The 224,337-nt window shown below is 52.8% G+C and carries 241 protein-coding genes, 3 tRNA genes, 1 other RNA gene, 5 pseudogenes and 1 riboswitch (1 of these 251 cut by a window edge); of the genes and pseudogenes, 159 read left to right on the forward strand and 91 right to left on the reverse strand.

Annotation, left to right across the window (positions count from 1 at the left end; genetic code table 11):
• Positions 1-171 precede the first annotated feature (171 nt).
• The 9 genes from HU143_RS02465 (at position 172) to nanQ (ending at position 7,937) form a co-directional block, all read left to right on the forward strand.
• The gene (locus tag HU143_RS02465; RefSeq protein ID WP_000950539.1) at positions 172-924 is read left to right on the forward strand and encodes a DUF695 domain-containing protein; all 753 of its coding nucleotides are present in this window, start codon (positions 172-174) and stop codon (positions 922-924) included.
• 262 nt (positions 925-1,186) lie between these two features.
• A complete protein-coding gene (sspA, locus tag HU143_RS02470) occupies positions 1,187-1,825 on the forward strand; it encodes a stringent starvation protein SspA (RefSeq protein WP_000257298.1) in 639 nt (212 codons plus the stop codon).
• Between the two features lie 5 nt (positions 1,826-1,830).
• Positions 1,831-2,331 (forward strand): ClpXP protease specificity-enhancing factor, encoded by a 501-nt coding sequence (gene sspB, locus HU143_RS02475; RefSeq protein WP_000366112.1) that lies wholly within the window; start codon positions 1,831-1,833, stop codon positions 2,329-2,331.
• A 108-nt stretch (positions 2,332-2,439) separates the two neighbouring features.
• Complete coding sequence (gene nanR, locus HU143_RS02480; RefSeq protein WP_000382926.1) at positions 2,440-3,231, forward strand: transcriptional regulator NanR; 792 nt, start codon at positions 2,440-2,442, stop codon at positions 3,229-3,231.
• 134 nt (positions 3,232-3,365) lie between these two features.
• Positions 3,366-4,259 (forward strand): N-acetylneuraminate lyase, encoded by an 894-nt coding sequence (gene nanA / locus HU143_RS02485; protein ID WP_001029667.1) that lies wholly within the window; start codon positions 3,366-3,368, stop codon positions 4,257-4,259.
• 115 nt (positions 4,260-4,374) lie between these two features.
• Positions 4,375-5,865: a sialic acid transporter NanT gene (gene nanT / locus HU143_RS02490; RefSeq protein ID WP_000108071.1), complete on the forward strand. Its 1,491-nt coding sequence runs from the start codon at positions 4,375-4,377 to the stop codon at positions 5,863-5,865.
• A 46-nt stretch (positions 5,866-5,911) separates the two neighbouring features.
• Positions 5,912-6,601, forward strand: a complete 690-nt coding sequence (locus HU143_RS02495; RefSeq protein WP_000054439.1) for an N-acetylmannosamine-6-phosphate 2-epimerase — start codon at positions 5,912-5,914, stop codon at positions 6,599-6,601.
• Positions 6,598-7,473, forward strand: coding sequence for an N-acetylmannosamine kinase (gene nanK, locus HU143_RS02500; protein ID WP_023226594.1), 876 nt, complete (start codon positions 6,598-6,600; stop codon positions 7,471-7,473). Before HU143_RS02495 ends, nanK begins: the two co-directional genes overlap by 4 nt.
• Positions 7,470-7,937, forward strand: a complete 468-nt coding sequence (gene nanQ / locus HU143_RS02505) for an N-acetylneuraminate anomerase (RefSeq protein WP_000979907.1) — start codon at positions 7,470-7,472, stop codon at positions 7,935-7,937. Before nanK ends, nanQ begins: the two co-directional genes overlap by 4 nt.
• A gap of 81 nt (positions 7,938-8,018) precedes the next feature.
• Here the strand turns inward: nanQ and HU143_RS02510 are convergent, their stop codons facing one another.
• From HU143_RS02510 to gltB, 5 genes are all read right to left on the reverse strand, one after another.
• Positions 8,019-9,299, reverse strand: a complete 1,281-nt coding sequence (locus HU143_RS02510) for a cytosine deaminase (RefSeq protein WP_001180685.1) — start codon at positions 9,297-9,299, stop codon at positions 8,019-8,021.
• Complete coding sequence (gene codB, locus HU143_RS02515; RefSeq protein ID WP_001542969.1) at positions 9,286-10,539, reverse strand: cytosine permease; 1,254 nt, start codon at positions 10,537-10,539, stop codon at positions 9,286-9,288. Before codB ends, HU143_RS02510 begins: the two co-directional genes overlap by 14 nt.
• 116 nt (positions 10,540-10,655) lie before the next feature.
• On the reverse strand, positions 10,656-11,759 hold the full coding sequence (locus HU143_RS02520) for a PDDEXK nuclease domain-containing protein (RefSeq protein WP_023226593.1): 1,104 nt from the start codon (positions 11,757-11,759) through the stop codon (positions 10,656-10,658).
• 207 nt (positions 11,760-11,966) lie between these two features.
• Positions 11,967-13,385, reverse strand: a complete 1,419-nt coding sequence (gene gltD, locus HU143_RS02525) for a glutamate synthase subunit GltD (protein WP_000081638.1) — start codon at positions 13,383-13,385, stop codon at positions 11,967-11,969.
• A 9-nt stretch (positions 13,386-13,394) separates the two neighbouring features.
• A complete protein-coding gene (gene gltB / locus HU143_RS02530; RefSeq protein ID WP_023226592.1) occupies positions 13,395-17,855 on the reverse strand; it encodes a glutamate synthase large subunit in 4,461 nt (1,486 codons plus the stop codon).
• Positions 17,856-18,526: 671 nt separating this feature from the next.
• Between gltB and HU143_RS02535 the strand changes: the two genes are divergently transcribed.
• From HU143_RS02535 to mtgA, 4 genes are all read left to right on the forward strand, one after another.
• Positions 18,527-19,456 carry a TIGR01212 family radical SAM protein gene (locus HU143_RS02535; protein ID WP_001176887.1) on the forward strand — a complete coding sequence of 310 codons (930 nt, stop codon included), beginning with the start codon at positions 18,527-18,529 and terminating at the stop codon, positions 19,454-19,456.
• A gap of 93 nt (positions 19,457-19,549) precedes the next feature.
• On the forward strand, positions 19,550-21,886 hold the full coding sequence (gene arcB / locus HU143_RS02540) for an aerobic respiration two-component sensor histidine kinase ArcB (RefSeq protein ID WP_000809819.1): 2,337 nt from the start codon (positions 19,550-19,552) through the stop codon (positions 21,884-21,886).
• Positions 21,887-22,112: 226 nt separating this feature from the next.
• On the forward strand, positions 22,113-22,766 hold the full coding sequence (gene elbB, locus HU143_RS02545) for an isoprenoid biosynthesis glyoxalase ElbB (RefSeq protein ID WP_000719822.1): 654 nt from the start codon (positions 22,113-22,115) through the stop codon (positions 22,764-22,766).
• Entirely contained in the window at positions 22,763-23,491 is a 729-nt protein-coding gene (gene mtgA / locus HU143_RS02550; protein WP_023226591.1) for a monofunctional biosynthetic peptidoglycan transglycosylase, read from the forward strand. The genes elbB and mtgA overlap by 4 nt, the downstream gene beginning before the upstream one ends.
• A 74-nt stretch (positions 23,492-23,565) precedes the next feature.
• Here mtgA and yrbL read toward each other — a convergent pair whose 3' ends face one another.
• From yrbL to HU143_RS02610, 12 genes are all read right to left on the reverse strand, one after another.
• Positions 23,566-24,198 carry a PhoP regulatory network protein YrbL gene (gene yrbL / locus HU143_RS02555; protein ID WP_000602192.1) on the reverse strand — a complete coding sequence of 211 codons (633 nt, stop codon included), beginning with the start codon at positions 24,196-24,198 and terminating at the stop codon, positions 23,566-23,568.
• A 249-nt stretch (positions 24,199-24,447) separates the two neighbouring features.
• Positions 24,448-24,720, reverse strand: a complete 273-nt coding sequence (gene npr / locus HU143_RS02560; RefSeq protein ID WP_000216797.1) for a PTS phosphocarrier protein NPr — start codon at positions 24,718-24,720, stop codon at positions 24,448-24,450.
• Positions 24,717-25,571: an RNase adapter RapZ gene (rapZ, locus tag HU143_RS02565; protein WP_000243749.1), complete on the reverse strand. Its 855-nt coding sequence runs from the start codon at positions 25,569-25,571 to the stop codon at positions 24,717-24,719. Before rapZ ends, npr begins: the two co-directional genes overlap by 4 nt.
• Before the next feature lie 45 nt (positions 25,572-25,616).
• Positions 25,617-26,108 carry a PTS IIA-like nitrogen regulatory protein PtsN gene (gene ptsN, locus HU143_RS02570; protein ID WP_000609332.1) on the reverse strand — a complete coding sequence of 164 codons (492 nt, stop codon included), beginning with the start codon at positions 26,106-26,108 and terminating at the stop codon, positions 25,617-25,619.
• A 117-nt stretch (positions 26,109-26,225) separates the two neighbouring features.
• A complete protein-coding gene (gene hpf / locus HU143_RS02575; RefSeq protein WP_001176589.1) occupies positions 26,226-26,513 on the reverse strand; it encodes a ribosome hibernation promoting factor in 288 nt (95 codons plus the stop codon).
• A 22-nt stretch (positions 26,514-26,535) separates the two neighbouring features.
• Positions 26,536-27,969 carry an RNA polymerase factor sigma-54 gene (rpoN, locus tag HU143_RS02580; protein ID WP_000809020.1) on the reverse strand — a complete coding sequence of 478 codons (1,434 nt, stop codon included), beginning with the start codon at positions 27,967-27,969 and terminating at the stop codon, positions 26,536-26,538.
• A gap of 47 nt (positions 27,970-28,016) precedes the next feature.
• Positions 28,017-28,742: an LPS export ABC transporter ATP-binding protein gene (gene lptB / locus HU143_RS02585; protein WP_000224104.1), complete on the reverse strand. Its 726-nt coding sequence runs from the start codon at positions 28,740-28,742 to the stop codon at positions 28,017-28,019.
• A 6-nt stretch (positions 28,743-28,748) separates the two neighbouring features.
• The gene (gene lptA / locus HU143_RS02590; RefSeq protein ID WP_000669770.1) at positions 28,749-29,303 is read right to left on the reverse strand and encodes a lipopolysaccharide ABC transporter substrate-binding protein LptA; all 555 of its coding nucleotides are present in this window, start codon (positions 29,301-29,303) and stop codon (positions 28,749-28,751) included.
• Complete coding sequence (gene lptC / locus HU143_RS02595) at positions 29,272-29,847, reverse strand: LPS export ABC transporter periplasmic protein LptC (protein ID WP_000047845.1); 576 nt, start codon at positions 29,845-29,847, stop codon at positions 29,272-29,274. Before lptC ends, lptA begins: the two co-directional genes overlap by 32 nt.
• Positions 29,844-30,410, reverse strand: a complete 567-nt coding sequence (gene kdsC / locus HU143_RS02600) for a 3-deoxy-manno-octulosonate-8-phosphatase KdsC (RefSeq protein WP_000030029.1) — start codon at positions 30,408-30,410, stop codon at positions 29,844-29,846. The genes lptC and kdsC overlap by 4 nt, the downstream gene beginning before the upstream one ends.
• A 20-nt stretch (positions 30,411-30,430) precedes the next feature.
• A complete protein-coding gene (gene kdsD / locus HU143_RS02605; protein WP_000018617.1) occupies positions 30,431-31,417 on the reverse strand; it encodes an arabinose-5-phosphate isomerase KdsD in 987 nt (328 codons plus the stop codon).
• A gap of 13 nt (positions 31,418-31,430) precedes the next feature.
• Complete coding sequence (locus HU143_RS02610) at positions 31,431-32,408, reverse strand: calcium/sodium antiporter (RefSeq protein WP_000922736.1); 978 nt, start codon at positions 32,406-32,408, stop codon at positions 31,431-31,433.
• Positions 32,409-32,620: 212 nt separating this feature from the next.
• Between HU143_RS02610 and mlaF the strand changes: the two genes are divergently transcribed.
• The 7 genes from mlaF (at position 32,621) to murA (ending at position 37,484) form a co-directional block, all read left to right on the forward strand.
• Positions 32,621-33,433: a phospholipid ABC transporter ATP-binding protein MlaF gene (gene mlaF / locus HU143_RS02615; RefSeq protein ID WP_000531566.1), complete on the forward strand. Its 813-nt coding sequence runs from the start codon at positions 32,621-32,623 to the stop codon at positions 33,431-33,433.
• 7 nt (positions 33,434-33,440) lie between these two features.
• Positions 33,441-34,223 (forward strand): lipid asymmetry maintenance ABC transporter permease subunit MlaE, encoded by a 783-nt coding sequence (gene mlaE / locus HU143_RS02620; RefSeq protein ID WP_000925786.1) that lies wholly within the window; start codon positions 33,441-33,443, stop codon positions 34,221-34,223.
• Between the two features lie 4 nt (positions 34,224-34,227).
• Complete coding sequence (mlaD, locus tag HU143_RS02625; RefSeq protein ID WP_002954571.1) at positions 34,228-34,779, forward strand: outer membrane lipid asymmetry maintenance protein MlaD; 552 nt, start codon at positions 34,228-34,230, stop codon at positions 34,777-34,779.
• A gap of 18 nt (positions 34,780-34,797) precedes the next feature.
• Positions 34,798-35,433 (forward strand): phospholipid-binding protein MlaC, encoded by a 636-nt coding sequence (mlaC, locus tag HU143_RS02630; RefSeq protein WP_000476467.1) that lies wholly within the window; start codon positions 34,798-34,800, stop codon positions 35,431-35,433.
• Positions 35,433-35,729, forward strand: coding sequence for a lipid asymmetry maintenance protein MlaB (mlaB, locus tag HU143_RS02635; RefSeq protein WP_000188843.1), 297 nt, complete (start codon positions 35,433-35,435; stop codon positions 35,727-35,729). Before mlaC ends, mlaB begins: the two co-directional genes overlap by 1 nt.
• A gap of 187 nt (positions 35,730-35,916) precedes the next feature.
• A complete protein-coding gene (gene ibaG / locus HU143_RS02640; RefSeq protein ID WP_001518349.1) occupies positions 35,917-36,171 on the forward strand; it encodes a BolA family iron metabolism protein IbaG in 255 nt (84 codons plus the stop codon).
• A 53-nt stretch (positions 36,172-36,224) separates the two neighbouring features.
• Entirely contained in the window at positions 36,225-37,484 is a 1,260-nt protein-coding gene (gene murA / locus HU143_RS02645) for a UDP-N-acetylglucosamine 1-carboxyvinyltransferase (RefSeq protein ID WP_000357288.1), read from the forward strand.
• A gap of 58 nt (positions 37,485-37,542) precedes the next feature.
• On the opposite strand, the gene sfsB is transcribed toward murA, so the two are convergent.
• Positions 37,543-37,830 (reverse strand): DNA-binding transcriptional regulator SfsB, encoded by a 288-nt coding sequence (gene sfsB / locus HU143_RS02650; protein WP_000444168.1) that lies wholly within the window; start codon positions 37,828-37,830, stop codon positions 37,543-37,545.
• A gap of 231 nt (positions 37,831-38,061) precedes the next feature.
• Entirely contained in the window at positions 38,062-39,033 is a 972-nt protein-coding gene (ispB, locus tag HU143_RS02655; protein ID WP_001047354.1) for an octaprenyl diphosphate synthase, read from the reverse strand.
• A gap of 257 nt (positions 39,034-39,290) precedes the next feature.
• Here ispB and rplU point away from each other — a divergent pair, with 257 nt between their 5' ends.
• The 4 genes from rplU to cgtA all read left to right on the forward strand — a co-directional run bounded on the left by rplU (position 39,291) and on the right by cgtA (position 42,162).
• The gene (gene rplU / locus HU143_RS02660; protein ID WP_000271396.1) at positions 39,291-39,602 is read left to right on the forward strand and encodes a 50S ribosomal protein L21; all 312 of its coding nucleotides are present in this window, start codon (positions 39,291-39,293) and stop codon (positions 39,600-39,602) included.
• Between the two features lie 19 nt (positions 39,603-39,621).
• Positions 39,622-39,879: a 50S ribosomal protein L27 gene (gene rpmA, locus HU143_RS02665; RefSeq protein ID WP_000940593.1), complete on the forward strand. Its 258-nt coding sequence runs from the start codon at positions 39,622-39,624 to the stop codon at positions 39,877-39,879.
• A gap of 129 nt (positions 39,880-40,008) precedes the next feature.
• On the forward strand, positions 40,009-40,974 hold the full coding sequence (locus HU143_RS02670) for a DMT family transporter (protein ID WP_000813052.1): 966 nt from the start codon (positions 40,009-40,011) through the stop codon (positions 40,972-40,974).
• Positions 40,975-40,989: 15 nt separating this feature from the next.
• On the forward strand, positions 40,990-42,162 hold the full coding sequence (gene cgtA, locus HU143_RS02675; protein WP_000673556.1) for an Obg family GTPase CgtA: 1,173 nt from the start codon (positions 40,990-40,992) through the stop codon (positions 42,160-42,162).
• Positions 42,163-42,292: 130 nt separating this feature from the next.
• Here the strand turns inward: cgtA and dacB are convergent, their stop codons facing one another.
• Positions 42,293-43,726: a serine-type D-Ala-D-Ala carboxypeptidase gene (gene dacB / locus HU143_RS02680; RefSeq protein WP_023226590.1), complete on the reverse strand. Its 1,434-nt coding sequence runs from the start codon at positions 43,724-43,726 to the stop codon at positions 42,293-42,295.
• A gap of 247 nt (positions 43,727-43,973) precedes the next feature.
• On the opposite strand from dacB, the gene greA reads away from it, so the two are divergent.
• Positions 43,974-44,450: a transcription elongation factor GreA gene (gene greA, locus HU143_RS02685; RefSeq protein WP_001148008.1), complete on the forward strand. Its 477-nt coding sequence runs from the start codon at positions 43,974-43,976 to the stop codon at positions 44,448-44,450.
• Positions 44,451-44,605: 155 nt separating this feature from the next.
• Here greA and yhbY read toward each other — a convergent pair whose 3' ends face one another.
• Positions 44,606-44,899, reverse strand: a complete 294-nt coding sequence (gene yhbY, locus HU143_RS02690) for a ribosome assembly RNA-binding protein YhbY (protein ID WP_001592995.1) — start codon at positions 44,897-44,899, stop codon at positions 44,606-44,608.
• 126 nt (positions 44,900-45,025) lie between these two features.
• Between yhbY and rlmE the strand changes: the two genes are divergently transcribed.
• From rlmE to HU143_RS02725, 7 genes are all read left to right on the forward strand, one after another.
• Positions 45,026-45,652 carry a 23S rRNA (uridine(2552)-2'-O)-methyltransferase RlmE gene (gene rlmE / locus HU143_RS02695; protein WP_000145974.1) on the forward strand — a complete coding sequence of 209 codons (627 nt, stop codon included), beginning with the start codon at positions 45,026-45,028 and terminating at the stop codon, positions 45,650-45,652.
• Between the two features lie 103 nt (positions 45,653-45,755).
• Positions 45,756-47,690, forward strand: coding sequence for an ATP-dependent zinc metalloprotease FtsH (gene ftsH, locus HU143_RS02700; RefSeq protein WP_001107481.1), 1,935 nt, complete (start codon positions 45,756-45,758; stop codon positions 47,688-47,690).
• Positions 47,691-47,794: 104 nt separating this feature from the next.
• The gene (gene folP / locus HU143_RS02705) at positions 47,795-48,643 is read left to right on the forward strand and encodes a dihydropteroate synthase (protein WP_000764711.1); all 849 of its coding nucleotides are present in this window, start codon (positions 47,795-47,797) and stop codon (positions 48,641-48,643) included.
• A complete protein-coding gene (gene glmM, locus HU143_RS02710) occupies positions 48,636-49,973 on the forward strand; it encodes a phosphoglucosamine mutase (protein WP_000071169.1) in 1,338 nt (445 codons plus the stop codon). Before folP ends, glmM begins: the two co-directional genes overlap by 8 nt.
• Before the next feature lie 222 nt (positions 49,974-50,195).
• Complete coding sequence (gene secG, locus HU143_RS02715; protein ID WP_000272680.1) at positions 50,196-50,528, forward strand: preprotein translocase subunit SecG; 333 nt, start codon at positions 50,196-50,198, stop codon at positions 50,526-50,528.
• 13 nt (positions 50,529-50,541) lie between these two features.
• A tRNA-Leu gene (locus tag HU143_RS02720) sits at positions 50,542-50,628 on the forward strand.
• Between the two features lie 335 nt (positions 50,629-50,963).
• A complete protein-coding gene (locus HU143_RS02725; protein WP_023226589.1) occupies positions 50,964-52,028 on the forward strand; it encodes a YwqG family protein in 1,065 nt (354 codons plus the stop codon).
• 85 nt (positions 52,029-52,113) lie between these two features.
• Here the strand turns inward: HU143_RS02725 and argG are convergent, their stop codons facing one another.
• Entirely contained in the window at positions 52,114-53,457 is a 1,344-nt protein-coding gene (gene argG, locus HU143_RS02730; RefSeq protein WP_000207657.1) for an argininosuccinate synthase, read from the reverse strand.
• A 343-nt stretch (positions 53,458-53,800) separates the two neighbouring features.
• Between argG and HU143_RS02735 the strand changes: the two genes are divergently transcribed.
• From HU143_RS02735 to mtr, 12 genes are all read left to right on the forward strand, one after another.
• Positions 53,801-53,877: transfer RNA gene (locus HU143_RS02735), tRNA-Met, on the forward strand.
• A gap of 207 nt (positions 53,878-54,084) precedes the next feature.
• Positions 54,085-54,537 (forward strand): ribosome maturation factor RimP, encoded by a 453-nt coding sequence (gene rimP, locus HU143_RS02740; protein ID WP_000105461.1) that lies wholly within the window; start codon positions 54,085-54,087, stop codon positions 54,535-54,537.
• A 27-nt stretch (positions 54,538-54,564) separates the two neighbouring features.
• A complete protein-coding gene (nusA, locus tag HU143_RS02745) occupies positions 54,565-56,067 on the forward strand; it encodes a transcription termination factor NusA (protein WP_001031038.1) in 1,503 nt (500 codons plus the stop codon).
• A gap of 24 nt (positions 56,068-56,091) precedes the next feature.
• The gene (gene infB / locus HU143_RS02750; protein WP_000133064.1) at positions 56,092-58,770 is read left to right on the forward strand and encodes a translation initiation factor IF-2; all 2,679 of its coding nucleotides are present in this window, start codon (positions 56,092-56,094) and stop codon (positions 58,768-58,770) included.
• 221 nt (positions 58,771-58,991) lie between these two features.
• Entirely contained in the window at positions 58,992-59,393 is a 402-nt protein-coding gene (gene rbfA / locus HU143_RS02755) for a 30S ribosome-binding factor RbfA (protein ID WP_001040200.1), read from the forward strand.
• Positions 59,393-60,337, forward strand: coding sequence for a tRNA pseudouridine(55) synthase TruB (gene truB, locus HU143_RS02760; RefSeq protein WP_001727032.1), 945 nt, complete (start codon positions 59,393-59,395; stop codon positions 60,335-60,337). Before rbfA ends, truB begins: the two co-directional genes overlap by 1 nt.
• Positions 60,338-60,487: 150 nt before the next feature.
• Complete coding sequence (rpsO, locus tag HU143_RS02765; RefSeq protein WP_000059465.1) at positions 60,488-60,757, forward strand: 30S ribosomal protein S15; 270 nt, start codon at positions 60,488-60,490, stop codon at positions 60,755-60,757.
• Between the two features lie 241 nt (positions 60,758-60,998).
• Complete coding sequence (gene pnp / locus HU143_RS02770) at positions 60,999-63,134, forward strand: polyribonucleotide nucleotidyltransferase (RefSeq protein WP_001670767.1); 2,136 nt, start codon at positions 60,999-61,001, stop codon at positions 63,132-63,134.
• A gap of 109 nt (positions 63,135-63,243) precedes the next feature.
• Positions 63,244-64,128 carry a lipoprotein NlpI gene (nlpI, locus tag HU143_RS02775; RefSeq protein WP_000802069.1) on the forward strand — a complete coding sequence of 295 codons (885 nt, stop codon included), beginning with the start codon at positions 63,244-63,246 and terminating at the stop codon, positions 64,126-64,128.
• Positions 64,129-64,233: 105 nt separating this feature from the next.
• Positions 64,234-64,314 carry a protein YrbN gene (gene yrbN / locus HU143_RS02780; RefSeq protein ID WP_010723222.1) on the forward strand — a complete coding sequence of 27 codons (81 nt, stop codon included), beginning with the start codon at positions 64,234-64,236 and terminating at the stop codon, positions 64,312-64,314.
• On the forward strand, positions 64,307-66,196 hold the full coding sequence (deaD, locus tag HU143_RS02785) for an ATP-dependent RNA helicase DeaD (protein ID WP_000807248.1): 1,890 nt from the start codon (positions 64,307-64,309) through the stop codon (positions 66,194-66,196). Before yrbN ends, deaD begins: the two co-directional genes overlap by 8 nt.
• Positions 66,197-66,349: 153 nt before the next feature.
• Positions 66,350-67,594, forward strand: a complete 1,245-nt coding sequence (mtr, locus tag HU143_RS02790; protein WP_023226588.1) for a tryptophan permease — start codon at positions 66,350-66,352, stop codon at positions 67,592-67,594.
• 60 nt (positions 67,595-67,654) lie between these two features.
• On the opposite strand, the gene HU143_RS02795 is transcribed toward mtr, so the two are convergent.
• Positions 67,655-68,185 (reverse strand): hypothetical protein, encoded by a 531-nt coding sequence (locus HU143_RS02795; protein ID WP_001294027.1) that lies wholly within the window; start codon positions 68,183-68,185, stop codon positions 67,655-67,657.
• A 158-nt stretch (positions 68,186-68,343) separates the two neighbouring features.
• On the opposite strand from HU143_RS02795, the gene HU143_RS02800 reads away from it, so the two are divergent.
• A complete protein-coding gene (locus HU143_RS02800) occupies positions 68,344-69,063 on the forward strand; it encodes a L,D-transpeptidase family protein (protein ID WP_023226587.1) in 720 nt (239 codons plus the stop codon).
• Here the strand turns inward: HU143_RS02800 and HU143_RS02805 are convergent.
• The 3 genes from HU143_RS02805 to ubiU all read right to left on the reverse strand — a co-directional run bounded on the left by HU143_RS02805 (position 69,041) and on the right by ubiU (position 72,108).
• On the reverse strand, positions 69,041-70,048 hold the full coding sequence (locus tag HU143_RS02805; protein WP_023226586.1) for a luciferase-like monooxygenase: 1,008 nt from the start codon (positions 70,046-70,048) through the stop codon (positions 69,041-69,043). The two genes, HU143_RS02800 and HU143_RS02805, sit on opposite strands and share 23 nt — an antisense overlap.
• 177 nt (positions 70,049-70,225) lie before the next feature.
• Positions 70,226-71,104 (reverse strand): U32 family peptidase, encoded by an 879-nt coding sequence (locus tag HU143_RS02810; RefSeq protein WP_000877715.1) that lies wholly within the window; start codon positions 71,102-71,104, stop codon positions 70,226-70,228.
• An 8-nt stretch (positions 71,105-71,112) separates the two neighbouring features.
• Positions 71,113-72,108, reverse strand: a complete 996-nt coding sequence (ubiU, locus tag HU143_RS02815) for a ubiquinone anaerobic biosynthesis protein UbiU (protein ID WP_000421309.1) — start codon at positions 72,106-72,108, stop codon at positions 71,113-71,115.
• A gap of 216 nt (positions 72,109-72,324) precedes the next feature.
• Between ubiU and ubiT the strand changes: the two genes are divergently transcribed.
• A complete protein-coding gene (gene ubiT / locus HU143_RS02820; protein ID WP_000884721.1) occupies positions 72,325-72,849 on the forward strand; it encodes a ubiquinone anaerobic biosynthesis accessory factor UbiT in 525 nt (174 codons plus the stop codon).
• On the forward strand, positions 72,843-73,346 hold the full coding sequence (locus HU143_RS02825) for a GNAT family N-acetyltransferase (RefSeq protein ID WP_000908562.1): 504 nt from the start codon (positions 72,843-72,845) through the stop codon (positions 73,344-73,346). The genes ubiT and HU143_RS02825 overlap by 7 nt, the downstream gene beginning before the upstream one ends.
• Here the strand turns inward: HU143_RS02825 and HU143_RS02830 are convergent.
• The gene (locus HU143_RS02830) at positions 73,333-73,650 is read right to left on the reverse strand and encodes a GIY-YIG nuclease family protein (protein WP_000928379.1); all 318 of its coding nucleotides are present in this window, start codon (positions 73,648-73,650) and stop codon (positions 73,333-73,335) included. The genes HU143_RS02825 and HU143_RS02830 overlap by 14 nt on opposite strands.
• Before the next feature lie 37 nt (positions 73,651-73,687).
• On the opposite strand from HU143_RS02830, the gene HU143_RS02835 reads away from it, so the two are divergent.
• Complete coding sequence (locus HU143_RS02835) at positions 73,688-74,131, forward strand: YhbP family protein (RefSeq protein ID WP_000380404.1); 444 nt, start codon at positions 73,688-73,690, stop codon at positions 74,129-74,131.
• Here HU143_RS02835 and yhbO read toward each other — a convergent pair.
• The gene (gene yhbO / locus HU143_RS02840) at positions 74,111-74,629 is read right to left on the reverse strand and encodes a protein/nucleic acid deglycase (RefSeq protein WP_000037599.1); all 519 of its coding nucleotides are present in this window, start codon (positions 74,627-74,629) and stop codon (positions 74,111-74,113) included. The two genes, HU143_RS02835 and yhbO, sit on opposite strands and share 21 nt — an antisense overlap.
• A 130-nt stretch (positions 74,630-74,759) precedes the next feature.
• Between yhbO and HU143_RS02845 the strand changes: the two genes are divergently transcribed.
• Positions 74,760-75,395, forward strand: coding sequence for an NAD(P)H-binding protein (locus tag HU143_RS02845; protein WP_001517952.1), 636 nt, complete (start codon positions 74,760-74,762; stop codon positions 75,393-75,395).
• 66 nt (positions 75,396-75,461) lie between these two features.
• On the opposite strand, the gene dolP is transcribed toward HU143_RS02845, so the two are convergent.
• The 4 genes from dolP to HU143_RS02865 are packed head-to-tail and all read right to left on the reverse strand — an operon-like array spanning position 75,462 to position 79,054.
• Entirely contained in the window at positions 75,462-76,037 is a 576-nt protein-coding gene (gene dolP / locus HU143_RS02850) for a division/outer membrane stress-associated lipid-binding lipoprotein (RefSeq protein ID WP_000643280.1), read from the reverse strand.
• 9 nt (positions 76,038-76,046) lie between these two features.
• Positions 76,047-76,637: a DnaA initiator-associating protein DiaA gene (gene diaA, locus HU143_RS02855; RefSeq protein ID WP_000893481.1), complete on the reverse strand. Its 591-nt coding sequence runs from the start codon at positions 76,635-76,637 to the stop codon at positions 76,047-76,049.
• Between the two features lie 21 nt (positions 76,638-76,658).
• Positions 76,659-77,054 (reverse strand): YraN family protein, encoded by a 396-nt coding sequence (locus tag HU143_RS02860; RefSeq protein ID WP_000057285.1) that lies wholly within the window; start codon positions 77,052-77,054, stop codon positions 76,659-76,661.
• Entirely contained in the window at positions 77,012-79,054 is a 2,043-nt protein-coding gene (locus HU143_RS02865) for a penicillin-binding protein activator (RefSeq protein WP_023226585.1), read from the reverse strand. The genes HU143_RS02860 and HU143_RS02865 overlap by 43 nt, the downstream gene beginning before the upstream one ends.
• 63 nt (positions 79,055-79,117) lie before the next feature.
• On the opposite strand from HU143_RS02865, the gene rsmI reads away from it, so the two are divergent.
• Positions 79,118-79,981, forward strand: coding sequence for a 16S rRNA (cytidine(1402)-2'-O)-methyltransferase (gene rsmI, locus HU143_RS02870; protein WP_023226584.1), 864 nt, complete (start codon positions 79,118-79,120; stop codon positions 79,979-79,981).
• A gap of 157 nt (positions 79,982-80,138) precedes the next feature.
• Here rsmI and HU143_RS02875 read toward each other — a convergent pair whose 3' ends face one another.
• From HU143_RS02875 to garD, 8 genes are all read right to left on the reverse strand, one after another.
• On the reverse strand, positions 80,139-80,912 hold the full coding sequence (locus HU143_RS02875; RefSeq protein WP_001083899.1) for a DeoR/GlpR family DNA-binding transcription regulator: 774 nt from the start codon (positions 80,910-80,912) through the stop codon (positions 80,139-80,141).
• Positions 80,913-81,022: 110 nt separating this feature from the next.
• Complete coding sequence (gene gatD, locus HU143_RS02880) at positions 81,023-82,066, reverse strand: galactitol-1-phosphate 5-dehydrogenase (RefSeq protein ID WP_195184459.1); 1,044 nt, start codon at positions 82,064-82,066, stop codon at positions 81,023-81,025.
• 43 nt (positions 82,067-82,109) lie between these two features.
• Complete coding sequence (locus tag HU143_RS02885) at positions 82,110-83,483, reverse strand: galactitol-specific PTS transporter subunit IIC (protein WP_023226583.1); 1,374 nt, start codon at positions 83,481-83,483, stop codon at positions 82,110-82,112.
• Between the two features lie 3 nt (positions 83,484-83,486).
• Positions 83,487-83,771 (reverse strand): PTS galactitol transporter subunit IIB, encoded by a 285-nt coding sequence (gene gatB / locus HU143_RS02890; RefSeq protein WP_000824293.1) that lies wholly within the window; start codon positions 83,769-83,771, stop codon positions 83,487-83,489.
• 30 nt (positions 83,772-83,801) lie between these two features.
• Positions 83,802-84,266 carry a PTS galactitol transporter subunit IIA gene (gene gatA / locus HU143_RS02895; protein WP_000080444.1) on the reverse strand — a complete coding sequence of 155 codons (465 nt, stop codon included), beginning with the start codon at positions 84,264-84,266 and terminating at the stop codon, positions 83,802-83,804.
• A gap of 14 nt (positions 84,267-84,280) precedes the next feature.
• Positions 84,281-85,552, reverse strand: coding sequence for a tagatose-bisphosphate aldolase subunit GatZ (gatZ, locus tag HU143_RS02900; protein ID WP_023226582.1), 1,272 nt, complete (start codon positions 85,550-85,552; stop codon positions 84,281-84,283).
• A gap of 119 nt (positions 85,553-85,671) precedes the next feature.
• Positions 85,672-86,526: a tagatose bisphosphate family class II aldolase gene (locus tag HU143_RS02905; protein WP_000469979.1), complete on the reverse strand. Its 855-nt coding sequence runs from the start codon at positions 86,524-86,526 to the stop codon at positions 85,672-85,674.
• 257 nt (positions 86,527-86,783) lie between these two features.
• The gene (garD, locus tag HU143_RS02910; protein WP_001273723.1) at positions 86,784-88,355 is read right to left on the reverse strand and encodes a galactarate dehydratase; all 1,572 of its coding nucleotides are present in this window, start codon (positions 88,353-88,355) and stop codon (positions 86,784-86,786) included.
• Positions 88,356-88,884: 529 nt separating this feature from the next.
• Between garD and garL the strand changes: the two genes are divergently transcribed.
• The 13 genes from garL to HU143_RS02975 all read left to right on the forward strand — a co-directional run bounded on the left by garL (position 88,885) and on the right by HU143_RS02975 (position 105,331).
• Complete coding sequence (gene garL / locus HU143_RS02915) at positions 88,885-89,655, forward strand: 2-dehydro-3-deoxyglucarate aldolase (protein ID WP_001057715.1); 771 nt, start codon at positions 88,885-88,887, stop codon at positions 89,653-89,655.
• Between the two features lie 25 nt (positions 89,656-89,680).
• Positions 89,681-90,571, forward strand: a complete 891-nt coding sequence (garR, locus tag HU143_RS02920; protein ID WP_000178106.1) for a 2-hydroxy-3-oxopropionate reductase — start codon at positions 89,681-89,683, stop codon at positions 90,569-90,571.
• Between the two features lie 97 nt (positions 90,572-90,668).
• Positions 90,669-91,814 (forward strand): glycerate 2-kinase, encoded by a 1,146-nt coding sequence (gene garK / locus HU143_RS02925; protein ID WP_023226581.1) that lies wholly within the window; start codon positions 90,669-90,671, stop codon positions 91,812-91,814.
• A gap of 32 nt (positions 91,815-91,846) precedes the next feature.
• Positions 91,847-92,221: RNase P RNA component class A (rnpB, locus tag HU143_RS02930), an RNA gene on the forward strand.
• Positions 92,222-93,156: 935 nt separating this feature from the next.
• The gene (tdcA, locus tag HU143_RS02935) at positions 93,157-94,095 is read left to right on the forward strand and encodes a transcriptional regulator TdcA (RefSeq protein ID WP_023226580.1); all 939 of its coding nucleotides are present in this window, start codon (positions 93,157-93,159) and stop codon (positions 94,093-94,095) included.
• A gap of 97 nt (positions 94,096-94,192) precedes the next feature.
• A complete protein-coding gene (tdcB, locus tag HU143_RS02940) occupies positions 94,193-95,182 on the forward strand; it encodes a bifunctional threonine ammonia-lyase/L-serine ammonia-lyase TdcB (RefSeq protein ID WP_000548368.1) in 990 nt (329 codons plus the stop codon).
• Positions 95,183-95,202: 20 nt separating this feature from the next.
• The gene (gene tdcC, locus HU143_RS02945) at positions 95,203-96,534 is read left to right on the forward strand and encodes a threonine/serine transporter TdcC (protein ID WP_000108129.1); all 1,332 of its coding nucleotides are present in this window, start codon (positions 95,203-95,205) and stop codon (positions 96,532-96,534) included.
• Between the two features lie 66 nt (positions 96,535-96,600).
• Entirely contained in the window at positions 96,601-97,806 is a 1,206-nt protein-coding gene (gene tdcD, locus HU143_RS02950; protein ID WP_195184460.1) for a propionate kinase, read from the forward strand.
• Positions 97,807-97,834: 28 nt separating this feature from the next.
• A protein-coding gene (locus HU143_RS02955) for an IS1-like element IS1B family transposase (protein ID WP_095033700.1) occupies positions 97,835-98,532 on the forward strand; the annotation gives its coding sequence in 2 pieces (ribosomal slippage) (positions 97,835-98,084 and positions 98,084-98,532; 699 coding nt in all).
• An 87-nt stretch (positions 98,533-98,619) separates the two neighbouring features.
• Positions 98,620-100,914, forward strand: coding sequence for a formate C-acetyltransferase (gene pflB / locus HU143_RS02960; RefSeq protein ID WP_000867323.1), 2,295 nt, complete (start codon positions 98,620-98,622; stop codon positions 100,912-100,914).
• Between the two features lie 69 nt (positions 100,915-100,983).
• Positions 100,984-102,348, forward strand: a complete 1,365-nt coding sequence (gene tdcG / locus HU143_RS02965; RefSeq protein WP_000622079.1) for an L-serine ammonia-lyase — start codon at positions 100,984-100,986, stop codon at positions 102,346-102,348.
• Between the two features lie 315 nt (positions 102,349-102,663).
• A complete protein-coding gene (locus HU143_RS02970; RefSeq protein WP_000443189.1) occupies positions 102,664-103,995 on the forward strand; it encodes an amino acid permease in 1,332 nt (443 codons plus the stop codon).
• Positions 103,996-104,020: 25 nt separating this feature from the next.
• Positions 104,021-105,331 carry a serine dehydratase subunit alpha family protein gene (locus HU143_RS02975; protein ID WP_000463070.1) on the forward strand — a complete coding sequence of 437 codons (1,311 nt, stop codon included), beginning with the start codon at positions 104,021-104,023 and terminating at the stop codon, positions 105,329-105,331.
• 112 nt (positions 105,332-105,443) lie between these two features.
• Here the strand turns inward: HU143_RS02975 and HU143_RS02980 are convergent, their stop codons facing one another.
• Both HU143_RS02980 and HU143_RS02985 read right to left on the reverse strand, forming a co-directional pair.
• Positions 105,444-105,608, reverse strand: a complete 165-nt coding sequence (locus tag HU143_RS02980; protein ID WP_000039326.1) for a hypothetical protein — start codon at positions 105,606-105,608, stop codon at positions 105,444-105,446.
• A gap of 23 nt (positions 105,609-105,631) precedes the next feature.
• On the reverse strand, positions 105,632-106,333 hold the full coding sequence (locus HU143_RS02985; protein WP_023202747.1) for a pirin family protein: 702 nt from the start codon (positions 106,331-106,333) through the stop codon (positions 105,632-105,634).
• Between the two features lie 104 nt (positions 106,334-106,437).
• Between HU143_RS02985 and yhaJ the strand changes: the two genes are divergently transcribed.
• A complete protein-coding gene (gene yhaJ, locus HU143_RS02990) occupies positions 106,438-107,334 on the forward strand; it encodes a DNA-binding transcriptional regulator YhaJ (RefSeq protein WP_023226579.1) in 897 nt (298 codons plus the stop codon).
• Positions 107,335-107,372: 38 nt separating this feature from the next.
• On the opposite strand, the gene HU143_RS02995 is transcribed toward yhaJ, so the two are convergent.
• From HU143_RS02995 to HU143_RS03060, 14 genes are all read right to left on the reverse strand, one after another.
• Positions 107,373-107,738, reverse strand: a complete 366-nt coding sequence (locus HU143_RS02995) for a DUF805 domain-containing protein (RefSeq protein WP_000384139.1) — start codon at positions 107,736-107,738, stop codon at positions 107,373-107,375.
• 123 nt (positions 107,739-107,861) lie between these two features.
• Entirely contained in the window at positions 107,862-108,848 is a 987-nt protein-coding gene (locus tag HU143_RS03000) for a glutathione S-transferase family protein (protein WP_000531159.1), read from the reverse strand.
• Positions 108,849-108,915: 67 nt separating this feature from the next.
• On the reverse strand, positions 108,916-109,308 hold the full coding sequence (locus HU143_RS03005) for a DoxX family protein (RefSeq protein ID WP_001592732.1): 393 nt from the start codon (positions 109,306-109,308) through the stop codon (positions 108,916-108,918).
• Between the two features lie 237 nt (positions 109,309-109,545).
• Entirely contained in the window at positions 109,546-109,845 is a 300-nt protein-coding gene (locus tag HU143_RS03010; RefSeq protein WP_000095496.1) for a YqjK-like family protein, read from the reverse strand.
• Positions 109,842-110,240, reverse strand: coding sequence for a phage holin family protein (locus HU143_RS03015; RefSeq protein ID WP_023226578.1), 399 nt, complete (start codon positions 110,238-110,240; stop codon positions 109,842-109,844). The genes HU143_RS03010 and HU143_RS03015 overlap by 4 nt, the downstream gene beginning before the upstream one ends.
• 2 nt (positions 110,241-110,242) lie before the next feature.
• Positions 110,243-110,548: a DUF883 family protein gene (locus HU143_RS03020; protein WP_000031219.1), complete on the reverse strand. Its 306-nt coding sequence runs from the start codon at positions 110,546-110,548 to the stop codon at positions 110,243-110,245.
• A gap of 41 nt (positions 110,549-110,589) precedes the next feature.
• Positions 110,590-110,958, reverse strand: coding sequence for a DUF1090 domain-containing protein (locus tag HU143_RS03025; RefSeq protein WP_000877297.1), 369 nt, complete (start codon positions 110,956-110,958; stop codon positions 110,590-110,592).
• A gap of 144 nt (positions 110,959-111,102) precedes the next feature.
• Complete coding sequence (gene mzrA, locus HU143_RS03030) at positions 111,103-111,486, reverse strand: EnvZ/OmpR regulon moderator MzrA (RefSeq protein WP_000917512.1); 384 nt, start codon at positions 111,484-111,486, stop codon at positions 111,103-111,105.
• Positions 111,487-111,489: 3 nt separating this feature from the next.
• Positions 111,490-112,152: a DedA family general envelope maintenance protein YqjA gene (yqjA, locus tag HU143_RS03035; protein ID WP_000422141.1), complete on the reverse strand. Its 663-nt coding sequence runs from the start codon at positions 112,150-112,152 to the stop codon at positions 111,490-111,492.
• A gap of 449 nt (positions 112,153-112,601) precedes the next feature.
• Positions 112,602-113,846 (reverse strand): serine/threonine transporter SstT, encoded by a 1,245-nt coding sequence (gene sstT, locus HU143_RS03040; protein ID WP_000235363.1) that lies wholly within the window; start codon positions 113,844-113,846, stop codon positions 112,602-112,604.
• Between the two features lie 254 nt (positions 113,847-114,100).
• Positions 114,101-115,069 (reverse strand): TerC family protein, encoded by a 969-nt coding sequence (locus HU143_RS03045; RefSeq protein WP_001098833.1) that lies wholly within the window; start codon positions 115,067-115,069, stop codon positions 114,101-114,103.
• Between the two features lie 269 nt (positions 115,070-115,338).
• A complete protein-coding gene (locus tag HU143_RS03050) occupies positions 115,339-116,337 on the reverse strand; it encodes a Gfo/Idh/MocA family protein (RefSeq protein ID WP_023226577.1) in 999 nt (332 codons plus the stop codon).
• Positions 116,338-116,424: 87 nt separating this feature from the next.
• On the reverse strand, positions 116,425-117,117 hold the full coding sequence (locus tag HU143_RS03055; RefSeq protein WP_000951045.1) for a SanA/YdcF family protein: 693 nt from the start codon (positions 117,115-117,117) through the stop codon (positions 116,425-116,427).
• Positions 117,118-117,268: 151 nt separating this feature from the next.
• Complete coding sequence (locus HU143_RS03060) at positions 117,269-117,766, reverse strand: M48 family metallopeptidase (protein WP_000202966.1); 498 nt, start codon at positions 117,764-117,766, stop codon at positions 117,269-117,271.
• An 85-nt stretch (positions 117,767-117,851) separates the two neighbouring features.
• Between HU143_RS03060 and rlmG the strand changes: the two genes are divergently transcribed.
• Entirely contained in the window at positions 117,852-118,988 is a 1,137-nt protein-coding gene (gene rlmG, locus HU143_RS03065) for a 23S rRNA (guanine(1835)-N(2))-methyltransferase RlmG (RefSeq protein ID WP_023226576.1), read from the forward strand.
• An 80-nt stretch (positions 118,989-119,068) separates the two neighbouring features.
• Here rlmG and HU143_RS03070 read toward each other — a convergent pair whose 3' ends face one another.
• Both HU143_RS03070 and ygjG read right to left on the reverse strand, forming a co-directional pair.
• A complete protein-coding gene (locus tag HU143_RS03070) occupies positions 119,069-121,087 on the reverse strand; it encodes an NADPH-dependent 2,4-dienoyl-CoA reductase (protein WP_023226575.1) in 2,019 nt (672 codons plus the stop codon).
• A 170-nt stretch (positions 121,088-121,257) separates the two neighbouring features.
• Positions 121,258-122,637: a putrescine aminotransferase gene (ygjG, locus tag HU143_RS03075; RefSeq protein ID WP_001520281.1), complete on the reverse strand. Its 1,380-nt coding sequence runs from the start codon at positions 122,635-122,637 to the stop codon at positions 121,258-121,260.
• A gap of 429 nt (positions 122,638-123,066) precedes the next feature.
• Between ygjG and HU143_RS03080 the strand changes: the two genes are divergently transcribed.
• Complete coding sequence (locus HU143_RS03080) at positions 123,067-124,587, forward strand: PAS domain-containing methyl-accepting chemotaxis protein (protein WP_064441647.1); 1,521 nt, start codon at positions 123,067-123,069, stop codon at positions 124,585-124,587.
• A 303-nt stretch (positions 124,588-124,890) separates the two neighbouring features.
• On the opposite strand, the gene HU143_RS03085 is transcribed toward HU143_RS03080, so the two are convergent.
• Positions 124,891-125,588 (reverse strand): IS1-like element IS1B family transposase gene (locus HU143_RS03085; RefSeq protein ID WP_095033700.1). Its coding sequence is split into 2 segments (ribosomal slippage): positions 124,891-125,339 and positions 125,339-125,588, totalling 699 coding nucleotides; the frame shifts between segments, so codons are not numbered across the junction.
• A 163-nt stretch (positions 125,589-125,751) separates the two neighbouring features.
• On the opposite strand from HU143_RS03085, the gene HU143_RS03090 reads away from it, so the two are divergent.
• The gene (locus HU143_RS03090) at positions 125,752-127,320 is read left to right on the forward strand and encodes a methyl-accepting chemotaxis protein (protein ID WP_000478462.1); all 1,569 of its coding nucleotides are present in this window, start codon (positions 125,752-125,754) and stop codon (positions 127,318-127,320) included.
• On the opposite strand, the gene HU143_RS03095 is transcribed toward HU143_RS03090, so the two are convergent.
• Complete coding sequence (locus HU143_RS03095; protein WP_089541743.1) at positions 127,317-127,964, reverse strand: PadR family transcriptional regulator; 648 nt, start codon at positions 127,962-127,964, stop codon at positions 127,317-127,319. The two genes, HU143_RS03090 and HU143_RS03095, sit on opposite strands and share 4 nt — an antisense overlap.
• A gap of 231 nt (positions 127,965-128,195) precedes the next feature.
• On the opposite strand from HU143_RS03095, the gene HU143_RS03100 reads away from it, so the two are divergent.
• Positions 128,196-128,963 (forward strand): siderophore-interacting protein, encoded by a 768-nt coding sequence (locus HU143_RS03100; protein WP_023226573.1) that lies wholly within the window; start codon positions 128,196-128,198, stop codon positions 128,961-128,963.
• 210 nt (positions 128,964-129,173) lie between these two features.
• On the opposite strand, the gene HU143_RS03105 is transcribed toward HU143_RS03100, so the two are convergent.
• The 3 genes from HU143_RS03105 to HU143_RS03115 are packed head-to-tail and all read right to left on the reverse strand — an operon-like array spanning position 129,174 to position 131,698.
• Positions 129,174-130,211 carry a tyrosine-type recombinase/integrase gene (locus HU143_RS03105; RefSeq protein ID WP_001748617.1) on the reverse strand — a complete coding sequence of 346 codons (1,038 nt, stop codon included), beginning with the start codon at positions 130,209-130,211 and terminating at the stop codon, positions 129,174-129,176.
• Positions 130,198-131,091 (reverse strand): WYL domain-containing protein, encoded by an 894-nt coding sequence (locus tag HU143_RS03110; protein WP_001748619.1) that lies wholly within the window; start codon positions 131,089-131,091, stop codon positions 130,198-130,200. Before HU143_RS03110 ends, HU143_RS03105 begins: the two co-directional genes overlap by 14 nt.
• 28 nt (positions 131,092-131,119) lie before the next feature.
• Entirely contained in the window at positions 131,120-131,698 is a 579-nt protein-coding gene (locus HU143_RS03115; RefSeq protein ID WP_001748620.1) for a phage repressor protein CI, read from the reverse strand.
• Between the two features lie 119 nt (positions 131,699-131,817).
• On the opposite strand from HU143_RS03115, the gene HU143_RS03120 reads away from it, so the two are divergent.
• From HU143_RS03120 to HU143_RS03170, 11 genes are all read left to right on the forward strand, one after another.
• Positions 131,818-132,039, forward strand: coding sequence for a hypothetical protein (locus HU143_RS03120; protein ID WP_001247709.1), 222 nt, complete (start codon positions 131,818-131,820; stop codon positions 132,037-132,039).
• Between the two features lie 30 nt (positions 132,040-132,069).
• A complete protein-coding gene (locus HU143_RS03125; RefSeq protein ID WP_000460877.1) occupies positions 132,070-132,573 on the forward strand; it encodes a phage regulatory CII family protein in 504 nt (167 codons plus the stop codon).
• A gap of 9 nt (positions 132,574-132,582) precedes the next feature.
• Positions 132,583-132,810 (forward strand): phage filamentation protein Fil family protein, encoded by a 228-nt coding sequence (locus HU143_RS03130; protein ID WP_000643375.1) that lies wholly within the window; start codon positions 132,583-132,585, stop codon positions 132,808-132,810.
• On the forward strand, positions 132,800-133,225 hold the full coding sequence (locus tag HU143_RS03135) for a hypothetical protein (RefSeq protein WP_024139063.1): 426 nt from the start codon (positions 132,800-132,802) through the stop codon (positions 133,223-133,225). Before HU143_RS03130 ends, HU143_RS03135 begins: the two co-directional genes overlap by 11 nt.
• Entirely contained in the window at positions 133,225-133,626 is a 402-nt protein-coding gene (locus HU143_RS03140) for a hypothetical protein (RefSeq protein ID WP_001748623.1), read from the forward strand. Before HU143_RS03135 ends, HU143_RS03140 begins: the two co-directional genes overlap by 1 nt.
• Before the next feature lie 146 nt (positions 133,627-133,772).
• Complete coding sequence (locus HU143_RS03145; protein ID WP_071592686.1) at positions 133,773-133,949, forward strand: DUF2732 family protein; 177 nt, start codon at positions 133,773-133,775, stop codon at positions 133,947-133,949.
• Entirely contained in the window at positions 133,940-134,536 is a 597-nt protein-coding gene (locus tag HU143_RS03150; protein ID WP_000422609.1) for a 3'-5' exonuclease, read from the forward strand. Before HU143_RS03145 ends, HU143_RS03150 begins: the two co-directional genes overlap by 10 nt.
• Positions 134,533-134,862 carry a DUF3850 domain-containing protein gene (locus HU143_RS03155; protein ID WP_000153512.1) on the forward strand — a complete coding sequence of 110 codons (330 nt, stop codon included), beginning with the start codon at positions 134,533-134,535 and terminating at the stop codon, positions 134,860-134,862. The genes HU143_RS03150 and HU143_RS03155 overlap by 4 nt, the downstream gene beginning before the upstream one ends.
• Positions 134,852-135,712 carry a DNA adenine methylase gene (locus HU143_RS03160; protein WP_001748626.1) on the forward strand — a complete coding sequence of 287 codons (861 nt, stop codon included), beginning with the start codon at positions 134,852-134,854 and terminating at the stop codon, positions 135,710-135,712. Before HU143_RS03155 ends, HU143_RS03160 begins: the two co-directional genes overlap by 11 nt.
• Positions 135,709-137,730, forward strand: coding sequence for a replication endonuclease (locus HU143_RS03165; RefSeq protein WP_064441649.1), 2,022 nt, complete (start codon positions 135,709-135,711; stop codon positions 137,728-137,730). The genes HU143_RS03160 and HU143_RS03165 overlap by 4 nt, the downstream gene beginning before the upstream one ends.
• A 119-nt stretch (positions 137,731-137,849) precedes the next feature.
• Positions 137,850-138,056: a hypothetical protein gene (locus tag HU143_RS03170; RefSeq protein WP_001748628.1), complete on the forward strand. Its 207-nt coding sequence runs from the start codon at positions 137,850-137,852 to the stop codon at positions 138,054-138,056.
• Here HU143_RS03170 and HU143_RS03175 read toward each other — a convergent pair.
• From HU143_RS03175 to HU143_RS03185, 3 genes are read right to left on the reverse strand one after another with little or no spacing between them, the layout of a single operon-like run.
• The gene (locus tag HU143_RS03175) at positions 138,030-138,353 is read right to left on the reverse strand and encodes an ogr/Delta-like zinc finger family protein (protein WP_001552031.1); all 324 of its coding nucleotides are present in this window, start codon (positions 138,351-138,353) and stop codon (positions 138,030-138,032) included. The two genes, HU143_RS03170 and HU143_RS03175, sit on opposite strands and share 27 nt — an antisense overlap.
• Positions 138,350-139,411: a phage portal protein gene (locus HU143_RS03180; RefSeq protein ID WP_001650413.1), complete on the reverse strand. Its 1,062-nt coding sequence runs from the start codon at positions 139,409-139,411 to the stop codon at positions 138,350-138,352. Before HU143_RS03180 ends, HU143_RS03175 begins: the two co-directional genes overlap by 4 nt.
• Entirely contained in the window at positions 139,408-141,183 is a 1,776-nt protein-coding gene (locus tag HU143_RS03185) for a terminase large subunit domain-containing protein (protein ID WP_051129117.1), read from the reverse strand. The genes HU143_RS03180 and HU143_RS03185 overlap by 4 nt, the downstream gene beginning before the upstream one ends.
• Positions 141,184-141,343: 160 nt before the next feature.
• Between HU143_RS03185 and HU143_RS03190 the strand changes: the two genes are divergently transcribed.
• The 25 genes and pseudogenes from HU143_RS03190 (at position 141,344) to HU143_RS03295 (ending at position 158,578) form a co-directional block, all read left to right on the forward strand.
• Positions 141,344-142,144 carry a GPO family capsid scaffolding protein gene (locus tag HU143_RS03190; protein WP_000018798.1) on the forward strand — a complete coding sequence of 267 codons (801 nt, stop codon included), beginning with the start codon at positions 141,344-141,346 and terminating at the stop codon, positions 142,142-142,144.
• Positions 142,145-142,205: 61 nt separating this feature from the next.
• Positions 142,206-143,228 (forward strand): phage major capsid protein, P2 family, encoded by a 1,023-nt coding sequence (locus HU143_RS03195; RefSeq protein ID WP_000550496.1) that lies wholly within the window; start codon positions 142,206-142,208, stop codon positions 143,226-143,228.
• 3 nt (positions 143,229-143,231) lie between these two features.
• Complete coding sequence (gpM, locus tag HU143_RS03200; protein ID WP_001218534.1) at positions 143,232-143,936, forward strand: phage terminase small subunit; 705 nt, start codon at positions 143,232-143,234, stop codon at positions 143,934-143,936.
• 3 nt (positions 143,937-143,939) lie between these two features.
• Entirely contained in the window at positions 143,940-144,134 is a 195-nt protein-coding gene (locus HU143_RS03205) for a hypothetical protein (protein ID WP_000398492.1), read from the forward strand.
• Between the two features lie 96 nt (positions 144,135-144,230).
• Positions 144,231-144,683, forward strand: a complete 453-nt coding sequence (locus HU143_RS03210) for a head completion/stabilization protein (protein ID WP_023181179.1) — start codon at positions 144,231-144,233, stop codon at positions 144,681-144,683.
• Positions 144,680-145,186: a phage tail protein gene (locus tag HU143_RS03215; RefSeq protein ID WP_000084220.1), complete on the forward strand. Its 507-nt coding sequence runs from the start codon at positions 144,680-144,682 to the stop codon at positions 145,184-145,186. The genes HU143_RS03210 and HU143_RS03215 overlap by 4 nt, the downstream gene beginning before the upstream one ends.
• Positions 145,183-145,890 (forward strand): hypothetical protein, encoded by a 708-nt coding sequence (locus HU143_RS03220; protein WP_000560081.1) that lies wholly within the window; start codon positions 145,183-145,185, stop codon positions 145,888-145,890. Before HU143_RS03215 ends, HU143_RS03220 begins: the two co-directional genes overlap by 4 nt.
• Entirely contained in the window at positions 145,887-147,014 is a 1,128-nt protein-coding gene (locus HU143_RS03225; protein WP_000220205.1) for a DUF2586 domain-containing protein, read from the forward strand. Before HU143_RS03220 ends, HU143_RS03225 begins: the two co-directional genes overlap by 4 nt.
• A complete protein-coding gene (locus HU143_RS03230) occupies positions 147,011-147,466 on the forward strand; it encodes a phage protein (RefSeq protein ID WP_000166743.1) in 456 nt (151 codons plus the stop codon). Before HU143_RS03225 ends, HU143_RS03230 begins: the two co-directional genes overlap by 4 nt.
• A gap of 9 nt (positions 147,467-147,475) precedes the next feature.
• Positions 147,476-147,769 carry a phage holin family protein gene (locus HU143_RS03235; protein WP_001154425.1) on the forward strand — a complete coding sequence of 98 codons (294 nt, stop codon included), beginning with the start codon at positions 147,476-147,478 and terminating at the stop codon, positions 147,767-147,769.
• Positions 147,766-148,107: a M15 family metallopeptidase gene (locus HU143_RS03240; RefSeq protein ID WP_000175560.1), complete on the forward strand. Its 342-nt coding sequence runs from the start codon at positions 147,766-147,768 to the stop codon at positions 148,105-148,107. Before HU143_RS03235 ends, HU143_RS03240 begins: the two co-directional genes overlap by 4 nt.
• Entirely contained in the window at positions 148,107-148,439 is a 333-nt protein-coding gene (locus HU143_RS03245; RefSeq protein ID WP_000376374.1) for a hypothetical protein, read from the forward strand. The genes HU143_RS03240 and HU143_RS03245 overlap by 1 nt, the downstream gene beginning before the upstream one ends.
• Complete coding sequence (locus HU143_RS24375; protein WP_001270304.1) at positions 148,411-148,599, forward strand: hypothetical protein; 189 nt, start codon at positions 148,411-148,413, stop codon at positions 148,597-148,599. The genes HU143_RS03245 and HU143_RS24375 overlap by 29 nt, the downstream gene beginning before the upstream one ends.
• Positions 148,586-148,843, forward strand: coding sequence for a putative phage tail assembly chaperone (locus HU143_RS03250; RefSeq protein WP_000411340.1), 258 nt, complete (start codon positions 148,586-148,588; stop codon positions 148,841-148,843). Before HU143_RS24375 ends, HU143_RS03250 begins: the two co-directional genes overlap by 14 nt.
• A 107-nt stretch (positions 148,844-148,950) precedes the next feature.
• Positions 148,951-149,034, forward strand: coding sequence for a DUF6890 family protein (locus tag HU143_RS24780; protein ID WP_371357790.1), 84 nt, complete (start codon positions 148,951-148,953; stop codon positions 149,032-149,034).
• Positions 149,031-151,001: a phage tail tape measure protein gene (locus tag HU143_RS03255; protein WP_051129153.1), complete on the forward strand. Its 1,971-nt coding sequence runs from the start codon at positions 149,031-149,033 to the stop codon at positions 150,999-151,001. Before HU143_RS24780 ends, HU143_RS03255 begins: the two co-directional genes overlap by 4 nt.
• Positions 150,998-151,327 carry a DUF2590 family protein gene (locus HU143_RS03260; RefSeq protein WP_001002797.1) on the forward strand — a complete coding sequence of 110 codons (330 nt, stop codon included), beginning with the start codon at positions 150,998-151,000 and terminating at the stop codon, positions 151,325-151,327. The genes HU143_RS03255 and HU143_RS03260 overlap by 4 nt, the downstream gene beginning before the upstream one ends.
• The gene (locus HU143_RS03265) at positions 151,324-152,508 is read left to right on the forward strand and encodes a baseplate J/gp47 family protein (RefSeq protein ID WP_000136922.1); all 1,185 of its coding nucleotides are present in this window, start codon (positions 151,324-151,326) and stop codon (positions 152,506-152,508) included. The genes HU143_RS03260 and HU143_RS03265 overlap by 4 nt, the downstream gene beginning before the upstream one ends.
• The gene (locus HU143_RS03270) at positions 152,501-153,088 is read left to right on the forward strand and encodes a phage tail protein (RefSeq protein ID WP_001001827.1); all 588 of its coding nucleotides are present in this window, start codon (positions 152,501-152,503) and stop codon (positions 153,086-153,088) included. Before HU143_RS03265 ends, HU143_RS03270 begins: the two co-directional genes overlap by 8 nt.
• A gap of 9 nt (positions 153,089-153,097) precedes the next feature.
• Positions 153,098-154,063 (forward strand): annotated as a pseudogene (locus HU143_RS24380) (phage tail protein); the annotation flags it as partial.
• Between the two features lie 45 nt (positions 154,064-154,108).
• Positions 154,109-155,110, forward strand: a pseudogene (locus HU143_RS24385) (phage tail protein); the annotation flags it as partial.
• 2 nt (positions 155,111-155,112) lie between these two features.
• Positions 155,113-155,643 carry a tail fiber assembly protein gene (locus HU143_RS03280; protein WP_051129144.1) on the forward strand — a complete coding sequence of 177 codons (531 nt, stop codon included), beginning with the start codon at positions 155,113-155,115 and terminating at the stop codon, positions 155,641-155,643.
• Positions 155,633-156,358: a hypothetical protein gene (locus HU143_RS03285; RefSeq protein ID WP_000267954.1), complete on the forward strand. Its 726-nt coding sequence runs from the start codon at positions 155,633-155,635 to the stop codon at positions 156,356-156,358. Before HU143_RS03280 ends, HU143_RS03285 begins: the two co-directional genes overlap by 11 nt.
• A complete protein-coding gene (locus HU143_RS03290; RefSeq protein ID WP_000200791.1) occupies positions 156,330-156,875 on the forward strand; it encodes a hypothetical protein in 546 nt (181 codons plus the stop codon). Before HU143_RS03285 ends, HU143_RS03290 begins: the two co-directional genes overlap by 29 nt.
• The gene (locus HU143_RS03295) at positions 156,875-158,578 is read left to right on the forward strand and encodes a hypothetical protein (RefSeq protein WP_000977529.1); all 1,704 of its coding nucleotides are present in this window, start codon (positions 156,875-156,877) and stop codon (positions 158,576-158,578) included. The genes HU143_RS03290 and HU143_RS03295 overlap by 1 nt, the downstream gene beginning before the upstream one ends.
• 587 nt (positions 158,579-159,165) lie before the next feature.
• Here HU143_RS03295 and HU143_RS03300 read toward each other — a convergent pair.
• From HU143_RS03300 to HU143_RS03310, 3 genes are all read right to left on the reverse strand, one after another.
• Positions 159,166-159,327, reverse strand: a complete 162-nt coding sequence (locus tag HU143_RS03300; protein ID WP_001128281.1) for a hypothetical protein — start codon at positions 159,325-159,327, stop codon at positions 159,166-159,168.
• A 380-nt stretch (positions 159,328-159,707) separates the two neighbouring features.
• The gene (locus HU143_RS03305) at positions 159,708-160,721 is read right to left on the reverse strand and encodes a tyrosine-type recombinase/integrase (RefSeq protein WP_015386347.1); all 1,014 of its coding nucleotides are present in this window, start codon (positions 160,719-160,721) and stop codon (positions 159,708-159,710) included.
• 226 nt (positions 160,722-160,947) lie between these two features.
• Positions 160,948-161,562, reverse strand: a complete 615-nt coding sequence (locus HU143_RS03310; RefSeq protein ID WP_015386349.1) for a phage repressor protein CI — start codon at positions 161,560-161,562, stop codon at positions 160,948-160,950.
• Positions 161,563-161,663: 101 nt separating this feature from the next.
• Between HU143_RS03310 and HU143_RS03315 the strand changes: the two genes are divergently transcribed.
• The 12 genes from HU143_RS03315 (at position 161,664) to HU143_RS03370 (ending at position 168,696) form a co-directional block, all read left to right on the forward strand.
• Complete coding sequence (locus HU143_RS03315) at positions 161,664-161,900, forward strand: hypothetical protein (RefSeq protein ID WP_015386350.1); 237 nt, start codon at positions 161,664-161,666, stop codon at positions 161,898-161,900.
• A 34-nt stretch (positions 161,901-161,934) separates the two neighbouring features.
• Complete coding sequence (locus HU143_RS03320; RefSeq protein ID WP_015386351.1) at positions 161,935-162,444, forward strand: phage regulatory CII family protein; 510 nt, start codon at positions 161,935-161,937, stop codon at positions 162,442-162,444.
• Between the two features lie 7 nt (positions 162,445-162,451).
• Positions 162,452-162,652 carry a phage filamentation protein Fil family protein gene (locus HU143_RS03325; RefSeq protein WP_015386352.1) on the forward strand — a complete coding sequence of 67 codons (201 nt, stop codon included), beginning with the start codon at positions 162,452-162,454 and terminating at the stop codon, positions 162,650-162,652.
• Positions 162,616-162,957 (forward strand): DUF5347 domain-containing protein, encoded by a 342-nt coding sequence (locus HU143_RS03330; protein ID WP_000963477.1) that lies wholly within the window; start codon positions 162,616-162,618, stop codon positions 162,955-162,957. The genes HU143_RS03325 and HU143_RS03330 overlap by 37 nt, the downstream gene beginning before the upstream one ends.
• 67 nt (positions 162,958-163,024) lie before the next feature.
• Positions 163,025-163,258 carry a DUF2732 family protein gene (locus HU143_RS03335; RefSeq protein ID WP_001744223.1) on the forward strand — a complete coding sequence of 78 codons (234 nt, stop codon included), beginning with the start codon at positions 163,025-163,027 and terminating at the stop codon, positions 163,256-163,258.
• Positions 163,258-163,485, forward strand: coding sequence for a TraR/DksA family transcriptional regulator (locus HU143_RS03340; RefSeq protein ID WP_039505139.1), 228 nt, complete (start codon positions 163,258-163,260; stop codon positions 163,483-163,485). Before HU143_RS03335 ends, HU143_RS03340 begins: the two co-directional genes overlap by 1 nt.
• Complete coding sequence (locus HU143_RS03345) at positions 163,482-164,333, forward strand: DNA adenine methylase (protein ID WP_079792110.1); 852 nt, start codon at positions 163,482-163,484, stop codon at positions 164,331-164,333. Before HU143_RS03340 ends, HU143_RS03345 begins: the two co-directional genes overlap by 4 nt.
• A complete protein-coding gene (locus HU143_RS03350; protein WP_039505137.1) occupies positions 164,330-166,723 on the forward strand; it encodes a replication endonuclease in 2,394 nt (797 codons plus the stop codon). Before HU143_RS03345 ends, HU143_RS03350 begins: the two co-directional genes overlap by 4 nt.
• Positions 166,724-166,884: 161 nt before the next feature.
• Positions 166,885-167,073: a hypothetical protein gene (locus tag HU143_RS03355; RefSeq protein WP_001154443.1), complete on the forward strand. Its 189-nt coding sequence runs from the start codon at positions 166,885-166,887 to the stop codon at positions 167,071-167,073.
• Positions 167,074-167,084: 11 nt separating this feature from the next.
• On the forward strand, positions 167,085-167,318 hold the full coding sequence (locus HU143_RS03360; RefSeq protein ID WP_001217561.1) for a DinI family protein: 234 nt from the start codon (positions 167,085-167,087) through the stop codon (positions 167,316-167,318).
• A 624-nt stretch (positions 167,319-167,942) separates the two neighbouring features.
• Positions 167,943-168,437, forward strand: a complete 495-nt coding sequence (locus HU143_RS24390; RefSeq protein ID WP_053216779.1) for a hypothetical protein — start codon at positions 167,943-167,945, stop codon at positions 168,435-168,437.
• 85 nt (positions 168,438-168,522) lie between these two features.
• Complete coding sequence (locus HU143_RS03370) at positions 168,523-168,696, forward strand: hypothetical protein (protein ID WP_223195148.1); 174 nt, start codon at positions 168,523-168,525, stop codon at positions 168,694-168,696.
• Positions 168,697-168,749: 53 nt separating this feature from the next.
• On the opposite strand, the gene HU143_RS03375 is transcribed toward HU143_RS03370, so the two are convergent.
• Both HU143_RS03375 and HU143_RS03380 read right to left on the reverse strand, forming a co-directional pair.
• Complete coding sequence (locus HU143_RS03375) at positions 168,750-169,799, reverse strand: phage portal protein (protein WP_053216774.1); 1,050 nt, start codon at positions 169,797-169,799, stop codon at positions 168,750-168,752.
• Positions 169,799-171,562: a terminase ATPase subunit family protein gene (locus HU143_RS03380; protein WP_017382378.1), complete on the reverse strand. Its 1,764-nt coding sequence runs from the start codon at positions 171,560-171,562 to the stop codon at positions 169,799-169,801. The genes HU143_RS03375 and HU143_RS03380 overlap by 1 nt, the downstream gene beginning before the upstream one ends.
• A gap of 149 nt (positions 171,563-171,711) precedes the next feature.
• Here HU143_RS03380 and HU143_RS03385 point away from each other — a divergent pair, with 149 nt between their 5' ends.
• The 27 genes and pseudogenes from HU143_RS03385 (at position 171,712) to HU143_RS03505 (ending at position 189,332) form a co-directional block, all read left to right on the forward strand.
• Positions 171,712-172,539 carry a GPO family capsid scaffolding protein gene (locus HU143_RS03385; protein WP_053216773.1) on the forward strand — a complete coding sequence of 276 codons (828 nt, stop codon included), beginning with the start codon at positions 171,712-171,714 and terminating at the stop codon, positions 172,537-172,539.
• 15 nt (positions 172,540-172,554) lie between these two features.
• Positions 172,555-173,703: a phage major capsid protein, P2 family gene (locus tag HU143_RS03390; RefSeq protein WP_053216772.1), complete on the forward strand. Its 1,149-nt coding sequence runs from the start codon at positions 172,555-172,557 to the stop codon at positions 173,701-173,703.
• Positions 173,704-173,706: 3 nt separating this feature from the next.
• Positions 173,707-174,360: a phage terminase small subunit gene (gene gpM / locus HU143_RS03395; protein ID WP_006777754.1), complete on the forward strand. Its 654-nt coding sequence runs from the start codon at positions 173,707-173,709 to the stop codon at positions 174,358-174,360.
• A gap of 98 nt (positions 174,361-174,458) precedes the next feature.
• Entirely contained in the window at positions 174,459-174,926 is a 468-nt protein-coding gene (locus tag HU143_RS03400) for a head completion/stabilization protein (RefSeq protein ID WP_047746799.1), read from the forward strand.
• Positions 174,926-175,129: a tail protein X gene (locus HU143_RS03405; RefSeq protein WP_000868184.1), complete on the forward strand. Its 204-nt coding sequence runs from the start codon at positions 174,926-174,928 to the stop codon at positions 175,127-175,129. The genes HU143_RS03400 and HU143_RS03405 overlap by 1 nt, the downstream gene beginning before the upstream one ends.
• A gap of 3 nt (positions 175,130-175,132) precedes the next feature.
• A complete protein-coding gene (locus HU143_RS03410; protein ID WP_000171565.1) occupies positions 175,133-175,348 on the forward strand; it encodes an HP1 family phage holin in 216 nt (71 codons plus the stop codon).
• Complete coding sequence (locus HU143_RS03415; protein ID WP_032266129.1) at positions 175,329-175,838, forward strand: lysozyme; 510 nt, start codon at positions 175,329-175,331, stop codon at positions 175,836-175,838. The genes HU143_RS03410 and HU143_RS03415 overlap by 20 nt, the downstream gene beginning before the upstream one ends.
• A 4-nt stretch (positions 175,839-175,842) precedes the next feature.
• Positions 175,843-176,220, forward strand: a complete 378-nt coding sequence (locus tag HU143_RS03420; protein ID WP_032266128.1) for a DNZ54_00345 family protein — start codon at positions 175,843-175,845, stop codon at positions 176,218-176,220.
• Positions 176,217-176,645, forward strand: a complete 429-nt coding sequence (gene lysB / locus HU143_RS03425; protein ID WP_164848160.1) for an Rz-like lysis system protein LysB — start codon at positions 176,217-176,219, stop codon at positions 176,643-176,645. Before HU143_RS03420 ends, lysB begins: the two co-directional genes overlap by 4 nt.
• Positions 176,530-176,778 carry an Rz1-like lysis system protein LysC gene (lysC, locus tag HU143_RS24395; RefSeq protein ID WP_223195149.1) on the forward strand — a complete coding sequence of 83 codons (249 nt, stop codon included), beginning with the start codon at positions 176,530-176,532 and terminating at the stop codon, positions 176,776-176,778. The genes lysB and lysC overlap by 116 nt, the downstream gene beginning before the upstream one ends.
• A complete protein-coding gene (locus HU143_RS03430) occupies positions 176,741-177,172 on the forward strand; it encodes a phage tail protein (protein WP_001039961.1) in 432 nt (143 codons plus the stop codon). Before lysC ends, HU143_RS03430 begins: the two co-directional genes overlap by 38 nt.
• Positions 177,165-177,611, forward strand: a complete 447-nt coding sequence (locus HU143_RS03435) for a phage virion morphogenesis protein (protein WP_039505111.1) — start codon at positions 177,165-177,167, stop codon at positions 177,609-177,611. The genes HU143_RS03430 and HU143_RS03435 overlap by 8 nt, the downstream gene beginning before the upstream one ends.
• Before the next feature lie 68 nt (positions 177,612-177,679).
• Positions 177,680-178,258: a phage baseplate assembly protein V gene (locus HU143_RS03440; protein ID WP_023223445.1), complete on the forward strand. Its 579-nt coding sequence runs from the start codon at positions 177,680-177,682 to the stop codon at positions 178,256-178,258.
• Positions 178,255-178,614, forward strand: a complete 360-nt coding sequence (locus tag HU143_RS03445) for a GPW/gp25 family protein (protein ID WP_023223444.1) — start codon at positions 178,255-178,257, stop codon at positions 178,612-178,614. The genes HU143_RS03440 and HU143_RS03445 overlap by 4 nt, the downstream gene beginning before the upstream one ends.
• On the forward strand, positions 178,601-179,509 hold the full coding sequence (locus HU143_RS03450) for a baseplate assembly protein (RefSeq protein WP_023223443.1): 909 nt from the start codon (positions 178,601-178,603) through the stop codon (positions 179,507-179,509). The genes HU143_RS03445 and HU143_RS03450 overlap by 14 nt, the downstream gene beginning before the upstream one ends.
• The gene (locus HU143_RS03455) at positions 179,502-180,029 is read left to right on the forward strand and encodes a phage tail protein I (protein ID WP_039505106.1); all 528 of its coding nucleotides are present in this window, start codon (positions 179,502-179,504) and stop codon (positions 180,027-180,029) included. The genes HU143_RS03450 and HU143_RS03455 overlap by 8 nt, the downstream gene beginning before the upstream one ends.
• 7 nt (positions 180,030-180,036) lie before the next feature.
• Positions 180,037-181,665 (forward strand): annotated as a pseudogene (locus tag HU143_RS24785) (phage tail protein); the annotation flags it as partial.
• Between the two features lie 111 nt (positions 181,666-181,776).
• Positions 181,777-181,938, forward strand: a pseudogene (locus HU143_RS24790) (hypothetical protein); the annotation flags it as partial.
• 1 nt (position 181,939) lies between these two features.
• A complete protein-coding gene (locus tag HU143_RS03465; protein WP_024147848.1) occupies positions 181,940-182,374 on the forward strand; it encodes a tail fiber assembly protein in 435 nt (144 codons plus the stop codon).
• Positions 182,375-182,507: 133 nt separating this feature from the next.
• The gene (locus tag HU143_RS03470; RefSeq protein ID WP_039505102.1) at positions 182,508-183,680 is read left to right on the forward strand and encodes a phage tail sheath protein; all 1,173 of its coding nucleotides are present in this window, start codon (positions 182,508-182,510) and stop codon (positions 183,678-183,680) included.
• Positions 183,681-183,689: 9 nt separating this feature from the next.
• Positions 183,690-184,205 (forward strand): phage major tail tube protein, encoded by a 516-nt coding sequence (locus HU143_RS03475; protein WP_039505100.1) that lies wholly within the window; start codon positions 183,690-183,692, stop codon positions 184,203-184,205.
• A 54-nt stretch (positions 184,206-184,259) separates the two neighbouring features.
• Positions 184,260-184,562, forward strand: coding sequence for a phage tail assembly protein (locus tag HU143_RS03480; RefSeq protein WP_032233623.1), 303 nt, complete (start codon positions 184,260-184,262; stop codon positions 184,560-184,562).
• A 14-nt stretch (positions 184,563-184,576) separates the two neighbouring features.
• Entirely contained in the window at positions 184,577-184,696 is a 120-nt protein-coding gene (locus tag HU143_RS03485) for a GpE family phage tail protein (RefSeq protein ID WP_000763315.1), read from the forward strand.
• Positions 184,689-187,466, forward strand: coding sequence for a phage tail tape measure protein (locus HU143_RS03490; RefSeq protein ID WP_058800070.1), 2,778 nt, complete (start codon positions 184,689-184,691; stop codon positions 187,464-187,466). Before HU143_RS03485 ends, HU143_RS03490 begins: the two co-directional genes overlap by 8 nt.
• On the forward strand, positions 187,463-187,948 hold the full coding sequence (locus HU143_RS03495) for a phage tail protein (protein WP_058800071.1): 486 nt from the start codon (positions 187,463-187,465) through the stop codon (positions 187,946-187,948). The genes HU143_RS03490 and HU143_RS03495 overlap by 4 nt, the downstream gene beginning before the upstream one ends.
• Positions 187,945-189,045 (forward strand): phage late control D family protein, encoded by a 1,101-nt coding sequence (locus HU143_RS03500; protein WP_058800072.1) that lies wholly within the window; start codon positions 187,945-187,947, stop codon positions 189,043-189,045. Before HU143_RS03495 ends, HU143_RS03500 begins: the two co-directional genes overlap by 4 nt.
• A 68-nt stretch (positions 189,046-189,113) precedes the next feature.
• The gene (locus HU143_RS03505) at positions 189,114-189,332 is read left to right on the forward strand and encodes an ogr/Delta-like zinc finger family protein (protein WP_039505088.1); all 219 of its coding nucleotides are present in this window, start codon (positions 189,114-189,116) and stop codon (positions 189,330-189,332) included.
• 15 nt (positions 189,333-189,347) lie between these two features.
• Here HU143_RS03505 and HU143_RS03510 read toward each other — a convergent pair whose 3' ends face one another.
• Entirely contained in the window at positions 189,348-189,722 is a 375-nt protein-coding gene (locus tag HU143_RS03510; protein ID WP_039505087.1) for a hypothetical protein, read from the reverse strand.
• A 127-nt stretch (positions 189,723-189,849) separates the two neighbouring features.
• Positions 189,850-189,925: transfer RNA gene (locus HU143_RS03515), tRNA-Ile, on the reverse strand.
• A 125-nt stretch (positions 189,926-190,050) separates the two neighbouring features.
• On the opposite strand from HU143_RS03515, the gene mug reads away from it, so the two are divergent.
• Positions 190,051-190,557, forward strand: a complete 507-nt coding sequence (gene mug / locus HU143_RS03520) for a G/U mismatch-specific DNA glycosylase (protein ID WP_000237776.1) — start codon at positions 190,051-190,053, stop codon at positions 190,555-190,557.
• 123 nt (positions 190,558-190,680) lie between these two features.
• Here the strand turns inward: mug and rpoD are convergent, their stop codons facing one another.
• From rpoD to rpsU, 3 genes are all read right to left on the reverse strand, one after another.
• Entirely contained in the window at positions 190,681-192,528 is a 1,848-nt protein-coding gene (gene rpoD, locus HU143_RS03525) for an RNA polymerase sigma factor RpoD (RefSeq protein ID WP_001519776.1), read from the reverse strand.
• A 149-nt stretch (positions 192,529-192,677) separates the two neighbouring features.
• On the reverse strand, positions 192,678-194,423 hold the full coding sequence (dnaG, locus tag HU143_RS03530; protein WP_000918865.1) for a DNA primase: 1,746 nt from the start codon (positions 194,421-194,423) through the stop codon (positions 192,678-192,680).
• Between the two features lie 235 nt (positions 194,424-194,658).
• Positions 194,659-194,874 carry a 30S ribosomal protein S21 gene (gene rpsU, locus HU143_RS03535; RefSeq protein ID WP_001144069.1) on the reverse strand — a complete coding sequence of 72 codons (216 nt, stop codon included), beginning with the start codon at positions 194,872-194,874 and terminating at the stop codon, positions 194,659-194,661.
• A gap of 227 nt (positions 194,875-195,101) precedes the next feature.
• Here rpsU and tsaD point away from each other — a divergent pair, with 227 nt between their 5' ends.
• The gene (gene tsaD / locus HU143_RS03540; RefSeq protein ID WP_023200351.1) at positions 195,102-196,115 is read left to right on the forward strand and encodes a tRNA (adenosine(37)-N6)-threonylcarbamoyltransferase complex transferase subunit TsaD; all 1,014 of its coding nucleotides are present in this window, start codon (positions 195,102-195,104) and stop codon (positions 196,113-196,115) included.
• A gap of 122 nt (positions 196,116-196,237) precedes the next feature.
• Here the strand turns inward: tsaD and HU143_RS03550 are convergent.
• Together HU143_RS03550 and plsY are read right to left on the reverse strand one after the other, a co-directional pair.
• Positions 196,238-196,381, reverse strand: a pseudogene (locus HU143_RS03550) (fumarate hydratase); the annotation flags it as partial.
• On the reverse strand, positions 196,365-196,976 hold the full coding sequence (gene plsY, locus HU143_RS03555) for a glycerol-3-phosphate 1-O-acyltransferase PlsY (protein ID WP_001272784.1): 612 nt from the start codon (positions 196,974-196,976) through the stop codon (positions 196,365-196,367). The gene plsY and the pseudogene HU143_RS03550, both read right to left, overlap by 17 nt.
• A 106-nt stretch (positions 196,977-197,082) precedes the next feature.
• Here plsY and folB point away from each other — a divergent pair, with 106 nt between their 5' ends.
• Both folB and bacA read left to right on the forward strand, forming a co-directional pair.
• On the forward strand, positions 197,083-197,442 hold the full coding sequence (folB, locus tag HU143_RS03560; protein ID WP_000355776.1) for a bifunctional dihydroneopterin aldolase/7,8-dihydroneopterin epimerase: 360 nt from the start codon (positions 197,083-197,085) through the stop codon (positions 197,440-197,442).
• Between the two features lie 97 nt (positions 197,443-197,539).
• Positions 197,540-198,361, forward strand: coding sequence for an undecaprenyl-diphosphate phosphatase (gene bacA / locus HU143_RS03565; protein ID WP_001281933.1), 822 nt, complete (start codon positions 197,540-197,542; stop codon positions 198,359-198,361).
• A 104-nt stretch (positions 198,362-198,465) separates the two neighbouring features.
• Here the strand turns inward: bacA and HU143_RS03570 are convergent, their stop codons facing one another.
• Positions 198,466-199,707, reverse strand: a complete 1,242-nt coding sequence (locus tag HU143_RS03570) for a multifunctional CCA addition/repair protein (RefSeq protein WP_023226571.1) — start codon at positions 199,705-199,707, stop codon at positions 198,466-198,468.
• A 62-nt stretch (positions 199,708-199,769) separates the two neighbouring features.
• On the reverse strand, positions 199,770-200,384 hold the full coding sequence (locus HU143_RS03575) for a TIGR04211 family SH3 domain-containing protein (RefSeq protein WP_001125344.1): 615 nt from the start codon (positions 200,382-200,384) through the stop codon (positions 199,770-199,772).
• Positions 200,385-200,625: 241 nt separating this feature from the next.
• Between HU143_RS03575 and HU143_RS03580 the strand changes: the two genes are divergently transcribed.
• The 3 genes from HU143_RS03580 to hldE all read left to right on the forward strand — a co-directional run bounded on the left by HU143_RS03580 (position 200,626) and on the right by hldE (position 206,369).
• Positions 200,626-201,927, forward strand: coding sequence for an inorganic triphosphatase (locus tag HU143_RS03580; protein WP_000046224.1), 1,302 nt, complete (start codon positions 200,626-200,628; stop codon positions 201,925-201,927).
• 117 nt (positions 201,928-202,044) lie between these two features.
• On the forward strand, positions 202,045-204,888 hold the full coding sequence (gene glnE / locus HU143_RS03585) for a bifunctional [glutamate--ammonia ligase]-adenylyl-L-tyrosine phosphorylase/[glutamate--ammonia-ligase] adenylyltransferase (protein ID WP_023226570.1): 2,844 nt from the start codon (positions 202,045-202,047) through the stop codon (positions 204,886-204,888).
• Positions 204,889-204,935: 47 nt separating this feature from the next.
• Positions 204,936-206,369: a bifunctional D-glycero-beta-D-manno-heptose-7-phosphate kinase/D-glycero-beta-D-manno-heptose 1-phosphate adenylyltransferase HldE gene (hldE, locus tag HU143_RS03590; RefSeq protein WP_195184461.1), complete on the forward strand. Its 1,434-nt coding sequence runs from the start codon at positions 204,936-204,938 to the stop codon at positions 206,367-206,369.
• Positions 206,370-206,528: 159 nt separating this feature from the next.
• Here hldE and HU143_RS03595 read toward each other — a convergent pair whose 3' ends face one another.
• The 3 genes from HU143_RS03595 to HU143_RS03605 all read right to left on the reverse strand — a co-directional run bounded on the left by HU143_RS03595 (position 206,529) and on the right by HU143_RS03605 (position 209,145).
• A complete protein-coding gene (locus HU143_RS03595; protein WP_001804776.1) occupies positions 206,529-206,588 on the reverse strand; it encodes a type I toxin-antitoxin system Ibs family toxin in 60 nt (19 codons plus the stop codon).
• Positions 206,589-206,826: 238 nt separating this feature from the next.
• Positions 206,827-208,506 (reverse strand): flotillin family protein, encoded by a 1,680-nt coding sequence (locus tag HU143_RS03600; protein ID WP_000342879.1) that lies wholly within the window; start codon positions 208,504-208,506, stop codon positions 206,827-206,829.
• Positions 208,507-208,524: 18 nt separating this feature from the next.
• Positions 208,525-209,145, reverse strand: a complete 621-nt coding sequence (locus HU143_RS03605) for an OB-fold-containig protein (protein WP_000171739.1) — start codon at positions 209,143-209,145, stop codon at positions 208,525-208,527.
• Between the two features lie 257 nt (positions 209,146-209,402).
• Here HU143_RS03605 and glgS point away from each other — a divergent pair, with 257 nt between their 5' ends.
• Positions 209,403-209,612 (forward strand): cell surface composition regulator GlgS, encoded by a 210-nt coding sequence (glgS, locus tag HU143_RS03610; protein ID WP_000928927.1) that lies wholly within the window; start codon positions 209,403-209,405, stop codon positions 209,610-209,612.
• A 73-nt stretch (positions 209,613-209,685) separates the two neighbouring features.
• On the opposite strand, the gene ubiK is transcribed toward glgS, so the two are convergent.
• Positions 209,686-209,982 (reverse strand): ubiquinone biosynthesis accessory factor UbiK, encoded by a 297-nt coding sequence (gene ubiK / locus HU143_RS03615; protein ID WP_000566824.1) that lies wholly within the window; start codon positions 209,980-209,982, stop codon positions 209,686-209,688.
• Between the two features lie 132 nt (positions 209,983-210,114).
• Positions 210,115-210,313: riboswitch (FMN riboswitch) on the forward strand.
• A 105-nt stretch (positions 210,314-210,418) separates the two neighbouring features.
• On the opposite strand from ubiK, the gene ribB reads away from it, so the two are divergent.
• Entirely contained in the window at positions 210,419-211,072 is a 654-nt protein-coding gene (gene ribB / locus HU143_RS03620) for a 3,4-dihydroxy-2-butanone-4-phosphate synthase (protein WP_001076978.1), read from the forward strand.
• 170 nt (positions 211,073-211,242) lie between these two features.
• Here ribB and dsbI read toward each other — a convergent pair whose 3' ends face one another.
• Genes dsbI through HU143_RS03635 form a run of 3 tightly spaced genes read right to left on the reverse strand, consistent with a single transcriptional unit; the run spans position 211,243 to position 214,422 of the window.
• The gene (dsbI, locus tag HU143_RS03625) at positions 211,243-211,920 is read right to left on the reverse strand and encodes a protein-disulfide oxidoreductase DsbI (protein WP_000345576.1); all 678 of its coding nucleotides are present in this window, start codon (positions 211,918-211,920) and stop codon (positions 211,243-211,245) included.
• 14 nt (positions 211,921-211,934) lie between these two features.
• Positions 211,935-212,606, reverse strand: coding sequence for a thiol:disulfide interchange protein DsbA/DsbL (locus tag HU143_RS03630; protein WP_000096232.1), 672 nt, complete (start codon positions 212,604-212,606; stop codon positions 211,935-211,937).
• A 19-nt stretch (positions 212,607-212,625) separates the two neighbouring features.
• On the reverse strand, positions 212,626-214,422 hold the full coding sequence (locus HU143_RS03635; protein ID WP_000460259.1) for an aryl-sulfate sulfotransferase: 1,797 nt from the start codon (positions 214,420-214,422) through the stop codon (positions 212,626-212,628).
• 399 nt (positions 214,423-214,821) lie between these two features.
• On the opposite strand from HU143_RS03635, the gene HU143_RS24740 reads away from it, so the two are divergent.
• On the forward strand, positions 214,822-214,998 hold the full coding sequence (locus tag HU143_RS24740; RefSeq protein ID WP_000469259.1) for a hypothetical protein: 177 nt from the start codon (positions 214,822-214,824) through the stop codon (positions 214,996-214,998).
• A 66-nt stretch (positions 214,999-215,064) separates the two neighbouring features.
• Here HU143_RS24740 and zupT read toward each other — a convergent pair whose 3' ends face one another.
• Positions 215,065-215,838: a zinc transporter ZupT gene (gene zupT / locus HU143_RS03640; RefSeq protein WP_000115874.1), complete on the reverse strand. Its 774-nt coding sequence runs from the start codon at positions 215,836-215,838 to the stop codon at positions 215,065-215,067.
• 140 nt (positions 215,839-215,978) lie between these two features.
• Here zupT and ygiD point away from each other — a divergent pair, with 140 nt between their 5' ends.
• Positions 215,979-216,767, forward strand: a complete 789-nt coding sequence (gene ygiD / locus HU143_RS03645) for a 4,5-DOPA dioxygenase extradiol (protein ID WP_000059619.1) — start codon at positions 215,979-215,981, stop codon at positions 216,765-216,767.
• A 61-nt stretch (positions 216,768-216,828) separates the two neighbouring features.
• Here the strand turns inward: ygiD and HU143_RS03650 are convergent, their stop codons facing one another.
• The 3 genes from HU143_RS03650 to tolC form a co-directional block, all read right to left on the reverse strand.
• Positions 216,829-217,992, reverse strand: coding sequence for a glutathionylspermidine synthase family protein (locus tag HU143_RS03650; protein WP_000442833.1), 1,164 nt, complete (start codon positions 217,990-217,992; stop codon positions 216,829-216,831).
• 5 nt (positions 217,993-217,997) lie between these two features.
• Positions 217,998-218,669 (reverse strand): DUF1190 family protein, encoded by a 672-nt coding sequence (locus HU143_RS03655; RefSeq protein ID WP_000831528.1) that lies wholly within the window; start codon positions 218,667-218,669, stop codon positions 217,998-218,000.
• 212 nt (positions 218,670-218,881) lie between these two features.
• The gene (gene tolC, locus HU143_RS03660; protein WP_072162109.1) at positions 218,882-220,357 is read right to left on the reverse strand and encodes an outer membrane channel protein TolC; all 1,476 of its coding nucleotides are present in this window, start codon (positions 220,355-220,357) and stop codon (positions 218,882-218,884) included.
• A 200-nt stretch (positions 220,358-220,557) separates the two neighbouring features.
• Between tolC and nudF the strand changes: the two genes are divergently transcribed.
• The 5 genes in view from nudF to parE are tightly spaced (at most 27 nt apart) and all read left to right on the forward strand, a layout consistent with a single transcriptional unit that may run on beyond the window.
• Positions 220,558-221,190 carry an ADP-ribose diphosphatase gene (gene nudF / locus HU143_RS03665; protein ID WP_001231952.1) on the forward strand — a complete coding sequence of 211 codons (633 nt, stop codon included), beginning with the start codon at positions 220,558-220,560 and terminating at the stop codon, positions 221,188-221,190.
• Positions 221,187-221,609 carry a DUF1249 family protein gene (locus tag HU143_RS03670; protein WP_000833404.1) on the forward strand — a complete coding sequence of 141 codons (423 nt, stop codon included), beginning with the start codon at positions 221,187-221,189 and terminating at the stop codon, positions 221,607-221,609. The genes nudF and HU143_RS03670 overlap by 4 nt, the downstream gene beginning before the upstream one ends.
• A gap of 24 nt (positions 221,610-221,633) precedes the next feature.
• Positions 221,634-222,461: a 3',5'-cyclic-AMP phosphodiesterase gene (gene cpdA / locus HU143_RS03675; protein ID WP_000444734.1), complete on the forward strand. Its 828-nt coding sequence runs from the start codon at positions 221,634-221,636 to the stop codon at positions 222,459-222,461.
• Positions 222,461-223,042 (forward strand): esterase YqiA, encoded by a 582-nt coding sequence (yqiA, locus tag HU143_RS03680; protein WP_000105725.1) that lies wholly within the window; start codon positions 222,461-222,463, stop codon positions 223,040-223,042. The genes cpdA and yqiA overlap by 1 nt, the downstream gene beginning before the upstream one ends.
• A 27-nt stretch (positions 223,043-223,069) precedes the next feature.
• Positions 223,070-224,337: the 5' portion of a DNA topoisomerase IV subunit B gene (gene parE, locus HU143_RS03685; RefSeq protein WP_000195318.1), read on the forward strand. Its footprint extends 625 nt past the window's final position; the window shows 1,268 of its 1,893 coding nt (coding positions 1-1,268); it begins with the start codon at positions 223,070-223,072; its stop codon lies beyond the right edge, outside the window.

The following is a 224,337-nucleotide window of genomic DNA, read 5'->3' on the forward strand; positions in this document are numbered from 1 at the left end:
AGCGAAAAAACCCGCTTCGGCGGGTTTTTTTATGGCTAAAGTCCGAATCCAGTCTCTTTTCCTCCCTATCTTTAGCATTATTCTCATCTTATTCATTTTTCATGCACGCTCAGAGAAAAGGAAGTCACAGTGGGATTTTTTAACGCATTGTTTACTAAGAAAGAGTCGTTAATGCTGTCGAATAAATGGGAATTCTTTATAACAACGGTGGATGACCATGTTACGGGGATACGTGTGGATATCGGCGCCATCCAGGATGAAAAATTTGATCGCCTTATCCATACCGGGTTCTTACGTGTTCATTACACCAACTGTTATGAAAATGGTTTGCCGCAGCCCGATGAAACACAGCGTTTAAATCGTATAGAGGACTGGCTTGATGAAAAGGGGAAGACGTTTCCGATCTGGCTGGTGGGTGTGGTTACCCAACAAGGCTGGCGCGATTTTGTGTTCATGTCGGAAGAGGATCTTAACTGGGAAAAGACGCTGGATAAATTGCTCGCTGGTGGCCCGGAAATCTCTTTTAGTTATAGAGAGAGTCACAATGATAAAGGAAACTTTTACCGCCAGTTCTTGTATCCAACCCGATACGACTGGAACTGGATACACGATTCCCGCGTGTGCCGAGGATTACAGGAACAAGGTGATGATCTGACGCTTCCGCGCGCTATTGATTATTATGCGACATTGCCTACAGAAGTCGCCGCGCGCGACCTGGCGCAAGATATTGCTGCATTACCGTATGGCATAACGCTGGTCAGTATTCGAATGAATGACCCGCAACAGGGGTTTATGGCGTCTTTTATCAGCACCGATGCTCCGCAACAATGGCATATGACAGAAATCACTTGCCAGCTTACCGATCTGGCTGAAAAACATGGCGGCAGTTTTGATGGCTGGGGCGCACCGGTAGTACAGGCATAACAGGCGAAAGACAATATCTCAGGTGGGGCGAGCATTTCAGACCAGGAATATCTCTTTTTCCTCATTTCCAGAATCGACTCACCACAAAGGTCACAAAATCTGGTAAACTATCATCCAATTTTCTGCCCAAATAGCGGGGAATGTTCATTTTTTGTCTCGTTTCTGAGCAATGATGGCTTTTTTCGCCCTGGGTGACATAACATCTGGCTGGTCACATTGTGGCTGGTAGCAGTAAAAATTCTGAATATACCTGGAGGTTTTCATGGCTGTCGCTGCCAACAAACGTTCGGTAATGACGCTGTTTTCTGGTCCTACTGACATCTATAGCCATCAGGTCCGCATTGTGTTGGCTGAAAAGGGTGTTAGTTTTGAGATCGAACATGTGGAAAAGGACAATCCACCTCAGGATCTGATTGACCTCAACCCGAATCAAAGCGTTCCGACACTGGTGGATCGTGAGCTGACCCTGTGGGAATCTCGCATCATTATGGAATATCTGGATGAGCGTTTCCCTCATCCGCCGCTGATGCCGGTTTATCCGGTCGCGCGCGGTGAAAGCCGTCTGTACATGCACCGTATTGAAAAAGACTGGTATACGCTGATGAACGTCATCGTAAACGGGTCTGCTTCCGAGGCCGACTCTGCACGTAAACAACTGCGTGAAGAGCTGCTGGCGATTGCGCCAGTATTTGGTCAGAAACCGTATTTCCTGAGCGACGAATTCAGCCTGGTTGATTGCTACCTGGCGCCTCTCCTGTGGCGTTTACCGCAGTTGGGTATTGAATTCAGCGGCGCAGGGGCGAAAGAGCTGAAAGGCTATATGACCCGCGTCTTTGAACGTGATTCTTTCCTGGCTTCTTTAACCGAAGCTGAACGTGAAATGCGCCTCGGTCGGGGTTAACCTGTATGGATTTGTCACAGTTGACGCCGCGTCGTCCTTATCTGTTGCGTGCTTTCTACGAGTGGTTGCTGGATAACCAGTTGACCCCGCATCTGGTGGTGGATGTGATGCTGCCTGGCGTGCATGTCCCTATGGAATATGCGCGCGATGGGCAAATCGTCCTCAATATTGCGCCGCGAGCGGTAGGTAATCTGGAGCTGTCTAATGATGAAGTGCGTTTTAATGCGCGCTTCGGCGGCGTTCCCCGTCAGGTTTCTGTGCCTTTGGCTGCGGTGCTGGCGATTTACGCCCGTGAAAATGGCGCAGGCACCATGTTTGAGCCTGAAGCCGCCTATGATGAAGACGTTGTCAGCTTAAATGATGATGACAATACCGCAGGCGCGGAAAGCGAGACCGTGATGTCCGTCATTGATGGTGATAAGCCCGACCACGATGACGACAGTAGTCCTGATGACGAGCCGCCTCCGCCGCGTGGCGGACGTCCGGCGCTGCGTGTAGTAAAATAATCAACAGGCCCTGAAGGGCCTGTTTTGTTTGGTCTCCTCTCGGGTTCACCCTGCTTTTAAAGCTGTGTTACGATAAGCTTGCTATTATTTGCCACCGACCACTCATGAATGGACGTTATGAACGCATTTGATTCGCAAGCAGAAGATTCTCCGACATCCCTCGGGCGTAGTTTGCGCCGCCGCCCGCTGGCGCGTAAAAAACTGTCTGAAATGGTTGAGGAAGAGCTGGAGCAGATGATCCGCCGTCATGAGTTTGGCGAGGGAGAACAGCTACCGTCTGAACGTGAATTAATGGCCTTCTTCAATGTGGGACGTCCCTCCGTGCGTGAAGCGTTAGCTGCGCTGAAGCGTAAAGGTCTGGTGCAAATCAATAACGGCGAACGCGCCCGCGTCTCGCGCCCCTCCGCTGATACCATCATCAGCGAACTGTCGGGTATGGCGAAAGATTTTCTTACTCATCCTGGCGGCATCGCTCACTTTGAACAGCTACGGCTTTTCTTTGAATCCAGCCTGGTACGCTATGCGGCGGAACATGCTACCGACGAGCAGATCGCGTTGTTAACGAAAGCGCTGGAAATTAATAGCCAGTCGCTGGATGACAACGCGCTGTTTATTCGTTCGGATGTCGAGTTTCACCGGGTGTTGGCTGAAATTCCCGGCAATCCGATCTTTATGGCTATTCATGTTGCTCTGCTGGACTGGCTAATCGCCGCTCGCCCAAGCGTTCCCGATCGTGAGCTGCATGAACATAATAACGTGAGTTATCAACAGCATATTGTGATTGTTGATGCCATTCGCCAGCGAGATCCCGATAAAGCGGATCGCGCTCTGCAAACCCACCTCAATAGCGTTTCCGCTACCTGGCACGCGCTCGGTAAAAAAAGTCAAAAAATGCGGTAGCGATCGCGCCTCCGATCCCAGTTTAGTGAAGCAGATCGCACTATAAGCGTTCTGTATTATTTGCTGCTTATTTGATCTGGTATAACAGGTATAAAGGTAGGTAGTTAATATATTCATCATCCGTAGAGGTAGGTATGGCAAAAGCATTGCAAGGCGTAATGGCGGCGTTGTTGACCCCATTTGATCATCAGCAGCAACTGGATAGCGAAAGCCTGCGCCGTCTGGTGCGTTTTAACATCGGGCAGGGTATCGACGGGCTGTACGTTGGCGGTTCCACCGGGGAAGCATTCGTACAGAGCCTTGCTGAAAGAGAGCAGGTACTGGAGATTGTCGCCGAAGAGGCGAAGGGAAAAATCACGTTGATCGCCCATGTCGGGACAGTAAGCACCGCAGAAAGCCAGCAGCTTGCCAGCGCCGCAAAGCGTTACGGTTTTGATGCGGTCTCTGCGGTGACGCCTTTTTATTACCCTTTCAGTTTTGAAGAGCACTGTGACCATTATCGGGCAATCATTGATTCCGCAGATGGATTGCCGATGGTGGTATACAACATTCCGGCGTTAAGCGGCGTAAAACTTACCCTCGATCAGATCAATACGCTGGTGACATTACCGGGCGTGAGCGCGCTGAAGCAAACCTCCGGCGATCTCTTCCAGATGGAGCAGATCCGCCGCGCGCATCCGGATCTGGTGCTGTACAATGGTTATGACGAAATCTTCGCTTCCGGTCTGCTGGCGGGCGCGGACGGCGGTATCGGCAGCACATACAACATTATGGGCTGGCGTTATCAGGGGATTGTTCAGGCATTACGTGAGGGCGATGTGGCGAAAGCGCAGCGTCTGCAAACCGAGTGCAATAAGGTTATTGATTTACTGATTAAAACCGGCGTATTCCGCGGCCTGAAAACGGTCCTGCATTATATGGACGTGGTATCGGTGCCGCTGTGTCGTAAACCGTTCGCGCCTGTTGATGAAAAATACCTGCCGGCGCTCAAGGCGCTGGCGCAACAACTGATGGAAGAAAAGGCGTAACAGCATAATGCCGGGGGCGCTACGCTTGCCCGGCCTACAACAGTGCGAACAGTAGGCCGGATAAGGCGGAGCCGCCATTCGGCATAACGACAACAAAAATCGTCGGGAGAGTAAAATGAGTACTTCTACCCAGAACATCCCGTGGTATCGCCATCTCAACCGGGCGCAATGGCGGGCATTTTCCGCTGCCTGGCTGGGATATCTGCTTGATGGTTTTGATTTTGTGTTGATTGCTCTTGTACTGACTGAGGTACAAAGCGAATTTGGGCTGACGACGGTACAGGCGGCAAGCCTGATTTCTGCGGCTTTTATCTCTCGCTGGTTCGGCGGGTTATTACTGGGCGCGATGGGCGATCGCTATGGGCGTCGTCTGGCGATGGTCAGCAGCATCATCCTGTTTTCGGTGGGAACCCTGGCCTGCGGGTTTGCGCCCGGTTACACCACCATGTTCATCGCCCGACTGGTGATTGGTATGGGCATGGCGGGCGAATATGGTTCCAGCGCGACCTATGTGATTGAAAGCTGGCCAAAACATTTACGCAATAAAGCCAGCGGTTTTCTGATTTCCGGCTTCTCCGTCGGCGCGGTCGTTGCCGCGCAGGTGTACAGCCTGGTGGTGCCTGTCTGGGGCTGGCGCGCGCTGTTTTTCATTGGCATTTTGCCAATTATCTTCGCTCTCTGGCTGCGGAAAAACATTCCGGAAGCGGAAGACTGGAAAGAGAAACACGCGGGTAAAGCGCCGGTACGTACGATGGTCGACATTCTTTATCGGGGCGAACATCGCATCATCAACATTTTAATGACTTTCGCCGCCGCCGCTGCGCTGTGGTTCTGTTTTGCCGGTAACCTACAAAATGCTGCGATTGTGGCGGGGCTGGGACTACTGTGCGCGGTTATCTTTATCAGCTTTATGGTGCAGAGCAGCGGTAAACGCTGGCCCACTGGCGTCATGCTGATGCTGGTGGTACTGTTTGCTTTCCTCTATTCCTGGCCGATTCAGGCGCTATTACCCACTTATCTGAAAACCGAGCTGGCCTACGATCCGCATACGGTGGCGAATGTCCTGTTCTTTAGCGGATTTGGCGCGGCGGTTGGTTGCTGCGTAGGCGGTTTTCTTGGCGACTGGCTGGGAACGCGTAAAGCATATGTCTGTAGCCTGCTGGCCTCGCAAATCCTCATTATTCCGGTCTTTGCGATTGGCGGCACAAACGTCTGGGTTCTGGGTCTGCTACTGTTTTTCCAACAGATGTTGGGGCAGGGGATTGCCGGGATTCTGCCGAAACTGATCGGCGGTTACTTCGATACCGATCAGCGCGCGGCGGGGCTGGGCTTTACTTATAACGTCGGCGCGCTCGGCGGCGCGCTGGCACCGATCCTGGGAGCGCTGATCGCTCAACGTCTGGATCTGGGCACTGCGCTGGCATCGCTCTCTTTCAGCCTGACATTTGTCGTGATCCTGCTTATTGGGCTTGATATGCCGTCTCGCGTACAGCGTTGGCTACGTCCGGAAGCGTTACGTACCCACGATGCTATCGACGACAAACCGTTCAGCGGAGCCGTACCGCTTGGCAGTGGTAAAGGTGCCTTTGTAAAAACGAAAAGTTAATCCGCTTGCCCGGTTTTCAACCGGGCAATATCTGTAAGGGAGTAGTATGTCGTTACTTGAACAACTGGATAAAAATATTGCCGCTTCTGGCGGCCTGATTGTCTCCTGCCAGCCCGTTCCGGGCAGTCCGCTGGATAAGCCGGAGATTGTAGCGGCAATGGCGTTGGCAGCGGAACAGGCGGGCGCGGTTGCGGTGCGTATTGAAGGCATAGACAACCTGCGTATGACCCGCTCGCTCGTTTCGGTACCCATTATCGGCATTATCAAACGCGATCTGGACGACTCTCCAGTGCGCATTACCCCTTTTCTCGACGATGTAGATGCGCTGGCACAGGCCGGAGCAGCTATTATCGCCGTTGATGGAACCGCTCGGCAACGGCCGGTAGCCGTTGAGGCGTTGTTGGCGCGCATTCATCACCACCATCTACTGGCGATGGCCGACTGCTCATCCGTGGACGATGGTCTCGCCTGTCAACGGTTGGGCGCGGACATTATCGGCACGACAATGTCCGGCTACACCACCCCCGATACGCCGGAGGAACCCGATCTGCCCTTAGTCAAAGCGTTGCATGACGCCGGATGCCGGGTAATAGCCGAAGGGCGCTATAACTCGCCAGCACTGGCAGCGGAGGCGATCCGCTATGGCGCATGGGCGGTGACGGTGGGGTCCGCCATTACCCGTCTGGAACATATCTGTGGATGGTATAACGACGCATTAAAAAAGGCGGCGTCATGACTACGTTAGCAATTGATATTGGCGGGACTAAACTTGCCGCCGCGCTCATCGACAAAAACTTGCGCATTAGCCAGCGTCGCGAGCTACCGACCCCCGCGAGCAAAACGCCGGATGCGTTACGTGAAGCATTAAAGGCGCTGGTTGAACCACTACGGGCAGAGGCGCGTCAGGTAGCGATAGCTTCTACCGGGATCATTCAGGAAGGGATGCTGCTGGCGCTAAACCCCCATAATCTGGGCGGCTTGCTACACTTTCCTTTAGTACAAACACTGGAAACGATCGCAGGCCTGCCGACGCTGGCGGTGAACGACGCGCAGGCGGCGGCCTGGGCGGAGTATCACGCGCTCCCTGATGATATCCGCGATATGGTATTTATCACCGTTTCAACCGGCGTTGGTGGCGGCGTTGTCTGCGACGGCAAACTCCTTACCGGAAAAGGAGGTCTGGCCGGGCATCTGGGACACACCCTGGCGGACCCACACGGGCCCGTATGCGGCTGTGGACGCGTTGGCTGCGTAGAGGCTATCGCCTCCGGACGAGGGATGGCCGCGGCGGCGCGGGACGATCTGGCGGGATGCGACGCCAAAACCCTATTTATTCGCGCTGGCGAAGGTTATCAGCAGGCGCGACATCTGGTAAGCCAATCCGCGCAGGTAATAGCGCGAATGATCGCCGATGTGAAAGCGATTACCGACTGCCAGTGTGTGGTCATTGGCGGCAGCGTAGGGTTAGCTGAGGGATACCTGGAGCAGGTTCGCGCGTTTTTGATGCAAGAGCCTGCGCCTTATCACGTGGCGCTGAGCGCCGCTCGCTATCGGCATGACGCAGGATTATTAGGCGCTGCTTTGTTAGCTCAAGGAGACACATTATGATGATGGGGGAAGTACAGTCGTTGCCTTCTTGCGGGTTGCATCCGCGACTGCTGGATGCCTTGACTCTCGCGCTGGCGGCAAGGCCGCAGGAGAAAGCGCCGGGGCGCTATGAATTGCAGGGCGACAATGTCTTTATGAATGTAATGCAGTTAACGACGCAAATGCCGGCCGAGAAGAAAGCGGAATTGCATGAACAATACATTGATATTCAGCTACTACTAACCGGCGTCGAGCGTATTGCGTTTGGGATGTCCGGTGCCGCTCGCCAGTGCGAGGGGATGCACGTTGAAGAGGATTACCAGCTTTGTAGTCAAATTGCCGACGAGCAGACTATTACGCTGCAAGCGGGGATGTTTGCTGTGTTTATGCCAGGAGAACCGCATAAACCGGGATGTGCAGTGGGTGAGCCGGATGACATCAAGAAAGTGGTAGTGAAAGTACGCGCCAGTCTGCTGGCGGCCTGAATCTCTTGCCGGAGCAGTCTTCCGAACGCAGCCCCTTACGGGCTGCGTGGTGAATGTGCCGGAGAGCGCGGGTATGACGGGTTAACGCTTAAACGTCACGGCTTCCGGCTGGGTCAGGTGCAGCGTCGTCTGGCTCGGCACCGTCTCGGCAATCACTCGCCCGTGGCGAATCGAGTAACGCGCAGGCGTCTGGCGACGTACCGCATCGAATCCATTCTCAGCGGGTAAGATAACCAGATTCGCGGCATTGCCGACGCTCAGACCGTAGTCCTGCAGGTGCAAAGTTTTTGCGCTGTGGATAGTGATCAGATTTAACCCGTCGTTGATTTGCCCATACCCCATCAACTGGCAAACGTGTAACCCCATATGCAGCACCTGCAGCATATTGGCGGTGCCTAATGGATACCACGGGTCGAAGACGTCATCATGGCCAAAGCAGACGTTGATCCCCGCTTCCAGCATCTCTTTCACCCGCGTGACGCCACGACGTTTCGGGTAAGTGTCAAACCGTCCTTGCAGATGAATATTCACCAGCGGGTTGGCGACGAAGTTAATCCCCGACATTTTCAACAGGCGGAACAAGCGTGACGCATACGCGCCGTTGTACGAGTGCATAGCCGTGGTATGGCTGGCGGTCACGCGCGCCCCCATGCCATCACGATGCGCCAGCGCCGCGACCGTTTCGACAAAGCGAGACTGCTCGTCATCAATTTCGTCGCAGTGCACATCGATCAAGCGATCGTATTTCTGCGCCAGGGCGAAGGTTTTGTGCAGCGATTCAACGCCATATTCCCGCGTGAACTCAAAGTGCGGAATGGCGCCAATAACGTCAGCGCCCAAACGCACGGCTTCCTCTAACAGCGCTTCACCGTTAGGATAAGACAGAATACCTTCTTGCGGAAAGGCGACGATTTGTAGGTCTACCCACGGCGCAACCTCTTGCTTCACTTCCAGCATGGCTTTCAGCGCGGTGAGCGTAGGATCTGAAACGTCAACGTGAGTACGAACGTACTGGATGCCGTTAGCCATCTGCCATTTCAGGGTCTGCATCGCGCGCGCTTTCACATCTTCATGCGTGAGCATTGCTTTACGTTCTGCCCAGCGCTCAATCCCTTCAAACAGTGTGCCGGACTGGTTCCAGCTCGGTTCACCCGCCGTTTGCGTGGTATCCAGGTGGATATGTGGCTCAACAAACGGTGGAATAGCCAGACCGCCTTCGGCATCAAGCACTTCGCCCTGCGGTAACGATGCGGCTTCCTGAGGCTCAATCCGGCTAAAGCGCCCGTTTTCAATCGTAATCTGCCATAATCCTTCGTGTCCCTGCAGACGCGTCTGACGAATAGTGATGTTATTGTTCTGCATGGCTGACCTCTGGTGATTTAGCAAGGCTGCGGTTGAAAAGTGGATTCAGCAGGATATAGCTGAAGACGCCGCCGAGTACGGCGTTGACGGGCACAATACCAGGAACATAATGTCCGGCGGCGATGCCCAGCGCGACGGAAAGAATAGCAATCCAGTTAACGGGAATAAAGCGCACGGTGTTGAAGTCGGCATAGCGGCGGCGGTTCAACAGATAGTCGGCAATAATCACTCCGCCAATCGGTGGGATGGCCGATGACAGGAACGTCAGCCAGCCGACAAAATTATTGTAAAGCCACAGCGCGCACACGGTACCGATAATCCCGTTCACCACCGACAGCGTGCGGCTGGAAAGACCGGTAATATTGGCGAAGCCCAGACCCGATGCGTACAGCGCGTTATCGTTGGTGGTCCAGATATTCAGGCCAAGCACCACAATCGCGGGCAGCAGCAGCCCCTGCGCTATCATCACGTCAGAGATATCCGCCTGACCGACGGCGGCAGCGCCTGCCGCGCCAAAGATAAACATCAGCGAGTTGCCGAGGAAAAAAGCGACCATCGCAATCAGTACGGCGCTTTTGGCATGACGTCCGAAGCGGACGAAGTCGGCGGTCAATGTACCGGCGCTGACAAACGAGCCCACCACCAGCGCCAGCGCGCTGGAAAAATCCAGCGGCGTCTGCGGCACTATCGTTTTTAAATGCTCCAGCCCACCCACGCCGCTGACCGCCAGCCAGACGGAGTAGCTGCCCAGAATCACGATCGCGGGTACGGCAATGATAGACAAAATGGTCAACGCCGAGATGCCGAAAAAAATGGTCAGGGTCATCAGTAGACCCGAAACGGCAATCAGAATATTGGCATCAATGCCCGTCGCTTTACTGACCGGAATAGCGAACATCGCTACGCCAACGCCAAACCAGCCCACTTGAGTACCGCCTAACAGCAAGGAGGGAAGCCATGAGCCTTTAACGCCAAAGGAGTAACGTGCAAGGAGGTGGGTGGAGAGTCCGGTTTTTGCGCCGATGTAACCAAGAAATGCAGTGTAGATACCGAGGAGGAGATTACCGAAGAGAACTGCGAGGAAGAAATCGTGATAGGTAAGACCGGTGCCGAGTGTCCCTCCGGTCCACATACTGGCGGAAAAAAACGTTAAACCCAACATGACAAACGTCAGTGGAATCACGCCCTTCCGCGCCGCCAGAGGGACGGGGCCCTGGCTATAATTGTTGTCCTGCGACACAACGCCTCCATGAATTTTGCCCAAAAAATCCGCCGCATAATATACAGTTCTCAGAATAAAGCAAACGTTTTCGTGTGATATTTTTTTTGATAATCATTCATGGCATTAATGGTTCGTTAGTTTTTCTCCGTTGTCAGTGAACCACCGCGTGTGAGTTGAGTTTCCAGCATGGTTTGCGAACGAATAAGTTCGTCTGTGAGTAATTTTTCGTCGGGCAACTGCACTTTGTACTCGCTCGCCATGATGGTGTTTGGCAGGCCAGTCAGCGCGTAATGCGCTTCCCCCGCGCCTTTCCCTGCGCACAAAACCAGGCCGACTGGCGGGTTTTCTCCGGGCATTGTCCAGTGCTCTTTGGCATAGTTCAGGTACATATTCATCTGCCCGGCATCCGCATAACCGAATTTGCCTACCTTCAGGTCAACGAGCAACAGGCAGCGCAAGCGACGATGGAAGAACAGCAGATCGACGCGGAACCAGCTATCGTCTATGCGTAGTCGGCGTTGGCGGCCAACAAAAGCAAAATCGTCACCAAGCTCCAGCATAAAGTCCATCAGGTGGCTGAGCAGCGCGTCTTCGAGATCTGATTCGGAATACTCGTCCTTCAGGTTAAGAAATTCCAGAATGAACGGGTCGCGTATGGCTTGCTCCGGCAAAACGTTTGGCTCGGCGGGTGCAGGCTGCTGCAACATGGCGGATTTGTCGTGGGACAGTAGCGTTCGTTCGTAAAATTGAGTGGCGATTTGCCGATCGAGTTGCCGTACGGACCAGTCGTTACGTAGCGTCTCTTTCTCGTAAAAAGTGCGGGCATCGGGATTTTTTACCGACAAGAGGCGGACATACGCCGACCAGGGGAGTGGGAATGTTTTGGCGAGCGGTATGAGATTTGAAGATTCCGCAGACAGTGTCTGCGGAATTTCAATATGTTGAAAACAAAGATAAAATGTACGAATTTGCCATAGGTTTCTGGTGGAAAAACCGCGCTTATAGCGCTGACTTAAATCTACCGATAATCGTTCGATAAGCTGGGTGCCATAGGCCGCTCGCGCTTCTCCTCCCTGTTCAAATTCGACAATGCGTCGGCCAATTTCCCAGTAGGTGGCAGTCATAATGGCATTGATGCTGCGCACGGTCTCGGTACGTGCCGTATCGACCAGACGAATAATACCGTCATGAATTTGCTGATATTCATCAGACTGTGGCGCTAAAGTTGGATTCGTCATGTCATCCCTTACGTGATAGTTTCATTGTGAAATTAGAACGCTATCAATACGCTTCAGGCGTAAACGAATCAATCCATGAACGGATTTTACATGGCATTACATCTCGATTTACGAGCGGGTTTCCAGAATCGGCAGGAGAGATATTGAGGAGAGGAATATCGGCTCCCCAGCCATCAGCACAAGGCATCAACCGGGGAGCCGGAAGGGTTATACTTCGAGGTAGTTCATAATCCCGTCAGCCGCCTTACGGCCTTCGGCAATCGCCGTCACCACCAGATCGGAACCGCGCACGATGTCGCCACCGGCGAAGATTTTCGGGTTGCTGGTCTGGAAAGCATTATCGCTGCGTTCCGGCGCGATAATTCGTCCCTGCGAGTCCAGTTCCACGCTGTGTTTCGCCAGCCATTCCATGCTGTGTGGACGAAAACCAAACGCCATCACCACCGCATCAGCCGGAACCACATGCTCGGAACCGGCGACGATCTCCGCCCGCCGACGGCCTTTGGCATCCGGTTCGCCCATTTCAGTGCGCACCATTTTTACGCCGCTCACTTTGCCGTTGGCATTGACTTCAATGCCCAGCGGTTGGACGTTAAACTGAAATTCAACACCTTCCTCGCGCGCGTTTTTCACTTCACGTCTGGAGCCCGGCATGTTCTCTTCATCACGACGATAAGCACAGGTTACGTGCGTTGCGCCCTGGCGTATGGAAGTGCGTACGCAGTCCATTGCGGTATCGCCGCCGCCCAGCACCACCACGCGTTTGCCTTCCATGCTGACATATGGTTCGTCGCTGGTTTCGCCAAACCCCATGATCTGCTTCGTATTGGCGATAAGGAACGGTAGAGCGTCGAATACACCGTCCGCATTTTCATTTTCCAGCCCGCCGCGCATCGACTGATAGGTGCCGACGCCAAGGAATACCGCATCGTAATCTTTCAGCAGATCTTCAAGCTGTACATCACGACCCACTTCGGTATTAAGTTTGAACTCAATACCCATACCAGTGAAGATCTCGCGACGACGGGTCATCACCTCTTTTTCCAGTTTGAAAGCTGGAATACCGAAGGTCAGCAGGCCGCCGATTTCCGGATGGCGATCAAAGACCACCGCCTTCACGCCGTTGCGGGTCAGCACGTCGGCGCACGCCAGCCCTGCCGGACCTGCGCCGATTATCGCTACCCGTTTGTCCGTCTGGCGTACGCCAGTCATATCCGGGCGCCAGCCCATCTCAAACGCTTTATCGTTGATATAGCGCTCAATGTTACCGATGGTCACTGCGCCGAACTCATCGTGCAGCGTACAGGAGCCTTCGCACAGGCGGTCCTGCGGGCAGACGCGGCCACACACTTCCGGCAGGGTGTTGGTCTGGTGCGATAGCTCAGCCGCCTCAAAAATACGCCCTTCGTTAGCCAGTTTCAGCCAGTTCGGGATGTAGTTATGTACCGGACATTTCCACTCGCAGTAGGGGTTACCGCAGGACAAACAGCGATCCGCCTGGGCTTTCGCCTGACCTTCAGAAAACGGTTCGTAGATTTCAACAAACTCGATCTTACGGATCTTCAGCGGTTTCTTCGGCGGATCAACGCGCTGCAGGTCGATAAATTGATAAACATTCTGGCTCATTTCAATTCCTTACTGCGCCTGCACGCGCAATTCTGCCGCACTACGACTACGGTGGCCCAACAGGGCTTTGACATCGCTGGACTTGGGCTTAACTAACGCGAATTGGGTTGAGAAGCCTGACCACCTGGACAGGATCTCTTCGCCGCGTTGCGAACCAGTATGTTGCACATGTTCGGTGATCAGGCCGCGCAGATGCTCTTCGTGGATAGCCAGCGAATCAACGTCCAGTACTTCTACCAGTTCCGGGTTCACGCGTTTACGGAATTCGCCATCTTCGTCCAGCACATAGGCGAAGCCGCCGGTCATCCCCGCGCCGAAGTTAACGCCGGTTTTACCCAGCACGCAGACGATGCCGCCGGTCATGTATTCACAGCCGTTGTCGCCGATGCCCTCTACTACGGTAATCGCCCCGGAGTTACGCACGCCGAAACGTTCGCCCGCGCGGCCCGCCGCGTACAGACGGCCACCGGTCGCTCCATACAGGCAGGTGTTGCCGATGATGCTGGCTTTATGGCTGAGGAAGGCGGAACCTACCGGTGGTCTGATGGCGATCAAACCGCCTGCCATACCTTTACCGACATAGTCGTTGGCATCGCCAGTCAGATATAACTCTACGCCGCCCGCGTTCCACACGCCAAAGCTCTGGCCTGCGGTACCGCTGAAGTGTGCTTTAATCGGATCGGAAGCCAGCCCCTGATCGCCGTGGGTCTGTGCGATGTAGCCGGAAAGCGACGCGCCGACGGAACGATCGGTGTTGCGGATGTCGAACCAGAAGGTTTTGCTCTGGCGCGCATCGACAAACGGTTTCGCCTGCTGCAACAGTTGCGCATTCAGCACGCCGTTATCAAACGGCGGGTTATTCTCGGTGCAGTACAGCGCTTTACCCGGATGAGGTTCAGCGGTTTCCAGTAGACGAGACAGCGCCAGCTTCTGCTGTTTCGCCGTAAAGCCATCCAGCTCTTTCAGCAGGTCGGTGCGGCCAATCAAATCCACCAGGCGGGTCACGCCAAGCGAAGCCATCAGCTCGCGCACTTCGCGGGCGATAAATTCAAAGTAGTTGGTTACTTTGAACGGCAGGCCGTGATAGTGGTTCTTACGCAGTTTTTCATCCTGCGTCGCCACGCCGGTTGCGCAGTTGTTCAGATGGCAAATGCGCAGGTATTTACAGCCCAGCGCCACCATCGGGCCGGTGCCGAAGCCGAAACTTTCCGCACCGAGAATTGCCGCTTTAATGATATCGACGCCGGTTTTCAGACCGCCGTCCACCTGCAGACGAATCTTGTGACGCAGACCGTTGGCGACCAGCGCCTGCTGGGTTTCAACAAGTCCGAGTTCCCACGGACAGCCCGCATATTTCACCGAAGAGAGCGGGCTGGCGCCGGTACCGCCGTCGTAGCCAGCGATGGTGATCAGATCCGCATAGGCTTTCGCCACGCCGGTCGCGATGGTGCCGACGCCCGGTTCGGACACCAGCTTCACGGAGATCATCGCCTTCGGGTTGACCTGCTTGAGATCGAAAATGAGCTGCGCTAAGTCCTCGATAGAGTAGATATCGTGGTGCGGCGGCGGGGAGATCAGCGTCACGCCCGGCACTGAATAGCGCAGTTTGGCGATGTACGGAGTGACTTTATCCCCCGGCAACTGACCGCCTTCGCCCGGTTTCGCGCCCTGCGCGACTTTAATCTGAATCACATCGGCATTGACCAGGTAGGCCGGCGTCACGCCAAAGCGACCGGAGGCCACCTGTTTGATACGCGACACTTTATTGGTGCCGTAGCGCGCCGGGTCTTCGCCGCCTTCGCCGGAGTTGGAGTTGCCGCCGAGGCTGTTCATCGCTTCCGCCAGCGCTTCGTGCGCTTCCGGACTTAATGCGCCGATAGACATGGCTGCGGTATCAAAGCGTTTAAACAGCTCACTGGCGGGCTCAACCTCGTCGATAGTCACCGCCTCGCCGTCTGGATGTATCGCCAGCAGATCGCGCAGCGTTGCCGCCGGACGCTCATTGACCAGTTTGGCGTATTCCTGATAATCGCTGTACTCGCCGCTCTGTACCGCCTGTTGCAGGGTACGCACGACATCCGGGTTATAGGCGTGATATTCGCCGCCGTGGACGTACTTCAGCAGGCCGCCAGGGCTAATGGGTTTGCGCGCCAGCCAGGCGCGTTTGGAGAGATTCAGCAGATCCTGCTGGAAGTCATCAAAGCTCGCGCCGCCGATACGGCTGACCACGCCCTGGAAGCACAGGTTTACCACATCATCGTGCAGTCCGACCGCTTCAAACAGTTTGGAGCAGCGGTAAGAGGCAATGGTCGAAATGCCCATTTTGGACATAATCTTGTACAGCCCCTTGTTGATGCCGTTACGGTAGTTCTGCATCACGGTACGGTAGTTTTTAGCGATGGCCTGGGTATCAATCAGGCGCCCCAGCGTTTCGTAGGCCAGGTACGGATAGATGGCCGTTGCGCCAAAGCCGAGCAGTACCGCAAAGTGATGCGGATCGCGGGCGCTTCCGGTTTCTACGATGATGTTGGCGTCGCAGCGCAGGCTTTGTTCTACCAGACGCGTTTGCACCGCGCCCACCGCCATCGGCGCGGGGACCGGCAAGCGATTCTTACCGATATTGCGATCCGAGAGGACCAGCAGCACGGTGCCGTTACGCACCATCTGTTCCGCTTTATCGCACAGCGCCTTAACCGTCGCGTCCAGTGTGGTTTCGGTGACATCAAAGGTAATATCAAGCCAGTCGGCGCGGTAGTGATGCTCGCTCATGGTGGTGAGCTGTTTGAAATCGGAGTACAGCAGAATTGGCGATTTAAAACTCAGGCGATGGGCCTGACCTTCCGCTTCGCAGAAGACGTTCATTTCGCGACCGATGCTGGTGGCGAGCGACATGACGTGCGCTTCACGTAGCGGGTCGATAGGCGGGTTAGTGACCTGCGCGAACTGCTGGCGGAAGTAGTCGTAAATAATACGCGGCTGGCTGGAGAGCACGGCAAAGGGGGTATCGTCGCCCATTGAACCGACGGCTTCCTGGCCGTTTTCGCCCAACACGCGGATAACCGAGTCCAGCTCTTCGGCGCTGTAGTTAAACTGTTTTTGATAGCTGGCGAGCAGGTCATCGTCCAGTTCGCGGCTACCGACTTCTTCATCAGGCAGCTCTTCAAACGGCACCAGACGGCGGACATTCTTTTCCATCCACGCTTTATACGGATGGCGGCTTTTCAGATCGTCATCGGTTTCCGCGGAATGCAGAATACGTCCGCCGCGGGTGTCGATCACCATCAGCTCGCCTGGGCCGACGCGGCCTTTCTCGACCACTTCATCCGGCTGATAGTCCCAGATACCGACTTCGGAGGCGCAGGTGATCAGCTTATCTTTGGTAATGACATAGCGTGCCGGGCGCAGGCCGTTACGGTCAAGGTTACAGGCGGCGAAGCGCCCGTCGGACATCACGATGCCTGCCGGACCGTCCCACGGCTCCATATGCATGGAGTTAAAGTCAAAGAAGGCGCGCAGATCCTGGTCCATATCGGGGTTGTTCTGCCAGGCGGGCGGCACCAACAGGCGCATGGCGCGGATAATGTCCATCCCGCCTGCCAGCAGCAGTTCCAGCATGTTGTCCAGCGAGCTGGAATCCGAACCGGTTTCGTTAACAAACGGCGCAGCGGACTGTAAATCCGGGATCAGCGGCGTCTGGAATTTATAGGTACGGGCGCGCGCCCACTGGCGGTTGCCGGTGATGGTGTTAATCTCGCCGTTATGCGCCAGGTAGCGGAACGGCTGCGCCAGCGGCCAACGCGGCACGGTGTTAGTGGAAAAGCGCTGGTGGAACAGACAGATGGCCGATTCCAGACGCAGATCCGCAAGATCCAGGTAGAAGCGCGGCAGATCCGCCGGCATACACAGACCTTTATAAATGTTGACCAGGTTCGACAGGCTGCATACGTAGAAATCTTTGTCGTTCTGCAGGCGTTTTTCAATGCGTCGGCGGGCGATAAACAGACGGCGCTCCATATCGCGCGGACGCCAGCCCGCCGGAGCGTTGACAAAAATCTGCTCAATACGCGGCAGGGAGGAGAGGGCGATTTCACCGAGCACGCCTTCATTGGTTGGCACATCGCGCCAGCCGACAATCGACAGGGTTTCCTGTTGTAATTCTTCTTCGATAATATGGCGTGACGCGGCGGCCAGTTCAGGATCTTTATTCAAAAAGATCATCCCGACGGCGTAGTTTTTGGCTAAGCGCCAGCCGCGCTCTTCGGCCACGATGCGAAAGAAACGGTCAGGTTTTTGTAACAGCAAGCCGCAACCGTCGCCGGTTTTACCGTCGGCAAGGATCGCGCCACGGTGCTGCATCCGGGCCAGCGCGTGTATGGCAGTACGCACTACCTTGTGGCTAGGTTCGCCTTCTATGTGGGCGATCAGGCCGAAACCACAGTTATCCTTCTCAAGGGATTTATCGTACAACATATCAGTGAACCTCCCCAGGCTCTACGGGACGCTCTCCCAACCGACGGCGCGCGGGCACAGCAAGAGCATGGCGACGGGGCTGGCGCATCATACGCTTACCTCGCATTCGCCCTCTTTGTGTCCTTTGCGCATTGGTAAATACGGTTAAGAGGGAATCTCAATTACTGCATAAATATGATGAGCAGACGGCTCATCCAGAAAGCTTCCAGCGGATCCCCAACTTATCGGGAATCCACACCCAGGTCAAATGGCAAACTGATTTATGCAAAAGTGTGCTGTAGCACAGATAACTTTTTGAATCTATTGAAATTAAAAGGTTTTTTATAGAGGGGCTGCTAATACGGAGCGGCAGAAAGCCTGTGATCTGTCTCACTATAAGAGCCGCTCGCCAGACGTTATCTGACCTTGCTTTTTCAAAAATCTTGGCATTTTATGCTGTTTTAAGCGTGAGCAGTATTGAATGCTACTGTTTTTATCGATGACCCAGCAAACGCTGAAAAAAGAGGGGAATATCAGGAAAAATCATCAGCGGGATTATGAATGAAATGTCGTTTATTTTGCTTTATTATGCAATGGATAAAAGCCTTCCGGGACGATTGATCCAGGTCATCGCCAAAGGAGACTAAAAATGGCAGGCTTTGGCCTCTTTTTAAGAGGCGGTCTATCAGATTATGCAGTTACAGAAATTAGTCAATATGTTTGGTGGGGATCTTTTACGTCGGTATGGGCAAAAGGTTCATAAGCTGACGCTTCATGGCGGTTTTAGCTGCCCTAACCGCGACGGCACCATCGGGCGTGGCGGTTGCACCTTCTGTAATGTCGCCTCTTTTGCCGATGAGGCGCAGCAGCATCATTCGATTGCCGAGCAGCTTGCGCATCAGGCGCATCTGGTGAACCGCGCTAAACGCTATCTGGCCTATTTCCAGGCCTACACCAGCACCTTTGCAGAAGTGCAGGTGCTGCGTTCCATGTATCAACAGGCGGTCAGCCAGGCCAGTATCGTCGGGTTATGCGTCGGTACGCGTCCGGATTGTGTCCCGCAGGCAGTAGTAGATTTACTGTGTGAATATAAAGATCAAGGCTACGAGGTGTGGCTGGAACTGGGATTGCAAACCGCGCACGATAAAACCCTGCGCCGAATTAACCGCGGGCATGACTTCGCCTGCTATCAGCGTACCACCCGGATTGCCCGGGAGCGCGGGCTGAAAGTGTGCGCGCATCTGATTGTGGGGCTGCCGGGCGAAGGGCAGGCAGAATGCCTGCAAACCATGGAGCGTGTGGTGGAGACGGGCGTTGACGGTATTAAACTGCATCCGCTGCATATTGTGAAAGGCAGTACGATGGCCAAAGCCTGGGAAGCGGGGCGGCTGAACGGCATCGAACTGGACGACTACACGCTAACGGCAGGTGAGATGATTCGTCATACGCCGCCGGAGGTAATTTATCACCGAATTTCAGCCAGCGCTCGCCGTCCGACGCTGCTTGCCCCGCTGTGGTGCGAGAATCGCTGGACGGGGATGGTTGAGCTGGACAAATACCTGAATGAGCATGGCGTGCAGGGCTCTGCGCTGGCCCGTCCCTGGATACCACCTGTAGCGTAGCGTGATGAGGGGCGCTACGCATATTTCGCACAATATTCAACGCGGTTCCCATAATTGGGTATTATGTGCGAAGTTGTGGTGAAGGAATCCTCTATGAAGCAAATTCGTATGCTGGCGCAATACTATGTCGACCTGATGATGAAATTGGGTCTGGTGCGCTTTTCCATGCTCCTGGCGTTGGCATTGGTGGTGCTGGCGATTGTCGTGCAGATGGCGGTGACCATGGTGCTGCATGGTCAGGTTGAAAGTATCGACGTTATTCGTTCCATCTTTTTTGGCCTGTTAATTACGCCCTGGGCGGTCTATTTCTTATCCGTTGTTGTTGAACAACTGGAAGAGTCAAGGCAGCGACTGTCGCGTCTGGTGCAAAAGCTGGAGGAGATGCGCGAGCGCGATCTCAAGCTTAACGTACAGTTGAAGGACAATATTGCCCAACTTAATCAGGAAATTGCCGATCGCGAAAAAGCGGAAGCGGAGCTGCAAGAGACATTTGAACAGCTAAAAGTAGAAATTAAAGAGCGTGAAGAGGCGCAAATCCAGCTAGAACAGCAATCCTCTTTTCTGCGCTCCTTTCTGGACGCCTCGCCGGATTTGGTTTTTTATCGTAATGAGGATAAAGAATTTTCCGGCTGTAACCGCGCAATGGAATTGCTAACCGGCAAGAGTGAAAAACAGCTGGTGCATTTGAAGCCGGAAGATGTGTACTCTCCCGAAGCGGCGGAGAAAGTCATTGAAACCGATGAAAAAGTATTCCGCCATAACGTCTCCCTGACCTACGAACAGTGGCTGGATTATCCGGACGGACGAAAGGCCTGCTTTGAAATTCGTAAAGTGCCTTATTACGACCGTGTCGGTAAACGTCATGGCCTGATGGGATTTGGTCGTGATATTACCGAACGTAAGCGTTATCAGGACGCGCTGGAACGCGCCAGCCGCGACAAGACCACGTTTATCTCTACCATCAGTCATGAGCTGCGCACCCCGCTTAACGGCATCGTCGGTTTAAGCCGCATCCTGCTGGATACCGATCTTACCGCCGAACAGGAAAAATACCTTAAGACAATCCATGTCTCCGCCGTGACGTTAGGCAATATTTTCAATGATATCATTGATATGGATAAGATGGAGCGGCGTAAGGTTCAGCTTGATAACCAACCGGTTGATTTCACCAGCTTTATGGCCGATCTGGAAAACCTTTCTGGTTTGCAGGCGCAGCAAAAAGGGCTACGTTTTGTGCTTGAGCCGACGCTGCCGCTGCCGCACAAAGTCATTACCGACGGAACGCGTCTGCGCCAGATTTTATGGAATTTGATCAGCAATGCGGTGAAATTTACTCAGCAGGGCCAGGTGACGGTGCGGGCGCGCTATGATGAAGGCGACATGCTGCACTTTGAAGTGGAAGATTCCGGGATCGGCATTCCGCAGGATGAGCAGGATAAAATTTTCGCCATGTATTATCAGGTGAAAGACAGTCATGGCGGTAAACCGGCGACGGGTACCGGTATCGGGCTGGCGGTCTCCCGTCGGCTGGCGAAAAATATGGGCGGCGATATTACCGTTTCCAGTCTGCCGGGCAAAGGATCGACCTTTACGCTAACGGTTCATGCGCCAGCGGTGGCGGAAGAGGTGGAGGACGCCTTTGATGAAGACGACATGCCGCTGCCGGCGCTGCATGTTCTGCTGGTCGAAGATATTGAACTGAACGTGATCGTAGCGCGTTCGGTACTGGAAAAACTGGGTAACAGCGTGGATGTCGCGATGACCGGCAAGGCGGCGCTGGAGATGTTCGCGCCAGGCGAATATGACCTGGTCTTACTGGATATTCAGCTACCGGATATGACGGGTCTGGATATTGCCAGAGAACTGACCCGTCGCCACACGCGGGAAGATTTACCGCCGCTGGTAGCGCTTACGGCTAACGTTCTGAAAGATAAAAAAGAGTATCTGGACGCTGGTATGGACGATGTGCTGAGTAAGCCGCTGTCGGTGCCGGCCTTAACCGCGATGATTAAAAAATTCTGGGATGCCACCGATAAAGAGGAGAGTACCGTGACGCCTGAAGAGAGCGATAAAGCGCAAGCGCTGCTGGATATCCCGATGCTGGAACAATACATCGAGTTGGTTGGGCCTAAATTGATCACCGACGGTCTCGCGGTGTTTGAAAAAATGATGCCTGGCTATTTAAGCGTGCTGGAGTCCAATCTGACGGCGCGTGACAAAAAAGGCGTTGTTGAGGAAGGGCATAAGATTAAAGGCGCCGCCGGTTCGGTAGGGCTGCGTCATCTGCAACAGCTTGGCCAGCAAATCCAGTCGCCGGATCTTCCCGCCTGGGAAGATAATGTCGCGGAATGGATTGAAGAGATGAAACAGGAGTGGCAGCACGATGTCGCGGTGCTGAAAGCCTGGGTGGCAAACGCGGAAAAAAAATGACCCCGGTTTGACCGGGGTGCGCGAATACTGCGCCAACACCAGGGAAATCGTGGCTGCGCCGTGCTTATTATGATGATGTCAAAGGCGCAGTCCTGTTTTCAGGCCGCACGCAGTTAAGATAGCAAATCCTAAATGATTTGTTACATGAATCATTTAAATGTGTGAAGCGTAGCATTTTAATCAAAATTATTAATGGGCTTGAGTCGGTTGCAGGAGGATGTTCACCATGAAAAAAATTGGCGTAGTGCTCAGCGGATGCGGCGTCTATGACGGCACCGAAATTCATGAGGCCGTTCTGACGCTGTTGGCCATTGCCCGCAGCGGCGCGCAGGCTGTCTGCTTCGCGCCGGATAAACCACAAGCGGATGTTATTAATCACCTGACCGGCGAAGCGATGGCGGAAACGCGTAACGTCCTGATTGAGGCGGCGCGTATTACGCGGGGCGATATTCGTCCCCTGTCCCAGGCGCAGCCAGAGGAACTGGATGCGCTCATTGTGCCCGGTGGTTTCGGCGCGGCGAAGAACCTGAGTAATTTCGCCAGCCAGGGGAGCGAATGCCGGGTGGATAGCGATGTCGTCGCGCTGGCGAAGGCCATGCACCAGTCCGGCAAGCCGCTGGGATTCATCTGTATCGCGCCCGCAATGTTGCCGAAAATCTTTGACTTCCCGCTACGTCTGACAATAGGGACGGATATTGATACCGCTGAAGTACTTGAAGAGATGGGCGCCGAACACGTACCTTGCCCGGTTGATGATATCGTTGTGGACGAGGATAACAAGGTCGTGACCACCCCTGCCTATATGCTGGCGCAGGATATCGCTCAGGCGGCAAGCGGCATTGATAAATTAGTGTCGCGCGTGCTGGTTCTGGCGGAATGAGCAAACGACGCATCGCGCCGTTAACGTTTTTGCGCCGTCTACTTTTACGTATCCTTGCTGCGCTCGCCGTCTTTTGGGGCGGCGGCATTGCGCTGTTTAGCGTGGTTCCGGTGCCTTTTTCGGCGGTGATGGCGGAACGGCAGATTAGCGCCTGGCTCGGCGGAGAGTTCGGTTATGTGGCGCATTCTGACTGGGTCAGTATGGCGGATATCTCGCCGTGGATGGGGGTGGCGGTAATTGCGGCGGAAGACCAGAAGTTCCCTGAGCACTGGGGCTTTGATGTTCCGGCGATTGAAAAAGCGCTGGCGCATAATGAGCGGAATGAGAGCCGTATTCGCGGCGCCTCTACGCTTTCGCAGCAAACGGCGAAAAATCTCTTTTTATGGGATGGACGCAGTTGGCTGCGCAAAGGTCTGGAGGCCGGGCTAACGCTGGGTATTGAAACTGTCTGGAGCAAAAAGCGCATTCTCACGGTTTATCTGAATATCGCGGAGTTTGGCGATGGTATTTTCGGCGTGGAGGCTGCGGCGCAACGGTATTTTCATAAACCTGCCAGTCGCTTGAGTATGTCTGAAGCCGCGTTGCTGGCGGCGGTATTGCCAAATCCGTTACGCTATAAGGCGAATGCGCCTTCCGGCTATGTGCGTAGCCGGCAGGCGTGGATTATGCGCCAGATGCGCCAACTGGGCGGGGAATCTTTTATGACGCGCAACCAGCTTAATTAATTTTGTCGAATGGCGGCGCGAACGCCTTATCTGGCCTGCGATCTGTGTCGTCCAGGCCTGATAAGCACAGGCCATTAAGCTTCGTGAGAAGTAAGCGCCAGCCGTTTCTTGTCTTTTGGCTGCGCGTCCCTCTCCAGGGCAACGGCCAGCGCAGGCTGGGCGATAAACCGCTGCCACACTCTCTCCAGTTTGCGTTCACAGCACCATGTTGACCAGGTCGCCAGCGGGATAAAGGTACTTTCCCCCAGATTGTCGCAAACCACCGGAACCACTTCTGACTCGCTGATACGCTGGCACAGGATATTTTGCGGCTTCAGCGACATCGTCACAATATGGTTATCCAGCAGGTAACGTTTCAGTTTTTTCAGTAGCCGCCGCAGGACAGCGACATCCTCTTCATAACGACATTGCGCGGCGAACTCGGTCAGGGTAATAGAGGGCGCGCCGTTGAAATCGGTAATCATGTCGTAGACATAGCCGGTGCCGCAATCGGTTTCTACCGTGCCGTAATAACGGGGGATAGCGCTCCAGTCCGTCAGGTAGCGGGACAGATGCGCATAGTAGCTCAGTTCACGCCGAATCTCTTTATCACCGCCGTGGTCACGGTTGTAAATAACTTTTATGCAACGCCGGGCATTATCCGGATGCGTATAGCATTTACGATGTCGACCAGCGCCCAGCGGAGTCTGTTCGGATAAAAGGATCATGGCAAGTCCTGGAAAAATTTATTCACATAAATTTAGTATGGACAAAGAACTTAAACAAAACCTAAACGAAATTTTTTAAGGTTTTCTTAATGTTTTTATGCATAGGTAAAGCGCACGAAATGTACAAATCTTACGAAAGGGTGGGGCTGCGGGACAAGTGGCAGGCAGGCGTAACACGCCCGGTTTTGGGGTGACTGTCATCAAATACCGGGACGGCGTTGGGGGAAAATAGGGTATAGAGGGGGAGGTTTAGTCTTCGTCAAAGCCGGAATTGAACAGCGCGATAACCGCCGCCAGCGCTTCAACTTCTTGCGGGCCGGTGGCTTCAATTTCGATCTGACGCCCTTTGGCGGAGTCGAGCATTAACAGAGCGATGACGCTATTTGCTTCCGCTTCGGTGCCTTCGTCATTGCGTAATAGTACCTCGGCGTCAAAACCCTGCATCAGTTCGAAAAGCTTCATGGCAGGCCGGGCATGCATGCCCAGCTTATTGGTGACTTCAACAGTTTGCTTTACGGTCATGTTTTGCGTTTTTCCAGCGTGCGATGGCGAGACTGGACATTTTTACCGCGCGAGCGGAAGTAGTCTGCCAGCTGTTCTGCAATATACACCGAACGGTGTTTCCCGCCGGTACAACCGATAGCGACGGTAAGGTAGCTGCGGTTGTTGGTCTCCAGCATCGGTAACCATAGCTCAAGATAGCTGCGAGTCTGATAGATAAAATTGTGAACTTCTGTGTGTCGGTCAAGAAACGCGGCTACCGGCTTATCAAGCCCGGTCATGGGGCGAAGTTTTGGGTCCCAGTGCGGGTTGGGCAGAAAGCGGACATCAAACACATAGTCCGCATCAATCGGGATGCCATGTTTAAAGCCGAAGGACTCAAATACCATCGTCAGTTCGCGCTCGCGTTTGCCCAACAGCCGGGTACGCAGCATCTCCGCCAGCTCATGGACGGACATTTCTGAAGTGTCGACGATCAGATCCGCACGTGAGCGTAACGGCTCCAGCAAGTCACTCTCTTTATCGATCGCACTCTCTAAAGAAAGATTTTTGCTGGAAAGCGGATGCAAACGGCGCGTGTCGCTGTAGCGGCGAATCAAGGTATTGCGGTCGGCATCAAGAAACAGCAATTGCGGCGAGAAAGCGCCAGGCAGATTATTCATCGCCTGTTCAAAAATCTCAGGTGATTCAGGCATATTGCGCACATCAATGCTGACGGCGGCGGAAATCTGGCGATCGGCCAGCGTTCGCGCCAGATCGGGCAACAGCACGACGGGGAGGTTATCCACGCAGTAAAATCCCATATCTTCCAGCGCGCGCAGAGCGACAGATTTACCTGATCCGGAACGCCCGCTGACGATCATCAGTACCATGTACCGTTTCTCCTCACAACGACAGAAATAAATGCCATTGAGTTGTTATGCCTCATTCTGCTCACCTTCGGTGTCAGTAATGATTTGATACAGCTCTTCATCATTCAGCGCCGCGCGCAGGCGGCGGCAGATCGTTTTATCCGCCAGACGTTTCGCCACCAGCGACAGCGTGTGCAGATGCGTTTTAGTTTGATCGGCGGGCACCAGCAGGGCGAAGAGGAGATCGACCGGCTGGTTATCGATGGCGTCGAACGCGATTGGCGTTTCGAGCTGAACGAACACGCCGACGGCGCGTAAGGTATCTTCTTCCAGTTTCCCGTGCGGGATGGCGATACCATTACCAATACCGGTACTGCCCATTTTTTCGCGTGTCAGAATGGCTTCAAACACGACCTGAGGAGGTAAACTGAGCTGTTTTGCCGCCAGTTCGCTGATGATTTCCAGCGCGCGTTTCTTACTCTGACAATGAACGCCGCTACGCGTACACTCCTGGTTAAGTACACTGCTCAGTTGTAGAGTCGTATCGTTATTTATCATAATTTCACCTAAGAACCTGTCCTGTCAGGTTGATGGCCAGGTTCGGAGCGCTAACTGTACAAATGGCCCGTTGTGTCACACAACAGGCCGTCCTGCACTGGCTAACTGCCCGGACAATTAGTGTTGTTTCAGTTTATCTTTATGCCTGGTTAACTGCCTTGCCAGTTTATCAATCAAGCCGTCAATGGCGGCATACATATCCTGGCCTTCCGCGCTGGCGTGAATTTCGCCGCCGTTAACGTGTAGCGTCGCATCCGAGATGTGCGTGACCTTCTCCACTTTCAACACCACGTATACCTGATTAATCCGCTCAAAATACTGTTCAAGTTTGGCGAATTTCGTCGTCACAAATTCACGCAGGGCTTCAGTAATTTCGACGTTATGTCCGGTGATATTGAGCTGCATAGTGTCTTCCTTATCGGTTGGGTCAAACCAGCTGTTTGCGTTGGTTTGACGGCGGAATGGATAAAGACTCTCGGTACTTCGCAACAGTGCGGCGCGCCACCATGATACCCTGTTCTGACAGCAGAGAGGTTAACTTGCTGTCGCTCAGCGGTTTCGCGGGGTTTTCCGCCGCAATTAACTTCTTCACCAGCGCGCGAATCGCGGTGGAAGAGGCTTCGCCTCCGCCTTCGGTATTGACGTGGCTGGAAAAGAAATATTTGAGTTCAAAAATACCGCGCGGGCTGTGCAAATACTTCTGCGTGGTCACGCGGGATATAGTGGATTCGTGCATCTCGACGGCCTGGGCGATATCCGCCAGTACCATCGGTTTCATATATTCTTCGCCCTGTTCAAAAAAGGCTTGCTGTTGCTCGACGATGCAGCGACTGACGCGCAGCAGCGTGTCGTTGCGGCTTTCAAGGCTTTTTATCAGCCACTTCGCATCCTGTAAATTACTGCGGATGAACTGGCTGTCGGCATCGTTGCGCGCGCTGTTACACATGGCGGCATAGTGCTGGTTAATCTGTAAACGGGGAATACTGTCGCTATTAAGCTCCACCGTCCAGCGACCGTTATGCTTGCGTACCAGCACATCCGGGATAACGTACTCCGGCTCGCCGGTCTGGATCGATTGACCGGGTCTGGGATCGAGCGACTGAATCAGGTTTACCGCCTCTTTCAGCACCTCTTCTTTCAGTCGGGTAACGCGCATCAACGTGCGGAAATCGTGGTTGGCCAGCAGATCAAGGTGATCGCAGATAATAAGCCGCGCCTCTTCCAGCCACGGCGTGGATTTGTCGAATTGTGAAAGCTGGATCAGCAGACAGTCGCGAAGATCTTTTGCCGCGACGCCTACCGGATCAAAACGCTGAATGCGCTTCAGAACGGCTTCAACCTCATCGAGATCCACCTCTACATCGCCCATGCTTTCGCGAATTTCGTCCAGGGATACGGTGAGATAACCGGTATCATCTACCGCATCGACAATGGATGTCGCAATAGCGCGATCGGTATCCGAGAAGGGCGTTAGCTCAACCTGCCACATCAGATAATCCTGCAACGACTGCGTCGTTTCGCCCTGATAGACGGGCAGCTCATCATCGATATAATCGCCGCTGGGGCCGGACGGCGTCCCGGCGGTGTAAATTTCATCCCAACTGGCGTCAAGCGGCAGCTCTTCCGGCATCTCTTTTTGTTCGAGCGCGTCGGCGGTATCGAGAGGATCGTTATCCTGAGGTTGCTGAGTGTCGATTTCGTCATGAAGATCGGTTTGCTCAAGCAGCGGGTTATTTTCCAGCGCTTGCTGGAGTTCCTGCTGAAGTTCCAGCGTAGACAACTGCAACAGACGGATGGCCTGTTGTAGCTGAGGCGTCATCGCCAGTTGTTGGCTAAGCCTGAGTTGCAAACCTTGCTTCATATTCAGAGTCGTTTTCTCCCGCTAGAGCAGCATAGCCCTCTACCCTATCAGAGTCTGAAGTCTTCCCCAAGATATACACGCTTAACGTGTTCGTCTTGCAGGATTTCTGTCGGCGTACCGTGAGCAATAAGGTGGCCCTGGCTCACGATATAGGCGCGTTCACAGACTGCCAGCGTCTCACGGACGTTATGGTCGGTGATCAGCACGCCGAGCCCGCTATCGCGCAGATGCTCGATAATGCGTTTGATGTCGATAACGGAAATCGGGTCAACGCCGGCAAAGGGTTCATCCAGCAGGATAAATTTGGGATTAGCGGCCAACGCGCGGGCTATTTCTACACGACGGCGTTCACCACCGGACAGCGCCTGTCCCATGCTGTCGCGCAGATGCTCGATATGAAACTCTTCCATCAGCTCGTTGGCGCGGTCTTCTCGCTGTTCTGCGGTCAAATCGTCACGAATTTGCAGTACCGCCATCAGGTTATCAAATACGCTGAGACGGCGGAAAATAGAGGCTTCCTGCGGCAAATAGCCGATACCGCGGCGCGCGCGCGCGTGCAGCGGCAGCAGACTGATATCTTCATCATCGATGATGATATTGCCCGCGTCACGCGGCACGATACCGACGACCATATAAAAGGTGGTGGTTTTACCCGCGCCGTTTGGACCGAGCAGCCCGACAATCTCCCCGGAGTTAACGGTCAGACTGACATCTTCCACTACGCGACGGCCTTTATAGGCCTTCGCCAGATTCTTTGCAGTTAATGTTGCCATAACGAATTAGTTACTCTTCTTTTGCGCCGGAGTCTGGCCTTTGTTTTTGTCTTGCAACTGCGATGGCACCAGAACGGTGGTGACGCGTTTGCCTTTCTCGCTGAAGGCCTGCATTTTCTGCTCTTTCACCAGGTAGGTGATTTTGTCGCCGGTAATGTTGCTGTCAAGCTGCTCCAGATAAGCGTTGCCGGTCAGCACCACAAAATCTTTCGCCAGCTCGTAGTGCATATGGGAAGCGTGGCCTTTCACCGGCTTACCGTTGTCCTGCATCTGGTAGAAGGTGGCCGGATTGCCGTAACCGTCGATCACCTCTTTCCCCTGTTCGCCGCCAGGGCGGGTAACCACGACTTTATCGGCGTTGATCTTAATCGTGCCCTGGGTCATCACCACGTTGCCCGTAAAGGTCACGACGTTGCCTTGCATATCCAGCGACTGTTGATCCGAGTCAATATGAATAGGCTGTTCGGTATCGCCCGTGACGGCGAAGGCCGGAATGCTGGCGGCCAGCAGCGAGCCGGCAAGCATAAGATTAAGGCTGAGTTTGTTTGTTTTGAATTTCATAAGAGGTTCTAACCTTTTCAATCAGCTCGGCGTTCTTGCTGCGTAAGTTACCGCGCATTTTCAGTCCGCTGGAGTTAAATGTTGTGCCGTATAACGTCACCAGATCGTTCGAGGTAACATCCTGCGTCACCAGATTAATCTGCGCGTTATCGGTGGTAATTCTGCGTAATTGAGCGTCAGGCACCAGGGCGTTGACTTCAACATGGCCATACAGATAGAGCATCCGATCGTTAGTCAATTTGGCTTTATCGGCCTTGATCGACCATGTCGGCACTTTATCCTTATCAAAGGTGGTTAATACCGGTTGCGTAAACCATGAGACCGCCTGATCGGAAAAATATTCAACGTGCTGCGCAATCAGACGATAGCTCAACGCGCCTTCCGGACTGTACACGACGGTATCCGTATGCTCGCTTTTATACGTGGGATCGTTGCTGTTGACCATCACGGCAGCAGGATCGTCTTTATCCGCCAGATTGATACCAATCAGTACCAGAATGGCCAGCGACAGTAGAATGATAACCCAACGTCTGGTTTTACTCATATCGATTGCCCTTTGGCCTCATCCAGCTTGCCCTGCGCCAGCAGCAACAAGTCGCACACCTCACGTACCGCGCCGCGCCCGCCGGCAATGTGCGTCACATAGTCAGCGCGGGGGATCAGCAGCGGATGCGCATCCGCAACGGCAACGCTTAACCCCACTTTTTCCATCACTGGCCAGTCAATCAGATCATCGCCGACATAGGCAACATTTTCCGGCGCAATGGCCAGTTTTTCCAGCAGATCGCTAAAGGCGATCAACTTATTCGACTGTCCCTGATAAAGATGGACAATCCCCAGCGTGGCGCAGCGATCTTCTACAAGTTTAGCCTTTCGTCCGGTAATAATGGCAACCTCGATATTGGAGGTCAAAGCACAGCGAATACCATAGCCGTCACGAACGTTGAAAGCCTTCAGCTCTTCGCCGTTATTGCCCATATAAATCAGGCCGTCAGACAATACGCCATCCACGTCCAGGATGAGCAGGCGGATATTCTCCGCTTTGGTCATGACATGGGTGCTGACGGGGCCATAACAGGTCGCAAGCGACGCACCTGCTTTACTCATCGTTAATTATCCTTGAGTTTCTACACGACGCCTGCACGCAGGAGATCATGCATATGTAACACACCGAGTAACTGGTCGCCATCAGCAACCAGTACGGAGGTGATATGGCGGGACTGCATTAAATTCAGCGCATCGACAGCGAGAATACCGGGACGCACGCGAATGCCCCCTGGCGTCATCACCTCGGCGATCCCCAACTGGCGCATATCGCCGCCCATATCGAATACGCGACGTAAATCGCCGTCGGTGAAGATACCGTCGATCTTCATGGATTCATCGCAAATGACGGTCATACCGAGATTTTTACGCGTAATTTCTAACAGCGCATCACGCAGGGTGGCATGTTTATTAACATGCGGGATCTCATCGCCAGTATGCATAATATCGCTTACGCGCAGCAGTAGCTTACGTCCCAGCGCGCCGCCAGGATGCGACAGAGCGAAATCCTCGGCGGTAAAGCCGCGCGCTTTTAACAACGCCACGGCGAGCGCGTCGCCCATCACCAGCGTTGCGGTGGTACTACTGGTAGGCGCCAGGCCTAACGGACACGCTTCTTTGGGCACTTTAACACACAGATGCACATCTGCCGCACGCGCCATGCTGCTTTCCGGTCGCCCGGTAATGCAAATTAACGGTACGTGCAGACGTTTAAGCACCGGTATTAGCGCCGCGATCTCGCTGGATTCGCCGGAGTTGGAGATAGCGATAACCACATCCTGCGGCGTAACCATCCCCAAATCGCCGTGCGCGGCTTCGCCTGGATGTACAAAAAAGGAAGAGGTGCCGGTACTGGCGAACGTGGCGGCCATTTTCCGTCCGATATGACCGGATTTTCCCATCCCCATGACCACCACTTTTCCGGTGCAGTTGAACATTTTTTCACAGGCCAGCGTGAAATGCTGGTTGATATATTGATCAAGCTCCGCCAGGCCTTCACGTTCAATTTCCAGGACCTCTTTGCCTGCCTGCTGAAAGTCAAACCCCGGTTGCAACGCTAAATGCGACATAATCCGTTTCCAGTTATCCAACAAGAAGTGGCGATAGCCAATAGAGCATCGCCAGCCATACGATAAACCCGCCGGTCAGCAGTATACCTGCGCCCCGACCAATCTGACGCGGATGCCGCCAGCAAAGTAAAGCGAAAACCACGCTAACCAGCAACATAACGCTATAATCTCGCCCAAACGCCAGCGGGTTGATCTCCCCCGGCGCGATCAGCGCAGGCAGTCCCAGCACGATGGCGAGATTAAAAATATTGGCGCCAATGAGATTACCAACGGCAATATCATTTTCGCCTTTTCGCACGCCGGCAATCGCCGTCGCCAGCTCTGGCAGACTGGTGCCGACAGCGATGACTGTCAGACCGAGCGTTAATTCACTCATGGCGAAATAGTTCGCCAGCACCGTAGCGTTATCGATTACCATGCGCGTCGCCATCGGCATGATGACCAGCGCAATGCCCAGCCATAAGAACGCGACGGGGAGCCCGCCTTCGCGTGGCAGCTCCGCCAGTTGTTCGCGGGTGAGGCTGTCATTCCCCTGGCGTTCGGCCAGACGCGCGATTTTAACAATGAATAACAGCCATAGCACAGCCAGAAGCAGGAGAAAGATACCATCACTGCGACTTAACTGTCCGTCATGCAGTACGGAACCGGCTACCACGCTAACAAATAACATTAATGGCAATTCGCGACGTAGAACATCGGAATGCACGGTAAATGGACGAACCAGCGCCGCCAGCCCTAAGATCAGCAAAATATTGGTGATGTTAGAACCGAGCGCCGCGCCGACGGCCAAATCGAGCTGACCGTGTAGCGATGCGGCGGCCGACACAATAATTTCCGGCAGCGAGGTGCCGATACTCACGACCGTCATCCCGATGATCAGCGGGGGAATACCGAATGTACGGCATAAAATAGAGGCCGCAAACACCAGACGATCGGCGCCGTAGGCCACCAGAAGCAAACCAATTATGAGTAGCGCCATCGCTAAAAGCATCTAAAGTCCTTTCTTCAGGTATACTCGCCGGTCCCCTGGAAGGGATATCTGGAAGCCGTAACGAAGTCCTAATTTTGACTTTATGCGGCTAAAAAGTAAAACGAATGCCAGCTTTCGCTAACCCTGTCAGTTAATATTCTGTAATTATGTCGAACCCATGGTTAAATTCAGCGCCATGGTTACCTCAACAAGGCAATACGAAGGATGAATCAATGGGTCAGTCTGCGGCCAATTTAGTCGATATGCGCGACGTCAGCTTTTCCCGTGGCGAACGCTGCATTTTCGATAATATTTCCCTGACGGTGCCGCGCGGGAAGATCACGGCGATCATGGGGCCGTCGGGCATCGGTAAAACTACGCTGTTGCGCCTGATTGGCGGACAGATCCCGCCGGATAAGGGCGAGATCTTATTTGATGGCGAGAATGTGCCGGCCATGTCCCGTTCGCGGCTCTACACCGTCCGCAAACGTATGAGTATGCTGTTTCAGTCGGGAGCGCTGTTTACCGACATGAACGTGTTTGACAATGTGGCCTATCCGCTACGGGAGCACACCAATTTACCCGCGCCGCTGCTAAAAAGCGTTGTGATGATGAAACTGGAAGCTGTCGGGCTGCGCGGCGCGGCAAAACTGATGCCTTCCGAGCTCTCCGGTGGGATGGCGCGCCGCGCCGCGTTGGCGCGCGCCATCGCTCTGGAACCGGATCTCATCATGTTCGATGAGCCGTTTGTCGGCCAGGACCCGATTACCATGGGCGTTCTGGTGAAGCTGATTTCAGAATTGAACAGCGCGCTGGGCGTGACCTGCGTGGTGGTCTCTCATGATGTGCCAGAGGTGCTCAGTATTGCGGATCACGCCTGGATCATGGCGGACAAAAAAATCGTCGCTCACGGTAGCGCTCAGGCGTTGCAGGAGAATACGGACCCGCGCGTGCGTCAGTTCCTTGACGGCATTGCCGACGGGCCGGTTCCGTTCCGCTATCCGGCGGGCGACTATCACCTTGATTTACTCGAAACAGGGAGTTAAGCCACTCATGCTGTTAAATGCGCTGGCAGCACTCGGACACAGCGGGATCAAAACCGTCAGGACGTTCGGGCGCGCCGGGTTAATGTTATTCAATGCGATTATCGGTAAGCCGGAGTTTCGCAAACATGCGCCGCTGCTGGTGCGCCAGCTTTATAATGTGGGCGTCTTGTCGATGCTTATCATTATTGTCTCCGGCGTATTCATCGGTATGGTGCTGGGGCTGCAAGGCTATCTGGTTCTGACCACTTACAGCGCGGAGACCAGTCTTGGCATGTTAGTGGCGCTTTCGCTGCTGCGCGAGCTGGGGCCGGTGGTCGCGGCGTTGCTGTTTGCCGGGCGGGCCGGGTCGGCGTTGACGGCGGAAATCGGCCTGATGCGGGCGACGGAGCAGCTCTCCAGTATGGAGATGATGGCGGTCGATCCATTGCGCCGGGTGATTTCGCCGCGCTTTTGGGCGGGCGTGATTTCATTGCCGCTACTGACCATTATCTTTGTGGCGGTCGGTATCTGGGGCGGCTCGCTGGTCGGCGTAAGCTGGAAGGGAATCGACGCCGGGTTCTTCTGGTCCGCGATGCAGAATGCCGTCGACTGGCGTATGGACCTGGTGAACTGTCTGATAAAGAGCGTGGTGTTCGCCATTACGGTAACATGGATTGCGTTATTCAACGGTTATGACGCAATACCAACTTCTGCCGGGATTAGCCGGGCAACGACGCGTACCGTGGTTCACGCATCGTTGGCCGTTCTGGGGCTGGATTTTGTGCTGACCGCACTGATGTTTGGGAATTGAGTTCATGCAAACGAAAAAAAATGAAATTTGGGTAGGCGTTTTTTTGCTGGTAGCGTTGCTGGCGGCGCTGTTTGTTTGCCTGAAGGCGGCAAATGTGACCTCTATGCGCACGGAGCCGACCTATAAGGTTTATGCGACCTTCGATAACATCGGCGGTCTGAAAGTGCGTTCCCCGGTACGCATCGGCGGGGTGGTTGTCGGGCGGGTTGAAGATATCTCGCTTGATCCGAAAACATACCTGCCGCGCGTAACGCTCGACATCGAAGAGCGTTATAACCATATTCCCGATACCAGCTCGTTGAGTATTCGTACTTCCGGGCTGCTGGGGGAGCAATATCTGGCATTAAACGTCGGTTTTGAAGATCCTGAGCTGGGAACGTCTATCCTCAAAGATGGGAGTACGATTCAGGACACCAAGTCTGCAATGGTGCTGGAAGATATGATTGGCCAGTTCCTTTATAACAGCAAAGGCGACGACAATAAGAATTCTGGCGATGCGCCAGCCGCAACGGAAGGTCATACTGAAGCCACAACGCCCGCGGGCGCAACGAAATAATCTCAGGAGAATTGAGGCATGTTTAAACGACTGATGATGGTGGCCCTGCTGATCATTGCGCCATTAAGCGCAGCAACGGCAGCGGATCAGAGCAATCCTTATAAACTGATGAACGAGGCGGCGCAGAAAACGTTTGATCGCCTGAAAAACGAACAGCCGAAAATTCGTGCCAATCCGGACTACCTGCGCGACGTTGTTGATCAGGAACTTCTGCCGTACGTGCAGGTAAAATATGCCGGTGCGCTGGTGCTAGGCCGCTACTACAAAGAGGCGACCCCGGCGCAGCGTGAAGCCTATTTTGCCGCGTTTCGCGAATACCTGAAACAGGCCTACGGTCAGGCGCTGGCGATGTACCACGGTCAGACTTACCAGATAGCGCCTGAGCAACCGCTGGGCGATGCGACCATTGTGCCTATCCGCGTAACGATTATCGATCCCAACGGTCGTCCGCCGGTACGCCTGGATTTCCAGTGGCGCAAAAACACTCAGACCGGCAACTGGCAGGCGTATGACATGATTGCGGAAGGCGTCAGCATGATCACCACCAAGCAAAATGAGTGGAGCGACCTGCTGCGTACTAAAGGCATCGACGGCCTGACCGCACAACTGAAATCTATCTCTCAACAGAAAATTACTTTGGACGAGAAACAGTAATGACGCCGCAACTCACCTGGACGCGTGAGGCGGACACTCTGGTGCTGGCGGGAGAGCTGGATCAGGACGTGTTGGCGCCGCTATGGGACGCGCGCGTAGAAGCGATGAATGGCGTTACCCGTATCGACCTGAGCCAGATCTCCAGGGTGGATACGGGGGGACTGGCGCTGCTGGCGCACCTTGTGAACCAGGCAAAAAAGCAGGGCAATGCCGTGTCGCTGTCTGGCGTTAACGACAAGGTTTACGCGCTGGCGCAATTATATAACTTGCCCGAAGACGTACTTCCCCGTATGTAATGAATGCCGGATGGTTTATCCGGCCTACACTTCGCATGATCCCCGTAGGCCGGATAAGTGGCGTTAGCAGCACCATCCGGCACTTTTACCGCGCTGATTTATCAGCGTAATCTTTTGCTTATTTAAGACGGCGCGACTTTGCTCTAAGATGTTGGGCTGTTTTCACTATTTGACGAATAAAGAACCCATGGAAAATCATGAAATTCAGAGTGTGCTGATGAATGCCCTCTCCCTCCAGGAAGTCCACGTCTCCGGCGATGGCAGTCACTTTCAGGTTATTGCCGTGGGCGAGATGTTTGACGGCATGAGCCGGGTCAAGAAACAGCAAACGGTCTATGGGCCGCTAATGGAGTACATTGCGGACAACCGTATCCATGCCGTATCGATCAAAGCATATACCCCGGCGGAATGGGCGCGCGATCGTAAACTTAACGGATTTTAAGCTACGGGTAACCTGCCGGTAGCGGAGATGAATGCTTAACTGAGAATACAATAATGGATAAATTTCGTGTACAGGGGCCAACGACGCTCCAGGGCGAAGTCACAATTTCCGGCGCCAAAAACGCCGCGCTGCCGATCCTGTTCGCCGCTCTGCTGGCAGAAGAACCGGTAGAGATCCAAAACGTTCCAAAACTGAAAGACGTGGATACGTCGATGAAGCTCCTGAGCCAATTAGGCGCGAAAGTGGAACGCAATGGATCGGTACATATTGACGCCAGCCAGGTGAACGTGTTCTGCGCGCCTTATGATCTGGTTAAGACCATGCGCGCCTCGATATGGGCGCTGGGGCCGCTGGTTGCCCGTTTTGGTCAGGGACAAGTCTCTCTGCCGGGGGGCTGTACTATCGGCGCGCGTCCGGTTGATCTGCATATTACCGGTCTGGAACAACTGGGTGCGACCATTAAGCTGGAAGAGGGCTACGTAAAGGCCTCCGTCGAAGGACGTCTTAAAGGGGCGCATATCGTGATGGATAAGGTCAGCGTCGGCGCGACCGTCACCATTATGTGCGCCGCTACGCTGGCGGAAGGGACGACCATCATTGAAAACGCCGCGCGCGAGCCGGAAATTGTCGACACCGCTAACTTCCTGGTTACGCTGGGGGCGAAGATCGCCGGGCAGGGCACCGATCGTATTACGATCGAGGGCGTAGAGCGTCTGGGCGGCGGCGTTTATCGTGTGCTGCCGGATCGTATCGAAACGGGGACTTTCCTGGTGGCGGCAGCGATCTCTCGCGGCAAAATCCTCTGCCGTAACGCGCAACCGGACACTCTGGACGCGGTACTGGCGAAACTGCGCGATGCTGGCGCGGATATCGAAGTGGGCGAGGACTGGATTAGTCTGGACATGCACGGCAAACGACCGAAGGCGGTCAATGTCCGTACCGCGCCGCACCCGGCATTCCCGACCGATATGCAGGCGCAGTTCACGTTGCTGAACCTGGTGGCGGAAGGGACGGGCTTTATCACTGAAACCGTCTTTGAAAACCGTTTTATGCACGTGCCTGAACTCAGCCGCATGGGCGCGCGTGCGGAAATTGAAAGCAATACCGTCATATGCCATGGCGTAGAAACGCTCTCTGGCGCCCAGGTCATGGCGACAGATCTGCGGGCATCTGCGAGCCTGGTGCTGGCGGGCTGTATTGCGGAAGGCACGACGATTGTGGATCGCATTTATCACATCGATCGCGGTTATGAGCGCATCGAAGACAAACTGCGCGCGCTAGGCGCGAATATTGAACGCGTGAAAGGCGAATAACCTCCTGTACGCTGAATAACCCCCGCGAACGCGATTGCGGGGGTTTTTTTACAGGCACTTACTCTACATTCTGTTTGTTTTTATTACGCGCTCTCATAAGCCGCGTTCTGTCGATAAACTCATGCGTGCGCGGATCGTGATAACGCGATGGCCAAATAACCCAGGGTTCCGTTCCCAATGCTTTCGCGATAATTAACTCTCCTTTCGGCCACGGGCGCGTTAATGCATTGGCCAGCGTGGATGAACTCAATCCATTCCGACGTGACTCAGCGGCCATTGAAGTCCCTTTTTTACGTAGTCCGGCAATGATATCGGCCGGATGCCAGTCAATAAGCTTGCTTTCCATACATCCATCACTCCTTAGATTAATCACTTACGGTTTTAACAACCCGACGACGTTCGATACTATAACGCTTCGTGAAGGAATGTTCTAAAAAGTTCATGTAAGTGGCGGCAATATTCAGAATATGCCAGGGGAAATCCTGGATGAGTATGTGAAAAACAGGCGATAGGGTATCTGGAGTTTATTAGAACTTAATGGGATATCCCGCGCAGTACGCGGGATAAGAGAACGGCATTAACGATCGCGCTGCACCGCGATGTGTGCGAGACCGATTAGCGCCTCACGCCATGGAGTATCCGGCAATATCTGCAACGCGGATATCGCTTTGTCGGCTTCTTCTTCCGCTCGCTGACGCGTCCATTCCAGCGAGCCGCAGGTGGTCATCGCTTCCAGAACCGGTTCCAGAAGATGACGGCCATTACCTTGTTCAATAGCGGTACGGATCATCGCTGACTGTTCTGGCGTACCGTGGCGCATGGCGTGAAGCAACGGTAAGGTAGGTTTGCCCTCATTGAGGTCATCACCCACATTTTTACCGAGATGCTCGCCGTCGGCACTGTAATCCAGCAGATCGTCAATGAGCTGGAAAGCCGTACCAAGGTAGCGGCCATAGTCCTGCAACCCTTTCTCTTGCTCAGGCGTACAACCGGCAAGAATACCGGAACACTGGGCGGCGGCTTCGAACAGACGCGCCGTTTTACTGTAAATCACCCGCATGTAATTTTCTTCGGTAATGTCCGGGTCATTCACGTTCATCAATTGCAGCACTTCGCCTTCTGCAATCACGTTGACCGCTTCCGACATCACTTCCAGCACTTTTAACGAGCCGAGGCTGGTCATCATCTGGAAGGCGCGGGTATAGATAAAGTCGCCGACCAACACGCTGGCGGCATTACCGAAAGCGGCATTTGCCGTCGCTTTGCCGCGACGCATATCGGATTCATCCACCACATCATCATGTAGCAGCGTCGCCGTGTGGATAAACTCGATCAGAGCGGCGATAGTCACGTGCGCGTTACCCTGATAACCCACCGCGCGCGCGGCAAGAACGGCAATCATCGGACGAATGCGTTTTCCGCCGCCGCTAATAATGTAATATCCTAGCTGATTAATCAGTTGAACGTCGGAATTAAGCTGTTCAAGGATTGTCGCATTGACACCCGCCATATCTTGCGCGGTTAACTCGTTGATTTTTTCTAAATTCATCGCAAAAGCCGGGCTTATCGCCCCGATTATCCCATGTCTGAATGAGGTAACGTAGGGTTTATGGTTAGAAATATACCCTGATTGTACTGAAAAAACGCCGCAGATAAACGTTACCGTATGCGTTGTGTTTTTTTTCTTCATGTATTGATGGTAGCACTTGTCAAAGCCGTGCAATTTGCGTAATATTCGCGCCCTATTGTGAATATTTATAGCGCGCTCTGAATCATTGAAAGGTGTGCGCGGAAGCGGAGTTTTTTATGTACGCGGTTTTCCAAAGTGGTGGTAAACAACACCGAGTAAGCGAAGGTCAGACCGTTCGCCTGGAAAAGCTGGACATCGCAACTGGCGAAACTATCGAGTTCGCTGAAGTTCTGATGATCGCAAACGGTGAAGAAGTCAAAATCGGCGTTCCTTTCGTTGATGGCGGCGTAATCAAAGCTGAAGTTGTTGCCCACGGTCGTGGCGAGAAAGTTAAAATCGTTAAGTTTCGTCGCCGTAAACACTACCGTAAGCAGCAGGGCCATCGTCAGTGGTTCACTGATGTGAAAATTACCGGCATCAGCGCTTAAGATTAGGGGAGCAGATTAAATGGCACATAAAAAGGCTGGCGGCTCGACTCGTAACGGTCGCGATTCTGAAGCTAAACGTCTGGGCGTAAAACGCTTTGGCGGTGAAGCAGTTCTGGCAGGCAGCATCATCGTTCGTCAACGTGGTACTAAATTCCACGCTGGCACCAACGTTGGTTGCGGTCGTGACCACACTCTGTTTGCTAAAGCAGACGGTAAAGTGAAATTCGAAGTTAAAGGCCCGAAAAACCGTAAATACATCAGCATCGTTGCTGAGTAAGTTTTTTGTGGTCCGGTAACGGATGAAAGCCCCGCACCTGTTGCGGGGCTTTTTACATTCGATGGCCGACTAAAATATACCCGTGTGGCTGTGCGAATGCCGTTAACGGGTCTTTGCAGGGAACACGGCATGAAGCAGCAGGCAGGCATTGGCATTCTTTTAGCGCTCACTACCGCGATGTGCTGGGGAGCGTTGCCAATAGCAATGAAGCAAGTGCTGGAGGTGATGGAGCCTTCAACCATTGTCTTCTACCGCTTCTTAATGGCCAGTATTGGCCTCGGGGCGATACTGGCAGTAAAAAGAAAGCTGCCGCCGCTGCGTATTTTTCGTAAGCCGCGCTGGTTGGTGTTATTGGCGATAGCGACCTGCGGACTGTTCGGTAATTTCATTTTGTTCAGTTCTTCCCTGCAATATTTAAGCCCAACCGCGTCGCAGGTTATCGGCCAGCTCTCGCCGGTTGGCATGATGGTCGCCAGCGTCTTTATTCTGAAAGAAAAGATGCGCGGTACGCAGGTGATTGGCGCGCTGATGTTATTGAGCGGGCTGGTGATGTTTTTTAACACCAGTCTGATCGAGATTTTTACCCGACTGACCGACTACACCTGGGGCGTTATTTTTGGCGTAGGCGCGGCGATGGTGTGGGTGAGCTATGGCGTGGCGCAAAAAGTATTATTGCGACGTCTGGCCTCGCAGCAGATCCTGTTTTTACTGTACACTTTATGTACGATAGCGCTCTTGCCGCTGGCAAAACCGATGGTGATAGCGCAACTGAGCGACTGGCAGCTCGCCTGTTTGATTTTCTGCGGGCTAAATACGCTGGTAGGATATGGCGCCCTGGCGGAAGCGATGGCGCGTTGGCAGGCGGCGCAGGTGAGCGCGATAATCACGCTTACACCGCTATTTACCCTGCTGTTTTCAGATCTTTTATCTATGGCCTGGCCCGATTTCTTCGCCAGACCGATGTTAAACCTTTTAGGTTATCTCGGTGCGTTTGTCGTGGTTGCGGGCGCGATGTATTCCGCCATTGGTCATCGTATTTGGGGCGGTTTACGCAAGCATGAAACGGTGGTTTCGCAACCCCGCTCAGGCGAATGATTTACGGAGAATAAAATGAAGTTTGTTGATGAAGCATCGATTCTGGTCGTTGCAGGCGATGGCGGTAATGGCTGTGTGAGCTTCCGCCGCGAAAAATATATCCCGAAAGGCGGCCCGGACGGCGGTGATGGCGGCGACGGCGGCGACGTCTGGATGGAAGCCGATGAAAACCTGAATACGCTGATCGATTACCGCTTTGAAAAATCGTTCCGCGCTGAACGTGGTCAGAATGGCGCGAGCCGCGACTGTACCGGTAAACGCGGTAAAGACGTGACCATCAAAGTGCCGGTCGGTACGCGCGTTATCGACCAGGGAACCGGTGAAACGATGGGCGACATGACCAAACACGGTCAGCGTCTGTTGGTCGCGAAGGGCGGCTGGCATGGGTTAGGCAATACCCGTTTTAAATCCTCGGTTAACCGTACGCCGCGCCAGAAAACCAATGGTACGCCGGGCGATAAGCGCGACCTGCTGCTGGAACTGATGCTGCTGGCGGATGTCGGGATGCTGGGGATGCCAAACGCCGGTAAATCAACGTTCATTCGCGCGGTATCGGCAGCAAAACCGAAAGTCGCGGACTATCCGTTTACCACGCTGGTGCCGAGCCTGGGCGTGGTACGAATGGATAGCGAAAAGAGTTTTGTGGTGGCCGACATTCCGGGGTTGATCGAAGGCGCGGCGGAAGGCGCGGGCCTGGGGATTCGCTTCCTGAAGCACCTCGAACGTTGCCGCGTACTGCTGCACCTCATTGATATCGATCCGATCGACGGTTCCGATCCGGTGGAAAACGCCCGTATCATTATTGGCGAACTGGAAAAATACAGCCAGGATCTGGCGGCTAAACCGCGCTGGTTAGTGTTCAACAAGATCGATCTGATGGATAAAACCGAAGCGGAAGAGAAAGCGAAAGCGATCGCCGAAGCGTTGGGCTGGGAAGGGAAATACTATCTGATTTCCGCTGCCAGTCAGCTAGGGGTGAAAGATCTCTGCTGGGATGTGATGACCTTTATCATTGAGAATCCGATCGCGCAGGCTGAAGAAGCAAAACAGCCGGAAAAAGTCGAGTTCATGTGGGACGATTATCATCGCCAGCAGTTGGCTGAAGTGGAAGAAGACGCAGACGATGACTGGGATGACGACTGGGATGAAGACGACGAAGAAGGCGTCGAGTTCATCTACAAACGTTAATCTCGTAGCCGGATGGCGCTAACGCTTATCCGGCCTATAAAAGCCAACGGGCCGCATTTGCGGCCCGTTTTATTATGTTCGTTGTAGGCCGGATAAGACGCGTTAGCGCCGCCATCCGGCAATAATGCACTCAGTTATTCTGATAAATATCCTTGTACAATCGACTCTCGAAGCGTACCAGCGGAATACGTCGATTACGCTGATCGGCAGGTGGAACCGCGTAGCCGGACAAATACTGTACAAATGCCATCCGTTGCCCGCTTGCGGTGGTAATAAAGCCCGCCAGATTATACACGCCCTGCAGTGACCCGGTTTTCGCTGAAACCTTACCGTCTACGCCCGCCTGATGCAGCCCGGCGCGGTATTGTAATGAACCATCATAGCCCGCCAGCGGCAGCATAGAGATAAAGTTCAGCTCGTTATCGTGTTGGGCGATATATTGCAGCACCTGCATCATCGTGGCGGGAGCGATCAGGTTATGGCGAGAAAGACCGGAACCGTCGGCAATAATGGTATTGCCGATATCAATTCCCGCCTGTTGGCGCAGGATCTGGCGAACGGCGTCCGATCCCGCCCGCCAGGTGCCAGGCACGTTAAACCTGACATGACCAATCATCCGAAAAACAGTATCGGCGATCATGTTGTCTGACTTTTTCAGCATAATCTTAAGCAGATCGTGCAGTGGCGCCGACTGTTTACTGGCGACGATCGTTCCGGGCTCGTTAACCTGCGTCTGGCGCAGCAGCGTGCCGCGGTAAGTTATCCCGGCCTCTTTCAGTTCCTGCTTGAGGATCGCGCCCGCGTAACTGGCGCCGTCCTGAATAGCAAAGGCCAGCGGCAGCGGGTCGGCGCGCTGTGGTAAACAGCCGGTAAGTGTATAACGGTTCAAATCGCCAGGCACCACATCCAACTCGCAATACTGCGCGTCTGCCGAACCGCGCGGCAGAGTCCGTACCTGGCTGAACATCGTTACCGGATAATAAGAGGCCACGCGAATAAAGGCTAAATCGTTTGGTTTTTGCGCGCTATAAAGCGACACAGAAAAACAGTTGCGGTCAACAATGGCGGCGGAGGGAGGCGCGCTGAAACACTGCGTCAGGTCGTTCCACGGCCAGCCTGGCGCTTTATCGTGGCTGGCGAAAATCGACGTGTCGATAAGCACATTGCCGTCGATTTGCGTGACGCCGGACTTTTTCAGCGTCGCGACCATATTGCGAATATCCTGACGTTTTAGCGTTGGATCGCCACCGAAGCGCGCAATTACGTCACCTTTCAGGATGCCGTTATCGACGTTGCCTTTAGTCTCCAGCGTGGTCGTAAAACGGAAATCCGGGCCGAGTTGAATCAGCGCCGCCAGCGCGGTAATCACCTTTTGGGTACTGGCGGGAAGCGCCATCTGCTGACTATGATAATCAATAGCCGGCGCGGGCGCGCCAATCTTTTGCACCATCAGCGCGAGGTTGGCGCCGGCCGGAAGCTGTTTGATGTATTCGTCAATATTCGCGGCCTGAACGCTGAACGCTATACTGGTGGTCAATCCGATGATAAATCTGGAAAATCGCATAATCTCGCGCTAACACCCTGGAAACAAGCCGTCATACTACGGCGCAACGCCCTAAAAAGTAAACGATGACCCATAGGGAACTCCAGGGTAAAATGGTTATCAAAGAGGAAATTGTAGCTGACCTGGGACTGCGCGCCCGGGTTGGTGTTTTTTTGCTTCTGACCCTGGTATGGCATATGCCGGGGCTGGCTTAGCAGCCGGGGTAGAGTTCATTGCCCCCTACAGGAATGTTCAAGAGGTATAACAAATGCAAGCTATTCCGATGACCTTACGCGGAGCCGAAAAACTGCGCGAAGAGCTGGATTTTCTGAAATCTGTGCGCCGTCCTGAAATCATCGCCGCTATCGCCGAAGCGCGCGAACATGGCGATTTAAAAGAAAACGCGGAGTATCATGCTGCACGCGAACAGCAGGGTTTCTGCGAAGGGCGCATTAAAGATATCGAAGCAAAACTGTCGAATGCGCAGGTGATTGATGTCACCAAAATGCCAAACAATGGCCGCGTGATTTTCGGCGCTACCGTCACGGTGCTGAACCTGGACACCGACGAAGAGCAGACCTACCGCATTGTTGGCGATGATGAGGCGGATTTTAAGCAAAATCTCATTTCGGTAAACTCGCCAATCGCTCGCGGTCTGATCGGCAAAGAGCAGGATGACGTCGTGGTGATCAAAACGCCTGGCGGCGATGTGGAATACGAAGTGCTTAAAGTGGAATACCTTTAAGCAGTACTCAATACGCAAATTGTTGGTGTATTGTAAAGAAAGGAAAAAGGCCGCATAGCGGCCTTTTATCAACGGAGAGAGCGTGGCATTTTGCTCTCCTGCTCGTGGAAAACCCCTCGTTTTACACAGATTTTGTGTTCGACTTTAGGATATCCTTAACGCGGCAGCGAGATTTTACGCTCTTTAGTTGGGCGATACAGCACCAGCGTTTTACCGATGACCTGTACGTTACAGGCGCCGGTTTCGCGCACGATAGCGTCCACGATCAAGGTTTTTGTTTCGCGATCTTCCGAGGCGATTTTCACCTTGATAAGTTCATGGTGCTCTAACGCTTGTTCAATCTCGGCCAGTACCCCTTCGGTCAAACCATTATTGCCAAGCATAACAACAGGCTTGAGCGGATGTGCCAGACCTTTTAGGTGCTGTTTTTGTTTAGTACTCAGATTCATCGTATATTTTTGCTTACGTTGGGATTGAAAACGGGTCATTCTACCGCCATCTCCCTTATATCGCCAAATAGGCGTGTAGAAATTTACGCCATTGGCTACGATGAACTGCCCCGACGGGAAAGTTAAATGACAGGTAAAAAGCGTTCTGCCAGCTCAAGCCGCTGGCTTCAGGAACACTTTAGCGATAAATATGTTCAACAGGCGCAGAAAAAGGGGCTACGCTCCCGTGCCTGGTTTAAACTTGATGAAATACAGCAAAGTGACAAACTTTTTAAGCCGGGAATGACGGTAGTTGATCTCGGCGCTGCGCCAGGAGGCTGGTCACAGTATGTGGTCACGCAGATTGGCGGCAAAGGCCGCATCATCGCTTGTGATCTTTTACCTATGGATCCTATCGTTGGTGTGGACTTTCTTCAGGGCGATTTTCGTGATGAACTTGTCATGAAAGCGTTACTGGAACGCGTGGGTGACAGTAAAGTACAAGTTGTCATGTCGGATATGGCACCAAACATGAGCGGAACACCGGCGGTGGATATCCCCCGCGCCATGTATCTGGTGGAGCTGGCGTTAGAGATGTGCCGCGATGTGCTGGCGCCAGGCGGAAGTTTTGTAGTGAAGGTGTTCCAGGGCGAAGGTTTCGATGAGTATCTAAGGGAAATTCGCTCCCTGTTTACGAAGGTTAAAGTTCGTAAGCCGGACTCTTCGCGTGCGCGTTCGCGTGAAGTGTACATTGTAGCGACCGGGCGAAAGTGATAACCGGCAGATTTCAGACGTAAGGTTTGAAAGAAACTGGATATAGAGTATCCTGACGCTGTTTTTAACACAGTTGTAATAAGAGGTTAATCCCTTGAGTGACATGGCGAAAAACCTAATACTCTGGCTGGTCATTGCCGTTGTGCTGATGTCAGTATTCCAGAGCTTTGGGCCCAGCGAGTCTAATGGCCGTAAGGTGGATTACTCTACCTTCCTGCAAGAGGTCAATCAGGACCAGGTTCGCGAAGCGCGTATCAACGGACGTGAGATCAACGTTACCAAGAAAGATAGTAACCGTTACACGACTTACATTCCGATTAATGATCCGAAGCTGCTTGATAACCTGCTGACTAAAAACGTCAAGGTTGTTGGCGAACCACCTGAAGAGCCAAGCCTGCTGGCTTCTATCTTCATTTCCTGGTTCCCGATGCTGTTGCTGATCGGCGTCTGGATCTTCTTCATGCGTCAGATGCAGGGCGGCGGTGGCAAAGGCGCCATGTCGTTCGGTAAGAGCAAGGCGCGTATGCTGACGGAAGATCAGATCAAAACCACGTTTGCTGACGTTGCGGGTTGTGACGAAGCGAAAGAAGAAGTGGCGGAACTGGTCGAATACCTGCGTGAACCGAGCCGTTTCCAGAAGCTGGGCGGTAAAATTCCGAAAGGCGTCCTGATGGTCGGCCCGCCGGGTACCGGTAAAACCCTGCTGGCAAAAGCCATTGCGGGTGAAGCGAAGGTGCCATTCTTTACGATTTCCGGTTCTGACTTTGTGGAAATGTTCGTCGGTGTCGGCGCGTCTCGTGTGCGTGACATGTTCGAACAAGCCAAGAAAGCGGCACCGTGCATTATCTTCATCGATGAAATCGACGCCGTAGGTCGCCAGCGTGGCGCAGGTCTGGGCGGCGGTCACGATGAACGTGAGCAGACGTTGAACCAGATGCTGGTTGAGATGGACGGCTTCGAAGGTAACGAAGGTATCATCGTTATCGCGGCAACCAACCGTCCGGACGTTCTGGACCCGGCGCTGCTGCGTCCAGGTCGTTTTGACCGTCAGGTGGTGGTAGGCCTGCCGGATGTTCGCGGTCGTGAGCAGATTCTGAAGGTGCATATGCGTCGCGTACCGTTAGCGACGGATATTGATGCGGCGATCATTGCGCGCGGTACGCCGGGCTTCTCCGGTGCTGACCTCGCGAACCTGGTGAACGAAGCGGCGCTGTTTGCGGCTCGTGGTAACAAGCGCGTTGTGTCGATGGTTGAGTTCGAGAAAGCGAAAGACAAAATCATGATGGGCGCCGAACGTCGCTCCATGGTGATGACGGAAGCGCAGAAAGAGTCGACCGCGTACCACGAAGCGGGCCACGCGATTATCGGTCGCCTTGTGCCGGAACACGATCCGGTGCACAAAGTGACGATTATCCCGCGCGGTCGTGCGCTGGGCGTGACCTTCTTCCTGCCTGAAGGCGACGCGATCAGCGCCAGCCGTCAGAAGCTGGAAAGCCAAATCAGCACGCTGTACGGCGGCCGTCTGGCGGAAGAGATTATCTACGGCGTTGAGCATGTTTCCACCGGCGCGTCGAACGACATTAAAGTCGCGACTAACCTGGCGCGTAACATGGTCACCCAGTGGGGCTTCTCGGAGAAACTCGGTCCGTTGTTGTACGCGGAAGAAGAGGGCGAAGTGTTCCTCGGCCGTAGCGTCGCAAAAGCGAAACATATGTCTGATGAAACTGCGCGTATCATCGACCAGGAAGTGAAAGCGCTGATTGAACGTAACTACAATCGCGCTCGTCAGATCCTGACTGACAATATGGATATTCTGCACGCGATGAAAGATGCGCTGATGAAATATGAAACCATCGATGCGCCGCAGATTGATGACCTGATGGCGCGTCGTGAAGTGCGTCCGCCTGCGGGCTGGGAAGATCCAAACGGCACCAATAACTCTGACAGCAATGGTACGCCTCAGGCGCCGCGTCCGGTTGATGAACCACGCACGCCGAACCCGGGCAACACGATGTCAGAGCAGCTGGGCGACAAATAAGCGTTTGTTGTACAACATTATGTTTAGCGCTCACCGAAACCCTGGGGCTTGCCCCGGGGTTTTTCTTTTTTTAACTCACCATAAATAAAACAGGGATTTTGACCATGAAACTCTTCGCTCAGGGCGCCACGCTCGATCTCACTCATCCGCATGTTATGGGGATCCTGAACGTAACGCCGGATTCGTTCTCCGACGGCGGCGCGCATAACACGCTGATTGAGGCGGTGAAACATGCGAATTTAATGGTGAATGCCGGGGCGACAATTATTGATGTGGGGGGGGAATCAACGCGACCAGGCGCGGCAGAAGTGAGCGTGGAAGAAGAGCTGGATCGCGTTATTCCGGTACTGGAAGCAATCGCGCAACGTTTTGAAGTGTGGATTTCTGTGGATACCTCTAAACCCGAGGTGATCCGTGAAGCGGCAAGGGCGGGCGCGCATATTATCAATGATGTCCGTTCGCTCTCCGAGCCCGGCGCGTTGGAAGCGGCAGCGGAAACCGGCTTGCCGGTCAGTCTTATGCACATGCAGGGCAACCCCAAAACCATGCAGGAGGCGCCGAAATATGACGATGTCTTTGCCGAGGTGAATCGCTACTTTATTGAGCAAATAGCACGTTGTGAGAAGGCCGGCATCGCAAAAGAGAAATTGTTGCTCGACCCCGGATTCGGTTTCGGTAAAAATCTCTCTCACAATTATACCTTACTGGCGCGACTGGGTGAGTTTCATCATTTTAACCTGCCGCTGCTGGTGGGCATGTCACGTAAAACGATGGTTGGTCAGTTACTTAACGTGGGACCATCAGACCGTCTGAACGGCAGCCTTGCGTGCGCGGTAATTGCCGCGATGCAGGGCGCGCAGATCATTCGCGTCCATGACGTCAAAGAAACCGTAGAGGCGATGCGGGTGGTGGAAGCCACTCTGTCTGCAAAGGGAAACAAACGCTATGAGTAATCGTAAATATTTCGGTACCGATGGGATTCGCGGACGTGTAGGCAATGCCCCCATTACACCTGATTTCGTGCTTAAACTGGGTTGGGCTGCCGGAAAAGTGCTGGCGCGTCATGGTTCGCGTAAAATCATTATCGGTAAAGATACGCGTATTTCCGGCTATATGCTGGAATCCGCGCTGGAGGCAGGCCTTGCCGCTGCGGGGCTGTCGGCCTCGTTTACCGGACCTATGCCAACGCCAGCCGTCGCCTATCTGACGCGGACTTTCCGCGCGGAGGCGGGTATCGTTATCTCGGCTTCCCATAACCCGTTCTATGATAACGGCATTAAATTCTTCTCTATCGACGGTACGAAACTGCCTGACGATGTGGAAGAAGCCATCGAAGCCGAAATGGAAAAAGAGATCACCTGCGTAGACTCCGCCGAGCTGGGGAAAGCCAGCCGCATCGTCGACGCCGCCGGACGCTATATTGAGTTCTGTAAAGGCACCTTCCCGAACGAACTGAGCCTCAACGGCCTGAAAGTGGTTGTGGATTGCGCCAACGGCGCTACCTACCATATCGCGCCGAATGTGCTGCGCGAGCTGGGCGCGACCGTGATCGCCATCGGCTGTGAGCCAAACGGCGTCAACATTAATGAAGAAGTGGGCGCGACCGACGTGCGCGCGTTGCAGGCGCGCGTGTTGGCGGAGAAGGCGGACCTCGGCATCGCGCTTGACGGCGACGGCGACCGGGTCATCATGGTTGACCATGAAGGCAATAAAGTCGATGGCGATCAGATCATGTATATCATCGCGCGCGAAGGGCTGCGCCAGGGGCAACTGCGCGGCGGCGCGGTGGGGACGCTGATGAGCAATATGGGGCTGGAGCTGGCGCTCAAGCAGCTTGGCATTCCGTTTGCCCGGGCGAAAGTGGGCGACCGCTACGTGCTGGAAAAATTGCAGGAAAAAGGCTGGCGCATCGGCGCGGAAAACTCTGGTCACGTTATTCTGTTGGATAAAACGACCACTGGCGACGGTATTGTGGCGGGGCTACAAGTTCTGGCGGCGATGGTGCGTAATCATATGAGTCTGCACGATCTGTGCAGCGGTATGAAAATGTTCCCGCAGATTCTGGTTAACGTGCGTTACACCGCTGGTAGCGGCGATCCGCTGGAAAATGAAGCGGTGAAAGCGGTAACGGCGGACGTAGAAGCCACGCTCGGCAATCGTGGGCGGGTATTGCTACGTAAATCCGGTACCGAACCGCTGATTCGCGTGATGGTGGAAGGCGAGGATGAAGCGCAGGTTACGGCATTCGCCCATCGTATCGCGGATGCGGTAAAAGCCGTTTAAGCGTTTAAGTGACTAAAAAGGCGGCGGTTGCCGCCTTACTGCCCGCAAAAAACAACGCTTTTGCTGTTTTTTTCCGCAGTTGATACAATGCGCTTAAATTGCCCTTGCGAAGGTCATTCGCTTTGGTTAGTATTCACACCCGCTTCAGTGGGAAACAGTAAAAATCCCGCTTTATTGGTAGAAGCATTGGTACGCGGCAACTCCGCAAGGAACAGGTTGATTATGTACGAAGCTCTTTTAGTTGTTTTCCTTATTGTGGCAATTGGCCTTGTAGGTCTGATCATGCTGCAGCAAGGTAAAGGCGCTGATATGGGAGCCTCCTTCGGAGCAGGCGCTTCCGCTACGCTATTTGGTTCAAGTGGTTCTGGTAACTTCATGACCCGAATGACGGCGGTATTGGCGACGCTGTTCTTCATCATCAGTCTGGTGTTGGGTAATATCAATAGCAACAAAACCAATAAAGGAAGCGAGTGGGAAAATCTGAGCGCGCCGGCGAAGACCGAGCAGACTCAACCTGCTGCACCGGCCCAGCCGACCAGCGATATCCCGCGCTAATAGCAGTATCCGTGCCGAGGTGGTGGAATTGGTAGACACGCTACCTTGAGGTGGTAGTGCCCAATAGGGCTTACGGGTTCAAGTCCCGTCCTCGGTACCAATATTCCAGAAAAAAGACGCTGAAAAGCGTCTTTTTTTTCGTCTGTTGAAACTGCTCTCAGAGAGGAGGTTGAAGCACGCTTACACGCGTCCCTGGCATGGCCCCGTCAATACGTTGAGATAGCCCTACATACATACTCATGTATGTCCTCTCTGGTGATCTCCCTGCGTCAGGTTCACTCCACCGATTACGAGATCATCTTCGTTCATTGAAGCCAGTAGTTGCTCAGCTATAATCTGAAATGCTTGTATCTGTTATCCCCCTCCATATCTTTTGCTCAAGTAGTTTTATCTAATCTTCCTTTGCACTGAGCCGAATATCTAAGGAAGAGATTAATGAGTTTATTTTTCGATCGTGCTGGATTGATTGCTGAATTGCGCACATCCAATTTGAGCTCTGCTATTCAGGAGAAAGTCGTGCAACAGGCACGTGCTGCTATTGCATTTAAACGTTGTCTGCGGGATATGGAAACAGTAAAGGTGGGGGCATCGCGGTTGGGCGGTCTACCCGACTGGCCATTAGGACAAAGCTGGCCTATACGAAAAAAATCGGTTAATGCCACATCTCGCGTACTAAAGCTGAAAGCTGAAAAAACGCGAAATGCCAGGTTTGTTCATGAAATGAAAATGAGTTATGAGCTGCTCAATGAAGGGCGTAAGCTGCTTGGGCAGCCAGCGGAAGATTTTGACGAGGAAAAGTATCGGTTAGTGCAGCAGCGGTTATTAACCGAAATTGACATCCGCATAGAGAATCAGTTGGTTGATTTTCCGCTTGCTTTCGTTGCCCAACTAAACTTGAGTGACCTGGCGTTACTCCCGGGGTTTGATCCACTGCTTCCCAGGCGGGGGTTATTGAGCTTCTTTGTCGATGTTACCTGGGAAGATCGGCAGCCCTTTGTTTTCTGGCACGATGTTGAGGTAGATACATTAAGCACGCTAGCTGTGCCAGATGACTTGCTGGCTTTTTACAATAAGATTGAATTTCGTGAACCATGGCAATTGTGTACACAGGTTGAGTGCCTGGAACCTCTTTCCGTTATCAGTGTTTCGTCAGTCTGCGAGGGGTTAAGCGTTACGCAGCAGAAAGCGTATGAATCATGGTATGACGCGTTAAGTGATTACGAACAGGAAAACCCGTATCGAGTTGATGCCTGCTATTCCGGCGATCTTCTGGGAGGGTGGACAATTCCTCTCCAACGTAGTGTGGAAGATGAACTGAATCAAAATGATACAAGGTGGCGACAGCTTTTTAGCTGGGATGAAGAAATTCATTCTACAACAGCATTACTGGCTGTCGCTGGGCCGGATTTTGGCGGGGGCATTGACTATATAATGATGACTGAAAAAGACATGGCTGCACAATGCTTTGACAGGGTGCGAAATGTTGTCCAGTTAGATTAACCGGCAAATCAGCCATTTGCATCAACCTGGGGTGATATTCACAAAAAAGGCCGCTTTCGCGGCCTGTTGCATCAACGACGCGGGCTTATTTGCCTTTGTTTTCCAGATTCTCAACCTGCGGCAGACCGGTCGCGGAAGAGGCGGTTAACAGACCGGCTTTCGCGTAGCCGAACAGTTTCTCGCGGGTATCGGTAATGTCCAGATTACGCATGGTCAGCTGGCCAATACGATCGTCCGGTGAGAACACGGAATCACCTTTTTCCATGGTCAAACGTTCTGGCTTATAGGTCAGGTTGTCTGACACGGTGTTCAGGATGGAGTAGTCGTTGCCGCGACGCAACTCGAGTGTGACCTCTCCGGTAATCTGGCTGGCGACCCAACGTTGCAGGCCGTCACGCAGCATCAGCGCCTGCGAGTCGAACCAGCGGCCCTGATACAGCAGTTTGCCCAACTGACGACCATGAGAATGATACTGTTCAATGGTGTCTTCGTTGTGAATACCGGTCAACAGACGCTCGTAAGCGATGTGCAGCAGCGCCATTCCGGGGGCTTCATAAATACCGCGGCTTTTTGCTTCAATGATGCGGTTTTCAATTTGGTCGCTCATACCCAGGCCGTGACGGCCGCCGATGCGGTTCGCTTCCAGCATCATCTCAACATCATCGCTGAAGGTTTTACCGTTCAGGGCAACAGGGTGACCCTGCTCGAAGCGGACGGTCACAACTTCTGCCGGGATCTTCACGCTCTCGTCCCAGAACTTCACGCCCATAATCGGGTTGACGATCTTGACGCTGGAGTTAAGAAACTCCAGATCTTTCGCTTCATGCGTGGCGCCGAGCATGTTGGAGTCGGTGGAGTAGGCTTTTTCGACTGACATCTTATAGTCGAAACCGCAGGCAATCATAAATTCAGACATCTCATGGCGACCACCCAGCTCATCGATAAAGTCGGTATCCAGCCACGGTTTGTAAATCTGTAATTCAGCATTCGTCAGCAGGCCGTAACGATAGAAACGTTCAATATCGTTGCCTTTATAGGTACTGCCGTCGCCCCAGATATTCACGCCGTCTTCTTTCATCGCGGCGACCAGCATCGTGCCGGTCACGGCACGGCCCAGCGGCGTGGTATTGAAATAGGTCAGTCCGCCAGTCGTATTATGGAAAGCGCCGCACTGAATCGCTGCGATCCCTTCTGCAACCAACTGCTTGCGGCAATCAATCAGGCGAGCATTCTCTGCGCCATACTCCATTGCGCGACGAGGAATGGCGTCATAGTCATCCTCATCCGGTTGTCCCAGATTCGCAGTATAAGCATATGGGACAGCTCCTTTTTGTCGCATCCACAGCAGCGCGGCGCTGGTGTCCAGACCGCCGGAAAAAGCGATACCAATACGTTGACCTGCTGGAAGATGCTTAAGAATCGTCGTCATAGAATAGAACCCTGCTTGATTGACTGATAATGAGATCGGTTTCTGCTTTAGTGCATTTTTATGCAAAATAAATGAGTTTTCATTTAATCATCTTTTAGCAGAGACAGGAAGCGTTTAGTGAAGGTTTACTGAAATAACGTTGTGAAATGCATGTATAAGCCGGAGAGGTGGGATGAGTATAACGAAGAGTGATATTCATTCATCTGCATATTGGGAATAGGGTTGACATAACTCATGCCTGGTCACTATACTGTGCGCAGATTTTACGTCCCGTCCTCGGTACCAAATCCCAGCAGTATTTGCAAATTTTGCCCAAAACGAGTAGAATTTGCCACGTTTCAGGCGCGGGGTGGAGCAGCCTGGTAGCTCGTCGGGCTCATAACCCGAAGGTCGTCGGTTCAAATCCGGCCCCCGCAACCACTTTCCCTTAGAGTTCTTTTTCAAATATACTGTGAAGATTATGTCCTTCGTAGCTGGATTTGAAAAAAATTCTTTCGGAAGGTACACCAGACCGCCGTTGCGGTTATAGGGTTCAGTTATCTAAAGCCCCGATTTATCGGGGTTTTTTGTTATCTGACTACAGAATAACTGGGCTTTAGGCCCTTTTTTTATGTCTTGGGGGTGGGCTTGTCCACATTAGAGCAAAAATTAACAGAGATGATTACAGCGCCAGTTGAAGCCTTAGGCTACGAGCTGGTCGGCATCGAATTTATTCGCGGTCGCACATCCACACTGCGCATCTATATTGATAGTGAAGATGGCATCAATGTTGATGATTGTGCTGATGTGAGCCACCAGGTAAGCGCGGTGCTGGACGTTGAAGATCCTATCTCCGTGGCTTACAACCTTGAAGTCTCGTCACCGGGTCTCGACCGTCCTATGTTCACTGCCGATCATTATGCGCGTTTCCAGGGTGAAGAAGTCGCGCTGGTTCTTCGCATGGCGGTACAGAACCGTCGCAAGTGGCAGGGCATTATCAAAGCGGTGGACGGTGAAATGATTACCGTCACAGTCGAAGGCAAAGATGAAGTGTTCGCGCTGAGTAATATCCAGAAGGCGAACCTGGTTCCCCACTTTTAACAGTCTGGATGAGGTGAAAAGCCCGCGATGAACAAAGAAATTTTGGCTGTTGTTGAAGCCGTCTCCAACGAAAAAGCGCTGCCACGCGAAAAAATTTTTGAAGCGCTGGAAAGTGCGCTGGCGACAGCAACAAAGAAAAAATATGAGCAGGAGATCGATGTTCGTGTAGAAATCGATCGTAAAAGCGGTGATTTTGATACTTTCCGCCGTTGGTTGATCGTTGAAGAAGTGACCATGCCGACGAAGGAAATTACGCTGGAAGCGGCGCGTTTTGAAGACGAAAGCCTGAATGTCGGCGACTATGTTGAAGATCAGATTGAATCTGTCACCTTTGACCGTATCACCACGCAGACTGCGAAACAGGTTATCGTACAGAAGGTCCGTGAAGCTGAACGCGCGATGGTTGTCGATCAGTTCCGCGACCAGGAAGGCGAAATCGTCACTGGCGTGGTGAAGAAAGTGAACCGCGACAATATCTCTCTGGAAATTAAATCCGAAGGGATGGCCGGTAACGCTGAAGCGGTGATTCTGCGTGAAGATATGCTGCCGCGTGAAAACTTCCGTCCGGGCGACCGCATCCGCGGTGTTCTGTACGCTGTACGTCCAGAAGCGCGTGGCGCACAGCTGTTCGTCACCCGTTCCAAGCCGGAAATGCTGATCGAACTGTTCCGCATCGAAGTGCCGGAAATCGGCGAAGAAGTGATTGAAATTAAAGCGGCGGCTCGCGATCCGGGTTCTCGTGCGAAAATCGCAGTGAAAACCAACGATAAACGTATCGATCCGGTCGGCGCTTGCGTGGGGATGCGCGGCGCGCGCGTTCAGGCGGTCTCTACCGAACTGGGCGGTGAGCGTATCGATATCGTGCTGTGGGATGATAACCCGGCGCAGTTCGTCATTAATGCGATGGCGCCGGCAGACGTCGCGTCTATCGTGGTGGACGAAGATAAACATACCATGGATATCGCCGTTGAAGCCGGTAATCTGGCGCAGGCGATCGGACGTAATGGTCAGAACGTCCGCCTGGCTTCGCAATTGAGCGGCTGGGAACTCAACGTAATGACCGTTGATGACTTGCAGGCTAAACATCAGGCTGAAGCACATGCCGCTATCGAGATCTTTACTAAATATCTTGATATTGATGAAGAGTTCGCGACCGTTCTGGTAGAAGAAGGTTTCTCCACGCTCGAGGAACTGGCCTATGTGCCAATGAAAGAACTGCTGGAAATTGACGGCCTTGATGAGCCGACCGTTGAAGCACTGCGCGAGCGTGCTAAAAACGCACTGGCCACTCTGGCGCAGGACCAGGAAGCAAGCCTCGGTGATAACAAACCGGCTGACGATCTGCTGAATCTGGAAGGATTAGATCGCGATATGGCTTTCAAACTGGCGGCTCGTGGTGTTTGTACGCTGGAAGATCTCGCCGACCAGGGCATTGATGATCTGGCTGATATCGAAGGGTTGACCGACGAAAAAGCCGGTGAGCTGATTATGGCTGCCCGTAATATTTGCTGGTTCGGCGACGAAGCGTAATAAACTGTAGCAGGAAGGAACAGCATGACAGATGTAACCCTAAAAGCGCTGGCCGCAGAGAGACAGGTTTCCGTGGATCGCCTGGTACAGCAGTTTGCTGATGCAGGTATCCGGAAATCTGCTGACGACTCTGTGTCCGCACAAGAAAAACAGACTTTACTGGCGCACCTGAACCGCGAAGCGGTTTCTGGTCCCGATAAACTGACGCTGCAGCGTAAAACGCGCAGCACCCTGAATATTCCAGGTACCGGTGGAAAAAGTAAATCGGTACAAATCGAAGTCCGCAAGAAGCGCACCTTTGTGAAACGCGATCCGCAAGAGGCTGAACGCCTGGCCGCGGAAGAGCAGGCGCAGCGTGAAGCGGAAGAGCAAGCCCGTCGTGAGGCAGAAGAACAGGCCAAACGCGAGGCGCAACAAAAAGCTGAACGCGAGGCCGCAGAACAAGCTAAGCGTGAAGCCGCTGAAAAAGCGAAACGTGAAGCTGCGGAAAAAGACAAAGTGAGCAATCAACAGACTGACGATATGACCAAAACCGCCCAGGCCGAAAAAGCCCGCCGTGAGAATGAAGCTGCAGAGCTGAAGCGTAAAGCGGAAGAAGAAGCACGTCGCAAACTCGAAGAAGAAGCGCGTCGTGTAGCAGAAGAAGCTCGCCGCATGGCGGAAGAAAACAAATGGACCGCAACGCCTGAGCCAGTAGAAGACACCAGTGACTATCATGTCACCACTTCTCAGCACGCTCGCCAGGCCGAAGACGAAAACGATCGTGAAGTAGAAGGCGGTCGTGGTCGTGGCCGTAATGCAAAAGCAGCGCGTCCGGCGAAAAAAGGCAAACATGCCGAATCCAAAGCCGATCGCGAAGAAGCGCGTGCTGCGGTTCGCGGCGGTAAAGGCGGCAAGCGTAAAGGGTCTTCTTTACAGCAAGGCTTCCAGAAGCCCGCTCAGGCCGTTAACCGTGACGTGGTGATCGGTGAAACCATCACCGTTGGCGAACTGGCGAACAAGATGGCGGTGAAAGGCTCTCAGGTCATCAAAGCGATGATGAAGCTGGGCGCCATGGCCACCATCAACCAGGTCATCGACCAGGAAACCGCACAGCTGGTTGCCGAAGAGATGGGCCACAAAGTTATCCTGCGTCGTGAAAACGAACTGGAAGAAGCGGTAATGAGCGACCGTGATACCGGCGCTGCGGCTGAACCGCGCGCACCGGTTGTGACCATCATGGGCCACGTTGACCACGGTAAAACCTCTCTGCTGGACTACATTCGTTCCACGAAAGTGGCCTCTGGCGAAGCGGGCGGCATTACCCAGCACATCGGTGCCTACCACGTTGAAACTGACAACGGGATGATCACCTTCCTGGACACCCCGGGCCACGCCGCGTTTACTTCTATGCGTGCTCGCGGCGCCCAGGCAACGGATATCGTGGTTCTGGTGGTAGCGGCAGACGACGGCGTGATGCCGCAGACTATCGAAGCTATCCAGCACGCGAAAGCGGCAGGTGTGCCGGTCGTGGTTGCGGTGAACAAAATCGATAAGCCGGAAGCCGATCCGGATCGCGTTAAGAACGAACTGTCCCAGTACGGCATTCTGCCGGAAGAGTGGGGCGGTGAAAGCCAGTTCGTTCACGTGTCTGCGAAAGCGGGTACCGGTATTGACGAACTGCTTGATGCTATCCTGCTGCAGGCCGAAGTTCTGGAACTGAAAGCCGTTCGTAAAGGTATGGCGAGCGGCGCGGTGATCGAATCCTTCCTGGATAAAGGTCGTGGTCCGGTGGCTACCGTGCTGGTTCGTGAAGGTACGTTGCATAAGGGCGATATCGTGCTGTGTGGCTTCGAATACGGTCGCGTGCGTGCGATGCGTAACGAACTGGGTCAGGAAGTGCTGGAAGCGGGTCCGTCCATTCCGGTGGAAATCCTCGGCCTGTCCGGCGTTCCGGCTGCCGGTGACGAAGTGACCGTCGTTCGTGACGAGAAGAAAGCGCGTGAAGTGGCTCTGTATCGTCAGGGTAAATTCCGTGAAGTTAAACTGGCTCGTCAGCAGAAATCTAAACTCGAGAACATGTTCGCCAACATGACCGAAGGCGAAGTTCACGAAGTGAACATCGTGCTGAAGGCTGACGTACAGGGTTCCGTGGAAGCGATCTCCGACTCTTTGCTGAAACTGTCTACCGACGAAGTGAAAGTGAAGATCATCGGTTCTGGCGTAGGTGGTATCACCGAAACCGACGCGACCCTGGCTGCGGCGTCCAACGCGATTCTGGTGGGCTTCAACGTTCGTGCTGATGCTTCTGCGCGTAAAGTGATCGAATCTGAAAGCCTGGATCTGCGTTACTACTCCGTCATCTATAACCTGATTGACGAAGTGAAAGCGGCAATGAGCGGTATGCTGTCTCCGGAACTGAAACAGCAGATCATCGGTCTTGCTGAAGTGCGCGATGTGTTCAAATCGCCGAAATTCGGCGCGATCGCGGGCTGTATGGTTACCGAAGGTACGATTAAACGCCATAACCCAATCCGCGTACTGCGCGACAACGTGGTTATCTATGAAGGCGAGCTGGAATCCCTGCGCCGCTTCAAAGATGACGTTAACGAAGTCCGTAACGGCATGGAATGTGGTATCGGCGTGAAGAACTACAACGACGTTCGCGTTGGCGATATGATCGAAGTATTCGAGATTATCGAGATCCAACGTACTATCGCTTAATCTTCGTCGTCTTTTGGGCCGCAACGGCGTTGGCTGCGCTCGCTCACCCCGGTCACATAGTTATCTATGCTCCCGGGGATTTACGAGCTTGCCGCCTTGTTGCAATCCAAAATCCTTAGAAGATGATTAGGCGTAGGCCGGGTAAGCGAAGCGCCACCCGGCAAGAAATTTAAAAAGGGGGCTTATGGCCCCTTTTTTGTCTTTATTCTGGAGAATTTATTATGGCGAAAGAATTTGGTCGCCCTCAGCGCGTAGCGCAAGAGATGCAAAAAGAGATCGCAATCATCCTGCAGCGCGAAATTAAAGACCCGCGCCTGGGCATGATGACTACCGTCTCCGGTGTCGAAATGTCCCGCGATCTGGCATACGCCAAAGTATTCGTGACGTTCCTCAACGATCAGGACGAAGCGGCTGTGAAAAACGGCATTAAGGCCCTGCAGGAAGCGTCTGGTTTCATCCGCAGCTTGCTGGGTAAAGCGATGCGTCTGCGCATCGTGCCGGAACTGACCTTCTTCTACGACAACTCGCTGGTGGAAGGGATGCGTATGTCCAACCTGGTGACTAACGTGGTGAAACATGACGAAGAACGTCGTGTGAACCCGGACGACAGCAAGGAGGACTGATGAGTCGTCCTCGTCGTCGTGGCCGCGACATTCACGGCGTTCTGCTGCTGGATAAGCCGCAGGGTATGTCCAGCAATGACGTGCTGCAGAAAGTTAAGCGCATCTACAATGCCAACCGCGCCGGGCATACCGGCGCGCTGGACCCGCTGGCGACCGGCATGTTGCCGATTTGCCTCGGCGAAGCGACAAAATTTTCGCAGTACCTGCTGGATTCTGACAAACGCTATCGTGTTATTGCCCGTCTGGGGCAGCGCACGGATACCTCTGACGCCGATGGTCAAATCGTGCAGGAGCGTCCGGTGACTTTCAGCGCTGAGCAGCTTGCGAGCGCGCTGGAGACCTTTCGTGGGGATATCGAACAGATTCCCTCGATGTATTCGGCGCTGAAGTATCAGGGCAAGAAGCTGTACGAATATGCCCGCCAGGGTATCGAAGTGCCGCGCGAAGCCCGCCCGATTACCGTCTATGAGCTGCTGTTTATTCGCCATGAAGGTAACGAGCTGGAGCTGGAAGTTCATTGCTCCAAAGGCACCTATATTCGTACCATTATTGATGATTTAGGTGAGAAACTGGGCTGTGGCGCGCACGTAACGTACCTGCGTCGTCTGACGGTCAGCAAGTATCCGATTGAGCGAATGGTGACGCTGGAGCACTTGCAGACGCTGGTAGCACAGGCGGAACAGCAGGGCGTTCCGGCGGCGCAGTTGCTCGATCCATTATTGATGCCAATGGACAGTCCAGCTTCGGACTATCCTGTTGTTAATCTGCCGTTAACATCTTCGGTATACTTCAAAAATGGCAACCCGGTTCGTACCACGGGCGCGCCGTTGAAGGGACTGGTTCGTGTGACGGAAGGTGAAGACGATAAATTTATCGGTATGGGCGAAATTGACGACGAAGGCCGTGTCGCGCCTCGTCGGCTGGTAGTAGAGTACCCGGCGTAATGTCGCTTCGTCTTGCGATAAGAGAGCGCTGCGAGTAGAATACCGCCGCTTAACGTCGCGTAAATTATTTAACAGTTTACGCGGCGTACACTGGGATCGCTGAATTAGAGATCGGCGTCCTCTCATTCTTAAATACTTTGGAGTTTTAAAATGTCTCTAAGTACTGAAGCTACAGCTAAAATCGTTTCTGAGTTCGGTCGTGACGCAAACGACACCGGTTCTACCGATGTTCAGGTTGCTCTGTTGACTGCACAGATTAACCACCTGCAGGGTCACTTTGCAGAGCATAAAAAAGATCACCACAGTCGTCGTGGTCTGCTGCGTATGGTTTCTCAGCGTCGTAAACTGCTCGACTACCTGAAACGTAAAGATGTTGCACGCTACACCGCGCTGATTGAGCGTCTGGGTCTGCGTCGCTAATTCTTTCGAGTTTCAGAAAGAGGGGGCCTTCATGGCCCCTTTTTTCCAGCAGATGGCAGCAATTCGCTGGAAACTAATGTATTGTTGCTATGAATGATCTTCCGTTGCAGAGGTTCGCGCGGCTAATGAGAGGCTTTACCCATATCAGGGTTAGGGTTGTCATTAGTCGCGAGGATGCGCAGAAGATCGGGTATTAACGACGGCGCGTATTGTGCCGTCAAAAATTGGAAAGGATATTATTTTGCTTAATCCGATCGTTCGTAAATTCCAGTACGGTCAGCATACCGTTACGCTGGAAACTGGCATGATGGCGCGTCAGGCCACTGCCGCTGTTATGGTAAGCATGGATGACACCGCCGTATTCGTTACCGTTGTCGGCCAGAAAAAAGCCAAGCCAGGCCAGGACTTCTTCCCACTGACCGTTAACTATCAGGAGCGTACCTACGCTGCTGGTCGTATCCCGGGCAGCTTCTTCCGTCGTGAAGGCCGTCCAAGCGAAGGCGAAACCCTGATCGCGCGTCTGATTGACCGCCCGGTTCGTCCTCTGTTCCCGGAAGGTTTCGTTAACGAAGTGCAGGTTATTGCGACCGTCGTTTCCGTTAACCCGCAGGTTAACCCAGACATCGTTGCCATGATCGGCGCATCTGCTGCGCTGTCGCTGTCCGGCATTCCGTTCAACGGCCCAATCGGCGCGGCGCGCGTAGGTTACATCAATGACCAGTACGTTCTGAACCCGACCCAGGACGAGCTGAAAGAAAGCAAGCTGGACCTGGTGGTTGCCGGTACCGAAGCGGCTGTGCTGATGGTGGAATCCGAAGCTGAACTGCTGAGCGAAGACACTATGCTGGGCGCGGTGGTATTCGGTCACGAGCAGCAGCAGGTTGTTATCCAGGCGATCAACGATCTGGTGAAAGAAGCCGGTAAACCGCGTTGGGACTGGCAGCCGGAAGCCGTCAACGACGCGTTGAACGCGCGTGTAGCTGCGCTTGCTGAATCTCGTCTGAGCGACGCGTACCGCATCACCGATAAACAAGAGCGCTATGCTCAGGTTGACGTAATCAAATCCGAAACCATCGAGCAGCTTATTGCAGAAGATGAAACTCTGGATGCTAACGAGCTGGGCGAAATCCTGCACGCTATCGAGAAAAACGTGGTACGTAGCCGCGTACTGGCAGGCGAGCCGCGTATTGATGGCCGTGAAAAAGACATGATCCGTGGTCTGGACGTGCGCACTGGCGTACTGCCGCGTACTCACGGTTCCGCTCTGTTTACCCGTGGTGAAACGCAGGCGCTGGTTACCGCGACTCTGGGTACTGCCCGTGACGCGCAGGTGCTTGATGAACTGATGGGCGAGCGTACTGACAGCTTCCTGTTCCACTACAACTTCCCTCCGTACTCCGTAGGCGAAACCGGCATGGTCGGTTCTCCGAAGCGTCGTGAAATTGGTCACGGTCGTCTGGCGAAGCGCGGCGTGCTGGCAGTGATGCCGGACATGGATAAATTCCCGTACACCGTTCGCGTGGTGTCTGAAATCACCGAATCCAACGGTTCTTCCTCTATGGCTTCCGTGTGCGGCGCTTCTCTGGCGCTGATGGACGCTGGCGTGCCAATTAAAGCCGCCGTAGCAGGTATCGCTATGGGTCTGGTGAAAGAAGGCGACAACTACGTTGTACTGTCTGACATTCTGGGCGACGAAGATCACCTGGGCGATATGGACTTCAAAGTGGCGGGTTCCCGCGACGGTATCTCTGCGCTGCAGATGGATATCAAAATTGAAGGTATCACCAAAGAGATCATGCAGGTTGCGTTGAACCAGGCTAAAGGTGCGCGTCTGCACATCCTGGGCGTGATGGAACAGGCGATCAACGCGCCGCGCGGCGATATCTCTGAATTTGCGCCGCGTATCCATACCATCAAGATCAGCACGGACAAGATCAAAGACGTGATCGGTAAAGGCGGTTCTGTGATCCGCGCGCTGACTGAAGAGACCGGCACCACCATCGAAATTGAAGATGACGGTACTGTGAAGATCGCGGCGACCGACGGCGAGAAAGCGAAATATGCTATCCGTCGTATCGAAGAGATCACCGCAGAGATCGAAGTCGGCCGTATCTACAATGGTAAAGTGACCCGTATCGTTGACTTTGGCGCGTTTGTTGCCATCGGCGGCGGTAAAGAAGGTCTGGTTCACATCTCTCAAATCGCGGATAAGCGTGTAGAGAAAGTGACCGACTATCTGCAGATGGGTCAGGAAGTCCCGGTTAAGGTTCTGGAAGTTGACCGCCAGGGCCGTGTACGTCTGAGCATTAAAGAAGCAACCGAGCAGTCTCAACCTGCGGCTGCGCCGGAAGCTCCGGCGAGCGAACAGGCCGAGTAAGGTAGCCTTTTGCCCTCCGCAGTGCGGAGGGCTTTAGACCTGGCTGGACGCCTTGTTGAGCCACCGGGGAACAGGACGTTCATTCAATCGTTGTCTTCGGGAGTGGGAAATGAAGCCTTTTTTGCGCTGGTGTTTCGTTGCGACAGCACTTACGCTTGCAGGATGCAGTAATTCCGCCTGGCGTAAAAGTGAAGTCCTCGCAGTACCATTGCAACCGACTTTACAGCAGGAAGTGATTCTGGCGCGTATGGAACAGATTCTTGCCAGTCGGGCTTTAACCGATGACGAACGCGCACAGCTTTTATATGAGCGCGGAGTGTTGTATGATAGTCTTGGTTTGAGGGCATTAGCGCGAAATGATTTTTCACAAGCGCTGGCAATCAGACCGGATATGCCTGAAGTATTCAATTACTTAGGCATTTATTTAACGCAGGCAGGCAATTTTGATGCTGCCTATGAAGCGTTTGATTCTGTACTAGAGCTTGATCCAACTTACAACTACGCGCACTTAAACCGCGGTATCGCATTGTATTACGGCGGCCGTGATAAGTTAGCGCAAGATGATCTGCTGGCGTTTTATCAAGACGATCCCAATGATCCTTACCGCAGCCTGTGGCTGTATCTTGTTGAGCAGAAGCTTAATGAGAAGCAGGCGAAAGAAGCGTTAAAAGCACGCTTCGAAAAATCGGATAAAGAGCAATGGGGATGGAACATTGTCGAGTTCTACCTGGGCGACATTAGCGAAGCAACGCTGATGGAAAGGCTCAAGGCGGACGCAACGGATAACACCTCGCTCGCTGAGCATCTCAGTGAAACCAACTTCTATTTAGGTAAGTATTACCTAAGTCTGGGGGATTTGGACAGCGCCACGGCTCTGTTCAAACTGGCGGTGGCCAACAACGTTCATAACTTTGTTGAGCACCGATACGCATTGTTGGAATTATCGCTCCTGGGCCAGGACCAAGATGACCTGGCAGAATCGGACCAGCAATAGCTGACGAACATATCAGCCCGTAATCTTTTTGATTGCCATCACCTTCGCGGGTGAGGGCGTTGTTGTTCGTTAATACACCTACTTTGAGCCGGTTCACACTTTTCAATGAAAATTGCAGATCAATTTCATGATGAGTTATGTAGACTGGCCGCCATTAATTTTGAGGCACACGTACTACATGGCTGAATTCGAAACCACTTTTGCAGATCTGGGGCTGAAGGCTCCTATCCTTGAAGCCCTTACCGATCTGGGTTACGAAAAACCATCTCCAATCCAGGCAGAGTGCATTCCGCATCTGCTGGGCGGTCGCGACGTGCTGGGCATGGCCCAGACCGGTAGCGGCAAAACCGCAGCGTTCTCTTTACCGCTGCTCAACAATCTTGATCCTGAGCTGAAGGCACCTCAGATTCTGGTGCTGGCGCCGACCCGCGAACTGGCGGTACAGGTTGCCGAAGCCATGACGGATTTCTCTAAACACATGCGCGGCGTAAACGTGGTTGCCCTGTACGGCGGTCAGCGTTATGACGTGCAGTTACGCGCCCTGCGTCAGGGGCCGCAGATCGTTGTCGGTACGCCGGGACGTCTGCTTGATCACTTAAAACGTGGCACCCTCGACCTCTCTAAACTGAGTGGTCTGGTGCTGGATGAAGCCGACGAAATGCTGCGTATGGGCTTCATCGAAGACGTTGAAACTATTATGGCGCAGATCCCGGAAGGTCATCAGACCGCTCTGTTCTCCGCCACCATGCCGGAAGCGATTCGTCGCATTACCCGTCGCTTTATGAAAGAGCCGCAGGAAGTGCGCATTCAGTCCAGCGTGACTACCCGTCCTGACATCAGCCAGAGCTACTGGACTGTCTGGGGCATGCGTAAAAACGAAGCGCTGGTGCGTTTCCTGGAAGCGGAAGACTTTGATGCGGCGATTATCTTCGTGCGTACCAAAAACGCGACCCTGGAAGTAGCAGAAGCGCTGGAACGTAGCGGCTACAACAGCGCCGCGTTGAATGGCGATATGAACCAGGCGCTGCGTGAGCAGACTCTGGAACGCCTGAAAGATGGTCGTCTGGACATCCTGATCGCTACCGACGTGGCGGCACGTGGTCTGGACGTTGAACGTATCAGCCTGGTGGTGAACTACGATATCCCGATGGACTCCGAGTCCTACGTTCACCGTATCGGTCGTACCGGCCGTGCGGGTCGCGCCGGTCGCGCGCTGCTGTTCGTTGAGAACCGCGAGCGTCGTCTGCTGCGCAACATCGAACGCACCATGAAGCTGACCATTCCGGAAGTGGAACTGCCGAACGCAGAACTGCTGGGCAAACGCCGTCTGGAAAAATTCGCCGCGAAAGTTCAGCAGCAACTGGAAAGCAGCGATCTGGATCAGTACCGTGCGTTGCTGGCGAAAATCCAGCCGTCTGCTGAAGGTGAAGAGCTGGATCTCGAAACGCTGGCCGCCGCACTGCTGAAAATGGCGCAGGGCGAGCGTCCGCTGATCCTGCCGCCGGATGCGCCGATGCGTCCTAAGCGTGAATTCCGTGACCGTGACGACCGTGGTCCGCGCGATCGTAATGACCGTGGCCCGCGTGGCGATCGTGAAGAACGTCCGCGTCGTGAACGTCGTGACGTTGGCGATATGCAGTTATACCGCATTGAAGTGGGCCGTGATGACGGCGTTGAAGTTCGTCATATCGTGGGCGCTATCGCTAACGAAGGCGACATCAGCAGCCGTTACATTGGTAACATTAAGCTGTTCGCGTCTCACTCCACCATCGAGCTGCCGAAAGGTATGCCGGGCGAAGTGCTCCAGCACTTCACGCGTACCCGCATTCTGAACAAGCCGATGAATATGCAGCTGTTGGGTGATGCGGTTCCGCACGCGGGCGGCGAACGTCGCGGCGGTGGTCGTAGCTTCAGTGGCGAGCGTCGTGAAGGCGGTCGTAATTTCAGCGGCGAACGTCGTGAAGGCGGTCGTGGTGATGGTCGTCGCTTCAGCGGCGAGCGTCGTGAAAGCCGTGGTCCGCGTCGTGATGACTCTACCGGTCGCCGTCGTTTCGGCGGTGATGCGTAACTCACGCTGAACTGCGCATTCACAGCGTAAAGTAAAATATACAGCCCCGATCGTCACAATCGGGGCTTTTTTTATTTCTTTCGTACTCGTGTACTGGTACAGTGCAACGTATTGAGAGATAGTCACATTATAAATGACTGGAGAGAGAGCTGAATGGCAACACTTACCACCACCCAAACGTCACCTTCGCTGCTTGGCGGCGTGGTGATTATCGGCGGCACCATCATTGGCGCGGGGATGTTCTCCCTGCCGGTGGTCATGTCCGGGGCGTGGTTCTTCTGGTCGATGGCGGCGCTGGTCTTTACCTGGTTTTGTATGCTGCACTCCGGGCTGATGATCCTCGAAGCTAACCTTAACTACCGCATTGGTTCGAGTTTCGACACCATCACCAAAGATCTGTTGGGGAAAGGCTGGAACGTGGTAAATGGCATCTCTATTGCCTTTGTGCTCTACATCCTGACTTACGCCTATATCTCGGCGAGCGGCTCAATTCTGCATCATACCTTTGCTGAGATGTCGCTGAACGTTCCGGCGCGAGCGGCAGGTTTTGCCTTTGCGCTGCTGGTGGCGTTTGTCGTGTGGCTGAGTACGAAGGCGGTCAGCCGGATGACGGCGATTGTGCTGGGCGCGAAAGTGATTACTTTCTTCCTGACCTTCGGCAGCCTGTTAGGGCACGTTCAGCCGACCACGTTGTTTAACGTGGCTGAAAGCCACGCGTCATATACGCCGTACCTGCTGATGACGCTGCCATTTTGTCTGGCCTCTTTTGGTTATCACGGTAACGTACCGAGCCTGATGAAATATTACGGCAAAGATCCGCGTACCATCGTCAAATGCCTGATTTATGGGACGTTACTGGCGCTGGCGCTCTATTCCGTCTGGCTGCTGGGGACGATGGGCAACATCCCACGTCCGGAATTTATCGGCATTGCGCAGAAAGGCGGCAATATTGATGTGCTGGTACAGGCGTTGAGCGGCGTGCTGAACAGCCGCAGCCTGGATCTGCTGCTGGTGGTGTTCTCTAACTTTGCTGTCGCCAGTTCCTTCCTTGGCGTGACGCTGGGGCTGTTTGACTATCTGGCGGATCTGTTTGGTTTGGATGACTCGGCAATGGGGCGTTTTAAAACCGCACTGCTGACGTTTGTGCCGCCAATTGTCGGTGGCCTGCTGGGGCCGAACGGCTTCCTGTACGCCATTGGCTATGCAGGTTTAGCTGCAACTATCTGGGCGGCCATTGTGCCTGCGCTGTTGGCGCGTAAATCTCGCGAACGTTTCGGCAGCCCGAAATTCCGCGTCTGGGGCGGCACGCCGATGATTGTACTGATTCTGGTCTTCGGTGTCGGCAACGCGGTTATCCATATTCTGTCGAGCTTTAATTTGCTGCCGGTGTACCAGTAATTGAACGAGCCGGATGAGCTGTTTTCATCCGGCAATATTTCACAAGTCCGCGAAATGGTATCAAATAAAACCCTGTTTATTATAAAGTTCTTCGGCGAGTGCTTCCCCGTGTTCATCGAAAAAAGCATCGGCGATAGTTAAATTTTCTGCCTTAGGATTTGCCGTTATTCTGCTACCATTGGCGTCAAATTCGAGCGCGATGGCGATCTCCGAACCCCACCAGTAATAATAAATTAGCGCAAAATTATTTTCCCCTGGCGTAATAAATTTCTCGATTCCCCGCACACAGGCCATGAGTGGCATGAAGATTTCATAGCTCTCTGAGAGAAATATGTGATCCATCGTGACTATCTGTGTTTCTTTATTAAAGTTGATATGTTCAGCATAAATATTCTTTTCACTTTCACCAGAATTACATGTGGCAAGATTGTTAAGCATTTTTGCAGGATCGCCGTACAACCTTTGCTCCTCAGTAAACCATGGCAACCAGTCGTCATAGTCTTTAATATTTGTTGCCGGTGAATGGAAAAATTTCTTGAGGTTACTCTCGGTAATATGTGCATGAAGAAAAAAGGAAGCAGGTTCACTCATGATGATTTTCTCTGGTAATAAGTCGATTTATTCATATCCCTGTTCGGTTATGATAAAACGATTACTATTTTATAAAAGTACAGAACTGGACCTTTCCTCTATTTCCTGTCATAGGAAAATATATACTTGAACTGGTTCAGAATAAGCGGAATACGAAAATGGGGCGTAAAGGACTACTCGCTATTGTATTATTGAGCCTGTTTATCGCTTTTATTTTAAAATTTTTCTGGCTCACTCCGTACGATGAAGACGTTTACCTGCCAGTGGAAAAACCTGTCGCATCGTCTTTAAAAATCATTCACCCCGGCGACCAGTTATTTATCCGCATTCTGAAAGCGGAAGATAAGCTGGAACTGTGGGCAAGCGCCAATAACAAGCCTTACGAACTCTACAAAACCTGGACTATATGCGCATGGTCTGGTGGCTTAGGGCCAAAACATAAACAGGGAGATGGTAAAAGCCCGGAAGGCTTTTATGCCACCAACAAAGGGTTGCTTAACCCAAACAGCCGCTATCATCTGGCATTTAATATTGGCTACCCGAATGCTTACGATCGGGCAAATGGCTACACCGGTGATTTCATTATGGTTCACGGGAACTGCGTTTCGGCGGGTTGCTATGCCATGACTGATGCCGGTATTGAAGAGATTTATCAACTGGTGGCGCAGGCGCTAAACAGCGGGCAGAAGAGCGTGCCTGTCCATATCTTCCCATTTACGATGAATGACGAAAATATGCGCCAGGCGCAAGCATGGCCGGAATATAATTTCTGGCGTATGTTGAAGCCCGGCTATGATTACTTCGAAAAACATCGCCGATTGCCAACCATCACCGTTGAAAATCGGCGTTATAAAATCAGCCCAACAACTCTTCCTTAACATCCATCGCTAAATCAAACGAATGCAGGCGTGCCTGGTGGTCGAAAATCTGCCCGTTGACCATAATTTCATCCGCCTGGGTCTCCCGCAGAATGGACACCAGCCCGTGGCGGACTTTCGCTTTATCACCGACCAGCGACATACTCAGCGCCTGTTGCACGCCATACTGCTCGGATGGCGACCAGAAGGTCTTCATATTCTCAACCGGCGGCGGCAGTTGGCCGGTTTCCCCACGGCGTAGCTTCACAAAAGCCTGCTGCATGGAGGTAAACAGGAATTCGGCGTCGCGGTTGCTGTCGGCGGCGATAATATTGATACACACCATCGCGTACGGTTTTTCCAGCCGCGCTGAAGGTTTGAACTGGGTACGGTACAGATGCAGCGCCTGGAACAACATATCCGGCGCGAAATGCGAAGCAAAGGCGAACGGCAGGCCAAGCTGGGCCGCCAGTTGTGCGCTATACAGGCTGGAGCCCAACAGCCAGACCGGGATCTTCTCGCCGTAGCCGGGCACCGGGCGCACATGCGGATTAGGATCGCGAGCGTCGAACCAGTCCACCAGCTCTGCGACATCGCGTGGAAAGTTATCGATATCGCCGCTCATATGGCGACGCAGCGCGCGCATCGTCGGCTGATCGCTACCCGGCGCGCGTCCCAATCCTAAGTCGATACGTCCCGGGTAGAGCGTATTCAGCGTGCCGAACTGCTCGGCAATCACCAGCGGTGAATGGTTAGGCAGCATCACGCCGCCGGAGCCAAGATGTAATGTTGTGGTATTGGCCGCCAGATAACCAATCAATACCGAGGTCGCCGCGCTGGCGATACCGGTCATGTTGTGATGTTCTGCCAGCCAGTAGCGGTGATAACCGCGCTTTTCAGCCAGCCGTGCGAGATCAAGCGAGTGCGTGAAGGCTTCTTTTGCCGAAGATCCTTCAGGGATCGGCGCCAGATCCAGCACCGAGAACGGAATAGTTTTGTCAGTCATAACGGCTCACTTTGTTACCGGTTAATCTTTTAATACTGCATTAAAGATTAGCGAATGTTGTTAACAAAGTGAGCTTTATGAGACTGACGGCAAAAACAATGCCCGATGGCGCTGCGCTTATCGGGCCTACGGGATCGCTATTTGTAGGCCGGACAAGGTATTTATGCCGCCATCCGGCTAGGCCTGTAGCTCCAGACCTGCCAGCCGCTTCCAGTAGCCGTTACAGTCGCTATGCGCGGCAAGCGGTAATGGCGCGCCGCCGTTTTCGTTAGCGCGAAAGGCATCAAGCATGGCAAATGTCTCCGTCCCCAACGGCGACAGCCGCACGATATCGACCAATCCCTGCATCGACGTCAGTTCGTTGCCAAGGTTATAGACATAGCCGCTCATGGTCTGGATACCGTTAAGCACAAACACCTGCTGATTCTCTTGCGAGAGCACGTCACGACCGTTTGGATACTTGATACAGCAGGTTTCGCACTCATCTTTCGGACGGTCTTCCGAACGGGCGGTAAAGCAGCGAGCGGAGTAGGCCAGCGGCAGATGCCCGTAGCTCAACACTTCCACTTCAAACTGATTGCGGATGCCCAGTTCATCGCACTGATTAAGCAAATTCACCAGCCAGTCGCGGGACAGCTCCACCGGCATACACCAGCGTACCATGCCTTCTTTCAGCAACCGGCGCAGCGTGACCGCGTTGTAGCAGTTCAGCGCATGGCCGGCGACAAACGGCAGTTTGCGCTCGGCGCACAGATTCACCACGCCAAGATCGCTGGCTTCCAGCAGAAAATCGCCGTTGTCCACATAGCGTTTCAGCTCGCTTAATTCAGATGACGCCTGTACCAGCGCCAGGGTGGAGAGCGCCACCTGCTTACCGCTGGCGGCGAGGGATTTCGCCATTTCCAGCCAGTCGCCGACTTTGGTTGCGCGACGCTTGCTGCACACCGCTTCGCCCAGATAAATGACATCAGCGCTGCTTTTTGCGGCCTGCTGATAAAAATCTTCCAGCGTCTCTTTCGGCCAGTAATAAAGCACCGGTCCTAAGGAATATTTCATAGCTCCTCTCACTGCCATTTACGGTGATATGCGCCAAGCGTGGTTTGAGTGCCTTCGGACATCGCGCCGAGCGTCTCCATCCAGTCGCGCTGTGGAACGAAGTTTTGCGGGGCGGCTTTGCAGCGATCGATCGCCTGGCGCCACACTTTCGCCACCTGGCTGACATAGGCCGGGCTGCGCTGGCGGCCTTCGATCTTCACCGAAGCGATGTTCGCCGCCATGAGCTCCGGCAGCAGTTCCAGCGTGTTCAGGCTGGTTGGCTCCTCCAGCGCGTGATAGCGCTCGCCGTCCACTAAATAGCGGCCTTTGCACAGCGTTGGGTAGCCCGCGTTTTCGCCATCCTGGTAACGGTCAATCAGGACATCATTCAGGCGCGATTCCAGCCCCTGCGGCGTTTGCTGCCAGCGGACAAAGCGGGCGGGAGAGCAGGCGCCGACGGTATTGGGCGACTCTCCCGTCAGGTAGGAAGAAAGATAGCAGCGACCTTCCGCCATAATGCACAGGCTGCCAAACGCGAATACCTCCAGCGGCACCGGCGTGACGCGGGCCAGTTGTTTTACCTGGTGAATCGACAGTACACGCGGCAGTACTACACGGTGGACATCAAAGTTGCGGTGATAAAAGCGAATCGCCTCTTCGTTGGTTGCCGAGGCCTGAACGGAAACATGGCGCTCAATATGCGGGTAACGCTCTGCGGCATATTCCAGCATAGCGAGGTCGGCGAGAATCAGCGCGTCGGCGCCAAGCTGCGCCGCCATATCCACGGCGCGCTGCCAGCGGGCATAGCCGTCCGGATGCGCAAAAGTATTAATGGCGATGTGTAATTTGCGGCGATGCTGGTGAACAAAACTCACCGCTTCCTGCAATTTTTTTTCGGTAAAGTTAAGGCCGGCAAAATGACGGGCATTGGTATCGTCTTTTAACCCGATATAAACGGCGTCAGCGCCGTTTTCGATGGCCGCCTTCAGCGCCGGGAGATTTCCGGCAGGGCAGAGCAGCTCCATAATTTATCCTGAGGGTTACGTCTGAGACGCAAAATTGTTAACGAACAGGGATTTTAGTTAACCTTGCTGCGACAATTTTTGATTTAAGGCAGTTAAAGGCGTATTGGTAACACCAATAATGGGGTAGAAAATCAGACCCAATTGTTGATTTACGCCGCCATGTGATTTATTGGATATGGCAAAATAACAGGACTATTGAAACAGGGAGTAAAGCTCGTGTTAGATAAACTGCGTTCACGCTTAGTCCATGCTGGCCCGTCTCTGATGAGTGTACCGGTTAAACTGACGCCCTTTGCGCTAAAGCGCCAGGTTCTGGAACAGGTTCTGAGCTGGCAGTTTCGTCAGGCGCTGGCCGATGGAGAGCTGGAATTCCTCGAAGGTCGTTGGTTAAGCATTCATGTTCGTGACATCGACTTAAAATGGTATACCACGGTTGAAAATGAAAAGCTGATCGTTAGCCAGCAGGCGGATGCTGACGTCAGTTTTAGCGCCGACGCCAGCGATCTGCTAATGATAGCTGCCCGTAAACAGGACCCGGATACGCTCTTTTTCCAGCGTCGACTGGTCATTGAAGGCGATACTGAGTTAGGGTTGTATGTGAAGAATCTGATGGACGCCATCGAACTGGAGCAGATGCCGAAAGCGTTACGCGTTATGCTGCTGCAACTGGCGGATTTTGTTGAGGCGGGTATGAAAAACTCGCCGGAAACCAAACAGACCTCGGTAGGTGAACCATGCTAATTCGAGTAGAAATTCCCATTGATGCGCCTGGTATTGATGCGCTGTTACGCCGTTCATTCGAAAGCGATGCGGAAGCGAAGCTGGTTCACGATTTGCGTGAAGATGGTTTTCTGACGCTCGGACTGGTGGCCACGGATGATGAAGGTCAGGTGGTGGGCTATGTCGCCTTTAGCCCGGTTGATGTGCAGGGCGAAGATTTACAGTGGGTCGGCATGGCGCCGCTGGCGGTCGATGAAAAGTATCGCGGGCAAGGGCTGGCGCGCCAGTTAGTGTATGAAGGGCTGGATTCGCTCAACGAGTTCGGCTACGCGGCGGTCGTGACGCTGGGCGATCCGGCGTTATATAGCCGCTTCGGTTTTGAACTGGCCGCACATTACGATCTTCACTGCCGTTGGCCCGGTACGGAAAGCGCTTTCCAGGTACACCGTTTGGCTGAGGATGCGCTGGAGGGCGTGACGGGGCTGGTGGAGTATCACGACCACTTCAATCGTTTTTAAGCACCGGCGTTTGCAGGCTGGACAGCAGCGCCTCAAACGCTTCGCGTTCCGTCACAAGGCGCTCTTTCTGGCGCTTTGTGAGCTGTTTGATGCGATACTCTATGCGCAGGGCCAGCGAGCGATCGCCAACCTGCGCCGCAAACGCCAGCGTTAACTCGCCTTTTCCCCGTAATGCTTTTGCGCCTTTTCCCGTTTGATGCTGCCTGTAACGACGCGCCACATCGGTGGTTATTCCGGTGTAAAGCGCATTGTCTGCAGTACGAATCAGATACAGATACCAGGGTGTCATTGTCGCCATCAGCATGATAATTTTCAGGTTCCCAGTATAAGCGAGAATAAAGATGGACACACTTACCGCTATTGGCCGTTGGCTGGCGAAACAACACGTGGTGACCTGGTGCGTACACCATGAGGGAGAGCTGTGGTGCGCCAATGCGTTTTATTTGTTTGATGCGCAAAACGTCGCGCTGTATCTGTTAACGGATGATAAAACCCGCCATGCGCAAATGTCTGGCGCGTGCGCGCCAGTTGCGGGAACGGTCAATGGTCAGCCGAAAACGGTGGCGCGCATTCGCGGCGTACAGTTTAAAGGGGAAATTCGCCGTCTGGAGGGGCAGGAGAGCGACGCCGCGCGTAAAGCTTACCTTCGTCGCTTCCCGGTCGCCAGGGTGCTGCCAGCGCCGGTATGGGAAATCCGGCTGGATGAAATTAAATTCACCGACAACACGCTGGGGTTTGGTAAAAAACTGCACTGGTTACGTGACTCACGCGCCCAGCAGGCGTAGCGCCTCGCGGTTAAATGCCGGCAGGTCGTCAGGCGTGCGGCTGGTCACCAGCTGATCTTTATCGACGACGACTTCCTGATCGTAAAATTCCGCGCCCGCATTCTTCACATCGATAATAATCGGTTTCACCGCCGTGAGTTTGCGGCCACGAATGACATCGGCGCTGATCAACAACTGTGGGCCGTGGCAAATGGCAAAAACCGGTTTACCGCTGTTAACGAAATCGCGGGTAAAATCCACGAAACGGCTGTCGCCGCGCAGGTAGTCCGGCGAATGACCTCCCGGCAATAGCAAGGCGTCGAACTCGTCGGGACGAACGTCATCAATAGCCTTATCAATGGTGACGCTGGCCTCGCCTTTTTTTCCTTTCACCGTTTTACCCGCCTCTTTTTCGATGGTGATGACCTCATGGCCGGCCTGACGGAATTCTGCTGCCGGCGAGGTAAATTCTGAATCTTCAAATTCATCGGTAATCAAAACGGCAATTTTCTTACTCATGCGTTTCCTCCGCAGTGGTGGCGTCGGGTAAGGCAAATTTTCCACAATGATGGATACTTACCTCGTAGACTATTAAGCCTGGTCGATAGGGCCGAGAGTGCAAGGTGGACAAATCTGTAAAGGAGCGAGGATGAGTCAGGTACTGATTACCGGCGCGACCGGACTGGTCGGCGGACATCTGCTGAGAATGTTAATCAACACGCCGCAGGTGAGCGCTATCGCCGCGCCGACGCGTCGCCCGCTGACGGATATTGTCGGCGTTTATAACCCTCACGATCCGCAGCTTACCGACGCGTTAGCTCAGGTGACCGACCCGGTGGATATTGTTTTTTGCTGCCTGGGCACGACCCGGCGTGAAGCGGGAAGTAAAGCGGCGTTTATTCATGCGGATTATACGCTGGTGGTTGATACCGCGCTGACCGGGCGTCGACTGGGCGCGCAGCACATGTTGGTGGTCAGCGCAATGGGAGCAAACGCGCACTCTCCGTTTTTCTACAATCGGGTGAAAGGAGAAATGGAGGAGGCGTTAATCGCGCAAAATTGGCCTCGTTTGACGATTGCCCGGCCTTCTATGCTGCTCGGCGACAGAACAACGCGGCGGGTGAATGAAACGCTTTTCGCTCCGCTATTTCGGCTGTTGCCAGGAAACTGGAAATCGATTGATGCGCGGGATGTGGCGCGGGCCATGCTGGCGGAAGCGCTGGCGCCAGCACAAGAAGGCGTGACGATTCTGACCTCATCGCAACTGCGGGAAAAAGCGGGGTAGCGAAGCCGGATGATTTACCGGATGGCGACGCGGTTTACACATTTTTATCGCCACCCGGCACACCGGTTACTTAATATACGTAAAGGCGGTAGTCACGCGTTTCACGCCGCTCACCCGGCTGGCGATGTCCGCTGCCGCTTTACCTTCACGTTCAGTCACCAGGCCCAGCAGGAACACTTCGCCATTTTCGGTGGTGACTTTCACGTTTGACGATTTTACCTGATCGCTGGTCAGTAGTTGTGAGCGAACTTTCGTGGTGATCCAGGTATCGTTAGAGGCGGTCCCCAGGCCGATAGGCTGACCCTGGCGAATCTCGTTATAGACCTCGGTGGTGCCTTCAACGCCCATCGCTATCTGTTTAGCGCGTGCGGAGAGTTCGCTGTTTGGCGACTGGCCCACTAACAAAACTTTGCCCTGATAAGCCGTGACATTGATGCGCGTCTCTTTTTTGATTTGCTCATCTTTCGACAGCGCGCTGCTGACACGCAGTTCCAGCGTTCCGTCATCCACCTGGGTGCCCACGCTACGCGGGTCGGTTGCGGCTTTGGTGCCGACGGCTGCCGTACCCACTACCGCGGCGGCGACGCAACCTTGCAATAGCAACGCAGAAATAAGGACTGCGAGCGGCGAAAATGCCTTCATGTGTACTCCTTAATCATCCTGGTGAGGAAAAAGCGTGTTATCGATCAAATCGCACAGGCAGTTTACCGTCAGCATATGCATTTCCTGAATGCGCGCGCTGTGGTGTGAAGGGATACGAATTTCGACATCCTGCGGCCCTAATAGTCCGGCCAGCTCACCCCCGTCATACCCGGTTAGCGCCACAATGGTCATGTCACGTGTGACGGCTGCTTCAACGGCTTTTACGATATCGCGACTATTACCACGCGTAGAGATCGCCAATAAAACATCGCCTGCATGTCCCAGCGCCCGGACTTGTTTTGCATAAACTTCATCGTGCAGGCGATCGTTAGCGATCGCAGTTAAGACCACATTATCGGTATTTAGTGCAATGGCGGGTAAACTGGGTCGCTCCGTTTCAAAGCGGTTAATCATGCTGGCAGCAAAATGCTGTGCGTTGGCCGCGGACGTCCCGTTTCCACAACAGAGGATTTTGTTGCCGTTAAGCAGGGAATGAACCAGCGTCATGGCGGCGCGGGAAATGGCATCCGGAAGCGCTTCCGCCGCAGCAATTTGAGTTTGAATGCTTTCTGTAAAGCAAACTTTGATTCTTTCGAGCACGCTAATCCTTAAAATCTTCAATTATGAGTGGTCGTTAAACGCATCCCGAAACCACTCAATCTCATTTCCGGTGAAGGCTAACACATCGAACCGACAATCCACAGTATCAAAACTCCCATTCTGGCGGGCGAGCCACAAGCGGGCAGTATGTAATAATTTGTGTTGCTTGCTGCGGGTCACACTAGCCGCCGCGCCGCCATAAAGTCCGGAGCGCCGATAGCGGACCTCAACAAAAACCGTCGTTTTTCCGTCGCGCATGATCAGATCGATTTCGCCGCCGCGCTCGCGCACGTTGGCGGCGATAAACCGCAGTCCTTTGCTTTCCAGCCAGCGACGCGCGGCAGCTTCCCACGCGTCGCCAGCCTGTTTACGCGTTAGCTGGCGGGAACAATCTCCCCTTGCTGGTATTTGAGCCATGATAACTTCCTGTTAATCACACAATCCGGGCTGGCGGTTAATGCGCCGGTATTACCATTGATCTCAAATCCCTGCACCTGACGCATCTGCGAAAAGTGGTTCGCCAGCGTCCAGGCATCCACGCCCATGGCGTACATCCGCGCCAGAGAATAGTCGTTATGTACAGCGCTCAGCGCCTGCTGCATCAACGGCATATTGCCGCCTGCCAGCATAGGAATTTCACTGTATTGTAAACCCTCCATTTCCAGACGGAAGTCGGGGCCGGAGGTGCCTTGCGCGCTGCGAGAGCTGGCATACAGCGTCGCGCCGCTCTGGGTGCCGTTACGCATGGCGATCATCGGTTTGATAAAGCCAATCTCTTCCGGCGTAGCCAGAATATAGACCGCGTCTACGCGTCCGCCGCCGGTGATTTGCGCGTCGGTCGGCGGCGCAGGGATGGTCAGACCGCCAATGGTGACGCCAGGCTGCGCAGGCACGCTGGCGGCGACCGGACTGCCCGTCAACGCGATACCCGCGCCGCCGTTCACGCCCATTTTCAGCTCGGCTACGGAGCCGAATTTTTGCTGTAACACGATGCCGCCGCCCAGTTTTTGCCACTCCTGGGTGAAGGCGTTCGCCACGCGATCGCCAAGCGTGCTGCGTGGGATCAACAGCAGCGGCGACTGCTTGCCCTGGTCATAAATATGATGCGCCGCGTCACGGGCTTCATCTTCTGGAGAGAGCGCGAAATAGCAGATATTAGGGAAGCTACGTACCGTTTCCGGCTGGTTGAGCGCCAGCACATTGAGCGGCGTGTTGCTTTTCATCAGCGCTTCCACATTGTTTTTCAACAGCGGCCCGACCACGATACTGGCGCCGTCTTGCTGAACCTGAGCGAGCACCTGATCCAACGGCTGGGAAGAGGTATCGTAGATTTTTAATTCAGCGGAGGGATCCGCTGGCGCGCTTGCTGTAGCAGGGGGAATTTGTGGCGCGCTGACTGGCGTAGCAGACTGGGCTGGAGCGTCATCAGTCAGATCGCTCACCGAGGCCTGCGACGGACTGGCGACGCCGTTGGTCATTTGTGGCTGCGTCTCCTCCACGCCAGGTTCGACCGGCGCGTCAGGCGCGGCGGCAGGCTGCGTCTCTACCGCCTGGGTGCCGAGGTTTTTCGCGGCTTCGAAACCTTGCTGGATGGTACGGCCAAACACGGCAGCCTGACCGTTCAGCGGCAGCAGCAGAGCGATTTTGCTGGTGGAAGCTGGTTTAAAACGTTGTACATTGACGAGCTGCGTCGGCAGCATTTTCGCCCCCGGATTTTGCGGGTAGCGTTTTTGCCAGTCGGCGATCCCGGCTTTCAGCATGTCTGGATCGTTGCGGTTGTCAAACCAGACGCGTTGCAGATCCAGCCAGCCCTGAAGCACATTTTCATCGGCGTTGATAACTAACGTCCTGGCCTGATCCGGCGTCATGGCGGAGAGCGCCTGCCAGGTGGCGTCGATATTTTTTTGTTTATCTTTCGCCGCCAGTAGCGGTTCCTGGGCGATTAACGCCCGCAACAGGGTAAGCGACGGGCGTCCCTGGCTGGCAACGATCTGCGCCTGCCAGTAACGCGCTTGCTGATGTGGCGCAAAGTCGGCGGGTTTTAGTTTATCCAGCAAGGCCTGCGCGCCTGCGACATCTTTTTGCGCCAGTTTGATATCTACCGCTAATAAAGACTGTTCGCGACGCTGGGCATCGTTCAGATTTTGCGGGAGTTGGTTGAACAGGTCGACGGCCTGCTGGCTTTTTCCTTCTTTCAGCAGTGCATGAATGGCGAGTAATTGCCAGTTGGTCTTGCTATCATCTGCGCTTTGCTGCATCTGATGCAGGTAAAAGGCGGAGTCAGCTTGCGCTGAACCCTGCATATAGGCTGCGCTTTGATCTGGCGCCTGGGTGCCGCACCCGGCGAAAAGTAGCGCAGCCAGGACGACAGGCAGCGCGCGCGCGGCGTTCAAACGAGAAAATGTTGAGGGTACCATACTGTATCCAGTGATATTTTTTTACGCAATGCTCAATATTAAATCGGCAATACGGACGACACAATGAAACAAAACGAATCGGCGGATAATTCTCAGGGCCAACTCTTTATTGTACCTACTCCTATCGGTAATCTGGCGGATATTACCCAGCGTGCGTTGGAGGTGTTACAGGCTGTAGATCTGATTGCCGCCGAGGATACTCGTCACACCGGTTTATTGCTGCAACATTTTGGGATTAATGCCCGATTGTTCGCGCTGCACGACCATAACGAACAACAAAAAGCGGAAACGCTGGTCGCGAAGCTAAAAGAAGGGCAGAACATTGCGCTGGTTTCCGACGCCGGTACGCCGCTGATTAACGATCCGGGCTACCATCTGGTGCGTACTTGCCGTGAAGCGGGGATTCGCGTGGTGCCGCTACCAGGGCCGTGTGCTGCTATCACTGCATTAAGCGCCGCGGGTTTACCATCAGATCGTTTTTGTTATGAAGGCTTCCTGCCTGCCAAATCAAAAGGCCGCCGTGATGCGCTAAAAGCCATTGAAACGGAACCGCGCACGCTGATTTTTTATGAGTCCACCCATCGTCTGCTGGATAGCCTGGAAGATATGGTGGCCGTGTGGGGCGAATCCCGCTACGTGGTGCTGGCGCGTGAGCTGACCAAAACCTGGGAGACGATTCACGGCGCGCCCGTTGGCGAGCTGCTGGCGTGGGTCAAAGAAGATGAAAACCGCCGTAAAGGCGAGATGGTGCTGATTGTCGAAGGCCATAAAGCGCAAGAAGACGACCTGCCCGCCGACGCGCTGCGCACGCTGGCGCTGCTACAGGCCGAATTGCCGCTGAAAAAAGCGGCGGCGCTGGCAGCAGAAATTCACGGCGTGAAGAAAAATGCGCTGTATAAGTATGCGCTGGGGCAGCAGGAAGAGTAAAAGCGAGCGCCCGGGAACCGCCTTTTATCGCCATCACGTTAATACTCAATCAGGTGATTGATGTGGGTAAATTGATGGGGGCATTGGGCGGTGATAGCGGGCCGGGCCTTTCCTTCGGGCTTACTCTCGCGATCAGCAACGCATAACCGACTCCTTTTTAGACGATCATTAATTCCACGCCTGTTTTCGCTAATGCCGCTTTATCCTGTTTGCTGATGGTGTCATCGGTTATCACACAGTCGATCTTGTCCATCGGCAATACCTGGTTAAAGCCGCGACGGTTAAATTTGGTCGCGTCCAGTACCGCGATAACTTTGTGTGCCGCCGCCGCCATGACGCCGCTAATGGAATAACCTTCGTTAAACGTGGTAATACCGTTTGTCGCATCAATACCATCCGCCCCGACAAACATGACATCGGCGCTGATGCCGTGTAGCGATCGTTCCGCAATCGTGCCGTGCATTGAGTGGGTTTTATGCCGTACCGTACCGCCGCAGACCACCAGCGTGAGATCTTTATTTTCTGATAGCGTAAAAGCGGCAGGCAAGCTGTTAGTGATCACCGTAATATTGCTTTTTCGCGCGAGCGCTTCCGCAATCAGTAATGTTGTGCTCCCGCTATCCAGAATGATGGTCATTCCTTCTTCAACCATTGCCGCAGCCGCCTGGGCAATCCGCTTTTTCGGATCGCTGGCGAGTTGATACCGATCTTCCAGAATGACTTCCTGATTGTCGCCTTCCGCCAGATGACTTCCCGGTTTTGCCGCGCCGCCATGAAAACGGGTGACAAGGCCTTTCTCTTCCAGCAGACGCAGGTCAGCACGGATAGTCACTTCAGAAATACCAAAGGTATTTGAAAGGTCCATCACCAGCACGCTGCCTTGCGTATTAATCAGGTCGACAATTTTATTTCTTCGCTCAAATGAGTTCATATTGATTTGCCTGATAATTAACTGTAACTAGTTTAATCGAAGGATTGCGAAAGGTGAACGCTAAATTTCGAAAGGAAATGTGAGCCAGCGCAGGTTGCTGGCTCGTACCATCAGGAAAGTTGAAGTAAGATTTTGCCCTGCATGGGCGCGCCATTAAGCGCTTTGACTGCTTCTGCAAAGCTTTCCACATCGCCGCGATGGGCAATGAGAGGGGTCAGTTGAAGACGTTTTTCAGCCAACAGGCGCGCTGCGGTTTCCCATTCTTCTCCTGGCCATGGCGCGGAGTAGTTCATCCAACTGCCGAGGAGCGTGAGCTCTTTACGCAAAATTAACCCGAATGTACGCGTCGTCAGGGTGAGATCGTGATGTAACGTCCCCACCAGCGCCAGTTGCGCGCGCGGCCCGGCGATATCGATAGCCAGCGAGACGGTCTGGGGAGTTCCTGCCGTTTCGAGAACCAGTTGATCAAACTGAATGTCGGACAACGCGGTCTGGATGTCGTCGGCGGTCATTTCCCGGCTATTACAGGTATGCGTTGCGCCCAGCGCTTTCGCCAGTTCCAGTTTCTGCGGATTGATATCAATCGCCGTTACGCTTCGCGCGCCCAGTTCCCGCGCGCACTGTAAGGCCAGCAGGCCAATTGTCCCGGCACCGACGATAATTACGTTTTTCCCCTCGCAGCCCTGCGCCAGATGAAAGGCGTGTAAGCCCACGGTAATCGGTTCGATAAACGCGCCATCTTCAATTGGCATATCAGACGGCAAGCGGAAAAGATTGGCCCGTTTGACCACCACATATTCCGCATTACCGCCTTCGCTGCGCGATCCTACAAACTGATACTGTTTGCATAAAGAAAAGTAACCGCGTTCGCATTGCGGACAGTGAAAGCAGGGAAGAAGCGGGACACAAGCGACGGCATCGCCGGGCTGCATATCCGTTACGCCTGTGCCGTAGGATTCAACGTAGCCGCTGAATTCATGACCTAACGTAATAGGATAATAATGGGCGCCCTGCGCGAAAATACGCGGGATATCCGACCCGCAAAGCCCTGAGCTAACGACTTTGACCAACACATCGTCCTCGGCTTGCAGTTGTGGTAAGGGACGTTCTTCAACGCGCACGTCTCCCTCAGCGTGAATAACCACTGATTTCATAACATTCTCCAGGAAGGTGAGGGGAGCGATTGCTCCCCTAAAATTAAGAGGCGATTTGACTTTGCTGTAGCGCCGTGGCTTTCTCAGCCGCGACAAACTGTCGGGCGCGACGCCAGGTCAGCAGTACGCCGGCCAGATAGATAATGGCAATGACGGCGAAGCCGACGATATTCTGCCAGGTAAAAAGTTGAATCAGCAGCCAGGTGATGGGAGAACCGCCCTGATCCAGCGAGGCGACTTGTGCGCCAGCTTTTAGCGCTCCGGCATTGGCAGCCAGTTGGGTATGCAGGCCAATCGTCTGCGTGGCTATCCACAGGGTGATACCCATAATAATGACACCTGAAATCAGCGTGCGGAACAGGTTGCCCTGGTGTACCGCAACCGCCATCGCAATAAAGAAACCGATGGTGGCGAGGTCGCCGAACGGCAGCACCTGGTTCCCCGGTACTAAGACGGCAATCAGGATGGTCAGCGGAATGAATATCAGGCTCGCGGAGACAACAGAGGTATGACCGAGCAGTAGCGCTGGATCAAGGCCTATCAGGAACTCCTGCCCGCCAAATTTGGCCTGTAGACGTTTACGCGCATGTTTGGCGATAGGCGTTAGGCCATCCATAATAGGTTTAATGACGCGTGGCATAAGCAGCATCACCGCTGCGGTTTTGACCGCCAGTTGCAGAACGGCTTTGGTGTCGTAGCCTGCCAGTACACCAATCACCAGCCCCATCACGAAGCCGACAGTCACCGGCTCGCCAAACGGTCCGAAGCGTTTCTGGACATCGTCTGCGCTAAAGTGAATACGATTGAGACCCGGAATTTTCTCGATAATGGTATCAACGAGCACCGCCACGGGGCCCAGGTACGCGGATGAGCCGTGTGGGATAGCAATCCCCTCGAGGCCAAAATAGTCGCGGGTATCTTTGGCAAACCAGTCCCCCAGTTTGTAGACAAAGGCGGCATGAACCACAACGCCCAGAATCCCCAGCCAGTATGAACCGGTCGCCAGATGCAGCATGGCGCCCGTGAAGGTCATGTGCCAGATATTCCAGATATCGACATTCACCACGCGGGTCATGCGGGTCACCAGCATCAGGACGTTAACCCCGATGGCGACAGGGATCGCGACCAGCGCGATTTGTGACGCCCAGGTCATGGGCGATGAACCCGGCCAGCCGACGTCAATAACGTGGAGATTGATTTGGAAATGTTCCGCCATGGCTTTCGCCGCGGGGCCGATAGAATCCAGCATCAGGCCGATGACCAGACCAATACCCACGAAGCCGATACCAATATGCAAACCCGATTTAAAACAATCCCCAAGCTTCATTCCCAGCAGTTTAGAGAACACGATGATCACCAGAGGCAACATCACCGTTGGGCCTAAGTCGAGGATATAACGCATTATTTCGCTAAACATACGTTACCCCATGAGAATGGACAGAATTTTTTGCTGTAATGCTTCAATACCCACGCCGGAAACAAAAGGCATACCGTGAACGACGGGAATATCGCCGAAGGCGCGATCGACCCTGGCAGTAGTACAGATAAGATCGGCGCCGTCCATATAGGTTTCGATTTCGGTGACCCGGCATTGCACTAAGTCGAGCTCAATATGGTTGGCATCACATAGCTCTTTAATTTCTTCCGCAGCCATCGTTGAGGTTGCAACCGCACCGCCACAGGCCACAATTACTTTACGTTTCATAGGGTATTCCTCATTATTATCAATTTATTATCAAACCTGGGCGCACTGCTCAGGCTCAAGGATGGTTTCCTGAAAGCGTATCGCCAGTTCGGCATCCGGCGCGCTTAACAGGGCATCGAGGGTGCTCGGGTTCTGTAGCTCACTAAACAGGCGGCGCAGAAGTTTTAGCTGTGCCGCCGGGTTTTCAACGATTAAGGCGATGATTAACGAAACGGCAATCTCCTCGTCATCATCCGCCTGTTGAAACATGACCGGCTTATCTGGACGAATCAGATAGATAGCGGGTGATTTCGCATGAACCGCCTCGCAATGAGGGATAGCGACGGCGTGACGCTCCAGCGCAATGCCGGTAGGAAAAGACGCTTCACGTTCCACCAGCGCCTGCGGATAACTATCATGTACCACGCCTTTCGCCAGCATCTCTTTGCCAATGTGCGCCAGCGCCTGTTGGCTCGAGTCGAATGTGATTCCGGTTCGGACAAATAGTTGGCTCATAAATTCTCCATTATTCAGGCGACATCCGGCGTGCAACCGAAGCGATAAGCGCGCAGAACATCCTGAATTTTGTCAATAATCAGGTTATGCGGCGTGGGGGGGAGCACGCCCTCAGACAGGCGTTCAAACTGTACGGGCATAAACTGGCTAATTAATCCCAGCGGCAATGTGACGTTATTCAGATTGGCGATTAACTTCTCTACGCTTTGACGAATACGCGGGTGCGGCCAGTAATAGCGAATACGGTCAGACAAACTAAAGTGAATGTCGACCATCGCCTGGCTCCAGGTTGGACGGTAGTATTTTTTCCAGTAGCCCGGTTCGTTTAGCATAACTTCATCAATGACCTCCAGTACCCGACTACGTTGTTCCGGGGAGATCAGCTCGTTTTCCATTTGCGCAAGTGCGAAAATGGCTTCGCGCAGCGCGAAAGTGAGCGCCGGGCCGACCTTCAGAATAGCGTAATGATCGCGTACCAGCGCACGGTAGGCCTGTCGCGTCTGATAATCAGTCGAATGCGCTTCATAGACCATCGGCGTTTCTTTTATCCAGTCGGAAAGCGCTTTAGCGGCCTGCGGTTGATAGTGGATAATCTGTGTATGATCAAATTCAACGCCCGGCTGTACGACAATCGCGATAACCCGGTTCAATGCCTCATCCAGCCCCAGGGCGCGAAAAGCAGCCTGATGCGTTTGCAGCGTGCGGGCCGCATCCTGTTCGCGGGTAACATGCACGGCGTTAATGGCGCTGGCTTCCCCGCCCGGAACCGGAACTTCAGTGCCGATAACATAGGTTAAATGGCGTTTTTGTTCGTCGGTCGCCGTCGTTTCCGCTGCCTGGCAAAGCAGGGCGGCGCGTTTAGCGACAACCATTGGGTCCAGCGGCGTCGGGTCGTCAGCGCAGGACATAGAGGCATCAAGATGGATTTTGCTAAACCCGGCAGCGACGTAAGCCTTAATGAGTTCGACGGATTTTTCCATCGCCGTATCTGCAGGTTCGTTTTGCCAGCAGTTAGGTCCCAGGTGATCGCCGCCTAAAATAAGCCGTTCTCGTGGAAATCCCACTTCCTGGGCGATGCCATAGACAAAATCACGAAAGTCAGCCGGTTTCATGCCGGTATAACCGCCAAACTGATTAACCTGGTTAGAGGTCGCTTCGATCAGAACTTTGTTCCCGCTATTCAGATCAAAACGTAATGCGGATTCAATCACCAGCGGGTGTGCTGAACATACGGAACAGATCCCTATCTGTTCTCCTGTTTTGTGACGAGAAATTATTTCTTTCACTTCTGGCTCCGATATCTTTTGTTTATCTTCATAATATTTTTGGTTTGAAGGCAAAGGATAATAATGGCTTTCGTGATCCAGCTATGAAAACGCCCTTTGCCGTGCTAAATCCGGGGGCTTTAGAGCTTCCCTTCACAACCGCAGTCGGCAATCACTTTACGTACAACCTCTTTCATGGCCGCTTTCGCCGGGATCATGTAATGGCGGGGATCGCTGGCCTCTGCGTGTTGCGTTAAATAGTTTTTAAGCGCGCCGGAAAAGGCGATTTTAAGCTCGGTCGCGACGTTAACTTTGCAGATGCCCAGCGAAATAGCGCGGGTAATATCGCGGGTCGGCAGGCCAGAGGCGCCGTGAAGGACTAAGGGGACATCAACCCGCTGACGAATTTCCGTCAGTCGTTCAAAATCAAGTTTTGGTTCAGCGGTGTAGAGGCCGTGAGCGGTGCCGATAGCAATGGCTAACGAGTCGATACCCGTTTTTTCTACAAATTCCCGGGCCTGTTCCGGATGGGTATAAAGCGCATCTTTACCGTCAACGATAAGATCGTCTTCCTGCCCGCCGAGACGCCCAAGTTCAGCTTCAACGCTGACATCGTAGCGATGACAGTAATCAACCACACTTTTCACCAGCGCAATATTGTCGGCAAAGGGGAAATGCGACCCGTCGATCATGACCGAGCGTACCCCGGCGGCGACTTTCATTTTGATGTCGGCCAGTTTTTCATGATGATCGAGATGTACCGCGAGAGGATGGTTCCAGCTTTTCGCCAGTTCTGCGGCGATGGCCACGATATTACCGACGCCTGCGTAGCTAAAGGTGCCTGGCGTACCGGCGACAATCAGCGGAGAGCGCAATTCTGCGGCGGTTTCCACCACCACTTGCAATGTCTCCAGGTTGTGGATGTTAAACGCCGGCACAGCATAACCTTCCTGCTGCGCCTTCTTTAGCATTGTTCTGCCTGAAATGATAAACATCCTTCCTCCGAAATCTTTCGTTTGTTTTCTTTGAAAGAATTTATAGGCTTTCGGAATGTTTTTTTGTGATTTTGATCTGATAAATGAAAGTTTCGAAATAAAATGGAAGTTATCGAAAGTAAGACATAAAAAAAGCATGTCGGGCAGACATACTTCAGGCTACAGACTAAGGGCGAAAAAATACCGGGTAGCGCTGGCGCTTACCCGGTCTACAGATTATGCGGTTATACCCTGGTCGGATAATAGCGCCGCCTGGATCAGGTCACAGGTGCGGGGTTAAACACTGCCAGCTGGTTATGCAATCCCCATTGATCTGAGAAAGTCTTTTTCCGGCCGCTGGCGACATCGAGAATAAAGTGAAACAGCTTCCAGCCCACATCTTCGATTGTCTCTTCACCCGTGGCGATGGTGCCTGCATTGATATCCATTAAGTCATACCAGCGGTTCGCCAGCTCGGTACGCGTCGCCATTTTAATGACCGGCACCGCCATCAGCCCGTACGGCGTGCCGCGTCCGGTGGTAAAGACCTGTACGGTAATGCCGGAAGCGACCTGCTGCGTGCCGCAGACGAAATCGCTGGCGGGCGTCGCGGCGTAAATCAGGCCGCGTTTGGTGGGGCGCTGGCCCGGCGACAATACTTCGACAATGGCGCTCTTACCCGATTTAGCGATAGAGCCCAGCGCTTTTTCCACGACGTTCGCCAGGCCGCCTTTTTTGTTGCCGGGGGACGGGTTAGCGCTGCGATCGGTTTTCCCCATATCAAGGTAGTTATCGTACCAGGCCATTTCATCCAGTAGGCGTTTACCCACGGCTTCGTTGATGGCGCGCGGCGTCAGAAGATGAATGGCATCGCGCACTTCGGTGACCTCCGAGAACATGACGGTCGCGCCGCAGCGTACCAGCAGATCGGAAGCATAACCCACCGCCGGGTTTGCCGTGACGCCAGAAAACGCATCGCTGCCGCCGCATTGCATCCCGACGACCAGCTCGGAGGCCGGGCAGGTTTCGCGCTGGCGCTGGTTCAGTTTCGTCAGATGGCGTTCGGCGACCCGCAAAATATCGTCGACCATTGATTTAAAGCCGACATGCTGCTCGTCCTGTAAACGCACAATACTGGCGCTTTCAACGGCGATGGCGGGAACATCCTCGGTGCCTTCCAGCAGCCGTTCCGGCTGCAGTTTTTCGCAACCGAGGCCAATCACCATCACTTCGCCGCCAAAATTGGGGTTGAGCGCGATATTATGAATCGTGCGAATCGGCACGACCGCCGCCGGCGCGTTGATTGCCACGCCGCAGCCGTACAGATGGTTTAGCCCTACAACGCCATCGACATTCGGGTATTTGGGCAGGAGATCGCGCTCAATCACTTTCACCACATAATCGACCACGCCCGCCACACAGTGCACGCTGGTGGTAATGCCAAGCAGATTTTTGGTGCCGACGCTGCCATCGGCGTTACGATAGCCCTCAAACGTATAGCCTTCCAGCGGCGGCAGCGGTTCCGGTACTTTGGTCGCCAGCGGTAGCGTATTCAGCGGCGGCGCTTTTGGCAGTTCAACCAGCGACTCGTCGATCCAGCTTCCGCGCGGGATGTCGCGTACCGCATAACCGATGACTTCGCCATAACGGATGATTTCGCCGTGAGCGGGGATATCCGTCAGAGCAACTTTATGGCCTTGCGGAATATGTTCAGTCAGTTCCAGGCCATCCGGAAAACGTGTTCCGGCTTTAAGACCGTGGTCATTAACAATAATTGCGACATTATCGGTTTCATGTACTTTTATATAAAACGCCGATGGCGATTCCTGGCGAATTTCGATATTGGCCATTGTTCAACATTCTCCAGCCTGGATGATAGAAATAGGATTATCTATTTTGGTTATGGTTAAATCGTTAAATCTCAATATAAGAAATAAAGTTCATGCATAATGAAATAAGAATGACAGGAGTATAAATATAAGAATGTGATCCAGATCACCGCAAATTATGAAATTTTTTATGTAGGCCGGGTAAAGCGTAAATGTGTGCATTAGCGCCCAGTATCATGGGCGTATGCTCAAAAATAAGCGTTAAATAATCCCTTTTTAATGAGCGTTTGCACAATGATTATCCGCCATAGGCTGTTTATACTGAATGGCGAATTCAGTGTATCTGACGAGTTATTTGAAAATACCATGATAATAATAAAAGACGATAAAGATATCAGAACGGTATATTGTGCTACAGGATGTGTACCACATTAGAAATAGAATGCGGAGACCCATTCTGATTTCAGATAAGCATTTTATTGTCGTTGCTATAAGTTATGGTGGCGGCATCACATGTAGAGAATTAAAGAAATAAGCGAAGGTATAAGCGATGAATAACGCTATTTTCCCGAATAAGTTTAAAGCGGCGCTAGCGGCGCAACAGGTGCAGATTGGCTGCTGGTCTGCACTGGCAAGCCCAATCACCACCGAAGTTCTCGGTCTGGCGGGATTTGACTGGCTGGTGCTGGATGGCGAACATGCGCCGAACGATGTGACCACCTTAATTCCGCAGCTAATGGCATTGAAAGGCAGCGCCAGCGCGCCTGTGGTACGTGTGCCAACCAATGAACCGGTCATTATCAAACGGATGCTGGATATTGGGTTTTATAACTTCCTGATCCCCTTTGTTGAAACGCAAGAGGAAGCGGCTCGCGCCGTCGCCTCGACGCGTTACCCGCCGGAAGGCATTCGCGGCGTCTCCGTTTCTCACCGCGCGAATATGTTCGGTACGGTGCCTGATTACTTTGCGCAGTCGAACAAAAACATCACCATTATTGTTCAAATCGAAAGCCAGTTGGGTGTTGACAATGTTGATGCCATCGCCGCAACGGAAGGCGTTGATGGCATTTTTGTCGGCCCAAGCGATTTGGCCGCCGCGCTGGGTCATCTCGGCAATGCTTCTCACCCTGACGTGCAGCAGACGATTCAACATATTTTCGCCCGCGCTAAAGCGCACGGTAAACCGTGCGGCATTCTGGCGCCGGTAGAGGCGGATGCCCGCCGTTATCTGGAATGGGGCGCGACCTTTGTCGCCGTTGGCAGCGATTTAGGCGCATTCCGCGCCAGCACGCAGAAGCTTGCCGACACCTTTAAAAAATAATCCTGGTATGGAAAGAGAGAACGCTATGACGATGAAAGTTGGCTTTATTGGCTTAGGCATCATGGGTAAGCCCATGAGCAAAAACTTACTGAAAGCAGGGTATTCGCTGGTGGTGTCCGATCGTAATCCTGAAGCGATTGCTGACGTCATTGCCGCAGGCGCGGAAACGGCCTCTACGGCGAAGGCGATCGCTGAACAGTGTGACGTCATCATCACGATGCTGCCTAACTCTCCGCATGTGAAAGAGGTTGCGCTGGGCGAGAACGGTATCATCGAAGGCGCGAAGCCGGGAACCGTATTGATTGATATGAGTTCTATCGCGCCGCTGGCAAGCCGTGAAATCAGCGATGCGCTGAAGGCGAAGGGCGTTGAGATGTTGGATGCGCCGGTCAGCGGCGGCGAGCCGAAGGCGATTGATGGCACGCTGTCGGTGATGGTGGGGGGCGATAAAGCCATTTTCGACAAGTACTACGACCTGATGAAAGCGATGGCGGGTTCCGTGGTGCATACCGGCGATATCGGCGCAGGCAACGTCACAAAACTGGCTAACCAGGTAATCGTGGCGTTGAATATCGCCGCCATGTCTGAAGCGCTGACGCTGGCGACTAAAGCGGGCGTCAACCCGGATCTGGTCTATCAGGCGATTCGCGGCGGTCTGGCTGGCAGTACGGTACTGGATGCGAAAGCGCCGATGGTCATGGACCGAAACTTTAAGCCAGGTTTCCGTATCGATCTGCACATTAAAGATCTGGCGAATGCGCTGGATACCTCCCACGGCGTTGGCGCGCAGCTCCCGCTGACCGCCGCCGTTATGGAAATGATGCAGGCGTTACGCGCGGATGGACACGGTAATGACGACCATAGCGCGCTGGCGTGCTACTACGAAAAACTGGCGAAAGTGGAAGTCACTCGCTAACGACGTTGTGCCCGGATGGCGTGTAGCGATCCGGGCCTGAATTTCAGGCTGGATAAGTGAAACGCCATCCGGCGTTGTGCAGTAACAGGCTACCACTATGAAAATCGTAATTGCCCCCGACTCCTACAAAGAAAGCCTTTCTGCCGCCGAGGTAGCGCAGGCGATAGAAAAAGGATTTCGGGAAATTTTCCCCGATGCGCAATATGTCTCTGTTCCGGTTGCCGATGGCGGCGAAGGAACGGTCGAAGCCATGATTGCCGCGACGCAGGGCGTTGAACGCACCGCATGGGTGACCGGGCCGTTGGGTGAAAAAGTGAAAGCCTGCTGGGGAATGTCCGGCGACGGCCACACCGCCTTTATTGAAATGGCGGCGGCCAGCGGACTGGCGCTGGTTCCGCCAGAAAAACGCAACCCTTTGATTACTACCTCGCGGGGAACGGGGGAGCTGATATTGCAGGCGCTGGAAAGCGGCGCAAGCAATATCATTATCGGCATTGGCGGCAGCGCGACAAATGACGGCGGCGCGGGGATGATGCAGGCGCTGGGCGCAAAACTGCGCGATGCAAACGGCGCGGATATCGGTTACGGTGGCGGAAGCCTTCATTGTCTAAGCGACATTGATATTTCAGAGCTCGATCCCCGTTTAAAACTCTGCGCTATTCGTGTCGCTTGCGATGTCTCTAATCCTCTGATCGGCGACAACGGCGCATCACGAATTTTTGGGCCGCAGAAAGGCGCGACCGAAGAGAACATTGTTGAGCTGGACAGAAATCTTGCTCACTATGCCGACATCATAAAAAAATCGCTGAATGTCGACGTAAAGGCGGCGCCCGGCGCAGGCGCGGCAGGCGGTATGGGGGCGGCGTTAATGGCTTTTCTCGGTGCGGAATTACGCAGCGGGATCGAAATTGTTACGGCGGCACTGAACCTGGAGGAGCATATCCACGACTGTACGCTGGTGGTGACGGGAGAAGGGCGGATTGATAGCCAAAGTATTCGCGGTAAAGTGCCGATTGGCGTCGCGAATGTGGCGAAAAAATATCATAAACCAGTGATTGGCATTGCCGGCAGCCTGACGCACGATGTAGGGATAGTGCATCACTATGGCATCGACGCTGTCTTTAGCGTACTCACGCGCATCGTGACGCTGGAGGAGGCTTTTCGGGGCGCTTTTGACAATATTTATCGGGCATCCAGAAATGTTGCTGCCGCTCTGGCGATAGGAATGCGCAGCGCAGGGTGACAAAGTCGCGCGAACCCTCTATACTGCGCGCCGAAGCTGACCAGACAGTCGCCGCTTCGTCGTCGTCCTTTCGGGGAGACGGGCGGAGGGGAGGAAAGTCCGGGCTCCATAGGGCAGGGTGCCAGGTAACGCCTGGGGGGGAAACCCACGACCAGTGCAACAGAGAGCAAACCGCCGATGGCCCACGCAAGTGGGATCAGGTAAGGGTGAAAGGGTGCGGTAAGAGCGCACCGCGCGGCTGGTAACAGTCCGTGGCACGGTAAACTCCACCCGGAGCAAGGCCAAATAGGGGTTCATAAGGTACGGCCCGTACTGAACCCGGGTAGGCTGCTTGAGCCAGTGAGCGATTGCTGGCCTAGATGAATGACTGTCCACGACAGAACCCGGCTTATCGGTCAGTTTCACTTCTTCATAAAACCCGCTTCGGCGGGTTTTTGCTTTTACAGGGCGGCAGGATGAATGACTGTCCACGACACTATACCCAAAAGAAAGCGGCTTATCGGTCAGTTTCACCTCTTCATAAAACCCGTCCGTGTAAGCTGGCGGGTTTTTGCTTTTACAGGGCGACAGGATGAATGACTGTCCACGACGCTATACCCAAAAGAAAGCGGCTTATCGGTCAGTTTCACCTCTTCATAAAATCCGCTTCGGCGGGTTTTTGCTTATCAGGCCGGTGAAGGGTACAGAGGTTGCAGAAGACGCCAGCGTCACCATCCGGCAATTAATTGACAGCCGTGGTGACATAATATTATTCGTTTTTGTGATGAGAAACACAAAACGCTATGTATTGCGCTATTTTTAGTTGAAGTGAAAAGCAATCGATTTCTTTCACAAAATTACATCCTGAAAAACAGCAAGAAAGCGGTGTAAATTATTTGTTGTAAATGAAAATTAAATGTATGAAATATTTTGGTTAAAATTTTATTAAATGTTTCTTTACAAACAAATAAGGTAAAAAAATGTGACGCGTAACGGTTTTTAAGCGCATTTACCTTCGGTTTATACTTAAATTTGAGAAATTACGTTTTAAATTTAACGCTGGAATTGTCGATAAAATGTCCCATAATTGATTGAAATATCGTCTTCATGGGATGTCGAAAATAGGAGATAAAATAGGCTGGTTATCGCCATAATATATCGTTATCCCGACCCTATTTTTTGATTGAAATCAGGCTAAGTTACCGTCTTATTTTTGTAACTCATTGAAGTAATAGGTTTTCTTTATTTAATAAAGACCATGTAAAAATTGCGGCAAGTTAATTTGTGAGTGGTCGCACATAACCTTTAAGATTTAATTTGCTACACTTCCTGCCGTTCACAATGTTATTTCAGAGCGGTAGATATGAATACTCTTGTTCTCCCTAAAACACAGCATTTGGTGGTCTTTCAGGAAGTCATTAGAAGTGGTTCTATCGGTTCTGCCGCAAAATCGTTAGGGTTAACCCAACCCGCCGTCAGTAAAATCATTAGCGATGTTGAGGCCTATTTTGGCGTTGAGCTAATTGTACGCAAAAATACCGGCGTTACGTTGACCGAAGCGGGACAGGTACTGCTTTCCTGGTCTGAATCTATCACCCGCGAAATGAAAAACATGATCAACGAGATGAACAGTATGACGTGCAATACCGTTGTCGACGTCTCGTTTGGCTTTCCTTCGCTGATTGGCTTTACCTTCATGTCCGATATGATTCATAAGTTCAAAGAGGTCTTTCCAAAAGCGCAGGTATCCATGTACGAAGCCCAGCTCTCTTCATTCCTGCCGGCCCTGCGCGACGGGCGGCTGGACTTTGCTATCGGTACGCTCAGTAATGAAATGCAACTACAGGATCTGCATGTCGAGCCGCTGTTTGAATCAGAGTTTGTCCTGGTAGCCAGCAAGTCCCGAACATGCACCGGCACCATCACACTGGAATCGTTAAAAGACGAACAGTGGGTGTTGCCGCAAACGAATATGGGCTACTACAGCGAATTACTCACCACTCTACAACGAAATGGCATCAGCATCGAAAACATTGTTAAAACAGATTCCGTTGTCACAATATATAATCTTGTTCTCAATGCTGATTTCTTAACTGTTATTCCCTGCGATATGACCACGCCTTTTGGCTCTAATGAATTTATCACGATACCAATCAAAGACACGTTACCCGTCGCACGTTATGCGGCGGTATGGTCTAAAAATTATCGTATCAAAAAAGCCGCTTCAGTATTAGTAGAATTGGCTAAACAATATTCATCATATAATGGATGCAGACGCAGGCAGTTAATAGAAATTGAATGATATGGAATAAACATATTTAGCGAAATTGACGTCACCTGTTTCTTTTGAACAGTGGGCAACGGTAACTTATTTTTAATACCCAGGTTAAGAGGTTATAATGCACATTACATACGATCTCCCGGTTGCAATTGAAGATATCCTCGAAGCGAAAAAAAGACTGGCGGGGAAGATATATAAAACGGGAATGCCTCGCTCTAACTATTTTAGTGAACGTTGCAAAGGCGAAATATTTCTCAAGTTTGAAAATATGCAGCGTACGGGTTCATTTAAAATTCGTGGCGCTTTTAACAAACTTAGCTCGTTAACGGAGGCGGAAAAACGTAAAGGCGTCGTGGCCTGTTCCGCAGGTAATCATGCACAGGGCGTTTCTCTTTCTTGCGCAATGCTGGGTATTGACGGCAAAGTTGTGATGCCGAAGGGCGCGCCAAAGTCAAAAGTGGCGGCCACCTGTGATTATTCGGCGGAAGTGGTGCTCCACGGTGACAACTTCAATGACACCATTGCTAAGGTGAGTGAAATTGTCGAAACCGAAGGCCGCATTTTTATTCCGCCTTACGACGATCCAAAAGTCATTGCCGGGCAGGGCACTATTGGTCTGGAAATTATGGAAGATCTGTACGATGTCGATAATGTCATCGTGCCTATTGGCGGCGGTGGTTTAATTGCAGGTATTGCCATTGCGATTAAATCGATTAACCCGACCATTAAAGTTATCGGCGTACAGGCCGAAAATGTTCACGGTATGGCGGCGTCTTATTACGCTGGCGAAATAACCACGCACCGAACGACCGGCACCCTAGCGGATGGTTGTGATGTCTCCCGCCCGGGTAATTTAACCTATGAAATCGTTCGTGAATTAGTCGATGACATTGTCCTGGTTAGCGAAGATGAAATTCGTAACAGCATGATCGCTTTAATTCAGCGCAATAAGGTTATTACTGAAGGCGCTGGCGCTCTGGCCTGCGCTGCACTATTAAGTGGGAAATTAGATAGCCATATTCAGAACAGAAAAACGGTCAGTATTATTTCTGGCGGCAATATCGATCTTTCTCGGGTATCACAAATTACGGGTTTAGTTGACGCTTAATCTTTTCGTGAGGATAGGATATGAGTACTACTGATAGCATTGTATCCAGCCAGGCAAAACAGTCGTCATGGCGTAAATCGGACACGACGTGGACGCTGGGTTTATTTGGTACCGCCATTGGCGCCGGGGTGCTGTTTTTCCCTATCCGCGCCGGGTTTGGCGGGCTTATCCCCATTCTGCTGATGCTGGTTTTAGCTTACCCCATTGCGTTCTATTGTCACCGGGCGCTGGCACGTCTGTGTTTATCCGGATCTAATCCGTCCGGCAATATTACGGAAACGGTCGAAGAGCACTTTGGTAAAACGGGCGGGGTAGTTATCACGTTCCTTTACTTCTTTGCGATTTGTCCGCTGCTGTGGATTTATGGCGTCACCATCACTAACACGTTCATGACGTTTTGGGAAAACCAGTTGCAGATGCCAGCGTTGAATCGCGGTTTCGTGGCGCTGTTCTTGCTGCTGCTGATGGCCTTTGTGATCTGGTTTGGTAAAGATCTGATGGTTAAGGTGATGAGTTACCTGGTATGGCCGTTTATCGCCAGCCTGGTGCTAATCTCATTATCGCTGATTCCTTACTGGAACTCGGCGGTTATCGATCAGGTTGATCTCAGTAATATCGCGCTGACCGGGCACGATGGCATACTGGTTACGGTGTGGCTGGGCATCTCTATCATGGTGTTCTCCTTTAACTTTTCGCCCATCGTCTCTTCCTTCGTGGTGTCTAAGCGGGAAGAGTATGAGAAAGAGTTTGGCCGCGAATTTACCGAGCGTAAATGTTCACAGATCATCTCGCGCGCCAGTATGCTGATGGTCGCCGTGGTGATGTTCTTCGCCTTTAGCTGCCTGTTTACGCTCTCTCCACAGAACATGGCGGATGCGAAAGCGCAGAACATTCCGGTACTTTCCTACCTGGCCAACCATTTCGCCTCTTTGTCGGGGACAAAATCTACTTTTGCAACGGTGCTGGAGTATGGCGCGTCTATCATCGCGCTGGTTGCTATTTTCAAATCTTTCTTCGGTCACTACCTGGGGACGCTGGAAGGGCTGAACGGCCTGGTGCTGAAATTCGGTTATAAAGGCGATAAAACCAAAGTCTCTATGGGCAAGCTTAACACCATCAGCATGATCTTCATTATGGGGTCTACCTGGGTCGTAGCTTACGCAAACCCGAACATTCTGGACCTGATTGAAGCGATGGGCGCGCCGATTATCGCCTCGCTGTTATGCCTGCTGCCGATGTACGCCATTCGTAAAGCGCCGTCGCTGGCGAAGTACCGTGGTCGTCTGGATAACGTGTTCGTCACCCTGATTGGTCTGCTGACCATCCTGAATATTGTCTACAAATTGTTCTAATCCTCACGTTTAGCCTGCGTTCCGCCCCAGGGCGTGGACGCAGGCTGACATCGACGGAGGCACTACATGAATGAATTTCCGGTCGTTCTGGTCATTAATTGCGGATCATCTTCTATCAAATTCTCTGTACTGGATGTCGCTACCTGTGATGTTTTAATGGCGGGAATAGCAGATGGAATGAATACTGAAAACGCCTTTTTATCTATTAATGGCGATAAGCCGATAAATCTCTCGCACTCTAATTATGAGGACGCGTTAAAAGCCATTGCCTTTGAGCTGGAAAAACGTGATTTAACGGATAGCGTGGCATTAATTGGTCACCGTATCGCGCACGGTGGAGAGCTATTTACGCAGTCCGTCATTATTACCGATGAGATTATCGATAATATTCGTCGGGTATCACCTTTAGCGCCGCTGCATAATTACGCTAATTTAAGCGGCATTGACGCGGCGCGGCGCCTTTTCCCGGCCGTGCGTCAGGTGGCGGTATTTGATACCAGTTTCCACCAGACGCTGGCGCCGGAAGCCTATTTATACGGATTGCCGTGGGAATATTTTTCCAGCCTGGGTGTGCGTCGCTACGGCTTTCACGGTACGTCGCATCGCTATGTTTCGCGGCGCGCGTATGAACTGCTTGACCTCGATGAAAAAAACTCGGGTCTGATTGTCGCGCATCTGGGCAATGGGGCGTCTATCTGCGCGGTACGCAATGGTCAGAGCGTGGATACCTCAATGGGGATGACGCCGCTTGAGGGGCTGATGATGGGCACTCGCAGCGGCGACGTTGATTTCGGCGCGATGGCGTGGATAGCCAAAGAAACCGGGCAGACGTTGAGCGATCTGGAGCGAGTGGTGAATAAAGAGTCCGGTTTGCTCGGCATCTCCGGTTTGTCATCCGACCTTAGAGTCCTGGAAAAAGCCTGGCACGAAGGACATGAGCGCGCCCGGTTAGCGATAAAAACGTTTGTCCACCGTATCGCCCGTCATATTGCCGGACACGCGGCATCGTTACATCGGTTGGATGGCATTATTTTTACCGGTGGTATTGGTGAAAATTCAGTATTAATTCGCCAGTTGGTAATTGAACATCTGGGCGTACTGGGGCTTACGTTAGACGTTGAAATGAATAAGCAGCCGAATTCTCACGGCGAGCGCATTATTTCCGCTAACCCTTCTCAGGTTATTTGCGCTGTTATTCCCACGAATGAAGAGAAAATGATTGCCCTTGATGCCATTCATTTAGGCGGTGATGCTGCCAACTTACTGATTTAGTGTATGATGGTGTTTTTGAGGTGCTCCAGTGGCTTCTGTTTCTATCAGCTGTCCCTCCTGTTCAGCTACTGACGGGGTGGTGCGTAACGGCAAAAGCACCGCCGGACATCAGCGCTATCTCTGCTCTCACTGCCGTAAAACATGGCAACTGCAGTTCACTTACACCGCTTCTCAACCCGGTACGCACCAGAAAATCATTGATATGGCCATGAATGGCGTTGGATGCCGGGCAACCGCCCGCATTATGGGCGTTGGCCTCAACACGATTTTCCGCCATTTAAAAAACTCAGGCCGCAGTCGGTAACCTCGCGCATACAGCCGGGCAGTGACGTCATCGTCTGCGCGGAAATGGACGAACAGTGGGGATACGTCGGGGCTAAATCGCGCCAGCGCTGGCTGTTTTACGCGTATGACAGGCTCCGGAAGACGGTTGTTGCGCACGTATTCGGTGAACGCACTATGGCGACGCTGGGGCGTCTTATGAGCCTGCTGTCACCCTTTGACGTGGTGATATGGATGACGGATGGCTGGCCGCTGTATGAATCCCGCCTGAAGGGAAAGCTGCACGTAATCAGCAAGCGATATACGCAGCGAATTGAGCGGCATAACCTGAATCTGAGGCAGCACCTGGCACGGCTGGGACGGAAGTCGCTGTCGTTCTCAAAATCGGTGGAGCTGCATGACAAAGTCATCGGGCATTATCTGAACATAAAACACTATCAATAAGTTGGAGTCATTACCCATTTAGGCAACGTGAAAGCACCAGTGGAATTTGCATAACTTAACGGCTGTTCTGTAGAGAGATTATTTTTCATGAAGGTAAATATCGATACCAGCGATATGCTGTATGCCGAAGCATGGCGTGATTTTAAAGGTACGGACTGGAAAGAAGAAATTAATGTCCGTGATTTTATTCAGCATAACTATACGCCCTATGAGGGGGATGAATCTTTTCTCGCCGACGCGACGCCAGCGACCACGGCGTTGTGGGAAAAGGTGATGGCGGGAATACGTATCGAGAACGCGACCCATGCGCCGGTGGATTTCGATACTAATATCGCGACGACGATTACCGCGCACGATGCGGGATATATTGAAAAAGAGCTGGAAAAAATCGTCGGTTTACAAACGGATAAGCCGCTTAAACGCGCTTTGCATCCGTTTGGCGGCGTTAACATGATCAAAAGTTCATTCCACGCTTATGGCCGCGAAATGGACGCCGATTTTGAATATACCTTTACCGACCTGCGGAAAACCCATAATCAGGGCGTATTCGATGTTTACTCGCCGGATATGCTGCGCTGCCGTAAATCCGGCGTATTAACCGGTTTGCCGGATGGTTATGGTCGCGGGCGCATTATTGGCGATTATCGTCGCGTCGCGCTGTATGGCATCCGTTATCTGGTGCGCGAACGCGAGCTGCAATTCGCCGATCTGCAGTCGAATCTGGAGCAGGGACAGAATCTTGAGGCGACGATTCGCCTGCGTGAGGAGTTGGCGGAGCATCGTCGCGCGCTGCTGCAAATGCAGGAGATGGCGGCGAAATACGGCTACGATATCTCCCGCCCGGCGCGAAACGCGCAGGAAGCGGTACAGTGGCTCTACTTCGCTTATCTGGCGGCGGTAAAATCGCAAAATGGCGGTGCAATGTCGCTGGGAAGAACCGCCTCGTTCCTTGATATCTACATTGAGCGCGATTTCAACGCGGGCCTTCTGACAGAGCAGCAGGCGCAAGAACTGATCGACCATTTCATCATGAAGATCCGCATGGTGCGCTTCCTGCGCACGCCGGAATTTGATTCGCTCTTTTCCGGCGATCCGATCTGGGCCACCGAAGTTATTGGCGGGATGGGGCTCGATGGCCGCACGCTGGTGACGAAGAACTCCTTCCGTTATCTGCATACCCTGCACACGATGGGGCCAGCGCCGGAGCCGAACCTGACCATACTGTGGTCTGAAGCGTTGCCGGTGGCATTCAAAAAATATGCTGCGCAGGTCTCCATCGTGACCTCATCTTTGCAGTATGAAAACGACGATTTAATGCGTACCGACTTTAACAGCGACGATTACGCCATCGCTTGTTGCGTCAGCCCGATGGTCATCGGTAAGCAGATGCAGTTCTTCGGCGCGCGCGCCAACCTTGCCAAAACGTTGCTGTACGCTATCAATGGCGGCGTTGACGAGAAACTGAAAATCCAGGTTGGGCCGAAAACCGCGCCGTTAACGGATGAGGTGCTGGATTATGACGCGGTAATGGAGAGCCTCGACCATTTTATGGACTGGCTAGCGGTGCAGTACATCAGCGCGCTGAACATCATTCACTACATGCACGATAAGTACAGCTATGAAGCTTCGCTGATGGCGCTGCACGACCGTGATGTGTATCGGACGATGGCGTGCGGCATCGCCGGACTGTCGGTGGCGGCGGATTCCCTGTCCGCCATCAGGTACGCTCAGGTGAAGCCGATCCGCGACGAAAACGGCCTTGCCATCGACTTTGCTATTGAAGGCGAGTATCCGCAGTACGGCAACAACGATGAGCGCGTGGACAGCATCGCCTGCGACCTGGTGAAACGCTTTATGCAAAAAATTAGCGTGTTGCCGACGTATCGCAATGCGGTGCCGACGCAGTCCATTTTGACCATCACCTCGAACGTCGTGTACGGGCAGAAGACCGGCAATACGCCGGATGGACGCCGCGCCGGAACGCCGTTCGCGCCGGGGGCGAACCCGATGCATGGTCGTGACCGCAAAGGGGCGGTGGCCTCGCTGACGTCGGTGGCGAAACTGCCGTTTACCTACGCCAAAGACGGTATTTCGTACACCTTCTCGATTGTGCCTGCGGCGCTCGGGAAAGAAGATGCGGTGCGGAAAACCAATCTGGTCGGCCTGCTGGACGGCTATTTCCATCATGAAGCACAAGTAGAAGGCGGGCAGCATCTGAACGTCAATGTGATGAACCGTGAAATGTTGCTGGATGCGATTGAACATCCGGAAAACTACCCGAACCTGACGATCCGCGTTTCCGGCTATGCCGTGCGCTTCAATGCGCTGACTCGTGAGCAGCAACAGGACGTTATTTCGCGCACCTTTACTCAGGCGATGTAACGTGAACGGGGCGATCGTGTGGATCGCCCCGCGACGGATCTTCACTGAACGGTAATCTTAGGGGGAGATATGATTAGCGCATTTGATATTTTTAAGATTGGCATTGGACCTTCAAGCTCCCATACCGTAGGGCCAATGAATGCAGGAAAATGTTTTATCGATCGGCTGATCGACAGCGGCGACCTGCCGCGAACGACGCGCATCACGGTTGATCTTTACGGATCGCTATCGCTGACGGGCAAAGGCCACGCGACCGATACCGCCGTCATTATGGGCCTGGCGGGCAATACGCCGCAGGATGTCAATATTGATAGCATTCCGGCGTTTATCCAGGAGGTTGCCCGCAGCAGCCGTTTATCGGTGGCGGGTGGCGCGCATGTGGTGGATTTTCCCGTCGCCGACAGTATTTTCTTTCACGCTGAAACCCTGGCGCGCCATGAAAACGGTATGCGTATTACCGCCTGGCACGGACAAACGCCGCTTTTACACAAAACGTATTACTCTATTGGCGGCGGCTTTATTGTCGAAGAGGAACGCTTTGGCCAGTCGCACGACGTAGAAAAATCGGTGCCGTATGATTTTCATTCCGCCAGCGAACTGTTGACGCTATGTGAAAGGCAGGGGCTCTCGGTTTCCGGCCTGATGATGCAAAATGAACTGGCGTTGCGGAGCAAAGAGCAGATTGACGCTGGCTTTGCCCGCATCTGGCAAGTGATGGCGACCGGAATTGAACGTGGCATGAATACTGAGGGCGTGTTGCCGGGGCCGCTGAACGTTCCACGCCGCGCGGTAGCGTTACGGCGTCTGCTGGTTTCCAGCGATAATCTCTCCCGCGATCCGATGAACGTCATCGACTGGATTAACATGTTCGCCCTGGCCGTGAGCGAAGAGAACGCGGCGGGTGGGCGAGTGGTCACCGCGCCGACCAACGGCGCGTGCGGCATTATTCCCGCGGTGCTGGCCTATTACGACAAATTCCGTCGTCCGGTCAATGCCAACTCTATCGCCCGTTATCTGCTGTCGGCGGGGGCAATTGGCATGCTGTACAAGATGAACGCCTCGATATCCGGCGCGGAAGTGGGGTGTCAGGGCGAGGTTGGCGTCGCGTGTTCGATGGCGGCGGCGGGGCTGACAGAACTGCTGGGCGGCAGCCCGGCGCAGGTCTGTATTGCGGCGGAAATTGCGATGGAGCATAACCTTGGCCTCACCTGTGACCCGGTGGCGGGTCAGGTGCAAATCCCTTGTATTGAACGTAATGCGATTAACGCCGTTAAAGCGGTAAATGCGGCGCGAATGGCGCTACGCCGTACCTCTGAGCCGCGGGTTTCGCTCGATAAAGTGATCGAAACCATGTACGAAACGGGTAAAGACATGAACGACAAATATCGCGAGACGTCGCGCGGCGGTCTGGCGATTAAAGTCGTTTGTGGATAGGCCCGACAGGCGCAGAGTGAGCAGGCTATGGGATAACGCAGAAGACAGAAGCTGAGAAAAGGGCGCACCAAAGTGCGCCCTTTTTTGTTGTGATACGCGTCAAATAGAGAAAATAACAATATTAAATAAATAGTAAATAGAAAATAATTCTTAACCCACAAGAAATGCAGGCGTTTTATTGGTAAGTTTTTCTCTTATCGTGCGCGTATGATTTTCTTATTACAAGAAAGTACCTGCACCTCACGTTCTGCATATCGCCTTGCTGCGGCACGAAAAATAAAAAAAACCTCTACCTACACATTGAGCGAGAATTTTATGGAATCGGCAAGTAATACCAGCGTAATCCTCGACGCATCAGCCCCGGCGCGTCGGGCAGGGATGACAGAAAGCGAATGGCGTGAAGCCATCAAATTTGATAGTACCGACACCGGCTGGGTCATTATGAGTATCGGGATGGCGATCGGCGCAGGGATCGTTTTTCTTCCTGTCCAGGTTGGCCTGATGGGACTTTGGGTCTTTTTACTCTCTTCTATTATTGGTTATCCGGCCATGTACCTGTTCCAGCGGCTGTTTATTAATACGCTGGCGGAATCCCCGGAATGTAAAGACTACCCCAGCGTGATCAGCGGCTATCTGGGCAAAAACTGGGGTATTTTATTAGGCGCGCTGTACTTTGTGATGCTCGTCATCTGGATGTTCGTCTATTCTACGGCGATTACTAACGACAGCGCCTCTTATCTGCATACTTTCGGCGTAACGGAAGGATTGCTTTCCGATAGTCCATTTTATGGTCTGGTGCTGATCTGCATCCTGGTGGCGATTTCCTCACGCGGTGAAAAATTACTGTTCAAAATCTCCACCGGCATGGTGCTGACCAAGCTACTGGTAGTGGCGGCGCTGGGCGTCTCTATGGTGGGTATGTGGCATCTGTATAACATTGGCGCGCTGCCGCCGATGGCCCTGCTGATTAAAAACGCCATTATTACCCTGCCATTTACGCTGACCTCGATTTTATTTATCCAGACGTTAAGCCCAATGGTGATCTCTTACCGTTCACGCGAAAAATCTATTGAGGTCGCACGTCATAAAGCGCTGCGTGCCATGAATATCGCGTTTGGCGTCCTGTTCGTTACCGTCTTTTTCTATGCGGTTTCCTTCACCCTGGCGATGGGGCATGACGAAGCGGTGAAAGCCTACGAGCAGAATATTTCCGCCCTGGCGATCGCCGCGCAATTTATTAGCGGCGATGGCGCTGGCTGGGTCAAAGTGGTTAGCGTAATTCTGAACATCTTTGCCGTCATGACCGCCTTCTTTGGCGTTTATTTAGGATTCCGCGAAGCGACGCAAGGCATTGTGATGAATATCCTGCGCCGCAAAATGCCCGCCGAGAAGATTAAGGAAAATCTGGTACAGCGCGGCATTATGATTTTCGCTATTTTGCTGGCCTGGAGCGCCATTGTGCTCAATGCGCCGGTACTGAGCTTCACCTCTATTTGTAGCCCTATCTTCGGTATGGTGGGCTGTTTAATTCCGGCATGGTTGGTCTACAAGGTTCCCGCATTGCACAAATATAAAGGCGCTTCGTTGTACCTGATTATTATTACCGGTCTGCTGCTATGCGTTTCTCCGTTCCTGGCATTCTCTTGATATACCTGAGATTAAGGTTGTTGTTATGTTTGAATCTAAAATAAATCCATTGTGGCAAAGTTTTATCCTGGCCGTACAGGAAGAAGTAAAACCGGCGCTGGGGTGTACTGAGCCAATTTCACTGGCGCTGGCGGCAGCGGCGGCGGCGGCTGAACTTGACGGCACAGTTGAACGCATTGACGCGTGGGTTTCGCCTAATCTGATGAAAAATGGTATGGGCGTTACCGTTCCAGGAACGGGAATGGTAGGGCTACCGATCGCCGCGGCGCTTGGCGCGTTGGGCGGTGATGCGAAAGCCGGGTTGGAGGTGTTAAAAGACGCTTCCGCTAAAGCCGTTGCCGATGCAAAAGCGATGCTGGCCGCCGGACATGTCGCAGTGATGTTGCAGGAGCCATGTAACGATATCCTGTTTTCACGGGCGAAAGTGTATAGCGGCGATAGCTGGGCATGTGTCACGATCGTCGGCGATCATACAAACATTGTGCGGATAGAAACCGACAAGGGCGTGGTATTTACCCAGGCCGATAATGCGCAGGAAGAAGAAAAAACCTCGCCACTGGGAGTGCTGTCTCATACCTCGCTGGAAGAGATCCTGGCGTTTGTGAATGCGGTGCCCTTTGACGCTATTCGCTTTATTCTCGATGCGGCCAGGCTAAACGGCGCGTTGTCGCAGGAGGGACTGCGTGGTTCCTGGGGGCTGCATATCGGTTCGACGCTGGCCAAACAGTGCGATCGCGGTCTGCTGGCGAAAGATCTCTCCACGGCGATTTTGATCCGTACCAGCGCGGCGTCAGACGCCAGAATGGGCGGCGCCACGTTGCCCGCGATGAGCAACTCCGGCTCCGGCAACCAGGGGATTACCGCCACGGTGCCAGTCATGGTGGTTGCTGAACATGTCGGCGCCGATGACGAACGCCTGGCGCGCGCGCTAATGTTATCGCATTTGAGCGCTATCTATATTCACCATCAGCTTCCGCGTTTGTCGGCGCTGTGCGCGGCAACTACGGCGGCGATGGGCGCGGCAGCGGGTATGGCGTGGCTGATAGATGGTCGTTACGACACTATCGCAATGGCTATCAGCAGTATGATTGGTGATGTCAGCGGGATGATTTGCGATGGCGCGTCGAATAGCTGCGCGATGAAAGTCTCTACCAGCGCGTCGGCGGCGTGGAAAGCCGTACTGATGGCGTTGGATGATACGGCGGTGACCGGAAACGAAGGGATTGTGGCGCACAATGTCGAACAATCTATTGCGAATTTGTGTTCGCTGGCGTGTCGCTCAATGCAGCAGACCGACAAGCAGATCATCGAGATTATGGCCAGTAAAGCGCATTAATAATCACGCCCCGGCATGACGTCGGGGCAGCGTGTTGCCCGATGGCGCTGCGCTTATCGGGTCTACCTGTTATCAGCCGGAGCGGGCGCTTGCGCCGCCATCCGGCATGATTTCAGGCTGCGGCCTCTTCTTCTGCCAGCCGGGCTTCGGCGTCCGCCACGATGGCTTCCAGTTCGGTTAGCATCTCTTCATAGCCCAGCGGCACAGTGGCGCTCATCGCCTCCTGTACGGCAGGTTTTACCACGGGCTGACGTTTCTTCGCCGATTTTTTGCTCATCTTGCGACTCCTTTTCTGGCTGGCTACACCGGTAAATCTACCAGTAATGCGCGCAGCGGCGTATCGGCAACCAGCGTAATGTTAGGTTCATCACGAATAAATGCGCCATCTCCGCAGGTTAATGTCTCGCGTTCTTCGTTGTGCGTCATCGCGTGGAACGTACCGTGAATCGACTGCAAATAGGCGCGCGGCCCGTGAAGCTGGAAGTTAAGCGATTCGCCTTTCTCCAGCGTAATATGATGTACCCAGACCTGTTGGCGCAGTTGTAAGCTGTTTTGCTCACCGTCGGGCGAGGCAAGAAGCTGTTGTTGCGCCGCCAGGAGTGGGATTTTTTGTACCAGCGCGTTTTCCCGTTCAGGACAGGCGTCAAGCCACAGTTGCATTCGGGTTAACGGCTTAACTTTGCTGAGATTATGTTCGCTGTAGCTAATGCCCGGCTGCGCGGCGAGCAGCAACGCTTCGCCCGCTTTAGCCTGTACATGGTTGCCGTCGCTGTCGCGGTATTCCGCTTCGCCGTCCAGAATCAGGTTTAAAATATCCACCTTTGGATAAGTTCGAGGCTGAAAAGAGGCGCCCGGCGCCAGCACTTCCTGGTTCAGTACGCGCAACGACGCGTAGCCCAGCAGTGTAGGGTCGAAGTAGTGTCCAAAGGAGAAGGTATAGCGGGCCTGTAACCATCCATAGTCTGCCTGTCCACATTGTTTGGCGGTTCGGGTCGTAATCATCGTTATTAACCTCTCTTTACTTCCTTTTATGTTAAGGGGCTGGACGCTGCATTGTTAGCCAGATATTCTGCCCGGTATGTTCAAATTTCCTGAATGAGAACGTTATGGCTAAAGAGAGAGCGCTGACGCTTGAAGCATTGCGTGTGATGGACGCCATTGACCGTCGGGGCAGTTTTGCCGCAGCGGCTGATGAGTTGGGGCGGGTGCCCTCCGCGCTGAGTTACACCATGCAGAAGCTGGAAGAAGAGTTGGACGTTGTACTGTTCGATCGCTCCGGCCATCGTACAAAATTCACCAACGTCGGACGTATGCTGCTGGAACGCGGGCGGGTATTGCTGGAAGCGGCAGACAAGTTAACGACGGATGCTGAAGCGTTGGCCCGCGGTTGGGAAACGCATCTGACGCTGGTCACTGAAGCTCTGGTACCAACGCCTGCTTTTTTTCCGCTGATCGACCGGCTGGCCGCTAAAGCCAATACGCAGCTTTCATTGATTACCGAAGTACTGGCTGGCGCATGGGAGCGGCTTGAGCAGGGACGGGCGGATATCGTCATCGCTCCGGATATGCATTTTCGATCGTCGTCGGAAATTAACTCCCGTAAGTTGTATACGCTTATGAATGTGTATGTCGCCGCGCCTGACCATCCTATTCATCAGGAGCCGGAGCCGCTTTCGGAAGTGACGCGGGTTAAATACCGCGGCGTAGCGGTAGCGGATACCGCGCGCGAGCGGCCGGTATTAACGGTGCAACTGCTGGATAAGCAGCCACGTCTGACGGTAAGCACGATTGAAGATAAACGTCAGGCGCTGCTGGCCGGGCTTGGCGTCGCGACTATGCCATATTCGATGGTGGAACAGGATATTGCCGAAGGGCGGCTACGCGTGGTCAGCCCGGAATCGACCAGCGAAATCGATATTATTATGGCCTGGCGGCGCGACAGTATGGGGGAGGCAAAAGCCTGGTGCCTGCGGGAAATACCTAAGCTATTCTCCGGAAAATAAATAGCGCGCGGCGCTTTAAAAGCGGCGCCGCGCCGCCATCAGGAAAAACGTTTCGGATCGGGGCCGAAGCGGTTGTCGCCCGGCGTACCATTCTGGCAGTTGAACGCGATGATGATAAGCCAGCCGATAATGGGGATAAGTAGCAACAGTAGCCACCATGCGGAGCGGTCAGTGTCATGCAGACGACGGAACTGCACGGCCCACCACGGTAAAAAGATCAGAACGCCGTAAATGGTGGTCAGAACGCCTTCACCCCCGGCGCGTTGCCAGCCAAGCATGGCGTCCAGCAGGCCCAACACAAAGGTAAAGATGATATTGACCAGAATAAACATCCAGTACTCTTTGCGTCGCGCGCGGCCGCCAAATCCCAGATAATTTTTTAAAACCTTTAAATACCAATCCATTTTCGCCTCAATAATGGTTCAATCACTTGTTTTTAAAGTAATCAAACTAAGAATAGCCGCGAATGAAATGTTGGTAAATATTTGTGGTATTTATTAATAAGGCGTCCCGGAGGACGCCTGAAATTAGCCAAAGCGCACGTCGCGCCCGTGAGGTTCGAGCAGATCCTGCCACGGTCCGATAGAAATGATACCTGTGGGGTTAATCGTTTTATGGCTACGGAAATAGTGGTGACGAATATGATCAAGATTAACGGTTTCAGCAATGCCCGGTATTTGATAGATATCGCGCAGGAAACCGTACAGATTCAGGTAGTCGCTGATTCGGTATTTGTCGCATTTGAAATGAGTTACGTAAACCGGATCAAAGCGTACCAGGGTCGTCCATAAGCGGATATCCGCCTCGGTCAACTGGTCGCCCGTCAGATAGCGGTGCTGTCCGAGAATCTGTTCCAGGCGCGCCAGCGCAGTAAATACCTTGTCTACCGCTTCATCATACGCTTGCTGGCTGGTGGCGAAGCCTGCTTTATAAACGCCGTTATTAACGTTGTCATAAATCCAGCCGTTTAACTCGTCAATTTTGCTTTGCAGCGCGGGGGGATAGTAATCCCCGGCTTTAGCGCCCAGCCCATCGAAGGCGGAGTTAAACATACGAATGATTTCGGCGGACTCGTTGCTGACGATAGTATGATTTTTTTTATCCCATAAGACCGGTACGGTGACGCGGCCGCTGTAGTGTGGATCGGCGTGCAGATACAACTGGTAGAGAAATTCATGCTGATAGAGGGTATCGCCGGTGGCCGCCGGAAAAGTATCATCAAACGTCCAGCCGTTTTCCAGCATCAATGGATTCACGACAGAAACCGGAATAAACGGCTCCAGACCTTTCAGTTTACGGAAAATGAGCGTGCGATGCGCCCAGGGGCAGGCAAGGGAAACGTACAGATGGTAACGATCTTTTTCTGCGGCGAATCCGCCTTCGCCGGAAGGTCCGGGCGCGCCGTCAGCGGTAAGCCAGTTGCGGAAAGCCGACGCTGAACGCTGAAATTTCCCCCCGGAAGATTTGGTGTCATACCAGGTATCGTGCCAGACGCCATCGATCAGTTGTCCCATGTCTCTCTCCTTCAGATAACAAAAGCGAGGCGCTATTCCCTCGCTTTTTTAATTGAGTATAGATTGCTTACCACTTTTTATTCAGCAGACGGTCAAGGCTGAACGCGCCAGGCCCGGTTAACGCCAGTAATAAGAATCCGCCGGCAATGGTCAGGTTTTTCATAAACATCAGCGAGTTTACACCTTCTGCAAAATTGCTATGGAAGATCAATGCCGTCAGCAACGTAAAACCAGCGGTGAAAAGCGCAGTGGTGCGGGTGAGGAACCCCAGCAGAATCGCCAGACCGCCGCCGAACTCAAGCAGTATGGTGAGCGGCAGCAGGAATCCTGGTACGCCCATCGCTTCCATATACTGTTGTGTGCCCGCATAGCCGCTAATTTTTCCCCATCCTGCAGTAATAAACAGAACTGGCATTAAAATACGCGCTATCAGTACACCAACATCTTCTAATTTTTTCATTTTATTCTCCAGGAGGCCGATTCGGCGGCGGCTGCTATTTTCATGAGCAATGGCGCGGTTTAGCGCGTCATTGTTATCGCTGGAGAGAATCATAAACGTGGCGTGCAGGAATTGTTAGCAAGGAAAATTGCCAAATTTTTTCAAAAAATTTGAGTAATTGCTAAAGAGACGATATGCATAAAAGTATCGCGCCACCAGGTGATAACCTGATGGCGCGATGCTATAAAAGAAAAGATATTAACCGCGGAGTTGTTGTTGACGGAGGGTAGTTTTTACCAGGCGCCAGGCGCTCCAGATACCCAGGCCGCGTTTCGCCCAGCGTACCAACATATTAGGATGGCGGATGGTCCAGATGGCCATTACGCTGCTACCGACCAGCGCCCAGGAGCGCAGGCTTAACACCGTATTCCAGCCGCGATCGTATGCGCCGGTGGTCTCCAGCCAGTCGCGACGGCTGGCGGACAGATCCAGCCGTTGCTGCTGGATCTGACTGAGAAGCAGCGCTTTACGTTTTTCGCGTTCGCCTTTGCTGCTCACGACTGATCGTCCTCCAGAATTTGCCGATCGTTAGCCAGTTCGTGCCGCGTATGGCGCAATAGCGTGGACTGACGCGCTTTGCGCAAAGTCCAGATGCCGCCGATTAGCGCAAGCACTAACAGCACAACAGTGGTAGCGATCATCGCGTTCAAACGGTACTGAGGATCGATAGCCCAGATGACCAGAACCATCAGGCTTATTAAGCCAAACGCCGCGAAGAGCATGGTAAGACCTACCATCAGCAAAAGCTGAAAGAGGTTCGCCTTCTCTTCTTCCAGTTCTACTACCGCCAGTCGCAGCCGGGTTTCCACCATCTCAACGATAATGGTGATAATCCGCTGCCCGATACCCAGTACGCTTTTGCCTGGTCCTTGTGCCTGTCGAGAGTCCGCCATAATTAACGACGCGTCAGCAGTACGCCCAACACCAGACCGACAGCGGCGCCAATGCCTACGCCTGTCCAGGGATTTTCGCGCACATAATCATCGGCGCGGGCGGCGGCGACGCGAGTCTGTTTGGCAATCACATCACCCGTTTCGCCCAGGCGGTAACGGCTCTCTTTCAGCGCGCGCTCGGCTTTGCTACGAATCTTACTCAACTCTTCTTTCGACTTTTCGCCCGAAGAGCTCAGCACTTCTTCAAGCGTATCGGTCAGGGATTTCAACTCAGCGCGCAGATGTTCCGTAGTGTTATCTTTCGACATAGTTTTCTCCAGGTGTGTGAGTATTTACATTCGGCGTTAATTTAGTAGTCTCTGGCCTCAAGTTTTTTTAGCTCATCCTGAGCCTCGGCCAGCTTACGTTCACGTTTATCTATTTTATCCGCATCGCCTTTTGCTTTTGCCTCGGCTAAATCACGTTGGCGTTCGGCTACCTCTTCTTTTTGCTCAGCGATCTTTTTCTGATGCTCGGCGCGTAGCTTGCTGTCAGTACAATTAGCGCGTACTTCGCTGAGCGCCTTGTTCAGACCCTCAATACGGCGCTGATTGTTGTGCTTTTCAGCGTAGCTAATTTCCTTTTGTATATCCTGCTCTTTTTCCTGACAAAGCGAATTAGCGTAGCTACCGGCGCTAAGTGTAAAAAGCGTGATAGCCAAAGCGATGCGGTATTTCATTCCTGAACTTTCCCTTATGTTCGGACCCGTTGTCCGGGGCGGTGATCCCGATAATAACGCGGTGGGTTAAACACCGCTTTATTAATCATAGTCATTAAACAATGAAATCACCAAAGTGAGTGATATGATTCGGATTCCTGGAGATTAGCCAAAGCGGTGTGAGCTTTCCCGTAAGCGGGACAGCCACTGTACCGTTTCGTTGTCATCGTCCTGCTGAGCGACGACATAACCGTGTGGCAGCGTTTGATCAAGCACTGTTTTTGCTGCGGCGCTTTGCGCAGGGGAATCGAAGGTAATGAGCAACATGTCATTTTTAGGCGTAATGCTTTTAAAATGAATGCCGTTCGCATCCAGATGATGCAGAACTGAGAAGCCGTCTGGCATACTGGCGCCCTGGTTAACCGCGCGAATGGCCAGCGTCGACTCTTGCTGACGCAGCGTTGACCACGCCATCATGAGTATGGTCAGCATCAGTAGAAAAGCGCTGATCCAAATGAGTTGTCGGGCAGTTATGCGTGGTTTAAGCATAAGTTATCCCCGGCTCCCATACTTCTTTTTCCACAGCATGACCAGTGAACCCGCCAGGCCAAAAAAGAGCAGCACTACGGGCAGCAGCATCAGGCATGACATTAACTGATCTTCATACTTCATAAAGACGGGCGTTTTGCCCAGCAGATAGCCCAGCGACGTCAGGATAAGCACCCACAACAAGCCGCTCATCCAGTTGAAAAACTGAAAGCGCGCGTTATTCAGGCCGGATATGCCGGCAATGGTGGGCAGCAGCGTTCTGACAAACGCGATAAAACGGCCTATCAGTAATGCCGACAGGCCGTGTTTATGGAAAAGGTGATGGGCGCGTTGATGATAATGTGCGGGGAGATGAGAGAGCCAGTTTTGTACGGTGCGGGTATTCCCCAGCCAGCGGCCCTGAATATAGCTCACCCAGCAACCCAGGCTGGCCGCGACGGTAAGCAGCAAAATGGTTTGTGGAAAACCCATCGCGCCTTTGGCGATCAGCACGCCGACCAGAATCAACAGGCTGTCGCCAGGCAAAAAGGCGGCAGGGAGCAGCCCATTTTCCAGAAACAAAATCATAAATAACACAAAATATAACATGCCAATCATGGAAGGATTGGCCAGTGTTTCAAAGTCCTGAGCCCACAGGGCATTCAGCAATTGAGTCAGTAGTTCCATTCAGTATTCCTGGAGAATCGGTTAACGTCACGCCGGTGATCTGAGGTTTGCACTGCCGCAACAGAGTTGGAGTTTTTATCAGCGTTGCGGAAACGGCAAATTCGCGGCCTGAACTATTCCTTGTTAAGTTGTGAAGTAAGCAAGCACTAACACACAAAAATTCAAAATGCATCTAATTGTAACAAAGGTCAACGAAGTCCGTTATAGAAATTACGCGTCGTTGAGCTTTGATTTTGCTTATCGCAAGGGAGGGTGGCGAGAGGATTTACACAGGCTGACACTTTATACTTTACGCTGACCGAGCGCCGCGGCAGACGCCATCTACATATAACGTTACGCGAGGATGTTGCGCGTGAACATCAATTCGCTTTCCATCACAGCCTATGGATTGGGAGATTCAGATTTATCGTTACGCCGGATGGCATACGCCATCCGGCATCGATAATCACTTAGCTACGCAAGGCGTTATTCGCCAGACGTTCGTCCTCTGCCTGGCAGGCTGCCGCAGTGAACAGAACATCGGTAGATGAGTTCAGCGCCGTTTCACACGAATCCTGCAATACGCCGATAATAAAGCCGACCGCCACTACCTGCATCGCGATATCGTTCGGGATGCCAAACATGTTGCACGCCAGCGGGATCAGCAGCAATGAACCGCCTGCCACGCCGGAGGCGCCGCAAGCACACAGCGAGGCCACCACGCTCAGCAGCAGCGCTGTAGGCAGATCCACCGGGACGCCTAACGTATGGACTGCCGCCAACGTCAGAACCGTAATGGTAATTGCCGCGCCGGCCATATTGATGGTGGCACCCAGCGGAATGGAAACGGAGTAAGTATCCCTGTCCAGATTCAGTTTTTCGCACAGCGCCATATTCACTGGAATATTGGCGGCAGAACTGCGGGTAAAGAAGGCATAAACACCGCTTTCACGCAGGCAGGCGAACACCAGCGGATAAGGGTTGCGACGAATTTTCCAGAATACCAACAGCGGGTTGACCACCAGCGCGACCAGCAGCATACAGCCAATCAAGACGACCAGCAGGTGCGCATAGCCCCACAGGGTGGAGAAGCCGGTGGTTGCAAGCGTTGATGAAACCAGACCAAAAATACCGACTGGCGCGAAACGGATCACCAGTTTCACCATAAAGGTCACGGCGTTAGACATATCGTTCACGAGGTTTTTGGTGGTTTCATTGCCATGACGCAGGGCAAATCCCAGACCGACGGCCCACACCAGAATCCCGATATAGTTAGCGTTCAGCAGCGCGTCGATGGGGTTCGACACCATGCTCATCAACAGACCGCGCAGGACTTCTACAATGCCGGACGGCGGCACGATATCCTGGGCGCTACTGGACAGATGCAGCGTTGAAGGGAAGGCGAAGCTGAACACAACGGCCGCCAGCGCGGCTGAAAAGGTGCCTAGCAGGTAAAGAAAGAGAATAGGGCGAATATTGGTTTTTTGACCGTGCTGGTGGTTGGCGATCGAGGCCATTACCAGCATCAGCACCAGAACGGGGGCGACCGCTTTTAAGGCGCCGACGAACAGGGTGCCAAGCAAGCCAACCGCTTCCGCCGCAGGCTTAGAAATCCATGCCAGTAAAATCCCCAGTACCAGACCCACTAAAATTTGTTTAACCAGACTGCCTTGCGCTAAACGCTGCAGTAGCCCTGATGCTCGTTGCGTAGCCATTTCATATTCCTTGTATTGTGTTGCTGGTCATCCCCTGCACGCTCTTACGGCGCATCTTTCAGGATGTAACAAAGTGTTTGCCTGGTTGAGTATAAGGAAAGTTGAAGGTTCGGGAAGCGAAATATCCTGGATTTTTTGCTGTGATCATGTTTTATAACTTTACATTAACAGTATTGTGACATGTTAAACAAAAACGCCCGACAGGTGTGCGCTGCCGGGCGTTTTTGACGGGGCAGGTTTACCCCGATAAAAGATTATTGCGCTCGTAGTTTCTTATCGCGCTGATGGTTAACCCAGGCGTTAATCACCAGCGTAATGGTCAGAATGCCAAACACTACGCCCAGCGAAATCGCGATAGGAATATGGTAGAAGTCGACGATCAGCATCTTAATGCCGATAAAGACCAGAATGACCGCCAGACCATATTTCAGCATCGAGAAGCGTTCCGCCACGCCGGACAGCAGGAAGTACATCGCGCGCAGTCCTAAGATGGCAAACAGGTTAGAGGTCAGTACGATGAACGGGTCGGTGGTGACCGCAAAGATCGCCGGAATACTGTCAACGGCGAAGATCACATCGCTGAACTCAACCATAATCAGCACCAGCAGCAGCGGCGTGGCATACAGCAGGCCGTTTTTACGTACGAAAAAGTGCTCGTTCTCGATCGTATCAGTCATGCGCAGATGCCCGCGCAGCCAACGCACCATCGGTTTTTCGCCAATGCCGGATTCGTCTTCCTTCGCCAGCGCCATTTTTACGCCGGTAAACAGCAGGAAGGCGCCGAACACATACAGCAGCCATTCGAACTGAGTGATAAGCCAGGTACCGGCGAAAATCATGATAGTACGCAACACGATCGCGCCAAGAACCCCATACACCAGCACCCGGCGTTGCAGAGCCGGAGGGACGGAGAAATAGCTAAACAGCATCAGCCAGACAAAGACGTTATCTACGGCCAGCGACTTTTCAATCAGATAGCCGGTAAGGAACGCTAATGCCTGCGGGTCAGCAACTTCGCGCCCTTGCGTTTCAGCCAGATACCACCAGAAAGCGGCGTTAAACAGTAGCGAGAGCGTTACCCACAGGATTGACCATCCTGCCGCTTGTTTCATCGACATAGCATGTGCGCCACGGCGTCCCTGCAACAACAGGTCGATGGATAGCATTATCACCACAACAACCGCGAATCCACCCCATAATAATGGCGTACCAACAGTATTCATTATTTCTCCCCATGCAAAAAAAAACGGCTAACGCCGAATGGCATTAGCCGCTGCTTTTATGCATAGACCTTGCCATTCGGCAAGGTCTCACTTACAACAATAAAGGAATACGCTGACGCATTCCTTTATGGCTGCCCGGTGACCGGATGTGGTTTTGCACACATCGTAATGACGATCGACCGGCAATGAAGTTACTCCCCTTTGCGCGTAACAAAGTATGACAGGCCACGCGTAGAGTCAATGACCTGTAACATATGATTTACATAATTTTACGCAGTAAGGGGATGGGTCAGATCGTCCGCCGGGAAGATGACCCCGGTTTGACGGCGTATTTCTGTCAGCCATTTTGCCGTGGCGCGACTTAGCGACAACCCCGGATGTTCCACGGCGTGGTTTTCAATAAGCTGGGCAAACGCCCCGGCTTCATACAGCATGGTATTAATATGCTGAGGCTGGGTCAGATCCTGCATCAGCGCGCCGCGCGGCGCAAAACACACTTTCTGGCATTCCGACAGCTTTTCAATGACCAGCGATCCCCTCTCGCCCTGAATTTCACTGGCCAGTACCGAGTCGCTGACTTTGGAATGCTGTAGCGTGACGCTAAAATCGCCGTAATCCATAACCACGACGCCGTGCGCATCTACTCCGCTTTCCAATAAATTCGCCGACGCCTGAACGCTGCGCGGCTCGCCCCATAGCGCGATCGCCGACGCCAGACAGTAATACCCGATATCCATAATCGAACCATTGGAGAAGGCCGGATTAAACGTATTCGGATTTTCACCGTTCAGATAGCGCTGATAACGTGAAGAGTACTGGCAGTAATTTAGTAATGCTTTATGCATTCTGCCGATTTTCGGCAACGATTCCCGCAGCAGCAGGAAATTGGGCAGGCAGGCGGTTTTAAAGGCTTCAAACAGTACCCGCTGATTATCGCGCGCGCAGGCGATAGCGGCATCAACCTCCGCCAGGTTAGAAGCCAGCGGCTTTTCGCACATGACATGTTTTTTATGCCGCAAAAAGCGCTGCGTCTGGGAGAAATGCAGGGAATTCGGGCTGGCGATATAAACCGCCTCAATCGCGTCGCTTTGCGCCATCGCTTCCAGCGAGGTAAACAGATGCTCGACGGGATAATCATTTGCGAAAGACTGCGCCTGTTCAAGACTACGGGAGTAAACGGCGGCGAGCCTGAATTTGCCGGTTTCATGGGCGGCGTCGACAAACTGGCGCGTGATCCAGTTAGTCCCAATTACAGCGAAACGTATCATAAACGTCAGCGGACTCCAGAAAGGGATTTTCGTCAATGTAGCACGCCTTTCCGCCCTTGCCAGTGCGCTGCGACGCACTCTGGCATTTTACTGGCGAGAAGGGCACCCGTGTGCGCTATCAGCCCCAATAGTGACGCCAGCGCCCAGATATTTAGGCTGACGGTGCAAAATTTTGGCATCCAGCACCGCGCTAACCCGCGCCAGCTTTTCCCGAAGTCGTGTGTAGGTTCCGTGCCTTTTATTCAGATCCGGCGCGTTAACGCCGATAGCGTCAATGCCATATTGTTGCGCCAGCCAGATCGCCCGTTGATTATGAAATGCTTGCGAGATAATCGTAATGCGGCTTTCGCCAAACACTTTCCGGGCGCGAACCACGGAGTCCAGCGTGGAGAATCCGGCATAATCACAAAAAATGGCCGCTTCCGGCACACCTTTCGCTATCAGCGCCTGCTGCATCGCCGAAGGTTCATCGTACTCTTTTTTGCCGTTATCGCCGCTGACTAACAGCCACTTCACTTTACCGGCGTGATACAACGCGGCGGCAGTATTAATCCGCCGGGTAAAATACCGATTGCCGGGTTTAGCGCCTAACACCAGCCCGACGTTGCGGGCGGGAACGGTCTGAATGTCATTCCATGTCAGATGCTGTGAGGCGTTGACGATAAGCCAGTTAGAATAGAAAAGCGCGACGCCTGCCGCGACAAGCAGAAAACACGCCACTGTTAACGCCCGGCGTGTAAAACAGAGGCGGCGGATAAAACGGGCACATTGTGAGAGCATGGTTGTTGCACGGTTCCGTTGGCGGTGGATAAAAAATACCCTCTACAGATCGTCATCCTTGACGTGGCGGCAGGCAATGAGCGAAATGTGAACGCGCCGATTTTATGCCCACGCCGTTAAAAAGATACGGGGGAAGGGGCATTTTCAGAATTTATTGTGCCGACAGCGCCTGATGCGTCAGCCACAGTCGCGTATCAAACTCCAGTTGATGGTACTGCGGCTCCATATGGCAGCAGAGCTGATAAAACGCTTTGTTATGATCTTTCTCTTTCAGGTGTGCCAGTTCGTGAACCACAATCATCCGTAAGAATGGCTCCGGGGCGTTGCGAAACACGGTGGCGACGCGGATCTCCGCCTTTGCCTTGAGCTTGCCGCCCTGAACGCGCGAGACAGCGGTATGCAGTCCCAGCGCATTTTTCAGCACATGGATCTTGCTGTCATACATCACTTTATTGATGGGCGGCGCATTGCGCAGAAACTGACTTTTCAGTTCCTGAGTATAGTGATATAGCGCTTTGTCAGTAGCGTAATCATGCGCGCCGGGATAACGTTTTTCCAGCACCGCCCCCAGGCGCTGCTCGGCGATTAAGGCGCGCACCTGGGCAAGGAGATGTTCCGGATACCCCTGAAGGTAAGTTAGTGAGGTCATCAAAGCTCCATGTTGCTGATAAAAAGTGTATACTCACGCACCCTTTTCAGGGATAACGCCGCAATTTTACCATTCAGGAGGCCTAATGAGCCACGTAGACGACGGTTTCCGTTCACTGACGCTGAAACGTTTTCCGCAAACGGATGATGTTAACCCGCTTCTGGCGTGGGAGGCGGCCGATGAGTATCTGCTGCAACAGTTGGATGAGACGGAAATTCGCGGCCCGGTGCTGATCCTGAATGATACGTTTGGCGCGCTAAGCTGTGCTCTGGCGGAGCATTCGCCATACAGTATTGGCGATTCATATTTAAGCGAACTGGGTACGCGAGAGAATTTACGCCATAACGCCATCGCGGAGTCCAGCGTAACGTTTCTCGACAGTACCGCTGACTACCCGCAGGCGCCGGGCGTGGTATTGATTAAAGTACCGAAAACACTGGCGTTGCTGGAACAGCAGTTACGCGCTTTGCGTAAGGTCGTTACGGCGCAAACGCGTATTATCGCCGGCGCGAAAGCGCGTGATATTCATACCTCTACGCTGGAACTGTTTGAAAAAGTACTGGGCCCAACCACGACGACGCTGGCGTGGAAGAAAGCGCGCCTGATTAACTGTACCTTCAGTCATCCGCAACTGGCCGACGCGCCGCAAACGCTAAGCTGGAAACTGGAAGATACATGCTGGACGATTCACAACCACGCGAATGTGTTTTCTCGTACCGGATTGGATATCGGCGCGCGCTTCTTTATGCAGCATTTGCCGGAAAACCTCGACGGGGAGATTGTCGATCTCGGTTGCGGCAATGGGGTGATTGGCCTGAGCTTACTGGCGAAAAATCCGCAGGCGAACGTGGTATTTGTCGATGAATCGCCGATGGCGGTAGATTCCAGCCGTTTGAATGTAGAAACGAACCTGCCGGAAGCATTCGAACGCTGCGAATTTATGATCAACAACGCGCTCTCCGGCGTGGAGCCGTTCCGTTTTAACGCGGTGTTCTGCAATCCGCCGTTCCACCAGAAACATGCGCTGACGGACAATATCGCCTGGGAGATGTTCCATCACGCCCGCCGCTGCCTGAAAATCAACGGCGAACTGTATATTGTGGCGAACCGCCATCTGGACTATTTCCACAAGCTGAAGAAGATTTTCGGTAATTGTGCGACGGTAGCAACCAACAATAAATTTGTTATTCTGAAAGCGGTGAAGCAGGGGCGCCGTCGATAAGGCGCTCAAGCGTCATACCGGCCTATAAAACCGGTATGACGGCGTAAGCCCGATAAGCGCAGCGCCATCAGGCAAAGTCGTTAAATCTCCAGCGCCAGTCGGGTGCCCTGGGCAATCGCCCGTCGGGCATCCAGCTCCATCGCGACATCGCATCCGCCGATAAGATGTACCGTTTTACCTGCGGCGCGTAACGGGTCCGCCAGTTCACGGCGGGGTTCTTGTCCGGCGCAGATCACCACATGATCCACTTCCAGCAACTGCGGTTCGCCGCCGATCAAGAGATGTAATCCGTCGTCGTCGATCTTCTGGTAACTGACTGCCGGGATCATCTTCACGCCGCGCGCCAGTAACGTCGCGCGATGGATCCAGCCGGTGGTTTTACCTAATCCTTCGCCCGGCTTGCTGGCTTTACGTTGCAGCATGACGATTTGCCGTGGACTACGTGCCAGGCGTGGGCCTTCCGGGCGCAGACCGCCTGCCTGTTGCAGGCTGGTATCAATTCCCCATTCCGTACAAAATTCAGCAATATTTTGGCTGGTGGATTCGCCGTGCTGGCTCAGATACATGGCCGTGTCAAAACCGATCCCGCCGCAGCCGATGATCGCCACTCGTTTACCAACCGGCGCCTTATCGCGCAATACCTCCAGGTAGGTCAATGCCTTTGGATGATCGATACCGTCTATCGGCGGGCGTCGCGGTACTATTCCGCAGGCGAGGATCGCTTCGTCAAACGGCTGAAGATCCTCTGCGTTCACCCGTTGGTTCAGTTTCAGCGTAACGCCAGTAATATCGATCATTCGACGGTAGTAGCGCAGCGTTTCGTAAAACTCCTCTTTACCCGGGATCTGCCTGGCGATAGTAAACTGACCGCCAATTTCACTCTGGGCGTCAAACAGCGTGACATGATGGCCGCGCGACGCGGCGTTAATCGCGAAAGCCAGCCCCGCAGGGCCTGCGCCGACAACGGCCAGATTCTTTTTGCGTATGGCCGGCGTTATCGGCATGTGGGTTTCGTGACAGGCGCGCGGGTTCACCAGACAGGAGGTCACTTTGCCAATGAAGATCCGATCCAGACAGGCCTGATTACAGCCGATACAGGTGTTGATCTCATCTGCGCGTCCGGATTGCGCTTTAGTCAGGAATTCGGCATCGGCAAGGAAGGGACGCGCCATCGACACCATATCGGCATCGCCGCGCGTCAGGATCGTCTCGGCGACCTGCGGATCGTTAATGCGATTAGTCGCGATCAGCGGAACCGACACATGACCTTTGAGTTTCCGCGTCACCCAGCTAAAGGCGCCACGCGGTACTGGCGTGGCGATGGTCGGGATTCGCGCCTCATGCCAGCCAATGCCGGTATTAATTAGGCTTGCGCCTGCGGCTTCAATGGCTTGCGCCAGTTGTACCGTTTCGTCGAACGTGCCGCCATTTTCCACCAGATCGAGCATCGACAGGCGATAGATAATAATAAAGTCGTTCCCTACCCGCTGGCGTACCGCGCGTACTACCTCAACCGCGAAGCGCATACGGCTGGTATAGTCGCCGCCCCATTCGTCATCGCGATGGTTAGTTCGCCGCGTGAGAAATTCATTAATCAGATAACCCTCTGATCCCATCACCTCTACGCCGTCGTAGCCTGCTTCCCGCGCCAGTTGCGCGCAATGCGCGAAGTCGTCGATTAACTGCAAGATTTCATCATGCGTCAGTTCATGCGGCATAAAGCGGTTGATTGGCGCCTGAATTGCCGACGGCGCGACCAGGTGCGGCTGATAGCTGTAACGCCCGGTGTGCAGAATTTGCAGCGCGATTTTACCGCCTTCCGCATGTACGGCATCGGTCACCACGCGGTGAGGCGTTAATTGGCTGGCATCGTTCAGCATCGCGCCGCCGGTCATCACGACCCCGGAGGGAACGGGCGCAATACCGCCGGTGACGATTAACGCTACGCCGTGTCGCGCGCGCTCGGCATAAAATGCCGCCAGGCGCTCAGCGCCATCAGGATGTTCTTCCAGACCCGTGTGCATCGATCCCATCAGCACGCGGTTTCTGAGAGTAGTAAAGCCCAGATCGAGCGGGGCGAACAGCGACGGGTAGCTCATAAGCGTATCCAGTATGTAAAATTATTGTTATGTGGTCGGATGAGTTACTACTGTAGCCGTCGCGAGGTAAAAGGGAAAAGGGGAATGTGGTGATTGTGATGGGATTCAAAAAAGAGGCCGCGACCCGGGGAAAACAGGCCGGATAAGCATAGCGCCATCCGGCATCGTGTTTAAACCTCTTCAACGCTCACCTGCATCGCCGCCAGCGCATTACGCGCTGATTTCAATACCTGTTCGCACAGTTCAATGGTTAGCGTGAGCGGTGGCTCAATACGAATTGTTTTCGCATTATTCAGCGTACCAGCGACCAGCACGCGTTGACGGAACATCTCACTGGCAAAACGGTAGCCCGTTTCGTTATCGACAAATTCAATGGCCATCAACATACCTTTGCCGCGCGCATCGTGTACCAGATTGGGATATTCACGCGCAAGTTGTCGAAAACCATCCAGGAGCGTATCGCCTTTTTGTTCCGCCTGGGCCGGGAGATTTTGCTCCAGCAGGACGTTAATGGTCGCCAGCGCGGCAGCACAAGCCAGCGGATTACCGCCAAAAGTGGTGGTATGCAGGAAGGGGTTGTCGAACAGAACCGAAAACACCTCTTCAGTCGCGATGGTGGCGCCAATCGGCATCACGCCGCCGCCCAGGGCTTTCGCCAGACACAGAATATCAGGCTGCACATTTTCGTGCTCACAGGCAAACATCTTGCCGGTACGCCCCATGCCGGTTTGTACTTCATCCAGAATCATCAGCGCGCCGAATTCGTCACAGAGCTTACGTACCTCTGTCAGGTATCCCTGCGGCGGCAGGATCACGCCGCCTTCACCCTGAATAGGCTCCAGAATCACGGCTGCTATCTCGTCGCCCGTTTTTTTGCCTTCGCTAAATGCCATGCTCATCGCGTCAATATTGCCAAACGGCACATGGCGGAAGCCCGGCAGTAAAGGCATAAAGGGTCTGCGGAAGGTGGATTTGGCCGTGGCGGAGAGCGCGCCCAATGATTTGCCGTGAAATGCGCCGCTGGTGGCGATAAAGGTAAACTTGCCGCGCGGCGACTGATACGCTTTTGCCAGTTTTAGCGCCGCTTCGACGGATTCGGTGCCGCTGTTACAGAAAAAGCTGTACTTGAGTTTCCCCGGTGTCAGCGCCGCCAGCGTTTTTGCCAGCATCGCCCGCAAGGGATCAAGTAACTCCTGGCTGTGGAGAGGTTGTTTTGCGAGTTGATTCTGGACGGCGGATACCACAACAGGATTACGGTGCCCCACGTTAAAGATGCCAAACCCCCCAAGACAGTCGATAAACTCCTGCCCCTGGGTGTCGACAAGCGTATTCAAACTGCCCGCTTGCCACTCTACGGCTCCGTAATCCCCGCCAGCGGTAACAGATTTCCGGTATTCCAGAAATCCTGGATTTACATGCTCTTTAAAGTAGTCAATGACCTCTCGGTTTAGTGCTTTCATTTCCTCATGGTTTAGCGTTCGCTTCTCGATGAGATTCAGTGCGTGCGCGCTACAGGCCAAAGCCGATGCGCTGGAAGGTAACCTGTTCAAAATGAGCTCCAGAGGGCCGTGTATCACATGATACTGAATTAAGTATTGCAGGGATTAGCGGGGGTCTAAGCCCATAGTGAAAATCGGGATAAACACCAGGAATAATCACATTTACACAACATTTAATGTCATACGTTAACAATTGGATGCATTTTGAGCAGATCTTGTTTTACGGTTTACGGTGTGTTGCGTTAGCGGCGGCGTGAGAAAAAGGTGAGCCAGGGCAGATTTTAAAGAAAAAGGTTGTCCACGCTAAACAATTTCATAATGAAAATAAGGCGCAGGATGAGGTGAAAATCGTACAAATATTAAGGATTAATCGCAAATTGCGATCCAGAGCAATTTTAACAACTAAAGATAAATAGATTAGCGCCGAAATAACATCTGAGCGAAAAATTAACATCCAGATAACCTGCACAGGACGCTATCATGTCTTCTCATCCCTACGTCAGCCAGCTAAATACCCCGCTGGATGATGATACCACTCTGATGTCTACGACCGACCTGGAAAGCTATATCACTCACGCCAATGACACTTTTGTCCAGGTGAGCGGCTATCAGTTAAACGAGTTACTGGCGCAGCCACATAATCTGGTGCGTCATCCGGATATGCCGAAAGCTGCCTTCGCAGATATGTGGTATACCCTAAAACAGGGCGAACCGTGGAGCGGCATTGTGAAAAACCGGCGTAAAAACGGCGACCATTATTGGGTGCGGGCCAACGCGGTACCGATGATACGTGAAGGGCGTGTGACGGGATATATGTCGATCCGTACCCGCGCCACGGATGATGAGATTGCCGCCGTCGAGCCTTTATATCAGGCGCTAAATGAAGGGCGGTGTAGTAAACGTATTCATAAAGGCCTGGTGGTTCGTCAGGGCTTGCTGGGCAAACTGCCCGCTATGCCTGTTCGCTGGCGAGTGCGTAGTATTATGGGGCTAATGGCCGTAATGCTGGCGTTGGCGCTGTTCGGTACGGATGCCTCATGGCAGGCGTTGTTGTTGGGCGCGTTGGCGATGCTGGCAGGTACGGCGCTATTTGAATGGCAAATTGTGCGTCCCATTGAAAATGTGGCGACGCAGGCGCTGAAAGTGGCGACCGGCGAACGCAACAGCGTACAACACCTTAATCGTAGCGATGAGTTGGGGCTGACGCTGAGGGCCGTGGGGCAGCTTGGCTTGATGTGCCGCTGGCTGATCAATGACGTATCAAGTCAGGTTTCCAGCGTCAGAAACGGCAGTGAAAGGCTGGCGAAGGGTAACAATGATCTGAACGAACACACCCGTCAGACCGTGGAGAATGTTCAGGAAACGGTAACGACCATGAACCAGATGGCGGAGTCTGTGAAGCTCAATTCCGAGACGGCTTCCGCTGCGGATAAGCTTTCCATGGCGGCCAGTAGCGCGGCGACTCAGGGAGGCAAGGCGATGGATACGGTGATTAAAACGATGGATGATATCGCTCACAGTACGCAACGTATCGGGACGATCACCACGCTAATTAACGATATCGCTTTTCAGACGAATATCCTGGCGCTGAATGCGGCGGTAGAAGCGGCGAGAGCGGGCGAGCAGGGGAAAGGGTTTGCCGTGGTTGCTGGCGAGGTACGCCATCTTGCCAGCCGCAGCGCTAATGCGGCGAACGATATTCGTAAATTAATTGACGCCAGCGCAACAAAGGTGCAGTCAGGCTCCGAGCAGGTTCACGCCGCAGGCCGTACCATGGATGACATTGTAGCCCAGGTGCAAAATGTCACCCTGCTTATCGCACGGATCAGCCAGTCGACGCAGGAACAGACAGATGGGCTTTCCAGCCTGACTCGCGCCGTGGACGAGTTGAACCGCATAACCCAGAAGAATGCGGCGCTGGTGGAAGAGAGCGCACAAGTCTCCGCGATGGTAAAACACCGTGCCAGCCGGCTGGAGGATGCGGTCACGGTACTGCATTAAGTTTATTTGTAGGTCGCAACGGTAATGACATCCGCCCGGTAGCAACAAGCTTACCGGGCGGATGTGCTCTGATAGAAGGCGGTGTCTGCCATCATAGAGAGTACCAGTGGCCTGTGATGTTAAAAATAATGTGATATTTATTCCTTCTCCCTTATCTACCTATTAATAGGTATAAACTCAGTTAATAAATAAGAAATGGTTAACCTTTTAGCGTATTTCTTTCATTATTAGTGCCAATTTATGTCACTTTTGGTTCATCTTTCTGTGAACAATAAATATTACTTACTAGGTAATGACTCCAACTTATTGATAGTGTTTTATGTTCAGATAATGCCCGATGACTTTGTCATGCAGCTCCACCGATTTTGAGAACGACAGCGACTTCCGTCCCAGCCGTGCCAGGTGCTGCCTCAGATTCAGGTTATGCCGCTCAATTCGCTGCGTATATCGCTTGCTGATTACGTGCAGCTTTCCCTTCAGGCGGGATTCATACAGCGGCCAGCCATCCGTCATCCATATCACCACGTCAAAGGGTGACAGCAGGCTCATAAGACGCCCCAGCGTCGCCATAGTGCGTTCACCGAATACGTGCGCAACAACCGTCTTCCGGAGCCTGTCATACGCGTAAAACAGCCAGCGCTGGCGCGATTTAGCCCCGACGTATCCCCACTGTTCGTCCATTTCCGCGCAGACGATGACGTCACTGCCCGGCTGTATGCGCGAGGTTACCGACTGCGGCCTGAGTTTTTTAAATGGCGGAAAATCGTGTTGAGGCCAACGCCCATAATGCGGGCGGTTGCCCGGCATCCAACGCCATTCATGGCCATATCAATGATTTTCTGGTGCGTACCGGGTTGAGAAGCGGTGTAAGTGAACTGCAGTTGCCATGTTTTACGGCAGTGAGAGCAGAGATAGCGCTGATGTCCGGCGGTGCTTTTGCCGTTACGCACCACCCCGTCAGTAGCTGAACAGGAGGGACAGCTGATAGAAACAGAAGCCACTGGAGCACCTCAAAAACACCATCATACACTAAATCAGTAAGTTGGCAGCATCACCTACTTACTAATAATGTTCCGAAATAAAAAGCGATCAATATCATAAAGTTAGTAACATTGTTGCCGATAAATCTTCCTGTATGAGGATATGCGATCCCAGGGAGAAAATATGTTTTTGCATAACATTAAAATACGTTCAAAATTATTTATGGCCTTTGGCTTATTCATTGTTCTCATGGTGGTGAGTTCCGCTCTGTCTTTGTTTAGCCTTGATCGGGCTAATACGGGTATGCAGGACATTATTACCAATGATTATCCCACCACGGTAAAAGCCAATCTGTTAATCGATAATTTTAATGATTTCATCATCGCGCAGCAGCTCATGTTACTGGATGAAGAGGGGCGCTGGAGCCAGAGCTCGCAGAAAGAACTCAGTGAGATAAGCCAGCGCATTTCGGCGTTACTGGATGAGCTTTCCAGGGAAAATAGTCACGATGCGGATTCACAGAAAATCATTAATGAAATCCGTGAAGCGCGCCAGCAATACCTGGAGTCCAGATTCCGTATTTTGAAAGATATTCAAAGCAATAATCGTCAGGCGGCCATTCAGGAGATGATGACCAGAACGGTGCAGGTGCAAAAAGTCTATAAGGACAAAGTCCAGGAACTTATCGCTGTTCAGGACGCGCAGATGCATGAAGCGAGCGTGCAGGTCAAAGAGGATTTTAAAAATAATCGGACGCTGTTAATCACTTTGGCGCTGATAAGCATCGCCGCCGGAGGCGTAATGGGATGGTACATTGTGCGTTCTATTACCCGACCGCTTGATGACGCGGTACGCTTTGCCGAGGCGATTGCCGATGGCGATCTGACTCGTCATATCACCACCGACTATAAAGATGAAACAGGCGTACTACTGCAAGCATTAATGGCGATGAAAACGCGTCTGCTGGATATCGTACAGGAAGTGCAAAACGGTTCGGAAAGTATCTCCACAGCGGCGGCGCAAATTGTCGCCGGTAACCAGGATTTGGCGGCGCGTACGGAAGAGCAGGCCAGCTCGGTTGAAGAAACGGCGGCGTCGATGGAACAGATTACCGCCACGGTTAAAAATACGGCTGACCATACCAGTGAAGCGACCAAACTCTCTGCCGGTGCCGCCAGCGTGGTGAAAAACAATGGGGAGATGATGAATCAAGTGACGCAGAAAATGCGCGTCATTAACGACACGGCAAATCGTATGTCGGATATCATCAATATCATTGATTCCATTGCCTTTCAGACCAATATTCTGGCGCTGAACGCGGCGGTTGAAGCGGCGCGCGCGGGCGAACATGGACGTGGTTTTGCCGTTGTCGCCGGAGAGGTTCGCCAGTTGGCGCAGAAGAGCGCCTCGTCGGCCAGTGAAATCCGTAATTTGATTGAAGATTCAACCAGTCAGACTCAGGAAGGGATGCACCTGGTGGAGAAAGCCAGCGCCCTGATTAATGGCATGGTGGATAACGTCGAAGAGATGGATGTGATATTACGTGAGATTGGGCAGGCCAGCCGCGAGCAAACTGACGGTATTTCGCAGATTAACAGCGCGATTGGCCTGATTGACGCCGCCACGCAACAAAACTCCTGCCTTGTGGAAGAGTCTGTTGCCGCCGCAGCGTCGCTGAACGAACAGGCGTTACATTTAAAAGAGCTGGTGAACGTGTTCCGCGTCCGCGAAGAGGACACGCAGCCCGCTTAATCCAGTTCGGCGATTTCCAGCGCCGCGCGATCAATCACGCCGATAATGCGTTTGATTTGCGCGTCGTTGATATCGCTGTGGTTTATCCGCAGATCCAGCACGGCCTTGAAGTTATCCAGCGCCCGCTTCATCTGCGGATTTTTACGTAACTCCATGCCCACACAACGGGCTTTTAGCCGCGCCTGAATATGCGTCAGGTGTCCGCGATTTTCATCAAGCCATTGCGCGCCGTTCGCGGTAATCGCGATTTTTTTCCGCCCGCCTTCTTCGTCGCTAATCGTGATAAGTTGCTGATCCTGTAAAAAATCCAGCGTAGGGTAGATCACGCCAGCGCTTGGCGTATAGCCGCCCCCCGTCAGGTTTTCTATCGCTTTAATCAGTTCATAGCCGTGGCTGGCGTCCCGGGTCAGGATATCAAGAATGACCAGCCGAAGCTCCCCGTGGCCAAAAAATCGCTGACGTCGACCACCGCCCTGTCCATGACGACCACAGCCGTGTCCGTGACGGTGTTCGCCGCCGCAACTGGCGTTCTCATGCTGATGCGCGCTATGGCAGCCTTCATGCTGATGTTCTCGATCTTTGCAGCAGCCGTCGTGCTTATGATCCCGGTTTTTGCAACACCCTTCATGTTGATTTTGCATCATTGCCTCCTGCTTATTTAGATATATCTAATTTATATCTAAATGATGCTTTTTAGCAAGGGTAAAAGCGATTGTTTCTATAACCTACTAATTTATAAGGTTTTATTTTAAGGTTATAGTTAGCGACGTGTTGACAGAACACTATCAAAAAACAGTTGCATTTTTACTGATTAACAATCATTATCATTTAAAACTTTAATTTAGATATATCGTATTACTTCACGAAGGCAAAAAATGACGACATCATCCGCACGCTATCCACAGCGTGTTCGTAATGAACTGCGTTTTCGCGAGCTGACCGTTCTGCGGGTAGAACGTATTAGCGCAGGATTTCAGCGGATCGTACTTGGCGGCGAGGCGCTGGACGGTTTCATCTCCCTGGGCTTTGACGATCACACGAAAGTTTTTTTCCCTGAGCCAGGCTGTCGCTTTACGCCTCCGACAGTCACTGAGGAAGGCATTATCTGGGGGGAGGGCGTTCGCCCGGTCTCCAGGGATTACACGCCGCTGTATGACGAGGCGCGTCGCGAGCTGGCGCTGGATTTCTTTATCCACGATGGCGGCGTAGCCAGCCGTTGGGCAATGGAAGCCCGTGAAGGCGATACACTGACGATCGGCGGGCCGCGCGGTTCGCTGGTGGTGCCGGAAGAGTATGCCTGTCAGGTTTATGTCTGCGATGAGTCCGGTATGCCTGCGCTACGTCGTCGTCTGGAATCGCTTAGCCGTCTGCCTGTGCGCCCTGCGGTAACCGCGCTGGTGAGCATTCAGGATGCGGCATACCGCGATTATCTCGCCCATTTGACGGATATTACTGTGGAATATGTTGTTGACGGCGATGAACAGGCAATGCAAACGCGCCTGTCGCAGCTGACAATACCAGAATCAGACTATTTCATCTGGATTACTGGCGAAGGCAAAACGGTAAAACGTTTAAGTCAGTGCTTTGAAAAGGGGTTTGATCCACACCTGGTACGTGCGGCAGCCTATTGGCATCGTAAATAGCGGTATGGGGCGAGCCCTGTCAGAAACAAAAAAGCCACTCTTTAGAGTGGCTTAATTATATGATTTTAAAGCTAAAATTTGGTGGCCCCTGCTGGACTTGAACCAGCGACCAAGCGATTATGAGAACTATTATGACCAATCTAAAAACAATAACTTATTTAAAAAACATTGAGTTATAAAATTAATATAGGGCTAAAAAAGGCAAAATATCTAAGTTTGTGCGACACTTTTGAGACACTTTAGTGGGTTGAGCTTCGCTGCTTCTTCAAGGTGGTTAGGTGCAAAATGAGCATAGCGCATAGTCATTTTGATATCGGTATGACCCAGTATTTTCTGTAATACAAGGATGTTCCCGCCGTTCATCATAAAATGACTGGCGAAAGTGTGGCGTAAAACGTGAGTTAACTGCCCAGCCGGTAGTTCTATTCCCGCACGTTCCAGGGCTGAACGAAAAGCATAATAGCAAGGTGAGAACAGATTTCCGTTCTTTTTTGGGAGTTCTGCCGCAAATTCAGGGTCTAAGGGAATAGTGCGGTTACGTTTCCCCTTTGTTTTAGTAAATGTGATTTTCCCTGCCGCTATCTGGCTACGTTTTAGTTTTTCTGCTTCACTCCATCGAGCGCCGGTTGCAAGACACACTTTTACAACCATTTCCAGATCCCTGGCGGAACTGCGCCGACACTCTTCAAGCAGCAACTCAATTTGTTCGGTGGTAAGAAAAGCCATCTCGCTTTCGTCGGTTCTGAACTGACGAACATTTTCGAGAGGATTAGGGGCTTGCCATTCTCCAAGTCTTTTTAACTCATTGAAAACAGCCAAAAAGTAAGCGTGCTCAAGGTTCATGGTTCGTGGTGAAACCTTCAATACTCGCTTGGTTCTGGCAAAATTGCCATCAAGGCGCTTTGCTCGGTATGCAGTAAAAAGCTGGGCGCTGAATTCTGTAGCCAGTGGTGATCCCATACATTCAGCAGCCCAGAGCATAGAGCTTTTTCGCTTTTCCCCATCCTTCAATGTGATGCCATGTCTATCAAACCACAAATTTACAAGGTCAGAGAGGCGTCGGTTATCTTTACCATCACCGAGCCACGGTGAATCCTCTATTTTCTGAAGTGTATAATTTTCAAAGGCCAGCGCTTCCCCCTTAGTAGAGAATTTTTTGCGGACGCGTTTGCCTTCTTTTCCATTCTTTCTATCAACGGTATAGAAATCAGCGATCCATTCTCCAGAGGGAAGTTTACGAACACTCATAATCGATACCTATAACGTTTTTCAGCCAATCGTGAAAGTAATATTTCTTATGTCCCTCAGTTACTAACATTGTTTGAAATCTGCTTGAAATAAAGGTTCGTCTTTCCTTTCTTAAATGGCAAAATCCTGATAAATAATAGTCATTTTTATCATTTTTTAATACTTGGTCTATATCCACGGTTCTTCTTTCTTTACCATTAGATGATAAATATGTGAATGATGTTGTTATTGGCGAAAATTTGGCAATTACATATGGTTCATTAGCTGCTTTACGTATTTCTTTTGCTTGCTCAAACAAATCGGAGAGATCAATTTTCAACACCTTTCTACACAGTTCCACAAAATCATAAGTCTGTGAATTAATTTTAATTCTAGATTGTATTTCTCTTTCCTTTACCAGAGTAATCTCACCTGTGGATTGGTCTACTAGATAAAAATAAAAATCACCATCCTTGTGAATTTCTAATTGTGTAAAAATACCCTCTCTACGCTCTTTCTCAGAGAGTATGCGAAATGAAACTGGTTTAGTCGTTCCGCTCCATACAACAACAGGCCTATTGTGAAATGGTTTCTTCTCAGCAGTAGGAACAGATGCGGGAGTAGGCATAGGATTTCGTGTGAGCGAATCTACGTAAGTTTCATAAGAATTTACATTATGGCTACGCGATTTCTGTATTTTTTTTGTTGATTTCGCCTTGAGTAGCAATGGCTTAATTAGCCATTTATGAAAAAAGAAAAGCAGTAATATTGAAAATAATGGAGCCAGAATAAAACGTGCGGTACTTGATACGTTTTCGTCTATGCTAAACCCAATCGCGCATATCATTAATAAAAATACGATTACTGCTTTTAGTAAATTTAAAAACAATATCTTTAACATATCAATAATGTTCCCTTGCATTGATGAATCAGCTTATTGTTAGAACAACCCGACCAATAACAACAATATCATCAATAGCACAATCAAATGCCATTCCAACACCGCTTACTCTAACCTTTCCCACGGGGATGCGTGTCAGTGTTCTAACGCTGGTTTTACCTTCAACTTCGACAAGCCAAACATCGTCATAAACTTCAGTAAAGTGTTGATCAACAATGTATTGCATTGTGTTATCAATCACACAGATAGGATTCTGCGGTAAAGGTTTGCCAGGTAAAAAAGTAACCTTATCGAGCATTAGGAAACCAGACTCATAGAGTTTTCCGTCCACAATCTTCTTGCGTGGCAGTTTCATGATGTCTAATTCGTCATCGTTAAACTTTCTACCTTGTCCAGTCGCAAGCCATTCCAGAGTAGCTCCTGTTTCAGCCATACATCTAACAACGATATCAGCTGGAAAAAAATCCCTCTTATACCGGTTAGCCAGACTGCTGCTTGCTATATCAAGATGTTCAGCTAGGGCTAGTTTTGTGTTGAATCCATACGCTTGGATAACTCTATCTAGTACCTCAGATCCGCCCTGAGAAAACTCAATTTGTAGGTTCACGAAAGTTTTACCTTGAAATCTTGTGCGGAGTGAGTTTAAACTCCGCTTTGTAGGTTTAAGTGAATATTGACAGTTACAGCCCTGTATTGCCGTACAGGTTAACTTATGGAGTTTGCCTCATGCGTCCGAACATTACAATCATCATCCCAGAACCATACCTGCCTTTAGACGAGTACTGCCGCCGTACTGGCACCAACAAAGAAACCGCCAGGAACCTCATCGAATACGGAAAGTTACCTATTAAGCCGAAGGGTAAGCAGAAGAAAGGCCTGGTCGAAGTCAACATGGCCGCGCTCACTATTCAGGCTTTAAGTGAATGTGACATTTCGCTTAACGCGTAATCCATCCTACGGATTAGGGAGAGGCAAACAATGTTTGATTACCAGACCTCTAAACATGCGCACTTTGATGCGGCTTGCCGAGCATTTGCAACTGAGCACAATCTGGAAGATGTGGCCGCTGCCGTTGGTATGAGACCACAGATCCTGCGTAACAAACTGAACCCAGCACAACCGCACCGCTTAACCTGTGACGAGCTTTTAGCCATTACGGATTACACCGAAGATGCGCGTTTACTGGATGGGATGCTGGGGCAGATTAACTGCCTTCCATCCGTGCCGGTGAACAATGCTACAGAAGCCAACATGCAACTGTGTGCTCTTAGCGCCACAGCCAGTGTGGGCGCAATTGCTGGGGAAGCCGTATCAACTGGTCATATGACCGCCGCCCGCCGTACACAAATTCTTGATCGCGCTCGCGATGCTATCCGTAGCCTTTCCGTGTTGGCTTACACCGTTGAAAGCCGTATCCATTCTGCGCCGGTTTTAGCCGCGGCGGTGGATCTGGTCACGACGAATGCCACTGGCCTGATGTGAGGGAACATTATGAAAGCGTTTGTGACTTACCTGAAAAAAGAATCACCGGCTATGCAGTTACCCAGTGGTTCAACCGGTTGGATAGAACTGCCGAACGGCCAGCGCTGGAATCCTGGTCACACCTATAAATTCAATGCACATGAGTCTGTCCAGATGAAGGGCGGTTCTGTTCTGCGTTTCCTGACGACTAAAACCCGCCGCCTGCTGGGAATGGTTGGGGGGCGTTATGGCAATTAACCAGGAACAGCAAAAGCGTGGGCTGGATCATCTTAAAAATATTCGGCGCAAATATTTCAGTACTAGCAGTGAAGCCGCTGAATGGTGGGACAACCTGACACCAGAATGGCGCGGGGTGGTTCTTCATGCTGCTGCAATCAATTCCAGAAACGGCGTTTTTAAACGCAGCTTAAGTAATTGTTGCTGGCGCGAACTTTTTGAGCGGTTGGAGTATCGGGACATGATACAGCTGCGCCAGGGAATTTCCCGTGCTCGTTTAACTTTTAGCGGATTCGGGAGTTTACGGGACAGTGATTTCTCCAGACGAACCGCTGAACGTCCAGTAAAAATCGTCCATCCCATTAATACCAGGAACAAAGTGCAGATGATTATCGCACCTCATATTGTCCATAAATTGCAGCAGGGGAATCACTGATGAGCATTATTTCTGTAGAGGGTAAATCGTTGGGGGCTGAACTGGCTGTGTGGGGAGTCCCGCATAACTACGCGGTAGCGTTTGCAGAGAAAAGCGCCAGTAAAAATGGCCGTATTGCGTTGCATCCGTTCTTCTTCAATGACACCGAACACATGACTAACCAGCGCCACTGGCTGGCGATCAATGCCGCTTTCTGGTGCTGCGTGTACCGCGAAGCTGAGAGCAAAGAGGCACAGATTGAAGCGCTGGCGGGGATTCGCGCAATTTTCTATACAGCCGGGGCGCTGGGTGTTGGCGAGATAAAGGCGCTGATCCAGGAGTGGTGGCGGACAACCTATGAACTGCACCTGATTCCGGCACCGAACTACTCAGCCGCCACAGTACAACCCACTTTTCACTAATTAACTGCCCGAATTTTTTGGCCACGGTTCAAGTGGTCGGGGGATTCTTTTGCCTTAAGGAACTGAAAATGAATAAAGAAAGAGAAATTTTTGCCAAAAAACAATTCGAATATCGGATTGAGTCTGCTTTTTCCGTGTGGCAGGACATGCTCACCAAAGCCACGCAGGAAGGCAAAGCCGCAACTGCTGATCTTTGTTCCACCCGTCTGGATAAGCTGGCCACTCATGCGGCCAATGAAGGTTTAAGTGCAGCGGAAATCGTTGAGTTAATCCGCGAAGAAGCCGCAGCAATTTGCAGCAAAGGGGGCGCGGCATGGAACTGAATACTAAGCAATTGAAGTATTCTATCAGCCTGTTAGCACAACAGTGGCTTGACGATAATCGCCTATTTATTGATACCGAAACCACGGGGCTGGGTGATGATGCAGAAATAGTAGAAATATGCATCATTGATAGCCATGGATTTATTCTGCTTAACACGCTTGTTAAACCTACTAAGCCTATTCCTGATGAAGCAATTGCCATTCATGGGATCACAAATGAAATGGTTGCCTATGCTCCTGCGTGGACAGATATATGCGGCGCAGTGGAAGAACTTATTAGACGTTTTGGCTTTGTTATCTATAACGCCGATTATGATCTCCGGTTAATTCGTCAGACCTACGCATTGAATGGAAGACCTTCTGAAGGTGCGCCATGGATGCTTGCTGCTCATTCTGTTTGCGCAATGAAACTATATGCAGAATATCGTGGCGAGCCGGGGAAATATCACGGTTATAAATGGCATAAGTTAGTTGATGCCGCCGCGCATGAAGGAGTTGTGATCGAGGGGAAGGCACACCGTGCTTTAGCTGATTGCAAAATGACATTAGGTGTCATCAAAGCTTTAGCGCAAGGCGGTGCAAAATGACAATCAAAGTCCACACGATAAAAATTGCGCCTAAATATCTTGATGCCGTTATTGCTGGTCAGAAAAAAGCAGAGCTGCGCAGAAATGATCGTAACTATAAGGTCGGTGATGTTCTTTCATTGAAGGAATGGAAGCACGGCAAATACACCGGTAGAGAATGGTCAGCGGTGATAACTCATGTTCTGCCGATAAATGAGGTTGTTGCTGGCTTTGAAAGCTGGGTTGTTTTGTCCATTAATTCAATGTCTCTTTTTGACGTTGCTGCTTACCTCTACAACAACGGTGGCTTGTTTCAGTTGCAGGCGGGGGCTAAACATGGCCGTTAAAACTCCGCTTAAATGGGTGGGCAGCAAAGCCCGCCTTATGCCTAAGCTGCGTCAGCATCTGCCAGAAGGTAAACGCCTGGTTGAACCGTTCGCCGGTTCCTGTGCTGTCATGATGAATACGGATTATGACGAGTATCTGATCGCAGATGTGAATTCTGATCTGGTTAATCTTTATAAGGCAATGGCATATCACACGGATGCATTGCTGAATGAGCTGGAGACTTTGTTTACTGCCGGTTCGTTAGGTGATGAAGAAAGCCGCGCAGTTTTCTATTACGCGGTACGTGATGCTTTCAACCAGTCAGGTAAATCCTTTGGTTCGGAATCCGTTGAAGCTGCTGCGCGTTTCCTGTACCTGAACCGACACTGCTTTAACGGTCTGTGCCGGTACAATCGCCGCGGTCAGTTCAATGTTCCGTTCGGTAAGTACAAAAAGCCTTATTTCCCTGCTGATGAAATCCGCGCCTTTGCTGAAAAAGCAAAGCGCGCAACGTTCATTACTGCCCACTATTCAGAAACGCTCGATTTGGTTCGGGACGGGAATGACGTTGTTTACTGCGATCCGCCTTATCTGACTGATAGCGATAATTTCACCGCTTACCATGAGCGTGGTTTTTCGCACATGGATCAGGGGCGGCTGGCGCGTAAGCTGCGGCGCCTGGCTGAACGTGGAATTCAGGTAGTAGCGTCAAACAGCGATCTGGAAATGGTGCATTACCTTTACGCAGGGTTTGAAGCCTTAAAGGTTAATGCGCCGCGTAGTGTTGGGGCGGCAGCTGCAAGCCCGAAAATGGCGGCAGAACTGATTCTTAAATGGCCTTTACCGGCGACTCCTGAGGCCAGCGCATGACGCTGGCAATAAACGAAGATTGCTACGCCGTTGATGCCTGGCGGCGTGAAACCTTCGCACCAGGTACACCGGCAGACGTGACAATCACGGAGCGCCGCCTGTGGGCTGTAAACCCGCAGGATCATAAATGGCGTGCTCAATACCTGCATGAAATACCCGACTGGTTAGCCGGGTATTTTGGCCGTCGCTACGAAAAGCTTTTTACTGGCCCTGACGGGCGTCGCCGTGCCAATACATTCCTGCGTCAGACTATTGGAGGGAATGTATTGCCACGTCTGCGCAAAGTGGCTGCTCGTTATAAGCTGGCCGCTGATGCAATAGACCTTCCTTTTGGCAAGTCGCTGGAACGCCTGCCGTCACTTGACCGCCCGGAACTTAAAAAACTGGCTGGCCAGATATCTGGCTGGATCTCCCAGTCGCTGTATGACTTCACCGAACGGTTTGATTCCGGCACTGATGACACTAAAGAGCTGCACCGCCGAACGATGGAGTCTTATCGCTATCTTTGTGCGTACAGCCTGATGCTGAATAATCAGCCGCCATACTGGGCAGAACATGAAGCTAATGCCGGGCAACTGGAAACACGTAAGGCTGAATCCGGCATTCTTCGCATGATGGCACCTGAATGGTGGTATCTGCGCCTGAAGCGAGCGCGTGACGTACAGCGTGAGCATATGGCCATAGCCGTGGGGCAGGTGCAGAAAGCGGCCAGCGCTTATGTATCCCGTAAAACCCTGGGGGAATGGATAGAACAGAAAAAGCGAAATCTGGAGTTCTTTAAAAAGTTTGATCTGCTGAATGATGAAGGGCTGCGCATTGCACTGGACAGCATGGTACACCGCAGCGTTGCAAATCCGGCGATCCGTCGCTGTGAACTAATGGTAAGAATGCGAGGATTTGAAGATATGGCCAATGAAGAAGGGCTGGCCGGTGAGTTTTACACTATCACCGCGCCATCTCGTTTCCATGCGGTACACAGCAAAGGGGGCTTTGTATCGCAATGGGATGGAAGTACGCCGCAGGATACCCAGCGCTATTTATGTGGCGTATGGGCAAAAGCCCGCGCCGCGATCTCGCGTGCGGGTATCCATGTATTTGGGTTCAGGGTTGTCGAACCTCACCATGACGGGACACCGCACTGGCATATGTTGCTGTTCATGCGCCCGCAGGACGTGGGCACGGTGCGCGATATTCTTTGTTATCACGCCAGAATTACCGATTCCGAAGAACTGCAAACGCAAAATGCGCTAAAGGCACGTTTCCATGTTGAAGCTATCGATCCCGCTAAGGGGTCAGCGACGGGCTACATCGCCAAATACATTTCCAAAAACATTGATGGATTTGCGCTGGATGGCGAGCAGGACGAAGAAACCGGCGAAAACCTGCGGGATATGGCCAAATCCGTTTCTGCATGGGCTTCACGCTGGCGTATTCGCCAGTTTCAGCAGATTGGTGGTGCGCCGGTGACGGTCTGGCGTGAGCTTCGTCGGTTGCGGGATCAGGTGCTGACCGATCGCAGAATGGATGCGGTTCTGGCTGCTGCTGATGTCGGGGACTGGGCTGCATATACCCAGGCGCAGGGCGGCGCGCTGGTTGCCCGCCGTGATCTGGTTGTTCGTCTGGCCTATGAAATTACGGAACAGGGTAACGAATATGCGGAGGACGTGCAGCGCGTACAGGGTGTTTATTCTCCTTTGGTTCCAGATTCAGAGGTCTGCACCCGTCTGGTTAAGTGGCAGAAGGTTGCGAAGTTGGCCGAAGCGTCAGCGGAGGCGGGTTTTTCTGGCGGCAACGCCGCCCCTTGGAGTTCTGTCAATAACTGTACGGAGGGTGGAACCCGCAGACGGTTAAAACTGGAATTAAGAAGCCGGGGGTTTGATGGTTCTGATGAAGAAATAGACATACTGAAACGAGGGGGAGGGCTTCGTTTCGGTCAGTCAGCACTCATTTACCGGAGCGGACGACTACAGGAGAAGCAAAACGAGCCAATGCAGGAGCTTTGGCCGGGATGGTTATGACGCTGTAACTCTGTGAAACATATCTATTTGTCACCTGGTTAACAGAAAAATATGTTTCACAATTAGTGCTTAAAGGTGTACTGTATGTTTATACAGTTATTGTTTGTATGGGAGGGTAAATGGATATTCTGGAGGCGTCGGCACAGCTGGAACGCATTGAGTTGTTGGCCAAGATTGCCCATATTTACGAAAGTAACCAAAGAGAGAAAACGATAGCTTTGTATTGGATTGGAGAGATTGCAGGAGAAATGCGGGAAAAGGTTAGTAAGACGATGAAAAGCCCCCAAAAAGGGGGATTATCAGGCGGCGGGAGTCGCTTTCAGTAGGTCTAATGCCATCTGACGCTGATCGGGTGAAAGGGCATTCAGTATTTTTTGTACCATAGCATCACCTGTTTTAGCGCTTGGGCTGAGAGTGTGGGAGAACGTCAGATTCATGACAAACGTGTGGCCACACTCAACATCTGAACAGGCGCAGTAAATATCGGCAATCTGCCGGTGTTTCCGGTTCGTTTTACGAATAACAGCTTTTGAGCCGCATTCCGGGCATTCGATTTTCAGAACTCGCATATTCCATGCTCCAGCTGTTAAATGATGCCTGGATTTTAGCCTTTTTTGCCTCATACCGCACCCTTATCCGTTGATTCTGTGTAACTTAAATCAAAGTTCAGGTGCAGGTTTTCCGGTATTTCTGGATCATTGTTTACGGCCATCATAAACCGGCGCTGAACAGGAGCGACTTCGCTTTTTTTATAAATCCGTTCGGCCTTTTCTACGTCACCCAGCCCGGCAGTATTTTGCGGGACAATGCCGGCAAGCCCGGCAGGAAAACGGTGCGCGTTCAGAATGTCCTGGGCGCTGATATTCTTGATGTTGGCAAATTCATCCTTAGCGGAAATATCCCCCATTTCAATGAATTTGATGGCGTCACCGTCTCCACCGGGAATGTTTACCAGGATGGTGGAGAAGTTGCCGATCCCTTTGCTGTCACGTAGCTGCTGTTCAATTTCCTCTTCCATTTCATCCGTCATGCTGGGATCGCGCGTGTAGAGAATGCCGCCAGTGTGGGCGCCATTGTGGTAGTAACGCCGACGGAAAATGACCGCTTCACTGTTGAGTAATGCAGAATGTACGCCGCCGATGTAGTCCGGCAGTCCGTAAATATGCTGTTGCGGGTCATACATTTTGATGAAGATAATATCTTCTTCAGGCCATATCTGCGGTTCGCCTTCCTGTAGCACCACGTAATCACCAGGTTGATCAGTTGCGTTGTTCCTGTCTTTCCTGCGTCGGATATAGAGGCCGGGTAAGGGTTCCAGTCCGATCACGTCTCCCCATCCGTTACGAACTTTTCCAAGCGCAATATCCCCAAATGTGATGTAGTCAAAAGCTGCGGCTTCCAGCTGGTCGTAAGTCAGGCCGCCAGACAGATAATCAGACACAATCATGTTTTTACGGGCGTGGATGATGCCGCCATGCTGACCGTTAAGGTTAATCAGTTGTGCCAGTGCCAGCCGGTCAATTGGCTGGGTAAAATGATCGGCGGCATTGTCGTACCAGATATCCCGGTAGTCGGTGCCGGTAGTCAGAACCGGTTCCGGTTTGCCGAACGTAATGATGCTCATTTTTTTTGACTTATCGCCGCGCTGGCCGCGCTTAACGAAGTGTTTCTTTTTACTCATGCTGCCTTGTTCCTTAAATTCCAGCGTGATTTAGGTTTATTTTCATAGTTCAGAGGTTCGTTATGCAGGGCGTGGGTTATCGCCCAGAACGCTTCGGCGTGTCCTGTGTCCTGGCTGCGGTCTGCAACAAAGGTCATGGCATTACCGCTTTGTGTGGTTGTGCGGCGTACGGACATAAAGCTGGCCGGGATCTCTTTCAGGTTTTTGTCCCATTCAATTCGCTGACTTTCGACCACGTCAGCCGCCTTCAGTACCAGCTGATTTTTCGTGTTCAGGTCGTAACGAATGGCGACGGCCACACGCATGGCAAAATGCTGAATGTTGTCAAAAACGCCCTGGCCAATACCGGTAACGTCCACGCCCAGATAGGTGAAGTTGTATTTTTTAAACAGCTGCTCGATCTGCTTTGCCTGGTACCGGAAGTTCATTCCTTTCCAGTAAATCACCTTCAGAACGCGGAATTTCTCCACGGCGAACATCGGCGGCGCCACAATCACAAAACAGGACAAATCCCCGCTGCGAGCCGGGTCAAAGCCGCCCCATACTGGCCTGTCACCAAATGGCCGGGCGGCGTCCGGGTTATGATCCTGCCAGGTATCCACTTCCACGCCGCAGGCTTCCAGGTCGGAAAAGCTGAAAACGGAATCTTTACTGTCCACGAACACGCACATATAGAGCATGTTGAAAGTGGCTGTGTTGTAGCGGTTGCGCAGCTTCTCGATGTTGGCCAGATTGAAGCCGCCCGCAATGGCATCCTCCATCGTAATGACGTAGCGCCACTGGCCATCCGGACAAACCCGCCCGCCGTCGCGCAATTCATCAAAGGTCGGAAACTTAATGGCAGTACGTTTTTTACTGCCCTGTTTCCATTCATCGCCTGTCCAGAACGGGTACGCCTGGTGAGTTTTAGCTGACGGTGTTGAAAAGTAGGTGGTACGCCACTTGTCATGTGTGGCCATTGCACTGGCCACTTCATTAAGTTTTGTGAAATTTGGAACCCAGAAATATTCATCACAGTACAGGTGGCCGCTGTAGGACTGGGCGGTGTTCTTGTTGGTGGACAGGAAGCGCAGCTCCGCGCCGTTGGACAAGCGGATGGGGTTACCGGTCAGCGTGATCCCGAAATACTGTTCAGCAATATTTACGATGTAAGACCGGAACACTTCCGCCTGCGCTTTTGATGCCGACAGGAAGATTTGCGGATCGCCTGTCATGACCGCGTTTTCAAAGGCTTCAAATGCAAAATACCAGGTCGCACCTATCTGGCGGCTTTTGAGGATGTTTCTGACCAGCTGGCCAATGTTCCGGCGCAGGTGTTTCTGGTATTCAAAAAGATGTTCTTCCGCCCAGGTGTCAAAATCCTCCTGCGTCAGCGAGGAAATATCGTTTTTCTTGTATTTCCGTTTGCGGCGGGGTTCGTCATCATTGCTGTCCCGCGCATCTGCCTGCCCGGAGTTCTGACCGCTGGCCATCTTTTCTTTATGCTTATTGCTTTGCGCACGCAGTTTTGTGGCATGAGCAATGAGCATGTCCATTTCTTTCAGGTCGAGATCGGTTTTGTTATCCCGGCTGGCCAGTAGCTGGTAGCGGCGTTCGATAGCCTCTTCAGTGCTTTCAAAACTGAGCAAATCAGCCCAGCTATATTTTTCAGCCCAGTAGTAAACGATCCGCGCATTCGGCAGATTTAATTCAGATGCAATTTCTTTTGGCGTATAGCGGCGCAGATAAAGTGCGCGGACAACGCCTTTTAATTCTTCAGAGTATTTAGCCATGCGGTAATTATGCCGTGGCTGTAATAAAAAAACGGTGGTGATAATTCGTCTGTATTCGGTAAAGCGTTATATCCGAACTGTTCAGAATAAAACGTAATGCAGCAATGGTTTTATTTGGCAATAATTGATTTGCAGCGTCAGGGAGTGGAACAGGGGGGATATGTCACATTTAAAAACTGACTGGCTGTGTGTTGCTACTGAAGGGGATACCGTTGACGGACGGATTATTGAACGTCAGTGGATTATCGATATGGGGGAAACCTATGACTATAACCACTATGTCGCTTTAATCTGGCCGGAACACCAGAAAGGCGGGGGTAATTTCGGTGAAGTACTGGAAGCCACCTGGCGGGACGGGGATGACGGACTGGCGCGGTTGTATGTCAGTCTTTGCCCGAATATGCGGCTGATATACGCTAACGAAGAAGACCAGCTTCTTTTCTTCTCCATAGAGCCGGAGGAAGACTGGCGCGGAACAGGACGAACATACCTCAAGGGACTGGCAGTGACGGATACTCCTGCCAGCATTGGCACCACACGGCTGCGCTTCAGTCGGCAGCGCAAATTATCTGAACAGGGTTATTACCGTTATGTAATTTCCCGCGATGGCAAAATTAAGCAGGAAGGAAAAATGAAGAACTGGCAAAATTTGTTTGGTATTAAACCGAAGTTTGAAGATGAAACGCCGCCAGATAATACCGCGCAGGGTGATGATAAGTTACAGGCACTGGCAAACGCGGTAAACGAGCTGGAAGGCCGTGTGGCCAAAATTGAAAATCAACTGAATGATGTTCAGGGTGATGTGGATACTATTGCGGAAGTGGTGGATACAGAAGAATTTGCCGCCATTCGTGATAATGCAAAAGATATCGTTAAGCGTTTTAACGATTTGGGAAATAAATCAGTCCGTACACCAGGACGCAAAATTTCAGAGAAAGCCGGGAAGTTTAATTTCCTGTAATTCACTTTAGCGCTGATTAGTTTCAAATATTTTTATTATCGCTTAATCGCGAGGGAGTTTTATGCACCTTAATAACCGTGCGCGGGAATTACTGGACGGATATTCGGCGGGCATGGCGCAGCAGTTTGGGGCGCGTGATGCCAGTCGTTATTTTTCCCTGAATAACCCGCAGGAAAATGCGCTGCGTCTTGCGCTGCTGGAATCCGTCGAATTCCTGGACATGCTTACCTGTCTGGATGTTGATCAGCTGAGTGGCCAGGTGATTTCCGTTGGTTCTTCCGTATTACACACAGGACGTAGTGAAAGTGGCCGTTTTATTCGCCAGGTTGGTGTGGACGGAAACGACTATTCACTGGTGGAAACAGACAGCTGCGCCGCGTTGCGCTGGGATCTGCTTTCGGTCTGGGCAAACGCCGGTAAAGATGAAAACGAGTTTTACAACCTTGTCCAGGCATTTACCACGCAGGCTTTTGCACTGGATATGTTGCGTATCGGCTTTAACGGTAAGAGCCGCGCAAAAACCACTGATCCCGAAGCTAACCCGAACGGTGAAGATGTGAATATCGGCTGGCATGAGCGCATGAAAACGCTGCTGGGCGGCAATCAGATTATGACCGATCCGGTGGTGCTGGATGCAGCCGGGGATTACAAATCACTGGATGCAATGGCGTCAGACCTGATTAACGCCAAAATTCCGGCGCAGTTCCGCAATGACCCGCGTCTGGTGGTTCTGGTAGGGGCTGATCTGGTTGCAGCTGAACAGTATCGCCTGTATCAGGCCGCAGACCGTCCGACTGAAAAAATCGCAGCGCAGTTGCTGGGGAATACCATTGCTGGCCGTCCGGCCATTATCCCGCCTTTTATGCCGGGAAAACGCATGGTGGTGACGCCGCTGAAAAATCTGCACATCTATACCCAGCGCAATACCCGTATGCGTAAGGCGGAGTTTGTGGAAGACCGTAAGCAGTTTGAAAACAAATACCTGCGCAATGAAGGATATGCGGTGGAAGTGCCGGAACTGTATGCGGCCATTGATGAATCCGCCGTAACTATCGGCAAGGTTTCCGAACCAGCGGAGGGCTGATAAATGGCACTTTCTCCCGCGCAGCGTCACAGCCAGCGCATTGCGATGGAACAAAAGCTGAAGCGAAGCCAGGCGCTGGAAACCACGGAAAGTATGCACCTTCTGGTCAAAGCGCTGGAAACGGATGTGGAACACGTACGCAGCCTGCCGACAATCGCGGATCGCATTGAGTTTAAAAGGGATGTGTTGCTGCCGCGCTGGGTACCGACTGTTGAAGCGTATCTGGAAAGCAAGCAGGTGTACGCCAATCCGGTATTTGCCTGGTGTGTTATCTGGCTGTTTGACGTGGGCGAGCTGGATCAGGCGCTGGAATGGGCTGATATCGCAATCAGTCAGCAACAGGCCACACCGGATCAGTTACGCAGCAATTTTCCCACGTTTGTGGCCGATACGATGCTGGCATGGGCGCAGGAAAGCGCCGGGCGCGGAGAAAGTATTGAGCCGTATTTCTCCCGTACGTTTGAACGTGTGGCAGGGGTATGGCGACTGCATGAGCAGGTAACAGCCAAGTGGTACAAATTTGCGGGGCTGGAGCTGCTGCGTAATGAGGATGGCCAGCAAACTGCTGCGGGTGTGGATGATATTGAAACGCTGGAAAAAGCCGATCAGTTGCTGGCCATTGCTGAAAAACACTACTCAAAAATTGGCGTCAGAACAGCACGGCAGACCATTGCCGCCCGTATTCGACGCCTCGAAAACGGAGCCTAAAGGATGGAAGGTATCAAATTTAAATACGAATTAAATCAGGCTGTGCGAGTGGCGATCAGTGGTGAAGATGGGTATGTGAAGGCGCGTGCTGAGTACGCCACTTTCGCCAATCAATACTTGCTTCATTATCGTGCTGCTGATGGCCGGGCTGTAGATTCCTGGTTTGATGAGAGTGAACTGACCACGGTTCAGCTTTAAAGACTACCGCAAGCCAGGCGGACGCGGTGGAGGGCAAAACACCTTGTGTGTCATTGCGCCGTGGAAACCGGTCAGTCCGCCTTTTTCGGGGGATTTATGTTTAGTGGAACACCGCTGGATTATCAGGACGAGCCGCTGGCCAATAATGGTTTCTGGCCGGATCTGAATCTGAAGGATTTTCAGGTGCAGCGGTCACTACCGCCAGATATTGACGCTGACACCATCAGCCAGGCGCTGCTTGCCGCTGTCGCGGAGGTGAATGCCGAGCTGGAAAACGTGGAGGCCAGCTGGAAAGCGAAAGGCCATACGTTGGCGGCAGATGTGCCGGGTGTAAAGATGGGCGGACTTAACAGCCTGTGCGCTCAGTATATGAAAGCCGTTTTTGCCAGGGCAAAAGCGGATCTGTTGGGTGAGTTCGCCACTATCGGACGACGTGATAGCCATCCGGGGCAGGAAAGCCAGGAGACACGGGCCGGGTTACTGGCTGAGGCGTCCGTGGTGATCCGTCGCATGAAGGGGCTTAAACGGGCAACGGTGAAAAAAGTATGAGCCAGACGCAGATCCAAAGCCTGACCGCTTTTTTTCAGGAGAACGTTCCGCCGCGGGCGATGCAATCATTTGACAGCGTACTGGATGAAATGAAGTTCATCCCCGCCGCGAAGGATTACGGACTGGGGCAATATCGCCAGGCGGTTATTCGGTATGACGCAGTTCTGAGCTGGGCGCGTTTTCCCTATCGCCTGTGTCCGCCGCAGTTACTTATGTCCTTACTGGCGGCGTGGCTGGACGATGCAGACAGAGACCTGCTGGATGAAGTCGGGCTGAGTGAAGCCGAACCTGACTGGGATGTGTCGGTGGAAGATGAGGAAACCGCCACTGTGGTGCTGACCGTTCCGATGGTGGAAGAACTGGTGATCAGGCAGGACGAAAACGGGGCTATTCCGTGGCGTGGTGAACGCTGGTCACTGGCAGATCCTGAAATCTGGACGGCGTTAACTGCCAGCATTTTCAGTGTGGATGAAACCGGGGCGCCGGTGAGCGGGGAAATATGATAGCCGGTGGCGAGCTGAATAAAAAACAGCTGACTGAATTACGTAAGGCACTGGCCAGTATGGAGTTGCCACCGCAGAAGCGCCAGCGGCTGATCTGGCGTCTGGCGAAATATGGCGTGATTGCTGCTGCAAAAAGACATGTTCGTAATCAGGAATCCCCGGACGGCCAGAAATGGCCGGGACGTAAGACAAAACGCAAAGGGAAGATGCTGCGTAACCTGCCAAAGCTGCTTCATATCCGCGAAATGCCTGAGATTCAGGCCGTACGGATCTATTTGCAGGGCGGCGGGTACCGGAACGGGGAAGCGCCGGTTCCGGCAGGAACCGTAGGTTATGCGCAACAAAACGGAATGCGGGTAAAGGTCAGCCGCAGCAGTCAGCCACGTAAGGCGGACGCCGGAAAAATGGCGACACCTGCCCAGGCTAAAAAACTGCGTGCGCTGGGATATCGGGTGAGAACCGGAAAACGCTGGAAAAAGCCCACGCTGGGCGATATCACGCGGACGATACCATACAGCCAGGCCGGATTACTGATTCGAAAGCTGAGTGGTAAAGCAGCGAAAACCAGCTGGACAGTGGATCTTCCTGCCCGCGTATTTCTGGGCATGAATGACGATGAATTTGATAAAGCGCTGGCGCGTCAGCTTCAGGCTATAGGCTTTGGCTGGAATGTAAAGGCGCAGGATATTAAGGGGAAAACATGACCTGGCCAACCGTGACCGTTAACCAGGTAAACCAGCTACTGGGTGAAACCAATGAGGTGGAGCGCACGTTGCTGTTTATCGGTACGGGTACCAAAAATGTGGGTAAAACGCTGGCTGTTAACGCACAGAGTGACTTTAACGCGCTACTGGGTGAGGGGAGCAGCCCGTTAAAAAGTGATGTACTGGCGGCAATGGCGAACGCCGGCCAGAACTGGTGGGGATTTGTTCATGTACTGGCCGCAGACAGTGAGCCGGGCGCGTGGGTGGATGCCGTCAAAGCTGCACAGGTTTCCTGCTCGGTGGAAGGTGTGGTGCTGTCGGATGATGTGGCGGCAAAAGAACAGATTAACCAGGCGGCAACGCTGCGATCTGAACTGATTGCGCAATACGGGCGCTGGGTGTGGTTCATCCTGGCGGTTCAGGGAATGCAGGAGGATGAAGCCCAGGCGGATTATCTGAAACGTCTGTCCACCCTTCAGCAGGGTATTGCAGAGAAAGCGGTTCAGCTGGTTCCGCGTCTGTGGGGGAATGAACCGGGCGTGCTGGCCGGTCGCCTGTGTAACCGGGCGGTGACGGTGGCTGACAGCCCGGCGAGGGTGAAAACCGGGGCGCTACTTAATCTGGGCAGCGATGAACTACCGGAAGATGGCACCGGGAAAACACTGGAGCTGGCCACCCTTAAAGCGCTGGAAGCGCAGCGCTACAGCGTGCCGATGTGGTATCCGGATTATGACGGTTTTTACTGGGCTGACGGACGTACGCTGGATGTGGAAGGGGGGGATTATCAGTCCATTGAGACGCTACGTATTGTGGACAAGGCCGCCCGTCGTGTCCGCCTGCTGGCTATCGGTAAAATTGCCGATCGTTCGCTGAACAGTACGCCGGGCAGCATCGCGGCACACCAGACGTTGTTTGCCCGCCCACTGCGCGAAATGTCCACGGCGGCCAACATTAACGGTGTGTCGTTTCCGGGAGAGGTGAAGCCGCCGCAGGATGGAGATGTCTCTATTGTCTGGAAGAGCAAGAAGGCGGTGGATATTTACATTGTGGTACGCACGTATGAAGTGCCGCTGCAAATCACTATCAGCCTGTTACTGGATGCCAGTCTGGAGGCCGCAGCATGACCAAACGTATTTCAGGCATGTCATTTGATGCCTACATCGATGGTGAACTGATCCATATAGAAAAAATTTCGCTGGATATCACGGATAACAGCGCCGCCGCCCAGACACGTGGTGTGCCGGACGGCCATGTTGATGGTGATGTGGCCGCAGAGGGAGAAATTGAAGTCAGTTCTAAAGTGCTTCAGGTACTGACAGCCAAAGCCCGCGCCGCAGGTTCGTGGCGAGGTATTGAACCGCTGGATTTTCTTTTCTACGCCAAAGCTGGCAGTGAAGAAGTGAAGGTCGAGACGTTCGGCAATAAATTGCAGTTAAGCAATCTGCTGGATATTGATCCAAAAGGCGGCAGCGTATCCACGCACAAAATTAAATACTTCGTGACCAGTCCGAAGTTCGTCAACATCAACGGGGTTCCGTATCTGGAAGCGGAAGCTACGGAAAATCTGATCGGGTAAGGAAAAGGGATGCAGGACTACGAAAAAGGGTTTATTGCGCTGGCAATTATGGGGGCGCTGATTGCCCTGGGCAAGATGCTGAACAGTGACGAGCCGATCACGGCACGTCTGGTTCTGGGGCGTGTCATTGTGGGAAGCGCGTTATCAGTAGCGGCAGGGGTGGCGCTTTACTTCGTACCGGATATCCATCCGCTTGCGCTTGCCGGCATTGGTTCAGCGTTGGGGATTCTTGGCCTTAATGGTGTTGAAGCCTGGCTACGTAAGAAAGGGATCGGTTTTCTGGGGAAAGGGGCTGACAAATGACACTGAGTGAAAAACAGCAGCTGTTTACCGTTATGGTGGCAAATCTGATCCACTGGGCAGAAGAACACGGCTACCGGCTGACGTTCGGGGAGGCTTACCGCACGCCGGAACAGGCGGCGCTGAACGCGAAAAAGGGCAGCGGTATTACCAACAGTCTGCATACACGGCGTCTGGCAGTGGATTTTAACCTGTTTGTTAACGGCCAGTACCAGACCCGCACAGAGGATTACCTGCCGCTGGGCGAATACTGGGAGTCACTGGGCGGCAGCTGGGGCGGGCGCTTCAAATCCAGGCCGGATGGTAATCATTTCAGTCTGGAGCATGACGGGGTTCGCTGATGGATCGTGTGGTGGCGGGCTGGCTTATGACGGTTGTTCTGGCCTTCTGGTCAGGGTGGAAGGCGGCTAACTGGCAGCGTGACAGTATCGATCTGGCCATCAGCCGGTCAGCCAGCGCTACCGGGGAAAGGCTGGCAAGCATGGCCAGTGAATCCGGGCGAAAACTGGAAAAACAACTGGAGGCTTTGAAAAATGCACCGCCGCGTGAAATTCGTACGGAGGTGGTTAAGCCGGTGTTTACTAACGTGTGCCTGTCTGACGACTTTGTCCGCATGTACAACGACGCCGCCGCCAGTACCGAACGTGCGTTATCAGGAAAACCTGAAAACTAAATGCGTCACGCAGCTGCCGCGCCTGAATGGCACGCAGGGAAAAGATGCGGCGGAATTACTGACACTTTATCTGGAGTTATACGGGAAGTGTGCTGCACGTCATAACACGCTGGTTGATGAAATTAATTTAAGAGAGAATATTATTTATGGAAAAAATTAAACTGTGTGTCTGTGGGACTGATATTGTTTTTGAACCAAATCAGACCGCCTATAACAAGTTTATTAATGAAATGGCAATGGACAATAAAGTGGCGCCTGCGCATAACTACCTGATGCGTATTGTTGCAACGGAAAGCAAGGAAGCTTTAGCTGAAATATTAAAACGTCCGGGCGCTGCGCTTCAGCTTGTCAGTAAGGTTAATGATATTTACGCCCCTGAACTGGAAATTGAAGTAAAAAACTGACAAAGCGAGTCCGGGCAATTGAACAGAACGGACTCGAACAATATTTAATACTTCGCCGTCATTATTTACCACATGGTCAGGATTCCGTTGACGATATTGCCGCCGCTATCTGGCTGGATAATCGTCACTGGGAATATACAGGAATTGCTGTGGCCAATGGTGTGGCTAAAGCATTTAAAGGCACAGAATGAAACAGTTAGATTTTACATTAAGCCTGATTGATAAGTTGTCCCGCCCGTTAAAACAGGCACAGAGCAGCGTCACCGGCTTTGCGGAAAAATCAAAAGCGGCCTTTATGCAGATTGGCGGTGGTGTGCTGGCTTTAGCGGGTACAGGAATGGCCATACGGGGTGCGTTATCACCGGCAATTGAAATGTATGATGCGCTGAATGATGCAGCATCAAAAGGGATTGATGATCAGGCATTAAAGGCCGTACAGCGGGATGCGCTGCGCTTCAGTACAACTTATGGCGCCAGTGCGGTGGAATTTGTTCAGTCCACTGAAAGTATTAATTCCGCCATTGCCGGGCTGACCGGTAATGAACTGCCGAAAGTGACAAAAGTTGCTAATACCCTGGCGTTTGCCCTGAAATCCACCGCCGCAGAAACGGCGGAATTTATGGGGCAGATGTTTGGTAATTTTTCCGCCGATGCGGAGCGTCTGGGCAAGGTTCAGTTCGCTGAGCAGCTGGCCGGAAAAATGGTGTATATGCGCAAGGTCTTCGGTACTGAAATGGGCACTATCAAAGACCTGATGGAAGGGGCGCGGGGCGTCGGTACCAACTACGGCGTCGGACTGGATGAACAGCTGGCCGTACTGGGGCAGCTTAACCGCACGCTGGGAACGGAAGCCAGCAGCGCTTACGAAGGCTTCATGACCGGAGCCATTGAGGGCGGTAAAAAGCTGGGGCTGTCCTTTACGGATGCCACCGGCAAAATGCTGTCCATGCCTGAGATGCTGATTAAATTGCAGGGCAAATACGGCAAGAGCCTGGAAGGGAATCTGAAAGCCCAGGCGGAACTGGATGCGGCATTCGGTGACAGTTCGGCTGTGGTCAAACACCTTTACGGTAATGTGGCGCTTCTCCAGAGGAACATCACCGAACTGGGCGGATCTGACGGTCTGAAACGTACGCAGGAGATGGCCAGTAAACTGGTGAAACCGTGGGATCGGTTTGTACAAATCCTGAAAGCTATTCAGACCGTAATAGGGCTGACACTAATCCCGGTATTGTATCCGGTGCTGAACCGTCTGGCGGATATGGGACAGACATTTGCCAGATGGATGCAGCTATTTCCCAACATTGCCCGTGTTATCGGCTATGCCGCTATGGCTTTGCTGGGGTTTGCGGCAGTGGGCGCTGTAGCCAATATCGTCATGGGAGTTTCAAAGTTCATCATGATGGGTTGGAAGGGGGTATGGAAGTTACTTACAGCGGTTACTAAAATCGATACGGCCTGGACGTGGCTTAACACAAAAGCAAAGCTGGCGTGGGCTAATGTAATGAAATCATTGCGAGGCATTCTTCTTGCACTCCGTATGCAAGCTATTATGACAGGCACTGCCATTAATTTTATGAGCTGGCCGGTCTTGCTTGTGATCGGGGCGATAGCGTTGCTTGCGGCGGGTTGTTGGTTGCTGATTAAACACTGGGATACGGTGAAAGCGGCTGTTATGGAAACATCCGCGTTTCAGGCATGTGCCAGGGTGGTGGCGTGGCTGGCCGGGGTGTTTTCCACAGCGTGGCAATTTATCAGTGAAGGATGGAACAGTTTTATTGCGCTATTAACAGGGTTTTCACCCTCACAGGCATTAAGTGGACTGGCGTCGGGTATTGTATCCATGTTTGATAATGTCTGGCAGTCCGTTAAAGGTGGTTTTCTGAAATCGTGGAACTGGATTGTTGAGAAGCTAAATAAAATACCCGGCGTTGATATCTCAATGGCTAATGAAACCTCTTCGCCACCATTAACAGTAAATAGTTTATCTACAGGTGGCGAGCTAAAAGGTATTGATAAAGGTGGTATCAGTAAATCTGTCAGTAATAACTCAAGGGCTGTAACGGATAACAGCCGGAAAATTAATACTGTCAATATCTATCCAAAAGAAATGATAACGCCGGGGCAGTTAATGGAGTTTCAGGAGCTGGGCGTATGAATGAAATCCTGTATGTTGATTTATTAATTCAGGGGAATGACTTTGTCCTGAATACCGGTAATGAACCTGAATTATGTAATAACCGTAAAAGTATCGGGCAGGACATTATTCATTCCATTATTGAAAGCGGTCTGGCGACAGAATTAATCGCCGAGAGAAGCCCGACCATGCGGGCAGATATTTTTACCCGTATGGAATTGCTGATTGAAGATGATGAGCGCATCGTTCCGGGGACGGTGGAAATCGGTGAAGAAAGCCGGACACGGTTGTGGATCACGGCCAGTACTTATGACTTTGGCGGAATATCGGTACAGGTGGATTTATGACGGAAAAGCCACAGGTTGACTTTGAAGAGGTGGTGAAAGCCAGCGGTATGCCGGTGACGGAAGAAGAGATTCGCGATCGCTTTAATGCCATTGCGACGGAGGAGGGGATTATCACGAATACCTCCCGTATGTCTCCGTTCTGGCGACTGGTCACGGCCATTGTAACCGCGCCGGTGATGTGGCTGAAGGAGGTTCTGATCTCCACCGTACTGGCCAATATGTTTGTGGCCACGGCCAGTGGAAGCATGTTACGGCTGCTGGCATGGGCGGTGAATATCACGCCGAAGCCCGCCAGCGCTGCACAGGGCGTTATCCGTTTTTACAAGGAAGACGCCAGCGCCGTGGTGACGGTGAAGGCCGGAACGGTGATACAGACAGAACGTATTAACGGCAGGGTGTATGAACTGGCCATCACGGAAGATGTGGTGATTGCCTCCGGTACCGCCAGCGCACTGCTGCCGGTAAAGGCAACGGGAACGGGCGGCGCATATAACCTTGCGCCGGGATATTACCGCATTCTGCCGGTGGCCGTGGACGGCATCAGCCATGTGGCCAGTGAAGAAAACTGGCTGACCGTACCGGGCGCGGATGAGGAAAGCGATGATGAACTGCGTGAGCGTTGCCGTAACCAGTTTAACCTGGTGGGCAACTACCATACGGACGCGGTGTACCGGTCGATGATAGCCGGTGTTGCCGGACTGAGCATTGACCGGATTTTCTTTGAGCACGAAGCACCGAGGGGGCCGGGGACAGCCAACGCCTATTTATTGCTGGACAGCGGCGTGGCTTCTGCGCCGTTTGTGGATGCCGTGAATGACTATATCAACACGCAGGGGCATCACGGCCACGGGGACGATATGCAGTGTTATGCCATGCCGGAAACCCTGCACGATCTGGTGGTCACTGTCTGGGTCAGGAACCTGAACAACATCAGTGATGATGAACAGAAGCGCCTGAAGGACGGTATTGAAAACCTGATCCGGTGCGCCTTCCGGGAAAATACGGACTATGACGTCAGAAGGACGTGGCCGTATTCACGGTTCTCCTTCTCGCAGCTGGGGCGCGAAATCCATAAAAATTTTCCGGTAACAGAATCGCTGAATTTTTCGCTGGATGACATTGCCAGTGAGCTGAATGTGCCGCGCCTGAAATCGCTTGTGGTGAGTATTGAGAATGAATGAGTTCATGAAAAAACTGGCCGGAATGGTACTTCCCTCCTGGATGGACAGGGGAGAGCCGCGAAAACTGCTGCAAACGGCGCGGCGATTCTGGGCGGAGGTGTACGTCTGGGTGACGTGGCCACTGAACCAGTTTGATCCGCTGACCTGTACACCGGCGTTACTTAACCTGCTGGCGTATGACCGGGACATTTCCCGCTTTGACGGGGAGCCGCTGGAACTGTTCCGCAGGCGTGTGGCGTATGCCTTCGTGAATGCGCGTGACGCCGGTTCTGTTGAGGGATTTATCAGTATCTTTGAGCGTCTGGGGATCGGGTACGTTGAACTGATGGAGCGCCAGCCGGGTATTGACTGGGATGTGATTCAGGTTCGCGTCACGGACAGCCAGATTGCAACTAACACGCAGCTGATGATCCAGATTATCCGGCAGTACGGGCGGACATGCCGCCGTTACCAGTTTGAAGTGATCACGTCCGAACGGCTGACTATCCGGGCGGGATGGGATCAGGGGGAATATGTGGTTTATCCGGCAGCACTGAGCGGTACGGAAACCAACAACGCGACATACAGCGCAGGGTTATAAGGGGATTATATGTCACAGACAGCAATTACACTGGCATTTGAACAGTGGAAAGCGCAGCAGGGCACCACGGGGGAGCCTGTTCTGCTGGATGAATTTGTGTTCGCTAATGTGCCGGCACTTGACCCGGATCAGCCGGTTGACCGCAATGAAACCCTGCCACCGGCTGAACAGATTGTTCACCGGCAGGCCGTCAGCCGTAAGGGCGTGGTGAATGACAACGCTGTGGTGCATTCCGTCGTACTGGGGGCTGATGTGGGGGATTTTTCCTTTAACTGGATTGGTCTGATTAATAAGGCCAGCGGTACGCTGGCAATGATTGTTCATGCGCCATTACAGCAAAAACTTAAAACAGCTGAAGGGCAACAGGGGAACGTGCTTACACGCTCGTTTCTGATGGAATATAACGGCGCACAGGCTGAAACCGGAATTAATACGCCTGCTGAGACCTGGCAGATTGACTTTACCGCGCGTATGGCCGGAATGGACGAGCGCCAGCGCCTGGAAAATATCGACATCTTCGGGGCGGCGGCGTTTTTTGGGGACGGCTATCTGGTCGGGAAAAGCGGGAATCAGTTTTATGTGACCAAAGGTACCGGCTATGTGGCAGGTCTGCGCACAACGCTTGCAGAAAACCTGAATATTACCGTGACAACCAGGCCAGTCAAAGTCTGGCTGGATGTATGCTGGACAGGAACGCTTACCAGCGTGTGGGGTGTGCAGTCCCGTATTACGGTTGCTGACAACCTGGCGGATTATGTGCAAAACGGCGTACAGCATTATGTGTTTGCGGTGGCGGGTATTGATGAAAACGGCAATATTACGGATTTACGCCCGAAAGGGACACTGAATGAGCAGCAGGCCAGCGATGCGCTGAGAAAACATGAGCAATCCCGTAATCATCCGGACGCCACTACCAGCGCGAAGGGGTTCACTCAGTTAAGCAGCGCGACAGACAGCACCAGTGAAGAACAGGCCGCTACGCCGAAAGCAGTCAAGATTGCTATGGATAATGCCGCAGCACGACTAGCGAAAGACAGGAACGGATCGGATATTCCTGATAAACCTCTGTTTGTTCAAAATATTGGACTGGGAAATGTGCTTTTCAAAGGTGATGGCAGGTTCCTCGCGGGAACATTTGTCAGTGACGCAATTGACCGAACATCAATTGGTGCCAGGGCGGCTACAGGCTGTCAGTTTATGCGCGCACATCAGGCACCTGATGCGCCAGACCAGGTAAGTTTCTGGCAAATTATTACCCTTAGCGAGGTGGTAAGTCCGACCACTGTTGTGGATGTTCTTGCAGTCAGTGGCAATAACGTATTGTTTGGTCACGGTACAGGAGCAGGTATTACCTCATGGCGTCATGTGGCGATGCTGGAGGGGGGCGCCTTTACGGGGGGGATTTCTGCTCCAAATATGCGTGGCGATACCCTGGTTACGGTTGGGGATGGCACTGGTGGGATGGCTAAAGGTGACGTTGATGGTGCAGGTTTTAATGGTAACAATCTGAACATTAAGTCATGGAATGGTATCGGATTTCAGAACTCAGAAGACCTGGCTATCCGGGCATATATCAGCACCCGACTCGGTGTTATCGCAGCTGCTGAAAATTTGCAGGCCGGAAATGCGATATTCAACAAAAACGGCGATGTTTACGGCGATATATGGGGCACAGGCAGCGGGCCTGGCTGGTTGAGTGCGTATATTGCAGGCAGACCGTTACGACAATACATCACCATGGTCGGTGTGTACCAGAACGACAAAACAAAGCCATTTATGCTTCATGATGATGGTTCTGGTGTATTCCTTGCTACAACTGACATGCTAAGTGGGTATGTTCAGTCAATTCGATTCGGTGCCGTTGAGCATGGAAACTTATATCGTTCGCCCGGATTTGCAGACCAGTTAGGTTACGTCATTACAGGTGTTGAGAATGGAGACTGGAACGATACACCAGACAGGGTCCAACGACGCCTGTTACAGCTTAAAGTGAATGGCCAGTGGTATACGGTGGGAGCATAAAAATGAGGCATTTTAAAAATTTCACTAAAACAACGGAATTAACCCCTGTTCAGCAGGAGTTATCAGAGAACTGCAGCGTTCAGTTTATCCACGATGAATCAGGTGTTGACTGGTATGTGCTACAGAAATTATTTCAGCCAGACACACTGAAAATACAGTATGACAAAACAGGTCTGATTATTGCTGCGGATAAAGATGCAACAAAGTTATTTCCGCTGAATTGCTCTGTTGTGGAACTCGCTGATACTGATATTCCTGATGGTTTCCAGGCTGGTAATTTTACCTATAGCAACGGCGTTATCGCACCTGTTCAGGTTGATTATGTTGCTTTAGCGACAGCAGAACGCGACCGGCGCATGGCGTCGGTCACGTCAAAAATCAATCAGCTTATGGAAGCGCAGGATGATAGTGATATTACTGATGCCGAGCTGGTCGAACTTTCCGATTTACGTGAAGTGCGTACAAAATTGCGCCGTCTGGATCTGACTGGTGCGCCAGATATTGACTGGCCGGAGGTACCGGATGTGGCGTGAAGCGCGTCTGGCTTTTACGGATTCTCTGGCTGCGCTGGATTGTTCTGTCGTTCCGGCGCATCCGTGGATTCACGGTCTGGGGCAGCAGACAGATAACGGGGCATACCTGAGTCCGGTCAATGCAATCCATTATCTGGCGGAAAGGCTGGCCGGAACGGGAGGCAATACCGATGTGGTGATCATGATGGTAACGGGACAGACCCATGAAAACTTCATGAAGGGGCTTAACAGCCTGGTGGATGTTTTCCCCGCGCCCGCATTCACCCAGGTTAGACGTCTGGCTGAGTCTGCGGCGACACTGGCTACTGAGAAAATGCAGATCCCCGCGAAAGCCGGGGCAGGACTGCCGGTTGCCATTCCGCTGTCCGTTCCGACCAGCAGGGCAGCGTTATCCGCTGCCGCTATCAGTGAGGCGCAGAAAGCGGCTGGCGCCGGATTCAGCCTGGAAGGGCTGAAACAACAGCTGGGGGAATTTACGCAACTGCGTGACAACCTGATTAACGATGTGGCCAGCGGCCTCGCTGATTTACAGGGGAAAAGCGCCAGGGCATGGGTATTTACGGCCAGTGGCGACACCGCCGCCACCCTTCTGGCGCTGGTAAAGGACATTCCGCAGCCTTCAGCCGTTTATACTGCGGCAATCATGCTGGCCGGAAAAAATCTTGATGGAATAAGGGGCATGATTCATGACGTCGATCCCGACACTGGCGCTTAATGGTGAGGCCATACTGCTGAAAAACATGCGCGTGACCGTTTCCCAGCAGTTTCAGGATAAAGACCAGTCCGGTCAGACCAGCGCGACCACCAAATCAGAGCAGGGGGCAAAGGGCAAAGAGCTGCGTATCAGCGGCGAAATACCCTTTAAAAACCCGGAGATCCTGAAGCGTATTTTTGAACTGGCCAGCGCCACCGATGCAGACGGGAAACGCATGAAATACCGCGTTGCGCATGAGGTGGCCAGAGCGGTGAATTTTCGTGAGGCCACCTTCAGCGGAATGCTGGATGCGCCGCAGCAGGACGGAAAAATGGCCTGGCTGGTCACGTTCACCCTGGCGGAACATGTCAGCGTGCAGGAGAAGCGGGAAGCCAGGGCAACCGGTAAAACAACGGCAAAAAAACAGACGGCCAGCAGTACGGGACAATCCGCTGGTCAGAATGCCGGAGAGGATGAAGAAAAACTGACGTGGTTTGAACGCAGGGTGCTGAAGCCCGTCAATGACGCTTTGGGTTAATGATGAAACCAGTAAAACGCCTTTACCTTTCAACGGATGAAATACACCTGGCTGACGCCAGTCTGGTGCTGGAGCTGAACAGCTGCGGACGTGGCTTTATTACGGCACAGACGACCACAGACTACACCGGCAAACTGGTACGGCTGGATGTGGGGTATTCCGGTTTACTTCTGCGCTGGTTTACCGGCTATGTGGAGCGCTCACAGCCTGCCGAAAACGGTTATCAGCGTCTGTTTGTCCGCGAGCTGGCTGGCGTGTTTGAGCGGATGTGGCCATGCTCATTTCAGCATCCCACACTGCGCGATGTGGCCGGATGGCTGGAGGAAAACAGCGGGATCAGCATTGCGGTACCGGATGTGCCGTACAGTGATAAACCGATCCCCCATTTCACCCATAACGGGACGGGATACCAGCTGCTGAATAACCTGGGCAGGGCATTCAGTATCACGGATTACATCTGGTATCCATTGCCGGATGGTTCGCTGTATGTCGGCGGCGCAGAAAAGGCGCTGTTTGCCGGACGCCCGGTAGAAATCCCGGCAGAGTTCAGCCAGGGAACGGCGGGCGGTAATTCCATGACATTGCCGGTGATCCAGAGTCTTCGTCCGGGCGTGGACGTGAACGGGGAACGCGTGACCAAAGTTCATCTGGCGAATGACACAATGACCATCACGTGGACACCACGGAACCGCGCCACAGGTCAGCCATTGCAGAAAACACCGGCGCAGCGTCAGATAGAAAGCCATTACCCGGAACTGGCTTCAGGTCTTCACCTGCCCAAACTGGCCAGGGTGGTGGCACCCAGCGAGGCCGTAAAAAGCGGTAATTTTGCCGACCCGTTCCGGCCACGGTACGCTGTTGACGTGCAGCTGCTTGACGCGGACGGCAACCCGGACAACCAGACGCCGGTATATTCCGCCGTACCGCTGCCAGTGCCAATGGCCGGTAACGATTCGGGAATGTTCCAGTTTCCACCGGAAGGAACGCTGGTAGAAGTGGCGTTTACGGGCGGCAGACCGGACAAGCCCTTTATCAGGCAGACGCTGCCGGATGGCACCAGTCTGCCGGACATTAAGCCCGGCGAACAGCTGCAACAGCAGCGAGCGGAAGTCTCGCAACGCGTGACACAGGCAGGAGACTGGGTACGCCAGACGGATCAGACCATCAGTGAAACATCGATGGCGCGGACGGTGAAAGCCGACACGGAACGACGAGAACTGGTCAGCCGTGAAACCACGGTGAAAGCCACGGATAAAATCACAGTACTGGGTACCGCCACGCTGATGGCCGGAGCCATACAGCAGGTCAGTGCTGGCGACTTCAGCCAGGCGGTAAAAGGAAACCGGCTGGCCAGTATTACAGGAAATGAAGAAACCGAAATCGCCGGGCAGCTGTCCACGAAAGTGGCCGGCGCCATGAATGTTGATGTGGGGGGAACCCTGACAGAAAAGATTGCCGCATTACGTAAATCTGTGGCGGCGGGCGGTCAGCAGATTATGGGGCCAACCGTGCATATCGGTAGCGAGGGCGTAAATACGCTAACTATGATGCTGGACACCATTGATTTACTGGCAGAGCTGGCGCAGCAGTGCGCGAGCCATTCGCACCCCAGTGTCGGTACGCCGACGAACGCGGGCGCATTTAACCAGACGGCAGCGAAGGCCGGGCAGACCCGGAGCAAGTACCAGAACATCATCGCCTGATTCTCTCTTTTCAGCCCGCATAATGCGGTTTTTTTACATCCTTCATCAGGCGTCACCAGACGCATTCTAAGCGCTTCTTTTATCTGACCACTACCGCGCAACACCACAAAAGGATCTGTGCTGTCACGTTACGCTGACGACGCCACACGTTGACAAAATAAATCTTTCGCAGACAAAAACGGCGCTACACCGCACCCGCCTGCGGTTTCTGGATCGTAAAAATTTTTCAGTTTTATTTTTCTTCAAATCATATCGCCAGCCCGCACCAGTACTGGCAGTTTTGCGGAGACTGGAAACTGAAAAGATTGAAAGGAATTTCAGTAATTTTCAGTTTGAAGGATCGATAAAGGATCTAACGGAAAACGTAACACACAGATAAATAAGGTGAAAATAAATTTTATGTGAGTTGCGGTGGATCGTTTGTGTGCCAGTGCGTTCTGGCGGTAAACGTGATAAGCCCAGCGGCGGCGGGGCTTCAGGGGAGTTTATTGATTTTTACAGAACTGAAAAGCGTCGCAGAGCTTGCAGAGGTCGAGAGAACAGATTTTGCACACATATGGTTCAGGTACAACTGAACAAAAGTAGAGTTATGTGCCGAGTTTGCGACGCGGGCTGTAGAGAGTGTGATCCACCACAATGAATTTTTTATCCAGCCATTGCGTCACTTGGGCGGGCTGAACGCCGGTCAGTCGGGCAAAGGATGCCTGATTGCCATTGTAGTATTTCTTGATGTAGTCGATAAGTGGCATCAGTACACTCTCTATAGTGATTATCATATAGTAAAATACTATATGATAATTTTAATTAAAAAAATAGCAGCCGCAAAACCGCAGAGGTATCAAAGCAGTCTGATCGGTTTCTATCTGGGAATGAAAAATATCAGCGCGACACTTTTGCGACACTGGGGGTTATGAAAACAAAAAAGCCACTCGTTAGAGTGGCTTAATCATATGATTTTAAAGCTAAAATTTGGTGGCCCCTGCTGGACTTGAACCAGCGACCAAGCGATTATGAGTCCCAAACTTAAAGCTTATAAAACAATAAGTTACTTTGATTTCAACGCCTTGCGCCGTCGAATAGTGGGGAATATGAAAGCATAGTGAATAGGTTTGCTGCCATTTTGCTGCCATCAAATCAGATTTAAGGGGTTGTACTCCACTGCTTCTGTCAGATGGTCTGGGGCGAAATGAGCATAGCGCATCGTCACCTTAATATCAGTGTGTCCAAGGATACGCTGCAGTACAAGAATGTTACCCCCGCGCATCATAAAGTGGCTTGCAAATGTGTGCCGTAGAACGTGTGACAGCTGCCCGTCAGGTAGCTCAATCCCCGCTCGCTTAATTGCCCCACGAAACGCAGAATAGCACCCCGTAAAGACTGGTTTTGATGTTCTTACTTTTGGGAGTATTTCGTAAAGCTCATCACTTATTGGAACGGCGCGGTTTTTCTTGCCCTTGGTTTTGATATAAGTGATTTTGCCGGGGCTTATTTGCTTGCCTGTCAGTGACTCCGCCTCGCCCCATCGTGCTCCGGTTGCAAGGCATATTTTTACGATGGTTACTAAATCTACCGCTTTGCTTTTCTCACACTCTGCCAGCAGTTGCTTGACTTCTTCGACTGTTAGCCAAGCCAGCTCTGCCTCGTCTATTTTAAATTCCCGGACGTTTTCGAGCGGATTGGGCGCGCTCCAGTCATCCAGTCTTTTCAGTTCGTTGAACATGGCGCGGAAATACGCCAGCTCAAGATTGACAGTACGGGGAGTCACTGCTTTTACCCGATCTGAACGTGTAATTTTCCCGCTTAAACGCTGTTCACGGTAGGTTGCAAAAAGTTTGGCGTTAAATTCAGTGGCGAGAGGGTTTCCCATAGCAAAGCAGGCAAATTCCATTGCACCTTTACGCTTGAGGCCATCAGAGAGTGTAACGCCATGTGCGTTGAACCAGGTTTCAACAAGATCAGTAACTCGCCGCTTATCTGCTTTTTCTCCTAACCAAGGCTTGTCCTGCGCTTGATCCTTAATGTGACGCTCAAAGGCCATGGCTTCGCCCTTGGTGGCGAATTGGCGACGGATGCGCCGCCCATCCCTACCGTTGGGGAAGACCTGAGCCTGCCACTTACCATTAGCTAACTTTGAGACAGCCATAATCAGTTTTTAGAGCAAATTCGCTTTGATTTACTGATAGTGCCGTCATTGCAAACAAATTTGCCATCAGATGTGCAGTGTGAGACGCCACCTTTTTTCCCAGAGCATGGGTAATTGCGTGCATATGATGGCTGTGTTGCCAAAAACACTAAACCTAACGTAACGATTGCCATTAATTTTTTCATGCTAGTAGCCTTAACTTATTTCCGTATAAAGTCGAATTCGCTCATTCTGTAAATGCTGTTTTGCTGATCACCCTACCGTTAACCTCAATATCCGATGGGGTGCATTCAAAGGATGCGGGACCATTCTCTACACGTAAGCGTCCGCCAGGAAGGCGATAAACTTGCCTGATGCTCAGAAAACCATCTAATTTAATCAACCAGATTCCATCGTTGATTTCTCCCCTGAACTCATCCACAAGATAGAAAGCCTTTTCAAACTTCACCAAGAACGGAGCTGTTGTATCTGGGGGGATAAGGCAGGAGTCATAACGGACCTGTTCAGATGATGAGTAAATCCCGTTTGAGATTTCTTTTAATTGCAAAAGCAATCCATTGTCATTGATTATTTTTGTGGTGGGAGTGCCTTGTCCTGTAGTTAACCAAAGCATGGATGCACCTGTATCAAGATGGCAGGCAATGAGCCAGTCATGCGGAAAAGTATCGCGCATCCAACGGTTTGCCATAGTGCTCTGGGATACCCCAAGGTGATCGCACAAAGCCTGTCTGGTACTGAATCCATAGGCCTGGAGAATACGAGTTATCGCTTCCTTCCCACCACTTTGAGATGGGAAATTGTATTCTGAGATCGCGAGAGGGGTCTCTTTTGTGTTTGACATATTTAAAATGCGATCCTATCATCGGTTTTGTGGTGTTCGGAATGATTGCGAATAGTTCCGAATAGTGAAGTTTTTAAACACAAACTGAGGAATAGTGCATCATGAAAAGCAATTTTTCAATGCGCCCCAGCATCAACCTTGTGGTATCTGAGCCATTCATCACACTGGATGAGTTCTGTCGCCGTACTGGTTACAAGCCTAGTTATGCCCGTCAAATGATCCGGGAAAACCGCCTGCCCATCAGGAAAAAAGCCGGAGTTAACAGCCTTATCGAAATCAACATGTTCGCGTTGACGATGGAAGCGGCCCAAGGCTGCGAAGTCGCAATGCAAGCCTGATAGTTCCATTTTGGGATAGAAAAGGATTTACATCATGTTTGATTATCGTGTTTCCAAACATCCGCATTTTGACGAAGCCTGCCGGGCTTTTGCGCTGCGTCACAACATGGCGAAGCTGGCAGAACGCGCGGGAATGAACGTCCAGACGCTGCGTAACAAGCTGAACCCGGAGCAACCGCATCAGCTCACTCCATCGGAAATCTGGCTGCTTACCGATCTTACTGAGGACTCCACGCTGGTTGACGGTTTTCTGGCGCAGATTCACTGCCTGCCATGCGTACCGATGAACGAAGTGGCAAAAGAGAAGCTGCCGCATTACGTCATGAGCGCTACTGCTGAAATCGGACGTGTTGCTGCCGGTGCCGTATCGGGTGATGTGAAAACCACCGCAGGCCGCCGCGATGTTATCAGCAGCATTAACTCTGTTACTCGTCTGATGGCACTGGCTGCCGTTTCGATGCAGGCGCGTTTGCAGGCTAACCCGGCGATGGCAAGCGCGGTGGATACCGTGACGGGCCTCGGCGCTTCGTTCGGTCTGATCTGAGGTGGTTATGCTGACTAAAGAACCATCTTTCGCGTCACTTCTCATAAAGCAAAGCCCGGCAATGCACTACGGTCATGGCTGGATCATGGGGAAAGATGGCAAGCGCTGGCACCCGTGCCGCTCTCAGGATGAACTGCTGGCTGACCTGTCCACAACCAAACAGGGGAAATCATGGCTATTGAAGGCGCTACGGCGACTGTTCCATTAAGCCCCGGTGAACGCCTGGATGGCCTGAACCATATTGCGGAATTGAGGGCTAAAGTGTTTGGTCTGAATATTGAGCCGGAGCTTGAAAGGTTTATTAAAGATATGCGCGACCCACGCGACGTAAATAATAAACAGAATGAGCGGGCACTGGCAGCCATTTTTTATATGGCAAAAATTCCGGCAGAACGTCACGGCGTCAATATTAGTGATCTGACTACTGACGAAAAGCGGGAACTGGTGAAAGCAATGAATCATTTTCGTGCAGTGGTGAGCTTATTTCCAAAACGGCTAACCATGCCGAATTAATCCACAACAGAAATTAATGGCGTAAACCCGCCGGGCTTCTTATTGCCCAAATTCAGGAGAAACAACTATGCGAAATATTGAAACCCGTACCACTAAAACCGGACCAGATGATGCTGGACTCAACCTGCTGCTGACTGAGGCACGCAAAGAAGAACGCCGTGGACGCGCAGATGTGATGGCTGCGCGTCTGGATTCTTTAGCTGCTCGTATCGTGTCACGTCAGCTTAACCACACGGAAGCGGCTGAGCTGCTGCGTCAGGAAGCTGTGAAGATTCAGAACGAAGCACAGGAGATCCACTGATGGCTGATTCAATGGACCTCGTACAGCTGCGCGTTGAAGAAGAACGCCAGCGCCACATCCACACCGCCCGCAATAAAGCGCCGGGCGTTTCCCGTGTTCTCTGCATTGATTGCGATGCGCCGATCCCGCCAGCTCGCCGCCGCGCCATTCCGGGCGTGCAGTGCTGCGTCACTTGTCAGGAAATAGCAGAGCTGAAAGGCAAACATTACAACGGAGGTGCTGTATGAGCACTATCCTGAAATGGGCGGGAAATAAAACCGCCATCATGCCGGAACTGAAAAAACACCTTCCTGCTGGCCCGCGACTGGTTGAACCTTTTGCGGGTTCATGCGCTGTAATGATGGCGACAGACTATCCTCATTATCTTGTCGCGGATATTAACCCTGATTTAATAAATCTATATCGGGAGATAGCAACAAACGCATCAGATTTTATTGAGCGTGCCAAACATCTGTTTAAAACATTCAATAGTGAAGATGGTTATTATGATAGCCGAGATTCATTCAATCACGATAAAGCCCCTGAATGGCGCGCGCCGCTGTTTTTATTCTTAAATCGCCACTGTTACCGTGGTCTTTGCCGTTATAACAAAAAGGGTGAGCTTAACGTCCCTTACGGTAATTATAAAAAACCGTATTTTCCTGAAAATGAAATACGCGCTTTTGCTGAAAAAGCTACCCGCGCCACGTTCATTTGCGCCAGCTATGACGAAACTTTGGCATTGTTAGTGCCTGGGGATGTTATTTATTGCGATCCGCCTTATGACGGTACTTTCAGTGGCTATCACACTGCCGGTTTTACTGAGGACGATCAGTATCATCTGGCCTCTATTCTTGAGCGCCGTGCATCAGAAGGCCATCCGGTCATCGTTTCGAACAGCGACACTTTCCTGACTCGTTCCCTGTATCGCAATTTCACTCATAACCGCATTAACGTAAAACGCAGCATTGGTATTGCTGCAGGCGAAGGGAAAACCGCAGACGAACTAATTGCTGTACTCAAACCGAAAGTATGGGCTGGCTTTGATCCAGCTGGCGGCCCTGATTACTCGGTCGTGCATGAGGTGCGCGCGTGATTCATCACGAAGTTGAAAAGCACGGCGGTGCAGAAGATTCCGCCGCTGCTTTTGCCTGGAATGTACCTAAAAAGGCGATTAACCCCTACATGGACCCGGCGGAAGTAGCGCCGGTTTCTGCGCTTTCAAACCTGATTACTCTCTATGCTGCGGATAACGAGCAGGAGCAGCTGCGCCGCGAGGCCCTGAGTAATGAGGTCTGGGAACGCTATTTCTACAATGAATCCCGTGATCCTGTTCAGCGAGAAATGGAGCAGGATCAGCTGATAAGCCGCGCCAAAATGGCCCGCGAGCAGCAGCAATTCAATCCCGATCTGGTCATCGTTGCTGACGTGAGCGCCCAACCGGCGCACATCAGTAAGCCGCTGCTTGAACGGATTAAATATTTCGAGGGTCTGGGCAAGCCGAAGGCTTATTCCCGCTATCTGCGTGAAACCATCAGGCCGTGCCTTGAACGCCTGGAGCGCGTGCGTACCAGCCAGATTTCTGCGTCATTCCGTTTTATGGCGAGCCACGACGGGCTGGAGGGCCTGCTGGTTCTGCCGGAAATGAACCAGGAGCAGGTCAAGCGGTTATCTACCCTGGTGGCGGCACACATGAGCATGTGTCTGGATGCTGCCTGCGGTGAGCTGTTTACGGATGAAGACGTTACGCCGGAAGAGATCCGCCGGTCATGGGAAAGGGTGGCCGCTGAGGCAATGCGCCTTGATGTTATCCCGCCTGCTTTCGAGCAGCTGCGCCGCAAAAAGCGCCGCCGTAACCCGGTCCCATACGAACTTATTCCGGGCTCGCTTGCCCGTATGCTTTGCGCGGACTGGTGGTATCGCAAGCTGTGGCAGATGCGGTGTGAATGGCGGGAAGAACAGCTGCGTGCTGTCTGCCTGGTTAACAAAAAGGCGTCCCCGTATGTCAGCTATGAGGCAGTGATCCACAAACGCGAACAGCGCCGCAAATCACTGGAGTTTTTCCGCTCGCATGAGCTGGTTAACGCCGAAGGTGACACGCTGGATTTGGAAGAAGTGGTAAACGCCAGCAGCAGCAATCCGGCGCACCGGCGCAACGAAATGATGGCCTGCGTTAAGGGGCTGGAGCTGATCGCAGAAATGCGTGGCGAATGCGCCGTGTTCTATACCATCACCTGCCCGTCACGCTTTCACGCGACGCTTAATAACGGCAGGCCAAACCCGAAATGGACCAGTGCTACGGTCCGCCAGAGCAGCGATTACCTGGTGAATATGTTCGCCGCCTTCCGTAAGGCGATGCACAAAGCCGGGCTGCGCTGGTATGGCGTCCGCGTTGCTGAACCACATCATGACGGCACTGTGCACTGGCACCTGCTGTGCTTCATGCGCAAGAAAGACCGCAAATCCATAACCGCGCTGCTGCGTAAATTCGCCATTCGTGAGGACCGGGAGGAGCTGGGCACCAATACCGGGCCGCGCTTCAAGTCCGAGCTTATCAACCCCCGCAAGGGTACGCCGACCAGTTATATCGCCAAATACATCAGCAAAAACATCGACGGTCGCGGGCTGGCGCAGGAAATCAGTAAAGAAACGGGCAGATCACTGCGCGATAACGCTGAGAACGTGAACGCCTGGGCTTCGCTGCACCGTGTCCAGCAATTCCGCTTCTTTGGTATCCCTGGCCGCCAGGCGTACCGCGAGCTGCGCCTTCTGGCTGGACAGGCTGCCAGAGTGCAGGGGGACAAGAAGGCAGGCGCGCCGGTACTGGAAAACCCGCGTTTGGATGCTGTGCTGGCCGCAGCTGATGCTGGCTGTTTTGCCACCTACATCATGAAGCAGGGCGGCGTTTTGGTTCCCCGTAAACATCACCTTGTCAGGACTGCCTACGAGCTCAACGAGGAGCCGAGCGCCTACGGCGATCATGGTGTTCGTATTTATGGCATCTGGTCCCCGCTCATTGAGGGCCGGATCTGCACTCATGCAGTGAAGTGGAAAATGGTTCGTAAAGCCGTTGACCTTCAGGAGGCGACAGCCGACCAGGGCGCTTGCGCCCCTTGGACTCGTGGCAATAACTGTCCCCCTGTTGAAAATCTGAACAAATCAGGGGGTGATTTACCCGATATTAAAACCATGGATGAGAAGGAGCTGCAGGAATATCTCCACAACATGGGCCATAAGGAACGGCGGGAGCTGACAGCCAGGTTAAGGCTGGTAAAACCGAAGCGGAAAAAAGCATATAAACAGAATATTTCGGATCAGCAGCGCCTGCAGCTTGAGGCAGAACTGAGTTCCAGAGGGTTCGATGGTAGCGAGTCAGAGATTGACCTGCTTCTGCGCGGCGGCAGTATTCCGTCAGGTGCCGGGCTGCGTATTTTATACCGCAACCACCGTCTGCAGGAAGATGACAAATGGCGTCAGTGGTACTGATGCCGCCGCTTTAACAATTCTTGCTCTTATTGATCCGCATCAGAGCGATCTAATTGACAGATAAAAAACGGTTTACATTCGCAAATCCCTACTATACTGTAATTATAAACAGTGGATATATATACAGTTGTTGTGTGTCCGAGGTAGTGATAGGAGGGAAAATGCAGGATTATCTTTTGGAGTCATTGAAGCTCCAGCGCATTGATTTTTTTATCAAGCTTGTAGCGGCTAGTGAGTGCAGCGATGAAGAAAAACGGCTGGCTATCCAGTGGGTGTCCGAACTGACCGACGAGCTGATGGCGAAAATCCGCAGCCATGAATACTGCCGGTCGATGGACGTAACCAGTTAAGGGGAATCTGTATGCGCATTGAAATAATGATCGATAAAGAGCAGAAGATTAGCCAGGCTACACTGGACGCCCTTGAATCCGAGCTTTACCGTAATTTGCGCCCTCTGTATCCCAAAACAGCAATTCGTATCCGTAAGGGCAGCGCCAACGGCGTCGAGCTGAGCGGGTTAAAACTGGATGAAGATAAAAAGCGAGTGATGGAAATAATGCAGCAGGTCTGGGAGGACGACAGCTGGTTACATTAGCGAACGTTGCGGACGATAAAACTGGTTTTTACCGTCCGCAACGTTGAACAACGAGCCACGCGAGGCGTTAGTGCTGTTGTGCATGTCTATGCCGCATGAAATCGCATGATCGTTTGAGGATCGTTTTTGCTCAGGCCCGCCAGAACTGGCGGGCTTTTGCTTATGTCATGCAGGTGCATGAAAACCACTACACAAAGCGGGCAGGCGTGGCGGGGATACGAGCGCGCAGTTCGGGGTTAAATCCCTAAAATCAGGCGCATCCTCCGGCCCGCTGGCGGCTTCAATCCTAAAGGGTAGGGGTAGAGGCAAAAAATATCAGCGCCCCGCAGAAGGCTGCTGGCGCGTTGGTAGGGCATAAGCAACAGATGGCTTTTTGTGCGGATAAAAACAAGTGAGCCAAAAAAGATGTTGAATAGGATGCAAGGTTGCCTGTAGATTTTGTGTTCTATCACAAGTTGCAGTGATAGGTGGCAGACCTTGAAAAGATTCTGCTAAAGTCCCATTAAAGATTTATAGTCTTTGTCCGAAAATGACATTAAAGTAGTCGCCTTTAGTGCTGTTAGTGTAAGGGACAAGGAATTGAACTTAGAGCAGATTGCTAGTCTAAGCATCAGTAATCTTCAGATGCTTCTAGACAACATGAAGATGCCGATAGCTGTCGGTCCTATCAATGACGAAGACTATGTAATCTTGACTTCAGGTTTTGCTCAGCTTGAATGGGATCATGGTTTTTCACGTTATGGAAACCGGGACGATAAGTTTGAGTTTTGTCTGAAACTGTTGTCTGGTCCGCTAAGGCATATTCCATCTGGCGCAGCTTTGTGTACCTTTGATGAGGACACTGGTGTTATTGAGATTCATTTTGTTGAATCCTTCGTGAAGGACGGTGACGTAGGTCATCCTCTTTACGGCAACATGTTTATGATCACGCTTTGGGGTGTGTATCTGTTTGGGGCTGCTGTCGGGTGTACAGAGATTAGAATCCCGGAAGCTCTGAATCATAGAGTGGCTGCCCACTACAAAAAATTTGGCTTCGAAGGTGATATCAACTTGCTTTCGGCACCATTTGCTACAATCAGTGATGTAGTAAGACGCTATATTACTTCTAACAAACAGTAGATAAATTTTTGCGCAGTGGTACAATGCTGCGCCAACCATCCACCACCGGATGATGAGGCTAGGCCTCTAAGAGGAAATCATGACTATGACGCATAGTGACAAGAAAACTCAGAAGCATTACTCAGTATCTGACGTTTTCACCCGTATGGGCGTCGCAATGGAAGAACTACTTCAGGCGGCCCCACACATGATGCAGGAAGGCAAGTTTGAAGGGAATGAGCTGCATGGCAGACTCAAAGAGAAGCAGAAAGCTGCTTAATTCCATACTGCGTTTTGCATGAAGCCCGGACAAACCGGGCTTTTTTATGCCTGTTATTCAGCTTCCAGAGCGTAAGGACTGAAGCTGATCACTTCATCACCCAACCATTCGTTTATCTCTTCGAAGCGCTTTTGAAGTGGGATGAGTTCATTGCGAACAAAGACGCGACTTGCCTTTTCAACATCACCAAATCCGCCGGTATTCGTTGGAATAATCCCCATCAGCTGCGGCGGCACGCGATGAGCTGCCAGCATGTCATCACGGCTCACATTCTTGATGTTAAGAAACTCATCTTTCGCTGCGACTTCTGACAACGGGATGATCTGAATGCCGTCTTTCTTGCCGTTCGGGCTGTACATAAACAGGTTGCGGAAGTTGCCTGGCCCTTTCGATTTTTTCAGCGCTTCGCGTATGTTGTCCACGTCTTTCTGATCGGCGGCGGGGTCGCTCATGTACATGATAAAACCAGCATGGCTACCGTTTAGGTAATACTTACGGCGAAACAGCGTGGCCGATTCATTCAGCAGGGCGGAGGGAATGGCGGAGAGGTATTCCGGCATCCCGTAAAGCTCCTGGTTAACGTCGGGTTCCATCAGGTGAAACACGCTTCCCTCATCGAACTGATAGGGCTGCGAGTTGTAGCCATACTGTGCAAACCAGTAGGTGTCCTGGTCAATGCCACGACGGGTATATTTGGCAAGCGAGGCGCACAGCTCCATGATCTGCCCTAACCGGTTCATGCGTTTTTCAAGGTAGGCATTGCCGAATACCAGAAAGTCCTGGGCGAACCGGGAAAAGGCTTGCTTAGACAGCCAGCGGTGAGGGATGAAGGTACTGGTAAGAATATTGCGTTTTACCTGAATAGCGCTGGAGTGATGCACGGCGGCGCGGTAAGTTCGCGCCAGGCCATCCATGCTGATCGGTGGTTCGTACCAGCGGTCTACCTGCACGCACTCCAGGTAATCAAATAACTCCCGGCGGTCCATCACGGGGATCGGATCGCCAAAAGTAAACGCCTCCGCATGTGCATTACTGACCATGTTGGCCGTATTGGTGGCGGTCTGGCCGCGCGGTGCCTTGCTGCGGTTTTTGCGGTTAGCCATTAAAAAATCTCCACGATGTTGCTGGTACTGGCGGAAGCTCCTGCCAGTGGTTCGTTATAAAGTGCGTGCATGGTTGCCCAGGCTAAATCCGCGTGGCTGGCTTCCTCTGTGCGGGCTGCTTCGTAGGTTGGCCGGTTGCCGCTGGCGGTGGTTGAACGGCGAATGGACATAAAGGACTGCGCGATATCCAGCATCCCCGCATCAAACTCCAGACGGCGCCCGCTGATGATGTCGTAGGCTTTAAGCACCAGGGCATTTTTTACGGTCGGGTTGTAGACAAACTCACGCGCGGCAGGGAAGAACTGCTTAACCGTTTTGTAAACGCCATCGCCAACGCCGGTCGAGTCAATGCCGATGTAGGTCACGTTGTAGCGTCTGGTGATTTCCTCAATCGCTGAGGCCTGGGCGCGGAAGTCCATCCCGCGCCACTGGTGACGCTCAAGGATACGGAATTTACCGCCGGGGACGACGGGAGGCGCAATGACCACGCAACCGGCGCTGTCACCGTTCTGCGTTCCTTTTGCCGGGTCATAGCCGATCCAGACAGGGTGGTATGCAAACGGACGCAGTAAAAGCGGTTCGAAATCGTCCCACACATCCCAGCTGTCAACCATGCAGGACTGCAGCAACGCCAGCGGGAACACGGACGCCAGGTCGTCAACAAACTGACACATCAGCAGGTTGTTGTATTCGTCCGGGCTGTACTCCAGGCGCAGCTGGTCCAGGTCGAAAAGGTTACACCCGCCGTTTACGGCATCTTCAATGGTGACTATCTGGCGGTACTGGCCGTCAGGGCATAAAACGCCGTGCGCCAGGCTACTGTGAGAAAGGTCAAATTCTACCCTGTCGGCTTTCGGGCGCCCTTTATTGAACAGGGCGCCAGACCAGAACGGGTAGGCGCTGTGCGTCAGGCTGGAAGGTGTAGAAAAATAGGTCTGGCGCCATTTTTTGTGCAGCGCCATACCGGAGGCCACCTTACGCAGCTCCTGGAATTTAGGTATCCAGAAATACTCATCAAGATACAGATTGCCGTGATAGCTCTGCGCGGTACGGGCATTTGTACCGAGGAAGTAAAGACAGGCGCCGTTAGGCAGCACCATCGGATCGCCTTTCAGCTCAACATCCACCTCTTTTGCGAAGTCGATGATGTACTGTTTAAAAACGTGTGCCTGAGCTTTACTCGCTGACAGAAAGATTTGATTTCGCCCCGTGGTCAGGGCGTCTATCAACGCTTCACGGGCGAAATAGTAGGTTGCACCGATCTGGCGTGACTTTAAGAGGTTGCGGATACGGTGTTTGATACCAGCGTCCCACCAGTGGCGCTGGTACTCGAACATACCGGCGCGGAAAATCTCTTCCAACTTTTCGATCTGTTCGTCGGTAAACAGGTTTTTTTCCGGCGGCTTGCGCGGGCCTTTATTGCGGTTGGCCACGTTGGGGTTCAGGTCTGCTTCATTCCCGCCATTGTTAAATTTGCCGATCCTGGCCTGTCGTTCGGACTGACGCGCCAGCAAGTCAATTTCTTTAAAATCCTTTCCTTCTTTCTGCTCCTTCATGACGAGCTGGCAGTAACGTGCGGCGGTGGTGAGCTGCATCTGATCCAGTGGGCCATATTCGCCCCACTTATCGCGTTTTTTCCAGCTGTGAACGGTTGCAACTTTCTCGCCCAGCATTTCAGCAATGCGGGCTACGCGGTATCCCTGAAAGTACATCAGCATTGCCTGACGACGGGGATCGAGGTCTGCGGGGGTCAGTGTTGTCATGGCACAAACATACGGCCTCAAATCAGCACTTTCCCCGGCTTCGCATTGTGTGGGAGTTCGCACAAACCCAACGCGTTGTTTACACGCGCCTATCACCGCAAACATAAGGCTCTGAACGTGTTACGAACTAACTAACCGGAGCCGGACCGATGGCAAAAAAATCTAAGCGTTTTCGTATTGGGGTCGAAGGGGCCACCACTGACGGGCGCGTAATTGAACGTGACTGGATCACCCAGATGGCGGCGAGCTATAACCCGCAGGTATACACCGCGCTGATCAATATGGAACACATCAAGGGTTTTACCCCTGATGGGCCTTTCCGTCGTTTTGGCATGGTGGAAAAACTGGAAGCGGAAGAAATCACCGAAGGGGCTTTGTCCGGGAAGATGGCGCTGTATGGCTGGATTGCCCCGACGGACGATCTGGTCACCATGACCGGTAACTGGCAGAAGCTTTTCACCTCAATGGAAGTTAACACCAGTTTTGCCGATACCGGCTCCGCTTATCTGGTTGGTCTGGCGGTTACTGACGATCCGGCAAGCCTCGGTACTGAAATGCTGCAGTTCAGCGCCAGCGCAGAACATAACCCCCTGGCGCGCCGCAAGCTGGACAAAGACAACCTGTTTACCGCAGCTCTTGAAACGCTGATCGAGTTTGAGGACGTGCCGGAAAAAACCAGCCTGTTTACCCGCGTGAAAGAGCTACTGTCCCGCAAAGGCGCCGATGATAACGCCCGCTTTGCTGATGTGAATCAGGCTGTTGAAACCATCGCGCGTGAGCATCAGACGCTGGCGGAGCAGGTCAGCACCCATCAAACCGATTTCAGCAACAAGCTGAGCAATATGCAAAAGGTTGTTGATGAGACAACCAGCGCACTCTCCACCCTGCGTGAGCAGCTTTCCACTCAGGACAGCCGCAGCGAACGCCGCCCTAATGCGACCGGCAATAACGGCGCAGAACAAACCACCGATTGCTGACGGAGCAAAAGCACAATGAAAAAAGAGACACGTTTTAAATTCAACGGCTATCTGACGCAGCTCGCCAAACTCAACGGCGTATCTGTGAGCGATATCGCCTCGAAATATACGGCTGAGCCGTCAGTCGCGCAGACGCTGGAAACGAAAATCCAGGAGTCTTCCTCGTTCCTGCAGCAAATCAACATTATCCCGGTTGATGAGCAGTCCGGCGAGCGTCTGGGGCTGGGTATTGGTTCCAGTATTGCCGGAAATACTGATACCACCCAGAAAGACCGTGAACCCGTTGATCCGACTTACATCGACGGTGAAGGGTACAAGTGTACCCAGACCAACTCTGATACGGCGCTGCCCTATGCGAAGCTGGATTTATGGGCCAAATTCCAGGACTTCCAGACGCGCATCCGTGACGCCATCATTACCCGCCAGGCGCTTGACCGCATCATGATCGGCTTCAACGGCGTGAAGCGTGAGAAAACGTCAGACCGCGCGACCTATCCACTGCTGCAGGATGTGAATATCGGCTGGCTGGAGAAAATCCGCCAGGAGAAACCCGTTCAGGTAATGGATAAGATCGTGTCCGAAGGCGAGGTGATTTCTCAGACTATCCGTGTTGGTAAAGGCGGTGATTTCCTGAATCTGGACGCGCTGGTTATGGGCGCCGTGAATGAGAAAATCGCGCCGTGGTATCAGGAAGATACGGAGCTTGTGGTTATCGTCGGGCGCCAGTTACTGGCGGATAAATATTTCCCGATCGTCAACCGTGACCAGCCAAACAGCGAAGCGATGGCGGCCGATCTCATCATCAGCCAGAAGCGTATCGGCAACCTCCCGGCCGTTCGTGCGCCGTTCTTCCCGGCTAATGCCATGCTGATCACCCGCCTGGATAACCTGTCTATTTACTGGCAATCAGGCTCCCGCCGCCGTTCGGTCATCGACAATCCGAAGCGTGACCGCGTGGAGAACTTCGAGTCCGTTAACGAGGCGTATGTTGTCGAAGATTACGATGGCGTTTGCCTGGTTGAGAACATCGAACTGTTACCCGTGCAGGCAGGTGGCAATGCCAGCCCAGCGCTGACAACTGAAACCATCCAGGAAATCGTCACGGCAGCGGTGAAAGGCGCGCTTGATGCGCAGGCAGCTGGCGGTGCTGGCGCCGGAGCGTGATAAATGAATCCGTTCCGTGCTCACACTCAGTATGTACAGGCACAGGATGCCGCCCGGCAGGGCGGCAGTAATGCCAGCCTGACGGGCTACAACCAGATGCTGTTACAGCTGACAGAACACCGCAGGCGCCTTAAAACCGTCCAGTCAAATGAGCGCAAGGCTCAGCTCAAACGTGAGTTTCTTCCCGCTTATGCCTCATGGATTGCCGGTTTACTGGATGCTGACGCGTCAGGCCAGGACGACGTGGCGATGTACGTCATGATCTGGCGCATTGATGCCGGAGACTATACCGGCGCGCTGGACATTGCCCGTCATGCCATTAAACACGGCTGGGTCCTGCCGCAGCGCTTCAACCGGACCTGCGGGACCGCTGTTGCGGAAGAGTTTGCCGACGCGGCAATGCGCGCTTTTTCTGCCGGTGAATCATTCAGTGCCGCCATTCTTACCCAGGTGCTCGATATCGTTGAAGGTCAGGATATGCCGGATCAGTCCCGCGCCCGACTTCATAAGGCGATGGGCTACGCGCTGCGGGATAACGATCAGGCAGTGGCGGCACTTAACCATCTGAAGCGTGCCCTGCAGCTGGATAACAGTTCTGGCGTCAAAACCGAAATCAACAAGCTTGAAAGCCGATTGCGACAGGCAATGTCGGCTTAACGAATCGTGCCAACGCGCGGGGCGGCACGGGGTGGCGACAGGCTTTATGCCGCGTCAAAACCCCGTCCACCGCCCAACTATTTGGGAGTGCCAGAAATATGCAATTCGTTTCGCCGGAACAGGCCGGGGAAAGTACCCAGGACGTGATTAAAAACACCAGTTTCTGGCCTGATGTCAGGGTTTCAGAGTTCCGCCGTGATATGCGCATGGATGGGAGTGTCACCGATCCACGCCTGCGTCTGGCGTTGCTGACAGCGATTGCTGAAGTTAACGCCGATCTTTATGAGTTCCGCGAGAAACAACGGGCGCAGGGGTATGAGAGCCTGGCCGACGTCCCTGCTGATGTGATCGACGGCGAAAGCCAGCGGCTCATGCTGTATCGCCGTGCGGTGTTTTGCTGGGCAAAAGCAAACCTGGTTGAGCGCTATCGCGATTTTGACGCAACCGGCGACGGAAGCAAGAAAGCCGAAGATATCGAAACAACCTTAGGCGAGCTGTGGCGCGATGTGCGCTGGGCAGAGTCCCGCCTGCGCGATATGCCGCATATGACGGTGGAGCTGATTTGATGAAAGTGCGTGCGCATCAGTATGACACGGTGGACGCACTCTGCTGGCGCCATTACGGACGCACGCAGGGAGTCACTGAACAGGTGCTGCAGGCGAATCCGGGGCTGGCTGAATATGGCCCCTTTTTACCGCACGGGCTGCAGGTGGAGCTGCCGGACATTACGGCGTCAACCACGGCGCAGACCGTCCAGCTATGGGACTGAATTATGACGCTTGAACGAATCAGCGCCTTTATCACTTACTGCATCGCCGTGCTGCTGGCATGGCTGGGCGATCTGTCGCTCAAGGATGCGTCAACGGTTGGCGGCGTACTGATTGGCGTGCTGATGCTGGCTATCAACTGGTACTACAAACACCAGTCTTTCAAATTGTTACGTGGCGGCAAAATTTCGCGGGGGGAATATGAATCCTTCAATCGTTAAGCGCTGCCTTGTCGGGGCGGTGCTGGCTATCGCCGCCACGCTGCCCGGATTTCAGTCGCTTCATACCTCCGTTGAGGGGCTGAAACTGATTGCCGATTACGAGGGATGCCGCCTGCAGCCTTATCAGTGCAGCGCGGGCGTGTGGACTGACGGGATCGGCAATACGTCCGGTGTGGTGCCGGGCAAAACTATCACGGAACGGCAGGCGGCGCAGGGGTTAATAAACAATGTGCTGCTGACTGAAAAAAGGCTGGATGCCTGCCTGACAGTGAAGCCCCCGCAACATGTCTACGATGCGCTGGTGAGCATTGGTTTCAATGTGGGGACCGGCGCGATCTGCAGGTCAACCATGGTGTCATTTATCAATCGCCAGCAGTGGTGGCAGGCATGCAACCAGCTACCTCGCTGGATTTACGTTAACGGTGTGAAAAATAAAGGTCTGGAGAACCGCCGCGCGCGGGAAATGGCCTGGTGCTTAAAAGGAGCATAACGGAATGAAAAAGAAAGTCATGAGCGTTTTTTTCCAGCTGGCATGGGTTGCGCTGTTGGTTATCAGCCTGCTGTATCCGCGCAGCGGTGCGCCGGTTCTGGTTGGTGCGTCTGTCCAGGTGTCATGCTTCCTCGCCTGGCTGCTTGCTGCGCTGTGCACCGTCGGGTGGTTCGCCGGAGATCGGGCGCGCGATGAGGTCAGGGCGGCATTGCTGAAATTCAGGGCGCACCCCGTAAAACCCGTGCGTACATGGGTAATCAGGCTGCTTATTGTTCTGTGCCTGGCGTTTTCGGGATGGGTGATCACCCTGGTCTTCTACCTGCTGACTCTGGTTTTGTATCAGATTGCCCGCGCGCAGCTTCATGAGCCGATGGCGGCCTGATGCGTGCGCTGGCGGTAGTGCTGGCCCTGGCACTTGCGGCGCTGGGCTGGCAGTCGTGGCGGCTTAACAATGCCAGCCACACCATCGAGACGCAGGGCGTGGCGCTGAAAAGCAAAGCGCAGGAGCTGACGAAGAAAAACAGCCAGCTAATCGGCCTGTCCATTCTGACCGAAACCAACAGCCGGGAGCAGACGCGGCTTTATGCGGCAGCGGAACAGACCACCGCACTGCTGCGAAGCCGTCAGCGCCGGATCGAGGAACTGAAACGTGAAAACGAGGATTTGCGCCGCTGGGCTGACACTCCTTTGCCTGCTGACATTATCCGGCTGCGGGAGCGTCCGGCCCTTGCCGGAGGTGCAGCTTACCGTGAGTGGCTGTCCCAGAGTGACGCAGTGCCGCCTGGAAAGGTCAGCGCCGCGCAGTAACGGCGATCTGAATGCGGTGCTGGATGAAACTGAGGCCGCCTGGGCGGTCTGTGCTGACAAAGTGGACACGATTATTGCGTGTCAGGAGCGAGACAGTGAACAAACCGCAGTCCTTACGCAGCGCCCTGAATAAAGCGGTTGCCTATGTCCGGGACAACCCGGACAAGCTGCACCTTTTCGTTGATAACGGCTCACTGGTGGCAACAGGAGCCAGCTCCATGTCATGGGAATACCGCTACACCCTGAATGTGGTGATCGAGGATTTCAGCGGCGACCAGAATCTGCTGATGGCTCCAGTCCTGCTGTGGCTCAGTACCAGCCAGCCGGATGCCATCAACAACCCGGATCTGCGCGAAAAACTGTTCACCTTTGAAGTGGATATTCTGCGCAACGATGTGTGCGATATCAGTATGAATCTGCAACTGACTGAGCGTGTGCTGGTCAGCACTGACGGCAGCGTGTCGAGCGTTGAAGCGGTGCCGGAGCCGGACGAACCCGAAGAAATGTGGACGGTGAAACGTGGATGAGCTGCAGAGGGTGGATGACTGGCTGACGGCGCTGCTGGCAAATCTGGAGCCTGCTGCACGCAACCGTATGATGCGGCAACTGGCGCAACAGCTGCGCCGGACGCAGCAGCAGAACATCAGGCTACAGCGTAATCCTGACGGCAGCGGCTATGAGCCGCGACGGGTGACAGCCCGCAGCAAGAAGGGGCGCATCAAACGCCAGATGTTTGCAAAGCTTCGCACCACAAAATACCTGAAAACCGCCGCCAGTGCGGACTCCGCCAGCGTGCAGTTTGATGGCAAGGTGCAGCGCATTGCCCGTGTTCACCATTACGGCCTGCGTGATCGCGTCAGCCGAAAAGGCCCGGAGGTCCGCTACGCAGAGCGCCGCTTGTTAGGCGTGAATGATGAGGTGGAAACCATCACCCGTGACACTCTGCTGCGCTGGCTGGCGGGGTGATCTTTGTGTCACCGCTGGCACAAGCGCCCACGCTGCCTCCCTTTCCCCTCTGATGGCAACCTTTCGTTATGAATGCACAACTGACCGAAATCATGCGCCTTATCACTAACCTGATCCGCACCGGCACCGTGACCGAAGTGGACCGGGAAAACTGGCTGTGCCGGGTGAAAGTGGGCGAGCTTGAAACTAACTGGATTAACTGGCTGACGCTGCGTGCCGGTGGCGCCCGTACATGGTGGTGCCCGTCGCCGGATGAGCAGGTGGTGGTGCTGAGCATGGGCGGCAATCTGGAAACCGCTTTTGTGCTGCCCGCCATCTACTCCAATCAGTTTGCGCCGCCGTCGGATTCTGTGGACGGCTGCGTGACGGAGTACCCGGACGGGGGCTGGTTTGAGTATGAACCCGCCACCGGGCGGTGGCATGTCCGGGGTATCAAATCCATGGTGATCGAGGCGGCGGACAATATCACCCTCAAAACCGGTGAGTTTGTGGTGGAGGCTGATACCACGCGCATTAACAGCGAGATGGTGATCAATGGCGGCGTCACCCAGGGCGGCGGCGCGATGAGTTCCAACGGGATCGTGGTGGATAAACACGGTCACACCGGCGTGAAGTCCGGCGGTGATACGTCAGGAGGCCCGGTATGACGCTGTATATCGGCATGAGCCAGGGTAACGGCAAGGCCATTACTGATACGGACCATCTGCGCCAGTCAGTGCGGGATATTCTGCTGACGCCGCAGGGCAGCCGGATTGCCCGTCGGGAATATGGTTCCCTGCTATCCGCCCTGATTGACCAGCCGCAGAACCCGGCGCTACGCCTGCAGGTCATGTCTGCGGTCTATGTGGCGCTGAGTCGCTGGGAGCCACGGCTTACGCTGGATTCCATCACCATCAGCAGCAATTTTGACGGCTCCATGGTGGTTGAGCTTACCGGGCAGCGCAATAACGGCGCGCCGGTTTCCCTTTCGGTAACTACAGGAGCAGACAATGGCAGTGATTGACCTTTCCCGGTTGCCCGCGCCGCAGATAGTGGACGTGCCGGATTTTGAGACGCTGCTGGCTGAGCGCAAAGCCGCTTTTGTGGCCCTTTATCCGGCGGATGAGCAGGACGCGGTACGGCGCACGCTGGCGCTGGAATCTGAACCCGTCACCAAGCTGCTGCAGGAAAGCACCTACCGCGAAATCCTGCTGCGCCAGCGTATTAACGAGGCCGCGCAGGCGGTCATGGTGGCGTATGCCATCGGCGGCGATCTCGATCAGCTGGCAGCTAACTACAACGTGAAGCGCCTGACGGTAGTACCTGCCGACAATGACGCTGTGCCGCCGGTTGCTGCCGTCATGGAAAGCGATGAGGAGCTGCGTCTGCGTGTCCCGGCTGCATTTGAGGGATTGTCCGTTGCGGGACCGACGGCGGCCTATGAGTTTCACGCCAAAAGCGCGGACGGGCGCGTGGCAGATGCCAGCGCAACCAGCCCGGCACCGGCGGAGGTGGTGCTTACCGTGCTGAGCCGTGAGGGTGACGGTACGGCAGAGGCTGATCTGCTGGCGGTGGTGGAGCAGGCGCTTAACAGCGAGAACGTGCGCCCGGTGGCGGACCGCCTGACGGTGCGCAGCGCCGAAATTATCCTGTACAGCGTGGATGCAACGATTTTTCTTTATCCGGGACCGGAGGCTGAGCCGGTGATGGCAGAAGCAAAAGCCAGCCTGCAGAAGTACATCGCCAGTCAGACGCGGCTGGGCCGTGATATCCGTCGCAGTGCCATTTATGCCGCGCTGCACGTTGAGGGCGTCCAGCGTGTGGAGCTGGCCTCCCCGCTTGCAGATGTTGTGCTGGATAAGACGCAGGCGGCGTCCTGTACTGAATGGAGCGTAACCAACGGGGGCACGGATGAATAGCCTGCTGCCGCCCGGTTCATCGCCGCTTGAGCGCCGACTGGCGCAGACCTGCAGCGGTATTTCAGATCTGCAGGTGCCGCTGCGCGATTTGTGGAACCCGGCAACGTGTCCGGTCAGATTTCTGCCGTATCTGGCGTGGGCGTTTTCCGTTGACCGCTGGGATGAGAACTGGCCGGAAGAAACCAAACGTGACGTTATTCGCAGTGCGTATTTCATTCACTGCCACAAAGGCACGATAGGCGCAGTCAGGCGAGTTATTGAGCCGCTCGGTTACATCATCAACGTTACGGAATGGTGGGAGACAGGCGACCCGGCAGGCACATTTCGTCTTGATATTGGTGTACTGGAAAGCGGTATTACTGAGGAAATGTATTTAGAAATGGAGCGGCTCATTGCAGATGCAAAGCCAGCCAGCCGCCATCTTATCGGCCTCAATATTATTCAGGATGTGCCTGGCTATCTGTACACCGGCGCGTTGACGTATGACGGCGACATCATCACGGTTTACCCGGATAAGTGAGAGGACAATGACAGTAAAATATAAAACGGTCATCACCAAAGCCGGTGCAATCAAGCTGGCTGCAGCGACCGTCCCGAACGGGAAAAAAGTGAATTTTACGGCGATGGCAATCGGCGACGGTGGCGGTACATTGCCGGTGCCTGATGCCAACCAGACAAAGCTCGTCAATGAAGTCTGGCGCTATAAACTGAACAAAATCAGCCAGGACAATAAGCATCAAAATTATGTGGTCGCGGAGCTGCTTATCCCGCCTGAAACCGGCGGTTTCTGGATGCGCGAAATGGGGCTCTATGACGACACTGGCACGCTGATTGCCGTCGGTAACATGGCGGAAAGCTATAAACCTAAACTTGATGAGGGGTCAGGCCGCGCACAGACCGTGCGTATGGTCATCATGGTAAGCGATATCGAGTCAGTCGAGCTGACGATTGATACCTCAACGGTGATGGCAACGCAGGACTATGTCGACGATAAGCTCGCTGAGCATGAGCAGTCCCGCCGTCATCCTGACGCCACGCTCACTGAAAAGGGTTTCACGCAGCTCAGCAGTGCGACCGACAGCGCGTCTGAGGCGCTCGCAGCAACGCCGAAAGCGGTTAAGGCGGCGTATGACCTTGCTAATGGTAAATATACGGCTCAGGACGCAACCACGGCGCAAAAGGGTATCGTCCAGCTCAGCAGTGCAACCGATAGTACGTCTGAGACGCTCGCAGCGACCCCGAAAGCGGTGAAAATCGCAATGGAGAATGCCAGTGCGCGACTCGCAAAAGAAAGGAATGGCGCTGATATTCCTGATAAGCCTATGTTTGTTCAGAATATTGGGCTGGGAAATGTGCTTTTCAAAGGTGACGGACGGTTCCTCGCGGGAACATTCGTCAGTGATGACGTTGACCGGGTCTCTATCGGTGCGCGGGCGGCTACAGGCTGTCAGTTTATGCGTGCGCATCAGGCTCCTGATGCACCAGATCAGGTAAGTTACTGGCAAATTATCACTCTTACTGAGGTCGTGAGTCCCACGTCCGTGGTGGATGTGCTGGCCATCAGTGGCAATAACGTATTGTTTGGTCATGGCACCGGTGCGGGTATTACCTCATGGCGTAATGTGGCGATGCTGGAAGGTGCTGCCTTTACAGGGGATATTTCCGCTTCCAATGTACGCGGCAGCACTTCTGTCACAGTTGGGGATGGCACAGGAGGACTGACTAAAGGTGGCGCTGATGGGGCTGGGTTTGACGGTAACAACCTGAATATCAAGTCCTGGAATGGTATTGGCTTTCAGTGCTCTTCAGATGACGTTATCCGGGCTTATATCAGCACAAAACTAGGGATTATCGCGGCCAGTGAATCTGTGTATGCAGGTAGCGCTAATCTGTATAAAAACGGTGATGTCTATGGTGACAAATGGAGCACCGGAAATGGTCCTAACTGGCTGAGTTTGTTCCTGGAACATCATGATTCACAAATCAGAAATGATCTGACGACATGGACATCAAATAATTTTCCGACAAAATCTGATGTTTCAGGCGCTCTTTCATTAAAACCAGGGCGTCAGTACATCACTCAGATCGGTGTTTATCAGAATGACAAAACAAAGCCATTTATGCTTCATGATGATAACAGTGGAATATTCCTGGCACCTATGTCCTCAGCAGGATTAGGTGCGAATGGATGGCATAAAGATTCCTCCACCGGGGTGATTACACAGTGGGGTTCTGGCAATGTCCCCGGAAGTCAACAGCAACGAGTTAACTTCCCAATGACATTTCCCAATACCTGTACGACTGTTATTGCCAGTGACACAGGAGCTGGCTCAATAGCCCTATCAACTATGTCAAAGGATAATGGCGGTTTTACTGTTAGGGGTGCTTCGTCAACTTTTGGCTTCAACTGGTTTGCAATGGGATACTGACATGTCACAAGAAAGCAGAAGTAACATGTATATTTACGATGCCAAAACAAATGGCTTTTATGCGGTCTTGCTTAAAGAAAGCTATGAGTTGGCAGGGACATGGCCAAAGGCTGGAGTAGAAGTTACTGAAGAAGAGCACAAGGCTCTGATGGATGGCCAGTCAACAGGAAAAGTAGTTTCAGCCGATAGTGAAGGTAAGCCGGTTCTTACTGATATAGAGATTGATTATGTTGCTTTAGCAACAGCAGAACGCGACAGGCGCTCGGCTGCTGTCACGGCAAAAATCAATCAGCTTATGGAAGCTCAGGATGATAACGATATTACGGCGACAGAACTGCTGGAACTTTCAGCACTGCGAGAATATCGAACTAAACTAAGACGAATGGATTTAACTGCTGCGCCGGATATTAACTGGCCTGAACCTCCCGAAGATTAATCCCGTCCCCGCAACTGCGGGGATTTTTTTACCCCTTCCATTGTGCCATTCACCATACATAGCCCGGCGCGTGCGCAGCGTGCATATCAACCAGAACATAGGCACACCCCCTGTAAACCGGAGAGACTGCCATATGGCTCAGGATTACCACCACGGGGTGCGCGTTGTTGAAATCAACGAGGGCACCCGACCTATCACCACGGTGAGCACCGCCATCGTGGGCATGGTCTGCACCGGCGATGATGCTGATGCGTCCATGTTTCCCCTCAATAAGCCGGTTCTGCTGACCGATGTGCTGACCGCCAGCGGTAAAGCGGGTGAGTCCGGCACGCTGGCCCGTTCGCTGGATGCGATTGCAGACCAGGCTAAACCCGTAACCGTCGTTGTGCGCGTGGCGCAGGGCGAAACCGAAGCGGAAACCACCTCCAACATTATCGGCGGCGTGACCGCTGATGGTAAAAAAACGGGCATGAAAGCGCTGCTTTCGGCGCAGTCGCAGCTGGGCGTCAAGCCGCGAATCCTCGGCGTGCCGGGACACGACACGCAGGCGGTTGCTACTGAACTGTTGAGCGTGGCGCAGAGTCTGCGCGGGTTTGCCTACCTGTCAGCCTACGGCTGCAAAACGGTGGAAGAAGCGATTGCCTACCGCGCTAATTTCAGCCAGCGCGAGGGGATGCTGATTTGGCCTGACTTCATCAACTTTGACACCGTGCTGAATGCAGATGCGACGGCCTATGCCTCCGCCCGCGCGCTCGGCCTGCGCGCCAAAATTGACGAGCAGACCGGCTGGCACAAAACCCTGTCCAACGTGGGCGTGAACGGCGTCACCGGAATTTCCGCCGATGTGTTCTGGGATCTGCAGGACCCTGCAACCGATGCGGGACTGCTCAACCAGAATGACGTCACCACGCTTATCCGCAAAGACGGCTTCCGCTTCTGGGGTTCCCGATGCCTCAGTGACGATCCGCTGTTTGCCTTTGAGAACTACACCCGCACGGCGCAGGTGCTGGCAGACACCATCGCAGAAGCGCACATGTGGGCGGTAGATGGCGTGCTCAACCCGTCGCTGGCCCGTGACATTATCGAAGGTATCCGCGCCAAGCTGCGCAGCCTGAAAACGCAGGGCTACATCATCGGCGCAGACTGCTGGCTGGATGAGTCGGTGAACGATAAAGACTCCCTGAAAGCCGGGAAACTCACCATCGACTACGACTACACGCCTGTGCCGCCGCTTGAAAATCTGATGCTGCGCCAGCGCATCACCGATCGCTACCTGGTCGATTTTGCCAGCCGTGTCAGCGCATAAGGGGGATACATGGCATTACCACGCAAGTTAAAACACCTGAACCTGTTCAACGACGGGAACAACTGGCAGGGGATCGTTGAGTCTCTGACCCTGCCGAAATTCACCCGCAAGTTTGAGAAGTATCGCGGCGGCGGTATGCCGGGCGCAGTGGATGTGGACATGGGGCTGGATGACGGCGCACTGGACACGGAATTTTCAATCGGCGGCACCGAACTGCTGTTATTCAAGCAGATGGGCAAGGCAACCGTTGACGGCATCCAGCTGCGTTTCACCGGTTCCATTCAGCGTGACGATACTGGCGAAGTGCAGGTCGTTGAGCTGGTTGTGCGCGGGCGTCATAAAGAAGTGGATTCCGGTGAGTGGAAAACCGGCGAGAGCAGCAGCACCAAGGTCAGTAGCACCAACAGCTACGCGAAGCTGACCATTAACGGCGAAGTGCTCTATGAGGTCGATCTGGTCAACATGGTTGAAATCGTTGACGGCGTGGACCTGATGGAAGAACACCGTAACGCCCTCGGCCTCTGATTAACCTTAACGGCGCGGGCAGCCGCGCCAGTAGTTTATTAACAGGAAACGAACATGAGCGACAAACTGACTGAAAAGACCGTAAAACTGGATACTCCCATCATGCGCGGTAAAACTGAAATTACCGAAATTGTGCTGCGCAAGCCGCAGTCCGGCGCACTGCGTGGCACCCGTCTGCAGGCCATTATGGATATGGACGTGGGCGCGATGATGACTGTGATCCCGCGAATCTCCACTCCGACGCTGACCGCGCAGGAAATGGCAGAGCTGGACCCCGCCGATCTGACAGCAATGGCTGTAGAGGTGGTGACTTTTTTGTTGCCGAAGTCGGTGCTTGCCGATTTGCCGACAACCTGACGGTTGATGATCTGGTGGCAGATATTGCCACCATCTTTCACTGGTCGCCGTCCATCACTGACGTTATGCCGCTGACTGATGTGCTGGAGTGGCGGCATAAGGCAATTCAGAGAAGCGGGGCCAGCGATGAGTGATAATAACCTGCGACTGCAGGTAGTTCTGGGGGCGGTGGATAAGTTAACCCGCCCATTTAAAAATGCACAGGCTGGCTCTAAGGAGCTGGCATCAGCTATTCGACAAACCCGCGATCAGATTAAAAAGCTGAGTGATGCTGGAGGTCAGCTTAAATCTTTCGATCAGCTAACTCAAAGTGTTAGCCGTACTGGTGCCGAACTGGATCAGGCGAGGCTACGTGCTCAAATGATGACGCGCGAAATGTCATCTTTGGAATCCCCGACAAAAAAACAAACGCAGGCGCTTGAAGCTCAGTGGCGTGCTGTTTCACGTCTTGAACAAAAACAGCAACAGGAAACTCGCCAGATGGCGGCAGCCAGGGCTGAGCTTTATCGGCTGGGGTTATCTGCTGGGGGCGGAGCGCGTGAGACGGCACGGATTGCACGAGAAACTGAGCGGTATAACCGACAGTTGGCTGAGCAGGAGCGCAGGCTGCGTGACGTTGGCGAGCGTCAGCGAAAGCTCAACGCCATCAAAGCCAAGGCTGAAAAGACCCGCGAGTTAAGGAACTCTCTGGCAGGTAATGGTGCAGGGGCGATGGCGGCTGGGGTAACTACTGGCATGACGTTGTTGGCTCCAGTAAAAGCCTATTCAGAATCAGAAAATGCAGCGAATCAGCTCGCCGGTTCAATGATGGGACCGGGCGGAAAGGTAGCGCCTGAATTTGAAAAAATTAACCGGCTTGCAGTTGCTTTGGGCGATAAGCTGCCGGGAACAACAGCCGACTTTCAGAACATGATGACTATGCTACGCCGTCAGGGTATGTCGGCGCAGGTCATCCTGGGCGGCTTGGGAGAGTCAGCAGCTTATCTTGGCGTGCAGTTACAGATGGCTCCCACTGCAGCAGCTGAGTTTGCGGCTAAGTTACAAGATGCTACTCAGACCTCAGAAAAAGATATGATGAATCTGATGGACGTGATCCAGAAAGGATTCTACGCGGGGGTAGATTCAGGAAATATGCTGCAGGGGTTCTCAAAAATCAGCAGCGCGATGGATATTATTCATAAAAAGGGATTGGACGCGGCTAAGACATTTGCTCCTCTATTAGTTATGGCTGATCAGGCTGGTATGGCTGGAGAGTCAGCTGGTAATGCCTACCGAAAAGTATTTCAGTCCGTCATGAATACGGAAAAAGTGAAGGATGCTAATGATGAACTAAAAGGCACTGGCGTTAGGTTCGATTTTACTGATGGAAAGGGGGAGTTTGGCGGGCTGGAGAAAATGTACACGCAATTAGCTCAACTCCAAAAGCTTAATACTGAGAAAAGGTTAGCTACGTTAAAAGGTATTTTTGGGGATGATGCGGAAACGCTGCAGGTGCTAAATATTATGATTACCAAAGGCATCTCAGGGTATCGTGAAACGGCTTCAAAGCTACAAAATCAGGCTTCTCTGCGCGAGCGTGTTGATGCCTCCTTAAATACTCTTGGTAATAAATGGGAAGCCGCTACAGGTTCCTTTACCAATGCTATGGCTAGTATCGGTGAAACAGTTGCCCCTGCATTAAAGAAGCTGGCTGACTGGTTGGGTGAACTGGCTTCGCGTCTGGATGGTTTTGTTAAACGACACCCACAATTGACCTCTGCGCTGTTTAAGCTGGCAGCTGGCTTTGCCATTGTTGCCACCGCCGCTGGGGTTGTTTCACTGGCGCTGGCGTCCGTGTTAGGGCCGATGGCAGTAGTGCGAATGAGCGCAGGGGTGATGGGGCTAAAATTTTCATCTGCATTTGGTCTTATTGGGAAAGCAATCAGTTCTGTTGGCAAGTCAGTTATATGGCTGGGCCGATTGATGTTTGCAAATCCTATACTGGCTGTCATTGGGCTGATCGCCGCTGGTGCTATTTATATCTGGCACAATTGGGACACGCTTGGGCCAAAGTTCAAGGCCATGTGGGATGCCGTATGTAATGCCACAGGTACGGCATGGGATTGGATTAAAGAAAAGGCCAGCGCCGCATGGGAGGGGATTAAATCACTGTTCTTTAATTATACCTTGCCGGGATTAATAGCTAAAAATTGGGATGCAATAAAATCTGGCGTTTCTGAGGCGTGGGCTAATATCAGGCAATCTATTAGTGATAAATGGAATTCGATCTTGGCTGATGTTGCCGCGCTTCCTGCGAAGTTTCAGGACATGGGCAGCGCCATTATTGACAGTATTCTTAATGGAATTAATGCCAAATGGGAGACACTAAAAAGCAAGCTTTCCTCAGTCACCGATTATCTGCCTGACTGGATGACCGGAAATAATAAAACACAAGGCAAAGCACAGGTGCAGGTGGTTGGTGGAGCAGCGGCTGCTGCGGTTCCGTTTGCAGGCATGTATGACAGCGGTGGCACGATCCCGCGTGGTCAGTTTGGCATCGTCGGGGAGAACGGCCCCGAAATAGTGAACGGTCCCGCAAATGTGACCAGCAGACGGCGCACTGCTGCGCTGGCTTCCGTCGTTGCAGGCGTCATGGGCGTAGCGGCAGCGCCTGCAGAGGCTGCTCCACTACATCCTTACAGTCTGCCTACTGTGGCATATAAACAAAGCCAGCCAGCGAAACCAGCCAGCGCGCCGCCTGTGATGCACTTTGAAACTCACGCGCCTATCACAATCTATGCTCAGCTAGGGCAAAGTGCGCAGGATATTGCCCGTGAAGTTGCCCGACAGCTTGACGAACGCGAGCGCAAGACCAGGGCTAAAGCACGCAGCAATTTCAGTGATCAAGGGGGATATGAATCGTGATGATGGTACTGGGGTTATATGTCTTCATGCTGCGCACAGTGCCATATCAGGAGCTGCAGTATCAGCGAAGCTGGCGACACGCCGTAAACAGCCGGGTGAACCGGCGACCATCAACGCAGTTTCTTGGCCCGGATAATGACTCGCTGACGTTATCTGGCGTACTACTGCCGGAAGTCACCGGGGGCAGGCTGTCATTGCTCGCGCTGGAGCAAATGGCAGAGCTGGGAAAAGCATGGCCCCTGATTGAGGGAAGCGGGACCATTTACGGCATGTTTGTGATCGAGAGCCTGAGTCAGGCAAAAACGGAATTTTTTGAAAGCGGAATGCCTCGCCGTATTGAGTTTACGCTGACCCTGAAAAGGGTTGATGAGTCGCTGTCCGATATGTTCGGCAGTCTCAGCGATCAGCTCAGTAACCTGCAGGACTCTGCAACGTCTGCGATAGGTAATATTAAAAATACGGTTGGAGGGTTGCTGCAGTGAATTTTAGCTCTGATCTTTTTGACCTGAACAGCAAAAGCCCGGCTTTCAGTATCACCATTGAAGGTAAGGACGTGACTACCGCGCTGGATGCGCGCCTGATAAGTCTGACGCTGACCGATAACCGGGGTTTTGAGGCTGACCAGCTTGATCTGGAGCTGGACGACACCGACGGGCAGATCGTTCTGCCACGACGTGGTGCCGTTATTCAGCTGGCGCTGGGGTGGAAGGGCCAGCCGCTTTTCCCAAAAGGGGCATTTACGGTGGATGAGATTGAGCACAGCGGTGCTCCTGATCGTCTGACTATCCGTGCCCGTAGCGCTGATTTCCGTGAAACCCTCAATACCCGGCGCGAAAAGTCATGGCACCAGACAACCGTTGGCGATGTGGTAAAGGAAATTGCAGCACGGCATAACCTCAAAATGGCGCTGGGTAAAGACCTGACGGACAAGGCGCTGGATCACATGGACCAGACCAATGAAAGCGATGCCAGTTTCCTGATGAAGCTGGCGCGCCAGTATGGGGCGATTGCTTCCGTGAAGGATGGAAACCTGTTGTTTATCCGGCAGGGGCAGGGAAGAACGGCGAGCGGCAAGCCGCTGCCGGTTATCACCATAACCCGCCAGGCCGGTGACGGTCATCGTTTTACCCTGGCTGATCGTGGTGCTTATACCGGCGTAATTGCCAGTTGGCTGCATACCCGCGAACCCAAGAAAAAAGAAACAACCAAGGTTAAGCGCCGTCGGAAGAAAACCTCCGCGCCAAAAGAGCCGGAAGCAAAACAGGGTGATTATCTGGTGGGAACGGATGAAAACGTGCTGGTTCTTAATCGTACTTACGCAAACCGCAGCAATGCTGAGCGTGCGGCAAAAATGCAGTGGGAGCGCCTGCAGCGTGGTGTTGCGTCATTCTCTCTGCTGCTCGCTGAGGGCCGGGCAGATCTCTACACCGAAATGCCAGTAAAAGTGAGCGGCTTTAAGCAGCCTATCGACGATGCCGAATGGACCATTACAACTTTGACGCATACGGTCAGCAAGGATAATGGTTTCACTACCAACCTTGAGCTTGAAGTAAAGATAGATGGCTTAGAGATGGAATAATTTTGTTCACAAAACGGATGTCTGATGTATCATTATGTGATTAATTAAATCGGCGGGGAGACAGGGATATGATGAATTGTCCGAAATGTGGACATGCGGCACATACCCGTAGCAGTTTTAGAGTTTCTGATAACACAAAAGAACGATACTGCCAGTGCCAGAATATCAACTGTGGCGCAACTTTTGTTACTCATGAAACTGTTGTGAGATACATCGCTACCCCCAACCTAATTGACCACGCCCCGCCACACCCATCAATGGGAGGGCAGGGCCATATGAGCTTTTAAAGCCACTGATAAGGTTTACATTTTTTCGATTAAACTGGTTCTGTATTTTTCAGCCTGCTTGAAATCCATGGAACCAGTTTTTTTACACTCAATCCCACCGCCATTTATTTTGTAGCCCTGATCGGATGTGACGTTCCATAGAGTGATTTTTTTGATTGTCTCTGGATTCCACTTGTTCATAAAGTAGTCGTCACATATCGCACTGAACATGGATTTAGCCGCATCTATCATTAGTGCTTGCTTGTTATATCTGATGGTCAGCTCACCACCTTCCAATACCTGAGTCCTAGTATCATAACCAGCTATCAGGTTTTCTATGGAGTTGGGTATTTTGTCCGCGAATGCGCTCTGAGATGCGATTAGTAACAGAGCTACTAAAGGTTTTTTCATGCGAGATCGTCCTTTAAAAGTAAGAGTACGTGAAAAACCTGCTGCCATTTTGCTGCCACTGGCTCTAAAGATAAGAAAAAGCCACCTAAAAAAGGTGGCTTAACTTAATGATTTTAAAGATAAAATTTGGTGGCCCCTGTTGGGTTTGAACCAACGACCAAGCGATTATGAGTCGCCTGCTCTAACCACTGAGCTAAGGGGCCGTGGCGGTGGATTATAATGTAACTTTACGCTGTAATCCAGCCGTAACCGTGCGGGTGCTGTTTTTATAAACAATGTGTTTTCAACCCGTTATACTTAAAGAACGTTGTATTGCTCAGGAGTAATAATGGTTAAGGACATACTGGCGCCAGGGCTACGGGTGGTTTTTTGCGGCATCAATCCGGGACTCTCCTCGGCGAATACCGGCTTTCCGTTTGCGCATCCCGCGAATCGTTTTTGGAAAGTTATTCATTTGGCCGGTTTCACCGATCGACAGTTGAAACCGGAAGAGGCGGAAAAATTACTGGATTTTCGCTGCGGGGTAACGAAACTCGTCGATCGACCGACGGTACAAGCGACTGAGGTGAAGTTGCATGAATTACGTAGCGGCGGACGAAACCTGATTGAAAAGATAGAGGACTACCAGCCCGCGGCGCTGGCGGTGCTTGGTAAACAGGCTTTTGAACAGGGATTCAGCCAGCGCGGTATCGCCTGGGGTAAACAAAAGATCGCCATTGGCGCGACGATGGTGTGGGTGTTGCCGAATCCCAGTGGCTTAAACCGAATTAAAACGGAAAAACTGGTCGAGGCCTATCGCGAACTGGATCAAGCGCTCATTATGCGTGGGCTATAGCAATGGGGAATGAGGGCGCGAATACTCGCGCTGTGTAGAAATTCTGCAGGCCAAATAGGGCGCTTGCGCATGGCCTGATAAAAAAACGCCGCCTTGCGGCGGCGTTTATACGTGTGCGGCGAATTAATCGTCGAGGAAGCTGCGCAGCACTTCAGAACGGCTCGGGTGGCGCAGTTTACGCAGCGCCTTCGCTTCGATCTGACGGATACGTTCGCGGGTAACATCGAACTGTTTACCCACTTCTTCCAGCGTGTGGTCGGTGTTCATATCGATACCGAAACGCATACGCAGCACTTTCGCTTCACGAGCGGTCAGGCCAGCCAAAACGTCGTGAGTGGCGGCACGCAGGCTCTCGGTAGTGGCAGAGTCCAGCGGCAGCTCGAGGGTGGTATCCTCGATGAAATCACCCAGATGCGAATCTTCATCGTCGCCGATCGGCGTTTCCATGGAGATAGGCTCTTTGGCGATTTTCAGCACCTTACGAATTTTATCTTCCGGCATCAGCATCCGTTCAGCCAGCTCTTCCGGCGTCGGCTCGCGGCCCATCTCTTGCAGCATCTGGCGAGAAATACGGTTGAGCTTGTTGATGGTCTCAATCATATGCACCGGAATACGGATGGTGCGCGCCTGATCCGCGATAGAGCGGGTGATCGCCTGACGGATCCACCAGGTTGCATAGGTGGAGAATTTGTAGCCGCGACGGTATTCGAACTTATCTACCGCTTTCATCAGACCGATGTTGCCTTCCTGAATCAGATCAAGGAATTGCAAGCCACGGTTGGTGTATTTCTTAGCGATAGAAATAACCAGACGTAAGTTCGCTTCAACCATCTCTTTTTTCGCACGGCGGGCTTTCGCTTCCCCGATAGACATGCGACGGTTGATGTCTTTCACCTGTTCGATGGTCAGACCGGTTTCTTCTTCAATCTGCCGCAGTTTTTGCAGACAGCGTTGCACTTCTTCCGCGACATCGTGCAGTTTTTCCGACCACGGTTTGTTCATCGCGATAGCGGCGTTGAACCAGGTTTCGCTGGTTTCGTTACCGGTAAACAGCGTGATAAAGTTCTTCTTCGGCATTTTGCACTGCTCGACGCAGAGCTTCATGATCAGACGTTCCTGAGTACGCACGCGATCCATCATCACGCGCATACTGTTGACCAGATAGTCGAATTGCTTCGGTACCAGACGGAACTGTTTGAACACTTCAGACAGCTTCAGAATCTCTTCCTGCGCGGCAGCATGGCTGCGGCCTTTCGCTTTGATGGTGTCGCGCGTAACGACGTATTGCGCGCGCAGTTCAGCGAATTTTTCGCGTGCCAGTTCAGGGTCAATGCTGTTGTCGTCATCGGCGGCGTCATCGTCGCCGTCTTCTTCATCTTCGTCTTCGTCATCATCCAGGTCTTCCTGGGAGAGTTCAGAACCGACGTGAGTTGCGGTCGGCGCCATCTCTTCTTCCGCGTTCGGATCGACAAAGCCGGTGATAAGATCGGACAAACGAGCCTCTTCAGCCTCAACGCGATCGTACTGTTCCAGCAGATAGGTAATGGCTTCCGGGTATTCGGCAACGGAGCATTGAACCTGGTTGATCCCGTCTTCGATACGTTTAGCGATGTCGATTTCGCCTTCCCGGGTCAACAGTTCAACAGTGCCCATTTCACGCATATACATGCGTACCGGGTCAGTCGTACGACCGATTTCAGACTCAACACTGGACAGAACTTGTGCAGCAGCTTCTTCCGCATCTTCATCGGTGCTGGTGGTATTTTCAGCCAGCAGCAGATCATCGGCATCAGGCGCTTCTTCCATTACCTGAATACCCATGTCGTTGATCATTTGGATGATATCTTCAATTTGATCTGAATCGACGATATCTTCCGGCAGATGGTCATTGACCTCAGCATAGGTCAGATAGCCTTGCTCCTTACCACGGGTGACAAGAAGTTTCAGCTGTGACTGCGGGTTTTGCTCCATAAGACGGTATCCACACTTATTCGTTTGATTGGTGTCGACGGTATAGCTGTCGACATTTAAAGCGAGGGCATACTTATATTTTGGCCGCTGCCTCTCACTGCGGCTGTCGGGGGCTTCCCGATCGATATGCGGCATTTAAGCCGTTAAATTCATTTTCTGGCCAGCTCCTGGTTTAACGTCCAGAGCTCTCGGCGTTCTTCGCTGCTTAAACCATGAGTGCGATCGCGAGCGATCAGCTCTTCTTGTCGCAGTTGCAGCAGCGAATCAAACATATGGTTGAGTGAGTCGGTAAAGGTTTTTTCGGCAATCGCCTTATCTGCTATATCGTCCCACATCGATAATTTTTCAAGGGTCGCAGCATCATTTGTGCCACGGTAGAGTTCCAGAAGTTGTCCGGTAGTAAGACCTGGCTGAGCCAAACAAGTTTTGACCAATTCTTTAAATAAGCCAAGTCCAGGCAGCTTATTCTGATCCAGCGCGTCTAAGGGCGGCACTAACGGCGCGAGATCCGGATTTTGCACCAGTAATCCTATCAGTATACGCATGGTCGTGCGTTTTAGCTGCGGAGCCGGGCGGGAAACGCCGCTTTCCGCCTGTTTTGGCACTAAACGATCAAGCTGACTATCATCGAAAATACCTAACTTCAGCCCCAACGTCTGGCGCAGCTGAATACGGTGCGCGTCGCCAGGCACCTGATTAATGAGCGGCAGCGCCAGCGCGGCTAACTGCGTGCTGCCATCCGGCGAGCTTAAATCCACCTGCGGCAGGAGGCTATTAAACAGAAACGTAGAGAGCGGCTGCGCCTGCTCCATCCGCGCTTCAAAAGCCGCCTTGCCTTCTTTACGCACCAGCGTATCCGGGTCTTCGCCGTCAGGTAAAAACATAAAGCGTACCTGCCGACCGTCGGTCATATAAGGCATTGCTGTTTCCAGCGCTCTCCAGGCGGCATCACGGCCAGCCCGGTCGCCGTCGTAACAGCAAATTACATTGTTCGTCGCCCGGAATAACATATGCATATGGTCTGCCGTGGTTGAGGTACCCAGCGAGGCGACCGCATAGTTAATGTCGTATTGCGCTAGTGCGACGACATCCATATAACCTTCGACCACAAGCAAGCGTTGCGGTTCAGCACTATATTGCTGAGCCTCATAAAGACCATATAGCTGGCGGCCTTTATGGAAAATGTCCGTTTCCGGAGAGTTAAGGTATTTCGGCGTGTCGTTCCCCAGAACTCGACCGCCAAAACCAATCACCCTGCCGCGTTTGTCCCGAATAGGGAACATGACCCGATTACGGAAACGATCGTAAGTGCTGCCCTGCTCGTTATTGACCAGCATTCCGGCATCCAGCAACAATGCCTTGTTATCGCTGTTATTACCGAAGCGCTTTAACGCGTTATCCCAACCAGGCGGCGCGAAGCCAATGGCGAAACGCTGAATAATTTCAGCGCTCAGACCGCGCTTTTGCAGATAGTCACGCGCAGGTTTTGCCGCAGGATGGGTAAGCGACTGCTGATAAAAGTCATTCAGACCATTCATCAACTGATAGAGGTTTTGCCGTTGATGGCGCTCTATCTGGCTAAGCCCGGTGCCTGCTTCATAGGGAATTTCCAGGTTATGCATGGCCGCTAATTCTTCGACGGTTTCGACAAATTCGAGCTTGTCGTAATTCATCAAAAAGTCGATCGCATTGCCATGCGCGCCGCATCCAAAGCAGTGATAAAACTGTTTTTCACCGTTTACGGTGAAAGAAGGGGTTTTCTCATTATGGAATGGACAACACGCGTGATAGTTCTTGCCCTGTTTCTTGAGTTTTACGCGCACGTCGATCAGATCGACGATATCGGTTCTCGCCAGCAGGTCATTAATGAATACGCGTGGGATTCGTCCAGCCATATGCCCCTTTTATACACGTCATTCTTCAGGCTGCCGTAGTGTTGGCTACGTTTGCTCACCCCTGTCGCTGACTTGCGTAAGCGCCGGGGACTTGCTCTCTTGCCGCCTGGACGCAGCATGAATGATTTTGTGTATATGCTAATGCATAAACGAAAACAAGCCGCGCATTCCTTTCGGAAGCACGGCCTTACAACTACAACTCGATCTGAATTGAGAGCAGCCCGCTCTCAAAAGATTAGTACAGACGAGTACGGCGTGCGTTTTCGCGAGCCAGTTTCTTCGCGTGACGTTTCACTGCAGAAGCTTTAGCGCGCTTACGTTCGGTCGTCGGTTTTTCATAGAACTCACGACGACGAACTTCCGCCAGAACACCTGCTTTTTCGCAGGAACGCTTGAAGCGACGCAGAGCTACGTCGAACGGCTCGTTTTCACGTACTTTAATTACCGGCATGTGCCTCTCACCTTTGATTAATTCGGTTTGCCGCTGGCATCAACGCCAGCTTATTTCAAAATGGTGCGGAATTTTACTGCAATTGCTGCTGCTTTGTAAAGCACCGCGGCCTTTTTTGAAAGGGACTTTTATAAGGGGAGGGAGTATACACGAAGTCGGGACTGAGGGTATACATCCACCCGCATTCGACCTACACTGCGCGGTATTAGAGCGAGGTAAAACAAGTCATGCGTGTACTGGGTATTGAAACATCCTGCGATGAAACCGGCATCGCTATTTACGACGACAAAAAAGGTCTGTTAGCCAACCAATTGTATAGTCAGGTGAAATTACATGCTGATTACGGCGGCGTAGTGCCTGAACTGGCTTCCCGCGATCATGTGCGTAAAACCGTGCCGCTGATTCAGGCGGCATTAAAAGAAGCCGCTCTGACGGCGAGCGATATCGACGCGGTGGCCTATACCGCAGGCCCGGGCCTGGTCGGCGCGCTGTTGGTCGGCGCAACTGTCGGGCGTTCGCTGGCATTTGCCTGGAATGTGCCAGCTATTCCTGTACACCATATGGAAGGTCATCTGCTGGCGCCAATGCTGGAAGATAACCCTCCGGAATTCCCGTTTGTGGCGCTGCTGGTCTCCGGCGGACATACGCAGCTCATTAGCGTGACCGGAATCGGTCAGTACGAACTGCTGGGAGAGTCGATTGACGATGCCGCCGGCGAAGCGTTTGATAAAACTGCCAAATTGTTGGGGCTGGATTATCCTGGCGGCCCGATGCTGTCGAAAATGGCGTCGCAGGGGACGGCGGGACGTTTTGTCTTTCCGCGCCCGATGACCGATCGCCCGGGGCTGGATTTTAGTTTTTCCGGTCTGAAAACCTTTGCCGCTAACACCATTCGTAGTAATGGCGGCGACGAACAAACTCGCGCTGATATCGCGCGCGCTTTTGAAGATGCGGTCGTGGATACGCTGATGATCAAGTGCAAGCGCGCGCTGGAAAGCACCGGTTTTAAGCGTCTGGTCATGGCGGGCGGCGTCAGCGCTAACCGCACGCTGCGCGCGAAGCTTGCCGAAATGATGCAAAAACGCCGCGGCGAAGTGTTCTATGCGCGCCCGGAATTTTGTACCGACAACGGGGCGATGATCGCCTATGCCGGAATGGTGCGGTTTAAGGCGGGCGTTACGGCGGATCTTGGCGTAACGGTACGTCCGCGCTGGCCGCTGGCCGAGCTGCCGGCGGCGTAAAAGCGGAAAAAGGGGGCGACATCATGCCGCCCCAACGGATTTACAGCAAAACGATGGGCATCCACAACAGCCTGGAGACGATCAGCAGCACCAGGAAGATCAGGCCGAAAATCGCGCCTAACCACGCCAATGGTGGAAGGGTGACGCGCGGCGGATTCGATATGTACGCCTATCACCGAGCTATTGCCGGTCCATCCTTGTGGGCCGAGCCCCAGACGGTTGAGGCCCTCTTCCAGACGCAGCTCCAGCTCAATCTTTCTGGCGTTTCTTTTTTAGCTTCGTCCAGATTTTCGTCTCCTGGCGACGCCACAGACGCTGGATGTTGTCATGATGGCGCAGCAAAATGAGACATGACAGCATCGATACCGGGAAGGTGAACTGCGGTTTAAACCACCAGACGTAAAACGGCGCAATCAAGGCGCTGACAATCGCCCCTAACGATGAATAACCGCTTAACAGGACCGTCAGCAGCCAGGTGCCAGCCATGACGCCGGTTAAATCCCAGCCGATGGGCGCAATGGCGCCAAACGCGGTTGCTACGCCTTTCCCGCCTTTAAAGCCAAAAAAGACCGGCCAGATATGTCCCAGACAGGCGGCGATAGCGATAAGCCCCAGCCAGAAAGGGGTAACGCCTAACGCATACGCGCCCCAGACGGGCAACATGCCTTTAAGGATGTCAAAAATAAGTACCGCGACAGCCGCTCCCTTGCCACCGATTCGTAATACGTTCGTCGCGCCCGGGTTGCCGGAGCCGCTTTCACGCGGATCGGGCAGCCCGGCGATGCGGCAAACCAGAATGGCACTGGAAATTGAGCCGCAGAGGTACGCGAAGAGGATCATTCCAGGCGCGATTGCACTCATAAGCTGTTCCGTATTGAAAGTGTCGTTTTATTTACTATTTCTGTGGATAATACGCACATTTCGCCGGAAGTGGTATCCGGGTTAGCCAAAAAGCAGGCAGGTCGTGATGGATATTGTATTTATAGAGCAACTTTCGGTAATCACCACTATCGGTGTTTACGACTGGGAACAGACTATCGAGCAAAAACTGGTGTTCGATATCGAAATGGCATGGGATAACCGCAAGTCGGCGAAAAGCGATGATGTCGCAGATTGTCTAAGTTACGCGGATATCGCCGACACGGTGATAAATCATGTTGAAGGCGGGCGTTTTGCTCTGGTCGAGCGTGTGGCGGAAGAGGTGGCGGATCTACTGCTTAGCCGATTCAATTCTCCGTGGGTTCGCATCAAACTGAGCAAGCCTGGCGCCGTCGCGCGCGCGGCGAACGTAGGGGTAATTATTGAGCGTGGCAATAATCTGAAATAAAAATAAATAATTTTATATTTTTTAAACCAAACGGTTATATATGGGGTCTTAACGCGAGATCCATTTTTGCAGTGTTTTTCATTTTAGGGGTTTATTGATGAGCGATATGCACTCGCTGCTGATAGCGGCAATTTTGGGTGTGGTCGAAGGATTGACGGAGTTTTTGCCGGTATCCAGCACGGGCCATATGATTATTGTGGGTCATCTGCTGGGGTTTGAAGGCGATACGGCCAAGACATTCGAAGTGGTGATTCAACTTGGATCTATTCTGGCGGTCGTGGTGATGTTCTGGCGGCGGTTGTTTGGTCTCATCGGTATTCACTTTGGCCGCCCGCTACAGCGTGAAGGTGAAAGTAAAGGTCGATTAACGTTGATTCACATCCTGCTGGGCATGATTCCGGCGGTGGTGCTGGGGTTAGTCTTTCATGACACGATCAAGTCGCTATTTAACCCAATTAACGTGATGTACGCGCTGGTGGTAGGCGGTCTGTTGCTGATTGCCGCCGAGTGCCTGAAGCCGAAAGAACCGCGCGCGCCGGGGCTGGATGATATGACGTATCGTCAGGCGTTTATGATTGGCTGTTTCCAGTGCCTGGCGCTGTGGCCGGGCTTCTCGCGTTCCGGAGCGACCATTTCCGGTGGGATGCTGATGGGCGTCAGCCGTTACGCCGCCTCTGAGTTCTCGTTCTTACTGGCTGTGCCGATGATGATGGGCGCAACGGTTCTGGATCTCTACAAAAGTTGGTCATTCCTGACCGCAGCGGATATTCCAATGTTCGCGGTGGGCTTTGTGACGGCGTTTGTGGTGGCGCTGATCGCCATCAAGACCTTCCTGCAACTGATTAAGCGTATCTCGTTTATTCCGTTTGCGATTTACCGCTTTGTGGTGGCGGCTGCCGTTTACGTCGTCTTCTTCTGATGATTGACCGTGCCGGATGGCGGCGTACCGCTTTGTCCGGCCTAACTGTTTTGTCGGCCTGGTAAGCGCAGCGCCATCAGGCAATTTATCGTGCCGGATGGCGTTTAGCTGGCGGGGGGCGGGCAGCGCTTCTCTTTCCAGCTGGCGACCGCTGCAATTCGTCGCTTCGTCAGCTCCTCGCGAATCTCAATGCCCTTAAATCCGGCCTCCACCACCTCTTTCGTCGGTACCGCCTGCGCCACCTGCCAGGCTTCGCGCAGCCAGCGCCCCTGCGGGTAATCAGACGCTTCAAATCCGGTACGTCCACGGACATCGGCCTCGCTGGTCAGCGCAATCTGCTCGACGCGCTGCGGTTTACGCCATGCATCAATGGCGTCAAACAGCTTAACGATCGTTTTCGGCTGGAGTATCGGAAAGGTGTGGATCAGATCATGGTATTCGGCGACCAGTTTAGCTAAATCACGCAGGTCATTGGGGACGCGCAAACGCTGGCATAACTGTTCGACCAGTTTCACGCCCGCCGGGCCGTGACCATGATGGCGCGGCCAGAGGTTTTTCGGCGTTAAGCCTTTGCCCAGGTCATGACAAAGCGTGGCGAAACGGACATCAAGCTGCGGACTGAGCATGGCGGCCATCGACAGCGTCATCAGCGTATGAACTCCGGTATCAATTTCCGGATGCCACTTTGCCGGCGCGGGCACGCCAAACAGGGCGTCGATTTCCGGAAACAGGACGCGCAGGGCGCCGCAGTCGCGCAATACCTGGAAGTAAACCTGCGGATTGCGGGTGGTAAGCGCATTTTCCGTCTCTTTCCATACCCGTTCCGGCGTCAGATGTTCCAGCTCGCCTGCCGCGGTCATTTCGCGCATTAGCGCCAGTGTTTCATCGGCGATACGGAAACTAAGATGAGCGTAACGGGCGGCAAAACGCGCCACGCGCAATACGCGCAAGGGATCTTCGCCAAACGCGGGAGAGACATGTCGCAGTAGACGCGCCTCCAGATCCCGGCGCCCGTGGTAAGGGTCGATAATCTGGCCGTCATCGTCGCGCGCCAGAGCATTAATGGTCAGATCGCGACGCTGGAGGTCGGCTTCCAGGGTAACGTCCGGCGCGGCATAACAGGTGAAGCCCGTGTAGCCGGAACCGGATTTACGCTCGGTACGCGCCAGCGCATATTCTTCGTGAGTTTGCGGGTGGAGAAACACAGGAAAATCACGGCCTACCTGCTGGTAGCCCGCATCAAGCATCTCCTGCGGCGTGGCGCCGACAACGACCCAATCTTTATCTTTAACCGGTAGCCCTAACAACGCATCCCGAACCGCACCACCGACCAGATAAATCTTCACGCCACTTTCCTTTTAAAAACGATCATCCTCTAATGATAAGACAGTGCCGCAGAGAAGGCGATTTAGTTCATCCAGCGGTCTTTGCGTTTACGGCTTGGGATCATATGCGGCAGCACCAGCCCTAACAGCAAGCCAATACCCAATACGCCGCCGCCATACATAAACCACTGCATAATAATGGTGCGCTGTTTGTCATCCAGTTGCAGATTCGCGGCGCTAACTTTTTTCTGCGCGACAATCAGCTCGTTTTTCAGCTTCTGGTTCTCTTCTTTTAGCCCGTTGATGACGCTGTCGCTTTGCGCCACTTTCTGCTGCATATCGGCGGTGCGCTGATTCCACGTGGTATCAATATTGTTGAGTTTATCGGTTAACGTTTTGACCTGATTTTCCAGATCCGGCACGCGGGTACGCAGGCTTGGTGTGGTATTCAGTTCTTTTAACGGTATCCAGGCAGTACGACCAGAACTGTCTTTAATTTGACCATAGTTGGCATCGCTCTGTAAGAGCGTGACTTCCTCGCCGGCGTTGACGGTACCCACAAGGCGATAATTATCTCCCGGACCGCTGCGGACCCAGGTATTCAGTTCATCAGAAACGTAACGCGTCTCTTCAGCATGAGAGACGGCGGTGGCGCTAAGCGCAAGTAAAGTTAGTCCAATCAGGCGTAATTTTGGCATCAGGCTGTCGTTATTGTCAGAGAAAGTGGAACGATAGTAACGGCATCAGTGTCGCTACGCAAAGTAGTCGACATCAATCGGAATCATCTGTGTCGCCTTTGCCGCTACGTCAAACTTTTACGCCCGTCAAATTGCTCGTTGCATGGCAATTTGGCGCAAAATACTATCTACTGACAAAAATAATGCGGGTAAGTTCGCCAAGAATCTTCCCAGATGTGACATAACCCATAAGTACAAGGCCATGGCTCAGGAAATCGAATTAAAGTTTATCGTCAATCACGACGCCGTAGATGCGCTGCGAAATCATCTTCATACGCTCGGCGGCGAGCATCATGCGCCCAGCCAGTTGCTGAATATCTACTTCGAAACGCCTGATAACTGGCTACGCCGCCATGATATGGGGCTGCGTATTCGTGGTGAAAATGGGCGCTATGAAATGACCATGAAAATTGCCGGCCGGGTAACGGGCGGGCTGCACCAGCGACCCGAATACAATGTCGCGCTAAGCGAACCCGTGCTGGATCTGACGCAACTTCCGGCGGAGGTCTGGCCGGATGGCAACCTGCCCGCCGGCCTGGCATCAAGCGTACAGCCGCTGTTCAGTACCGATTTTTACCGGGAAAAATGGTGTCTGGACGTTGACGGCAGCAGGATTGAAATTGCGCTCGATCTCGGCGACGTAAAAGCGGGCGAGTTTGCCGAACCGATTTGTGAGTTGGAGCTTGAGTTGCTTCGCGGCGATACGCGCGCCGTGTTAAAACTGGCGAAGCAACTGCTGTCGCAAACCGGTTTGCGTCAGGGCAGTCTGAGTAAGGCGGCGCGAGGTTATCACCTGGCGCAGGGGAATGCGCCGCGAGAGAATACACCAACGGCAATTCTGCGGACCGCCGCGAAAGCCACGGTAGAGCAAGGGCTGGAGGCCTCGCTGGATCTGGCGTTGTCACAGTGGCAGTACCATGAAGAGCTCTGGCTGCGCGGCGACGAGTCGGCGAAAGAACACGTGCTGGATGCTATGGGATTAGTGCGCCATGCCTTAATGCTTTTTGGGGGCATTGTTCCACGTAAAGCGAGCGCTCACTTACGTGATCTACTTACCCAGGCGGAAGCGACGATGACATCCGCGGTGTCCGCCGTCACAGCCGTTTATAGTACGCAAACGGCGATGGCGAAACTGGCATTGACGGAATGGCTGGTGACGAAAGCCTGGCAGCCATTTCTGGACGCGAAGGCGCAGGCCAAAATGGCCGATTCTTTTAAGCGTTTCGCCGACATTCATCTTTCTCGTCATGCTGCTGAATTAAAAAAAGTTTTTGGACAACCGCTGGGTGATAAGTATCGCGACCAGTTGCCGCGTTTGACTCGCGATATCGACAGCGTTTTACTGCTGGCCGGGTATTATGATGCGATGGTCGCGCAGGCATGGCTGGAAAACTGGCAGGGATTGCGTCACGCCATTCTTACCGGACAACGTATTGAAATTGAACATTTCCGTAATGAGGCCATTAACCAGCAGCCGTTCTGGTTGCACAGCGGAAAACGATAATCAGAACCGTAGAAAGCGCCTGATGACGCTGCGCTTATCAGGCTTACGGTATGCGGACTTGTAGGCCGGATCAGGCGAAACGCCGCCATCCGGCATTATTTAAAGGATATCCCCTAAATGACGCCGCTCTCTTCACCCTTATCGCAGTACTGGCAGACCGTTGTTGAGCGCCTACCAGAAGGATTTACTGAGACATCGCTTAGCGCGCAGGCGAAGTCAGTACTTACATTTAGCGATTTTGCGCTGGATAGCGTGATAGCGCATCCGGAGTGGCTTGCCGAACTGGAATCCGCATCGCCGCAGGCTGATGAATGGCGACATTATGCTGGCTGGTTACAGGAGGCGTTGGCAGGTGTCTGTGACGACGCCTCGCTGATGCGTGAACTGAGGCTTTTTCGTCGTCGCATCATGGTACGCATCGCCTGGGCGCAGACGCTGTCGCTGGTGGACGATGAGACTATTTTACAACAGTTGAGCCATCTGGCGGAGACGCTCATTGTGGGGGCGCGCGACTGGCTGTATGCCGCCTGTTGCCGCGAATGGGGAACCCCCTGTAACCCGCAGGGCGTTCCGCAGCCGCTGTTGATTTTAGGCATGGGCAAGCTGGGCGGCGGCGAACTGAATTTTTCGTCTGATATCGATCTGATTTTCGCCTGGCCGGAACATGGCGAGACCCGGGGCGGGCGTCGTGAACTCGATAACGCCCAGTTTTTTACGCGTCTCGGGCAGCGGCTGATCAAAGCGCTGGATCAGCCCACAATGGATGGTTTTGTCTATCGGGTGGACATGCGCCTGCGACCGTTTGGCGACAGCGGCCCGCTGGTACTGAGTTTTGCCGCGCTGGAGGATTACTATCAGGAGCAAGGACGCGACTGGGAACGCTACGCTATGGTGAAAGCGCGGCTAATGGGCGATAACGACGACGCCTGGTCTCGTGAATTACGCGCCATGCTGCGGCCTTTCGTTTTCCGCCGCTATATCGATTTCAGTGTCATCCAGTCGCTACGTAATATGAAAGGGATGATCGCCCGCGAAGTGCGACGCCGCGGTTTGAAAGACAACATTAAACTTGGCGCGGGCGGTATTCGTGAAATTGAGTTTATCGTGCAGGTATTCCAGCTCATCCGCGGCGGGCGCGAGCCGTCGCTACAGTCGCGTTCGTTACTGCCAACGCTGGATGCTATCGCTGCGCTGCATTTGCTGCCTGAGAATGACGTGGCGCAACTGCGCGTGGCCTATCTTTTTCTACGTCGTCTGGAGAATCTGCTGCAAAGCATCAATGACGAACAGACGCAAACGTTGCCTGCCGACGATCTGAATCGGGCGCGGCTGGCCTGGGGAATGAAGGCGGAGAACTGGCCGCAGCTTGTTGGCGAACTGACGGATCATATGGCTAATGTACGCCGCGTATTCAACGAATTAATTGGCGATGATGAAGCCGATACCCCGCAGGAGGAAGAACGTTCAGAGCCGTGGCGTGAAGTATGGCAGGATGCGCTACAGGAGGATGATTCGACGCCAGTGCTGGCGCATTTAGCCGATGAGGATCGGCGACAAGTTCTGACCCTCATCGCTGACTTCCGTAAGGAACTGGATAAACGCCCTATCGGCCCGCGCGGGCGGCAAGTGCTGGACCAACTGATGCCGCACCTGCTTGCTGATGTCTGTTCTCGCGAAGACGCCGCTGTTACGCTATCGCGGATAACGCCGTTGCTGGCGGGGATTGTCACTCGCACCACCTATCTGGAGCTGCTGAGCGAATTTCCCGGCGCGCTGAAACACCTGATTATGCTCTGCGCCGCTTCGCCAATGATAGCGAGCCAATTGGCGCGTTATCCGTTGTTGCTTGATGAACTGCTCGACCCCGGCACGCTTTATCAGCCGACGGCTACCGACGCTTACCGCGACGAATTACGTCAATATTTACTGCGCGTGCCGGAAGAAGACGAAGAACAACAACTGGAGGCATTACGCCAGTTTAAACAGGCACAGCTTTTGCGGATTGCGGCGGCGGATATTGCCGGTACGCTGCCGGTGATGAAAGTGAGCGATCACCTCACATGGCTGGCGGAGGCGATGATTGATGCTGTGGTGCAGCAGGCGTGGACGCAAATGGTTGCGCGTTATGGTCAGCCAGCGCATCTGGACGAGCGCCAGGGGCGGGGGTTTGCGGTTGTCGGTTATGGCAAGTTGGGCGGATGGGAGCTGGGCTACAGTTCCGATCTGGATCTCATCTTCCTGCATGACTGTCCGATGGACGTCATGACCAACGGCGAACGCGAAATCGACGGGCGGCAGTTTTATCTGCGCCTGGCGCAGCGCATTATGCATCTGTTCAGTACGCGCACCTCCTCCGGCATTTTGTATGAGGTGGATGCGCGTCTACGCCCCTCTGGTGCGGCTGGAATGCTGGTGACTTCAGCGGACGCGTTTGCCGATTATCAGCAGCATGAAGCCTGGACCTGGGAACATCAGGCGTTGGTACGCGCTCGCGTGGTATATGGCGACCCGCAGCTTACCTCACAGTTTGATGCGGTGCGCCGCACTATCATGACGACGGCGCGTGACGGTAAGACATTGCAGACTGAAGTGCGTGAAATGCGCGAGAAAATGCGGGCGCATCTCGGCAATAAGTATCGCGATCGTTTTGATATTAAAGCTGATGAAGGCGGTATTACGGATATTGAGTTTATCGCGCAATATCTGGTACTGCGCTACGCTCATGAAAAACCTAAATTAACGCGCTGGTCTGATAACGTGCGCATCCTGGAACTTCTGGCGCAAAACGGCATTATGGATGAACACGAGGCGCAGGCGCTGACGGTAGCCTACACCACACTGCGTGATGAACTGCACCACCTGGCGTTGCAGGAGCTTCCCGGTCATGTGGCGCAGACGTGTTTTAGCAAAGAGCGCGCGCTGGTGCAGGCAAGCTGGCGGAAGTGGCTGGTAGCCGTTTGAATTATGCTATTATCGCGCGCAAATTTTGAATCTCTCAGGAGACAGGAATGAAAGTAAATCTGCCAGCGTTTGAACGTGCAGGCGTCATGGTTGTGGGTGATGTAATGCTGGATCGCTATTGGTATGGCCCCACTTGCCGTATTTCACCGGAAGCGCCGGTGCCCGTGGTTAAGGTAAATACCGTTGAGGAACGTCCGGGCGGCGCGGCGAACGTGGCGATGAACATTGCGTCTCTGGGAGCGAGCGCCCGTCTGGTCGGCCTGACGGGTATTGATGGCGCCGCGCGCGCGCTGAGCAAAACGTTGGCAGAGGTCAATGTGAAGTGCGACTTCGTTTCTGTGCCGACGCATCCGACGATTACCAAACTGCGCGTGCTATCACGTAATCAGCAGCTCATTCGTCTTGATTTTGAAGAGGGCTTTGAGGGGGTGGACCCGCAGCCGTTGCATGAGCGTATCAACCAGGCGCTGGGATCGATCGGCGCGCTGGTATTGTCCGATTATGCCAAAGGCGCTCTGACCAGCGTGCAGACTATGATTTCCCTGGCGCGCCAGGCGGGCGTGCCGGTGCTCATCGATCCGAAAGGAACGGATTTTGAACGTTACCGCGGCGCCACGCTGCTGACGCCAAACCTTTCTGAATTCGAGGCTGTCGCGGGGAAATGTAAAAGCGAAGACGAACTGGTTGAACGCGGTATGAAGCTCATTGCCGATTACGACCTTTCCGCGCTGTTGGTCACGCGTTCCGAACAGGGAATGACGCTGCTGCAACCGAATAAAGCGCCGCTACATATGCCGACGCAGGCGCAGGAAGTTTATGATGTTACCGGTGCGGGCGATACGGTGATCGGCGTGCTGGCGGCGACGCTGGCGGCGGGAAATACCCTGGAGGAGGCGTGTTATTTCGCCAATGCGGCGGCGGGCGTAGTGGTAGGTAAACTCGGGACGTCAACGGTTTCCCCTATTGAGCTGGAAAACGCAGTGCGCGGACGCGCGGATACCGGTTTCGGCGTCATGATCGAAGAGGAGTTGAGACAGGCCGTCGCCAGCGCGCGTAAGCGTGGCGAGAAAGTGGTCATGACCAACGGCGTTTTCGATATTCTGCACGCGGGCCACGTCTCTTATCTGGCGAACGCGCGCAAACTGGGCGACCGCCTGATTGTTGCGGTCAATAGTGACGCCTCGACTAAACGTCTGAAAGGCGAAAGCCGTCCGGTTAATCCGCTCGAACAGCGTATGATCGTGCTGGGCGCGCTGGAGTCGGTCGACTGGGTTGTCTCTTTTGAAGAGGATACGCCGCAACGACTGATTGCCGGTATTCTGCCGGATCTGCTGGTAAAAGGCGGCGACTATAAGCCGGAAGAGATCGCGGGCAGCGAAGAGGTCTGGGCCAACGGCGGTGAAGTCATGGTGCTGAACTTCGAAGATGGTTGTTCCACGACCAATATCATCAAAAAGATCCAGACCGAGAGCGAGAAGTAAAACCGCGTCATCAGGCGTTACAGACGCTGCGGGCGCTGATTTTGAAGGCGCGTCGGACATTTTGTTTCGACGCGTATCTCGCGGTTGACGCTGCTTTTTTTTCGACCTAAAGTAAAGGAATAAGGGTGAGAGGGGATCTCTCCCCCCTCTGATTGGCTGTTAGTAAGCTGCGAAACTTATCAGTAACAGAACAATCAGTATGATGACCTGGTGCATCATAACCCTTTCCTTATTAAAGCCCCTTCCTCGGGAGGGGCTTTCCCGTTTCAGCCCCTTGCTGACATCGCGATTGTTGGTGAGTGGCCTGTCTGGCGCAAGGGCTTTCTCCCGCCGATTTTGCGTTACTGGATCGCCCACGCAAAACGGCCTGCTGGTCATAACGCTTTGTACAGACAAGGTGGAAAAAAGATAAAAAATCCCCGGCCTTATGGCCAGGGACAGGAGATATGGCGGGGGGTTATTGCTCTTTTACCGTTGCTTCGCGATTAATCTCATCCGTTGCCGATGAAACCAACGGCGTGGTCAGCGCCTTTAGCGAGCCGCCAGCGATGCCAATCTCGTTTAACAGCGAATCGATCAGCGGCGCCTGGGTACGATAGGTGAGCGCGGCAGATAACGCTTGTTCCGCCAGGTTTCCCCCGTTAGCGCCGCCAGCGGCGACGTCGCCCGCCGTCGCGCCGCGATTGAGGCCATCGACCTGAATAATCTTAATGCCGTCGATGGATTTCATCGGTTCAACAGACTTCTCAATAACAGCAGGCAACGATTGTAAGAGCGCTAGTTTAAATTTGAGGCTGGTTTGTTCGTCAGATAGTACGTTGATAGCGTCATTCAGCGCCCGTTGCGCTTCGGCTTCCGCCAGACCTTTTTTACGCGTTGCTTCCGCCAGTTCGATGATGGCGGCGGCTTGCAATTCTGCCGCTTCTTTCTCTGCTTTTGCCCGAACGGTCAGTTCGACCGCTTTGGTTTCCGCATCCTGCGCCGCGGCGATCAGAGCGACCTGCTTGGCGCGATCCGCTTCGGCGGTCTGGCGGGTGGTTTCTACGTTTTGCTGGGCGCGAACCGCATCGGCCAGCGCGTCGTTGGCGCGCGCTTCTGCTTGTGATTGCTGCTCGGATTTGGCGGCAATGGCGATAGATTTCGTCTGGTTGGCGATTTCTGTCACCTGTTGCTGTTCGATCTCTTTAATACGTACTTCACGCTCGGCCTCAACTTTCCTGGACCGTACTGCTTGCTCACGTTCGATCTCCGTCTCCTGGATCTGCCGCTCAGCAAGAATGCGCGTCTGTTCTGCTTCACGATGGCGCTCGGCCTCAAAAGCGGCAATTTTAGCGTTTTGTTCGGCGGTGCGGGTTTTAACCTGTTGCTCCTGCTCCAGAGTCATAAAGGCTTCTTGTTGCTCGATTTCCAGCTTGCGCTCAAGCGCGTCGCGGTTCTTTTCGCGCACCGCCACTTCCACATCCTGTTCCACTTCATTACGTTCACGACGGCGGCGTTCGGTTTCCTGCGTCAGTTTCGTCAGACCTTCGGCATCAAAGGCATTGTTTGGATTGAAATGCTCTTTGGACGTTTGGTTAAAGTTGGTTAATGAGACGCTTTCCAGCTCCAGGCCGTTTTTCGACAAATCTTCCGCAACGGTGTTTTGTACGCCCTGAACGAAGTTTTCACGCGTATCCTGTAGCTCATGCATCGTCATCTGGGCGGCGGTAGCGCGTAAGGCGTCAACGAATTTATCCTCAACCAGCATACGCAGATCTTCCGGCGACAGCGTTCGCTGGCCAAGCGTTTGTGCGGCGGTGGCAATACCTTCAACAGAGGGTTTTACACGCACGAAGAAAGCGACGACCACGTCAACGCGCATACGATCTTTGGTGATCAGGCTGTCGACGGTAGCACGGCTGACTTCAAGTTTTAGGGTATTCATATTGATCGGAATAATTTCGTGAAAGATTGGCATCACAATAGCGCCGCCGCTCATCACCACTTTTTGCCCGCCAAGCCCGGTACGGACAAACGCCTGTTCCGCAGATGCGCGGCGATAGAGGCGAGCAAAAATGATCCCGATAATTAGTAAGACGATAACCGCCACGATGGCGGTAAACATCCATGATGGCAATATGCCAAAAACATCATCCATTATGTAAGTTCCTCTCAATTAGACATAGAAGGTACGCTCAGCCAAATAACGCGTTGCGGAAAGTCGGCAGACAATCAGCACCTTGTCTCCTTTTTTAAATTCTTTTCCCTTTTCGGGTTCCAGCAGTAAATAGTGAATCTGGCCGAACTTATCGGTAAATTTTCCTTCGCAAGGTGTACCGGCGACGGCGGCGTGGCCGGTAATAATCGCCATGCCGCCGATAAATTCCTCTTCCCGGAGGGCGGAGCTTTCATCTCTGGGTAGCCAGGGCGCGAGGATTTTTCCGCTGTAATGCACGGCAAAGACCGACAGGACAATGCTCAACGGGACCAGCAGCAGATTGCTGAGCGGCGCTTGCCAGAGCATGATCCCGCCATGCTGGATGAGGATACCGAAGAGGCCGAAATAACCGGCCAATAGACAGAGGACGACCAGGGCGGGAACGCGTCCAATATTCAGATAATGAAGCGCCTGGCCCGCAGGGCCGGATGACAGGGCATCATAATGATCGAGATGGGCGTCGAGCGCGCCTGAAAGAAAGTGGCCAAAAATCAGAGAAATCATCTCCAGCACGCCGATAAAGAAAACGAACGCGATGGCAAACAGATAGGGGCTGTTATACTCCGCAAATAAGGTCATATTTTCTATCCTTGTCGCCGCCTTCAGAAGGGTGTTCGCGTGATAATTTTCATGCTTGTTATTTCACTGCGTTACAATATCATGTGACCCATATCTCCTTAAGTCCGAAAAGCGATTTATCCGTCGTTATCTTTGGTGAATATTGTGATTTTGCGCATTAAATTTGCGCACGTTATGTATAAAACCGCCGTACATATAGGGAAATACTGAAATTAGAAAAAGCATATAGCCTTAACAGAATTCAATAACTGGAGGGTATGCTGATGAACAACAATAACGTCTATTCATTAAATAATTTCGATTTTCTGGCGCGCAGTTTTGCCAGAATGCAGGCGGAGGGGCGTCCTGTTGATATCCAGGCGGTAACCGGCAATATGGACGAGGAGCACCGCGACTGGTTTTGCAAGCGTTACGCGCTTTACTGCCAGCAGGCGACTCAGGCGAAAAGGTTAGAATTAGAACACTAATGCAGGCTCCCTTTACAGGTGCAGGGCATTATTCAGATCTTATATGAGCGGGCCGTCAGGCCCGTTCACGTTTTTACTCTTGTGGATCGACTGGCGGGATGGCGGGCGCAGGTTTTACTTCTTCAGGCTTGTCGCGAGCTTCCAGTTCGCTGAGGCGTTGCTCCAGCAGCGCCAGTTTTTCCCGGGTGCGCAGCAAGACCTGAGTCTGGACATCAAACTCTTCGCGGCTCACCAGATCGAGACGCGTCAGCTGAGATTGCAGCGTTTGACGGATTTTTTTCTCGATATCTTCCCCGAACTCGCGAATACCTTTCGGCATTGACTCATGAACCTGGCGTGCGATTTGCTCAATTTTTTTCGGGTCAATCATTGTGGTTTCCCTGAACTGGTAAGTGTTAGCTCTTATTGTAGTGCGATATGTGGACGCCATAAACCAGAATTGTGTGACGTCATACGGAGTAAAGGCGTTGATGAAGGTAATCAATAGCGTTATAGTTAACCCGCTTATTCTCAGGGCGGGGCGAAATTCCCCACCGGCGGTAAATCAGCGATGTTTAACGCATTTCTCATCACGGCGCGCCGTGACGGAACGCGGAGAGCAGGTTGAAAGCCCGCGAGCGCTTTTTGCCATAGCGAAAAGGTCAGCAGATCCGGTGTAATTCCGGGGCCGACGGTTAAAGTCCGGATGGGAGAGGGTAACGATCCAGTCGGGCATGGACCCGCTCACGTTATTTTTTTGCCGCTTGTCGGCACTCCTAAGACTGCCCTGATTCTGGTAACCATAATGTTAATGAGGTTTTTTTACCATGAATCAGACGCTACTTTCCTCTTTTGGTACGCCTTTTGAACGTGTTGAACTTGCACTGGATGCGCTGCGTGAAGGACGCGGTGTGATGGTGCTTGATGATGAAGATCGTGAAAACGAAGGCGATATGATTTTCCCCGCAGAGACGATGACCGTAGAACAGATGGCGTTAACCATTCGTCACGGTAGCGGTATTGTTTGCCTGTGCATTACTGAAGACCGTCGTAAGCAGCTCGACTTGCCAATGATGGTGGAAAACAACACCAGCGCCTACGGCACCGGTTTTACCGTGACCATTGAAGCCGCAGAAGGCGTGACCACCGGCGTTTCCGCCGCTGACCGTGTCACTACGGTGCGTGCGGCAATTAAGGATGGCGCAAAACCGTCCGATCTTAACCGTCCGGGGCACGTTTTCCCACTGCGCGCTCAGGCGGGCGGCGTGCTGACGCGCGGCGGTCATACGGAGGCGACCATCGATCTGATGACGCTGGCCGGTTTTAAACCTGCAGGCGTACTGTGCGAGTTGACTAACGACGATGGGACGATGGCGCGCGCGCCGGAGTGTATCGCGTTTGCAGGCCAGCATAATATGGCGGTGGTCACGATTGAAGATCTGGTGGCTTACCGCCAGGCGCATGAGCGCAAAGCCAGCTGATCGAACGGATCATGGTTGAAAAAAGCCGATGAGATGTCATCGGCTTTTTTGTATTCCTTCGGTGCCATATTGTTCAGTTTCAAAGAACGACGAATAAGCTGAATGGTAAAATTATTGTGAGAAAAGCAGAGGCCTGAATGCAGACCTCTGCTTTGGTTTATCTATTCAGGTTATTTGCCTCTGGCCAGTTTCAATGCCCAGGCGCCGCTCATCACCAGCAGCAGAATCAGGCACAACCCAAAGGCCAACATACATGCCTGCGCCATGTTCATAAAGTGCCAGGGCGGAAGCAGATACCAGCCTTCGGACTGCTGGTAGAGATCGACAAACCACTGCTGTACGCTACTGAGCGTTACGCCATCAGGGACGATAGGCGCGTCATAACCGCAGTCTCCGGTAGGTTTAAACCACTCCGGTGCCCATTCCGCCAACGGTAAGTTGAAAGGAAAGGTAGGGTCAGTCGAACATCCTTGCACGCCAAAAAGTGAATCGGGGTCCGCATTATGTACCGCATGATGGATACCATTAAGCTTAATAGAAAACTTAATGCCCATAATGCTGCCATAAAACGCCGCGATGCAGCCAATCAGCTTCAGCACGATATTTTTGGGATTTATCGCCGCAATCACCCCGCCAATTACCATCACAAACATCGCGTAACGGATGTAAACACACTGCTCGCACGGTGCCATGTAGAGGTAGATTTGGAAGAACGAGTGCGCCAGGATAATTAATCCTCCCATCGCGATGGCCATTAACAGCCACAGAAAGCGCTGTTCCTGCCATCTCACCAGCGTATCCACTGGTCTTGCGCGTAGGTCTCGCCATAATCCCTTAATAAAATCCATAATCGTTTCCCTGCTTATTTTTTAGTGGCCAGTTCCCGAACGAGTTCAGCCATAGAATCGATGGATTTGATGTTTTTGGTGTAGATAAGGTACTTGCCGTTGACGACGTAAGCCGGAACACCCTGAATTTTGGCAACGTCATAGGCTGCTTTCCATTTTTCCAGAGTCTCCTGAACGGCAGGATCTTTCAGCGCCGCTTCAAAATCAGCCTGGCTCATGCCTGCGGCGTCCAGCCCGGTTTTAATAAATGCCGCCGGATCTTTCCCATCTGACCAGCGCTCTTTCTTATCATGGTAAGCCGTATACCAGGCGAACTTCGCTTTTTTGAATTGTGATTTAGCATCAAATAACGAAATCCCGGCAGCTTTATCTTTGGCGATCAGGACTGCAAATACTTCGCTGGCCTGTTTGCCATATTCGCCTTTTGTTTCCAGGTGGAACGGGGTGAACGTAACGAGATCGGCGACTTTATCAGAAACCGGACCTGTTACGGCTTTGTCATATTTGTAGCAGAAAGGGCAGGCGTAGCTAAATACCTTAATCAGCGTTTTATCCGCATTAGGAATTGGTTTCTCCAGAACCATATAATCTGTGCCCTCGGTAAAAGCCGATGCCGCAAAAGGAGTGACCAATGCCGCGGTTAATACTACGCTTTTAAATAAAGAGGTAATCCATTTAGATGACATATTAATTCCTTCCCGTTATTTATTTAAACATTTGTGTTGGATGAACCAGTAACGCACGATAGTGAGTCTGGTTGGGTTTATCCGACAGCACATCAATTTCAACTTTCACTTCTTTCGTTTTATAGTCAATCTCATTCAGTTTGCCGACTGTTGGTTTACCAACGTCGAACAGGTTAATAGAACCGCCAAAGCCGAACATGGTGTCGCGGTCTTTTTGATATTCAACAACCGAGGTAATAGGGCTATAGAAATCATATCCACGTTCTTTACCGTATTCCCAAACTTGTTGTACGGTGCCTTTCTTCTCATCGATCTTATATTCGACAAAACGGGAATATTTCATGGTCGGTAGAGCCGGTTGCTCCAGGCCGCGACCATCACCGTTATCAAAGACCGTTAACGTACCTTTGCTGGAAAGCCATGCCGTATGTTGGGTATAGGTGAAATCGAAATCGGTGTCCTTACACTTGCCATTTTCGTCACAGGTCAACGGCTTACCATGATCGTCTACCGGTTTCAGCAATTTACTGGCTAGCTGCTTATTCCAGCCTTTAGACGGCGCCAGTATCCATTTCACCTGCTTATCGCGACCAATTTTTACAATACCCTGATGGCGGGAAGAAAGGATGATGGAGTCGTCTTTCGCGTCATAAGCGATAGAGTTGACGTGCGCCCAGTTACGACCGGCACCAACGCCAAGCGCATCGCCATACGGCGTATCCGGTTCGAGTTTCGCCTGCTGTCCGGCATGGGCCAGATCGACGTTCACGCATACTGCGCCCGCATCCAGCGCGCCGAGCAGCGCATCACGCATAGGGTCGAGGATTTTGGTTAAATCCCAAACGTCTACTACGCGGCCAGACTTATCAACCTCAATGATTTGGTCACGAATCGTATGAACATGTATGCCGTCTTCTTTGCGGTAATCGCGTTTGCCGACGCGCAGCAGTACGGTGCCGTTCACGGTTTCGATGGATTCATGAGACGCATCCAGGAACCCGCGCGGCAGTTTGTGATCGGCAAGAATTTGCCCCATCATGTCAAACTCGTACCAGTGTTGGCCCTGCACCGCGGTAAAGGTGCCGCGAGGCGTTTCACGAATACCCATCAGGTAGCCGCGTTTGTTGATATTCATATCGTGGCCGTCGTAGAAGGTATCTTGATCCAGCCACCAGCGATATTCACCCTGGGTGTCGACCACAAACGTATAAGGGGCGATATCGAAAGGCAAAGCCCCACCCGCCGGGCCGGCATCAAGAATGCCCGCATTTTTATCTTTTTCGCCGTGCCAGTGAAATTCAGCGCCCTGCGGCGTAAAGGTATGGGTATTTACCAGATAAAGGCGATCTTCAAATCCTGGCGCAACTTTAATAACTTTCGTTTGCTGGAGATCTGAAATAGAACGGTTATCCATATAATGGTTGACGATGGCGGACGTCTGCACCACATAGTCATCCTTCATGGCTTTGCCGTTTTCTTTATATTCTACCGTGACGTTGTTGGCAAATTTCTGATAAAGGCCAAAAATAGGAATACCGTCATAGGTTTCTAAAGACTCTTTCCCAACAGTATAAGTAACAGGAACGCCTTTTTCCCCTTTGCCATGTACAGTAACTTTAACGTCTGAAATAATATGGCTATCTAATTCCACCAGCGCGGTGAGAGGGGCATTTCCGTAAGGATCGACAACGACTGCGCCTAATTTTCCTGCGGGCTGTGCCGGTTGAAAACCTGCGGCAAACGTACTGGCTGCGGTGAGTCCGCATGTCAGTGCGACGGCACCGGCAAGTATTGTTTTCCGGTATTGGTCAAACATGGATATATCTCCTTATATACAACTTCTAAATATAATACTTCTGAATATACTATGTTTTTATGAATAATAAATGAGGTAAATGATTGGTCTTTAAATATAAGTCATGATGCTGTTACTTATTTTAAAGTATATTCTGTATCAATATTTTTTAATTGCCTGAGTGAGTCGATAGTAGGAGTGTGATATTTTAAGAACAATATAAATTAGTACGAAGTGTGATCTTATCGACATTGTTTTCTGCTTAATACCTCTTTCATTATTGTGTTTCACCACTGATTTATATGATCAAAATCATTTATTTGTTCCACAAATATGCCAGTATATGAATACGTCAAAATAAGGGTATGTAAAATTTTAACGTTAAATGTTTAGTGATGTTAAATTTTAAGGGTAAAAAGGATGTTTATTGCCTGGTATTGGATAATATTAATCGTTCTGGTGGTAGTAGGGTATATTTGCCATATGAAGCGTTATTGCAGAGCGTTTCGGCAAGACAGAGATGCATTACTTGAAGCGCGAACGAAACGTTTTCGCCAGACGAGCGAAGGCGACAGCGTGATGAATGAGCAGAAATAGCGCATATCCTTGACGGGCAGCCGGATGTTGCCTGGCTAAAGGCCTGCATCCGGCGCGACGTTTCTCTTAACCGATACCTATCGTCTGCAAAATGACGAGACTGAGCCCCATGATGGACATACCGCAAAGCACGCCATAGCTGGGGTTATTGTTAGGATCGATCTCTTTTGCCAGCGGCATCAGTTCATCGACGGAGAGCGCCACCATAATACCGGCGACTGCCGCCATGATAGCCGCCATAACGATTGGCGAAACCAGGCTGCCCAAAATCAGCCACGCCAGCACGCCGCCAAGAATTTCCGCCATGCCGGAGATACCGGCCCAAAAAATCGCGGTACGTTTTGAGCCCGTCGCGGCATAAACCGGGCCGGCAACCGCCAGACCTTCAGGAATATTGTGCAACGCCACCGCCAGTGCGATGCCGAAACCCAGTTCAAGATTGCTGCTGGCAGTGACAAAGGTGGCGATCCCTTCCGGAAAGTTGTGCAGGCTAATGCCGAGCGTCAATAAAATCGCAGTGCGTTTTATCGAGCCGGGAAGCGGCTGCTGCCTTTTTTGCACCAGATCCTGCGGATGAGCGTGAGGAAGCAGGCGATCCAGCCCGAAGTAGCCCAACAGGCCGATAATAAACATTCCGTAGCCCAGTACAGGCGACATCCCCTCGGTATCAAGCGCGGCGGGCAGCATCTCCATCAGCGAGATGAGCAGCATGATCCCTGCGGCGAAGCCCAGCGAAAAAGCCAGCACGCGGTTAGATGGTTTTTGGCCGAGAACGCCAAGAAACGCGCCAATAAAGGTGGCGGCGCCCGCCAGTAAGGTCAGAATAAGTGGTACTGACATCCATTACTCCTTATCAATTTGCCGTCCGAACCTGACCTTCAAAATAACTGATGATCTTCATCATAGTTATCTGAGTTCTTCCTCTGTGAAGAAAGCGTATGGTGATGTTAACAAAATGTCTTTCCTGTAAGGATAACATCATGTCTTTAACGTGTATGCCAGCATTGTTTTTGGGGCATGGCAGCCCGATGAACGTGCTGGACGATAATGATTATACCCGCGCCTGGCGGCGATTGGGGGAGGCCCTACCGCGACCACAGGCGATAGTTGTGGTGTCGGCGCACTGGTATACCCGTGGGACGGGCGTCACAGCGATGGAAAGGCCGCAAACTCTCCACGATTTTGGCGGTTTTCCGCAGGCGCTGTATGACATGCATTATCCGGCCCCTGGATCGCCTGCGCTGGCGCAGCGTCTGGTTGAACTGTTGGCTCCCGTTCCCGTCGCGCTCGATAAAGAGGCGTGGGGATTTGATCACGGCTCCTGGGGCGTATTGATCAAGATGTACCCGAATGCGGATATCCCGATGGTGCAGCTTAGTGTTGATAGTACCAAACCGGCGGCATGGCATTTTGAGATGGGTCGTAAACTGGCGACGCTGCGTGACGAAGGCGTGATGCTGGTGGCTAGCGGGAATGTGGTTCATAACCTGCGGACTGTGCGTTGGCACGGTGACAATATACCGTATCCCTGGGCGGCGTCATTTAATGACTTTGTGAAAGCCAACCTGACGTGGCAGGGGCCGGTAGAACAGCACCCGCTGGTGAATTATCTGCAACATGAAGGGGGCGCCTTATCGAACCCGACGCCGGAGCACTTTTTGCCTTTGCTGTATGTACTTGGCGCCTGGGACGGCAAGGAACCTATCACCATCCCGGTCGACGGTATTGAGATGGGCAGTATAAGTATGTTGTCGGTGCAGGTGGGGTAGGCCGGATAAGGCGCTGAATGATTGCCCGATGGCGCTACGCGCATCGGGCTTACAGGAAAATCTATCCTTCGACAAAAATATGCGGATAGAAGCGGGAGAGATCCTGGGTGATCAGCGCCCGATCTTCACGGATACCAATTCCGGCGGGTTGATCGTTAATCAGCCAGCTACCAATCAGGGTGTAACTGTCGCCGAATTTTGGCAGCGGATAGAACTGTTGCACGATCATACCCTCTTCGCCATACGGGCCTTCCACGGATTCGATCGTTTTACCGTTCTCAATAATCGATACGTTCGCCCCTTCGCGGGAGAAGATCGGTTTCACGACATATTTATCCATTGGCGGATGTTCGTCTTCGGCGAAATACGCAGGCAACAGATTCGGATGGTCAGGGAACATCTCCCACAACAGCGGCAACAACGCTTTATTGGAGATAATGCTTTTCCAGGCCGGTTCCAGCCAGCGCACGCCGGCATCTTCCAGCTTGGTGGAAAACATCTCGCGCAGCATAAATTCCCACGGATAGAGCTTGAACAGGTTCGCAATGACCTGATCCTGCAGATCCGTAAATTGGCCTTTTTCCCCCAGACCAATATCGTCGATATAGAGAAATTCGGTGGCGATTTCCGCTTCGGCCGCGCAGTCCTGTAAATACTGAATGGTGCCGCGATCCTCAACCGTATCGCGACAGCAGGTGAGATGCAGCAACTGAAAACCGTACTGCTCGCGAAGTTCAGCAAAGCGTTCAATCAGCTTTTCCTGCAGGCTATTAAACTGATCGCTGCCTTCCGGCAGATTGCCCGCGTTGATCTGATCTTCCAGCCAAATCCACTGAAAAAACGCCGCTTCATACAGCGATGTTGGCGTGTCGGCATTATTTTCGAGCAGCTTAGGCTCGCCGATGCCGTCCCAGGCCAAATCGAGGCGGGAATAGAGCGACGGTTGTTGCGTTTGCCAGGACTGGCGAACAAAACCCCAGGTATGTTTTGGAATACGAAACTTCGTCATCAGCTCATCGCTGGCGATGACGCGTTCTACTACCTTGAGGCACATCTGGTGCAGCTCGGCGGTAACGTCTTCCAGTTTTTCCACCTGGGCGAGCGTTAACTTGTAATAAGCGTCTTCACACCAGTACGGTTCACCATACATAGTGTGAAAATTAAACCCGTATTCAGTCGCTTTATCGCGCCAGTCCGGGCGCTCGGTAATACTGACTCTTTCCATGCGTATCAGCCGCCCATCGAACGTGTTGAAGTACCGGCAGCGCTACGCTGCATGGTGCTCTGTTTGGCGACGGATTCGCCAAAACCGCCGCGGGTAACGGTTGTTGTGGTGGCCGGTTTCGGCGCCATCGCGGTTTTCGGTACGGTCATTGTCCGGCCCGGTTGCGCCGCGCCGTAGTTTTTACCTGCCGCATCGGTATATTTGCCGTATGCAGGGCTGGCCGGGTTTTTCGAGCTAAACAGCGGCTGTTGCGCAAAGCCTGCGCCGCCGCCCATCAGACGCCCCATCATGTAACCTGCCATAAGCGGCATCCAGAAACTGCCGCTGGATTGTTGGGCCTGCGCCTGATTTTCCGGCGCCATGCCAGCCTGTGCGGGCGCTTGCTGGCACTGACCTTCGCCAAACTCAGCGACGCAATCTTCGCGTGTAGCGTACTTAGGCGCAGTACGTTCGGCCTCTTTCAGCGCATTGTTATATGCGGTTGTACACTCCGCGCTTTTGCCCGGATTCGCCGCTGAACAGTCATCAGCGTTTTGATACAGCGATACGGTTTCATCGCTTTTTTCACAGCCAGCCAGCATAAAAACAGCCGTAACCGCCAGGGCGACCGGCGTTAAATGCCGCGCGCTCCAGCTTTTGCGAAATGATGCGTGATGGATGGATTTTGTCCGTTTCATATTTGTCTTCCAGGACCCAGTGGTAAATACAACATGCGTTCAGAATAGAGGATGACTGGTCGAAATTGAAGCGAGAAAAGGCGAGAATGCGGCGGAATAGCAGGATCTTTACGTTGTCTTACGTTCAGGCGCGGCTTTATGACAGGTAGCGCCGCGCTTACCAGACCTACAAAGGCACAGGTCTGATAAGCGCAGCGTCAGCGAATAACTTATCAATGCCGGAATGGATTGCCGTTATTGCTGTTGGCGCGAGCGGCGGTCGGCTGTACTGCCGGCGCGGCGCTATGGGCATTATAACCGTCTGCGGCAGCATCCTGCTCTGGCGTTTCCGGCGCTACGCTTTCCGGCGACGTCGGGATAGGTTTACCCAACGTACTGTTAAGCGCGAGCAGATCCTGCTCGTTCAGCGTACCGAGCGCATATTTGATATTTAACTGATTAATCAAATAGGTATAACGCGCGTTGGCCAGTTGCTGCTTGGCATCATACAGAGTGGTGGTGGCATCCAGTACGTCAACAATGGTACGTGTACCGACCGAGTAACCGGCTTCCATTGCATCCAAAGAACTTTGCGCGGAAACGACTGCCTGTTTATACGCGTTGATGCTGCTGATGGAGGCGTTAATATTGTTAAAGGAAGAACGTACGGTCTGCACCACGCTACGGTGCGCGCTTTCCAGCTGTTCGCTTGCGCCGACGAAGTTATACTGCGCCTGTTTTACCTGCGAGTTAACCATCCCGCCTTGATACAGCGGCAGGGAGAAGTTCAGGCCGATTTTATTCTGCCCCATGTTGCTATCGTCGTACTGGGTGGAGTTGGTTTTAGAACCGCTATAAGAGGTATCAGAAATGCCGGTTGAGGCCGTTAAATTCAGCGTCGGCAGATGGCCATCCTGCGCCTGACGGATTTGCTCGCGCGCCAGATCCTGACTTAAACGCGCCTGCAACAGCGACAGGTTACGGTTTTCCGCTTCCTTCAGCAGCGCATTAATAGCTTTGGGTTTGTCGGTTTTAAAATGCTCGACGTTAAGCGACGCCAGCTCCGGGTAATAATTGCCGGTTACCTGGCGCAGCTCTTCTACCGCGTTATCCAGGTTGTTGCGGGCGGTCACTTCATTCGCCAGTACGGTATCATATTGCGCACGGGCGTTTTGCACGTCGGTAATGGCGACCAGACCCACGTTAAAACGTTGCGTCGTTTGATCTAACTGACGGTAGATAGCCTCTTTTTGCGCCTGGGTATAGGAAAGCACATCAATAGCGTTCAATACCTTAAAATACGCGTTCGCGGTATTGAGGATCAGCGTCTGCTGATCGGTCTGATAGGTGACATCCTGAATGCCTGCTGCTTTTTCTTGCAGGGTGAGCCCACGCCATTTCGACATATCAAATAGCGTCTGCGTTAATTGCAGGGAAGCGCTGGTTTCATTGGAGTTGATACCGTTCGCATCGCGATAACCGTTGCTGTAGGTGTAGTCGGCACCCAAACCCAGTTGCGGCAGTAAAGGACTACGCGCTTCGTTAATTTTTTCGAATGCAGCATCGCGATCGGCAGCGGATTTACGCAATTCCGGGTTGCTCAGGCGTGCTTGCTGATAAACTTGCATCAGGTTCTCTGCCTGGCTTAGTGTGCTGAACCCCGACAGGCTCAGGCCGATAAGGATGGGGAGCAATTTCTTCATTTGCATTCCTTGTTGTGAAGCAGTATTTAGCGCTGATCAATTTGTAAAAATAATTGCTGATTCTAGCAGAATCCGCCACTGCAAAAAGTTGGCGTTACGTGCCATACGAGCCTTAATTGGCACCAATTTACCACAAGGGTGATAAAACAGCAGTCAACCACCCTTGAAATTCATCATTTAATCATTATTGCTAGCAGGGCAGCACAATGCGTAAATCAGACAACTTGCCAGTTACTTTCACCAAAAGCGATGTAGAAATTATTGCACGGGAAACGCGCTATCGCGGTTTTTTTTCATTGGATGTGTATCGATTCCGCCATCGTTTATTCAACGGAGAAATGAGTGGCGAGGTAAAGCGCGAAATTTTTGAGCGCGGGCACGCCGCTGTCTTGCTACCCTTTGACCCTGAACGCGACGAGGTGGTGCTGGTCGAACAGATTCGTATTGCCGCATATGACACAAGCGTTACGCCGTGGCTGCTGGAGATGGTCGCCGGCATGATAGAAGAAGGCGAAACCATTGAGGCGGTCGCCCGGCGGGAGGCGATGGAAGAAGCAGGGCTGACCGTGGGCCGCACCCGACCGGTCATCAGTTACCTGGCGAGTCCAGGAGGAACCAGCGAGCGCTCATCTATTCTGGTGGGTGAAGTGGACGCCACGACCGCGGTAGGTATTCATGGTCTGGCGGATGAAAACGAAGATATTCGGGTTCATGTGGTAAGCCGGGAACAGGCATACCAGTGGGTAGAAGAGGGGAAAATCGACAACGCAGCCGCAGTCATCGCTTTGCAATGGCTTCAGTTGCATCATCAAGAGTTAAAAAACGAGTGGAAAAAATGAAGCGTTATACACCTGACTTCCCAGAAATGATGCGTTTGTGCGAAACCAATTTTTCGCAATTGCGCCGCCTGCTGCCGCGCAATGACGCCCCCGGTGAAACGGTGAGCTATCAGGTGGGCAACGTACAATATCGGTTAACGATTGTGGAATCGACCCGATACACTACGCTTGTAACGATCGAGCAAACGGCGCCAGCCATCACCTACTGGAGCCTGCCGTCGCTGACGGTGCGCCTCTACCATGATGCGATGGTGGCTGAAGTGTGTTCAAGCCAGCAGATCTTTCGCTTCAAAGCGCGGTATGATTATCCAAATAAAAAGTTGCATCAACGCGACGAAAAGCATCAAATTAATCAGTTTCTGGCCGACTGGCTACGATTCTGTTTAGCACATGGAGCGATGGCGATTCCGGTTTATTAGCGTCGTGAAACCTAAGGACACCATTTGGAAAGCCTGTTAACCCTACCTCTGGCTGGTGAGGCCCGAGTCAGGATTTTACAAATTACAGATACTCACCTGTTTGCCGAAAAGCATGAAACGCTGTTAGGCGTCAATACCTGGGAAAGTTACCAGGCCGTGCTGGAGGCTATTCGGGCGCAACAGTATGAATATGATCTGATCGTGGCGACCGGCGATCTGGCGCAGGATCAATCCGCTGCGGCTTATCAGCATTTTGCTGAGGGTATCGCAAGCTTTCGCGCGCCTTGCGTTTGGCTACCGGGCAATCATGATTTTCAGCCGGCAATGTACAGCGCGCTGCAAGAGGCGGGGATTTCCCCGGCTAAACGCGTGTTAATCGGTGAACAATGGCAGATTTTGTTGCTGGATAGCCAGGTGTTTGGCGTCCCGCATGGCGAACTGAGCGAGTTCCAACTGGAATGGCTTGAGCGTAAGCTCGCCGATGCGCCAGAGAGACAGACATTGCTCCTGTTGCACCACCATCCGTTGCCGGCAGGGTGCAGTTGGCTGGATCAGCACAGCTTGCGTAATGCTGGTGAGCTGGATAGCGTGCTGGCGAATTTCCCGCGTGTAAAGTATCTGCTATGCGGACATATTCACCAGGAGCTGGATCTCGACTGGAACGGACGGCGTCTGCTGGCGTCGCCGTCAACCTGCGTACAGTTCAAACCGCACTGCGCTAACTTTACGCTGGATACTATCGCGCCGGGCTGGCGTACGCTGGAGCTCCAGGCGAACGGCGTCCTGGAGACGGAAGTGCATCGCCTGCAGGATACCCGGTTCCGACCCGATACCGCTTCGGAAGGATACTGATGTCTACGCTTCTCTATTTGCACGGATTCAACAGTTCCCCTCGCTCGGCAAAAGCGTGCCAGCTAAAAAACTGGCTGGCGGAGCGTCATCCGCATGTTGAGATGATCGTCCCTCAACTGCCGCCCTATCCTGCCGATGCGGCGGAGTTGCTGGAATCTCTCGTGCTTGAGCATGGCGGTGCGCCATTAGGGCTGGTAGGATCGTCGCTGGGTGGTTATTACGCCACCTGGCTGTCGCAATGTTTTATGCTGCCGGCTGTGGTGGTGAATCCCGCCGTGCGGCCCTTTGAATTACTGACCGACTATCTCGGTCAGAACGAGAACCCCTACACCGGGCAGCAATATGTGCTAGAGTCTCGCCATATTTATGATCTTAAAGTCATGCAGATTGACCCGCTGGAAGCGCCAGACCTGATCTGGCTACTGCAACAGACGGGCGATGAAGTGCTGGATTACCGCCAGGCGGTGGCATATTACGCCTCCTGCCGTCAGACAGTGACCGAGGGGGGTAATCACGCATTCACGGGCTTCGAAGATTATTTCAACCAGATTGTCGATTTTCTTGGACTGCACAGTTGCTGACAATCAATTCGAATTGCTAATTAAACCATGACGCAAACTTATAACGCTGATGCCATTGAGGTACTCACTGGGCTTGAGCCGGTACGCCGCCGCCCGGGGATGTACACCGATACGACTCGCCCCAACCATTTGGGTCAGGAAGTAATTGATAATAGTGTGGATGAAGCACTGGCAGGTCACGCCAAACGCGTGGATGTCATTTTACATGCCGATCAATCGCTGGAAGTGATTGACGACGGACGCGGGATGCCGGTGGATATCCATCCGGAAGAGGGGGTTCCGGCGGTAGAACTGATCCTCTGTCGGCTTCATGCCGGCGGTAAATTCTCCAATAAGAACTATCAGTTCTCTGGTGGTCTGCATGGGGTGGGGATTTCGGTCGTGAATGCCCTGTCAAAGCGCGTGGAAGTGACCGTGCGCCGCGACGGTCAGGTCTATAACATCGCGTTTGAAAACGGCGAAAAAGTGCAGGATTTGCAGGTTGTCGGCACCTGCGGTAAACGTAATACTGGCACCAGCGTCCATTTCTGGCCGGACGAAAGTTTCTTCGACAGCCCGCGTTTTTCTGTCTCTCGCTTAATGCACGTTCTGAAAGCAAAAGCGGTGCTGTGTCCCGGCGTGGAAATCACTTTTAAAGATGAAGTGAATAACAGCGAGCAGCGCTGGTGCTACCAGGATGGCCTGAACGACTATCTGGGCGAAGCGGTAAACGGCCTGCCGACGCTGCCGGAAAAGCCGTTTATCGGTAATTTTAACGGTGAAACGGAAGCGGTTGACTGGGCGCTATTGTGGCTGCCGGAAGGCGGCGAATTACTGACGGAAAGCTACGTCAACCTGATCCCGACCATGCAGGGGGGGACGCACGTCAACGGTCTGCGCCAGGGCCTGCTCGACGCGATGCGCGAATTTTGCGAATACCGCAATATTCTGCCGCGCGGCGTCAAACTGTCGGCGGAAGATATCTGGGATCGCTGCGCTTATGTGCTCTCCGTGAAAATGCAGGACCCGCAATTTGCCGGGCAGACCAAAGAGCGTCTGTCGTCGCGTCAATGTGCGGCATTTGTTTCCGGCGTGGTGAAAGATGCCTTCAGCCTGTGGCTGAACCAGAACGTGCAGGCGGCGGAACAACTGGCAGAGATGGCGATTGCCAGCGCGCAGCGGCGACTGCGCGCCGCAAAAAAAGTGGTACGCAAAAAGCTCACCAGCGGTCCGGCGTTGCCGGGGAAACTGGCGGACTGTACCGCGCAGGATCTTAATCGGACCGAGCTGTTCCTTGTGGAAGGGGATTCGGCGGG

The sequence above is a fragment of the Salmonella sp. SJTUF14076 genome (assembly GCF_015534835.1).
In the GTDB taxonomy this organism is placed as follows: Bacteria; Pseudomonadota; Gammaproteobacteria; order Enterobacterales; family Enterobacteriaceae; genus Salmonella; species Salmonella enterica.

Excerpts from the sequence above, each read along its gene's own strand:
- HU143_RS02465 (WP_000950539.1), top strand. The coding sequence starts at position 172 with ATGCTGTCGAATAAATGGGAATTCTTTATAACAACGGTGGATGACCAT.
- sspA (WP_000257298.1), top strand. The coding sequence starts at position 1,187 with ATGGCTGTCGCTGCCAACAAACGTTCGGTAATGACGCTGTTTTCTGGT.
- sspB (WP_000366112.1), top strand. The coding sequence starts at position 1,831 with ATGGATTTGTCACAGTTGACGCCGCGTCGTCCTTATCTGTTGCGTGCT.
- nanR (WP_000382926.1), top strand. The coding sequence starts at position 2,440 with ATGGACGTTATGAACGCATTTGATTCGCAAGCAGAAGATTCTCCGACA.
- nanA (WP_001029667.1), top strand. The coding sequence starts at position 3,366 with ATGGCAAAAGCATTGCAAGGCGTAATGGCGGCGTTGTTGACCCCATTT.
- nanT (WP_000108071.1), top strand. The coding sequence starts at position 4,375 with ATGAGTACTTCTACCCAGAACATCCCGTGGTATCGCCATCTCAACCGG.
- HU143_RS02495 (WP_000054439.1), top strand. The coding sequence starts at position 5,912 with ATGTCGTTACTTGAACAACTGGATAAAAATATTGCCGCTTCTGGCGGC.
- nanK (WP_023226594.1), top strand. The coding sequence starts at position 6,598 with ATGACTACGTTAGCAATTGATATTGGCGGGACTAAACTTGCCGCCGCG.
- nanQ (WP_000979907.1), top strand. The coding sequence starts at position 7,470 with ATGATGATGGGGGAAGTACAGTCGTTGCCTTCTTGCGGGTTGCATCCG.
- HU143_RS02510 (WP_001180685.1), bottom strand. The coding sequence starts at position 9,299 with ATGCAGAACAATAACATCACTATTCGTCAGACGCGTCTGCAGGGACAC.
- HU143_RS02520 (WP_023226593.1), bottom strand. The coding sequence starts at position 11,759 with ATGACGAATCCAACTTTAGCGCCACAGTCTGATGAATATCAGCAAATT.
- gltD (WP_000081638.1), bottom strand. The coding sequence starts at position 13,385 with ATGAGCCAGAATGTTTATCAATTTATCGACCTGCAGCGCGTTGATCCG.
- gltB (WP_023226592.1), bottom strand. The coding sequence starts at position 17,855 with ATGTTGTACGATAAATCCCTTGAGAAGGATAACTGTGGTTTCGGCCTG.
- HU143_RS02535 (WP_001176887.1), top strand. The coding sequence starts at position 18,527 with ATGCAGTTACAGAAATTAGTCAATATGTTTGGTGGGGATCTTTTACGT.
- arcB (WP_000809819.1), top strand. The coding sequence starts at position 19,550 with ATGAAGCAAATTCGTATGCTGGCGCAATACTATGTCGACCTGATGATG.
- elbB (WP_000719822.1), top strand. The coding sequence starts at position 22,113 with ATGAAAAAAATTGGCGTAGTGCTCAGCGGATGCGGCGTCTATGACGGC.
- mtgA (WP_023226591.1), top strand. The coding sequence starts at position 22,763 with ATGAGCAAACGACGCATCGCGCCGTTAACGTTTTTGCGCCGTCTACTT.
- yrbL (WP_000602192.1), bottom strand. The coding sequence starts at position 24,198 with ATGATCCTTTTATCCGAACAGACTCCGCTGGGCGCTGGTCGACATCGT.
- npr (WP_000216797.1), bottom strand. The coding sequence starts at position 24,720 with ATGACCGTAAAGCAAACTGTTGAAGTCACCAATAAGCTGGGCATGCAT.
- rapZ (WP_000243749.1), bottom strand. The coding sequence starts at position 25,571 with ATGGTACTGATGATCGTCAGCGGGCGTTCCGGATCAGGTAAATCTGTC.
- ptsN (WP_000609332.1), bottom strand. The coding sequence starts at position 26,108 with ATGATAAATAACGATACGACTCTACAACTGAGCAGTGTACTTAACCAG.
- hpf (WP_001176589.1), bottom strand. The coding sequence starts at position 26,513 with ATGCAGCTCAATATCACCGGACATAACGTCGAAATTACTGAAGCCCTG.
- rpoN (WP_000809020.1), bottom strand. The coding sequence starts at position 27,969 with ATGAAGCAAGGTTTGCAACTCAGGCTTAGCCAACAACTGGCGATGACG.
- lptB (WP_000224104.1), bottom strand. The coding sequence starts at position 28,742 with ATGGCAACATTAACTGCAAAGAATCTGGCGAAGGCCTATAAAGGCCGT.
- lptA (WP_000669770.1), bottom strand. The coding sequence starts at position 29,303 with ATGAAATTCAAAACAAACAAACTCAGCCTTAATCTTATGCTTGCCGGC.
- lptC (WP_000047845.1), bottom strand. The coding sequence starts at position 29,847 with ATGAGTAAAACCAGACGTTGGGTTATCATTCTACTGTCGCTGGCCATT.
- kdsC (WP_000030029.1), bottom strand. The coding sequence starts at position 30,410 with ATGAGTAAAGCAGGTGCGTCGCTTGCGACCTGTTATGGCCCCGTCAGC.
- kdsD (WP_000018617.1), bottom strand. The coding sequence starts at position 31,417 with ATGTCGCATTTAGCGTTGCAACCGGGGTTTGACTTTCAGCAGGCAGGC.
- HU143_RS02610 (WP_000922736.1), bottom strand. The coding sequence starts at position 32,408 with ATGCTTTTAGCGATGGCGCTACTCATAATTGGTTTGCTTCTGGTGGCC.
- mlaF (WP_000531566.1), top strand. The coding sequence starts at position 32,621 with ATGGGTCAGTCTGCGGCCAATTTAGTCGATATGCGCGACGTCAGCTTT.
- mlaE (WP_000925786.1), top strand. The coding sequence starts at position 33,441 with ATGCTGTTAAATGCGCTGGCAGCACTCGGACACAGCGGGATCAAAACC.
- mlaD (WP_002954571.1), top strand. The coding sequence starts at position 34,228 with ATGCAAACGAAAAAAAATGAAATTTGGGTAGGCGTTTTTTTGCTGGTA.
- mlaC (WP_000476467.1), top strand. The coding sequence starts at position 34,798 with ATGTTTAAACGACTGATGATGGTGGCCCTGCTGATCATTGCGCCATTA.
- mlaB (WP_000188843.1), top strand. The coding sequence starts at position 35,433 with ATGACGCCGCAACTCACCTGGACGCGTGAGGCGGACACTCTGGTGCTG.
- ibaG (WP_001518349.1), top strand. The coding sequence starts at position 35,917 with ATGGAAAATCATGAAATTCAGAGTGTGCTGATGAATGCCCTCTCCCTC.
- murA (WP_000357288.1), top strand. The coding sequence starts at position 36,225 with ATGGATAAATTTCGTGTACAGGGGCCAACGACGCTCCAGGGCGAAGTC.
- sfsB (WP_000444168.1), bottom strand. The coding sequence starts at position 37,830 with ATGGAAAGCAAGCTTATTGACTGGCATCCGGCCGATATCATTGCCGGA.
- ispB (WP_001047354.1), bottom strand. The coding sequence starts at position 39,033 with ATGAATTTAGAAAAAATCAACGAGTTAACCGCGCAAGATATGGCGGGT.
- rplU (WP_000271396.1), top strand. The coding sequence starts at position 39,291 with ATGTACGCGGTTTTCCAAAGTGGTGGTAAACAACACCGAGTAAGCGAA.
- rpmA (WP_000940593.1), top strand. The coding sequence starts at position 39,622 with ATGGCACATAAAAAGGCTGGCGGCTCGACTCGTAACGGTCGCGATTCT.
- HU143_RS02670 (WP_000813052.1), top strand. The coding sequence starts at position 40,009 with ATGAAGCAGCAGGCAGGCATTGGCATTCTTTTAGCGCTCACTACCGCG.
- cgtA (WP_000673556.1), top strand. The coding sequence starts at position 40,990 with ATGAAGTTTGTTGATGAAGCATCGATTCTGGTCGTTGCAGGCGATGGC.
- dacB (WP_023226590.1), bottom strand. The coding sequence starts at position 43,726 with ATGCGATTTTCCAGATTTATCATCGGATTGACCACCAGTATAGCGTTC.
- greA (WP_001148008.1), top strand. The coding sequence starts at position 43,974 with ATGCAAGCTATTCCGATGACCTTACGCGGAGCCGAAAAACTGCGCGAA.
- yhbY (WP_001592995.1), bottom strand. The coding sequence starts at position 44,899 with ATGAATCTGAGTACTAAACAAAAACAGCACCTAAAAGGTCTGGCACAT.
- rlmE (WP_000145974.1), top strand. The coding sequence starts at position 45,026 with ATGACAGGTAAAAAGCGTTCTGCCAGCTCAAGCCGCTGGCTTCAGGAA.
- ftsH (WP_001107481.1), top strand. The coding sequence starts at position 45,756 with ATGGCGAAAAACCTAATACTCTGGCTGGTCATTGCCGTTGTGCTGATG.
- folP (WP_000764711.1), top strand. The coding sequence starts at position 47,795 with ATGAAACTCTTCGCTCAGGGCGCCACGCTCGATCTCACTCATCCGCAT.
- glmM (WP_000071169.1), top strand. The coding sequence starts at position 48,636 with ATGAGTAATCGTAAATATTTCGGTACCGATGGGATTCGCGGACGTGTA.
- secG (WP_000272680.1), top strand. The coding sequence starts at position 50,196 with ATGTACGAAGCTCTTTTAGTTGTTTTCCTTATTGTGGCAATTGGCCTT.
- HU143_RS02725 (WP_023226589.1), top strand. The coding sequence starts at position 50,964 with ATGAGTTTATTTTTCGATCGTGCTGGATTGATTGCTGAATTGCGCACA.
- argG (WP_000207657.1), bottom strand. The coding sequence starts at position 53,457 with ATGACGACGATTCTTAAGCATCTTCCAGCAGGTCAACGTATTGGTATC.
- nusA (WP_001031038.1), top strand. The coding sequence starts at position 54,565 with ATGAACAAAGAAATTTTGGCTGTTGTTGAAGCCGTCTCCAACGAAAAA.
- infB (WP_000133064.1), top strand. The coding sequence starts at position 56,092 with ATGACAGATGTAACCCTAAAAGCGCTGGCCGCAGAGAGACAGGTTTCC.
- rbfA (WP_001040200.1), top strand. The coding sequence starts at position 58,992 with ATGGCGAAAGAATTTGGTCGCCCTCAGCGCGTAGCGCAAGAGATGCAA.
- truB (WP_001727032.1), top strand. The coding sequence starts at position 59,393 with ATGAGTCGTCCTCGTCGTCGTGGCCGCGACATTCACGGCGTTCTGCTG.
- rpsO (WP_000059465.1), top strand. The coding sequence starts at position 60,488 with ATGTCTCTAAGTACTGAAGCTACAGCTAAAATCGTTTCTGAGTTCGGT.
- nlpI (WP_000802069.1), top strand. The coding sequence starts at position 63,244 with ATGAAGCCTTTTTTGCGCTGGTGTTTCGTTGCGACAGCACTTACGCTT.
- yrbN (WP_010723222.1), top strand. The coding sequence starts at position 64,234 with ATGAAAATTGCAGATCAATTTCATGATGAGTTATGTAGACTGGCCGCC.
- deaD (WP_000807248.1), top strand. The coding sequence starts at position 64,307 with ATGGCTGAATTCGAAACCACTTTTGCAGATCTGGGGCTGAAGGCTCCT.
- mtr (WP_023226588.1), top strand. The coding sequence starts at position 66,350 with ATGGCAACACTTACCACCACCCAAACGTCACCTTCGCTGCTTGGCGGC.
- HU143_RS02795 (WP_001294027.1), bottom strand. The coding sequence starts at position 68,185 with ATGAGTGAACCTGCTTCCTTTTTTCTTCATGCACATATTACCGAGAGT.
- HU143_RS02800 (WP_023226587.1), top strand. The coding sequence starts at position 68,344 with ATGGGGCGTAAAGGACTACTCGCTATTGTATTATTGAGCCTGTTTATC.
- HU143_RS02805 (WP_023226586.1), bottom strand. The coding sequence starts at position 70,048 with ATGACTGACAAAACTATTCCGTTCTCGGTGCTGGATCTGGCGCCGATC.
- HU143_RS02810 (WP_000877715.1), bottom strand. The coding sequence starts at position 71,104 with ATGAAATATTCCTTAGGACCGGTGCTTTATTACTGGCCGAAAGAGACG.
- ubiU (WP_000421309.1), bottom strand. The coding sequence starts at position 72,108 with ATGGAGCTGCTCTGCCCTGCCGGAAATCTCCCGGCGCTGAAGGCGGCC.
- HU143_RS02825 (WP_000908562.1), top strand. The coding sequence starts at position 72,843 with ATGCTAATTCGAGTAGAAATTCCCATTGATGCGCCTGGTATTGATGCG.
- HU143_RS02830 (WP_000928379.1), bottom strand. The coding sequence starts at position 73,650 with ATGCTGATGGCGACAATGACACCCTGGTATCTGTATCTGATTCGTACT.
- HU143_RS02835 (WP_000380404.1), top strand. The coding sequence starts at position 73,688 with ATGGACACACTTACCGCTATTGGCCGTTGGCTGGCGAAACAACACGTG.
- yhbO (WP_000037599.1), bottom strand. The coding sequence starts at position 74,629 with ATGAGTAAGAAAATTGCCGTTTTGATTACCGATGAATTTGAAGATTCA.
- HU143_RS02845 (WP_001517952.1), top strand. The coding sequence starts at position 74,760 with ATGAGTCAGGTACTGATTACCGGCGCGACCGGACTGGTCGGCGGACAT.
- dolP (WP_000643280.1), bottom strand. The coding sequence starts at position 76,037 with ATGAAGGCATTTTCGCCGCTCGCAGTCCTTATTTCTGCGTTGCTATTG.
- HU143_RS02860 (WP_000057285.1), bottom strand. The coding sequence starts at position 77,054 with ATGGCTCAAATACCAGCAAGGGGAGATTGTTCCCGCCAGCTAACGCGT.
- HU143_RS02865 (WP_023226585.1), bottom strand. The coding sequence starts at position 79,054 with ATGGTACCCTCAACATTTTCTCGTTTGAACGCCGCGCGCGCGCTGCCT.
- rsmI (WP_023226584.1), top strand. The coding sequence starts at position 79,118 with ATGAAACAAAACGAATCGGCGGATAATTCTCAGGGCCAACTCTTTATT.
- HU143_RS02875 (WP_001083899.1), bottom strand. The coding sequence starts at position 80,912 with ATGAACTCATTTGAGCGAAGAAATAAAATTGTCGACCTGATTAATACG.
- gatD (WP_195184459.1), bottom strand. The coding sequence starts at position 82,066 with ATGAAATCAGTGGTTATTCACGCTGAGGGAGACGTGCGCGTTGAAGAA.
- HU143_RS02885 (WP_023226583.1), bottom strand. The coding sequence starts at position 83,483 with ATGTTTAGCGAAATAATGCGTTATATCCTCGACTTAGGCCCAACGGTG.
- gatB (WP_000824293.1), bottom strand. The coding sequence starts at position 83,771 with ATGAAACGTAAAGTAATTGTGGCCTGTGGCGGTGCGGTTGCAACCTCA.
- gatA (WP_000080444.1), bottom strand. The coding sequence starts at position 84,266 with ATGAGCCAACTATTTGTCCGAACCGGAATCACATTCGACTCGAGCCAA.
- HU143_RS02905 (WP_000469979.1), bottom strand. The coding sequence starts at position 86,526 with ATGTTTATCATTTCAGGCAGAACAATGCTAAAGAAGGCGCAGCAGGAA.
- garD (WP_001273723.1), bottom strand. The coding sequence starts at position 88,355 with ATGGCCAATATCGAAATTCGCCAGGAATCGCCATCGGCGTTTTATATA.
- garL (WP_001057715.1), top strand. The coding sequence starts at position 88,885 with ATGAATAACGCTATTTTCCCGAATAAGTTTAAAGCGGCGCTAGCGGCG.
- garR (WP_000178106.1), top strand. The coding sequence starts at position 89,681 with ATGACGATGAAAGTTGGCTTTATTGGCTTAGGCATCATGGGTAAGCCC.
- garK (WP_023226581.1), top strand. The coding sequence starts at position 90,669 with ATGAAAATCGTAATTGCCCCCGACTCCTACAAAGAAAGCCTTTCTGCC.
- tdcA (WP_023226580.1), top strand. The coding sequence starts at position 93,157 with ATGAATACTCTTGTTCTCCCTAAAACACAGCATTTGGTGGTCTTTCAG.
- tdcB (WP_000548368.1), top strand. The coding sequence starts at position 94,193 with ATGCACATTACATACGATCTCCCGGTTGCAATTGAAGATATCCTCGAA.
- tdcC (WP_000108129.1), top strand. The coding sequence starts at position 95,203 with ATGAGTACTACTGATAGCATTGTATCCAGCCAGGCAAAACAGTCGTCA.
- tdcD (WP_195184460.1), top strand. The coding sequence starts at position 96,601 with ATGAATGAATTTCCGGTCGTTCTGGTCATTAATTGCGGATCATCTTCT.
- pflB (WP_000867323.1), top strand. The coding sequence starts at position 98,620 with ATGAAGGTAAATATCGATACCAGCGATATGCTGTATGCCGAAGCATGG.
- tdcG (WP_000622079.1), top strand. The coding sequence starts at position 100,984 with ATGATTAGCGCATTTGATATTTTTAAGATTGGCATTGGACCTTCAAGC.
- HU143_RS02970 (WP_000443189.1), top strand. The coding sequence starts at position 102,664 with ATGGAATCGGCAAGTAATACCAGCGTAATCCTCGACGCATCAGCCCCG.
- HU143_RS02975 (WP_000463070.1), top strand. The coding sequence starts at position 104,021 with ATGTTTGAATCTAAAATAAATCCATTGTGGCAAAGTTTTATCCTGGCC.
- HU143_RS02980 (WP_000039326.1), bottom strand. The coding sequence starts at position 105,608 with ATGAGCAAAAAATCGGCGAAGAAACGTCAGCCCGTGGTAAAACCTGCC.
- HU143_RS02985 (WP_023202747.1), bottom strand. The coding sequence starts at position 106,333 with ATGATTACGACCCGAACCGCCAAACAATGTGGACAGGCAGACTATGGA.
- yhaJ (WP_023226579.1), top strand. The coding sequence starts at position 106,438 with ATGGCTAAAGAGAGAGCGCTGACGCTTGAAGCATTGCGTGTGATGGAC.
- HU143_RS02995 (WP_000384139.1), bottom strand. The coding sequence starts at position 107,738 with ATGGATTGGTATTTAAAGGTTTTAAAAAATTATCTGGGATTTGGCGGC.
- HU143_RS03000 (WP_000531159.1), bottom strand. The coding sequence starts at position 108,848 with ATGGGACAACTGATCGATGGCGTCTGGCACGATACCTGGTATGACACC.
- HU143_RS03005 (WP_001592732.1), bottom strand. The coding sequence starts at position 109,308 with ATGAAAAAATTAGAAGATGTTGGTGTACTGATAGCGCGTATTTTAATG.
- HU143_RS03015 (WP_023226578.1), bottom strand. The coding sequence starts at position 110,240 with ATGGCGGACTCTCGACAGGCACAAGGACCAGGCAAAAGCGTACTGGGT.
- HU143_RS03020 (WP_000031219.1), bottom strand. The coding sequence starts at position 110,548 with ATGTCGAAAGATAACACTACGGAACATCTGCGCGCTGAGTTGAAATCC.
- HU143_RS03025 (WP_000877297.1), bottom strand. The coding sequence starts at position 110,958 with ATGAAATACCGCATCGCTTTGGCTATCACGCTTTTTACACTTAGCGCC.
- mzrA (WP_000917512.1), bottom strand. The coding sequence starts at position 111,486 with ATGCTTAAACCACGCATAACTGCCCGACAACTCATTTGGATCAGCGCT.
- yqjA (WP_000422141.1), bottom strand. The coding sequence starts at position 112,152 with ATGGAACTACTGACTCAATTGCTGAATGCCCTGTGGGCTCAGGACTTT.
- sstT (WP_000235363.1), bottom strand. The coding sequence starts at position 113,846 with ATGGCTACGCAACGAGCATCAGGGCTACTGCAGCGTTTAGCGCAAGGC.
- HU143_RS03045 (WP_001098833.1), bottom strand. The coding sequence starts at position 115,069 with ATGAATACTGTTGGTACGCCATTATTATGGGGTGGATTCGCGGTTGTT.
- HU143_RS03050 (WP_023226577.1), bottom strand. The coding sequence starts at position 116,337 with ATGATACGTTTCGCTGTAATTGGGACTAACTGGATCACGCGCCAGTTT.
- HU143_RS03055 (WP_000951045.1), bottom strand. The coding sequence starts at position 117,117 with ATGCTCTCACAATGTGCCCGTTTTATCCGCCGCCTCTGTTTTACACGC.
- HU143_RS03060 (WP_000202966.1), bottom strand. The coding sequence starts at position 117,766 with ATGACCTCACTAACTTACCTTCAGGGGTATCCGGAACATCTCCTTGCC.
- rlmG (WP_023226576.1), top strand. The coding sequence starts at position 117,852 with ATGAGCCACGTAGACGACGGTTTCCGTTCACTGACGCTGAAACGTTTT.
- HU143_RS03070 (WP_023226575.1), bottom strand. The coding sequence starts at position 121,087 with ATGAGCTACCCGTCGCTGTTCGCCCCGCTCGATCTGGGCTTTACTACT.
- HU143_RS03080 (WP_064441647.1), top strand. The coding sequence starts at position 123,067 with ATGTCTTCTCATCCCTACGTCAGCCAGCTAAATACCCCGCTGGATGAT.
- HU143_RS03090 (WP_000478462.1), top strand. The coding sequence starts at position 125,752 with ATGTTTTTGCATAACATTAAAATACGTTCAAAATTATTTATGGCCTTT.
- HU143_RS03095 (WP_089541743.1), bottom strand. The coding sequence starts at position 127,964 with ATGATGCAAAATCAACATGAAGGGTGTTGCAAAAACCGGGATCATAAG.
- HU143_RS03100 (WP_023226573.1), top strand. The coding sequence starts at position 128,196 with ATGACGACATCATCCGCACGCTATCCACAGCGTGTTCGTAATGAACTG.
- HU143_RS03105 (WP_001748617.1), bottom strand. The coding sequence starts at position 130,211 with ATGAGTGTTCGTAAACTTCCCTCTGGAGAATGGATCGCTGATTTCTAT.
- HU143_RS03110 (WP_001748619.1), bottom strand. The coding sequence starts at position 131,091 with ATGTTAAAGATATTGTTTTTAAATTTACTAAAAGCAGTAATCGTATTT.
- HU143_RS03120 (WP_001247709.1), top strand. The coding sequence starts at position 131,818 with ATGCGTCCGAACATTACAATCATCATCCCAGAACCATACCTGCCTTTA.
- HU143_RS03125 (WP_000460877.1), top strand. The coding sequence starts at position 132,070 with ATGTTTGATTACCAGACCTCTAAACATGCGCACTTTGATGCGGCTTGC.
- HU143_RS03130 (WP_000643375.1), top strand. The coding sequence starts at position 132,583 with ATGAAAGCGTTTGTGACTTACCTGAAAAAAGAATCACCGGCTATGCAG.
- HU143_RS03135 (WP_024139063.1), top strand. The coding sequence starts at position 132,800 with ATGGCAATTAACCAGGAACAGCAAAAGCGTGGGCTGGATCATCTTAAA.
- HU143_RS03140 (WP_001748623.1), top strand. The coding sequence starts at position 133,225 with ATGAGCATTATTTCTGTAGAGGGTAAATCGTTGGGGGCTGAACTGGCT.
- HU143_RS03145 (WP_071592686.1), top strand. The coding sequence starts at position 133,773 with ATGCTCACCAAAGCCACGCAGGAAGGCAAAGCCGCAACTGCTGATCTT.
- HU143_RS03150 (WP_000422609.1), top strand. The coding sequence starts at position 133,940 with ATGGAACTGAATACTAAGCAATTGAAGTATTCTATCAGCCTGTTAGCA.
- HU143_RS03155 (WP_000153512.1), top strand. The coding sequence starts at position 134,533 with ATGACAATCAAAGTCCACACGATAAAAATTGCGCCTAAATATCTTGAT.
- HU143_RS03160 (WP_001748626.1), top strand. The coding sequence starts at position 134,852 with ATGGCCGTTAAAACTCCGCTTAAATGGGTGGGCAGCAAAGCCCGCCTT.
- HU143_RS03165 (WP_064441649.1), top strand. The coding sequence starts at position 135,709 with ATGACGCTGGCAATAAACGAAGATTGCTACGCCGTTGATGCCTGGCGG.
- HU143_RS03170 (WP_001748628.1), top strand. The coding sequence starts at position 137,850 with ATGGATATTCTGGAGGCGTCGGCACAGCTGGAACGCATTGAGTTGTTG.
- HU143_RS03175 (WP_001552031.1), bottom strand. The coding sequence starts at position 138,353 with ATGAGGCAAAAAAGGCTAAAATCCAGGCATCATTTAACAGCTGGAGCA.
- HU143_RS03180 (WP_001650413.1), bottom strand. The coding sequence starts at position 139,411 with ATGAGTAAAAAGAAACACTTCGTTAAGCGCGGCCAGCGCGGCGATAAG.
- HU143_RS03185 (WP_051129117.1), bottom strand. The coding sequence starts at position 141,183 with ATGGCTAAATACTCTGAAGAATTAAAAGGCGTTGTCCGCGCACTTTAT.
- HU143_RS03190 (WP_000018798.1), top strand. The coding sequence starts at position 141,344 with ATGTCACATTTAAAAACTGACTGGCTGTGTGTTGCTACTGAAGGGGAT.
- HU143_RS03195 (WP_000550496.1), top strand. The coding sequence starts at position 142,206 with ATGCACCTTAATAACCGTGCGCGGGAATTACTGGACGGATATTCGGCG.
- gpM (WP_001218534.1), top strand. The coding sequence starts at position 143,232 with ATGGCACTTTCTCCCGCGCAGCGTCACAGCCAGCGCATTGCGATGGAA.
- HU143_RS03205 (WP_000398492.1), top strand. The coding sequence starts at position 143,940 with ATGGAAGGTATCAAATTTAAATACGAATTAAATCAGGCTGTGCGAGTG.
- HU143_RS03210 (WP_023181179.1), top strand. The coding sequence starts at position 144,231 with ATGTTTAGTGGAACACCGCTGGATTATCAGGACGAGCCGCTGGCCAAT.
- HU143_RS03215 (WP_000084220.1), top strand. The coding sequence starts at position 144,680 with ATGAGCCAGACGCAGATCCAAAGCCTGACCGCTTTTTTTCAGGAGAAC.
- HU143_RS03220 (WP_000560081.1), top strand. The coding sequence starts at position 145,183 with ATGATAGCCGGTGGCGAGCTGAATAAAAAACAGCTGACTGAATTACGT.
- HU143_RS03225 (WP_000220205.1), top strand. The coding sequence starts at position 145,887 with ATGACCTGGCCAACCGTGACCGTTAACCAGGTAAACCAGCTACTGGGT.
- HU143_RS03230 (WP_000166743.1), top strand. The coding sequence starts at position 147,011 with ATGACCAAACGTATTTCAGGCATGTCATTTGATGCCTACATCGATGGT.
- HU143_RS03235 (WP_001154425.1), top strand. The coding sequence starts at position 147,476 with ATGCAGGACTACGAAAAAGGGTTTATTGCGCTGGCAATTATGGGGGCG.
- HU143_RS03240 (WP_000175560.1), top strand. The coding sequence starts at position 147,766 with ATGACACTGAGTGAAAAACAGCAGCTGTTTACCGTTATGGTGGCAAAT.
- HU143_RS03245 (WP_000376374.1), top strand. The coding sequence starts at position 148,107 with ATGGATCGTGTGGTGGCGGGCTGGCTTATGACGGTTGTTCTGGCCTTC.
- HU143_RS03250 (WP_000411340.1), top strand. The coding sequence starts at position 148,586 with ATGGAAAAAATTAAACTGTGTGTCTGTGGGACTGATATTGTTTTTGAA.
- HU143_RS03255 (WP_051129153.1), top strand. The coding sequence starts at position 149,031 with ATGAAACAGTTAGATTTTACATTAAGCCTGATTGATAAGTTGTCCCGC.
- HU143_RS03260 (WP_001002797.1), top strand. The coding sequence starts at position 150,998 with ATGAATGAAATCCTGTATGTTGATTTATTAATTCAGGGGAATGACTTT.
- HU143_RS03265 (WP_000136922.1), top strand. The coding sequence starts at position 151,324 with ATGACGGAAAAGCCACAGGTTGACTTTGAAGAGGTGGTGAAAGCCAGC.
- HU143_RS03270 (WP_001001827.1), top strand. The coding sequence starts at position 152,501 with ATGAATGAGTTCATGAAAAAACTGGCCGGAATGGTACTTCCCTCCTGG.
- HU143_RS03280 (WP_051129144.1), top strand. The coding sequence starts at position 155,113 with ATGAGGCATTTTAAAAATTTCACTAAAACAACGGAATTAACCCCTGTT.
- HU143_RS03285 (WP_000267954.1), top strand. The coding sequence starts at position 155,633 with ATGTGGCGTGAAGCGCGTCTGGCTTTTACGGATTCTCTGGCTGCGCTG.
- HU143_RS03290 (WP_000200791.1), top strand. The coding sequence starts at position 156,330 with ATGACGTCGATCCCGACACTGGCGCTTAATGGTGAGGCCATACTGCTG.
- HU143_RS03295 (WP_000977529.1), top strand. The coding sequence starts at position 156,875 with ATGATGAAACCAGTAAAACGCCTTTACCTTTCAACGGATGAAATACAC.
- HU143_RS03300 (WP_001128281.1), bottom strand. The coding sequence starts at position 159,327 with ATGCCACTTATCGACTACATCAAGAAATACTACAATGGCAATCAGGCA.
- HU143_RS03305 (WP_015386347.1), bottom strand. The coding sequence starts at position 160,721 with ATGGCTGTCTCAAAGTTAGCTAATGGTAAGTGGCAGGCTCAGGTCTTC.
- HU143_RS03310 (WP_015386349.1), bottom strand. The coding sequence starts at position 161,562 with ATGTCAAACACAAAAGAGACCCCTCTCGCGATCTCAGAATACAATTTC.
- HU143_RS03315 (WP_015386350.1), top strand. The coding sequence starts at position 161,664 with ATGAAAAGCAATTTTTCAATGCGCCCCAGCATCAACCTTGTGGTATCT.
- HU143_RS03320 (WP_015386351.1), top strand. The coding sequence starts at position 161,935 with ATGTTTGATTATCGTGTTTCCAAACATCCGCATTTTGACGAAGCCTGC.
- HU143_RS03325 (WP_015386352.1), top strand. The coding sequence starts at position 162,452 with ATGCTGACTAAAGAACCATCTTTCGCGTCACTTCTCATAAAGCAAAGC.
- HU143_RS03330 (WP_000963477.1), top strand. The coding sequence starts at position 162,616 with ATGGCTATTGAAGGCGCTACGGCGACTGTTCCATTAAGCCCCGGTGAA.
- HU143_RS03335 (WP_001744223.1), top strand. The coding sequence starts at position 163,025 with ATGCGAAATATTGAAACCCGTACCACTAAAACCGGACCAGATGATGCT.
- HU143_RS03340 (WP_039505139.1), top strand. The coding sequence starts at position 163,258 with ATGGCTGATTCAATGGACCTCGTACAGCTGCGCGTTGAAGAAGAACGC.
- HU143_RS03345 (WP_079792110.1), top strand. The coding sequence starts at position 163,482 with ATGAGCACTATCCTGAAATGGGCGGGAAATAAAACCGCCATCATGCCG.
- HU143_RS03355 (WP_001154443.1), top strand. The coding sequence starts at position 166,885 with ATGCAGGATTATCTTTTGGAGTCATTGAAGCTCCAGCGCATTGATTTT.
- HU143_RS03360 (WP_001217561.1), top strand. The coding sequence starts at position 167,085 with ATGCGCATTGAAATAATGATCGATAAAGAGCAGAAGATTAGCCAGGCT.
- HU143_RS24390 (WP_053216779.1), top strand. The coding sequence starts at position 167,943 with ATGCTTCTAGACAACATGAAGATGCCGATAGCTGTCGGTCCTATCAAT.
- HU143_RS03370 (WP_223195148.1), top strand. The coding sequence starts at position 168,523 with ATGACGCATAGTGACAAGAAAACTCAGAAGCATTACTCAGTATCTGAC.
- HU143_RS03375 (WP_053216774.1), bottom strand. The coding sequence starts at position 169,799 with ATGGCTAACCGCAAAAACCGCAGCAAGGCACCGCGCGGCCAGACCGCC.
- HU143_RS03380 (WP_017382378.1), bottom strand. The coding sequence starts at position 171,562 with ATGACAACACTGACCCCCGCAGACCTCGATCCCCGTCGTCAGGCAATG.
- HU143_RS03385 (WP_053216773.1), top strand. The coding sequence starts at position 171,712 with ATGGCAAAAAAATCTAAGCGTTTTCGTATTGGGGTCGAAGGGGCCACC.
- HU143_RS03390 (WP_053216772.1), top strand. The coding sequence starts at position 172,555 with ATGAAAAAAGAGACACGTTTTAAATTCAACGGCTATCTGACGCAGCTC.
- gpM (WP_006777754.1), top strand. The coding sequence starts at position 173,707 with ATGAATCCGTTCCGTGCTCACACTCAGTATGTACAGGCACAGGATGCC.
- HU143_RS03400 (WP_047746799.1), top strand. The coding sequence starts at position 174,459 with ATGCAATTCGTTTCGCCGGAACAGGCCGGGGAAAGTACCCAGGACGTG.
- HU143_RS03405 (WP_000868184.1), top strand. The coding sequence starts at position 174,926 with ATGAAAGTGCGTGCGCATCAGTATGACACGGTGGACGCACTCTGCTGG.
- HU143_RS03410 (WP_000171565.1), top strand. The coding sequence starts at position 175,133 with ATGACGCTTGAACGAATCAGCGCCTTTATCACTTACTGCATCGCCGTG.
- HU143_RS03415 (WP_032266129.1), top strand. The coding sequence starts at position 175,329 with ATGAATCCTTCAATCGTTAAGCGCTGCCTTGTCGGGGCGGTGCTGGCT.
- HU143_RS03420 (WP_032266128.1), top strand. The coding sequence starts at position 175,843 with ATGAAAAAGAAAGTCATGAGCGTTTTTTTCCAGCTGGCATGGGTTGCG.
- HU143_RS03440 (WP_023223445.1), top strand. The coding sequence starts at position 177,680 with ATGAATGCACAACTGACCGAAATCATGCGCCTTATCACTAACCTGATC.
- HU143_RS03445 (WP_023223444.1), top strand. The coding sequence starts at position 178,255 with ATGACGCTGTATATCGGCATGAGCCAGGGTAACGGCAAGGCCATTACT.
- HU143_RS03450 (WP_023223443.1), top strand. The coding sequence starts at position 178,601 with ATGGCAGTGATTGACCTTTCCCGGTTGCCCGCGCCGCAGATAGTGGAC.
- HU143_RS03455 (WP_039505106.1), top strand. The coding sequence starts at position 179,502 with ATGAATAGCCTGCTGCCGCCCGGTTCATCGCCGCTTGAGCGCCGACTG.
- HU143_RS03465 (WP_024147848.1), top strand. The coding sequence starts at position 181,940 with ATGTCACAAGAAAGCAGAAGTAACATGTATATTTACGATGCCAAAACA.
- HU143_RS03470 (WP_039505102.1), top strand. The coding sequence starts at position 182,508 with ATGGCTCAGGATTACCACCACGGGGTGCGCGTTGTTGAAATCAACGAG.
- HU143_RS03475 (WP_039505100.1), top strand. The coding sequence starts at position 183,690 with ATGGCATTACCACGCAAGTTAAAACACCTGAACCTGTTCAACGACGGG.
- HU143_RS03480 (WP_032233623.1), top strand. The coding sequence starts at position 184,260 with ATGAGCGACAAACTGACTGAAAAGACCGTAAAACTGGATACTCCCATC.
- HU143_RS03490 (WP_058800070.1), top strand. The coding sequence starts at position 184,689 with ATGAGTGATAATAACCTGCGACTGCAGGTAGTTCTGGGGGCGGTGGAT.
- HU143_RS03505 (WP_039505088.1), top strand. The coding sequence starts at position 189,114 with ATGATGAATTGTCCGAAATGTGGACATGCGGCACATACCCGTAGCAGT.
- HU143_RS03510 (WP_039505087.1), bottom strand. The coding sequence starts at position 189,722 with ATGAAAAAACCTTTAGTAGCTCTGTTACTAATCGCATCTCAGAGCGCA.
- mug (WP_000237776.1), top strand. The coding sequence starts at position 190,051 with ATGGTTAAGGACATACTGGCGCCAGGGCTACGGGTGGTTTTTTGCGGC.
- rpoD (WP_001519776.1), bottom strand. The coding sequence starts at position 192,528 with ATGGAGCAAAACCCGCAGTCACAGCTGAAACTTCTTGTCACCCGTGGT.
- dnaG (WP_000918865.1), bottom strand. The coding sequence starts at position 194,423 with ATGGCTGGACGAATCCCACGCGTATTCATTAATGACCTGCTGGCGAGA.
- rpsU (WP_001144069.1), bottom strand. The coding sequence starts at position 194,874 with ATGCCGGTAATTAAAGTACGTGAAAACGAGCCGTTCGACGTAGCTCTG.
- tsaD (WP_023200351.1), top strand. The coding sequence starts at position 195,102 with ATGCGTGTACTGGGTATTGAAACATCCTGCGATGAAACCGGCATCGCT.
- plsY (WP_001272784.1), bottom strand. The coding sequence starts at position 196,976 with ATGAGTGCAATCGCGCCTGGAATGATCCTCTTCGCGTACCTCTGCGGC.
- folB (WP_000355776.1), top strand. The coding sequence starts at position 197,083 with ATGGATATTGTATTTATAGAGCAACTTTCGGTAATCACCACTATCGGT.
- bacA (WP_001281933.1), top strand. The coding sequence starts at position 197,540 with ATGAGCGATATGCACTCGCTGCTGATAGCGGCAATTTTGGGTGTGGTC.
- HU143_RS03575 (WP_001125344.1), bottom strand. The coding sequence starts at position 200,384 with ATGCCAAAATTACGCCTGATTGGACTAACTTTACTTGCGCTTAGCGCC.
- HU143_RS03580 (WP_000046224.1), top strand. The coding sequence starts at position 200,626 with ATGGCTCAGGAAATCGAATTAAAGTTTATCGTCAATCACGACGCCGTA.
- glnE (WP_023226570.1), top strand. The coding sequence starts at position 202,045 with ATGACGCCGCTCTCTTCACCCTTATCGCAGTACTGGCAGACCGTTGTT.
- hldE (WP_195184461.1), top strand. The coding sequence starts at position 204,936 with ATGAAAGTAAATCTGCCAGCGTTTGAACGTGCAGGCGTCATGGTTGTG.
- HU143_RS03600 (WP_000342879.1), bottom strand. The coding sequence starts at position 208,506 with ATGGATGATGTTTTTGGCATATTGCCATCATGGATGTTTACCGCCATC.
- HU143_RS03605 (WP_000171739.1), bottom strand. The coding sequence starts at position 209,145 with ATGACCTTATTTGCGGAGTATAACAGCCCCTATCTGTTTGCCATCGCG.
- glgS (WP_000928927.1), top strand. The coding sequence starts at position 209,403 with ATGCTGATGAACAACAATAACGTCTATTCATTAAATAATTTCGATTTT.
- ubiK (WP_000566824.1), bottom strand. The coding sequence starts at position 209,982 with ATGATTGACCCGAAAAAAATTGAGCAAATCGCACGCCAGGTTCATGAG.
- ribB (WP_001076978.1), top strand. The coding sequence starts at position 210,419 with ATGAATCAGACGCTACTTTCCTCTTTTGGTACGCCTTTTGAACGTGTT.
- dsbI (WP_000345576.1), bottom strand. The coding sequence starts at position 211,920 with ATGGATTTTATTAAGGGATTATGGCGAGACCTACGCGCAAGACCAGTG.
- HU143_RS03630 (WP_000096232.1), bottom strand. The coding sequence starts at position 212,606 with ATGTCATCTAAATGGATTACCTCTTTATTTAAAAGCGTAGTATTAACC.
- HU143_RS03635 (WP_000460259.1), bottom strand. The coding sequence starts at position 214,422 with ATGTTTGACCAATACCGGAAAACAATACTTGCCGGTGCCGTCGCACTG.
- HU143_RS24740 (WP_000469259.1), top strand. The coding sequence starts at position 214,822 with ATGTTTATTGCCTGGTATTGGATAATATTAATCGTTCTGGTGGTAGTA.
- zupT (WP_000115874.1), bottom strand. The coding sequence starts at position 215,838 with ATGTCAGTACCACTTATTCTGACCTTACTGGCGGGCGCCGCCACCTTT.
- ygiD (WP_000059619.1), top strand. The coding sequence starts at position 215,979 with ATGTCTTTAACGTGTATGCCAGCATTGTTTTTGGGGCATGGCAGCCCG.
- HU143_RS03650 (WP_000442833.1), bottom strand. The coding sequence starts at position 217,992 with ATGGAAAGAGTCAGTATTACCGAGCGCCCGGACTGGCGCGATAAAGCG.
- HU143_RS03655 (WP_000831528.1), bottom strand. The coding sequence starts at position 218,669 with ATGAAACGGACAAAATCCATCCATCACGCATCATTTCGCAAAAGCTGG.
- tolC (WP_072162109.1), bottom strand. The coding sequence starts at position 220,357 with ATGCAAATGAAGAAATTGCTCCCCATCCTTATCGGCCTGAGCCTGTCG.
- nudF (WP_001231952.1), top strand. The coding sequence starts at position 220,558 with ATGCGTAAATCAGACAACTTGCCAGTTACTTTCACCAAAAGCGATGTA.
- HU143_RS03670 (WP_000833404.1), top strand. The coding sequence starts at position 221,187 with ATGAAGCGTTATACACCTGACTTCCCAGAAATGATGCGTTTGTGCGAA.
- yqiA (WP_000105725.1), top strand. The coding sequence starts at position 222,461 with ATGTCTACGCTTCTCTATTTGCACGGATTCAACAGTTCCCCTCGCTCG.